This window comes from Streptomyces cinerochromogenes, assembly GCF_014648635.1.
Lineage (GTDB): Bacteria > Actinomycetota > Actinomycetes > Streptomycetales > Streptomycetaceae > Streptomyces > Streptomyces cinerochromogenes.
In genome coordinates, this window is record NZ_BMRM01000002.1 from 338,000 (window position 1) to 563,420 (window position 225,421).

General features: G+C 71.9%; 209 protein-coding genes, 1 tRNA gene, 8 pseudogenes and 1 riboswitch (2 of these 219 cut by a window edge). Of the genes and pseudogenes, 87 read left to right on the plus strand and 131 right to left on the minus strand.

Annotation, left to right across the window (positions count from 1 at the left end):
* Positions 1-1,309 carry the 3' portion of a class I adenylate-forming enzyme family protein gene (locus IEZ20_RS05315; RefSeq protein WP_189294919.1) on the plus strand. The gene continues 188 nt to the left of window position 1, outside the view, so 1,309 of the gene's 1,497 nt are visible here — the last part of the coding sequence; its start codon lies off the left edge, out of view; it ends in the stop codon at positions 1,307-1,309.
* Here IEZ20_RS05315 and IEZ20_RS05320 read toward each other — a convergent pair.
* The 4 genes from IEZ20_RS05320 to IEZ20_RS05335 form a co-directional block, all read right to left on the minus strand.
* Positions 1,302-2,885: a caspase family protein gene (locus tag IEZ20_RS05320; RefSeq protein ID WP_189294920.1), complete on the minus strand. Its 1,584-nt coding sequence runs from the start codon at positions 2,883-2,885 to the stop codon at positions 1,302-1,304. The two genes, IEZ20_RS05315 and IEZ20_RS05320, sit on opposite strands and share 8 nt — an antisense overlap.
* The gene (locus tag IEZ20_RS05325; RefSeq protein ID WP_189294921.1) at positions 2,882-3,238 is read right to left on the minus strand and encodes an effector-associated constant component EACC1; all 357 of its coding nucleotides are present in this window, start codon (positions 3,236-3,238) and stop codon (positions 2,882-2,884) included. Before IEZ20_RS05325 ends, IEZ20_RS05320 begins: the two co-directional genes overlap by 4 nt.
* Positions 3,239-3,323: 85 nt before the next feature.
* Positions 3,324-3,836, minus strand: a complete 513-nt coding sequence (locus IEZ20_RS05330) for an EF-hand domain-containing protein (protein ID WP_189294922.1) — start codon at positions 3,834-3,836, stop codon at positions 3,324-3,326.
* A 147-nt stretch (positions 3,837-3,983) separates the two neighbouring features.
* Positions 3,984-4,364 carry an STAS domain-containing protein gene (locus IEZ20_RS05335; protein ID WP_189294923.1) on the minus strand — a complete coding sequence of 127 codons (381 nt, stop codon included), beginning with the start codon at positions 4,362-4,364 and terminating at the stop codon, positions 3,984-3,986.
* Between the two features lie 335 nt (positions 4,365-4,699).
* Here IEZ20_RS05335 and IEZ20_RS05340 point away from each other — a divergent pair, with 335 nt between their 5' ends.
* Positions 4,700-5,257 (plus strand): sigma-70 family RNA polymerase sigma factor, encoded by a 558-nt coding sequence (locus IEZ20_RS05340; protein WP_189294924.1) that lies wholly within the window; start codon positions 4,700-4,702, stop codon positions 5,255-5,257.
* Positions 5,258-5,385: 128 nt separating this feature from the next.
* A pseudogene (locus IEZ20_RS05345) lies at positions 5,386-6,600 on the plus strand (maleylpyruvate isomerase N-terminal domain-containing protein); the annotation flags it as partial.
* On the opposite strand, the pseudogene purU reads toward IEZ20_RS05345, so the two are convergent.
* Together purU and IEZ20_RS05355 are read right to left on the minus strand one after the other, a co-directional pair.
* Positions 6,547-7,371 (minus strand): annotated as a pseudogene (gene purU, locus IEZ20_RS05350) (formyltetrahydrofolate deformylase); the annotation flags it as partial. The pseudogenes IEZ20_RS05345 and purU overlap by 54 nt on opposite strands.
* A gap of 127 nt (positions 7,372-7,498) precedes the next feature.
* Complete coding sequence (locus IEZ20_RS05355; RefSeq protein WP_189294925.1) at positions 7,499-7,996, minus strand: SCO4402 family protein; 498 nt, start codon at positions 7,994-7,996, stop codon at positions 7,499-7,501.
* Positions 7,997-8,113: 117 nt separating this feature from the next.
* Here IEZ20_RS05355 and IEZ20_RS05360 point away from each other — a divergent pair, with 117 nt between their 5' ends.
* Complete coding sequence (locus tag IEZ20_RS05360) at positions 8,114-9,439, plus strand: ABC transporter substrate-binding protein (RefSeq protein ID WP_189294926.1); 1,326 nt, start codon at positions 8,114-8,116, stop codon at positions 9,437-9,439.
* Between the two features lie 111 nt (positions 9,440-9,550).
* Here the strand turns inward: IEZ20_RS05360 and IEZ20_RS05365 are convergent, their stop codons facing one another.
* Together IEZ20_RS05365 and IEZ20_RS05370 are read right to left on the minus strand one after the other, a co-directional pair.
* Positions 9,551-11,206 (minus strand): hypothetical protein, encoded by a 1,656-nt coding sequence (locus IEZ20_RS05365; RefSeq protein ID WP_189294927.1) that lies wholly within the window; start codon positions 11,204-11,206, stop codon positions 9,551-9,553.
* Between the two features lie 200 nt (positions 11,207-11,406).
* Positions 11,407-12,792 (minus strand): NsdA family TPR-like regulatory protein, encoded by a 1,386-nt coding sequence (locus IEZ20_RS05370; protein ID WP_189294928.1) that lies wholly within the window; start codon positions 12,790-12,792, stop codon positions 11,407-11,409.
* Positions 12,793-13,075: 283 nt separating this feature from the next.
* Here IEZ20_RS05370 and IEZ20_RS05375 point away from each other — a divergent pair, with 283 nt between their 5' ends.
* Entirely contained in the window at positions 13,076-13,741 is a 666-nt protein-coding gene (locus IEZ20_RS05375; protein WP_189294929.1) for a bifunctional DNA primase/polymerase, read from the plus strand.
* Between the two features lie 54 nt (positions 13,742-13,795).
* Here the strand turns inward: IEZ20_RS05375 and IEZ20_RS05380 are convergent, their stop codons facing one another.
* Positions 13,796-14,680 (minus strand): alpha/beta fold hydrolase, encoded by an 885-nt coding sequence (locus IEZ20_RS05380; protein ID WP_189294930.1) that lies wholly within the window; start codon positions 14,678-14,680, stop codon positions 13,796-13,798.
* Between the two features lie 334 nt (positions 14,681-15,014).
* Positions 15,015-15,707, minus strand: coding sequence for an iron-dependent transcriptional repressor DtxR (locus tag IEZ20_RS05385; protein ID WP_189294931.1), 693 nt, complete (start codon positions 15,705-15,707; stop codon positions 15,015-15,017).
* A gap of 202 nt (positions 15,708-15,909) precedes the next feature.
* Here IEZ20_RS05385 and IEZ20_RS05390 point away from each other — a divergent pair, with 202 nt between their 5' ends.
* A complete protein-coding gene (locus IEZ20_RS05390) occupies positions 15,910-16,665 on the plus strand; it encodes an SIS domain-containing protein (protein ID WP_189294932.1) in 756 nt (251 codons plus the stop codon).
* 91 nt (positions 16,666-16,756) lie between these two features.
* Here the strand turns inward: IEZ20_RS05390 and IEZ20_RS05395 are convergent, their stop codons facing one another.
* Positions 16,757-18,154, minus strand: a complete 1,398-nt coding sequence (locus tag IEZ20_RS05395; protein ID WP_189294933.1) for a PAS domain-containing protein — start codon at positions 18,152-18,154, stop codon at positions 16,757-16,759.
* Between the two features lie 499 nt (positions 18,155-18,653).
* Here IEZ20_RS05395 and iscB point away from each other — a divergent pair, with 499 nt between their 5' ends.
* Complete coding sequence (iscB, locus tag IEZ20_RS05400; protein ID WP_189294934.1) at positions 18,654-20,336, plus strand: RNA-guided endonuclease IscB; 1,683 nt, start codon at positions 18,654-18,656, stop codon at positions 20,334-20,336.
* A gap of 237 nt (positions 20,337-20,573) precedes the next feature.
* Here the strand turns inward: iscB and pdxH are convergent, their stop codons facing one another.
* Complete coding sequence (gene pdxH / locus IEZ20_RS05405) at positions 20,574-21,260, minus strand: pyridoxamine 5'-phosphate oxidase (protein ID WP_189294935.1); 687 nt, start codon at positions 21,258-21,260, stop codon at positions 20,574-20,576.
* A gap of 176 nt (positions 21,261-21,436) precedes the next feature.
* On the opposite strand from pdxH, the gene IEZ20_RS05410 reads away from it, so the two are divergent.
* A complete protein-coding gene (locus tag IEZ20_RS05410) occupies positions 21,437-22,537 on the plus strand; it encodes a citrate synthase 2 (RefSeq protein WP_189294936.1) in 1,101 nt (366 codons plus the stop codon).
* 100 nt (positions 22,538-22,637) lie between these two features.
* Here IEZ20_RS05410 and IEZ20_RS05415 read toward each other — a convergent pair whose 3' ends face one another.
* The 13 genes from IEZ20_RS05415 to IEZ20_RS05470 form a co-directional block, all read right to left on the minus strand.
* Positions 22,638-23,663, minus strand: coding sequence for an isopenicillin N synthase family dioxygenase (locus IEZ20_RS05415; RefSeq protein ID WP_189294937.1), 1,026 nt, complete (start codon positions 23,661-23,663; stop codon positions 22,638-22,640).
* Positions 23,664-24,011: 348 nt separating this feature from the next.
* A complete protein-coding gene (locus IEZ20_RS05420; protein ID WP_189294938.1) occupies positions 24,012-24,617 on the minus strand; it encodes a TetR/AcrR family transcriptional regulator in 606 nt (201 codons plus the stop codon).
* Positions 24,605-25,351, minus strand: a complete 747-nt coding sequence (locus IEZ20_RS05425; RefSeq protein ID WP_189294939.1) for an enoyl-CoA hydratase family protein — start codon at positions 25,349-25,351, stop codon at positions 24,605-24,607. The genes IEZ20_RS05420 and IEZ20_RS05425 overlap by 13 nt, the downstream gene beginning before the upstream one ends.
* The gene (locus IEZ20_RS05430) at positions 25,348-26,916 is read right to left on the minus strand and encodes a 4-coumarate--CoA ligase family protein (RefSeq protein ID WP_189294940.1); all 1,569 of its coding nucleotides are present in this window, start codon (positions 26,914-26,916) and stop codon (positions 25,348-25,350) included. Before IEZ20_RS05430 ends, IEZ20_RS05425 begins: the two co-directional genes overlap by 4 nt.
* A 23-nt stretch (positions 26,917-26,939) precedes the next feature.
* A complete protein-coding gene (locus IEZ20_RS05435) occupies positions 26,940-28,130 on the minus strand; it encodes an acyl-CoA dehydrogenase family protein (protein ID WP_189294941.1) in 1,191 nt (396 codons plus the stop codon).
* Between the two features lie 7 nt (positions 28,131-28,137).
* Complete coding sequence (locus IEZ20_RS05440; protein ID WP_189294942.1) at positions 28,138-29,985, minus strand: acetyl/propionyl/methylcrotonyl-CoA carboxylase subunit alpha; 1,848 nt, start codon at positions 29,983-29,985, stop codon at positions 28,138-28,140.
* Between the two features lie 8 nt (positions 29,986-29,993).
* Complete coding sequence (locus tag IEZ20_RS05445; protein ID WP_189294943.1) at positions 29,994-31,592, minus strand: acyl-CoA carboxylase subunit beta; 1,599 nt, start codon at positions 31,590-31,592, stop codon at positions 29,994-29,996.
* Positions 31,589-33,265 (minus strand): acyclic terpene utilization AtuA family protein, encoded by a 1,677-nt coding sequence (locus tag IEZ20_RS05450; protein WP_189294944.1) that lies wholly within the window; start codon positions 33,263-33,265, stop codon positions 31,589-31,591. The genes IEZ20_RS05445 and IEZ20_RS05450 overlap by 4 nt, the downstream gene beginning before the upstream one ends.
* A complete protein-coding gene (locus IEZ20_RS05455) occupies positions 33,262-34,104 on the minus strand; it encodes a TIGR03084 family metal-binding protein (protein ID WP_189294945.1) in 843 nt (280 codons plus the stop codon). The genes IEZ20_RS05450 and IEZ20_RS05455 overlap by 4 nt, the downstream gene beginning before the upstream one ends.
* Positions 34,105-34,474: 370 nt before the next feature.
* The gene (locus IEZ20_RS05460; RefSeq protein ID WP_189294946.1) at positions 34,475-35,443 is read right to left on the minus strand and encodes an EamA family transporter; all 969 of its coding nucleotides are present in this window, start codon (positions 35,441-35,443) and stop codon (positions 34,475-34,477) included.
* An 87-nt stretch (positions 35,444-35,530) separates the two neighbouring features.
* Complete coding sequence (locus tag IEZ20_RS05465; protein WP_189294947.1) at positions 35,531-37,504, minus strand: ABC transporter ATP-binding protein; 1,974 nt, start codon at positions 37,502-37,504, stop codon at positions 35,531-35,533.
* An 86-nt stretch (positions 37,505-37,590) separates the two neighbouring features.
* Positions 37,591-37,722: a hypothetical protein gene (locus IEZ20_RS40330; protein WP_256464697.1), complete on the minus strand. Its 132-nt coding sequence runs from the start codon at positions 37,720-37,722 to the stop codon at positions 37,591-37,593.
* A 199-nt stretch (positions 37,723-37,921) separates the two neighbouring features.
* Positions 37,922-40,930: an FAD-binding and (Fe-S)-binding domain-containing protein gene (locus tag IEZ20_RS05470; RefSeq protein WP_189294948.1), complete on the minus strand. Its 3,009-nt coding sequence runs from the start codon at positions 40,928-40,930 to the stop codon at positions 37,922-37,924.
* A 156-nt stretch (positions 40,931-41,086) separates the two neighbouring features.
* On the opposite strand from IEZ20_RS05470, the gene serC reads away from it, so the two are divergent.
* Positions 41,087-42,205, plus strand: coding sequence for a phosphoserine transaminase (serC, locus tag IEZ20_RS05475; protein ID WP_189294949.1), 1,119 nt, complete (start codon positions 41,087-41,089; stop codon positions 42,203-42,205).
* Between the two features lie 75 nt (positions 42,206-42,280).
* Here serC and IEZ20_RS05480 read toward each other — a convergent pair whose 3' ends face one another.
* From IEZ20_RS05480 to IEZ20_RS05490, 3 genes are all read right to left on the minus strand, one after another.
* Entirely contained in the window at positions 42,281-43,147 is an 867-nt protein-coding gene (locus IEZ20_RS05480; protein WP_229895883.1) for an RpnC/YadD family protein, read from the minus strand.
* Positions 43,148-43,331: 184 nt separating this feature from the next.
* Entirely contained in the window at positions 43,332-43,511 is a 180-nt protein-coding gene (locus IEZ20_RS05485; RefSeq protein ID WP_189294950.1) for a DUF397 domain-containing protein, read from the minus strand.
* Positions 43,508-44,377 (minus strand): helix-turn-helix domain-containing protein, encoded by an 870-nt coding sequence (locus IEZ20_RS05490; protein ID WP_189294951.1) that lies wholly within the window; start codon positions 44,375-44,377, stop codon positions 43,508-43,510. The genes IEZ20_RS05485 and IEZ20_RS05490 overlap by 4 nt, the downstream gene beginning before the upstream one ends.
* A gap of 139 nt (positions 44,378-44,516) precedes the next feature.
* On the opposite strand from IEZ20_RS05490, the gene IEZ20_RS05495 reads away from it, so the two are divergent.
* Together IEZ20_RS05495 and IEZ20_RS05500 are read left to right on the plus strand one after the other, a co-directional pair.
* Positions 44,517-44,939, plus strand: coding sequence for an ATP-binding protein (locus IEZ20_RS05495; protein WP_189294952.1), 423 nt, complete (start codon positions 44,517-44,519; stop codon positions 44,937-44,939).
* Complete coding sequence (locus tag IEZ20_RS05500) at positions 44,932-45,111, plus strand: hypothetical protein (RefSeq protein ID WP_189294953.1); 180 nt, start codon at positions 44,932-44,934, stop codon at positions 45,109-45,111. The genes IEZ20_RS05495 and IEZ20_RS05500 overlap by 8 nt, the downstream gene beginning before the upstream one ends.
* Here IEZ20_RS05500 and IEZ20_RS05505 read toward each other — a convergent pair.
* Both IEZ20_RS05505 and IEZ20_RS05510 read right to left on the minus strand, forming a co-directional pair.
* The gene (locus tag IEZ20_RS05505; protein ID WP_189294954.1) at positions 45,101-45,949 is read right to left on the minus strand and encodes a helix-turn-helix domain-containing protein; all 849 of its coding nucleotides are present in this window, start codon (positions 45,947-45,949) and stop codon (positions 45,101-45,103) included. The two genes, IEZ20_RS05500 and IEZ20_RS05505, sit on opposite strands and share 11 nt — an antisense overlap.
* 18 nt (positions 45,950-45,967) lie before the next feature.
* Positions 45,968-46,657 (minus strand): DUF6879 family protein, encoded by a 690-nt coding sequence (locus tag IEZ20_RS05510; protein WP_189294955.1) that lies wholly within the window; start codon positions 46,655-46,657, stop codon positions 45,968-45,970.
* A 152-nt stretch (positions 46,658-46,809) separates the two neighbouring features.
* On the opposite strand from IEZ20_RS05510, the gene IEZ20_RS05515 reads away from it, so the two are divergent.
* Positions 46,810-47,043, plus strand: a complete 234-nt coding sequence (locus IEZ20_RS05515) for a DUF397 domain-containing protein (RefSeq protein ID WP_189294956.1) — start codon at positions 46,810-46,812, stop codon at positions 47,041-47,043.
* Between the two features lie 79 nt (positions 47,044-47,122).
* Complete coding sequence (locus tag IEZ20_RS05520; protein ID WP_189294957.1) at positions 47,123-47,593, plus strand: hypothetical protein; 471 nt, start codon at positions 47,123-47,125, stop codon at positions 47,591-47,593.
* A gap of 60 nt (positions 47,594-47,653) precedes the next feature.
* Here the strand turns inward: IEZ20_RS05520 and IEZ20_RS05525 are convergent, their stop codons facing one another.
* Positions 47,654-49,222, minus strand: a complete 1,569-nt coding sequence (locus IEZ20_RS05525; protein ID WP_189294958.1) for an alpha/beta fold hydrolase — start codon at positions 49,220-49,222, stop codon at positions 47,654-47,656.
* A gap of 188 nt (positions 49,223-49,410) precedes the next feature.
* Positions 49,411-50,391 (minus strand): WD40 repeat domain-containing protein, encoded by a 981-nt coding sequence (locus IEZ20_RS05530; RefSeq protein ID WP_189294959.1) that lies wholly within the window; start codon positions 50,389-50,391, stop codon positions 49,411-49,413.
* 144 nt (positions 50,392-50,535) lie between these two features.
* Between IEZ20_RS05530 and IEZ20_RS05535 the strand changes: the two genes are divergently transcribed.
* The 4 genes from IEZ20_RS05535 (at position 50,536) to IEZ20_RS05550 (ending at position 53,851) form a co-directional block, all read left to right on the plus strand.
* On the plus strand, positions 50,536-51,219 hold the full coding sequence (locus tag IEZ20_RS05535) for a GDSL-type esterase/lipase family protein (RefSeq protein WP_189294960.1): 684 nt from the start codon (positions 50,536-50,538) through the stop codon (positions 51,217-51,219).
* 88 nt (positions 51,220-51,307) lie between these two features.
* Positions 51,308-51,892 carry a Uma2 family endonuclease gene (locus tag IEZ20_RS05540; protein WP_189294961.1) on the plus strand — a complete coding sequence of 195 codons (585 nt, stop codon included), beginning with the start codon at positions 51,308-51,310 and terminating at the stop codon, positions 51,890-51,892.
* A gap of 344 nt (positions 51,893-52,236) precedes the next feature.
* Entirely contained in the window at positions 52,237-52,722 is a 486-nt protein-coding gene (locus tag IEZ20_RS05545) for a carboxymuconolactone decarboxylase family protein (RefSeq protein ID WP_189294963.1), read from the plus strand.
* A 133-nt stretch (positions 52,723-52,855) separates the two neighbouring features.
* Positions 52,856-53,851 carry an aldo/keto reductase gene (locus tag IEZ20_RS05550; RefSeq protein WP_189294965.1) on the plus strand — a complete coding sequence of 332 codons (996 nt, stop codon included), beginning with the start codon at positions 52,856-52,858 and terminating at the stop codon, positions 53,849-53,851.
* Positions 53,852-54,148: 297 nt separating this feature from the next.
* On the opposite strand, the gene thpR is transcribed toward IEZ20_RS05550, so the two are convergent.
* Entirely contained in the window at positions 54,149-54,721 is a 573-nt protein-coding gene (gene thpR / locus IEZ20_RS05555) for an RNA 2',3'-cyclic phosphodiesterase (protein WP_189294967.1), read from the minus strand.
* A gap of 53 nt (positions 54,722-54,774) precedes the next feature.
* Here thpR and IEZ20_RS05560 point away from each other — a divergent pair, with 53 nt between their 5' ends.
* Positions 54,775-55,299 (plus strand): GNAT family N-acetyltransferase, encoded by a 525-nt coding sequence (locus IEZ20_RS05560; RefSeq protein WP_189294969.1) that lies wholly within the window; start codon positions 54,775-54,777, stop codon positions 55,297-55,299.
* Between the two features lie 177 nt (positions 55,300-55,476).
* Here the strand turns inward: IEZ20_RS05560 and IEZ20_RS05565 are convergent, their stop codons facing one another.
* On the minus strand, positions 55,477-56,823 hold the full coding sequence (locus IEZ20_RS05565; RefSeq protein WP_373303904.1) for an MFS transporter: 1,347 nt from the start codon (positions 56,821-56,823) through the stop codon (positions 55,477-55,479).
* Positions 56,824-56,850: 27 nt separating this feature from the next.
* Positions 56,851-57,288 carry a MarR family winged helix-turn-helix transcriptional regulator gene (locus tag IEZ20_RS05570; protein WP_030642980.1) on the minus strand — a complete coding sequence of 146 codons (438 nt, stop codon included), beginning with the start codon at positions 57,286-57,288 and terminating at the stop codon, positions 56,851-56,853.
* Positions 57,289-57,442: 154 nt separating this feature from the next.
* Here IEZ20_RS05570 and IEZ20_RS05575 point away from each other — a divergent pair, with 154 nt between their 5' ends.
* Positions 57,443-57,625: a ribbon-helix-helix protein, CopG family gene (locus tag IEZ20_RS05575; RefSeq protein ID WP_189294974.1), complete on the plus strand. Its 183-nt coding sequence runs from the start codon at positions 57,443-57,445 to the stop codon at positions 57,623-57,625.
* Between the two features lie 16 nt (positions 57,626-57,641).
* On the opposite strand, the gene IEZ20_RS05580 is transcribed toward IEZ20_RS05575, so the two are convergent.
* A complete protein-coding gene (locus tag IEZ20_RS05580) occupies positions 57,642-59,093 on the minus strand; it encodes an NCS2 family permease (RefSeq protein WP_189294975.1) in 1,452 nt (483 codons plus the stop codon).
* A gap of 150 nt (positions 59,094-59,243) precedes the next feature.
* Between IEZ20_RS05580 and IEZ20_RS05585 the strand changes: the two genes are divergently transcribed.
* Positions 59,244-59,510, plus strand: a complete 267-nt coding sequence (locus IEZ20_RS05585) for a DUF2530 domain-containing protein (RefSeq protein ID WP_189294977.1) — start codon at positions 59,244-59,246, stop codon at positions 59,508-59,510.
* 50 nt (positions 59,511-59,560) lie between these two features.
* A complete protein-coding gene (locus tag IEZ20_RS05590; protein WP_189294979.1) occupies positions 59,561-61,927 on the plus strand; it encodes an HAD-IC family P-type ATPase in 2,367 nt (788 codons plus the stop codon).
* A gap of 48 nt (positions 61,928-61,975) precedes the next feature.
* Here IEZ20_RS05590 and IEZ20_RS05595 read toward each other — a convergent pair whose 3' ends face one another.
* The 4 genes from IEZ20_RS05595 to IEZ20_RS05610 all read right to left on the minus strand — a co-directional run bounded on the left by IEZ20_RS05595 (position 61,976) and on the right by IEZ20_RS05610 (position 67,973).
* Positions 61,976-62,809, minus strand: coding sequence for a hypothetical protein (locus IEZ20_RS05595; RefSeq protein WP_189294981.1), 834 nt, complete (start codon positions 62,807-62,809; stop codon positions 61,976-61,978).
* A 201-nt stretch (positions 62,810-63,010) separates the two neighbouring features.
* Positions 63,011-63,904 (minus strand): hypothetical protein, encoded by an 894-nt coding sequence (locus tag IEZ20_RS05600; protein WP_189294983.1) that lies wholly within the window; start codon positions 63,902-63,904, stop codon positions 63,011-63,013.
* 41 nt (positions 63,905-63,945) lie between these two features.
* Positions 63,946-64,704, minus strand: a complete 759-nt coding sequence (locus tag IEZ20_RS05605) for a calcium-binding protein (protein ID WP_189294985.1) — start codon at positions 64,702-64,704, stop codon at positions 63,946-63,948.
* A gap of 107 nt (positions 64,705-64,811) precedes the next feature.
* Positions 64,812-67,973 carry a sacsin N-terminal ATP-binding-like domain-containing protein gene (locus tag IEZ20_RS05610; RefSeq protein WP_189294987.1) on the minus strand — a complete coding sequence of 1,054 codons (3,162 nt, stop codon included), beginning with the start codon at positions 67,971-67,973 and terminating at the stop codon, positions 64,812-64,814.
* A 132-nt stretch (positions 67,974-68,105) separates the two neighbouring features.
* Between IEZ20_RS05610 and IEZ20_RS05615 the strand changes: the two genes are divergently transcribed.
* A complete protein-coding gene (locus tag IEZ20_RS05615; protein WP_189294989.1) occupies positions 68,106-68,600 on the plus strand; it encodes a hemerythrin domain-containing protein in 495 nt (164 codons plus the stop codon).
* 22 nt (positions 68,601-68,622) lie between these two features.
* On the opposite strand, the gene IEZ20_RS05620 is transcribed toward IEZ20_RS05615, so the two are convergent.
* Both IEZ20_RS05620 and ppk2 read right to left on the minus strand, forming a co-directional pair.
* Positions 68,623-69,585, minus strand: a complete 963-nt coding sequence (locus tag IEZ20_RS05620) for a YihY/virulence factor BrkB family protein (RefSeq protein WP_189294991.1) — start codon at positions 69,583-69,585, stop codon at positions 68,623-68,625.
* 16 nt (positions 69,586-69,601) lie between these two features.
* Positions 69,602-70,621, minus strand: a complete 1,020-nt coding sequence (ppk2, locus tag IEZ20_RS05625; protein WP_189294993.1) for a polyphosphate kinase 2 — start codon at positions 70,619-70,621, stop codon at positions 69,602-69,604.
* 140 nt (positions 70,622-70,761) lie between these two features.
* Between ppk2 and IEZ20_RS05630 the strand changes: the two genes are divergently transcribed.
* Positions 70,762-72,387 (plus strand): alkaline phosphatase D family protein, encoded by a 1,626-nt coding sequence (locus tag IEZ20_RS05630; protein ID WP_189294995.1) that lies wholly within the window; start codon positions 70,762-70,764, stop codon positions 72,385-72,387.
* A 3-nt stretch (positions 72,388-72,390) separates the two neighbouring features.
* Here IEZ20_RS05630 and IEZ20_RS05635 read toward each other — a convergent pair whose 3' ends face one another.
* Complete coding sequence (locus IEZ20_RS05635) at positions 72,391-72,585, minus strand: DUF397 domain-containing protein (RefSeq protein WP_189294997.1); 195 nt, start codon at positions 72,583-72,585, stop codon at positions 72,391-72,393.
* Entirely contained in the window at positions 72,582-73,427 is an 846-nt protein-coding gene (locus IEZ20_RS05640) for a helix-turn-helix domain-containing protein (protein ID WP_229895884.1), read from the minus strand. The genes IEZ20_RS05635 and IEZ20_RS05640 overlap by 4 nt, the downstream gene beginning before the upstream one ends.
* 115 nt (positions 73,428-73,542) lie before the next feature.
* On the opposite strand from IEZ20_RS05640, the pseudogene IEZ20_RS05645 reads away from it, so the two are divergent.
* Positions 73,543-73,959 (plus strand): annotated as a pseudogene (locus IEZ20_RS05645) (ATP-binding protein); the annotation flags it as partial.
* Positions 73,960-73,976: 17 nt separating this feature from the next.
* Here IEZ20_RS05645 and IEZ20_RS05650 read toward each other — a convergent pair.
* Positions 73,977-74,903, minus strand: a complete 927-nt coding sequence (locus IEZ20_RS05650) for a DUF3027 domain-containing protein (RefSeq protein WP_189295001.1) — start codon at positions 74,901-74,903, stop codon at positions 73,977-73,979.
* 321 nt (positions 74,904-75,224) lie between these two features.
* On the opposite strand from IEZ20_RS05650, the gene IEZ20_RS05655 reads away from it, so the two are divergent.
* The 4 genes from IEZ20_RS05655 (at position 75,225) to IEZ20_RS05670 (ending at position 78,764) form a co-directional block, all read left to right on the plus strand.
* Positions 75,225-76,625 carry an MFS transporter gene (locus IEZ20_RS05655; RefSeq protein WP_229895885.1) on the plus strand — a complete coding sequence of 467 codons (1,401 nt, stop codon included), beginning with the start codon at positions 75,225-75,227 and terminating at the stop codon, positions 76,623-76,625.
* Between the two features lie 87 nt (positions 76,626-76,712).
* Complete coding sequence (locus IEZ20_RS05660; RefSeq protein WP_189295003.1) at positions 76,713-77,192, plus strand: DUF2771 domain-containing protein; 480 nt, start codon at positions 76,713-76,715, stop codon at positions 77,190-77,192.
* Between the two features lie 11 nt (positions 77,193-77,203).
* Positions 77,204-77,926, plus strand: a complete 723-nt coding sequence (locus tag IEZ20_RS05665; protein ID WP_189295382.1) for a futalosine hydrolase — start codon at positions 77,204-77,206, stop codon at positions 77,924-77,926.
* Positions 77,916-78,764, plus strand: coding sequence for a 1,4-dihydroxy-6-naphtoate synthase (locus IEZ20_RS05670; protein ID WP_189295005.1), 849 nt, complete (start codon positions 77,916-77,918; stop codon positions 78,762-78,764). The genes IEZ20_RS05665 and IEZ20_RS05670 overlap by 11 nt, the downstream gene beginning before the upstream one ends.
* A gap of 3 nt (positions 78,765-78,767) precedes the next feature.
* Here the strand turns inward: IEZ20_RS05670 and IEZ20_RS40570 are convergent, their stop codons facing one another.
* Positions 78,768-79,151, minus strand: a complete 384-nt coding sequence (locus IEZ20_RS40570) for a cold-shock protein (protein ID WP_030989397.1) — start codon at positions 79,149-79,151, stop codon at positions 78,768-78,770.
* A 175-nt stretch (positions 79,152-79,326) separates the two neighbouring features.
* Here IEZ20_RS40570 and IEZ20_RS05680 point away from each other — a divergent pair, with 175 nt between their 5' ends.
* On the plus strand, positions 79,327-79,590 hold the full coding sequence (locus IEZ20_RS05680; RefSeq protein ID WP_189295007.1) for a hypothetical protein: 264 nt from the start codon (positions 79,327-79,329) through the stop codon (positions 79,588-79,590).
* Here IEZ20_RS05680 and IEZ20_RS05685 read toward each other — a convergent pair.
* Positions 79,554-80,192, minus strand: a complete 639-nt coding sequence (locus tag IEZ20_RS05685; RefSeq protein WP_229895886.1) for an HAD family hydrolase — start codon at positions 80,190-80,192, stop codon at positions 79,554-79,556. The genes IEZ20_RS05680 and IEZ20_RS05685 overlap by 37 nt on opposite strands.
* 295 nt (positions 80,193-80,487) lie before the next feature.
* Complete coding sequence (locus IEZ20_RS05690; protein ID WP_189295010.1) at positions 80,488-81,525, minus strand: hypothetical protein; 1,038 nt, start codon at positions 81,523-81,525, stop codon at positions 80,488-80,490.
* A 101-nt stretch (positions 81,526-81,626) separates the two neighbouring features.
* Here IEZ20_RS05690 and IEZ20_RS05695 point away from each other — a divergent pair, with 101 nt between their 5' ends.
* Positions 81,627-84,317, plus strand: a complete 2,691-nt coding sequence (locus tag IEZ20_RS05695; RefSeq protein ID WP_189295012.1) for a helicase-associated domain-containing protein — start codon at positions 81,627-81,629, stop codon at positions 84,315-84,317.
* 96 nt (positions 84,318-84,413) lie between these two features.
* On the plus strand, positions 84,414-86,057 hold the full coding sequence (locus IEZ20_RS05700; protein ID WP_189295014.1) for a DNA repair helicase XPB: 1,644 nt from the start codon (positions 84,414-84,416) through the stop codon (positions 86,055-86,057).
* Between the two features lie 12 nt (positions 86,058-86,069).
* Here the strand turns inward: IEZ20_RS05700 and IEZ20_RS05705 are convergent, their stop codons facing one another.
* Genes IEZ20_RS05705 through IEZ20_RS05715 form a run of 3 tightly spaced genes read right to left on the minus strand, consistent with a single transcriptional unit; the run spans position 86,070 to position 87,733 of the window.
* Complete coding sequence (locus IEZ20_RS05705; protein ID WP_189295016.1) at positions 86,070-86,399, minus strand: SH3 domain-containing protein; 330 nt, start codon at positions 86,397-86,399, stop codon at positions 86,070-86,072.
* A complete protein-coding gene (locus tag IEZ20_RS05710) occupies positions 86,363-87,532 on the minus strand; it encodes a glycosyltransferase 87 family protein (RefSeq protein WP_373303906.1) in 1,170 nt (389 codons plus the stop codon). The genes IEZ20_RS05705 and IEZ20_RS05710 overlap by 37 nt, the downstream gene beginning before the upstream one ends.
* An 18-nt stretch (positions 87,533-87,550) precedes the next feature.
* Positions 87,551-87,733 (minus strand): hypothetical protein, encoded by a 183-nt coding sequence (locus IEZ20_RS05715; RefSeq protein WP_189295019.1) that lies wholly within the window; start codon positions 87,731-87,733, stop codon positions 87,551-87,553.
* A 253-nt stretch (positions 87,734-87,986) separates the two neighbouring features.
* Here IEZ20_RS05715 and IEZ20_RS05720 point away from each other — a divergent pair, with 253 nt between their 5' ends.
* The 7 genes from IEZ20_RS05720 to IEZ20_RS05750 all read left to right on the plus strand — a co-directional run bounded on the left by IEZ20_RS05720 (position 87,987) and on the right by IEZ20_RS05750 (position 95,556).
* On the plus strand, positions 87,987-88,097 hold the full coding sequence (locus IEZ20_RS05720; protein WP_184966700.1) for a keywimysin-related RiPP: 111 nt from the start codon (positions 87,987-87,989) through the stop codon (positions 88,095-88,097).
* Between the two features lie 35 nt (positions 88,098-88,132).
* Positions 88,133-89,980: a lasso peptide isopeptide bond-forming cyclase gene (locus IEZ20_RS05725; RefSeq protein WP_189295021.1), complete on the plus strand. Its 1,848-nt coding sequence runs from the start codon at positions 88,133-88,135 to the stop codon at positions 89,978-89,980.
* A 51-nt stretch (positions 89,981-90,031) separates the two neighbouring features.
* Positions 90,032-90,286: a lasso peptide biosynthesis PqqD family chaperone gene (locus IEZ20_RS05730; RefSeq protein WP_189295023.1), complete on the plus strand. Its 255-nt coding sequence runs from the start codon at positions 90,032-90,034 to the stop codon at positions 90,284-90,286.
* Positions 90,283-90,708, plus strand: a complete 426-nt coding sequence (locus IEZ20_RS05735; protein ID WP_189295026.1) for a lasso peptide biosynthesis B2 protein — start codon at positions 90,283-90,285, stop codon at positions 90,706-90,708. The genes IEZ20_RS05730 and IEZ20_RS05735 overlap by 4 nt, the downstream gene beginning before the upstream one ends.
* Positions 90,705-92,648, plus strand: coding sequence for an ABC transporter ATP-binding protein (locus tag IEZ20_RS05740; RefSeq protein WP_189295028.1), 1,944 nt, complete (start codon positions 90,705-90,707; stop codon positions 92,646-92,648). The genes IEZ20_RS05735 and IEZ20_RS05740 overlap by 4 nt, the downstream gene beginning before the upstream one ends.
* Before the next feature lie 115 nt (positions 92,649-92,763).
* Positions 92,764-94,818 carry a HelD family protein gene (locus IEZ20_RS05745; RefSeq protein ID WP_189295030.1) on the plus strand — a complete coding sequence of 685 codons (2,055 nt, stop codon included), beginning with the start codon at positions 92,764-92,766 and terminating at the stop codon, positions 94,816-94,818.
* Positions 94,819-94,860: 42 nt separating this feature from the next.
* Positions 94,861-95,556 carry an LppU/SCO3897 family protein gene (locus IEZ20_RS05750; protein WP_229895887.1) on the plus strand — a complete coding sequence of 232 codons (696 nt, stop codon included), beginning with the start codon at positions 94,861-94,863 and terminating at the stop codon, positions 95,554-95,556.
* Here the strand turns inward: IEZ20_RS05750 and IEZ20_RS05755 are convergent.
* Positions 95,553-96,251, minus strand: coding sequence for a copper homeostasis protein CutC (locus IEZ20_RS05755; protein ID WP_189295031.1), 699 nt, complete (start codon positions 96,249-96,251; stop codon positions 95,553-95,555). The two genes, IEZ20_RS05750 and IEZ20_RS05755, sit on opposite strands and share 4 nt — an antisense overlap.
* 89 nt (positions 96,252-96,340) lie before the next feature.
* Entirely contained in the window at positions 96,341-97,009 is a 669-nt protein-coding gene (locus tag IEZ20_RS05760; RefSeq protein WP_189295033.1) for a maleylpyruvate isomerase family mycothiol-dependent enzyme, read from the minus strand.
* 162 nt (positions 97,010-97,171) lie between these two features.
* Here IEZ20_RS05760 and IEZ20_RS05765 point away from each other — a divergent pair, with 162 nt between their 5' ends.
* Both IEZ20_RS05765 and IEZ20_RS05770 read left to right on the plus strand, forming a co-directional pair.
* Positions 97,172-97,816 carry an HD domain-containing protein gene (locus IEZ20_RS05765; RefSeq protein WP_189295035.1) on the plus strand — a complete coding sequence of 215 codons (645 nt, stop codon included), beginning with the start codon at positions 97,172-97,174 and terminating at the stop codon, positions 97,814-97,816.
* 26 nt (positions 97,817-97,842) lie between these two features.
* Positions 97,843-98,940 (plus strand): GNAT family N-acetyltransferase, encoded by a 1,098-nt coding sequence (locus tag IEZ20_RS05770; protein ID WP_189295036.1) that lies wholly within the window; start codon positions 97,843-97,845, stop codon positions 98,938-98,940.
* Here the strand turns inward: IEZ20_RS05770 and IEZ20_RS05775 are convergent.
* Both IEZ20_RS05775 and IEZ20_RS05780 read right to left on the minus strand, forming a co-directional pair.
* On the minus strand, positions 98,855-99,199 hold the full coding sequence (locus IEZ20_RS05775) for a DUF4031 domain-containing protein (protein WP_189295039.1): 345 nt from the start codon (positions 99,197-99,199) through the stop codon (positions 98,855-98,857). The two genes, IEZ20_RS05770 and IEZ20_RS05775, sit on opposite strands and share 86 nt — an antisense overlap.
* 7 nt (positions 99,200-99,206) lie before the next feature.
* Complete coding sequence (locus IEZ20_RS05780; protein ID WP_189295041.1) at positions 99,207-99,590, minus strand: DUF8819 family protein; 384 nt, start codon at positions 99,588-99,590, stop codon at positions 99,207-99,209.
* 56 nt (positions 99,591-99,646) lie between these two features.
* Between IEZ20_RS05780 and IEZ20_RS05785 the strand changes: the two genes are divergently transcribed.
* Together IEZ20_RS05785 and murQ are read left to right on the plus strand one after the other, a co-directional pair.
* Positions 99,647-100,552, plus strand: coding sequence for a MurR/RpiR family transcriptional regulator (locus IEZ20_RS05785; protein ID WP_189295043.1), 906 nt, complete (start codon positions 99,647-99,649; stop codon positions 100,550-100,552).
* Positions 100,553-100,703: 151 nt separating this feature from the next.
* Complete coding sequence (gene murQ, locus IEZ20_RS05790) at positions 100,704-101,627, plus strand: N-acetylmuramic acid 6-phosphate etherase (protein WP_189295045.1); 924 nt, start codon at positions 100,704-100,706, stop codon at positions 101,625-101,627.
* A gap of 13 nt (positions 101,628-101,640) precedes the next feature.
* Here murQ and IEZ20_RS05795 read toward each other — a convergent pair whose 3' ends face one another.
* On the minus strand, positions 101,641-102,312 hold the full coding sequence (locus IEZ20_RS05795; RefSeq protein ID WP_229895888.1) for a class I SAM-dependent methyltransferase: 672 nt from the start codon (positions 102,310-102,312) through the stop codon (positions 101,641-101,643).
* A gap of 84 nt (positions 102,313-102,396) precedes the next feature.
* Between IEZ20_RS05795 and IEZ20_RS05800 the strand changes: the two genes are divergently transcribed.
* Entirely contained in the window at positions 102,397-102,969 is a 573-nt protein-coding gene (locus tag IEZ20_RS05800; RefSeq protein ID WP_189295047.1) for a hypothetical protein, read from the plus strand.
* A gap of 40 nt (positions 102,970-103,009) precedes the next feature.
* Here the strand turns inward: IEZ20_RS05800 and IEZ20_RS05805 are convergent, their stop codons facing one another.
* From IEZ20_RS05805 to thrC, 5 genes are all read right to left on the minus strand, one after another.
* Positions 103,010-104,134 (minus strand): NADH:flavin oxidoreductase, encoded by a 1,125-nt coding sequence (locus IEZ20_RS05805; protein WP_189295049.1) that lies wholly within the window; start codon positions 104,132-104,134, stop codon positions 103,010-103,012.
* Between the two features lie 298 nt (positions 104,135-104,432).
* Positions 104,433-106,055, minus strand: a complete 1,623-nt coding sequence (gene groL / locus IEZ20_RS05810; RefSeq protein ID WP_014673417.1) for a chaperonin GroEL — start codon at positions 106,053-106,055, stop codon at positions 104,433-104,435.
* 299 nt (positions 106,056-106,354) lie between these two features.
* The gene (locus IEZ20_RS05815; protein ID WP_004986573.1) at positions 106,355-106,558 is read right to left on the minus strand and encodes a cold-shock protein; all 204 of its coding nucleotides are present in this window, start codon (positions 106,556-106,558) and stop codon (positions 106,355-106,357) included.
* A 448-nt stretch (positions 106,559-107,006) separates the two neighbouring features.
* Positions 107,007-107,282: a MoaD/ThiS family protein gene (locus IEZ20_RS05820; RefSeq protein WP_189295051.1), complete on the minus strand. Its 276-nt coding sequence runs from the start codon at positions 107,280-107,282 to the stop codon at positions 107,007-107,009.
* Positions 107,279-108,562, minus strand: coding sequence for a threonine synthase (gene thrC / locus IEZ20_RS05825; protein ID WP_189295053.1), 1,284 nt, complete (start codon positions 108,560-108,562; stop codon positions 107,279-107,281). The genes IEZ20_RS05820 and thrC overlap by 4 nt, the downstream gene beginning before the upstream one ends.
* An 18-nt stretch (positions 108,563-108,580) precedes the next feature.
* Positions 108,581-108,723: riboswitch (SAM riboswitch) on the minus strand.
* Between the two features lie 156 nt (positions 108,724-108,879).
* Here thrC and IEZ20_RS05830 point away from each other — a divergent pair.
* On the plus strand, positions 108,880-109,824 hold the full coding sequence (locus tag IEZ20_RS05830; RefSeq protein ID WP_189295056.1) for a glucosyl-3-phosphoglycerate synthase: 945 nt from the start codon (positions 108,880-108,882) through the stop codon (positions 109,822-109,824).
* Between the two features lie 74 nt (positions 109,825-109,898).
* Positions 109,899-111,338: an alpha,alpha-trehalose-phosphate synthase (UDP-forming) gene (locus IEZ20_RS05835; RefSeq protein ID WP_189295058.1), complete on the plus strand. Its 1,440-nt coding sequence runs from the start codon at positions 109,899-109,901 to the stop codon at positions 111,336-111,338.
* 4 nt (positions 111,339-111,342) lie between these two features.
* Here IEZ20_RS05835 and otsB read toward each other — a convergent pair whose 3' ends face one another.
* The 3 genes from otsB to IEZ20_RS05850 all read right to left on the minus strand — a co-directional run bounded on the left by otsB (position 111,343) and on the right by IEZ20_RS05850 (position 113,856).
* Positions 111,343-112,200, minus strand: a complete 858-nt coding sequence (gene otsB / locus IEZ20_RS05840) for a trehalose-phosphatase (protein ID WP_189295060.1) — start codon at positions 112,198-112,200, stop codon at positions 111,343-111,345.
* Between the two features lie 63 nt (positions 112,201-112,263).
* Positions 112,264-112,488 carry a DUF3263 domain-containing protein gene (locus IEZ20_RS05845; RefSeq protein ID WP_189295062.1) on the minus strand — a complete coding sequence of 75 codons (225 nt, stop codon included), beginning with the start codon at positions 112,486-112,488 and terminating at the stop codon, positions 112,264-112,266.
* 93 nt (positions 112,489-112,581) lie between these two features.
* On the minus strand, positions 112,582-113,856 hold the full coding sequence (locus tag IEZ20_RS05850; protein ID WP_444545254.1) for an ABC transporter substrate-binding protein: 1,275 nt from the start codon (positions 113,854-113,856) through the stop codon (positions 112,582-112,584).
* A gap of 112 nt (positions 113,857-113,968) precedes the next feature.
* Here IEZ20_RS05850 and IEZ20_RS05855 point away from each other — a divergent pair, with 112 nt between their 5' ends.
* The 4 genes from IEZ20_RS05855 (at position 113,969) to IEZ20_RS05870 (ending at position 117,582) form a co-directional block, all read left to right on the plus strand.
* Positions 113,969-114,910, plus strand: coding sequence for an ROK family protein (locus IEZ20_RS05855; protein WP_189295389.1), 942 nt, complete (start codon positions 113,969-113,971; stop codon positions 114,908-114,910).
* Positions 114,910-116,052: an N-acetylglucosamine-6-phosphate deacetylase gene (gene nagA / locus IEZ20_RS05860; protein ID WP_189295066.1), complete on the plus strand. Its 1,143-nt coding sequence runs from the start codon at positions 114,910-114,912 to the stop codon at positions 116,050-116,052. Before IEZ20_RS05855 ends, nagA begins: the two co-directional genes overlap by 1 nt.
* A gap of 121 nt (positions 116,053-116,173) precedes the next feature.
* Positions 116,174-117,094 carry a 1-phosphofructokinase family hexose kinase gene (locus IEZ20_RS05865; protein WP_189295067.1) on the plus strand — a complete coding sequence of 307 codons (921 nt, stop codon included), beginning with the start codon at positions 116,174-116,176 and terminating at the stop codon, positions 117,092-117,094.
* 137 nt (positions 117,095-117,231) lie between these two features.
* On the plus strand, positions 117,232-117,582 hold the full coding sequence (locus IEZ20_RS05870; protein WP_189295069.1) for a peptidase inhibitor family I36 protein: 351 nt from the start codon (positions 117,232-117,234) through the stop codon (positions 117,580-117,582).
* A 71-nt stretch (positions 117,583-117,653) separates the two neighbouring features.
* Here the strand turns inward: IEZ20_RS05870 and IEZ20_RS05875 are convergent, their stop codons facing one another.
* Together IEZ20_RS05875 and cdgB are read right to left on the minus strand one after the other, a co-directional pair.
* Positions 117,654-118,595: a carbohydrate-binding protein gene (locus IEZ20_RS05875; protein WP_189295071.1), complete on the minus strand. Its 942-nt coding sequence runs from the start codon at positions 118,593-118,595 to the stop codon at positions 117,654-117,656.
* 118 nt (positions 118,596-118,713) lie between these two features.
* On the minus strand, positions 118,714-120,369 hold the full coding sequence (gene cdgB / locus IEZ20_RS05880) for a diguanylate cyclase CdgB (RefSeq protein WP_189295073.1): 1,656 nt from the start codon (positions 120,367-120,369) through the stop codon (positions 118,714-118,716).
* 302 nt (positions 120,370-120,671) lie between these two features.
* Between cdgB and IEZ20_RS05885 the strand changes: the two genes are divergently transcribed.
* Positions 120,672-121,244, plus strand: a complete 573-nt coding sequence (locus tag IEZ20_RS05885) for a flavin reductase family protein (protein WP_189295075.1) — start codon at positions 120,672-120,674, stop codon at positions 121,242-121,244.
* Positions 121,245-121,330: 86 nt separating this feature from the next.
* Positions 121,331-121,789, plus strand: coding sequence for a GNAT family N-acetyltransferase (locus IEZ20_RS05890; RefSeq protein WP_189295077.1), 459 nt, complete (start codon positions 121,331-121,333; stop codon positions 121,787-121,789).
* Positions 121,790-121,890: 101 nt separating this feature from the next.
* Here the strand turns inward: IEZ20_RS05890 and IEZ20_RS05895 are convergent, their stop codons facing one another.
* Both IEZ20_RS05895 and arfB read right to left on the minus strand, forming a co-directional pair.
* A complete protein-coding gene (locus IEZ20_RS05895) occupies positions 121,891-122,730 on the minus strand; it encodes a sigma-70 family RNA polymerase sigma factor (protein WP_189295079.1) in 840 nt (279 codons plus the stop codon).
* Positions 122,731-122,833: 103 nt separating this feature from the next.
* A complete protein-coding gene (arfB, locus tag IEZ20_RS05900) occupies positions 122,834-123,271 on the minus strand; it encodes an alternative ribosome rescue aminoacyl-tRNA hydrolase ArfB (protein ID WP_189295081.1) in 438 nt (145 codons plus the stop codon).
* Between the two features lie 154 nt (positions 123,272-123,425).
* On the opposite strand from arfB, the gene IEZ20_RS05905 reads away from it, so the two are divergent.
* Positions 123,426-124,001, plus strand: a complete 576-nt coding sequence (locus IEZ20_RS05905; protein ID WP_189295084.1) for a TerD family protein — start codon at positions 123,426-123,428, stop codon at positions 123,999-124,001.
* A gap of 90 nt (positions 124,002-124,091) precedes the next feature.
* Here IEZ20_RS05905 and IEZ20_RS05910 read toward each other — a convergent pair whose 3' ends face one another.
* Positions 124,092-124,592, minus strand: a complete 501-nt coding sequence (locus IEZ20_RS05910; RefSeq protein ID WP_189295086.1) for a hypothetical protein — start codon at positions 124,590-124,592, stop codon at positions 124,092-124,094.
* A gap of 160 nt (positions 124,593-124,752) precedes the next feature.
* Between IEZ20_RS05910 and IEZ20_RS05915 the strand changes: the two genes are divergently transcribed.
* Positions 124,753-126,147, plus strand: coding sequence for a M1 family metallopeptidase (locus IEZ20_RS05915; protein WP_189295088.1), 1,395 nt, complete (start codon positions 124,753-124,755; stop codon positions 126,145-126,147).
* A 40-nt stretch (positions 126,148-126,187) separates the two neighbouring features.
* On the opposite strand, the gene IEZ20_RS05920 is transcribed toward IEZ20_RS05915, so the two are convergent.
* Both IEZ20_RS05920 and IEZ20_RS05925 read right to left on the minus strand, forming a co-directional pair.
* Positions 126,188-127,744 carry a M4 family metallopeptidase gene (locus IEZ20_RS05920; protein ID WP_189295391.1) on the minus strand — a complete coding sequence of 519 codons (1,557 nt, stop codon included), beginning with the start codon at positions 127,742-127,744 and terminating at the stop codon, positions 126,188-126,190.
* Between the two features lie 350 nt (positions 127,745-128,094).
* Positions 128,095-128,793: a pentapeptide repeat-containing protein gene (locus IEZ20_RS05925; protein ID WP_189295089.1), complete on the minus strand. Its 699-nt coding sequence runs from the start codon at positions 128,791-128,793 to the stop codon at positions 128,095-128,097.
* A 276-nt stretch (positions 128,794-129,069) separates the two neighbouring features.
* Here IEZ20_RS05925 and IEZ20_RS05930 point away from each other — a divergent pair, with 276 nt between their 5' ends.
* On the plus strand, positions 129,070-130,041 hold the full coding sequence (locus IEZ20_RS05930) for a zinc-binding dehydrogenase (protein WP_189295091.1): 972 nt from the start codon (positions 129,070-129,072) through the stop codon (positions 130,039-130,041).
* A gap of 6 nt (positions 130,042-130,047) precedes the next feature.
* Here IEZ20_RS05930 and IEZ20_RS05935 read toward each other — a convergent pair whose 3' ends face one another.
* Entirely contained in the window at positions 130,048-130,527 is a 480-nt protein-coding gene (locus tag IEZ20_RS05935; RefSeq protein ID WP_189295093.1) for a GNAT family N-acetyltransferase, read from the minus strand.
* A 160-nt stretch (positions 130,528-130,687) separates the two neighbouring features.
* Between IEZ20_RS05935 and IEZ20_RS05940 the strand changes: the two genes are divergently transcribed.
* Positions 130,688-130,762: transfer RNA gene (locus IEZ20_RS05940), tRNA-Thr, on the plus strand.
* 44 nt (positions 130,763-130,806) lie between these two features.
* On the opposite strand, the gene IEZ20_RS05945 is transcribed toward IEZ20_RS05940, so the two are convergent.
* The gene (locus IEZ20_RS05945) at positions 130,807-131,724 is read right to left on the minus strand and encodes an aminoglycoside phosphotransferase family protein (RefSeq protein ID WP_189295095.1); all 918 of its coding nucleotides are present in this window, start codon (positions 131,722-131,724) and stop codon (positions 130,807-130,809) included.
* Between IEZ20_RS05945 and IEZ20_RS05950 the strand changes: the two genes are divergently transcribed.
* The 5 genes from IEZ20_RS05950 (at position 131,723) to IEZ20_RS05970 (ending at position 136,651) form a co-directional block, all read left to right on the plus strand.
* Complete coding sequence (locus tag IEZ20_RS05950) at positions 131,723-132,376, plus strand: rhomboid-like protein (RefSeq protein WP_189295393.1); 654 nt, start codon at positions 131,723-131,725, stop codon at positions 132,374-132,376. The two genes, IEZ20_RS05945 and IEZ20_RS05950, sit on opposite strands and share 2 nt — an antisense overlap.
* 10 nt (positions 132,377-132,386) lie before the next feature.
* Positions 132,387-133,793 carry an NAD(P)/FAD-dependent oxidoreductase gene (locus IEZ20_RS05955; protein ID WP_189295097.1) on the plus strand — a complete coding sequence of 469 codons (1,407 nt, stop codon included), beginning with the start codon at positions 132,387-132,389 and terminating at the stop codon, positions 133,791-133,793.
* 177 nt (positions 133,794-133,970) lie between these two features.
* Positions 133,971-135,107: an ABC transporter ATP-binding protein gene (locus IEZ20_RS05960; RefSeq protein ID WP_189295099.1), complete on the plus strand. Its 1,137-nt coding sequence runs from the start codon at positions 133,971-133,973 to the stop codon at positions 135,105-135,107.
* A 265-nt stretch (positions 135,108-135,372) separates the two neighbouring features.
* A complete protein-coding gene (locus IEZ20_RS05965; RefSeq protein WP_189295101.1) occupies positions 135,373-135,834 on the plus strand; it encodes a hypothetical protein in 462 nt (153 codons plus the stop codon).
* Positions 135,835-135,919: 85 nt separating this feature from the next.
* Positions 135,920-136,651 (plus strand): nucleotidyltransferase family protein, encoded by a 732-nt coding sequence (locus IEZ20_RS05970; RefSeq protein WP_189295103.1) that lies wholly within the window; start codon positions 135,920-135,922, stop codon positions 136,649-136,651.
* A 98-nt stretch (positions 136,652-136,749) separates the two neighbouring features.
* On the opposite strand, the gene IEZ20_RS05975 is transcribed toward IEZ20_RS05970, so the two are convergent.
* The 7 genes from IEZ20_RS05975 to IEZ20_RS06005 all read right to left on the minus strand — a co-directional run bounded on the left by IEZ20_RS05975 (position 136,750) and on the right by IEZ20_RS06005 (position 143,606).
* Positions 136,750-138,429 carry a DoxX family protein gene (locus IEZ20_RS05975; RefSeq protein WP_189295105.1) on the minus strand — a complete coding sequence of 560 codons (1,680 nt, stop codon included), beginning with the start codon at positions 138,427-138,429 and terminating at the stop codon, positions 136,750-136,752.
* A gap of 151 nt (positions 138,430-138,580) precedes the next feature.
* On the minus strand, positions 138,581-139,522 hold the full coding sequence (rlmB, locus tag IEZ20_RS05980) for a 23S rRNA (guanosine(2251)-2'-O)-methyltransferase RlmB (RefSeq protein WP_189295107.1): 942 nt from the start codon (positions 139,520-139,522) through the stop codon (positions 138,581-138,583).
* 126 nt (positions 139,523-139,648) lie between these two features.
* Positions 139,649-141,052 carry a cysteine--tRNA ligase gene (cysS, locus tag IEZ20_RS05985; protein WP_189295108.1) on the minus strand — a complete coding sequence of 468 codons (1,404 nt, stop codon included), beginning with the start codon at positions 141,050-141,052 and terminating at the stop codon, positions 139,649-139,651.
* Between the two features lie 72 nt (positions 141,053-141,124).
* Positions 141,125-141,529 (minus strand): PPOX class F420-dependent oxidoreductase, encoded by a 405-nt coding sequence (locus IEZ20_RS05990; RefSeq protein ID WP_189295110.1) that lies wholly within the window; start codon positions 141,527-141,529, stop codon positions 141,125-141,127.
* Positions 141,530-141,586: 57 nt separating this feature from the next.
* Positions 141,587-142,084, minus strand: a complete 498-nt coding sequence (gene ispF, locus IEZ20_RS05995; protein ID WP_189295112.1) for a 2-C-methyl-D-erythritol 2,4-cyclodiphosphate synthase — start codon at positions 142,082-142,084, stop codon at positions 141,587-141,589.
* Positions 142,074-142,826 (minus strand): 2-C-methyl-D-erythritol 4-phosphate cytidylyltransferase, encoded by a 753-nt coding sequence (ispD, locus tag IEZ20_RS06000; RefSeq protein WP_189295114.1) that lies wholly within the window; start codon positions 142,824-142,826, stop codon positions 142,074-142,076. Before ispD ends, ispF begins: the two co-directional genes overlap by 11 nt.
* Positions 142,827-143,123: 297 nt before the next feature.
* A complete protein-coding gene (locus IEZ20_RS06005) occupies positions 143,124-143,606 on the minus strand; it encodes a CarD family transcriptional regulator (protein ID WP_003953493.1) in 483 nt (160 codons plus the stop codon).
* Between the two features lie 625 nt (positions 143,607-144,231).
* On the opposite strand from IEZ20_RS06005, the gene IEZ20_RS06010 reads away from it, so the two are divergent.
* Positions 144,232-144,918 carry a DUF461 domain-containing protein gene (locus IEZ20_RS06010; RefSeq protein WP_189295116.1) on the plus strand — a complete coding sequence of 229 codons (687 nt, stop codon included), beginning with the start codon at positions 144,232-144,234 and terminating at the stop codon, positions 144,916-144,918.
* A gap of 207 nt (positions 144,919-145,125) precedes the next feature.
* Here the strand turns inward: IEZ20_RS06010 and phoP are convergent, their stop codons facing one another.
* Both phoP and phoR read right to left on the minus strand, forming a co-directional pair.
* Positions 145,126-145,806: a two-component system response regulator PhoP gene (gene phoP / locus IEZ20_RS06015; RefSeq protein WP_014673455.1), complete on the minus strand. Its 681-nt coding sequence runs from the start codon at positions 145,804-145,806 to the stop codon at positions 145,126-145,128.
* Positions 145,803-147,053 carry a two-component system sensor histidine kinase PhoR gene (phoR, locus tag IEZ20_RS06020; protein ID WP_189295118.1) on the minus strand — a complete coding sequence of 417 codons (1,251 nt, stop codon included), beginning with the start codon at positions 147,051-147,053 and terminating at the stop codon, positions 145,803-145,805. The genes phoP and phoR overlap by 4 nt, the downstream gene beginning before the upstream one ends.
* Before the next feature lie 180 nt (positions 147,054-147,233).
* Between phoR and phoU the strand changes: the two genes are divergently transcribed.
* From phoU to IEZ20_RS06035, 3 genes are all read left to right on the plus strand, one after another.
* Positions 147,234-147,923 carry a phosphate signaling complex protein PhoU gene (phoU, locus tag IEZ20_RS06025; RefSeq protein ID WP_189295120.1) on the plus strand — a complete coding sequence of 230 codons (690 nt, stop codon included), beginning with the start codon at positions 147,234-147,236 and terminating at the stop codon, positions 147,921-147,923.
* 165 nt (positions 147,924-148,088) lie between these two features.
* Complete coding sequence (locus IEZ20_RS06030; protein WP_189295122.1) at positions 148,089-148,244, plus strand: hypothetical protein; 156 nt, start codon at positions 148,089-148,091, stop codon at positions 148,242-148,244.
* 130 nt (positions 148,245-148,374) lie between these two features.
* The gene (locus tag IEZ20_RS06035; protein WP_189295124.1) at positions 148,375-148,623 is read left to right on the plus strand and encodes an SCO4226 family nickel-binding protein; all 249 of its coding nucleotides are present in this window, start codon (positions 148,375-148,377) and stop codon (positions 148,621-148,623) included.
* 122 nt (positions 148,624-148,745) lie between these two features.
* Here IEZ20_RS06035 and IEZ20_RS06040 read toward each other — a convergent pair whose 3' ends face one another.
* From IEZ20_RS06040 to IEZ20_RS06055, 4 genes are all read right to left on the minus strand, one after another.
* Positions 148,746-149,588, minus strand: coding sequence for a GAF and ANTAR domain-containing protein (locus IEZ20_RS06040; protein WP_229895891.1), 843 nt, complete (start codon positions 149,586-149,588; stop codon positions 148,746-148,748).
* Between the two features lie 171 nt (positions 149,589-149,759).
* Complete coding sequence (locus tag IEZ20_RS06045; RefSeq protein WP_189295126.1) at positions 149,760-151,043, minus strand: MDR family MFS transporter; 1,284 nt, start codon at positions 151,041-151,043, stop codon at positions 149,760-149,762.
* A 73-nt stretch (positions 151,044-151,116) separates the two neighbouring features.
* Positions 151,117-153,156, minus strand: coding sequence for a stealth family protein (locus IEZ20_RS39495; RefSeq protein WP_229895892.1), 2,040 nt, complete (start codon positions 153,154-153,156; stop codon positions 151,117-151,119).
* Between the two features lie 15 nt (positions 153,157-153,171).
* Positions 153,172-154,839 carry a stealth family protein gene (locus tag IEZ20_RS06055; protein ID WP_229895893.1) on the minus strand — a complete coding sequence of 556 codons (1,668 nt, stop codon included), beginning with the start codon at positions 154,837-154,839 and terminating at the stop codon, positions 153,172-153,174.
* A gap of 217 nt (positions 154,840-155,056) precedes the next feature.
* Between IEZ20_RS06055 and IEZ20_RS06060 the strand changes: the two genes are divergently transcribed.
* Positions 155,057-155,818: a phosphoglyceromutase gene (locus tag IEZ20_RS06060; RefSeq protein WP_189295128.1), complete on the plus strand. Its 762-nt coding sequence runs from the start codon at positions 155,057-155,059 to the stop codon at positions 155,816-155,818.
* A 647-nt stretch (positions 155,819-156,465) separates the two neighbouring features.
* Here the strand turns inward: IEZ20_RS06060 and IEZ20_RS06065 are convergent.
* The 11 genes from IEZ20_RS06065 to IEZ20_RS06115 form a co-directional block, all read right to left on the minus strand.
* Positions 156,466-157,689: a tyrosine-type recombinase/integrase gene (locus tag IEZ20_RS06065; protein WP_189295129.1), complete on the minus strand. Its 1,224-nt coding sequence runs from the start codon at positions 157,687-157,689 to the stop codon at positions 156,466-156,468.
* A complete protein-coding gene (locus IEZ20_RS06070) occupies positions 157,689-157,928 on the minus strand; it encodes a helix-turn-helix transcriptional regulator (RefSeq protein WP_189295130.1) in 240 nt (79 codons plus the stop codon). Before IEZ20_RS06070 ends, IEZ20_RS06065 begins: the two co-directional genes overlap by 1 nt.
* Positions 157,852-159,225 carry a replication initiator gene (locus tag IEZ20_RS06075; RefSeq protein WP_229895894.1) on the minus strand — a complete coding sequence of 458 codons (1,374 nt, stop codon included), beginning with the start codon at positions 159,223-159,225 and terminating at the stop codon, positions 157,852-157,854. The genes IEZ20_RS06070 and IEZ20_RS06075 overlap by 77 nt, the downstream gene beginning before the upstream one ends.
* 130 nt (positions 159,226-159,355) lie before the next feature.
* Complete coding sequence (locus IEZ20_RS06080) at positions 159,356-159,613, minus strand: SpdD protein (protein WP_189295132.1); 258 nt, start codon at positions 159,611-159,613, stop codon at positions 159,356-159,358.
* A 14-nt stretch (positions 159,614-159,627) separates the two neighbouring features.
* Complete coding sequence (locus tag IEZ20_RS06085) at positions 159,628-159,822, minus strand: hypothetical protein (RefSeq protein WP_189295134.1); 195 nt, start codon at positions 159,820-159,822, stop codon at positions 159,628-159,630.
* A gap of 10 nt (positions 159,823-159,832) precedes the next feature.
* Positions 159,833-160,024 (minus strand): mobile element transfer protein, encoded by a 192-nt coding sequence (locus tag IEZ20_RS06090; RefSeq protein ID WP_189295136.1) that lies wholly within the window; start codon positions 160,022-160,024, stop codon positions 159,833-159,835.
* 11 nt (positions 160,025-160,035) lie between these two features.
* Entirely contained in the window at positions 160,036-160,617 is a 582-nt protein-coding gene (locus IEZ20_RS06095; protein ID WP_189295138.1) for a DUF2637 domain-containing protein, read from the minus strand.
* A 78-nt stretch (positions 160,618-160,695) separates the two neighbouring features.
* Positions 160,696-162,072 carry an FtsK/SpoIIIE domain-containing protein gene (locus IEZ20_RS06100; RefSeq protein WP_189295140.1) on the minus strand — a complete coding sequence of 459 codons (1,377 nt, stop codon included), beginning with the start codon at positions 162,070-162,072 and terminating at the stop codon, positions 160,696-160,698.
* Positions 162,072-162,428 (minus strand): SCO3933 family regulatory protein, encoded by a 357-nt coding sequence (locus IEZ20_RS06105; RefSeq protein ID WP_189295142.1) that lies wholly within the window; start codon positions 162,426-162,428, stop codon positions 162,072-162,074. Before IEZ20_RS06105 ends, IEZ20_RS06100 begins: the two co-directional genes overlap by 1 nt.
* A 315-nt stretch (positions 162,429-162,743) precedes the next feature.
* Positions 162,744-163,982, minus strand: coding sequence for a helix-turn-helix domain-containing protein (locus IEZ20_RS06110; RefSeq protein WP_229895895.1), 1,239 nt, complete (start codon positions 163,980-163,982; stop codon positions 162,744-162,746).
* A complete protein-coding gene (locus tag IEZ20_RS06115) occupies positions 163,963-164,277 on the minus strand; it encodes a putative quinol monooxygenase (protein WP_189295146.1) in 315 nt (104 codons plus the stop codon). Before IEZ20_RS06115 ends, IEZ20_RS06110 begins: the two co-directional genes overlap by 20 nt.
* Positions 164,278-164,490: 213 nt before the next feature.
* On the opposite strand from IEZ20_RS06115, the gene IEZ20_RS06120 reads away from it, so the two are divergent.
* Together IEZ20_RS06120 and IEZ20_RS06125 are read left to right on the plus strand one after the other, a co-directional pair.
* On the plus strand, positions 164,491-164,904 hold the full coding sequence (locus IEZ20_RS06120; protein WP_229895896.1) for an ATP-binding protein: 414 nt from the start codon (positions 164,491-164,493) through the stop codon (positions 164,902-164,904).
* A gap of 82 nt (positions 164,905-164,986) precedes the next feature.
* Entirely contained in the window at positions 164,987-165,370 is a 384-nt protein-coding gene (locus tag IEZ20_RS06125; protein ID WP_189295150.1) for a hypothetical protein, read from the plus strand.
* Positions 165,371-165,652: 282 nt separating this feature from the next.
* Here the strand turns inward: IEZ20_RS06125 and IEZ20_RS06130 are convergent, their stop codons facing one another.
* The 3 genes from IEZ20_RS06130 to IEZ20_RS06140 all read right to left on the minus strand — a co-directional run bounded on the left by IEZ20_RS06130 (position 165,653) and on the right by IEZ20_RS06140 (position 168,501).
* Complete coding sequence (locus IEZ20_RS06130; RefSeq protein WP_189295152.1) at positions 165,653-166,123, minus strand: hypothetical protein; 471 nt, start codon at positions 166,121-166,123, stop codon at positions 165,653-165,655.
* A 117-nt stretch (positions 166,124-166,240) separates the two neighbouring features.
* Complete coding sequence (locus IEZ20_RS06135; protein WP_189295154.1) at positions 166,241-167,251, minus strand: hypothetical protein; 1,011 nt, start codon at positions 167,249-167,251, stop codon at positions 166,241-166,243.
* Positions 167,252-167,931: 680 nt separating this feature from the next.
* Positions 167,932-168,501 carry a flavoprotein gene (locus IEZ20_RS06140; protein ID WP_189295155.1) on the minus strand — a complete coding sequence of 190 codons (570 nt, stop codon included), beginning with the start codon at positions 168,499-168,501 and terminating at the stop codon, positions 167,932-167,934.
* Positions 168,502-168,615: 114 nt separating this feature from the next.
* Between IEZ20_RS06140 and IEZ20_RS06145 the strand changes: the two genes are divergently transcribed.
* From IEZ20_RS06145 to IEZ20_RS06155, 4 genes and pseudogenes are all read left to right on the plus strand, one after another.
* Positions 168,616-169,800 carry a helix-turn-helix domain-containing protein gene (locus tag IEZ20_RS06145; protein ID WP_189295156.1) on the plus strand — a complete coding sequence of 395 codons (1,185 nt, stop codon included), beginning with the start codon at positions 168,616-168,618 and terminating at the stop codon, positions 169,798-169,800.
* Between the two features lie 431 nt (positions 169,801-170,231).
* Positions 170,232-170,609, plus strand: a pseudogene (locus tag IEZ20_RS06150) (hypothetical protein).
* A gap of 297 nt (positions 170,610-170,906) precedes the next feature.
* Positions 170,907-171,065 (plus strand): annotated as a pseudogene (locus IEZ20_RS40660) (IS1380 family transposase); the annotation flags it as partial.
* Positions 171,066-171,118: 53 nt separating this feature from the next.
* A pseudogene (locus IEZ20_RS06155) lies at positions 171,119-171,473 on the plus strand (transposase family protein); the annotation flags it as partial.
* A gap of 182 nt (positions 171,474-171,655) precedes the next feature.
* Here the strand turns inward: IEZ20_RS06155 and lysA (IEZ20_RS06160) are convergent.
* Positions 171,656-172,936, minus strand: coding sequence for a diaminopimelate decarboxylase (lysA, locus tag IEZ20_RS06160; RefSeq protein WP_189295157.1), 1,281 nt, complete (start codon positions 172,934-172,936; stop codon positions 171,656-171,658).
* A 146-nt stretch (positions 172,937-173,082) separates the two neighbouring features.
* Here lysA (IEZ20_RS06160) and IEZ20_RS06165 point away from each other — a divergent pair, with 146 nt between their 5' ends.
* Positions 173,083-174,699: a PucR family transcriptional regulator gene (locus IEZ20_RS06165; RefSeq protein ID WP_189295158.1), complete on the plus strand. Its 1,617-nt coding sequence runs from the start codon at positions 173,083-173,085 to the stop codon at positions 174,697-174,699.
* A gap of 9 nt (positions 174,700-174,708) precedes the next feature.
* Here IEZ20_RS06165 and IEZ20_RS06170 read toward each other — a convergent pair whose 3' ends face one another.
* Both IEZ20_RS06170 and IEZ20_RS06175 read right to left on the minus strand, forming a co-directional pair.
* Entirely contained in the window at positions 174,709-176,304 is a 1,596-nt protein-coding gene (locus IEZ20_RS06170; protein ID WP_189295159.1) for a serine hydrolase domain-containing protein, read from the minus strand.
* A complete protein-coding gene (locus tag IEZ20_RS06175) occupies positions 176,304-177,797 on the minus strand; it encodes an APC family permease (protein WP_189295160.1) in 1,494 nt (497 codons plus the stop codon). Before IEZ20_RS06175 ends, IEZ20_RS06170 begins: the two co-directional genes overlap by 1 nt.
* 388 nt (positions 177,798-178,185) lie before the next feature.
* Between IEZ20_RS06175 and IEZ20_RS06180 the strand changes: the two genes are divergently transcribed.
* The 4 genes from IEZ20_RS06180 to IEZ20_RS06195 all read left to right on the plus strand — a co-directional run bounded on the left by IEZ20_RS06180 (position 178,186) and on the right by IEZ20_RS06195 (position 182,398).
* Positions 178,186-179,562, plus strand: coding sequence for an IS1380 family transposase (locus IEZ20_RS06180; RefSeq protein WP_030640478.1), 1,377 nt, complete (start codon positions 178,186-178,188; stop codon positions 179,560-179,562).
* Between the two features lie 311 nt (positions 179,563-179,873).
* Complete coding sequence (locus tag IEZ20_RS06185) at positions 179,874-180,299, plus strand: hypothetical protein (protein ID WP_189295161.1); 426 nt, start codon at positions 179,874-179,876, stop codon at positions 180,297-180,299.
* 793 nt (positions 180,300-181,092) lie between these two features.
* Positions 181,093-181,788: a transcriptional regulator gene (locus IEZ20_RS06190; RefSeq protein ID WP_229895897.1), complete on the plus strand. Its 696-nt coding sequence runs from the start codon at positions 181,093-181,095 to the stop codon at positions 181,786-181,788.
* Positions 181,789-181,801: 13 nt separating this feature from the next.
* On the plus strand, positions 181,802-182,398 hold the full coding sequence (locus IEZ20_RS06195) for an HD domain-containing protein (protein WP_189295163.1): 597 nt from the start codon (positions 181,802-181,804) through the stop codon (positions 182,396-182,398).
* Positions 182,399-182,564: 166 nt separating this feature from the next.
* Here the strand turns inward: IEZ20_RS06195 and IEZ20_RS06200 are convergent, their stop codons facing one another.
* From IEZ20_RS06200 to IEZ20_RS06215, 4 genes are all read right to left on the minus strand, one after another.
* Positions 182,565-183,188, minus strand: coding sequence for a CAP domain-containing protein (locus tag IEZ20_RS06200; RefSeq protein WP_229895898.1), 624 nt, complete (start codon positions 183,186-183,188; stop codon positions 182,565-182,567).
* A gap of 396 nt (positions 183,189-183,584) precedes the next feature.
* Entirely contained in the window at positions 183,585-184,964 is a 1,380-nt protein-coding gene (gene lysA, locus IEZ20_RS06205) for a diaminopimelate decarboxylase (RefSeq protein ID WP_189295165.1), read from the minus strand.
* A 14-nt stretch (positions 184,965-184,978) separates the two neighbouring features.
* A complete protein-coding gene (locus tag IEZ20_RS06210; protein WP_189295168.1) occupies positions 184,979-185,341 on the minus strand; it encodes an SAV_915 family protein in 363 nt (120 codons plus the stop codon).
* Between the two features lie 314 nt (positions 185,342-185,655).
* A complete protein-coding gene (locus tag IEZ20_RS06215; RefSeq protein WP_189295170.1) occupies positions 185,656-186,063 on the minus strand; it encodes a hypothetical protein in 408 nt (135 codons plus the stop codon).
* Between the two features lie 154 nt (positions 186,064-186,217).
* Between IEZ20_RS06215 and IEZ20_RS06220 the strand changes: the two genes are divergently transcribed.
* Positions 186,218-188,269 (plus strand): NAD(+) synthase, encoded by a 2,052-nt coding sequence (locus tag IEZ20_RS06220; RefSeq protein ID WP_189295171.1) that lies wholly within the window; start codon positions 186,218-186,220, stop codon positions 188,267-188,269.
* A 186-nt stretch (positions 188,270-188,455) separates the two neighbouring features.
* On the opposite strand, the pseudogene IEZ20_RS06225 reads toward IEZ20_RS06220, so the two are convergent.
* The 3 genes and pseudogenes from IEZ20_RS06225 to IEZ20_RS06235 form a co-directional block, all read right to left on the minus strand.
* Positions 188,456-189,490, minus strand: a pseudogene (locus tag IEZ20_RS06225) (PH domain-containing protein); the annotation flags it as partial.
* A gap of 86 nt (positions 189,491-189,576) precedes the next feature.
* Positions 189,577-190,287, minus strand: a complete 711-nt coding sequence (locus tag IEZ20_RS06230) for a TIGR03943 family putative permease subunit (RefSeq protein WP_189295175.1) — start codon at positions 190,285-190,287, stop codon at positions 189,577-189,579.
* The gene (locus IEZ20_RS06235) at positions 190,284-191,231 is read right to left on the minus strand and encodes a permease (protein ID WP_229895911.1); all 948 of its coding nucleotides are present in this window, start codon (positions 191,229-191,231) and stop codon (positions 190,284-190,286) included. Before IEZ20_RS06235 ends, IEZ20_RS06230 begins: the two co-directional genes overlap by 4 nt.
* Positions 191,232-191,534: 303 nt before the next feature.
* On the opposite strand from IEZ20_RS06235, the gene IEZ20_RS06240 reads away from it, so the two are divergent.
* The gene (locus tag IEZ20_RS06240; RefSeq protein ID WP_189295179.1) at positions 191,535-193,394 is read left to right on the plus strand and encodes an NAD(P)-binding protein; all 1,860 of its coding nucleotides are present in this window, start codon (positions 191,535-191,537) and stop codon (positions 193,392-193,394) included.
* A 269-nt stretch (positions 193,395-193,663) separates the two neighbouring features.
* Positions 193,664-194,416 (plus strand): GNAT family N-acetyltransferase, encoded by a 753-nt coding sequence (locus IEZ20_RS06245; protein ID WP_189295181.1) that lies wholly within the window; start codon positions 193,664-193,666, stop codon positions 194,414-194,416.
* A gap of 81 nt (positions 194,417-194,497) precedes the next feature.
* On the opposite strand, the gene IEZ20_RS06250 is transcribed toward IEZ20_RS06245, so the two are convergent.
* Positions 194,498-196,306 (minus strand): S9 family peptidase, encoded by a 1,809-nt coding sequence (locus IEZ20_RS06250; RefSeq protein WP_189295183.1) that lies wholly within the window; start codon positions 196,304-196,306, stop codon positions 194,498-194,500.
* A gap of 83 nt (positions 196,307-196,389) precedes the next feature.
* Here IEZ20_RS06250 and IEZ20_RS06255 point away from each other — a divergent pair, with 83 nt between their 5' ends.
* Both IEZ20_RS06255 and IEZ20_RS06260 read left to right on the plus strand, forming a co-directional pair.
* Positions 196,390-197,229 carry a class I SAM-dependent methyltransferase gene (locus IEZ20_RS06255; RefSeq protein WP_229895899.1) on the plus strand — a complete coding sequence of 280 codons (840 nt, stop codon included), beginning with the start codon at positions 196,390-196,392 and terminating at the stop codon, positions 197,227-197,229.
* Between the two features lie 94 nt (positions 197,230-197,323).
* Positions 197,324-198,115 (plus strand): SURF1 family protein, encoded by a 792-nt coding sequence (locus IEZ20_RS06260; RefSeq protein WP_189295185.1) that lies wholly within the window; start codon positions 197,324-197,326, stop codon positions 198,113-198,115.
* Between the two features lie 82 nt (positions 198,116-198,197).
* Here the strand turns inward: IEZ20_RS06260 and IEZ20_RS06265 are convergent, their stop codons facing one another.
* The 7 genes from IEZ20_RS06265 to IEZ20_RS06295 all read right to left on the minus strand — a co-directional run bounded on the left by IEZ20_RS06265 (position 198,198) and on the right by IEZ20_RS06295 (position 204,631).
* A complete protein-coding gene (locus IEZ20_RS06265; protein WP_189295187.1) occupies positions 198,198-199,274 on the minus strand; it encodes a hypothetical protein in 1,077 nt (358 codons plus the stop codon).
* 158 nt (positions 199,275-199,432) lie between these two features.
* The gene (locus IEZ20_RS06270; RefSeq protein WP_189295189.1) at positions 199,433-200,113 is read right to left on the minus strand and encodes a SigE family RNA polymerase sigma factor; all 681 of its coding nucleotides are present in this window, start codon (positions 200,111-200,113) and stop codon (positions 199,433-199,435) included.
* Positions 200,114-200,441: 328 nt separating this feature from the next.
* Entirely contained in the window at positions 200,442-201,509 is a 1,068-nt protein-coding gene (locus IEZ20_RS06275) for an aspartate-semialdehyde dehydrogenase (protein WP_189295191.1), read from the minus strand.
* Complete coding sequence (locus tag IEZ20_RS06280) at positions 201,509-202,780, minus strand: aspartate kinase (protein WP_189295193.1); 1,272 nt, start codon at positions 202,778-202,780, stop codon at positions 201,509-201,511. Before IEZ20_RS06280 ends, IEZ20_RS06275 begins: the two co-directional genes overlap by 1 nt.
* 163 nt (positions 202,781-202,943) lie before the next feature.
* The gene (locus IEZ20_RS06285) at positions 202,944-203,606 is read right to left on the minus strand and encodes a DUF5063 domain-containing protein (RefSeq protein ID WP_189295195.1); all 663 of its coding nucleotides are present in this window, start codon (positions 203,604-203,606) and stop codon (positions 202,944-202,946) included.
* Positions 203,599-204,198 (minus strand): recombination mediator RecR, encoded by a 600-nt coding sequence (gene recR, locus IEZ20_RS06290; RefSeq protein ID WP_189295197.1) that lies wholly within the window; start codon positions 204,196-204,198, stop codon positions 203,599-203,601. The genes IEZ20_RS06285 and recR overlap by 8 nt, the downstream gene beginning before the upstream one ends.
* Positions 204,199-204,271: 73 nt before the next feature.
* Positions 204,272-204,631: a YbaB/EbfC family nucleoid-associated protein gene (locus IEZ20_RS06295; protein ID WP_189295199.1), complete on the minus strand. Its 360-nt coding sequence runs from the start codon at positions 204,629-204,631 to the stop codon at positions 204,272-204,274.
* Between the two features lie 305 nt (positions 204,632-204,936).
* On the opposite strand from IEZ20_RS06295, the gene IEZ20_RS06300 reads away from it, so the two are divergent.
* Positions 204,937-205,686: an SLATT domain-containing protein gene (locus IEZ20_RS06300; RefSeq protein ID WP_189295201.1), complete on the plus strand. Its 750-nt coding sequence runs from the start codon at positions 204,937-204,939 to the stop codon at positions 205,684-205,686.
* A gap of 33 nt (positions 205,687-205,719) precedes the next feature.
* Here IEZ20_RS06300 and IEZ20_RS06305 read toward each other — a convergent pair whose 3' ends face one another.
* Positions 205,720-207,651, minus strand: coding sequence for a serine/threonine-protein kinase (locus tag IEZ20_RS06305; RefSeq protein WP_189295203.1), 1,932 nt, complete (start codon positions 207,649-207,651; stop codon positions 205,720-205,722).
* A gap of 158 nt (positions 207,652-207,809) precedes the next feature.
* Between IEZ20_RS06305 and IEZ20_RS06310 the strand changes: the two genes are divergently transcribed.
* The 3 genes from IEZ20_RS06310 to IEZ20_RS06320 all read left to right on the plus strand — a co-directional run bounded on the left by IEZ20_RS06310 (position 207,810) and on the right by IEZ20_RS06320 (position 210,761).
* The gene (locus tag IEZ20_RS06310; RefSeq protein ID WP_189295205.1) at positions 207,810-209,165 is read left to right on the plus strand and encodes an aspartate aminotransferase family protein; all 1,356 of its coding nucleotides are present in this window, start codon (positions 207,810-207,812) and stop codon (positions 209,163-209,165) included.
* Between the two features lie 128 nt (positions 209,166-209,293).
* Positions 209,294-209,989, plus strand: coding sequence for a GntR family transcriptional regulator (locus IEZ20_RS06315; RefSeq protein ID WP_189295206.1), 696 nt, complete (start codon positions 209,294-209,296; stop codon positions 209,987-209,989).
* A 121-nt stretch (positions 209,990-210,110) separates the two neighbouring features.
* Positions 210,111-210,761 (plus strand): putative DNA-mimic protein, encoded by a 651-nt coding sequence (locus tag IEZ20_RS06320; protein WP_189295208.1) that lies wholly within the window; start codon positions 210,111-210,113, stop codon positions 210,759-210,761.
* A 3-nt stretch (positions 210,762-210,764) separates the two neighbouring features.
* Here the strand turns inward: IEZ20_RS06320 and IEZ20_RS06325 are convergent, their stop codons facing one another.
* Together IEZ20_RS06325 and IEZ20_RS06330 are read right to left on the minus strand one after the other, a co-directional pair.
* Complete coding sequence (locus IEZ20_RS06325; protein ID WP_189295210.1) at positions 210,765-211,001, minus strand: hypothetical protein; 237 nt, start codon at positions 210,999-211,001, stop codon at positions 210,765-210,767.
* Positions 211,002-211,168: 167 nt separating this feature from the next.
* Positions 211,169-212,452 carry an adenylosuccinate synthase gene (locus tag IEZ20_RS06330; RefSeq protein ID WP_189295212.1) on the minus strand — a complete coding sequence of 428 codons (1,284 nt, stop codon included), beginning with the start codon at positions 212,450-212,452 and terminating at the stop codon, positions 211,169-211,171.
* A 197-nt stretch (positions 212,453-212,649) separates the two neighbouring features.
* On the opposite strand from IEZ20_RS06330, the gene IEZ20_RS06335 reads away from it, so the two are divergent.
* Both IEZ20_RS06335 and IEZ20_RS06340 read left to right on the plus strand, forming a co-directional pair.
* Positions 212,650-213,498 (plus strand): diacylglycerol kinase family protein, encoded by an 849-nt coding sequence (locus tag IEZ20_RS06335; RefSeq protein ID WP_189295214.1) that lies wholly within the window; start codon positions 212,650-212,652, stop codon positions 213,496-213,498.
* Between the two features lie 138 nt (positions 213,499-213,636).
* Positions 213,637-215,148 (plus strand): APC family permease, encoded by a 1,512-nt coding sequence (locus IEZ20_RS06340; RefSeq protein ID WP_189295216.1) that lies wholly within the window; start codon positions 213,637-213,639, stop codon positions 215,146-215,148.
* Positions 215,149-215,164: 16 nt separating this feature from the next.
* Here IEZ20_RS06340 and IEZ20_RS06345 read toward each other — a convergent pair whose 3' ends face one another.
* The 10 genes and pseudogenes from IEZ20_RS06345 to IEZ20_RS06390 form a co-directional block, all read right to left on the minus strand.
* Positions 215,165-216,385: a cytochrome P450 gene (locus IEZ20_RS06345; protein ID WP_189295218.1), complete on the minus strand. Its 1,221-nt coding sequence runs from the start codon at positions 216,383-216,385 to the stop codon at positions 215,165-215,167.
* 70 nt (positions 216,386-216,455) lie between these two features.
* A complete protein-coding gene (locus IEZ20_RS06350; RefSeq protein ID WP_189295220.1) occupies positions 216,456-216,923 on the minus strand; it encodes a hypothetical protein in 468 nt (155 codons plus the stop codon).
* 116 nt (positions 216,924-217,039) lie between these two features.
* Positions 217,040-217,846, minus strand: a pseudogene (locus IEZ20_RS06355) (WXG100-like domain-containing protein); the annotation flags it as partial.
* Positions 217,847-217,974: 128 nt separating this feature from the next.
* A complete protein-coding gene (locus tag IEZ20_RS06360; RefSeq protein ID WP_189295221.1) occupies positions 217,975-218,640 on the minus strand; it encodes a response regulator in 666 nt (221 codons plus the stop codon).
* On the minus strand, positions 218,637-220,007 hold the full coding sequence (locus tag IEZ20_RS06365; protein ID WP_189295223.1) for a sensor histidine kinase: 1,371 nt from the start codon (positions 220,005-220,007) through the stop codon (positions 218,637-218,639). Before IEZ20_RS06365 ends, IEZ20_RS06360 begins: the two co-directional genes overlap by 4 nt.
* 95 nt (positions 220,008-220,102) lie before the next feature.
* Positions 220,103-220,783: a response regulator gene (locus IEZ20_RS06370; protein WP_189295225.1), complete on the minus strand. Its 681-nt coding sequence runs from the start codon at positions 220,781-220,783 to the stop codon at positions 220,103-220,105.
* Positions 220,780-222,210 (minus strand): sensor histidine kinase, encoded by a 1,431-nt coding sequence (locus IEZ20_RS06375; RefSeq protein WP_229895900.1) that lies wholly within the window; start codon positions 222,208-222,210, stop codon positions 220,780-220,782. The genes IEZ20_RS06370 and IEZ20_RS06375 overlap by 4 nt, the downstream gene beginning before the upstream one ends.
* Before the next feature lie 10 nt (positions 222,211-222,220).
* Positions 222,221-223,462: an acyltransferase family protein gene (locus IEZ20_RS06380; protein ID WP_189295227.1), complete on the minus strand. Its 1,242-nt coding sequence runs from the start codon at positions 223,460-223,462 to the stop codon at positions 222,221-222,223.
* Positions 223,455-224,546, minus strand: coding sequence for an alpha/beta hydrolase (locus IEZ20_RS06385; RefSeq protein WP_189295229.1), 1,092 nt, complete (start codon positions 224,544-224,546; stop codon positions 223,455-223,457). The genes IEZ20_RS06380 and IEZ20_RS06385 overlap by 8 nt, the downstream gene beginning before the upstream one ends.
* Positions 224,547-224,670: 124 nt before the next feature.
* Positions 224,671-225,421, minus strand: partial view of an alpha/beta hydrolase gene (locus tag IEZ20_RS06390; RefSeq protein WP_189295231.1) — the 3' portion only. Its footprint extends 155 nt past the window's final position; only the last 751 of its 906 coding nucleotides appear in the window; its start codon lies beyond the right edge, outside the window; its stop codon occupies positions 224,671-224,673.

The window sequence follows — 225,421 nt, forward strand, 5'->3', positions numbered from 1 at the left end:
GGTGGTCGCCTGGCAGCTGCCCACCCGCATCGAGACCGCCCTGCTGTCCTTCGCCCTGGCCCGCCTGGGCGCCGTGCAGTCCCCGCTGATCCCCTTCTACCGGGACCGGGAGGTCGGCTTCGCGCTGCGCGAGTCGAAGGCGGAGTTCTTCGCCGTACCGGGCGTCTGGCGCGGCCACGACCACACGGAGATGGCGCGGCGACTCGGTGCGAGAGGCGTCTTCGAGGCGTACGGCGCCCTCCCCGACGGCGACCCGTCCACCCTCCCCCCGCCCCCCGCCGAGGGCACCTCGGTCCGCTGGATCTACTGGACCTCGGGCACGACCTCCGCCCCCAAGGGCGTCCTGCACACCGACCGCTCCCTCATCGCGGGCGGCTCCTGCCTGGCCCACGCGCTGCGGCTGTCGCCGGACGACGTCGGCTCGATGGCCTTCCCCTACGCCCACATAGCCGGCCCCGACTACACGGTGATGCTCCTGCTGTACGGCTTCCCGGCGGTGATGTTCGAGCACTTCGCGCTGCCGGACGCGCTGACGGAGTACCGGCGGCACGGGGTGACGGTGGCCGGCGGCTCCACGGCCTTCTACTCGATGTTCCTCGCCGAGCAGCGCGGACGGCCGGGGGCGAAGGTGATCCCCACCCTGCGCCTCCTCGCGGGCGGCGGCGCCCCCAAGCCGCCCGGGCTGTACCACTCCGTGGTGCGCGAGATGGGCGTCCAGCTCACCCACGGCTACGGCATGACCGAGGCCCCGATGATCACCATGGGCGACCCGGAGGACACCCCCGAGAACCTGGCGAAGACCGAGGGCCGCCCCCCGGCCGGCATGGAGATCCGCGTCGTGGACGGCGAGATACGCCTGCGCGGCGAGGCCGTCTGTCAGGGCTACCTGGACCCCGGCCAGACGGCGGCGGCCTTCGACGAGGAGGGCTTCCTGCGCACCGGCGACCTCGGCCGGCTGACCGACTCCGGCCACCTGGTCCTCACCGGCCGCCTCAAGGACGTGATCATCCGCAAGGGCGAGAACATCTCCGCCAAGGAGATCGAGGACCTCCTCACCGCGCACCCGGCGGTGGCCGACGCGGCGGTCATCGGCCTGCCGGATCCCGAACGCGGCGAGGTCGTCTGCGCGGTGCTCGAACAGCCCCCGCACTCCGCGCCGTTGACCTTGCCGGAGGTCGTCTCCTTCCTCCGCGCGCAGGGACTGTCCGTGCACAAGCTGCCCGAGCGGCTGGAGGTGGTGGAGGCGTTGCCCCGGAACGACACGCTGCGCAAGGTGCTGAAGCACGAGCTGCGCGCGCGGTTCAGGTGAGCGTCGACACCTCGAATCCGACGGTGGCGTCGGAGGAGTCGGGCTTGTCGGTGATCAGCGCCTCGACCACCCGGCCCTTGTCGGTGACGACGCACATGGTGGCGCCCTTCACCAGGCCCGAGTCGAGGTCGGTCCAGCCCATGTCGACGTGCTCCAGGCCTCCTCCGTAGGCCGCCTGCGAGCAGGAATCCCTCGTCACCGGCTTTCCCTTGGCGATGACGCCCGCGTGGCTTCCCCGCGCGGTGGTGAACCGCTCGGGAGCGCAGCCGTACAGCTCCATGTCCACGGTGTCCGGGACGTCGTCCGCCGCGGGGTCGTCCGCGGACACGCGCTGGGTGAACGGATAGGAGTCGAAGTCGATCCAGGTGTGGTCGCTGCAGGACCAGGTGAACCTCAGCGGCAGCGGCTCACCGGGGTGCGGCCGTACGGCCCCCGCGGCGGAGGCGTCCGCGGACGGGGACGCCGGCGGTGACGCCGACGGGGTCCGCGCCGGGGCCCCGCCCTGCTTGCCGCCGCCCGCGGGGGCCGAGGCCGCGGGCGAGGTCGTGTGCTTCGTGGAGGCCGTCGGCCGCGCGCCCGTGTCCCGCCCCGCGTCGTCCGGCCGGCCGCCGGTCCCGAGCCAGAGGCCCAGGCCGACTCCGGCGGCGACGAGCACCGCCGCGGCGGTCAGCGTCACGGGCAGGCCGCGCCGGCGGTCCTTCGGCACGGGAGGCGTCGACGGGAGCGGACGCGAGGGAGGCGGCGGGAGCGGCTCCGTCCTCGGGGGAGGCGGCGGGAACGGACGGGAGGTCTGGGAGGTCTGGGCGGCCACGGCGGGGTTGCGTACCAGGGCCAGGCCGCTCACGGTGTCGCCACCCGTCTTGCGGGGGTTCTGCTCCAGGCTGCGCATGGAGTGCAGGACCTGGCGGTACACCGTGTCCAGGTCGAGGAGTTCCGGCCCGCCCGGGACCCCGTCGCGCAGCACGCGGACCAGATGGCCGGTGAACGCGGTGAAGCCCTGCCCGTCGGAATCGAGCGAGACCTGGTTGGCACGGCAGGAGGTGAGCACGCAGGTGCCCTCGATCTCGGCCTCCTCGTCGGTCGCGACGGCCGGTGCCGCCGGCCGCTCCAGGAGGGCCGTGCCCGACATCGGGTTGGCGGCACCGCTGTGGCAGCAGTCGAGGACGAGGATGCGGTTCTGTGCCGGGGCCTGCTTGACGCACTCCTCCAGCACCTTGTACCTGAGGCCGCTGAACGGGATGCCGGCGGGTCCGGAGGCGGACCCGCTCGTCGTCAGGTACAGCTCGCCCTTCTCGTCCCGCTCCGCGTGACCGGCGTAGTAGATCAGCAGGGTGTCCGTGGCCCCTTCGACGGCGCGCAGGAGGGCCTCGTGGATCTGGCCCGGGGTCGACGGGTTCGGGAGCACCTCGCAGTGTTCCCGGTGGAAGCCGCCCAGGACGGGGTCGCACAGGGCGTCCTCGAGGTGGACCAGGTTGCGCGGGATGTTCTTCAGCGGGGTGAAACCGGAGTCCTTGCCGTAGCTGCTCGTGCCGATCAGCAGGAGCCGGGATTCGGCGGCCTTGGGCAGACGTCTCATCGGTCGGTCCGCTCCCCCTCGGCCCGGTCCGCGCCGAGGGCGCGGACCGCGTTCCGGATGGACTCCTCGTCCGTACCGGTGAGAGTGATCGTGGTGCCGTCGCGTTCGATGGTCACCGTGCCGGGACGGCTTCGGGTCCGGCGCCAGCCGACGTACTGGCCGATCACCTGGGTCAGCGTGAGGCCCGTCTGGACGGTGAAGTAGATGAAGTCGGCGTCGGCGCCCATCTGGCCGGGACGCGGCGGGGCGGCCCTCAACTGCGGCCGGGCCAGCCGCCGGACGGCGGGTTCCTCCAGTAACCAGGCGTAGAGGGACCGCAGTTCCTCGTCCGCGCCGTCGCCGTCCAAGCTCATCCGCAAGTCCATGCCGTCCCCGAGACGTGATCAGGTGAGTGGGAGAGGACGGACATCATAGGGCCGCGCGAGAAGGCCGCTGACGCTATTCGGGCACGGTGAAGTAGCGCGCGAACGCCGGTACGACCTCCGCCTCGCCGATCCTGCCGTCGCCGTCGGTGTCGAGGGCGGCGGCGATCGCCTCGGCCTGGTCCGCGGGTACGTGCAGGACGCGGAGCACCCGCGCGGTGTCGGCGACGCCGGCCCGGCCGTCCGTGCCGGTGCAGGCCACCGCCAGCGCCGCGTGCAGGAAGGGGCGGGCGATCTCGGCGAAGCGGTCGGGGTTGTCGCGCAGCCGCTTGACCGCGCCGGTGACGAACTCCTGGCGGGTGATGCGCTGGTCGCCGTCCCGGTCCGCGATGCCGGCCATGCCCTGCCAGAACGCCTCCGCTCCGGCGTACAGCGCCTGGCCCCGGTCGGAGCGGGCGGGCACACCGAACTCGGCGAGCAGCGCCTTGGCCGCCGCGCTGAAGTCCTCGCGGTCGATGGAGCCGTTGCCGTCCTGGTCGAAGGTGGCGAACCGGGCGGCGATCCTGCGCTCGTACTCGGTGCTGACCATGTCTGTCGGGCCGCCTTCCTTTGACGTAAGGGTGGGTCCGGGTGGGAGCGTACGTCGCGGGGGCGGGAAGGCGGCGGCGAAACGACGGTTGTGCCAAGACCGGGGGAATTCGGCGACAACTCGGTGGCGGCGGGCCGGGAAACGTGCTCAGGCCGACAGGGGGCCCGCGTCGTCGGTGGTGGCGGACTCGACGTCGGGGCGGACGTCGAAGAGCCGGCGGACGCCGAGCGCGCCGAGGACGCGGTTGACGTGCGAGCCGTCGTCGGCGCCCCGGTCCGGCAGGATCAGCCGCAGCCGTCCCTGGCAGGAGCGGATCAGCCGGCGCGCGGCGACGAGGACGCCGACCCCGCTGGAGTCGCAGAAGAACACGTCGGAGAGGTCCACGACGAGGCTGTGGTGCCCCTCGGCGACGATGTCGTGCACCCTCTGGCGCAGTACCGGCGAGGTCATCAGGTCCAGTTCCCCGGACACCCGGAGCACGGCCCACTCACCCCGTTCGACGCCGGTCACCTTGAATGTCACGGCCATGCCCCTCCGCTCGCCGGATCGCGCGGAACCGCCCGGAAACGGAAGCAGTTCCTACGTTTCTTTCCGCGCGGCTGCCCAGCGGCCGTTCCCTGAAACGTGGCGCCGCAAACGGCAGGCGATCCACAAAGGGCTTCTTTCGGTCACTACCGATCCTGTTCGATCAGAGACGTACGCGACTTGTGTGAAGATCGTGTGGAGGGGGCACTATCACCTGCGGCGCCACCGGGGGCGCACATTGCCCCAAAGGGGCGTGCGTTGTCAGACGTGCCGACTACATTCGAGAGGACAGGACCGACAGGCTGGACGGGCCGGACACGGTGAGGGGAGGGGACCGCATGGCCGGGAAGGACGTACCGCCCCGCTGGGACCGCAAGATGCAGCAGCGGCTCGCGCGCGGTGAGGCGGCCGCCCTCGGCGAGCTGTACGACCGCTTCGCCTCCCTCGTGCACAGTCTCGCCCACCGCGTCCTCGCCGACGAACAGACCGCCGACGCCGTCACCCGCGAGGTCTTCGCCCACGTCTGGGAGCACCCCGAGACCTACGACCCCCGGCAGGGCCCGCTGCGCTCCTGGGTCGCCGCCGTCACCCACCGGGTCGCCGTGCAGCGGCTGCGGGACCGGGAGGAACGGGAGCAGCCGCGGCGCGAGGAACTGGAGAGCACCGTGCGCCGCGCCTCCGTCGCCGCCCGCGCCGACTACATCGTCCACTCCATGCCGGCCCCGTTGCGCGCCGCCCTGGACCGGGCCTACGTCCGGCGCCTCGACTACCGGCAGACCGCGGCCGACCTCGGCGTCACCGAGGAGGAGGCCCGCCGCCGGCTCCGCCTCGGCCTCCAACTCCTGTCCACCGCCCACGACACCGGCACACCGCCGGGATACCGGGGTGCGGTGTGACGGGCGCGGGCGGGTTCGAGGCGCGGGACGGGTACGACGAGCACGACGGCCGTGGCGGGGAAGGGGGCCGCAGGGACGACGCGCGCGGTGAACGGTCCTACGGCGAACGGCCACACGGTGAAGCCGACTTGAGCACGCCGGGGGCGGCGGACGAGGGACGGGGTCCGGAGGGTCGGGACGCGGCCGACGGCGGCGGGGCCGGACGCGGTGGCGCCGGCGGTCCCGGTGGCCCCGGCGAGACCGGCCTCAGCGGTCCCGGTGGCCCCGGTGACGCAGGGCACGACGGAGCCGGCGGGAACGGGCCCGCGCCCGCCCCGCGTATCCCCACGCCCCGCACCTCCGTGGAGGACAGCGGGGTTCCGCTGCCCGACCTCGCCGACCTGGGGGACCTCGCACCCGTGCCGCTCGACCTGTCGCACGACGTCCTGAAGTCGCTGCTCGGCGCCTGGGCGCTGGCCGCCTGCTCGGCGGCGGAGACGGCGGCCGTGGAGGAACACCTGGGCGACTGCGGCGCGTGCGCCGACGAGGCCCGTCGGCTGCGCGAGGCGGTCGGCCTGCTGCACCAGCCGGAGAGCCTGGACCTGGACCCCGGGCTGCGCACCCGCGTCCTGGAGAGCTGCCTGAACCGCCGGCCGCCGCGCATCCCGGTGCCCGACTGGGCCGCGCCGTACGACGCCGAGACCGCGCGGCTGGACGCGCTGCTCCAGGACTTCGGCGACGCGGAGTGGCACGCGCCGGTACGGCTGCGCTGGTTCGAGCGGGACACGCAGACGAGCCGTCGTACGACCGTCGCCGGGGTGATCGCGCACCTGCTGTCGGTGGACGGGCTGATCGCCGCCGCGCTCGGCCTGGACGACCCGCTGGCCCGGGTCGCCGGGGCGGCGGAGCCGGGCTCCACTGGCCCGGCCGGCCGCACGGAGGCGTTCTGGCGGGCCTCCCACTTCCCGCCGACGCGGTCGGTGCGGGGGCCGTGGCGGGAACAGAGCCACAGCCTGGTGCGGACGGTGTCCTTCACCGGCAGCCACGCGGGCGGTCTCGAGGTGTCGTACGGCGACTTCACGCTGCCACTGCACGACGCGATGCTGGACCGCGCCTTCGAGTGCTGGGTGCACGCCTCGGACATCGCGGAGGCGGTGGACTACCCGTACAAGCCGCCGGCGCCGCGCCACCTCCACCGGATGATCACCCTCGCGGCCCGCCTGCTGCCGACGGTCCTCGCCGAGCGCCGCCGCGCGGGCCTGTCCGCGCCGGGGCCCCGGACCCCGCACCTGGTCCCGGCCGGAGCGCCCGGCCGCAGCCTGCGCCTGGCACTCCACGTCGCGCCCGATGGCCACCAGCTGGTCCGGCGTCACGCCGTGGCCGACGCGCTCGACCTCCTGCTCGATGATCGGTCCCTCGTCGAGGTCCGCGGTGACGTAGTGCGCCGTCGCACCGATCAGCTTCACGCCCCGGGCGTGCGCCTGGTGGTACGGCTTGGCGCCCTTGAAGCTCGGCAGGAAGGAGTGGTGGATGTTGATGATCCGGCCGCTGAGCTGCTTGCACAGGTCGTCCGAGAGCACCTGCATGTAGCGGGCGAGGACGACCAGCTCGACCTTCTCCTCGCGCACCAGCTCCAGCAGCTTCGCCTCGGCCTCCGACTTGGTCTCCTTCGTCACCGGGATGTGGTGGAAGGGGATGTTGTAGGAGCCCACCAGCTCCTCGAAGTCGGTGTGATTGGAGACCACAGCCGCGATCTCCACCGGCAGCGCACCGATCCGCGCCCGGAACAGCAGGTCGTTCAGGCAGTGCCCGAACTTGCTGACCATCAGCACGACGCGCATCTTCTGGTCGGCCCGGTGGATCTGCCAGTCCATGTGGAAGCTGTCACCGATCGCCGCGAAGCTCGCCCGCAGCTTGTCCACCGTCACCGGCGCCTCGGCCGAGAAGTGGACGCGCATGAAGAACAGTCCCGTGTCGTGGTCGCCGAACTGCTGGCTGTCCTCGATGTTGCAGCCGGTCATGAACAGATAGCTGGACACGGCGTGCACGATGCCCTTTTTGTCCGGGCAGGAGAGCGTGAGGACGTACTGGTCGGCCGGTGCGGCGGCGACGGAAGAGGCGGACTGATCGGTCATGCACCACAGGGTCCCATACCGGCCACCCCGCAGGGGCCGCCGTCCGCCACGCGGACCCCGGCAGGGCCCCGGGAAGGGCCTCCGCGGCGCCTGGCCGGGACCTCGCCGACAGCTCGCCGGAACCCGGTCAGGACCTCGTCAGGATCCGCAGCACTTCCAGGGTCTTCGGCGCCGCGTCCGGGTCCTCCCCGTCGCTCGCCGACATCCGCACGTGCGCGTCCCGCGCCGCCCGCACCGCATCCGGCCAGCCCGGGTGGTCCAGGTAGGCGGAGACCGGCGCGTCCGGGCCGACCTGGTGCATGATCCGCAGCACCCGCAGCACGGCGGTGTCGACGAGCGCCGCCTCCTGCGAGTCCCGGAATATCGTGCCGACGTACTTCTCGGCCGACCAGTTGTCCAGCCAGGTGTCCTCCACCAGCCGGTACACGGCGTCCGTGACGTCGCCGTAGCCGTCCACACCGGCGAGCCAGACGTCCCGCTGGAACACCGGGTCGGAGAGCATGTGCAGCGCCGAGCGCACGTTGCTGCGCCACCGCCACCACGGCATGTCGTTCAGGGGCATGCCGCCCATGGTGGAGGAGCGACGGCCGCGACGGGAAGAGTTCTCCGAACCTTGCACGGTCATCGATCGTACGTTCCTCGCCGCAGGAGCATCACCGGCCCCTCCAATTCACCTCTACGTCACCTTTCGTTGACCGAGGGTCACTCCCGGGTTATCTCTGTGAGGGAATCGTGTGGGGGCATGACCGGCAGGCGACGCACCCGCAGCACCTTCCTCCCCGCTCTTCCCCGCCCCGTCCGGGCCGCCGTCCTCACCACGGGCGCCCTGGCTCTCTGCGCGTCGCTCACCGCCGCATGCGGGGTCGTCCCCGGTGCCACGGGGGGCTCCGGGGACGACCCGGTCAAGGTGATGACCTGGGCCCCCCAGGACACCGACGCCACCAACAAGCCGGGCATGCCCGCGATGGCCCGCGCCTACGCGAAGTGGGTCAACGCCCACGGCGGCATCAACGGCCGCCGGCTTCAGGTGCTGACCTGCAACGACCACAACGACGGCGTGGGCGCCGCCCGGTGCGCCCGGCGCGCGGCGGACGAGAACGTGGTCGCGGTCGTGGGCTCCTACAGCCAGTTCGGCGACTCCTACCTGGCCCCGCTGGAAGGCGCCGGCATCCCCTACATCGGCGGCTACGGCGTCACCAACGACGAGTTCACCGGCGCCATGTCGTACCCGGTCAACGGCGGCCAGCCCGCCCTCCTCGCCGGCCTCGGCAAGGCCCTCGCCGCCACCTGCGGCAACATCGCCCTGGTGCGCCCCGACAGCATCGCCGGCGACCAGCTGCCCGCGATGCTCGACTCGGGCCTGAAGGCGGGCCGGCACGCGGACGCCGGCGACCAGCTCGCCGCCGACGACGCCACCGAGTACGCCGGCCAGTCCGAGCAGGCGCTGCGCTACGCCACCAGGGACGTGACGAAGAAGGGCTGCGTGGTGCCCGCGCTCGGGGACCGCACGGACACCTTCATGGACTCCTTCCGGCGGGCCCGCGAGAACTTCCCGGACGTGCGCACCGCGACCGTGCTCGGCAGCGTCGACCAGACCGTGATCAACGCCACGGGCGGGGCGTCGGGGCCGTACGAGGGGGCGTACATCACCGGCTGGTACCCGGTCGCCTCCGACCGGCGCTGGGACCCGATGAAGAAGGTGATCAACGAGGCGGCCTTCGGCGACAACCGCATCGACCCCGCGGACGCCGGTGTGCAGACCACCTGGATCGCCTACACCGTGCTCCGGGCCGCCCTGGAGAAGATCGGCGACGGCGAGGTGAGCGCCGACGCCGTGCGCCGCACCCTCAACGACGGGCTGCGGGTCTCCACCGGCGGCCTCACCCCGACCCTGCACTGGCCCTACGAGGGCAGGCTCGCCGCGGTCGGCTTCCCCCGGCTGGTCAACGCCGACGTCACCCTCCAGGTGGTGCAGGACGGCAAGCTGGTCGCGGCCCGCAAGGGCATCGGCGGTGCCGACGGGATCGCCGACATGACCTCGACGCTGGAGGACGCGGACGTGTCGTGACGGGCCCCGGCGCCGACGGAAACGGCTGCGGCTACGGCCGTCACCGTGGCTGCGGCTGTGACCGTGGCTGCGGCTCCTGCTGTGACCGCGGCGAGGGGGCCCGCCGGGCGGTCACAGCTGGGTGGGCTGGCGCTGGGTCAGGCCGTACTTCTGCGCGATCGTGTTCCACAGCGCCGCCGCCTTCGCCTTCTGCGCGCTGGCGGTGGTGCTCTCCCGGTTGCCGGCCTGGGTCTCCCCGGTGGTGCGGGCGTGCCCCTTGTGGCAGACCTTGCGGTTCTTGGCCTGGTCGGCCCAGGCCGCGTAGTGGTTGTCGGCCGCGGCGGACGCCTGCCAGGCCTTGGTCAGCGCGGCCGTCAGGTCGGCGTTGCCCGGCAGCTTGTCCACGGACAGCTTGCCGAGCCGGGTGACCAGCTGGCCGCGCTGCCCGGCCGCGTCCCGGAGGTCGGCCGCGGCCCGGTCGAGGTTGTCGCACCGCCTGACGTCGGACACCGCCTGGATCACCGAGGACCGGCTGCTGCCGCTGTCCGCGAGCAGCTTGTCCAGCTCGACCGCCTGTTCGCGGGCGGGGTCGACGGTGGGCGAGGCGGAGTCCTGGGTGGCCGGGGACGCGGCGGCGACCGTCTTGTCGTCCCCGCCCTTGCCCTTGTCGCCCCCGGCGCTGAGCAGCGCGCCGGCGCCGACGCCGAGCACGACGAGGCCCACGCCGACCGCGGCGATCAGCGGCACCCGCGACCGTGCTCCGCGCCGCCCGCCGCCGCCGTCGTCGTACGCCCCTTCGTCGTACGACGACTGCGCCGGGCGGTACGACACCGGGCCCGGGCCGGGGTAGGCGTCCGGCTGCTGGACGCGCGGGAGCTGCTGGGTGGAGCCGGCCGGACCGTCACCGCCGGCGGGGCCGCCGCGGAAGAGGTTGTCGAACTCGGCGGGCGGCTGCCGGTCCGCACCCTGCCCCTGCCCCTGGGCCTGGGCCTGGGCGGTGTAGGGCGGGATGTACTGGGTGGCCTCGGCGTCGGAGGGCGCGGGCGCCGCCTGGCGGGGCACCTGGCCCAGGTACCGGGTCTCCTCGCCGGCCGACTCCGGCGGCAGCGCGCCGGGCGTCACGGGCGGGAGGTACTGGGTGGCCGCCTCGTGGACGGAGGCCGCCGCCGGGTCCGCGGGGACCGGCGGTATGTACTGGGTCGCGCCGTCGGCCGGTCCGGCCTGCACCGGCGGTATGTACTGGGTCGCGCCGTCGGCCGATGCGGCCGGCACCGGCGGCAGGTACTGGGTCGCGCCGTCGGCCGTCGGGGGCAGCGGGGCGGCCGCGGGCGGGTACGGCTGCTGAGCGTGGGGCGCCTGCTGCGCCTGGTGCTGCTGGTAGGCGTCGGGGGCGCCGTACGCGGACTGCTGAGCCGCCTCGTAGCCGCCGGGCGCGGGCTGACCGCCGCCGTAGGGGGTTCCGGGACCGCCGTAGGCCGGCGCCTGGCCGCCGTACGACGGGGCCGGGGCGCCCTCCGGGGGCAGCGGGCCGGGGTTGGCGGCGGACGGGGGCTGCTGCGAGCCGGTCCACTGCGGGGCCGCCGACGAGGCATGGCCCTGGCCCTGCTCGGGAGGTGCCTGCCGGCCGGGACCCCAGGAACCGTCCCAGGCCTGGCCGCCGGCCGGGCCCGCGGGGGCGGGCGTCGCGGTCATGCCCGGCAGCAGGGGCTCGCCTCCGTCGGAGGGCAGCACGATGCCTTCGCGCGCGGGCCGCGCCGAGGGCTCCTCGCCCTGTCCACTCTGCGTCACCGGGACTCCTACTAATGGGGGACCTTGTGAATCGTCGGGTCACGCTACCGGGTCCCCCGAGCCGCGTGCCACGCAGCTCAGGACGCGACCTCCTTCCCTGTGACGGCAGTAACACATCCGTCCCGCATTGCGCTGTTCACGGCACCCGGCGCACCCCGGGTGCCGTTTCCCTTCCGTTCACGCCCGCGCGGGGCCGGTGTTCACGCGGCCTGCTGGAGGTCGAGGCGCGCGCCGAACTCCCGTACCACCGCCTCCTCACGGAAGGGCTCCAGGCGCTGCTGGAGGTCCTCCAGGTACTCCGCGCCCCGGTTGGAGCGGAGCGTCTCCAGCAACTCCACCGCTCTCATACCGGTGTTGCAGGCCTGCTCGATCTCGCGCTGCTGCACCTGGGCCGTGGCGAGCAGCACGTAGCCGATGGCGCGCCGGCGGGCCCGGGACTCGGGGTGCCCGGCGAGCGACTGCTCGGCGTACCGCGCCGCCTGCTCGGGCTGGCCGAGGTCGCGGTGGCAGTGCGCCAGCTCGTCGGCGAGGTACGCCTCGTCGAAGTGACTGATCCACACCGGGTCGTCCCCGCTGGCGCCGTCCGCGCGTTCCATCGCGTCGACCGCCCGCCCGCCTGCCGCCTGTGCGGCGCGCACGTCGCCGAGCAGGGCGTGACCGCGCGCCTCGGCGGCATGGAACAGCGCCTCCGCGCGCGGGGTCACATGCCCGCGCGCCCCTTCCTGCGCCGCCCGCGCCAACTGGGCGATCTCGCGCGGGTTCCCGAGCTGCGCGGCGAGATGGCTCATGGAGGCGGCGAGGACATAGCCGCCGTACCCGCGGTCCCCGGCGGCCTGCGCGAGCCGCAGCGACTGGATGTAGTACCGCTGCGCGAGGCCCGGTTGGCCGGTGTCGACGGCCATGTACCCGGCCAGCTCGGTCAGCCGGGCGACGGCGGCGAAGAGTTCCCGGCCGACCGTCTCCCGGTACGAGCCCGCGAGCAGCCCGGAGACGACGCTGTTGAGGTAGTGCACGACGACCGGGCGGACGTGCCCGCTGCCGTACTGGTGGTCGAGGTCCACCAGCGCCTGGGTCATGGACCGCACGGCCGCCACGTCGGCCTGGCCCACGCGCGGGCCGGCCTGCCGGGCCACCTGGGCGTCCGGTGCCGAGATCAGCCAGTCGCGGCTGGGCTCGACCAGCGCGGAGGCGGCGACGGAGGAGCCGGACAGGAAGTCCCGGCGCCCCACGTCGCTGCGCCACAGCTCGCAGACCTGCTCGATGGCCCCCAGTACCGTCGGCGAGAACTGGAGACCGACCCCCGAGGCGAGGTTCTTGCCGTTGGCCATGCCGATCTCGTCGATCGTGACCGTACGGCCGAGCTTGCGCCCGAGCGCCTCGGCGATGATCGCCGGGGCCCGGCCCCGCGGCTGCTGGCCGCGCAGCCAGCGGGCCACGGACGTCTTGTCGTAGCGCAGGTCGAGCCCGTGCTCGGCGCCGCACATGTTGACCCGCCGGGCCAGCCCGGCGTTCGAGCACCCCGCTTCCTGGATGAGTGCCTGCAGCCGTTCGTTCGGCTGCCTCGCCACGAGAGGCCTTGCGGCCATGTGCTACCCCCTGCGTTACGGTCCCTGGAACGCTGCGGTCCTCCGGAGCACGGATGTTCCGGCCGGGAAGATCACTGCCCAGCTGACATACCGTCAATGCGTGACATGTGCGGTTTGCCGGGGTAAAGACGGTTGCCCCCCATCCCTGGCTACCCACCTCACTCCCCGTCTCCTCCCACGCGCCCCCGGACGTGCACCCATGCGCCCCGACTGCGGAATCGATGCTCCTCCCCCGCGCGCGGTACAGCCGTAACTCCAGGTGAGTGCGGGAGTTGAGTGGGACGTGGAAGAGACGATCGCGGGCGCCCAGGACAGTCAGATGGCCGGTCACATTCCGCAGCAGCGCGGCGAATCGCTGCTGGAGACCGCCGTACGGTACGCCGAGGAGCGGCACTGGGACGTGTTCCCGGGCACCTGGCTGGAAGCCGTCGACGGGATGCAGCGCTGCTCGTGCGGTGACGCCTCCTGCCCTGCGCCGGGTGCGCACCCCACGCGCCCCGACTGGGCGACGCAGGCGACCGGCAGTGCCACCGTCGCGCGCCGGATGTGGCACAAGCAGCCGACGGCGTCGATCCTGCTGCCGACCGGGCGGACCTTCGACACGCTGTCCGTCCCGGAGAGCGCGGGCTTCCTGGCGCTGGCCCGGATGGAGCGGAGGGAGCTGACGCTCGGGCCGGTCACGCTGACGCCGGACCGGCGGATGCACTTCTTCGTGCTGCCCGGCGCCTCCGCGAAGGTCCCGGACCTGGTGCGCAAGCTCGGCTGGTCCCTGTCGTCACTGGACCTGGTGGCGCAGGGCGAGGGCGCGTACGTCGCCGCTCCGCCCACGCGGTTCGGGTCGCGGGGGGCCGTGCAGTGGGCCTGCCGGCCGACGCCTGCGAACCGGTGGCTGCCGGACGCGGAGGAGTTGATCTCACCGCTGGCCTATGCGTGCGGGAGGGATCGGTAGCCGGTTCGCCCACTCGTCTGCCGGGTCACTGCGATGCGGCGGCTGCGGGCGTGTTCAATCCCCGGGCAACCCGTCGAGGAACGGCGACACGGCGACCCGCCAGGCCTCCGGCAGGTCGTAGTGGGCGAGGTGGCCGGCGTCGGCGATCTCCGCGTACTCGCCCCGCGGCAGCACCCGCACCATCTCCTGCGCCTCCGCCCGCCCCAGCTCGCCGTCCACCCCGCGCACCACCAGCGTCGGGCACCGCACCTGGGCCAGTTCCTCCCAGTGGGCGTCGTAGACCCAGGTCTCGCGGGACCTGAGCATGTGCTGGGGGTCGAAGACGGGACGCCAGCCGTCCTCGCACTCGTGCATCACCTCGGCGTAGAACGCGCCGCGCGCGGGGGTGGGCCGCTCCACCCAGGGGTCGTCCTCGCCGAACCACTTGCGGACGTCGGCGAGGCTGGCGAAGGGGAGGGGCCAGGACGTGAACCAGTCGGCCCACTCGCGCTGCGAGGCCGCGCCGAGCGCGGAGGCCCGCATGTCGCAGACGATCAGGCCGCGCACCAGGTCGGGGCGCTTGGCGGCGAGCTGCCAGGCGGTCAGCGCGCCCATGGCGTGGCCGATGAGGACGACGGGGGCGAGGCCGAGCTGTTCCACGGCGGCCTCGGCGTCCTGGACGTAGGCCTCGCGGGTGTAGGCGGCCGGCGGGGGCTTCTCGCTGCGGCCGTGGCCGCGCTGGTCGAGCGCCACGGCGCGGTGGCGTCCGGCGAGCCAGCGGGCGGTGGACGCCCAGTGGGAGGCGCGGCCCATCAGACCGTGGAGTAACAGCACCCCCGGAGGGCGCGGCTCCGCCGTCGCTTCACCGCCCGGCTCCGTCTCCGCTTTCGGAGGGTCGGCGAACTCCCATGCGGCCAGGCGCAGCCCGCCCGCTCCCGTCACATCGATACGCCGTGCCATCGGCCTGGCACCCCCCAGTGCTCCGCCTGCCTGTTCCCGCTCGTGTCGTCGACCCGCGCCGCCGGCTCGTCGGCCCATGTCGTCCAGGCCGTACCGTCCAGCCACCTCAGGCTATCGAATGCCCATTCGAAAATTCCGTCTCCGTGGACAACACCCCTCATTTGAGTGACATCCCCCAAGGAATGATCGCCGCCCCCGAGGGGATCTTTCTGGCAGGAGGCGGACCGCTCGGGGAAAAACGGTCCGAGGGGAAGACCCTGAGAGCTCGGGGCTCCGGGTCAGCACAGGGGAGGACAGGCCCCGGCGCCACACGGCGCCGGGGCCCTCTCCTTGATCAGCGCTTGGCGACGAACACGTGGGAAGCGATGTCCGCCGCCAGCTCGGCCGCCTCGCCGCCGCTGCCCACCAGCACACCACCGGGCGACTCCGTCACACTGACCACGGAACCGGGCTGCACGCCCGCCCGCCGCAGCGTGTACATCAACTGCGCATCCGTCTGGATCGGCTCGCCGATACGACGGACGACGACCGTCTTGCCGTCCGTGCCCGGGTCCAGATCGGCCAGCGACACCATGCTCTCGTCCAGGAACGGATCCGCCCCGTCCTTCTCGCCCAGCTCCTCCAGGCCCGGGATGGGGTTGCCGTACGGCGACTCGGTCGGATGCCTCAGCAGCTCCAGCACACGGCGCTCGACGGCCTCGCTCATCACGTGCTCCCAGCGGCAGGCCTCCGCGTGCACCTGCTCCCACTCCAGCCCGATCACATCCACGAGCAGGCACTCCGCCAGGCGGTGCTTGCGCATCACGCGCGTCGCCAGCCGGCGGCCCTCGTCGGTCAGCTCCAGGTGCCGGTCGCTGGCCACGGAGACCAGACCGTCGCGCTCCATCCGCGCCACCGTCTGGCTCACGGTCGGCCCGCTCTGGTCCAGCCGCTCCGCGATGCGGGCGCGCATGGGGACGACGCCTTCCTCTTCGAGTTCGAGGATGGTGCGGAGATACATCTCCGTGGTGTCGATCAGTCCGGACATACGTGCCCCTCGATTACCTCTGCCGGCAGCCGGCCGCTTGCGCAGGCCCTGGCACCAATTCTGCCGGATCCCACTGACAAGCGGGCGGCAGCGGGAAAACGGACGCACCCGGCTCCCCGCCGCCGCACCCCGGCCGTATTGACACCGAGATGGTCCAGACCGCACGGTGATCCGCGACACAGACGCTGCGAAGGGGCACCGCATGAGCGACGGCACGCCTGCCGACCTGTTCTTCGACGCCGCCATCGGCCTGCTGCACCGGGTCCGCGACGAGGAGGCCGAAGCGATCACCGCGGCCGGCACCCTGCTCGCCGACACCGTCGCGGCCGGCGGCCGCCTGTTCGCCTTCGGCGCCGGGCACTCCTCACTGGCCGCCCAGGACGTCGTCTACCGCGCGGGCGGCCTCGCGCTGATGAACCTGCTCGCCGTACCCGGTGTCGTCGGCGTCGACGTCACCCCCGCCACCCTCGGCTCCGCCCTCGAACGTGTCGACGGACTCGCGACCGCCGTCCTCGACACCTCCCCGCTCCGCGCCGGCGACGCCCTCGTGATCATCTCGCTCTCCGGACGCAACGCCCTGCCCGTCGAGATGGCCCTGAGCGCCCGCGCCCTCGGCATCAAGGTCATCGGCGTCACCTCGGTGGCGTACGCCTCGCAGACGACGTCCCGGCACAGCTCCGGCACCTTCCTCAAGGACCACTGCGACATCGTCCTCGACTCCAAGATCGCCGTCGGCGACGCGGAACTCGCCCTCGACACCATCCCGGCGCCCTTCGCCCCCGCCTCCACCGTCGTCACCACCGCCCTGATGCAGGCCGTCATCGCGACCACCGCCGCCGCCCTCGCCGACCGCGGCATCGAACCCCCGCTGCTGCGCTCCGGCAACGTCGACGGCGGCCACGAGTGGAACGGCCGGGTGATGGCGGAGTACGGCGACCGGATCTTCTACCGCCACTGACAGCCGCCACCGCCGGCCACCACTGACAGCCCCGTCAGCCGCCCCGCCCGCAGGCCGAGCCCGGCTGCCCTCCGACCCCGGCTGCCCCCGGCTACTCCCCCGACCGCCCCCGCACCGCCTCCGCCAGGTCCAGCACCGTCGCGATCCGGGCGGCGACGTCCTCCGCGTAGGCGGCGTCGGACCGCTCGAAGCGGCTGCGGCCGGCACCGCGCAGGAAGGTCACCACCCCCAGCGTCCGCCCCCGGCTGCGCAGCACCGCGCACAGCGCGTGCACCGCGTCGCCGGGCCACTGCCTCTCCAGCGCCCACTCCCGCGTCCGCTCGGCCGCAGCCGGCCCGGCGTCCGCGCGCACCGTCCCGGCCCGCTCCACGCACCGCAGCGCCGGATGCCCCTCCGGATAGCGCACGGGCAGCCCGGCCGCCCCCGTGAGCAGGCTCGGACCCGGCGCCCCGGCGGGCGTGACGGCGAGCCGCACCAGCCGCACGGAGCGTTCCTCGCCCTCCGCGCGGGGGGCGCCCGCCACCCGGTCGACGAGGGCGTGGTCGGCGAAACCGGCGAGGGCGAAGTCCAGGTGCACGGTGGCCGCCTCCACCGGGTCCTCGCACTCGGCCGCGGCCCGCGCCGCGCGGTGCAGCTGGTTCGTCCGGAACCGCAGCAGGGACGCCTCCTGCTCCCCCTGCTTGGCCTCGGTGACGTCCTCGAACAGCCACCCCACCCCCAGCGGCACCGGCTCCTCCGCGAGCGGGGAGGCCAGCCGCACGAACCCGCTGCGCCAGCAGCGCCGCTTCTCGCCCTCCGGGGTCCGCACGGTCACCCACATCTCGGCGGGCGCGGGCGGCGCGCCCTCGGCGAGGACGTGGGTCAGCGCGGCCTCCAGTTCCTCCACCCCCTGCGCGAGCAGCTCGCCCAGCGGACGCCCCAGCACGGCCGTACGGCCCACCCCCAGCGTCCGCGCCGCGTGCGCGTTCACGACGGCGGGCCGCAGGTCGGCGTCGACCAGGACGACTCCCCAGGACGCGTCCTCGAACAGCGCCTCGCTCAGCGCGATCGACCGCTCCAGGTCTATCTGCGCGTGCACCTCGCTGAACGCGCAGTACACCCCGGCGGGCTTCCCGTCGGGCCCGCGCACGGCGGCCGACTGCGTCCGTACGAGCACCCGCCCGCCGCCCTTGATGACGAGCGCGAACTCGTGCACCTGCCGCCCCGGCGCGCGCATCGCCGACATCAGCCGGGCCTGCACCTCCTCGGCGTCCGCGGTGCGCACCGCCCACCCGGCGAACCCGTGCCGCCCGACCGCCTCCGCCGCCGTCCAGCCGAGGATCCGCTCGGCCTCCCGGTTCCAGTGGGTCACGACCCCGTCGGCGTCGAAGGCGCACAGCGCCGCGTCCATGCCGTCCAGCAGCGCGGCGAGCAGATCGGACCCGCCGGGCTCACCGGGCTCGTCCGGCCCCAGCTCATCAGTGGCCCCACTCCGCCGCGAAGCACTCACCTGGACCCCCTGGAAGCCGCGTCCGCGCACACACGGCGCTCGGTTCGCTCACTGGCCTTCATTCAACTGGAACGTGACCCAGCACACAGCATGTTCCCGGAAGATTCCGGAGATCAATGCCCCGTTCCATCCAGCGACGCCCGCAGGTCGGCCCACCCGTCCCCCTTCTCCGTCCAGCACACATCGCACGATCTCCACAGACCGGACAACACGGCGAGCCGCAGCCCTTCCTCGTTCACCACCGACACACACATCTCGACCGCGTCCACCCCCAGTACACGCGTGCGCGCCGGCCTCTACCAGCTAGGACGTCCGCCCGTTCGCAGGTTCGGCGACATTCGCACGTGCGAGCGACTTGCGGCCGTTCACCCTGTCTGCTCCGGCCCGCTTCGTTAAGTTCATCCGCACACACGAGAAGGGAGGTCATTCGCTCCCCGGCCACAGCCGACGAATGACCAGCCCGAGTCATCACGATCGACGTGATCAGGGAGGTGCACCGATGACTACGTTTCCCGCAGGCGAGCAGACCCACCGGGCTGTGCTTCCTCAGCAGCCCGCACTGGAATCCGCGAGAGCAGACACCCCCGGGAGCAGGGACGAAACGGCTCACGGACACCCCGCCACCGCGCGGGGCACCGGCGGGGAACATGGGCGAGGGGAGATCGACGGGTACGGCACCGGAACCCGTCGGCGTCACGCCAAGAACGTTGCCACGGCAGCGAACACAGCAGAGAACGGGAGCGGTGACGCTCCCCCGCACGACCGAAAGTCCAAGGCCGGCACCGGCAACGGCCGGGTCTTCGTCCTCTCCCGGGACGGGCACCCCCTCATGCCCTGCCACCCCGCCCGCGCCCGTGAGCTTCTCCGCAGGGGCAGGGCCGTGGTCGCCCGCCACGTGCCCTTCACCATCCGGCTGAAGAATCGCACGCTGGCCGGGTCGGAAGTCGTCGGCGTTCAGTTGCGCATCGACCCCGGCTCCCAAGGCACCGGACTCGTCCTCACCGACGAGAAACAGCACATCACCGAAGACGGCATTGCGATCACTGCGCGGCGTGGGCTGGTCTCCGTGGAACTCCGGCATCGAGGCGCGCAGATTCACAGCACCATGCTGCGACGCGCGGGGTACCGGCACCGGCGACGCTCAGCGAACTGCCGATACCGATCACCACGCGCGAAGAACCGGCTCCAGCCCGAGGGATGGCTCCCGCCCTCCTTGCGCCACCGTGTCGACACCACCTTCTCTGTCGCGAGACGCCTGTGCCGCTGGGCGCCCGTCTCGGAGGTTCACGTGGAACGCAGCGCCTTCGACACGCACTCCATGAGCGCCGGCCGACCTCTGTACGGCGCGGAGTACACCCGTGGCCCCCTCGTAGGCACCACAGCGCGCGCCTACCTCCGCACTCGGTGGCACAACGCCTGCGCCTACTGCGGGGCCACCGGCGTGCCTCTCAACGTGGAGCACGTACGACCACGCAGCAGGCGAGGTTCCCACCGCGTCGCGAACCTCGTCCTCTCCTGCGTGCCCTGCAACAAGGCCAAAGGCAGTCGATCCGTCGAGACCTTCCTGGCCCACCGCCCCGAACTCCTGGCCGAGATCCTCGGTCAGACCAAGGCGCCGCTCCGGGACGCCGCGGCCATGAATGCCATCCAGACGCGGCTCGTTCAGGCACTACAGACACTCGGCAAGCCCGTGCACGCCTGGCCAGGCGCTGTGACCAAAGCGAACCGCGATGCCACGGGCCTCGGCAAGACGCACACGCTGGACGCCCTGTCCGTCGGCCCGCTCGGCCACGAGAGCGGGAATGGGATCGTGCGGATCCCCGATGGAGTCCTCGTCGTGAAAGCCACCGGCCGTGGAACCTACGCCCGCACCACACCGGACCGGTATGGATTCCCACGGCTCCCGCGAACCCGCAGGAAGCAGCACTTCGGGTACAGCACGGGAGATCTCGTACGGGCAGTCGTGCCTTCAGGCAGGTGGAAAGGCACGTGGACGGGGCGCATCTCGGTGCGCGCGAGAGGACAGCACAGCCTCGCCGTCCCAGGCGGCCGCGTCAACGTCTCGCACCGGCATCTGCGGCTGCTCCAGCGGGGCGACGGATACGGCTACGGCATCCGGCCCGAAGCCGTGCCGTCAGCGTTCCCGAAAAAAACAGTTGAGCCCGCGCCAGCGACTTCCTAGGGTGGCGGTTACACGGTGAAAGGAGGTGATCCGGCAGATGTATGAATCCCGGACGCGTGAGGTGGCTGCGGGCTAGCGGCCCGTCACCACGCCATGTGCGGTGCCGGACCAGCGCGCGACAGACGCGTGCAGCCGGCCAATCCCAAGCAGTCACCCGACCCGCGGGCTGCCGGTACGTCCGGCCGGCTCCTCCTCGGAGGAACCCAGCCCGCGGGTCGTCTGCGTTGTGCGGGCCCGTCAGGGGCTGAGGCGTTCGACCTTCCAGGTGCCGTCCGGCCGGGCGACGTAGCGCAGGCGGTCGTGGAGGCGGTTCACGCGGCCCTGCCAGAACTCGATCGTCTCCGGGGTGACGCGGAAGCCGCCCCAGTGCGGCGGGACCGGGACCCGTTCGTCCTCCGGGTAGCGGGCCGCGAGTTCCGCGTAGGACGTGTCGAGTTCGGTGCGCGAGGCGATCACCCGGGACTGGGCGCTGGCCCAGGCGCCCAGCTGGGAGCCGTGCGGGCGGGTGCGGAAGTAGGCGGCGGTCTCGTCGCGGCCGGTGCGCCGGGCGGTGCCGGTGACGATGACCTGGCGGGCCAGCGGGTGCCAGGGGAAGAGCAGCGAGATGTGCGGGTTCTCGGCCAGGTCGCGGCCCTTGCGGGAGTCGTAGTTGGTGAAGAAGACGAAGCCGTCGGTGTCGTACTGCTTCATCAGCACCGTGCGTGAGCTGGGGCGGCCCTGTGCGTCCGCCGTGGAGACGACCATCGCGTTGGGTTCGTAGAGCGTGCCGTGCAGGGCCGCGCGGGCGGCGTCCTCGAACCAGCGGGTGAACTGGTCCATCGGATGGGTGGCGAGGTCCTCCTCGGCGAGGCCGTCGGCCCGGTACTGCTTGCGCATGGCGGCGGGATCGAGGACGGGGTCCAGGAGCGGGTCGCGGTCGGTCACGCGGTCATCTTGCCGTATCGAACGGGTATGGCACTCGGTGTCGTGTGGTCTCCCCAACCATGGCACCGGGGGTTATCGTGCTGGTCCCTTTGCGGTTGGGTTGACCACGGGTGACCACCGGCGGATCGGGGCATCACCGGGGTGACCGCCGCCCACACATCACGAGGAGCCGCCTGATGTCCGATTTCGTACCCGGGCTCGAGGGAGTCGTCGCGTTCGAGACGGAGATCGCCGAACCGGACAAGGAGGGTGGCGCCCTGCGTTACCGGGGTGTCGACATCGAGGACCTGGTGGGGCACGTCTCCTTCGGGAACGTGTGGGGTCTGCTGGTCGACGGCGCCTTCAACCCCGGTCTGCCGCCCGCCGAGCCCTTCCCGATCCCCGTGCACTCCGGTGACATCCGGGTGGACGTGCAGTCGGCGCTCGCCATGCTCGCCCCCGTCTGGGGGCTGCGTCCCCTGCTCGACATCGACGAGCGGCAGGCCCGGGAGGACCTGGCGCGGGCCGCCGTCATGGCCCTGTCGTACGTCGCCCAGTCCGCGCGCGGTCAGGGGCTGCCGATGGTGCCGCAGCGGGAGATCGACAAGGCCGGTTCCGTGGTGGAGCGGTTCATGATCCGGTGGCGGGGCGAGCCGGACCCCAAGCACGTCGCGGCCGTCGACGCGTACTGGACCTCCGCGGCCGAGCACGGCATGAACGCCTCCACCTTCACGGCGCGGGTCATCGCCTCCACCGGTGCGGATGTCGCCGCGGCGCTGTCCGGCGCGGTGGGTGCGATGTCCGGTCCGCTGCACGGCGGTGCGCCGTCGCGGGTGCTCGGGATGATCGAGGAGATCGAGCGCACGGGGGACGCGGAGGCCTACGTCAGGCGGGCGCTGGACCGCGGTGAGCGGCTGATGGGCTTCGGGCACCGGGTGTACCGGGCGGAGGACCCGCGGGCGCGGGTGCTGCGGCGTACGGCGCGGGAGCTGGGTGCGCCCCGGTTCGAGGTGGCCGAGGCGTTGGAGAAGGCCGCGCTGGAGGAGTTGCACAACCGCCGGCCGGACCGGGTGCTGGCCACCAACGTGGAGTTCTGGGCGGCGATCATGCTGGACTTCGCGGAGGTACCGGCCCACATGTTCACGTCGATGTTCACGTGTGCCCGTACGGCCGGGTGGTCGGCGCACATTCTGGAGCAGAAGCGGACGGGGCGGCTGGTGCGGCCGTCCGCGCGGTATGTGGGGCCAGGTCCGCGGCGGCCTGAGGACATCGAGGGGTACGGGGAGATCGCCCGCTGAGAGGGGTTGCTCGGGGCGCGTGGCCGTGGCCGGTCGCCGTGGCTGATGGCGCCGTGCGACGGGGCCGCCTGTCGATGCGGCCCCGCGCTCTGGGAGTGGGTCAGGCCGGTGTCAGCAGGTTCCCGTGGTACCTCTCCGCGACCAGCGGGTGGGCCCTCAGTTTGCCCTTGAGTTCGTTGTAGCCGTACTCGGCGTGGAGCGGGTTCGTCGGGTCGGTGGTGATGCCGGGGGCCTTCGAGGCGTGCGGGAAGGGGAGCGGGGCGATCTTCGCGTCCAGGCGGGGGTTGTAGAAGAACGGGACCGAGAAGCGTTCCGTGGCGCCGGGTGGGCTGACCACCCGGTGGTTGGTGGCGAGCAGGTAGCCGTTGGTGGCGACCTCCAGGAGTTCGCCGAGGTTGACGACGAAGGCGCCCTCGATGGGCGGTACGTCGTGGAAGCGGCCGTCCTCGCGCTGGACCTGGAGGCCGCCGACCGTGTCCTGGAGGAGGAGGGTGAGGAAGCCGTAGTCCTTGTGGGCGCCGACGCCCTGGTCGGTGCCGTCGCCCGCGCTGCCGGGGTAGCGGACGAGTTTGAGGTGCGGGTGGGCGTGGGGGCCGAAGACCGGGTCGTAGAAGTCGGCCGGGGCGCCGATCGAGGCCAGGAGTTCGTGCAGGAGGCGGTGGGCGACCTCGCTGAGTCGGTCGATCCAGGCGAGGGCGGCCGTGCGGAGTTCGGGGAGGGCGGCCGGCCACTGGTTGGGGCCCTGGAGCCACCAGTACGGGGGTTCGCCGGGGGCGGGGATCCGGGCGGGCCGTTCGGCGCCTATGTCGAGCTGGTCGCGCCAGTCGCGGGCGCCGGCGGTGCGTTCGTCGCCGGTGCGGGTGTAGCCGCGGAAGTGCGGGGAGCCGGTGTTGTCCAGGGCGAGCCGGTCGGCCTCGGGGAGGGCGAAGAAGGCGCGCATCGCGGTGAGCAGCGCGTCGGTCTCGGCCTGGGTCACGCCGTGTCCGACGAGCTGGAAGAAGCCGACGTCGTGGGCGGCGCTGTGGAGCTGGGCGTGGAGGAGAGAGCGGGCCTGGGGGCCGCGGTCGGCGGCGGAGAGGTCGATGATCGGGAGCTGGTGGTACGACGTCGCTGAGTGCGTGGTCATGGTGCGTCCGCGGGGTGTACGGGGCGCGGGTGGCCGCCGAGGGGTGGGAGCGGCCCCCGGGTGCCGGAAAAGGGAAAGAAAAGCGTGGGATGGGGGCTGGTCAGGCGGAGAGGCGCCGACAGCCCATGCTCGTGACGCGCACGTAGTCCACGTGGCGTCGGCGAACGAGCATCGGAAGCATGCGCCAAGGGTAGCGCGCCCCTGCGACGATCCCCCGGCCGGACGTGTCGTCGTGGCTCCCGGGGGGGGACGGCCGGTAACGGCCGGGGGCCGCGACGTCCGGCACGGCCTGGTCCGGCTGGTCGTCAAGGGTTCGGCCCGGTCCGGCGTGGTCCGGACGTGAGCCCCTTAGCCGAGTGCGTCCTCCAGCAGGGCGGCCCACTGGGCGACGACCCGTTCGCGGCGGGGGGTGTCGTCGGTGAGGAGGTTGGCGAGGCCGAGGCCGCGGGCCATGTCGAGGAGGCCCTGGACGGTTTCGCGGACGCCGGGGCGGGACTCGTCGGCGTCGAGGAGGTCGACGGCGATGCGGTGGGTCTCGCGGCCGACGCGGGCCTCCAGCTCGGTCACGCGCGGGCGCAGTTGTTCCTCGTTGGACGCGGCGACCCACAGGTGGAGGGCGGCGCGGAAGAGGGGGCCGGTGTAGAGGTCGACCAGGGCGGTGACGACGGCCCGGCGGTCGGCGGGGCCGTCGGGGAAGAGGGCGCGCAGGGCGAGGGAGCGTTCCTCGGAGACGTACTCGACCGCGGCGGTGAAGAGGTCCTCGCGGGTCGGGAAGTGGTGCTGGGCGGCGCCCCGGGAGACGCCGGCGCGTTCGGCGACGGCGGCGACCGTGGAGCCTGCCCAGCCGTGCTCGGCGAGGCAGGCCACGGCGGCTTCCAGGAGCCGCTGCCGGGTGGCCCGGCTGCGGTCCTGTTTGGGAACGCGCTCGCGTTCGGTCGTACTCACACCACCCATGCCGCATCACGTCTTTCCAGGAAGGCCGTCATCCCCTCCCGGGCCCGGGGGGAGGCGAACAGCCGGGCCGAGAGCGCGGTCAGCTCGGCCGCGTCCCGGTCGAATGTCTCCAGCACCCTAGCCGTGAGCAGCCGTTTCGTCTCGGCCAGGGCCTCGGGGGCGGAGCGGCGCAGGCCGTCCAGGATGGGGGCGAGGGCTTCGTCCACGTCGTCCGCCGTGGCCGTCAGCAGGCCGAGGCGTACGGCTTCGGCGGGGGTGAAGCGTTCGCCGGTGAGGTAGTAGCGGGCCAGGGCGCGGGGGTCGGTGCGCGGGATCACGGGGAGGGAGATCACGGCGGGGGCGACTCCGATGCGTACCTCGGTGAAGGCGAAGGTGGCTCCGGGGCCGGCCACGGCGATGTCGCAGGCGGCGAGCAGGCCGAGGCCGCCGGCGCGGACGTGGCCGGTGACGCGGGCGACGACCGGCTTGGGCAGCTCGGTGATCTGCCGGAGCAGGGCGACGAGGGCGTCGGGGTCGGGCGGGTCGCGCAGGTCGGCGCCGGCGCTGAAGGTGGTGCCGGTGTGGGTGAGGACGACGGCCCGTACGTCCGGGTCCTTGCCCAGGGCGGTGAGGGCGGTGGCGAGTTCCGTGACGAGGGCCGCCGACAGGGCGTTGCGGGTGTCGGTGGCGTCGAGGCTGAGGGTGTCGACGCCGCGTGCGCGGGTGCGGCCGATCCGTGCGGTCGGGTCCGTCATGGGTGCTCCCTGAGCTGTCGGCGCAGGATCTTGCCGGAGGCGGCGCGGGGGACGGTGTCGGTGAAGGTGACGCGGCGGACGCGTTTGTAGGGGGCGACGCGTTCGGCGACGTACAGCAGGACGTCGTTCTCGGTGAGGTCGTCGGCGGTGGGGGCGCGGACGACGAAGGCGTGCGGGATCTCGTTGCCGTCGTCGTTGTGGGCGCCGATGACGGCGGCGTCGGTGATGCCGGGGTGGGTGAGCAGGAGGGCTTCCAGTTCGGCGGGGGCCACCTGGAAGCCCTTGTACTTGATGAGTTCCTTCACCCGGTCGACGACGAACAGCCAGCCGTCGGGGTCGACGTGGCCGACGTCGCCGGTGTGCAGCCAGCCGTCGGTGTCGATCATGGCGGCGGTGGCGTCGGGGCGGCCGAGGTAGCCCTTCATCACCTGGGGGCCGCGGATGAGGATCTCGCCGGGCTCGCCGGTGCCGAGGTCCTTGCCGGGGTCGTCCAGGGAGACGATCCGCATCTCGGTGCCGGCGATGAGCCGGCCGACCGTGCCGGCGGGGGCCTCGCGCAGCCGGTCGAGGGGGACGACGTGGGTGCCGGGGGACAGTTCCGTCATGCCGTACGCCTGGCCGATCGGGGGCAGGCCGAGGCGTTCGGCGCAGGCGAGGGCGAGCCGGGCGTCCAGGGGGGCGGCGGCGCTGATCACGTACTTCAGGGAGGAGAGGTCGTAGCGGCTGACGGCGGGGTGTTTGGCGAGGGCGAGGACGATGGGCGGGGCGACGTACAGGCCGGTGATGCGGTGGGTCTCGATGGCGGCGAGGAAGGTCTCCAGCTCGAAGCGGGGCAGGACGACGACGGTGGCGCCGTGCCGCAGGGGCGCGTTCATCAGGGCGGTGAGGCCGTAGATGTGGAAGAACGGCAGGACGGCGAGGATGCGGTCGCCGGGTCCGGTGGGGACGGCGGGTTCGAGCTGGGCGAGGTTGGTGGCGATCTGCCGGTGGGTGAGCATGACGCCCTTGGGGGTGCCGGTGGTGCCGGAGGAGTACGGCAGTGCGGCGATGTCCTCGGCCGGGTCGATGGCGAGGTCGGGTTCGGGCGCGGTGGTGGCGAGCAGGTCGGTCAGCGAGCGGTGCCCGGGGGCGCTGTCGCAGACCAGGATCTCTCGTACGCCGCCGGCGATCTCGGCGGCCCGGCGGGCGGTCTCCAGCAGCGGGGAGACGGTGACGATCCAGCGGGCGCCGCTGTCCTGGAGCTGCCCCGCGAACTCCTCGGCGGTGGCGAGCGGGTGCACGGTGGTGACGGCGGCACCCGCGCGGGTGGCCGCGTAGAAGGCGGTGGGGAAGGCGATCGTGTTGGGGCTGTGCAGGGCGAGGACGTCGCCCTTGCGGACGCCGGAGTCGGCGAGGGCGGCGGCCAGGCGCCGGTGGAACCGGTCCACCTGCTCGTACGTGAGGGTGGTGCCGTCCGTGCCGTCGACGAGGGCGGGATGGTCGCCGAAGGCGGCGGCCCGGCCGAGGACGGCTTCGTGGATGGGGAGTTCTACGGGCGGGACGTCTGCGTACGCGCTGCGGAACACGGTTCCTCCTCACGCCGGGCCGCTCAGTAGGACTTGGGCAGGCCCAGGGTCTGGTGGGAGACGTAGTTGAGAATCATCTCCCGGCTCACCGGTGCAATACGGGCCACGCGCGCGGCTGTTATCAACGAGGCGAGGCCGAACTCGCGGGTGAGGCCGTTGCCGCCGAGGGTGTGCACGGCCTGGTCGACGGCCTTCACGCAGGCCTCTCCGGCCGCGTACTTGGCCATGTTGGCGGCTTCGCCCGCGCCGATGTCGTCGCCGGAGTCGTAGAGGTGGGCCGCTTTCTGCATCATGAGCCGGGCCAGTTCCAGGTCGATGTGGGCCTGCGCCAGGGGGTGGGCGATGGCCTGGTGGGCGCCGATGGGGGCCTTCCAGACCGTGCGGTCGCGGGCGTACTCGATCGCCCTGGCGAGGGCGTGGCGGCCCATGCCGATCGCGAACGCGGCGGTCATGATCCGCTCGGGGTTGAGTCCGGCGAACAGCTGGAGGAGCCCCGCGTCCTCTCCCCCGCTGCCGGGAGCGTGGGAGGGGCCCCCGCCCACGAGCGCGTCGGCGGGCAGCCGTACGTCGTCCAGGACCAGTTCGAACTGCTTCTCGGCCGCGTTGAGTTCCATGTCGATGGGGTGCTTGTGGAAGCCCTCGGCGTCCGTCGGGACGATGAACAGGCAGGGTTTGAGGGTGCCGGTGCGGGCGTCCTCGGTGCGGCCGACGATGAGGACGGCGTCGGCGATGTCGACGCCGGAGACGAAGACCTTGCGGCCGGTCAGCAGCCAGTTGGTGCCGTCCCGGCGGGCCGTGGTGGTGATGCGGTGGCTGTTGGAGCCGGCGTCGGGTTCGGTGATGCCGAAGGCCATGAGGCGGCTGCCGTCGGCGATCCCGGGCAGCCAGCGCCGTTTCTGCTCCTCGGTGCCGAAGCGGGAGATCACCGTGCCGCAGATGGCCGGGGAGACGACCAGCATGAGCAGGGGTGAGCCGGCGGCTCCGAGCTCTTCGAGCACGATGGAGAGGTCGGCTATGCCTCCGCCGCCTCCGCCGTACTCCTCCGGGAGGCTGACGCCGAGGTAGCCCAGTTTGCCGGCCTCGGACCAGAGTTCGGCGGGGGGTTTGCCCTCGGCGACGGTGCGGGCGCGGTAGTCGCGGCCGTAGCGCTTGCCGAGGGCGGCTACCGCGGATCGGAGGGCCTTGTGCTCTTCGGATTCGATGACGGCGGTCATGGGGCTCCTAGGAAGAGGTTTCCTGGACTACTGCCAGCACGGTGCCCGGCTCCACCTGCTGGCCGGGTTCGACGTGCAGGGCGGTGAGGGTTCCGGCGGCCGGTGCCGCGATCCGGTGCTGCATCTTCATCGCCTCCACCCATATGAGGCCCTGGCCGGCCCGAACCGTTGCCCCTTCCGCGAGGCCCTCGGCGAGGCGTACGACGGTGCCCGGCATCGGGGCCACCAGGGACCCCGGCGCGAGCTGGGCGGTCGGGTCGGGGAAGCGGGGCAGGGCGGTGAGGCGGGCGGTGCCGACGTGGACCTGGTCGCCGTAGCGGGCCACCTCGAACCTGCGGCGGACGCCGTCCGCTTCGAGGACGACGAGCCGTGCGTCGGCGTGGACGACGCGGACCCCGTCCGCCGCGAGTCCGTTCCTGGTGTGCCGGTAGCGGACCTCGTGCTCCTCGCCGTCCATCTCGTACCGCTTGACCTGCGGTTGTGAGGGGACGTTGCGCCAGCCGCCGAAGCGGGAGCGGCCGTGGGCGTCGGCGAGGGCGGCGGCCAGCGGGGCGAGGGGGTCGGGGGCGGGCTCGGTGAGTTCGCCGAGGTGGCGGTCGTAGAAGCCGGTGTCCATGCGCGCGGCGGTGAACTCCGGGTGCCGCAGGGAGCGCACCAGCAGGTCCCGGTTGGTGCGGGGGCCGTGGATCGCGGCGGACTCCAGCGCGCCGGCGAGCCTGCGGACGGCCTCCGCGCGCGTGGGGGCGTGGGCGACGACCTTGGCGAGCATCGGGTCGTAGTGCACGCCGATCGGGTCGCCGTCGGTGTAGCCGGTGTCCAGGCGGACGCCGCCCGGTACGGCGAGGCGGTGCAGGGTGCCGGTCTGCGGGGCCCAGTCGCGGGCGGGGTCCTCGGCGTAGAGGCGGGCCTCGACCGCGTGGCCACGCGCGCGTGGGGGCACCTTGTCGAGGGCGTGTCCCTCGGCGACCCGGATCTGTTCGGCGACCAGGTCGAGTCCGAAGACCGCCTCGGTGACGGGGTGTTCGACCTGGAGGCGGGTGTTCATCTCCAGGAAGTGGGCGCGGCCGCCGGCTACCAGGAACTCGACGGTGCCGGCGCCGGTGTAGGAGACGGCGCGGGCGGCGCGCACGGCCAGCGTGCGCAGCTCTTCCGCGAGCTGCTTGGTGAGTCCGGGCGCCGGTGCCTCCTCGATCACCTTCTGGTGGCGGCGCTGGAGGGAGCAGTCGCGGGTGCCGAGGGGCCAGACGGTGCCGTGGGTGTCGGCGAGGATCTGCACCTCCACGTGGCGGCCGTGTTCGAGGTACGGCTCCACGAACACCTCGCCGTCGCCGAAGGCGCTCGCGGCCTCGGCGCGGGCGCTCTCCAGCGCGGCCGGCAGCTCGTCCAGGCGGCGCACGATCCGCATGCCGCGCCCTCCGCCGCCGGCCGCCGCCTTCACCAGGACGGGCAGGTCGGCGTCGGTCACCTCGTGCAGGGGCTCGATGCCCAGCAGCCGCTTGGCGCGGGTCTTGGACGCCATGGCCTCGATGGCCTGCGGGGGCGGGCCGATCCAGACCAGGCCGGCGTCGAGGACGGCGCGGGCGAAGTCGGCGTTCTCGGACAGGAAGCCGTACCCGGGGTGCACGGCGTCGGCGCCGGCGGCCAGGGCCGCCTTCACGACGAGGTCGCCGCGCAGGTAGGTGTCGGCGGGTGCCGCGCCCGGCAGCCGTACCGCCGTGTCGGCCACGCGCGCGTGGAGCGCGTTCTCGTCGGCGTCCGAGTGCACGGCGACCGTGCGGATGCCGAGGTCGGCGCAGGTGCGGAAGACGCGGCAGGCGATCTCGCCCCGGTTGGCGACGAGCACACTGGAAATCACGGGATCCCTCACATCCGGAAGACGCCGAAGCCGCCGCGCGCGCCCTCGTAGGGCGCGGTGTGCAGGGCGGAGAGGCAGAGGCCGAGGACGGTGCGGGTGTCGCGCGGGTCGATGACGCCGTCGTCGTACAGCCGCCCGGACAGGAACGTGGGCAGCGACTCGGACTCGATCTGCTGCTCCACCATGGCGCGCAGGGCGGCGTCCGCGTCCTCGTCGTAGGGCTGTCCCTTCGCCGCCGCCGACTGCCGGGCGACGATGGAGAGCACGCCGGCGAGCTGCTGCGGGCCCATGACGGCGGACTTGGCGCTGGGCCAGGCGAACAGGAAGCGCGGGTCGTAGGCCCGGCCGCACATGCCGTAGTGCCCGGCGCCGTACGACGCGCCCATCAGGACCGACAGGTGCGGGACCCGGCTGTTGCTGACCGCGTTGATCATCATCGCGCCGTGTTTGATGATCCCGCCCTGCTCGTACTCCTTGCCGACCATGTAGCCGGTGGTGTTGTGCAGGAACAGCAGCGGGATGTCGCGCTGGTTGGCGAGCTGGATGAACTGGGCGGCCTTCTGCGACTCGGCGCTGAACAGGACGCCCTGGGCGTTGGCCAGGATGCCGACGGGGTAGCCGTGCAGGGCGGCCCAGCCGGTGACCAGGCTGGTGCCGTACAGCGGCTTGAACTCGTCGAAGTCGGAGCCGTCCACGATCCGGGCGATGACCTCGCGCGGGTCGAACGGGATCTTCAGGTCGTCCGGGACGATGCCCAGCAGTTCCTCGGGGTCGTATGCGGGCGGCTCGGCCGGGCCGGGGTCCGGGTACGCCTTGCGGTGGCCCAGCCGGGCGACGACCCGGCGGGCCTGGCGCAGGGCATCCGGTTCGTCCAGGGCGAAGTAGTCGGCGAGGCCGGACACGCGCGCGTGCATCTCGGCGCCGCCCAGCGACTCGTCGTCGCTCTCCTCGCCGGTGGCCATCTTGACCAGCGGCGGCCCGCCGAGGAAGACCTTGGCCCGCTCCTTGACCATGATCACGTGGTCGGACATGCCGGGGATGTAGGCGCCGCCGGCGGTGGAGTTGCCGAAGACGACGGCGATGGTCGGGATGCCGGCGGCGGAGAGCCGGGTGAGGTCGCGGAAGATCGCCCCGCCCGGGATGAAGATCTCCTTCTGGGAGGGCAGGTCGGCGCCTCCCGACTCGACCAGGCTGATGCAGGGCAGCCGGTTGGCGAGGGCGATGTCGTTCGCGCGCAGGGCCTTCTTCAGGCTCCAGGGGTTGCTGGCGCCGCCGCGTACGGTCGGGTCGTTCGCGGTGATCAGGCACTCCACGCCCTCGACCACGCCGATGCCGGTGACGAGGGAGGCGCCGACGGGGTGGTCGCTGCCCCAGGCGGCCAGCGGGGACAGCTCCAGGAACGGGGTATCCGGGTCCAGCAGCAGTTCGATGCGCTCGCGGGCGAGCAGCTTGCCGCGTTCGCGGTGCCGCCGGACGTACTTCTCGCCGCCGCCCGCGAGCGCCTTGGCGTGTTCGGCCTCCAGGCCGGCGAGCTTGGCGAGCATGGCCTCGCGGTGGGCCCGGTGGTCGGGGGCGGTGGGGTCGACAGCGGTCTGCAGAACCGTCACAGCAGGGTCTCCGGGATGTCCAGGTAGCGGGAGCGCAGCCATTCGCCGAGGGCCTTGGCCTGCGGGTCGAAGCGGGCCTGTGCGGCGACGCCGGCGCCGAGGATGCCCTCCACGACGAAGTTGAGGGCGCGCAGGTTCGCGAGGAGGTGCCGGGTCACCGGCAGGTCGCGGGTCTCGGGCAGCAGCTGCCGGAACCTTTCGGCGGTGAGGGTGTGCGCGAGCCACCGCCAGGCCTCGTCCGTCCGCGCCCACACCCCCACGTTGGCGTTCCCGCCCTTGTCGCCGCTGCGCGCTCCCGCGACCAGGCCGAGGGGGGCGCGCCGGGTGGGGCCGGGCGGGAGGGGTTCGGGGAGGGGCGGAGGCGGTACGGCCTCCAGGGGCCGTGTCTCCTGGGGTGGCGGCACAAGGACACGGCGTCCGTCGTGGAGGACGGCCACATGGTCCACGGCCCCATGGGGCACGTACACATCCTCGAAGACCCCATAGGGGGCGCCCTTGCCCGGTGGGGACAACACATGGAAACCCGGGTAGCTGCCGAGGGCCAGTTCCACGGCGGCCCCGCTCAGCGTGCGCCCCACGACCTGCTGGTCCGGGTCGCGCACGACGAGCCGCAGCAGGGCGCTGGCCGTCTCCTCGGTGTCGGCGTCGGCCCGGTCGGTCCGCACCAGTTCCCACCGCACGTCCTGCGGCGGCGTCTTGGCGAGCGCGGCGGCGAGCTGCTCGCGCACCAGGGCCGCCTTGGCCTCGATGCCGAGTCCGGTGAGGACGAAGACGACCTCGTTGCGGAAGCCGCCGAGCCGGTTGAGCCCGGTCTTGAGCGTGGGCGGCGGCGCCTCCCCGCGCACCCCCTCGATCCGTACCCGGTCCGGCCCGTCCTGGCTCAGCCGTACGGTGTCCAGCCGGGCGGTGACGTCGGGTCCGGCGTACCGGGCGCCGCCGGTCTCGTACAGCAGCTGGGCGGTGACCGTGCCCACGTCCACGAAGCCGCCGGTGCCGGGGTGCTTGGTGATCACGCTGCTGCCGTCGGCGTGGATCTCGGCGAGCGGGAAGCCGGGACGCCGTACGTCGCCCTCGCCGAAGAAGGCGTAGTTCCCGCCGGTCGCCTGGGTCCCGCACTCCAGCACATGCCCGGCGGCGACGGCACCGGCGAGCCGGTCGTGGTCCGTGGGGCGCCAGCCGAAGTGGGCGGCGGCGGGCCCGGTGACGAGCGCCGCGTCGGTCACCCGGCCGGTGACCACCACGTCGGCGCCGGCCCGCAGGCACTCGGCGATGCCGAAGCCGCCGAGGTAGGCGTGGGCGGCGAGGGTGCCGGGGTGGGCGGCGGTGAGGTCGTCCCCCTCGACCCACGCGACCCGCACCGGTGTCCCGAGCCGCTCCGCCAGCCCCCGTATCCGGTCCGCGAGCCCGGCGGGGTTGAGCCCTCCGGCATTGGTGACGATCCGCACGCCGCGCTCGCGGGCGAGGCCGAGGCAGTCCTCCAGCTGGCGCAGGAAGGTGCGGGCATAACCGGCCGACGGGTCCTTCAGCCGGTCGCGGCCGAGGATGAGCATGGTGAGTTCGGCGAGGTAGTCGCCGGTGAGGACGTCCACCTCGCCGCCGGTGAGCATCTCGCGCAGGGCGTCTGCGCGGTCGCCGTAGAAGCCGGAGAAGTTGCCGATGCGCAGGGGTGTCACCGGCCGGCCACCTTCCCGGCCTCCTTCCCGGCCTCCTTCCCGGCCTCCTTCCCGGCCTCCTTCGGCGGGCGGCCGGCGCCGGGCGGGCCCGCGAAGGCCTGCGCGATGTCGAGCCAGCGGTCGGCGTCCGGCCCCACGGCCGTCAGGGCGAGGTCGTGGCGGTGGGCGCGCTGGGTGACCAGGAGGCAGAAGTCGAGGGCGGGTCCGGTGACGCGCTGGAGGGCGTGCTCGTCGCCGTACGCCCACACCTCGCCCGAGGGCGCGGTGAGTTCCACGCGGAACTCGTCGGCCGGTGGGGTGAGTCCGTGCACACCGAAGGCGAAGTCGCGGGTCCGGACCCCGAGCCGGGCCACATGCCGGAGCCGGTCGGTGTGTGTACGCACCACACCCAGGGCATCGGCGACGTCCAGCGCATGCGCCCAGGTCTCCATGAGTCGGGCGGTGGCCATGGAGGCGGCGGACATGGGCGGGCCGTACCAGGGGAAGCGGGCGCCGGCCGGGGCGGCGCGCAGGGCCTGGTCGAGAGCGGCACGCCCGGTGCGCCAGGCCGCGAGCAGCTCGGCGGGCGGAAGCGCGGCGCCCTCCTCGGCACCGTCGTCCACGAACGAGTCGGGCGCCGCGAGTGCCTTCTCCACCAGCGCCGGGAAGGCGTCGGGGTCGGTGACGGCGACCAGTGCCGAGCGGTCGGTCCAGGCGAGGTGCGCGATCTGGTGGGCGACGGTCCAGCCGGCCGCGGGCGTGGGAAGGGCCCACTGCTCAGGGCTCAACTCGGCTACACGCAGGTCGAGTTCACCGCTCTCGGCACGCAGGTCGTCGATGACGGGCGTCGGGTCGGCCATGGGGGGAGCATGGCAGTGGGGGGAGAAACAATCAAGCGTGCTTGCATGAATTGGGGGTGGGTCCGAGTCACTCGGGGGGTGAGGGGGAGGGAGGCGCCGAGGGAAGGGAGGTGCCGGGGGGTGCGGGGGGCGGGGGTGCCGGGACGCGGGCAGGGCGGGTTACGGGAGGCGGGCTGGGCCGGGTTGCGGCCGGGTCGGGCTGAGCTGGGCCGGGCTAGGGCAGGGCTGGGCCGAGCCGGACTCCGGGCCGGGCCGGGCCGGGCCGGGCCGGGCCGGGCCGGGCCGGGCCGGGCCGGGCCGGGCCGGGCCGGGCCGGGCCGGGCCGGGCCGGGCCGGGCCGGGCCGGGCCGGGCCGGGCCGGAAGGGGAGGTTACTGGCCCTCGGCCGGGAGCGGTGGGACCTTGCTCCGGCCCACCTGGGTGCGGACCGCGCCGATGCTCGCCGCGATGACCAGTGCGATCGCGGCGGCCTGGGCGGCGGTCAGGGACTGGCCGAGGATGAGGAAGCCGGCGGTGGCCGCGATGGCGGGTTCGAGGCTCATGAGGATGGCGAAGGTGGAGGCCGGCAGCCGGCGCAGGGCCAGGAGTTCGAGGGTGTAGGGCAGGACCGAGGAGAGCAGGGCCACCGCCGAGCCCAGGGCGACGGTGGTGGGGTCGAGGAGCCGGGTGCCGGCCTCGGCGATGCCGAGCGGCAGGAAGAGGAGGGCCGCCACGGCCATGGCGAGGGCCAGCCCGTCGGCCTGCGGGAAGCGACGGCCCGTACGGGCGCTGAAGACTATGTAGGCCGCCCACATGGCTCCGGCCCCCAGGGCGAAGGCGACACCCGTGGCGTCCAGGTCGCTGAAACCTCCGCCGCCGAGCAGGAACACGCCCGCGAGGGCCAGACCGGCCCAGAGCGCGTTGATCGCGCGGCGCGAGGCCAGGACCGAGAGGGTCAGCGGGCCGAGGACTTCGAGGGTGACCGCCGGGCCCAGCGGGATGCGGGCGACCGCTTCGTAGAACAGGCCGTTCATCGCGCCCATGGTGATACCGAAGACGATCACGGTGCCCCAGTCGGTGCGCGAGTGGCCGCGCAGGCGGGGACGGCAGACCAGGAGCAGGACGACCGCCGCCGCCAGGAGGCGCAGGGTCACCACGCCCAGCGCACCGGCCCGGGGCATCAGGGTGACCGCCAGCGCACCGCCGAACTGCACCGAGATGCCGCCGGCCAGCACCAGCCCGACCGGTCCGAGCGAGCCGAAACGGCCTCCTCCCGCGGCGGAGGGCGCGGTCTGGGACGGCGAGGTCGTGCTGGGTGCGGCGGTCACGGGCGGTCCTGGTGCTTGATCGAGTTCGTGCATCGCGATGTACTACCAAGTCCAGGGTAATGGACTTGGACAGGTGCGTGAACCCTTTTTGGGACTGTCCCGCATGCCGGACCCCCCGTGTCAGCCGCTGGGCCACACCCCCTCGTCGCGGAAGAGGGGACGGCCGTCCGGGAGGACCGAGGGCACGGTGTACCCCTGGCCGTCTCCGTGCCCGTACTCGTACGCCGGTGCCGGTGTCGCTGCGGATGCCGGTGCCGGCGCCGGTTCCGGCGGCTGGGGTTCCTCCCACAGCGGCATGCACAGTTCCCCGGTGTCCAGGACCGCGTTGTTCTGGGAGCGGTGCAGGCGGGCGTAGGCGCCGCCCCGGGCGAGGAGTTCGTCGTGGCGGCCGGTCTCCACGACGTGGCCGCGGTCCACGACGACGATGCGGTCGGCGTCGGGGGCGAGGTTGAGATCGTGCGTGATCATGATCGTCGTACGGCCCGCCATCAGGCGGCGCAGCGGCTTGACGACGCGGCGGGCGGCCAGCGCGTCCAGGCCGGTGGTCGGTTCGTCCAGGACCAGGACGGGTGCGTCGCGCAGGATGGCGCGGGCGATGGCCAGGCGCTGGAGCTGACCGCCGGAGAGGCGGGCGGAGTTCGGGTCGACCTTGGTGTCGTAGCCGTCGGGGAGCCGGGCGATGAAGTCGTGGGCGTCGGCCGCCTTCGCCGCCTCCACGATCGCCTGCTCGCTGGCGCCCGGCCGACCGCAGGCTATGTTGGCGCGCACCGTGTCGTGCAGGACCAGGGTTTCCTGCGGGAGCAGGGTGACGTACTCGCGCAGCCGGGCCAGCGGGAAGTCCCGCACGGGGACGCCGTCCAGGAGGACGTCTCCGGAGTCCGGGTCGTAGAAGCGCAGCAGCAGCTTGGACACCGTGGACTTGCCGGCGCCGCTCGGGCCGGTGATGATCACCAGCTCGCCGGGGCGGACGGCGAAGGAGAGGCCTTCGAGGGCGGTCCGGTCGGCACCGGGGTAGCGGAAGGACACGTCCCGGACCTCGACCGTGCCGTCCGGGCGGCCCACCTCCGCGCCGTGCCGGGGGTCGGTGACGGAGGGGCGCACGTCCAGGATCTCGATGAGCCGTTCGGCGCCCGCGGTGGCCGCGGTGACCGTGAGGCCGAGCTGGGCGAGACCGCGGACGGGCGGGTAGAGGTAGCCGAGGAAGGCGGCGAAGGCGAGGAGCTGGCCGAGGGTCATCCGGCCGGTGGAGATCTCCCAGGCTCCGATACCGATCACGGCGAGCACGCAGACCGTCTCGATGACCTGGACCAGCTGCTCGTAGGCCTCGTTCAGGCGGGTGGAGCGAACGGAGGCGCGGAACCAGGCGCTCGCCTCCTCGTGCAGCCGGCGGCGCTCGGCGTCCCGTCGGTCGTAGGCCTGGGTGAGGACGATGTTGCCGAGGGACTCCTCCACCACGGAGGTGATCGCGCCGTCGGCGACCCGGCCCGCGCGGGAGACGTCCTTGATGGAGCCGGAGAAGCGGCGGGCGGCCAGCCAGAACAGGGGGGCGAGGACGAAGGTGGCCGCGGCGAGGTCCCAGCGCAGCCAGAACGCGGCGGCGGCGTAGAAGAGGGCGGAGAAGGCCGCCGAGGCGGCGCCGACGAGACCGGACACGACCATCGTCTCGATGGCCTCGACGTCGCTGGTCAGCCGGGAGAGCAGATCGCCCTGGCGGTGGCGCTGGAAGAAGTGCGGGGGCAGTCGCTGGACGTGGTCGAAGACGTGCTCGCGCAGCCGCATCACGAAGCGCTCGGTGGCCCACGCGGCCAGCGAGTTGCCCGCGTACGCGACGAGCGCGCCGACCACCGCGATGCCCAGCCACTTCGCGGCCGGGCTCCAGAAAGCGGCCAGCGAGCCCTTCTGCAGGGCGTGGTCGGCCAGGTCGCTGAACAGCAGGATGGCCTCGGTCTCGGCGAGCGCGGCGAGCACCGTGCACAGCCAGACGACGAGCAGCCATTTCCTGAGCCCCTTGGTCAGCGGCCAGAAACGGCGGAATGCCGTGCGGGCGGGAATGACAGGTGCTTCGTAATCGTATTCTTCACCTTCGCCAGCCATCAGAAAACCTTTCCGAATCACCTTCCCGAAGGAAGAGGAAAAGGGGTCGACGGTGCACCGTCGACCCCTTTCAGTTCAGCTCCGGATCACTTGTCCTGGCCGGGCAGCGGCTTCGGCAGCGGCTTGTGCGCGTGCTTCTTCGGCTTCGGCTTCGGCGGCGGGGGGAGCTGCTTCGACCTGGGCTTGGGGGGCAGCGGGGCAAGCTTCTTGAAGCTCATTACCGTCTCCTCTTGTCGCACTGTTCTCGTGATGCCGAATTCCGTATCCGGAACCCGACATCGAAGAAGTTACACGCCGTCCAGAGGTCCGGAACCGCGAAATCGGCAAGGGTGTGCTGTGAATTCCTTTGCGGTTCCTGAGAGGCCCGCTCGCAACGTACTCGAAGCTGAGAGTTCTCTTGTGAAACTGGGTGCGGCCTTAGGGCAGCGCCTCCGCGAGCACCTCCGCCAGGTGCCGGCCCCGGATCCCGGCGAGCTGTTCCAGCTGGGTGCGGCAGGAGAAGCCGTCGGCCAGGACGACCGTGCCGGGGGGTGCGTGCCGGACGGTCGGCAGGAGCTGTTCCTCGGCGCAGGCGCGGGAGACGTCGAAGTGGCCTTTCTCGAAGCCGAAGTTGCCGGCCAGGCCGCAGCAGCCTCCGCTCAGCTCGCCGGTGAGTCCGGCGGCGGCGCGCAGGCGGCGGTCGGGGGTGTCGCCGAGCACCGCGTGCTGGTGGCAGTGGGTCTGGCCGGCCACCGGGCGGTCGACGGCGGGCGGGATCCAGTCGGGGGCGTGCCGCTCCAGGGTTTCGGCGAAGGTGAGGACCGCGGCGGCGAGCTGGGCGGCCCGCGGGTCGTCGGGCAGGAGTTCCGGGAGGTCGCCGCGGAGGGCGGCGGCGCAGCTCGGCTCCAGGACGACGACCGGGACCCGGGCCCGCAGCACCGGTTCCATCAGGTCCAGGGTGCGGCGCAGGACGCGGCGGGCGCGGTCCAGCTGGCCGGTGGAGATGTAGGTGAGTCCGCAGCAGACCCGGGCCCTGCGGGCGGTGAGCAGTGCCGTCGCCGCCCTTGTCCGGCCGTCGGCGACGGCTCCGCGGCCCGGCAGCCGGGTGGGCGGGAGCGCCACCCGCAGCCCGGCGGCCTCCAGCACGCGCACGGCGGCCTGTCCGACGGACGGCGAGAGGTGTTCGGTGAAGGTGTCGGGCCAGAGGACCACCAGGGCCCCGGAGGCCGAGTAGTCCGGTGAGTCCGGTGAGTCCGGGGATTCGGTCGGTTTGCGTCGGCGCCACCAGCCGCTGAACGTCCGGGTCGCCAGCCTCGGGATCTCCCGTTCCCGTGCCAGCCCGCCCAGCCGTTTGCCGATGCGGGCCAGCGGGCCGACCGAAGCCAGCGCGTTCAGGAGCGGCGCGGTGTGGGTGCGGGCCGTCCAGCGGAGCCACTCCGGGAGGCGGCCCATGGTGTGGTGGGCGGCGGGGCGGCGGCGGCCGGCGTAGTGGTGGTGCAGGAACTCCGCCTTGTAGGTGGCCATGTCCACGCCGACCGGGCAGTCCGAGCGGCAGCCCTTGCAGGACAGGCAGAGGTCGAGGGCGTCCCGGACTTCCGTGGACCCCCAGCCGTCGGTGATCACCTCGCCCGCGAGCATCTCGTGCAGCAGCCGCGCGCGGCCGCGCGTGGAGTGCTGTTCCTCGCCGGTGGCCCGGTAGGAGGGGCACATCACGGCGGGGCCGGCCGCCGTGGTCGTACGGCACTTGGCGACGCCGACGCAGCGGCGGACGGCCGCGGCGAAGTCGCCACCGTCGGCGGGGTACCCGAAGGCGACGTCGACCGGCTGGCCGGAGGCCGCACCGGCCGGGGAACCGGAGACGGCACCGGCCGGGGAGTCGGAGGGTCCGGTGGTCGCGCCGGCCGGGGAGTCGGAGGGTTTGGTGGTCGCGTCGGTCCGGCGGCTCGGCAGGACGGAGAAGCGGAGGTTCGTGTCGAGGGGGGCCGGGCGGACCAGGATGCCGGGGTTGAGCAGGTCGTCGGGGTCCCAGACCGCCTTCGCGCGCTCGAAGAGGCGGACCGTCTCCGCGCCGTACATCCGCGGGAGCAGTTCCGCGCGGGCCTGGCCGTCGCCGTGCTCCCCGGACAGGGAGCCGCCGTGGGCCACCACCAGGTCGGCCAGTTCCTCGGAGAAGCGGCGGAAGCGGCCGATGCCGGCCTCGGTGAGCAGGTCGAAGTCGATGCGGACGTGGATGCAGCCGTCGCCGAAGTGGCCGTACGGCGTGCCGCGCAGGCCGTGGGACGACAGCAGGGCGCGGAAGTCGCGCAGGTAGGCGCCGAGCCGGGCGGGCGGGACCGCGCAGTCCTCCCAGCCGGGCCAGGCCTCCGTGCCGTCCGGCATCCGGGTGGCCGTGCCGGCCGCGTCCTCGCGGATGCGCCACAGGGTCCGCTGGGCCGCCGGGTCGGTGACGACGAGGGCGTCCACGACGTCCGCGGCGCGCACGATCCGCTCGGCGTGCGCGTGGGCCTCGCCCGCCGTCTCCCCGCCGGTCTCCACGAACAGCCAGGCGCCGCCCCCGGGCAGCCCGGACCCGGCCGGCACCAGGTCGGCGGCCATGCCCTCCACCGTGAGCGGCCGCAACGGCAGCAGGCCGGCGGCGGCTTCGGCGGCCGCGCTCTCGTCGGCGTACGCCAGCACGGCCAGCGCACGCGCGCGGGGCGCCTCGACCAGACCGACCACGGCCTCGGTGAGGATGCCGAGGGTGCCCTCGGAGCCGCAGAAGGAGCGGGCGACGTCGGCGCCCTTCTCGGGCAGCAGCGCGTCCAGCGCGTACCCGGAGATGCGGCGGGGCAGGTCGGGGAAGCCGGTGCGCAGCCGGGCCAGTTCGCCCTCGGCGAGCTCCCGCAGCCCCTCCGGCGCGCCCGCCCATCCGCGCCCGAGCCGCAACCGCCGCCCGCGCGCGGTGACGACGGACAGCTCCCGCACGCTGTCCGCGGTCGTGCCCCAGGCGACCGAGTGGGAACCGCACGCGTTGTTGCCGATCATTCCGCCCAGCGTGCACCGGCTGTGCGTGGACGGATCCGGGCCGAACCGGAGTCCGTGCGGAGCGGCGGCCTCCTGGAGCCGGTCCAGGACGAGCCCCGGCTGGACGACGGCCGTCCTGCTGCCCGGGTCCAGCTCCACCAGGCCGTTCATGTGCCGGGTGAAGTCCAGCACCACTCCCGTGCCGGTCGCCTGCCCGGCGATCGACGTGCCGCCGCCGCGCGCCACCACCGGCACCCCGCGTGCCCGGCACACCTCCAGCACGGCGGCCACGTCGTCGGCGTCCGCGGGCGCCACGACCCCCAGCGGGACGCGCCGGTAGTTGGACGCGTCCATGGTGACCAGGGCCCGGCTGGTGGCGTCGAAGCCGACCTCGCCCCGCACCGCCCCCCGCAGCTCCGCTTCGAGACCCGAGTGATCCGTCATGCGTCCAGGATGCATCTCGTCACAGAAAGTCACCGAAACTTGTCCACAACCCCGCCCCTATCGTCGTACAACCCCACAAGTCCGCGTCCCGGTGATCTCGTCTCATCGAACGGACACGTCTCCACCTGGCAGAACACCACCGGCTAACCTCGTCCCGTGGCCGACATCCAGATTCCCGCAGACATCAAGCCCGCCGACGGACGCTTCGGCGCGGGCCCCTCCAAGGTGCGGACCGAGGCGCTGGACGCCCTCGCCGCCACCGGTACCTCCCTGCTGGGCACCTCCCACCGGCAGGCGCCGGTGAAGAACCTGGTCGGCAAGGTCCGCGAGGGCATCTCCGAGCTGTTCTCCCTCCCCGAGGGGTACGAGGTCGTCCTCGGCAACGGCGGCTCCACCGCCTTCTGGGACATCGCCACCCACGGTCTGATCGAGAACAAGTCGCAGCACCTGAACTTCGGCGAGTTCTCCTCGAAGTTCGCCAAGGCCGCCAAGCTCGCGCCCTGGCTGGCCGAGCCCACCGTCATCGCCTCCGACCCCGGCACCCACCCGGAGCCGCGGGCCGAGGCCGGCGTCGACGTCTACGCCTTCACCCACAACGAGACCTCGACCGGTGTGGCCATGCCGATCAAGCGGGTCGAAGGGGCCGACGAGGGCGCGCTGGTCCTGGTCGACGCCACCTCCGGCGCGGGCGGCCTCCCGGTCGACATCGCCGAGACCGACGTCTACTACTTCGCCCCGCAGAAGTCCTTCGCCTCCGACGGCGGCCTGTGGATCGGCGTCTTCTCCCCGGCCGCGATCGAGCGCGCCGAGCGGGTCCACGCCTCCGGCCGCCACGTCCCGGAGTTCTTCTCGCTCCCCACGGCGATCGACAACTCCCGCAAGAACCAGACGTACAACACCCCGGCCCTCGCCACCCTCTTCCTCCTCAACGAGCAGCTGGAGTGGCTCAACGGCCAGGGCGGTCTCGCCTGGTCCACCGCCCGCACCAAGGACTCCTCGACCCGCCTGTACTCCTGGGCGGAGGAGTCCAAGTACGCCACCCCGTTCGTCTCCGACCCGGCCAAGCGCTCCCAGGTCATCGGCACGATCGACTTCTCCGACGAGATCGACGCCGCCGCCGTCGCCAAGGTGCTGCGCGCCAACGGCATCGTGGACACCGAGCCGTACCGCAAGCTCGGCCGCAACCAGCTGCGCATCGCGATGTTCCCGGCGATCGACCCGGCGGACGTCGAGGCGCTGACGAAGTGCGTGGACTACGTGATCGAGAAGCTCTGACTTCGCGAGTAGTACGACGCCGAAGGGCGCCCGGTGACGAACACCGGGCGCCCTTCGCTGTTGCAGCCCGACGGCTCACTCCCCGGCGAACAGTCCCTCGGCGGTCTCCACGGTCAGGGAACGGTCGAACCACGTCCCCAGCACCTCCAGGTCGCCACAGGCCATGACCCGCTCCCGGACGGCGTCGGAGACCTCAATGCCCCGCACTTCAAGCACCCGCAGGATGTCCTCGGCCTTGCCCTCCACCTTGCCCTTCGCCTCACCGTCGGAGTGGACCTGGATCCACGTCTCCTCCATCACGCTGCCGAAGCCGGGGAAGTTCGGGGTGTACACGGCCATCAGTTTCCTCCAGTGATCGCGGGCCGGCCCGTCGTCCAGACCCACCTCGATGTATTCCGCCCACTTCGCATCGGGCCCCAACACCGGCGCCACCGCATCCAGTATCGCCAGGATGCCCGGATCCTTGGCATTGATGAGCACGGAGAATGTGGTGAGGGCCGGATCCTTCGCCGCCTCCTCCGGGTCGGTGATCGGGCGTACGCCGATCGGCCCCAGGACCAAGGGAAACACCTCCATGCTCGTATGGAAACTGCACCCGATGCGGATGGGTTCCTCCGCCCACGCCGCCGTCTTCTTGTCCCGGCACACCACGACCAGAATCGGCGGCAACCGATACTTGGCGTACATGTGCGCCATGTAGTACGTCCAGCTGTTGTGCTTCTCCGGGTCCGGCTTTGTCTGAGACTCGACGGCGAGAAGAAACCCACCTTCGTCGCCTGCCGTACGGACCCGGAAGAAGCTGTCCACCCGACGCTCCAACGGCCTGATCTCGGTGAGATCGGTGTCGAGCGGCTCGATCGAGCTGTACTCGGGGAACTTGACGCCCGTCTCCGGTACGAGACGGGCTAAGAGATCCGGCGCGTCTCGGAAGATACGGTGCACCGCGTCATGCTGTGAACTGGGCATATGACGAACGGTAGTCACGCGAATGCGCGCCGTACGACCATATGGCGGCAAGGTCAACCGATTGAGTGAATTTGCCGCTGGGATATGCCAACCCGGTCAATGGAAAAGGCGCCCGGCCGAGTACGAACGGCCGGGCGCCTTGCGTTGTCGCGTGCTGTGTCTACGCGAACTGCTGGAGGAAGGCCTGCCAGCTGTCGCGGGAGACGGTGAGGAGGGGGCCGTCGTCCTGCTTGCTGTCGCGGACGGCTCGGCCGCCGGGGGCCGTGTCGGCGACCTCTACGCAGGCGTTCTCCTGCCCCGAGTACGACGACTTCCAGAAGGGGCTTACGACCTCGGTCACGATGTGTCTTCCTTCAGGCTCCGCAGTATCCCCCGGATGAGCTTCGCACTCGCGTCCGGTGCCAGCGCAGCCGATCGTAGTAGGTCGAATGCGTTGGCGTAAGCGGCAAGGTCCTCCGCCCCTTCGAGGACCGACGTGCCGCGCAGGTTGTCCATGGCGACCGCTTCGACCGTCGGTTCCTCATCGAAGCTGAAGGAGTAGAAGGCGGAGGAGTATCCGGCCAGGGCACCCGCGCTGAACGGCAGTACTTGCACGGTGACGTTCTTGCGTTTACCGGCTTCGAGGAGGGCGGCCAACTGTTCCCGGTGGGTCTCGGCGTTCATCAGCGGATGCGCGACGACCGCTTCCCAGATGATGGCCGTGTACGACGCTCCTCCCTCAAGGATTTTCGCCTGCCGCCCCATGCGCACCTTCACCAACTGCGCGGCACGCTCCGGCTCCATGTAGTGGGGACCGTCGGCGATGACCGCTTCGGCGTAGGCCTGGGTTTGCAGGAGCCCCGGCACCATGACCGGCTGCCACTCACGGATGTACGTCGCGTCGTCTTCCAGCGCGATGTGATCCACGTAGTCCGGCCGGAGGTGTTCCGCGTGTTCGAGCCACCAACCCCGGTTCTTGGAGTGCTTGGCCAACTCCTCCAGCTTGGCCCGCACTTCCGGGTCGGTGACGCCGTAGGCATCCAGCAGCAGCCGCACTTCGATCACGCGCGGTGTGGCGTGTCCGCTCTCGATGCGGCTGATCCTGGCCTGGCTCGTGGCGATTACCTCGGCGGCCTGCGGCTGGTCCAGCTTGGCAGCCTGTCGGTACTGCCTGAGCGCCGTGCCAAGTCGCCGGCTGCGTACGGTCGGTCGTCCACCTGCGGGCATGGGGCCTCCCCTCTTCTTCGGCAACCCTGCCACAGCAGTTGACCTCGAAAAGCGTGCATAACTCGATCGAGTGAAACCGCTGCATGTATTTCTGGGTTTCCCTTGCAGCGACTCTGCATGTATTCCTAGGTTCAGCCGCATGCCCTCAACCGAAACCTTCCGCATCCCCACCCGCAGCCGCCACGTCCCCACCGCCCGGCACTACGTCCGCAAGGCCCTCGCGGACTGGGGCATCACCGACGACCTGGCCGACCGGGCGATCCTGTCGGCGAACGAACTCGTCACCAACGCCGTGACCCACTGCCTCGTTTCCCACGCCCGCGTCCGGGTCACGCTCGTCCTGTGCGGCCGGGAGCTGGTGCTGGAGGTCTCCGACCCGGACCGGGACCGGCTCCCCCGCCTCCGCGACCCCGGCCCCGACGAGGAGGGCGGGCGGGGGCTCGCGCTCGTGGAGGCCTTGGCCGACACGTGGGGGCACCGGCAGGGGCCGTACACCAAGACCGTGTGGGCCCGGTTCACGCTCGCCCCCGAGGTGGTGGCCGGTGTTCCGGACCGTGCGTAAGCCCAGCCCCTACGACGCCCGGTGGCGCCGCTGGTACACACGCTGCCGTGCCGCCGGCCGCTGGCTGCCGTTTCCCCGCGACGAGGAGTGCTGGCAGGCGCCACCCCGGCCGACGGCTCCCCTGTGGGAGACCGCCGACGACGTCGTACGGCCGTACGTGCTCAGACCTTGATGCCGCGGCGGACCCGGGCGATCACCTGCTGGGCCTCGGCACCGTAGACGGCCGACTCGGCGAAGGTGTCCCAGACGCGGCGGTAGAGAGCGATCGTTTCGGCATCGTCCAGCCAGAGTTCGGCGTGCCAGTCCTCGACGGTGACCAGACGGTCGTCCAGGACCCAGAACGAGTTCCCCGGCGGCAGACGCAACGCCGCGTCCAACGGCACTATGCCGAGATGGACGGTGTCCATGCCCACCACACCCAGCAAGCGGTCCATTTGGGCTGCGAGTACCTCCGGCGGACACATCTGAGCCCGCAGCGCCGGTTCCCACATGAGCACGTTCAACTGTCTGCCCGGCACGTACAGCCATTCCTGCCGCTTCATGCGGGCCCGCACCGCGTCCTCCATGTCCTGAGGGGACCGGCGGAACTCTGCATGGCGCTTGAAGATGCTTCGGGCGTAGTCGGCCGTCTGAAGCATGCCGTTGACGACGTGGTCGTCCCACACGTACAGGGTTCGTGACTCGCTGACTAGGGCGTTCCAGGTTTCCTGCACCGGCGCGTGCCCTGCGGCAAGCAGTCGCCGCCAGGAGCGGAGGTGGCTTTCGAAGCCCTTCAGGCGGGCACTGAGTTCGGGCAACACACCAGGCTGTCCCACGGCCTCGGCCCATGCCCGGAGGTCGTCGTCCGTGGGAGTCTGTCTGCCGTTCTCCAGCTTGCTGACCTTCGACTGCGGCCACCCCAGCCGCTGGGCCAGTTCCGTACCGGTGAGCCGGCCATCAGGACTTTCGACACGCAGCTCCCTGAGCCTGTGGCCCAGGTCCGCGCGTGCCCTCTGATAGTCCGTGCTCACCGGTACCTACTCTTACCCCTACGCGTCGCTGTGCATCTCCGCCGTGAACTGCTGCCACGGCACGGCGTGATGCCATGCAGCATCCCTCACCATGCAGCAGCGCACCACCTCTGCGGGCTCGGTGATCAGGTCCACGTGCGTGAGCTGGTCGTCGTCATCGAACCGCAGGAGGGCGATGAGTCGGCTGTCGAACAGCCAGAAGTCCTCCGCGGGGAGCTGAAGCCGGTCGGCGTCGGCACGCCACAGGTTCCGGATGTCCTCGCCCATGCCGCTGTTTCGCTTGGCGTTGTCGAGAAGGTAGAGCTGACCAGTGGTCGGCTGTTCGTCCACGATCCGTACGCGCTCGACCCGCTTCCGCAGGGCGGTCTGCTCGCGAATCGTCTTGCAGTACGGATGGTCGAAGGTCCAGTTGGCCCTGCCGGTCTCCACGAACTGACGGTACGTCTCGGTCGCTTCGTCACTCGCGTATCGGCGGCGCGTCTCCAACCGCCATGCCGTGTGCTCGAACTTGCCGAAGAGGCTGCTGAACTCGTCCAGATCGATCGTTCGCACCTTCCTCGTCCGCTCCTTCGGTGTCCAATCCACCAGAAGGTCACGCGGTACTACCACGGCGACTTCCCCTTCCGAAAAGTGCTGAAGCTGTGCGATGTCCTCCGACGCCCCATGCCCAACCACCCCCTGGGTGTTGACGATGTTGGTCCCCAGCATGTCGGTGCCTCTGAGTGAAAGTCCATGCATCTAGAGTGACGACGCGCGAATAACCAAGAATATTCGCCTACTTGCTCCGCCCCGCCGTCCTACGGTCACCTCTCGAATCCACACCCACTCGGCTCCCGCAGCGGAGCAGGAAGGTGCCACCCATGGTGAACGGAAACGACCTGTACGCCCTCGACCTCAGCGGCGTCTCGTTCGTGACGGCGTGCGGGGGCAACACCCACCCGGACGGCGAGTCGTGCCTGATCCTCGCCCGGATCGGGCAGGACGCCTGGGCCCTCGGTGACAGCAAGCGGCCCGACAAGGAGCCGCTGCGGTTCAGCACGGAGGAGCTGGCCGTGGCCGGGATCGACCCGGCGCGGTTCGGGCTGCCCGTCTGAGCCGGCCCCTTCTCCCACTGGTCCCGGTCGGGCACGGTCCCGGCCGGGACCGGTCCGCCTCGGCGAACTGGACACGCCCGTGCACCACCATGCCTATCTCTGGGCCGGCCCCAAGGACCGCTTCGACCAGGAAGCCCTGCGTCGGCCGCCCCACCCCGACCCGCCTCCGGCGGAGAGCAAGCCGGAAGTGATCCTGCGGTACCGGGAGGTGGCCGCGGGGTTCCCCACGTCGGACCTGCCGCCGATCGAGACGGCCTACTGGCTCGTCAAACCGGGCTCGCTGGTACGTGGCACATGGCCGGACCCGGACGCGGCCGCTGCGTGGCTCAGTGACCGTCTGGCCGAGTACGCGCCCCGGTTCGCGTCCGAGCCGGAGCGCAGCGGCACGCGTCTGAAGGCGCTTGTCGCCTCCGCCGCCGAACGGCTGGGCTCGGGAGGTGACGTCTCGCTCGGGTTCTACCTCGAACGTCCCTCCTATCTCTCGCTGGCGCTGGTCACCTGCTCCCCCAATCACCAGGTCCCCGCGCTCCCCTGTCCGCTCGGCGCCTGAACGAAAGGGCGCCCGGTGCACGAGCACCGGGCGCCCCTCGTGGGTCAGCGGGTCAGCGGGTCAGAAGCTCGGGACCAGCGACGGCTTCACGCCCAGGCCCTGCCTGCCGGACGGCTTGCAGGTGACGTCCCTCGCCGGCAGCTTGCCGGTGCTCAGGTAGGCGTTGACGTTGCTGTCGGCGCAGGAGCGCGGGTCACCGCCGTAGACGCCGTGGCCCTCGCCGCCCTTGACGTACACCATGCGGGAGCCCTTGAGGGCGCGGTGCATGCCGAGGCCGCTGGCCAGGGGGGTCTGGGAGTCCCACTGGTTCTGGACGGTCAGCAGGCGGACCTTGTTGTCGACCTTGGTGACGGGCTCGACCGGCTCGCCCCAGAACGCGCAGGGCGTGATGTTGGAGCCGAAGTCGCCGTAGAGCGGGTACTTGGCCTTGTCCCGGACGGCATCGCGCCGGTACTGCTCCGGGTCGTGCGACCAGGCCGCGGTGTCACCGCAGAGCACCGACCAGAAGGCGGCGCTGCCGTTGTCCGCCGGGGGCCGCGCCACCCCGGAGCCCGCCGACGCGGAAGCCCAGCGGGGAGCCGGCCGGACGCCCGGCGGCAGGAGGGAGTGGCGGGAGGAGCCGTGGCCGGCCGCGGCCTTCTTGAGCTCGACCACCGCCTCGGCCGCATACTTGGGCGAGAAGAACACGGGGCGCAGGCCGGACCGGATGTCGTCGCCCGTGTACTTCTGGCCGTCGAGGTCGATCGGGGTGCGGTCGGCGCGGGCGACCAGGTTCCAGAAGGTCTTGCGCACCTCGGCCGGGGTGTTGCCGAGCTTGTAGGTGCGGTGGTGCTGCGCGGTGTACTTCGTCCAGCGGGTGAACGCCGGCTCGGTGCCCGAAGCCCAGATCTGGATCATGCCGCGCCACACCCGGGCCGGGTCGACGGAGCTGTCCAGCACGAAGCGGTCGGTCCGCTCGGGGAACATCTGCGCGTAGACGGCGCCGAGGTACGTGCCGTAGGAGTACCCCAGGTAGGAGAGCTTCTTCTCGCCCAGGACGGCACGGATGACGTCCATGTCGCGGGCGGTGTTGCGGGTGGTGATGTACGGCAGCTCGTCACCGCTCTTGGCACGGCACTTGTCGGCGACGGTCCGGGCCCACTTGACGTCGCGGCTGAACGTCTCCGCCTTGTAGGGGTGTTCGCTGTTCTGCTCGGCTCCCGTGAGGTTGCAGGTCACCGGGGTGCTCCGGCCCACGCCGCGCGGGTCGAAGCCGATGAGGTCGTACTGCTCGCGGACCTTCTTGGGCAGCAGGTCCTTCATCATGGCGGGCATGCCCAGGCCCTCGCCGCCCGGGCCGCCGGGGTTGAAGAGCAGCGCGCCGTGCCGCTTGCCGGGGACGCTGGTCTTCAGCCGGGAGACGGCCAGCTTGATGGTCTTGCCGTCGGGGCGGCTGTAGTCGAGCGGGACCTTGATGGTCGCGCACTGGAACGCGGCGGACTCCGACGCGTCGCATCTGTGCCAGGCGGGCTTCTGGGTCTCGAACCTCCCCAGCGGTTCCGCAGCGGAGGCCTGCGCCGGGGCGAGGGCGGGGACGAGGGTCGCCGTGACCCCCACGGCGAGCACGGGCGCCAAGCGTCCTATCCGCACGATGGACGTTCCTTTCCGTCAACTTACGGGTCGGAACGACGATTTCGTGTCGGACGGGGCGTACGAATCCATCTGGGAGGCGGACTTGCTCCACCTTCCGGTGGACACAGAAAGGGACCTGCGGAGGAGAACCGGGACGCGCTGATTTCCGTCCGCCCCCCACGGGGCAGGGGCAGCGTGTGTGCTGCTCAGCCGCGCCGCAGCCGTCGCAGGCCGAACAGCGCCGCCACGCCGACCACGACGATCACGGCGCCGACCTTGAGGCTTCCGCCGCCCCCCTTGTCCGCCGCGTCACCGGAACTCCCGCTCGCGGACGGCGACTTCCCGGCGGGGCGGTCCGGCGCGTCGGCCGCCTGTACGGCACTGTCGGCGCCCTCGCTGCCGTACATCAGCTTGGTGCCGTCGGCGGAGTACGACACCGACTCGCCCTGTCCCTGGAGCGGCACGTCGAGCCGCCCCTTGCGCCGGAGCCGGCCGCCGTTCCAGTCGTAGGCGATGCCGCCGAAGTAGCCGCGTACGGCGAGGTGCCGGCCGTCCGGGGAGAAGGCGGCGTCGGTCGCCCACAGGTCGACGGCCGCGACGGGCCTGAAGACGTTCGCGCCGGAGGTGGAGAGGGTGGCCGGGCCCTCGTACAGGTGCCCGCCGTCCTGCTTCTTGTCGATGATGTAGACCCGCCCGGTCTTCGGGTGGACGAGCAGCGACTCGGCGTCGCGCGGTCCGTCGGAGTACTTCACCACGTACTGCGTGGCCGTGACCGTCTGATCGGTGAGCTTCTCCGGCTCGGGCAGCCGGTAGATCCACACGTACGGCCACCGGCCGCCGAAGTTGTCGCCGATGTCCCCGACGTAGATCTCGTTGTGCGGTCCGATGGAGATGGCCTCGACGTCCCGTGGGGAGCCGATGCCGCGCAGGGTGATCCGTGCGACGGTCTTTCCGGTGGTGCTGTCCACGGCGTAGAGGTACGGCCCGTCGTCGCTGTCGTTGTGCGTCCAGTAGATGCCGGGGTGCTGCCGGGAGGCCGCGAGCCCGCTGGACTCGGTGATCCGCGGGTCCTTGATGGTGAAGCCCTGGTCCCCCGCCCCCTCGGCGGTTCCCCCGGCGGCGGAGGCGGGCAGCGCGCAGGCACCGGCGAGCAGCACCCCGGCGAGAACGGCGAACGATCGACGCATGAGCCAAGCCTGCCATTCCCGGCGGCGGTTCAGGGAAGGTTGCCGGCCAGGGGCGGGGCAGGTGGCAGTCCGGGGCCCGTGACGTGGCCCGCCTCACAGCCACCACTGGCCCCACGCGCCTCAGGGATCCTTCATCATGAGCGGATGCTGAGGTTCATGCCCGTGGGCGACTCCATGACGATCGGGAGCGCGGGCGAACACACATGGCGTTACCGGCTGTGGCAGCACCTGTGCGGCTCGTACGACGGCCCCTTCACCTTCGTCGGCCCGCGCGAGACGCTGTACGACAAGCAGGCCGACGCCCCGACGTCCCTCGCCTACGCCGAACCCGGCTTCCCCCGCGCCCACCTCGCGGGCTGGGGCGAGGGCTGGCTGCACATGGCGCCGCTGATCGGCGACGCGGTGCGCACCCACCGCCCGGACGTCCTGCTGGTCTCCCTGGGCCTGATCGACCTCGGCTTCTACACCAACGCCGAGCAGACGGCGGAGAACGTACGGGCCTTCGTCGCGGCCGCCCGGGAGGCCGGCCCGCGCATCCGGATGGTGCTGCTGCCGGTGATACCCAACATCCGGGCCTCGGCGGACGCGCCGTTCGCCGAGCAGGTCGACCGGTTCAACGTGCTGCTCGCCAAGACGGTCGCCGACCTGGACGAACCCCGGTCGCCGCTGCTGCTGGCCTCGCCGCCCGCGGCGTACGACATCCACACCGACACCTACGACGGCACGCATCCCAACACGCGCGGCGAGCACCGGATCGCGGAGGCGTTCGCGGGGGCGATGTGGGAGGCGTGGGGGGTCGGACAGGCGTACGCGGCGGGAACGGGCTGACCGGAATCCGGCGTCTCCTCGTCGTGGTGCCTATCGTTGTACTGCGCGGCTGCACCTGTCCGTGGGGCAGCCGGGGAGGAGCGCCACGATGACCGTCCTCGAAGACAGGATCGAGATGGCCGAGGAGAGCGGCGAGCTGACTCTGGACGCCCTGTTCGAGTCGCTTGAGCGGACCACCCCCGAGGGATACAAGGTCGAGATCGTCGAGGGGGCCATCTTCATGTCGCCGCAGCGGGACACCCACTGGGAGATCATCGCCGATATCTACGAGCAACTGCGCACCAAGTTCCCGCGCAAGCGCGTCAAGTCGGACGTCCGCATCGACTACCCGGGCCATCTCAACGGCTTCTGCTCCGACGTCACTCTCATCGCCGAGGGCGCCGAGAAGACGCCCGGGGGGCTCTGGCGCTGTGGCGACGTCGAGTTCGTGGCAGAGGTCATCTCGAAGGGCACGGCACACAACGACTACGGCCCCAAACGGACGGCCTACGCCACCGCCGAGGTCCCCGTCTACCTCATCGCCGACCCCTACCAGGGACGGTGCCACATCCACACGGACCCCAAGGACGGCGACTACGCCGTGAGTACGCGAGTGGACTTCGGCACCGACGTCGACCTGACCGGCACCGTGGTCGACCTGGTCCTCAAGACCGACGACTTCCCCCGCGACTGACCCCGCTCCCCCACGTACAACGCCTCCCCGGAATCGGCCGGCCCCGCCCCCTTTCCTCGCCGCCCTCGCCGCCCTCGACGCCCTCGACGCCTCTCCGACGCTCGGGCCCTTCTGCCCCGGGTGCGGCAGCTGGAAGCCGCCCGTCGCCGCGGACTCGGTGTCGGCCCGCGCGGGCAGCCGCCCGTGCCCCCCGGCCGCTCCGACAACCCGCCGCCCCCGCCCTCACGGTGACGTGAGTCACACGGGTGCGGTTGTCACAGCGGCGGCCCGGGCGGCATCTCGTGGTCGGTACGACGCCGCGCCCGTCACCGGCGCGGCACCGACTCCACGAATGAGGACCACCCATGGAACCCCGTCTCGACCTGATGGACAACGAACTCGGCGCCAGGCTCGGCAAGCGGTTCGCCAATGTCAGTCTCGGGATCGCGCAGTCGACGCTGCCCCGGACCATCCAGGATCTGGTGATGCTGCGCGCCAGCCAGATCAACGGCTGCGGTTTCTGCGCCGACCTGCACTCCAAGGAGGCCACGGCGGCCGGTGAGACCGCGGTCCGGCTCCACCTGGTGGCCACCTGGCGGCACTCCACCGTGTTCACCGAGGCCGAGCGGGCCGCGCTCGCCCTCGCCGAGGAGGGCACCCGGATCGCCGACGCCCACCCCGGCGTCTCCGACGAGACCTGGGAGCAGGTCCGCAAGCACTACGACGAGGAGCAGACCACGGCGCTGGTCTACCTGATCGCCATGATCAACGCCGCCAACCGGCTCGGCGTGATCGCGAACAACCAGGGCGGCTCGTACGCGCCGGGCACGCTCGGCGGTCTGGCGAGCTGAGCCGCCGGGCCGGCCGGCGCCGGCCGCGGGGACCCGGTCCGGCCAGGGCCGCCGGGCCGGGTCCCCGCCCCCAACCACCTTGATCCCCGGAGCACTTGCCTAGAGCGCACTCCAGGCCGTTGGCTAGTGGACCATGGAGTACACGCAGCTCGGACGCACGGGACTCAAGGTCAGCCGACTCGTCCTCGGGACGATGAACTTCGGTCCGCAGACCGACGAAGCCGACAGCCACGCGATCATGGACGCGGCGCTGGACGCGGGCATCAACTTCTTCGACACCGCCAACGTGTACGGCTGGGGCGAGAACAAGGGCCGCACCGAGACCATCATCGGCAACTGGTTCGCCAAGGGCGGCGGGCGGCGCGAGAAGACCGTCATCGCCACCAAGGTGTACGGCAACATGGCCGCCGACACCGACAACGCCTGGCCCAACCACGACAAGCTCTCCGCGGTGAACATCCGCCGCGCGGTGGACGCCAGCCTGAAGCGGCTCCAGACCGACCACATCGACCTCTACCAGTTCCACCACATCGACCGGAACACCCCGTTCGAGGAGATCTGGCAGGCGATCGACGTCCTCGTCCAGCAGGGCAAGATCCTCTACGCCGGGTCCAGCAACTTCCCCGGCTACAAGATCGCCCAGGCCAACGAGATCGCCGCCCGCCGCGGCGGCACCATCGGCCTGGTCAGCGAGCAGTGCCTGTACAACCTCGCCGAGCGCCGCGCCGAGATGGAGGTCATCCCGGCCGCGCAGGACTACGGCCTCGGTGTCATCCCGTGGTCGCCGCTGCACGGCGGCCTGCTCGGCGGGATCATCAAGAAGGAGGTCCAGGGCGGCCGCCGCGCCTCCGGCCGGGCCGCCGACACCCTCAAGGACCCGGCCGCCCGCGCGCAGATCCAGGCCTACGAGGACCTGCTCGACAAGCACGGCCTGGAGCCCGGCGAGGTGGCCCTGGCGTGGCTGCTCACCCGCCCCGGCGTGACCGGCCCCATCGTCGGCCCGCGCACCGCCGGCCAGCTGGAGTCCGCCCTCAGGGCGGTGGAGCTGGAGCTGGGCGAGGACCTGCTGAACAGCCTGGACGAGATCTTCCCGGGCCCGGGCCCGTCCCCGGAGGCCTTCGCCTGGTAAGGGGTTCCCTCCGGGGCCGGCAGCTTCCGGGACCGGCAGAGGGCAGCGCCCCCAAGGGGCGCGGGGAACTGCGCGACCGGCCACGGCGCGCACGCAGCCGTAGGGCGGCCGCAGTTCCCCGGCACCCCCGAGCCAGTGAAAGGGCGCACGGCCGGCATGCCTGACGCATGGCCGGCAGGTCTAACGCACGACCGGCACGCCTAACGCATGGCCGACGACAAGGCCACCACCACGAACATCAACACAAGCACACCGGCCATGATCCGGTTCCGGGTTTTCGGGTCCACGTATGCGAGACTAACCGGCCCCGCCCAGCGCCCATCGCCCGACCACCTCGTACCGTGGCTGCTCCCCCGCCACCCCGGACGTCGGCAGACGACTGCGCACCAGCGCCAGGTCGCCCACGGTCCAGCTGCCGCCGGCGAACTCCGCGAGCTCCGCCACGTACGGCCGTACGTCCACCGCCTCCCGGCTGCGGGCCAGCGTCAGATGGGCCTTGTACCGCCGGTGCTCCCCCATCGGCACCCCGGCCTTCCGCGCCGCCGCCTCCGCCCGGCCGGCCAGCAGCCGCAGCGCCTCCACGTCCCCCTCGGCGCCCGTCCACAGCGCGCGGCCCCGGCCGAACTGGCCGCCGCCCGCGAGGGCCAGGGAGAAGGGGGCCGAGCGCTGGGCCGCGCGGGCCAGGCGGTCCGACAGGGCGGGTACGACGTCGTCGGCGACCTCGCCGTAGAACGCGAGGGTGAAGTGCCAGCCGGGGCGGGCGGTCCAGCGCAGCCGGACGGCGCCCGGCAGCCGCCGCAGCCGGGACACCTCCGCGGCGAGTTCGTCGACGATGTCCTCGGGGGGAATCACGGCGGCGAAGAGTCTCATGGGCCTCACGATCCCACCCCACGGTCGCGGATCCCGGGCGGCATGATGGGCGCATGGCGATCACCATTCGAGAAGGCGGCCCCGACGACCTGCCCGCGATACTCGGCATGCTCGACAGCAGCGTGGAGTGGCTGGTCTCACAGGGGCGCACCGTGCAGTGGGGCACCGAGCCCCTGTCACGGCACGAGAAGACGGTGGCGGCGGTCGTGCGGGCCATGGACGAGGGGACCACGTACATCGCCGAGGTGGACGGCGTACCGGCCGCCACCCTCACCCTCACCGACGGGCCCGGCTCCTACCTGTCCCACCTGCCGCCGCCCGGGGAGCCCGAGCGGTACATCCACTGGCTCGCCTCCGACCGCCGCTTCAAGGGGCACGGCGCGGGCAGCGCCCTGCTCGCGCACGCCGCCGAGGTGACCCGGCGGGCCGGCGTGGGGCTGCTGCGCGTGGACTGCTACGCGGGCGGCGACCGCAGGCTGGTCGCCTACTACGAGGCGAACGGCTTCACCCCGACGCACCCCTACACCCACGGCCCCGACGCCTGGCCGGGCCAGGTGCTGGCCCGGAGGGTGCTGTAGGGGGCAGTGCCCCGAAGGGGCGGGGGCCGGGGCGGTGTGCGGTTTCGCCGCGCGGGCGCGGGCAGCCCGCCACGGGACCCGCGCCCCGCCACGGAACCCGCGCCCCGCGACGGTCCGCACCCCCGCGACGGTCCGCACCCCCGCGGCGCCGCCCCTCCGGCACCCCGGCCGGCAGGCCTACGCGGCCGTCGCCAGCCGCTCCCGCTCGCGCGGTACGAAACGGACCCGGGGGTGGCCGTGGTGCCAGCCCACCGAGACGCGCAGGCCGCCGATGCGGACGAGGGCCAGGCCGATCGCGGCGGCCGCGGCGGCCGACACGACACCGCCGGCCGCGAAGCCGATCCGGGCGCCGTAGGTGTCGGTGACCCAGCCGACCACCGGCGCGCCCAGCGGCGTACCGCCCATGAACACCATCATGAACAGGGCCATCACCCGGCCGCGCATGGCCGGGTCGGTGGCCATCTGCACGGCCGTGTTCGCGGTGACGTTGACCGTCAGACCGAAGACCCCGATCGGCACCATGAGCAGCGCGAACAGCCAGTACGACGGGGCCGCCGCGGCGACGGTCTCCAGCGCGCCGAAGGCCAGCGCGGCGGCGATCAGGACGCGCAGCCGGGCCGTGCCGCGCCGGGCGGCCAGCAGGGCGCCGACCAGGGAGCCGACGGCCATCAGGGTGTTGAAGAGGCTGTACGCGCCGGCCCCGGCGTCGAAGACGTCGTCGGCGTAGGCGGAGAGCCACACCGGGAAGTTGAAGCCGAAGGTGCCGATGAAACCGACCAGGACGATCGGCCAGATCAGCTCGGGCCGCTTGGCGACGTAGCCGAGGCCCTCGCGCAGCTGGCCCTTGCCGCGCGGCGCGCGCTCGACCACGTGCAGTTCACGGGCGCGCATCAGCAGCAGGCCGGCGATGGGCGCGGCGAAGGACAGGCCGTTGGCGAGGAACGCCCAGCCGGTGCCCACACCGGTGATCATGACGCCGGCGACGGCGGGGCCGACCAGCCGGGCGGACTGGAAGTTCGCCGAGTTGAGACTGACCGCGTTCTGCAGCTGCTCCGGGCCGACCATCTCGGAGACGAAGGACTGGCGGGCCGGGTTGTCGACCACGGTGGCGAGGCCGACGGCGAAGGCGGCGACGTAGACGTGCCAGACCTGGACCTGGCCGGAGAGGGTCAGCGCGGCGAGCGCCAGTCCGGTCACGGCCATCGAGGACTGGGTGACCAGCAGGGTGGGCCGCTTGGGCAGGCGGTCCACGAGGACGCCGCCGTACAGCCCGAACAGCAGCATCGGCAGGAACTGCAGGGCCGTCGTGATGCCGACGGCCGCGGAGGAGCCGGTGAGGCCGAGGACCAGCCAGTCCTGAGCGATGCGCTGCATCCAGGTCCCCGTGTTGCTGACGACCTGGCCGGCGAAGAAGAGGCGGTAGTTCCTGATCCTCAGCGAGCTGAACATCGAGGACTTACGGGAACCGGGGGTGGCTGGGGTGGTCGGTGCGGGGGCGGAAGGTGTTCCGGATCCCGTACTCAAAAGGATTCGCCTCCTTCGGTGGTGCGCTTACAGGTGTGCGAGCTTCTCCAGCACGGGGGCGGCGGCGCGCAGGGCGGCCCACTCGTCCTCGTCGAGGCCCTCGACCAGGCCGGCCAGGAAGGCGTTCCGCTTGCGGCGGCTCTCTTCGAGCATGGCCTCGGCCTGTTCGGTCTGGGTGACGACCTTCTGGCGCCGGTCCTCGGGGTGCGGCTCCAGCCGGACCAGTCCCTTGGCTTCGAGCAGCGCGACGATGCGGGTCATCGACGGCGGCTGGACGTGCTCCTTGCGGGCCAGTTCGCCCGGGGTGGCGGAGCCGCAGCGGGCGAGGGTGCCGAGCACCGACATCTCGGTGGGGCTCAGCGACTCGTCGACGCGCTGGTGCTTGAGCCGACGGGACAGCCGCATCACGGCGGAGCGGAGAGCGTTCACGGCGGCAGCGTCGTCGCCATGGGTAAGGTCCGGCATGTTCTTTAGCGTAACTCATTACTCTCGCTAAAGACCAGCCGGGTGCGCCCGTACGCCCGTGACCCCCGCCACTGCACCCTCCGATCACCCGTATGAGTGAGTCGGCTCCGGAAAGCGACGCATCGCACGGCCGGTTGTGGCGACCCTCGTACGCATGGGGACCAGTGTGCTCAGCCTGCGGATAGACGGGGAGCTGCTCGAAAGGCTCCGCCACCACGCGGCGAAAAGAGGAATGAGCGTCCAGGACTATGTCGTCCGGACGCTCATTCGCGATGACTTCGACCAGCGGTTCCAGACCGCCGTCGAGGAGACGGAGAGGTTCTACGGGGTCACCTGACGGCCCCCGCCGGGGCTCAGGTCAGGCCGAGGGCCGGCATCAGGTAGTAGAAGGCGAAGACGGCCGAGACGACGTACATCGCGACCGGGACCTCCCGGGCCCGCCCGGCGGCCAGGCGCAGCACCGTGAAGGTGATGAAGCCCATGCCGATGCCGTTCGTGATCGAGTACGTGAACGGCATCATCAGCATCGTCACGAAGGCCGGGATCGCGATGGTGTAGTCCGCCCAGTCGATCTCCTTGACGGAGTTCGACAGGATCAGGAAGCCGACCGCGACCAGCGCCGGGGTGGCCGCCTGGGACGGGACCATCGTGGCGACCGGGGTGAGGAACAGCGCCACGGCGAAGAGGCCGCCCGTGACGATGTTCGCGAGGCCGGTGCGGGCGCCCTCGCCGACGCCGGCCGTGGACTCCACGAAGGCGGTGGTGGCCGAGGAGGAGCTGGCGCCGCCCGCCGCGACCGCGAGGCCGTCCACGAAGAGGACCTTGTTGATGCCGGGCATGTAGCCCTCGGCGTCGGTCAGCTTGGCCTCGTCGCTGACGCCCATGATCGTGCCCATCGCGTCGAAGAAGCACGACAGCAGGACCGTGAAGACGAAGAGGATGCCGGTCAGCACGCCGACCTTGGAGAACCCGCCGAACAGGCTGACCTGGCCGACCAGGCCGAAGTCGGGGGTGGCGAGCGGGTTGCCGGGCCACTTCGGGACCGTCAGGCCCCAGGAGGGGACCTTCGCGACCGCGTTGACGACCACCGCGAGGACGGTCATGCCGACGATGGAGATGAGGATCGCGCCCGGCACCTTGCGGACGATCAGGGCGAAGGTGAGCAGCACGCCCAGGATGAAGACCAGCACCGGCCAGCCGGTGAGGTGGCCGCCGGTGCCGAGCTGGACCGGGACGGTGGTCTGGGCGGCGTCCGGCATCCGGGTGACGAAGCCGGAGTCGACCAGGCCGATCAGCATGATGAACAGGCCGATACCGATCGAGATCGCCTTGCGCAGCCCGAACGGCACGGCGTTCATCACGCGCTCGCGCAGACCGGTGGCGACCAGCAGCATGACCACGATGCCCGCGAGGACGACCATGCCCATGGCGTCCGGCCAGGACATGCGCGGCGCGAGCTGGAGCGCCACCACCGAGTTCACGCCGAGGCCGGCGGCGAGCGCGATCGGCACGTTGCCGATGACGCCCATCAGCAGCGTGGTGAACGCCGCCGTCAGCGCCGTCGCCGTCACCAGCTGGGCGTTGTCCAGGTGGTGCCCGTACATGTCCTTCGCGCTGCTGAGGATGATCGGGTTCAGCACGATGATGTACGCCATCGCGAAGAAGGTGGCGAAACCGCCCCGGACCTCGCGGGCGGCGGTACTGCCGCGCTCGGAGATCTTGAAGTAGCGGTCGAGGGCGCCGAAGGCGGGCGCGCCGCCCGGCTTCTCGGGGGTGGGGGCCTTGGCGGGTGCCGAGGTGGACATGGAGGACCTCATCCCCAGCGGGGTTCCCCCGAGCCCCGTTGGAGTTTTCTACGATCAGAAGCGGTCAAAGACAAACGGTTTCAGTATGAACGTATGAGCCTGAGATCGCTATCTCCGCGCGTAGACACGGGCGGCGCTTAAGCTGTGCGCATGGCTAAGTGGACCCCCAAGCACGAGGCGCCGGAGCCCCTGGAGGGGCCCGTGGTCGCCACCATCACCGGCGGCACCCTCGTGTGGTTCGTCCTCTTCCTGGTCCAGCTCCCCTTCTACGGCTGGTTCGAGGACCACGGACACCTGTGGTGGCTGTGGACCTGCCTGGCCGGGGGCGGGCTGGGGCTGATCGGCGTCTGGTACGTCCGCAGGCGGGACGCGGCGATCAAGAGGGACGCGGCCCTGAAGTCGGCCGGGGCGAAGTAGCCGACCCGTTCGGCAGGTGAACGGGCAGAACCGCACGTACCGTCGATGGCATGAGCCATACGGACGTGGCCCTGCCGAAGAGCCCCGCGACCGGGCTGACCGGTGCCGAGGTCGCCGACCGCGTCAGCCGCGGCCTCGTCAACGACGTGCCGGTGCGCAGCAGCCGGTCGCTCGGGGAGATCGTCCGGGCCAACGTCTTCACCCGGTTCAACGCGATCATCGGCGTGCTCTGGCTGGTCATGCTGTTCGTCGCGCCGTTCCAGGACAGCCTCTTCGGCTTCGTCATCCTCGCCAACACCGCCATCGGCATCGTCCAGGAGTGGCGGGCCAAGCAGACCCTGGACTCCCTCGCGGTGATCGGGGAGGCCCGGCCGACGGTACGGCGGGACGGAGTGGCGACCGAGGTGGCCACCCACGAGATCGTGCTGGACGACCTCGTCGAGATCGGTCCCGGCGACAAGATCGTGGTCGACGGGGTGTGCGCCGAGGCGGACGGGCTGGAGATCGACGAGTCGCTGCTCACCGGCGAGGCCGACCCCGTCGTCAAACGCCCCGGGGACCCGGTGATGTCCGGCAGCTTCGTGGTCGCCGGCGGCGGCGCCTTCACCGCCGCCAAGGTCGGCCGCGAGGCCTACGCCGCCCGGCTCGCCGAGGAGGCCTCCCGGTTCACGCTGGTCCACTCCGAGCTGCGCACCGGCATCTCCGTCATCCTCAAGTACGTCACCTGGATGATGGTCCCGGCGGCCGTCGGACTCGTCATCACCCAGCTCGTCGTCAAGAACGACGACCTCAAGGACGCCGTGGCCCGCACGGTCGGCGGGATCGTGCCGATGGTCCCCGAGGGACTGGTGCTGCTCACCTCCGTCGCCTTCGCGATCGGCGTCATCCGGCTCGGCCGCAGGCAGTGCCTGGTGCAGGAGCTGCCGGCCATCGAGGGCCTGGCCCGTGTCGACACCGTCTGCCTGGACAAGACCGGCACCCTCACCGAGGGCGGCATGGACGTCACCGAGCTGCGGCTGCTGGACGGGGCCGAGGAGCCGTACATCCACAAGGTGCTCGGCGCGCTCGGCGAGTCCGACCCGCGCCCGAACGCCTCCCTCCAGGCGATCATCGACGCCTACCCGGACAGCGACGACTGGCGCTGCGTCGAGTCGCTCCCCTTCTCCTCCGCCCGCAAGTACAGCGGGGCCTCCTTCAGCGAGGGCGACGGCGAGACCAGCACCTGGCTGCTGGGCGCCCCCGACGTCCTGCTCCGCCCGGAGGACCCGGCGCTGGCCGAGACCGAGCGGCTCAACGAGCAGGGGCTGCGCGTGCTGCTGCTGGCCCGCGCCCACCGCGACCTGGACGACACCGAGCCGGCCCGGGGCGCCCGCCCCACCGCCCTGGTCGTCCTGGAACAGCGGCTGCGGCCCGACGCCTCCGACACCCTGCGCTACTTCGCCGAGCAGGACGTCCGCGCCAAGGTCATCTCCGGGGACAACGCGGTGTCGGTCGGCGCGGTCGCCGCGAAGCTGGGCCTGGACGGTACGGCGGTGGACGCGCGGCGGCTGCCCGGCGACCGGCCGGCGATGGCGGAGGCCCTCGACGCGGGCACCGTCTTCGGGCGGGTCACCCCGCGGCAGAAGCGGGACATGGTCGGCGCGCTCCAGTCGCGCGGGCACACGGTCGCGATGACCGGCGACGGCGTGAACGACGTGCTGGCCCTGAAGGACGCCGACATCGGGGTCGCCATGGGCTCCGGTTCGGAGGCCACCCGGGCGGTGGCCCAGATCGTGCTGCTGGACAACAGCTTCGCGAGTCTGCCCTCGGTGGTCGCCGAGGGCCGCCGGGTGATCGGCAACATCACGCGGGTGGCGACGCTGTTCCTGGTGAAGACGGTCTACTCGGTGCTGCTCGCGGTGCTGGTGGTGTGCTGGCAGGTCGAGTACCCGTTCCTGCCCCGGCACCTGACCCTGCTGTCCACCCTCACCATCGGCGTCCCGGCCTTCTTCCTGGCCCTGGCGCCGAACACGGAGCGGGCGAGACCCCACTTCGTGCGCCGGGTGATGCGGTACGCGGTACCGGGCGGCGTGATGGCCGGCGCGGCGACCTTCGTGACGTATCTGCTGGCCCGGCACCACTACTCCGGGCCCGGCGCCCTGGACGCGGAGACCAGTGCGGCCACCCTGACCCTGTTCCTGATCTCGATGTGGGTCCTGGCGATCATCGCCCGCCCCTACACCTGGTGGCGGGTGGCCCTGGTGGCCGCGATGGCCGTGGCCTTCCTGCTCGTCCTCGCCGTCCCGGCGCTCCAGGACTTCTTCGCCCTCAGGCTGGTCGGCATCGAGCTGCCGTGGACGGCGGTCGGCGTGGCGGTGGTGGCGGCGACCGCCCTGGAGTACCTGTGGAGATGGGTCGGCCGCCGCTTCCCGGCCTGAGACGGCCCGGGAGGGCCCGGGAGGGCCCGGGAGGGCCCGCGGCGGGTGTTACTGCACGTCGACGTAGTCACCCGCGGCGCTGACCGCCGGGGTGGTCGAGGTGCCCGCGAAGCTGAAGCGCCAGTAGCCGTCGTAGGTGGCGGTGGTGGTGGTCTTCAGGTTGCCGTACGAGTCCGTGTTCACGGTCTTGACGGTGGTGTAGGTGGTCGTGCCCGCCTTCTTGAACTGGAGCTTGACCGGCTGGCCGGAGTAGCCGTGGTACTGGTGGTCCTCCCAGTTGGCGCGGGTCAGCTTGCCCGTCACCGTGAGGGTCTTGCCCTTGCCGACCGGCTCGGGGCCGGCGTTGACCGTGAGCTTGGAGTAGCGCTGCACCAGGGTGCTGCCGAGGCCGCTCTGGTCCTTGTAGCCGACCTTGCTCATGTCGGCGGGGTTGTCCTGGTTCTGGCCGTTGAAGGCGACCGCCTCGGCGGCCACGCTCCAGGAACCGGCCCAGGCGTTCTTCAGGTCGCCGTCGGCCGGGTAGATGTCGACCGTGCCCTTGCAGGTGGCCGTCGTCGCCGAGGTGGCGGTGCACTTCGCCGGGTTGTCGCCGTACAGCTCGGCGGTCGGGGTGTCGAAGGAGCCCTTGTAGAGGTAGGCGTCGGTGTAGAAGTCCGCCTTGGTGATGTCCACGTCGGAGCCGTGGGTCAGCGTGTAGGAGTAGGTGGCGCTCACCTCGTTGGTGGTGCCGACGTTGATCGCCTTGGCGATGGAGACGCTCGAGAAGCTGACGTTCAGCGTGTACGGCGTGCCGGAGTCACCGGTGGCGTGCGCGGCCGGGACGGCGAGGGCGGACAGGGCCAGGGCGCCGGAGACGGCAGCCACGGTGGCACGTATGCGCATGTGCGTTCCCCTGGGGGAGAAGGTGATCATTGGAGTCGGTCGACTCGGACGGTCTGATCCACGGCGCACACGGCGGGTTGTACGGCAAGACGGGTTTCCGGCCAGATTTTCCGCTCGCCTTACCTGTGCATGGCACAAATGAGAGAAAGCATTCCGGTCCCGGGGAGCGGAACCCGCTCGCCGGGACCGGACCGGTGCCGCCTACTTCACGTCGACGAAGTCACCCGCGGCGCTGACCGCCGGGGTGGTCGAGGTGCCCGCGAAGGAGAAGCGGTAGTAGCCGTCGACCGTGGCCTTGGTCGTCGTCTTCAGGGCGCCCGTGGAGTCCGTCTTGACGGTCTTCAGCGTGGTGTAGGTGCTGGAGCCCTTCTTGCGGAACTGCAGCTTCACGGACTGTCCGCTGTAGCCGTGGTACTTGTGGTCCTCCCAGTTGGCGCGGGAGAGCTTGCCCGTGACGGTGAGGGTCTTGCCCTTCTTCACCGGCTCCGGGGCGGCGTTGACCGTCAGCGTGGAGTTGCGCTGGAGCAGGGTGGTGCCGAGACCGTCGACCTGCACGGCCTCCTTCTCGGAGTCCATGTCGAGCGCGACGCCCGCACCGTGCCAGGTCCCGGCCTGTGCGTTGCGCAGCTTCAGGTCCGCGTCGGTCTCCCGCGGGTTGACGACGATCGTGCCCTTGCAGTCGGCGGTCGTCTCCGAGGTGGCCACGCAGACGCCGGGCGCGTCGCCGCCGGCGGCGTTGTCCGGGTTGACGGACGAACCGTGGTAGATGAGCGGAACGCTGAGGAACCCGTCGGAGTCGATGTCGACGTCGGCGCCGTGGGTCAGGGTGTAGCTGACCGGGACGGAGACCTTGTTGGTGGTCCCGACCTTGATCGCCTTGGCGATCTTGAAGTGGGAGAAGGTGACGTCCAGGTCGCCCTCCGCCGGGGAGGCGGCGACGCCGGCCTTGCCGGAGGCGGAGTGCTGGAGGAGAACCTTGGCGAGGTCCGCGCGGTGGGCGGACGTACCGCCGTCGGCGGCCTGCGCGGCCGGCACGACGAGGGCGGAAAGGGCCAGGGCGCCGGAGACGGCGGCCACGGTGGCGCGAAGACGCATGTGTTGTCCCTGAGTGGTGGTGGTGCTGTGGATCCGGCCGCTTACTTCACGTCGACGAAGTCACCCGCGGCGCTGACCGCCGCGGTGCTCGCGTTGCCCGCGAAGGAGAAGCGGTAGTAGCCGTCGGCCGTGGCGGTCGTGGTGGTCTTCAGGTTGCCCTTGGAGTCCGCCTTGACGGTCTTCAGCGTGGTGTAGGCGCCGGCGCCCTTCTTCTTGAACTGGAGCTTCACGGACTGCGAGCCGTAGCCGCCGTACTTCAGCGACTCCCAGTTGGCGCGGGTGAGAGCACCGGTGACGGTGAGGGTCCTGCCCTTCTTCACCGGCTCCGGGGCGGCGTTGGCGGTGAGCTTGGCGGCGCGCTGGAAGGAGAAGGAACCAGCCTTGTCCTTCGAGACGAAGTCGTCGTCGTTGGCGTCGATCCAGGCGCCGACGTACCAGGTGCCGGCGTTGCTGTTGCTGAGGTAGTCGACCTTCGGGTCGATCTTCACCGACGCGGTGCAGGTGGACGTGGTGGAGTTGACGGCGACGCAGCTCGGCTTGCCGGTCATCTCCCAGCCGTAGCCGGGGCCCCGGAGGTCGAAGGCCTGGGCGCCCTTGATGCCCGAGTTGTCCGTCGCGGTCACGCTGACCTTGATGGTCACCGCGCCGCTGGTGCCGATCTGCACCTTGTTGTCGCTGTCCACGACCACCTTGGTGATCTTCGTGTCGCCGTAACCGCCATCGGCCTGCGCGGCCGGGACGGCGAGGGCGGACAGGGCCAGAGCGCCGCCCACGACGGCGACAGAGGCACGGATGCGCATGTGATGTCCCCACGTTCAGATCCGCGGAGTCGGGTGACTCCGCAGATGTGACGTGGGGATGATGTGAAAGGTTGTACTACTGATGAGATTTTCGTAAAGCCGTGCGGTCAGTCGAACCAGCGGTCCCGCGCCAGCTCCTCCGTCCGGGACGGGTCCTCCAGCAGCGCCGCCACCTCGAACCGCCTCGGCCACTGCCCGGCCGCCCACGCCAGCCCGGCGGCCACCCCCTCCAGGGTCGCCGCGTGCAGCACGCCGTCGTCGGTCAGCCGCCAGTCGATCTCCACGCCGTCCACGACGAGTTCCTCGTGCTCGACGTACGTCCGCGGGGTACGCGGCCCGAGCAGCACCCGCACCGGGTCCGGCACGTCGTGCTCGGTCCCCTCGGAGTGCACCTCGCCGGTGACGGACTCGCTCAGCCGCCGCACCTGGAACAGCTCGGCCAGCTCGACGGCCCGCGCGGGCCGGACCGGCAGCAGCGGCACGCCGGAGGTGAACGGCAGCAGGTCCGGCGAGTCGACCACGACGGCCGACCCGGCGTCCACGACCTCCACCCGCCCGTCGACCACGGCCCGCAACTCGTCCGGCAGCGTCACCCGCTCCGGGTCCAGCTCCGCCAACGCGCCGTACAAGCCGTGCAGTTGGGCGGCCGTGACCGGACGCTCCGGGTCGGCAAGCCGGTCCAGCAGCTCCGCGGCCCCGCCGGGCTCGTCCAGCAGCGCGGCGACGGAGGTGCGCACCCCGAGCGCCCGCAGCACCTGCTCGTCCTCGAACCCGGTGGCGTCGGCCTCGTCGTACAGCCCGCGCAGCAGCGGGTCACCGCCCGCCGCCAGCAGACCGGCGGGCCTGCGGCCGTCCAGCACCGGGTGCCCGCGCAGCCACCACGCGGTGTACGGCCGCACGACCTCGTGGGTGCCGTCCGGCAGCAGGATCCGCACGGGCTGGGTGAGGGCGTCCCGCAGCGGCGGCCGGGCCAGCAGGGCGAGCGCCTCCGGCCAGTGGTCGTCGTCCACCAGGTCCAGGTCGCGGACGGCGACGAGTTCGGTGGCGACGGGCGGCACCGGGCTGTCCGGGAAGCGGTCGAGGATGTCCTCGCACCACACGTCCACGGCGTCCAGCAGCCCCGCGTCGTCGGGCTCGGCGTAGTCGCCCTCGCGGGGCTCCAGCTCGTCGGGGTCGAGGACGACGTCGGTGGCCCGGACGAGCGCGAAGTCGGCGAGCACCCCGCACGCGGCGAGCGGCTGCTCCCCCCACCGCTCCGCCAGCTCGGCGTCGACGGCCGCGAGTTCACCCTCACGGATCACCCGGGCGAAGGGACTGCCGGGGAACACCAGCTCACCGGCGGGCGCCGGCTCGCCGTCCTCGTCGGGCAGCGCGAGCGCACCCAGCCAGGGCTCGTCCCCCGGCTCCAGTCCCGCGTCCCGGACGAGCCCGAGCACGGTCTCGGCCAGCTCCTCGGCGTCCGGCGCGTCCTCCTCCCAGCCGAGCCCGCCCTCCTCGTCGAGGGAGCCGGCCACGGCGGCCCGCACCTGCGGGGTGGTGAGCACCGCGCGGGGAGTGGCGGGCAGCGCGCCCAGCTTCTCCAGCAGCGGGTGCGCGGCATCGGGGTGAACCACCTTCAGCCCGAGCCGCCCCAGCACGTCCGGATCGATCCGGACGCCGTCCGGCGCGGGCAGCAGCACCTGCCGGGGCCCGATCGTCGTCCGCCCTCCGCCCGTGCCGAAAGCCTGGGAGGTGCCCCCGGCGAGCGGCACCGGCAGCCCCGACAGCCTCTCCGGGTCGACCCCGGCGAGGCTGTCGTACAGCCGCCACCACCACTCCGGCTCCTTCTCCAGCCCGGCGAGCCGGTCGATGGCGTCGGCGAGCGGCAGCCGGGCCACCCCGAGGGTGCGCAGCTCCACGCGCCGCTCCAGACCGGCCGGGAGCAGGGTGGGCAGCACCTCGGCGAGCACCCGCACGGTGTCGGCCCCGGCGCCCTCCACGACCTCGGCGTCCCGGGGCCGCAGCGCCTCGGGCAGCTCGTCGTCGTCATCCTTGGCCTCGACGGCCGGCGGCAGGAAGGCGGTACGGGGCAGCCGCTCCAGCACGGCCTGCCGCAGGGCGCCGTCCAGCTCCCCCCGGCCCAGCGCCCCGGGCACCAGATCGATGACCCCCTCCCCCACGGGCCGCCACGCGCCGAGCAGTTCGGCGTAGGTGTCGGCCGCGCGCTGCACCAGGAAGTCGGTGAGGGGACCGGGCGCCGCGTGCCGGCGGGTGGTGTCGAGCGGGAACGAGGCGATGAGCAGGGCGGGCACACCGAGGGGCTCGTCGCTGGGGGTGGGCGCGTGCACGACCGGGGAGGTGCGGGGCCGCACCGGAGCCCCGTACGCGTCCACGGGCACGGCCCAGGTCACGGACCAGTGCGGACGCAGCCGCTCCTCGACCGGGCGGTCCGCGAGGAGGTCCGGGGTGAGCGGCCCGTGCGCGGAGGCGGTACGCCAGTTCGTGACACCGTCCCGGGAGTCGTCCACGACCGTGAAGGCACCGTCGGTACGCCGGGCCAGGGTCCGCGGCGCCTCCCCCTCGACCTCCACGACGACCTCCGCCAGCCCCGGCAGGGCGAGGAGCAGGGCGTCGTCGACGCCACCGAGGAGCCGCTCGGCGAGATCGGCCGCCGCCGCGTCACGCAGGGGCAGGATGACGGCGGTGTCGTACGGCTCCGGAGCCGTTCCCTCGGCGGCGAAGGGCAGCCGGAGCAGCGGCACGTGCCCGTCCCGGCGGCGCACCTCGTCCCCGAGTCCCGGGCTGTGCCGGGCGACGTCGGCGGCCAGCTCCCGCGCCTCCGCGAGGGACCAGCGCACGCCCCCGTGCCGGCCCACGATCGCCGGCTCGTCGGTCACCGCGAGGACGGCGGCGAAACCGACCCCGAACCGGCCCACGGCACCGTGCGTCGCCTCGGCGTCCCGCTTGGCGGAGGCCCGCAGCGTGGACAACGACTCGACACCGGCCGCGTCCAGCGGGGCCCCGGTGTTCGCCGCGACGAGCACGCCGTCCCGGAGGGTGAGCCGCAGCCGCCCCGGCACGTGGGCCCGCGCCGCGGCGTCGGCGGCGTTCTGCGCCAGCTCGACCACGAGTCGGTCCCGGTAGCCGCCGAGGACGAGGTCCTCCTCGGCGTTGGCGTCCTCCCGGAACCGGGCGGGGCTGGTCGCCCAGGCGTCGAGCACCCCGCGACGCAGACGGGCGGTGCCGAAGGGGTCGGCGCCCTCGGCCGCCGGCCGCACGAACTTGCTCACGTTGACTCTCCTCTACGACGTGAGACCGAACCTACAGCGCGGAGCCGGGAGGCAATCAACGCGGACGGGGAGGGTATGCGGTAGTGACCATCCGTTGGCACGCAGGTGCCGTCGCACGAAAGTGGTGCCCCCATGCCCGAGACACAGGACGTGGTCGAGCTGATCCTCCAGGACCACCGGCGTATGGAGGACCTGTTCCGGCTGATGCGCAGCGTGGAAGAGGACCGGACCGCCGCCCTGGAGGAGTTCGCCGATCTGCTGATCGCTCACGCGCAGGCCGAGGAGACCGAGGTCTACCCGGCGTTGAAGCGCTACAAGAACATCGACGACGAAGAGGTCGAGCACGGCGAGCACGAGCACGACGAGGGCAACCAGGCCCTGCTGGAGCTGCTCCAGGTGGAGGAGGTCGGCTCCGAGGAGTGGGACGAGAAGCTGGAGGCGCTGGTGGAGGCCGTCACCCACCACGCCGACGAGGAGGAGCGCACCATCCTCAACGGTGCCCGCGAGAACGTGGCGATGCGGCGGCGCGAGGAACTGGGCGCGGCGTTCCTGGAGGAGCGTGAGCGTCAGCTGAAGTCCGGCTGCGGCTCCCCCGACAACGTGCGCCGCATCGTGGAGTCGTCCTGACCCGGGGACCGGGGCCGGGCGCTCACGGGCCCGGCCCGGGGTCCGGGCGCACGGCCCGGCCCAGTCCGGCGCGGGCCGCCTCCAGCTGCGCGGCGAACGCGATGCCCAGGAACAGGGCGATGCCGGTCAGGTTGGCCCACAGCAGCAGGGCCACGAAGGCCGTCAGCGGCCCGTACACGGCGCCGAAGGAGCCGCTGCGGGAGACGTAGAGGGTCAGCAGCCAGGTCGCGGTGACCCACAGCACCAGGTGGACGGCGGAACCGAACGCCAGCCAGGTGTACCCGGGCTGGTTCCGGCGTGGCGACCACCGGAAGACGACGGCGGAGGCGATCCAGGCGAGGGCCGTCCCCACGGGCACCTCCAGGGCGCCCCACCACGCCGGGGGCGCAGAGGTGCCCAGCGCCTCGGCCGTCGCGGCGGTCACGGCCCGGCCGGCGACCAGGACCAGGAACCCCAGGACCATGGGCACGCCGGCGGCGAAGGCGAGCAGCACGGCCCTGCCGTACTTCCGCGGGAAGGGCCGGTCCCGTTCGATGCCGTAGATCCGGTTGGCGCCCCGCTCGACCTGGCCCATGGCCGAGGCCAGGTTGAGGACGGAGAAGGCCAGCCCCAGGACCAGCGCGAGCGTGCTCCAGGCGCCGGAGCCCGCGGTGCGGCGGGTGCCGCGCAGCGCCTGGCGGATCACGTCGGCGCTGGCACCCGGCACGATCCTGCCCAGGGTCAGCTCGATGATCCGGCCCACGCTCTCCGTGTGCGCGGCCGTGGCCAGGCCGACGAGCGCGATGGTGAACGGCACCATGCCCAGCACGATCTGGAAGCCGAGGGCGCGGGCGTTGGTGAAGCCGTCGGCGTAGCGGAACCGGGAGAAGGCGTCGAGCAGCAGCCGCGCGCCCCCGTAGCGCCGCAGCGCGGTGAAGGCCTCGTCGCCGGAGAGCTCGTCGCCGATCATGTCCCGCGTCTGCGGGACCTGCACCACCGTCCCCATGTCCCCCGTCCCTCCTTCAGCCGTGGCCGCGGCCGGCCGGGACCGTGGTGTCCGGGTGGTTCCCGGGGCCGCCGCCGGGGCCGGCCAGCGGGGTCGGTGACAGGGCCGTGGGTTCCTCGCCCGGTTCGAGCAGGGTGTCCGCCGCACCGACGATCAGCGGGTCGGGGGTACCGACCGCCGCGTGGTCCTTGGCCGGGTAGTCGAAACGGTCCAGGAGGCTGCGCATCGCCTCCAGCCGGCCGCGCCGCTTGTCGTTGTTCTTCACGACCGTCCAGGGCGCGTGCGCGGTGTCGGTCTCCCGGAACATGTCGACCTTGGCCGCGGTGTAGTCGTCCCAGCGGTCGAGGGAGGCGAGGTCGGTGGGGGAGAGCTTCCAGCGGCGGACCGGGTCGACCTGCCGGATCGCGAACCGGGTGCGCTGCTCGGCGCGGGACACCGAGAACCAGAACTTCACCAGCGCGATGCCGTCGTCGGTGAGCAGCCGCTCGAACAGCGGGGCCTGCCGCAGGAACTGCCGGTACTCGGCCTCCGAGCAGAAGCCCATGACCCGCTCGACCCCGGCCCGGTTGTACCAGGACCGGTCGAAGAAGACCATCTCCCCGCGGGCCGGCAGGTGGGTCACGTACCGCTGGAAGTACCACTGTCCCGCCTCCCGCCCGGTCGGCTTGTCCAGCGCCACCACGCGGGCCCCGCGGGGGTTCAGCCGCTCGGTGAACCGTTTGATGGTGCCGCCCTTGCCGGCCGCGTCCCGCCCCTCGCACACCACGACGATCCGCTGCCCGGTCTCCTTCACCCAGCGCTGGAGCTTGAGCAGCTCGATCTGCAGGATCCGCTTGTCCCGCTCGTACGCGCGCCGGCCGATCCGGTGGTCGTAGGGGTGGTTCTCCCGCCAGGTCGCGACCGGCCGGCCGTCGGCGTCCAGCAGCACCGGCCGCTCCGGCTGCCGGTCGTCCACCACGAACCCCCGCAGCAGGTCGTCCTCGCGCACCTCGTCCCCGGTCTCCCTCGTCTCCGTCGCCTGCTCGTGCCCGGCCACGCCACCGCCTCTCCGTCACCGCTCACCGGGTTCCGCCCGGGTCTCCTCCTCACACGTGCCCGCACAACGGGGTCCAAGACGCCTGTACCGTCGCTCTGGCCGTCCCTTTCCGTACCGTCCGACGACAGGAAGGCGCTCACATGGCCGAACTGTGCCTGGGTCCGCTGCTGAGGTACACCGACGGTTCCCGCGCGACCGTGTGGGTCGAGACGAGCCGGCCCTGCACGGCCGAGGTGCGCTGCTCCGACGGCGCGGCCGGCACGGCCCCCACCTTCCAGGTGGCCGGGCACCACTACGCGCTCGTCACGGTCACCGGCCTGGAACCGGGCACCTCACCCGCCTACGAGGTGCTCCTCGACGGCGCCCCGGTGTGGCCCCTGCCCGACTCGCCCTTCCCGCCCTCCGTCATCCACAGCCCCGGTGGCGGCGACGCCGTCCGCGTCACCTTCGGCTCGTGCCGCTGGGCCGCGCCCCCGGCGGACGGCAAGGATCCGGTCGGCCCCGACGCCCTCGACACCCTCGCCACCCGCCTGGCGTCCGACCCCGGCGCCGAGCGCCCCGACGTGCTGCTGCTCCTGGGCGACCAGGTCTACGCCGACGAGACCTCCGAGGAGACCCGGAACTGGCTCGCCGCCCGCCGCGACCTCGACCGGCCGCCCGGCGCCCAGGTCACCGACTACGAGGAGTACTGCCACCTCTACCACGAGTCCTGGCTCGACCCGGAGGTGCGCTGGCTGCTGTCCACCGTGCCCAGCTTCATGATCTTCGACGACCACGACGTCGTGGACGACTGGAACACCTCCGCCTCCTGGCTCGCCGACATGCGCACCACCGACTGGTGGCAGGAACGGCTGCTGAGCGGCCTGATGTCGTACTGGGTCCACCAGCACCTGGGCAACCTCTCCCCCGCCGAACTGGCCGACGACCCCACCTGGGCCGCCGTACGCGCCACGGCGGACGGTACGAAGGCGCTGCGCGCCCTGGCCGAACAGGCCGACGCCGACTCCTCCACCGTCCGCTTCAGCTACCGCCGCGACTTCGGCCGGGTCCGCGTCGTCATGGTCGACTCCCGGGCCGCGCGGGTCCTGGAGGAGGGCCGCCGCTCCATGCTCGACGCGGGCGAGGCCGCCTGGCTGCGCGAGCAGGTCCTGGGCGACCAGGGGGCCTACGACCACCTCCTGATCGGCACCTCCCTGCCCTGGCTGCTGCCGCACCTGGTGCACGACACCGAGAGCTGGGACGCGGCCCTGTGCGCCGGGGAACGCGGCGAGCGCTGGGCCCGCTTCGGCGAGTGGCTGCGCCGCGGGGCCGACCTGGAGCACTGGGCGGCCTTCCCCCGCTCCTTCGCCGGACTCGCCGGCCTCATCGCCGACGTCGCGGCGGCACCGGGCGCCCCGGCGAGCGTGTGCGTGCTCTCCGGCGACGTGCACCACGGCTACATCGCCGAGGCCACCTGGCGCTCCGGCGACCTCGGCGTCCCCGTCGTCCAGCTCACCTGCTCACCCGTGCACAACTCCGTGCCGGCGGCCATGCGGTTCGGTTTCCGCGTGGGCTGGAGCGCGCCGGCCCGCCTCCTGGGCCGCCTGCTCGCCCGGCACGGGCGCTGTACCCGGCCGCCGGTGCGGTGGCGCAAGCGGGGCGGGCCGTGGTTCGGCAACCAGCTGATGACCCTGACGCTGCGGGGCCGCACGGCCCACCTGCGTCTGGAAAGCACCGGCAAGGAGGCGAGGCTCGACACGGTCCACGAGACGAGCCTCACCGGCTAGCCGCTAGCGCCGGGCGGCGTACGAGACGAACTCCGTCCAGGTGGAAGGGGCGACGGTGAGCAGGGGGCCGTCGTCCTGCTTGGAGTCACGGATGTGGATGGCGGCGGGGGTGGGGACGAGGGCCCAGTCCAGGCCGACTTCGACGCAGGAGTCGCCGTCAGGGCCACTGCTGTAGCTGCTCTTGAACCAGCGGATCATGTCTCTCCCAGCAGGTGCTCAACGAGGGCCAGCGACTCCTCGGGGCGAAGAGCCTGCGCCCGGATGGTGCCATAGCGCAGCTCAAGGACGCGTAGTTCCCGGAGGTTGGTGACCGCGCGGCCGTTGCATGCACCATCGGAACGGCCGACAGCTGTGCCGTCCTCGAACTTGAGCAACTCGATCCTTCCGCTCATGCCGGGGTGCGGCGGGCTGTCCAGCGGCATTACCTGGAACGTGACGTTGTTCAACCGCCCGATCTCCAGCAGCCGTTCGAACTGCTGTTGCCGCACCATTGTGCCCCCAACCCTGCGGCGCAGCGTCGCCTCTTCCAGGACGAAGCTCAGGGCCGGGGCGGGCGACCTCTCGAAGATGGACTGCCGGGCCATGCGAGCGGATACCCGACGCTCCAGCTCCTTCGGCGCATAAGCGGGCTGCCAGCACTCCAGGAGAGCACGGGCGTACTCAGGGGTCTGCAACAAGCCGTGGATGTTGCTGGTCTCGTACACCCCGATCTCAACCGCCTTGGCCTCCACCTCCGCCAACGCCCGAACCTTCTTCGGATACCGGACCTTCTCCACGTCCTCCTTCATCGCGGCCAGCAACCCGCCCGCGTCCAGGATCTTGTCCGCCTTGTCGAGGTACTCCGGTCTCGGGATCCGCTTGCCGGACTCGATCTTGTAGATCATGTCCTCGCTGTACCCGACCGCCCTGGCGAACTCGGCCGCGCGCATGCCCAGCGCCTCGCGGCGCAGCCTCAGCTGGCGGCCCACCGTGGCGATGACGGCCACGCCCCACTCGTCGTCCTGTTCGACCTCCCAGCCCGGCTCCTCTTCCTCACTCACGACAGCAGCCCCCTTCCCGACAGGTCCCGACACCACCGGTCGTGCGCCGGACAGTGACCCTACGCAACCGCTTCGTCACTGTTCACAGGTAGCAGGCACAGCCACTCTGAGTGATGTGAACCAGGAAATCTCCACCCACATCTCCACCCGCATCCCGAACTTCACGGTGCAGCTGTCCCCCACGCCACGCGGGGCACGGCTCGCCCGGCTGCTGGCCACGGAGCAACTACGCTCCTGGGGGCTGCCGTTGGACCCGGCGGCGCTGATCGTGGCCGAGCTGGCGGCCAACGCGGCCACCCACGGCCGCGTGGCCGGACGGGATTTCCGGCTGACGATGTACGTCGTCGGGGACACGCTCCGTATCGAGGTGACCGACACGCGCGGTGACCGGATGCCGGAGCCGCTCCGGCCCGCGCCCGACGCCGAGGCCGGGCGGGGGCTGCTCCTCGTGGACGCGCTGGCGCGGCGCTGGGGGACCGCCCCCGGGGCCTCGCCGAGGAAGACGGTGTGGGCCGAGGTGGGGGTCGGGCCGGAGGGTTTACCGGCGGTTCAGGAGTGGCCGAGTTCCGCCGTCTCGTCGTCGCCGGTCTCCGGGACGGAGCCGGAGTCGCGGGCCGGGCGCAGCGGGAAGGGGTCGACGCGGGTCTCGTCGATGACCGGGGCGGCGGGCTGCGGGGGCTTGGGCATGACCGCGGCCTCGGAGTGGCCTCCGCAGCCGTAGGAGAGGGAGACCACGCGGCCGTCCGCGGGGGAGAACTCGTTGGCGCAGACGCCGAAGGCCTGGCCGAGGGAGCCGCCGATGGGGGCGAGGAAGCCGCAGCTCATGCAGGTGGCGGGGGCCGCCTGGGCCATCGCCGTCTTGGGGCCGAAGGCCTCCTCCCAGCGGTCCGCGGCGACGTGCAGGCCGTAGCGGGACAGGACGCGCGCGCGGCGCAGGCCCAGTTCCTCGGCGACGGACGCGATCGAGCCGCGGGTCGGGGTCGTCGGCTGGACGGCGGGGGCGCCGGGCGTGACGTCGGCGTCCTCGGCCTCCGCCAGCTCCCGCATCTCCTCGGAGACGACGGAGTTCGGCGGCGGCTCCTCCTCGCCGGTGTAGCCGGGCTCCAGGCGCAGGTCGTCCTGGTCGGTGGGGAGGAGGTCGCCGGGGCCGAGGTCGCCGGGGCGCAGGCGCTCGCTCCAGGGGACCCACTCGGGGGCGAGGAGGGCGTCGGGGCCGGGCAGGAGGACGACCTCGTCCAGGGTGACGATCTTGGCGCGGGAGGCGCGGGCCACGGTGACGGCCCAGCGCCAGCCGCGGTAGCCCAGTTCCTTGCACTCGAAGAAGTGCGTGACAACGCGGTCGCCCTCCGACACCAGGCCGGCGTGCTCGCCGACCACGCCGGGCGCGGCGGCCTCCTCGGCGGCGGCGCGGGCGAGGTCGACGGCCTCGGCGCACAGGCGGTCGGGGGTGCGGCTTCGCGTTGTCGCTGCGCTCACAGGTATCGCTTCTCTCCTACGCCGTCTCGTCGAGTGCGGCTGCCTCCGGCGGTTTCGCCGACGGAGCGGACCTGGGGACCGCATCGACGTCTGCATCCGCGCGCCTGGGCGCACCTCTGCCATCCATTCTGCGTTATGGCTGAGATAGGCACGCTACACCGGACAGGATTCGTGGATATTCCCACCCGGCCTCCCCGGCCCCCACCTCGGGGTCCGTACCCGCCCCTCCGACGCCCGTCCGTGCCCGTTCGTACCCTTCCGCCCCGCCGTCCGGCGCCACGCCCGCCGTATCGGCACTATCGGGCCGCCTCTCGGGGCACTATGAACGGCGTGGCAGCCGCGGACAGGGCGAGTGGTCGGGGCGGCGGTTCGGGCCGGGTGGGTGGTGCCGTCCGCTCGGTCGGCCGTGCCCTGCACTTCCCCGTGACCGGAACGGCGCGGGGGATCCGCAGGGTCACGCACGCGCACGGCGCGGGCGAGTCGGGGCTGGGCAAGCTGATCGAGCTGCACGCGGTGAACGGCGCCGGCGACGTCATGGTCACCGTGGCCCTCGCGTCCACGGTGTTCTTCTCGGTGCCGACGGACGAGGCGCGGGGGCGGGTCGCCCTCTACCTCGCCATCACGATGGCGCCCTTCACGGTCCTCGCGCCCGTCATCGGGCCGCTCCTCGACCGGCTGCCGCACGGACGGCGGGCCGCGATGGCCGGGGCGATGCTGGCGCGGGCGCTGCTCGCGCTGGTCATCTCGGGGGCGGTGGCGAGCGGCAGCCTGGAGCTGTACCCGGCCGCGCTGGGGGTGCTGGTGGCGTCCAAGGCGTACGGCGTGGTCCGCAGTGCCGTCGTACCGCGGCTGCTGCCGCCGGGGTTCTCGCTCGTGAAGGCCAACTCCCGGGTGACGCTGGCCGGACTGCTGGCCACCGGTGCCGCCGCGCCGGTGGCGGCGGGTCTGCACGCGCTCGGCGATCCGTGGCCGCTCTACGGCGCCTTCGTGATCTTCGCTGCCGGGACGTTTCTGTCGTTCTCCCTGCCGCCCAAGGTGGACTCGGCGAAGGGGGAGGACATCGCGCTGCTGGCGGCCGACGAGGAGCACCTGCACGGGCCGTGCCGCAAGCAGGCGAAGCGGCCGGGGCTGCGGACGGTCGGGCCCGCGGTCACGCACGCGCTCGGCGCCAACGCCGCCCTGCGCTGCCTGTCCGGCTTCCTGATCTTCTTCCTCGCCTTCCTGCTGCGCGAGCACCCGCTGACCGGGGAGAGCGCGGCGGTGTCGCTGGGGATAGTGGGGGTCGCGGCGGGGGCGGGCAACGCCCTCGGTACGGCGGTGGGGGCCTGGCTGCGGTCCCGGGCGCCGGAGATCATCATCGTGACCGTGGTGGCGGTGGTGCTGGGTACGGCGGTCGTCGCCGGTCTCTTCTTCGGGGCGTTCCTGGTGGCCTGCCTGGCGGCGGTCGCCGGGTTCGCGCAGGCGCTCGCCAAGCTGGCGCTGGACGCGCTGATCCAGCGGGACGTGCCGGAGCTGGTGCGCACCTCGGCGTTCGCCCGTTCGGAGACGCTGCTCCAGATGGCGTGGGTGTTCGGCGGCGCGGTCGGCATCGTGATGCCGCTCAACGGCACGGTGGGGCTGCTGGTCGGGGCCGGGTTCGTGGCCGCCGGCTGGCTGGGCACGCTGCGCGGACTGCTCGCCTCGGCCCGGCACGGGGGCCGGGCCCGGCCCCGGGTGGCGTGAGCCCCGCCGCCACCGCCCGGCGTAACGAACCGGGCACGCCGTACCCCACGTGGGCGGACGGCTCCGGCTGCCCGATAGCCTTCGGCCATGACCACGCTGCAATCCGTTGTGCGACGCCGCCGCGCCGTCGCCGTCGCCGGCGCCGTTTCCGCCGGACTGCTCGTCCTGTCGGCCTGCGACAAGCCGACGCCCGTCGCGACGCTCACCGTCGGCCAGGACTCGGTCAACTCCGAGGCCCTCTGCTACAACGACGGCAAGGCACTGGACCAGGAGTCGCTGGACAAGTGCATCAAGAAGGCCGCCGACGCCAAGTCCATCGAGGTCGGCCAGGACGAGACCGTCCGCATCGGCGTCGACCCGAAGATCGCGGACGCGGGCTGGATCGTGCTGGTCAACGGCCGCCAGTTCAGCGACACCAGCAAGGAGACGTACCGCACGATCCCGAGCAGCGCGTTCTTCAACGTCCAGTACGGCACGCAGGGCGAGACCAACACGCTCGCGATCCAGATGGGCGACAAGACGAAGAAGGGTCTGTGGACCTTCAAGCTGAAGAAGGCGAAGGACTGACCACGGCGTCCCTGCCGGTCCTCGTCGCCACCGCGGTCCCCGTCGAGCGGGACGCGGTGGCACGGGCGTTGCCCGGGGCGGGCACGGACGCGTCGGCCGGTGAGGTACGGCTGCCGGGCGGATCCCTGTGCCGTACGGCCGCGGGGCTCGACCTGCTCGCCGCCGGTGTCGGACCGGCGCTCGCCGCCGCCCGCGTCGCCGGCGCGCTGACCGCCGCCGCGCTGGCCGGCCGCCCGTACGGCCTGGTCGTCTCGGCCGGCATCGGCGGCGGCTTCCAGCCCGACGCCCCCCTCGGCTCCCTCGTCGTCGCCGACGCGATCACCGTCGCCGACCTGGGCGCCGAGACCGCCGACGGCTTCCTCCCGGTCACCGAACTGGGGTTCGGGACCGTCACCCATCACCCGCCGGAATCAGCCGTACGAGTCGTTTCCGAGGCCACCGGCGCCCGTACCGGCACGATCCTGACCGTCTCCACGGTCACCGGTACCGCCGCCCGCGCCGCCGCCCTGCGCGCCCGGCACCCCGGCGCGCTCGCCGAGGGCATGGAGGGCTTCGGCGTGGCCGAGGCGGCCGCCGCGCACGGCGTGCCCGTGCTGGAGATCCGCGCGGTCTCCAACCCCGTGGGCCCCCGTGACCGCGCCGCCTGGCGCATCGGTGACGCCCTCGCCGCCCTCGCCGAGGGTTTCGGGAAGCTCGCGCCCGCACTGCAGAGTTGGAAGGCACATGACCACTGAGCCGCTTCGGATCGCGTACTCGCCCTGCCCCAACGACACCTTCGTCTTCGACGCCCTCGCCCACGGCCGCGTCCCCGGCGCCCCCGCGCTGGACGTGACCTTCGCCGACATCGACATCACCAACGGCATGGCCGAGCGCGGCGAGTTCGACGTGCTGAAGGTGTCGTACGCCGTGCTGCCGTACGTCCTCGGCGAGTACGCGCTGCTGCCGTGCGGCGGCGCGCTGGGCCGGGGCTGCGGGCCGCTGGTGCTCACGCGGGAGGCGGACACCGACCTGACGGGCCGTACGGTCGCCGTGCCGAGCGAGAAGTCGACCGCCTACCTGCTGTTCCGCCTGTGGGCGGCGGACGTCCTGCCCGGCGGGGTCGGCAAGATCGTGGTCATGCCGTTCCACGAGATCATGCCGGCCGTGCGGGACGGCAAGGTGGACGCGGGCCTGGTCATCCACGAGGCCCGGTTCACCTACCGGAACTACGGGCTGCACAAGCTCGCCGACATGGGCGAGCACTGGGAGCGGACCACCGGGCTGCCGATCCCGCTGGGCGCGATCATCGCCAAGCGGTCCCTGGGCGCCGAGGCGCTGACCGGGCTCGCCGACTCCGTCCGCGCCTCGGTGCGGGCCGCGTGGGACGACCCGGAGGCCTCCCGGCCCTACGTGATGGAACACGCCCAGGAGATGGACCCGGCCGTCGCCGACCAGCACATCGGGCTGTACGTCAACGAGTTCACCGCCGGCCTCGGCGAGGACGGTTACGCGGCGGTCCGCGGACTGCTCACGCGTGCGGCGGCCGAGGGGCTCGTACCACCCCTCGGCCCGGACGCGCTCGCGTTTCCCTGAGGGTCAGACGTCGAGCTGGTCGGCGACCGCGCGGAGCAGGCCGGCGATCTTCTTGCCGGAGGTCTTGTCCGGGTAACGGCCCTTCTCCAGCATCGGAGTGATGTTCTCGAGAAGGGTCGTCAAATCCTGCACGATCGACGCCAGCTCGTCCGGCTTCTTGCGCTGGGCGGCGGCGACCGAAGGCGTCGGATCGAGCACGATCACCGAAAGCGCCTGGTCACCGCGCTGACCGGCGACGACCCCGAACTCCACGCGCTGTCCCGGCTTGAGCGAATCGACTCCGGCGGGGAGAACCGAGGAATGGACGAAGACGTCACCGCCGTCGTCGCGGGAGAGAAAGCCGAAGCCCTTCTCGCTGTTGAACCACTTGACCTTGCCGGTAGGCACGTCTGTCCTCGTCCTCGTACTCGTTGGGAAAACTACTTCGGAAACGGCTCTTGATAGCACTGGGGCGGGTCGACCATGACCCGCCGATACCAAGCGCTACCAAGGCTAATGGTCTTGGGGCGGGTGACAAGACGTCCCCCGGTTGTTCTCTCGCGCAGGGAACTACCCTGGTCCGGTGCGTGACAAAACCCAAACGAATTCCGCCGCGCCCGGTGACCGACTGATCCGCGCCGGTGCCGTCGTCTTCTTCCTCGGGGCCGTGGCCACCCTGGTCACGGTGGCCCCGTTGTTGCTCGGAACGAAGCCTTTTCCGACGTACATGTTCGGCCTGAGCATGCTCATGGCCGTCGGATTCCTGCTCGCCGGCGCCGGTGTCCTGCGGTCCGTCGCCGCCGGACGGCGTCAGGCGCGGGAGGCGGTCTCCGGCGCCTCGCGGTAGCCGGCCAGCCACCGCGGGAAGTCGGCGAGGCCGGTCAGCACGACGTCCGCGCCGGCCTCCCGCAGCTCGTCCGCCGGGCACGGGCCGGTCGCCACGGCGACCGAAAACGCACCCGCCGCACGGGCCCCTCGGACGTCCCCGACGTGATCGCCGACGTACACGGCCGCGCCGTGCTCGCGCAGCGCCGCCGCCTTCTGCTCGGCCCACAGGTCACCGACGACCACGTCCGGCTCGATGCCGAGGTGGGCCAGGTGCAGCTTGGCGTTCGGCTCGTACTTCGCCGTCACGACCATCGTCCGCCCGCCGGCCGCCCGCACCGCGTCGACCGCCTCCCGGGCGCCGGCCATCGCGGGCGTCGCGGCGATGGCTATGGAGGGGTACATCTCCCGGTACAGATCGGCCATCGCCGGCACCTCGTCGGCCGGGAACCAGTGGACCAGCTCCTCCACGAGGGGCGGCCCGAGCCGGGTCACCGCCAGATCGGCGTCGATGAACGTACCCGTCCGCTCGGCCAGGGCCACGTAGCAGGCACGGATGCCGGGCCGGGAGTCGATGAGGGTCATGTCGAGGTCGAAGCCGACGGTGAGGGTCGTGGAGGCCATGGGGGACATTGTGCCGGGTGCCGCCGACGGCGGAGGCCGGACGGGAACGCGCCGTGGAAGCAGCGAGGGGCGACCGCCGGGCGCGCGCCGTGGGAGCGAGGGGCGACCGCCGGGCGCGGGTCCGTCGTGGTCGCTCGCGACCGGGGACGGCTGTCGTGTGCCGGCGCGGTCGGCCGGTCGCGCAGGTTCCCCGCACCTCTTGGGCGGGGGGCCGCAGCCGGGTCAGGGGCGCGGGGAATCGCGCGAGCGGCCACGACGCGCCCGCGGACCGACGCCGGCCCCAACCGCCCCGCTGCTACCCCTTCCGCTGTGAGCGCCACACCAGGTACAGCGCCGAGGCCACGGCCGCGCCCCTGACCACCCACGGCCAGGTCCCGCTCACCGCGTCGCCCATGTGGCCCTGGGCGATCGGCTCGCCCCACCGCCCCTCGTTCCGCCCCCACAGCCACACCAGGCCCGCCGCGACCGCCGCGCCCGGCAGGACCATCACCGCCCACTTGGTCTCCGCGGCCGTCAGCCGGCGGGAGCCGTAGGCGATGGCCCAGCCGAGGAGCAGCGCGAACCAGTTGCCGAGCACGGCACCGGCGACCAGCGCGGCGGCGGCCAGCAGGAGGAGGGGGTTGGACCAGCCGGCGGCGGGGCCGGGCAGGAGCCGGCGGCGCGGGGCGGGGTCCGGTGCCGCCGCCGTGGACCCGGGTGCCGGCTCGGCGGCCTTCTCCGTGGCCCCCTCCGTGGCCCCCTCCGGGGTCTTCCCGGCGGCCTTCCCGGCGGCCTCCTCGGTCCGGCCCGGGGGCCTCCTGAGCAGTTCCGGGATCTCCACGCCGCCGACGAAGCCCGGCACCGGGTCGGTGTCCGCGAGGGGGCCGGCGGTGTCCACCCGCCACCAGTCGGGCGGCGCCGTGCCGTCGCCGAGTTCGTGCGCGGGGGCGAGGTGCGGCGGGGACGGTGTGTCGCGCGGGGCGGCCCGCTCGGGCTCGGCGGGGCGCGGGCGCGGTACGACCCGGCGCAGCCCCTTCGGCCGTTCCCGCCCCGCCGGCTCGGACGCCCGCTCCCGGGAGGAGGGCTGCGCCGGTACGGCGGTGGGCGGCGGCTGCGGGACACCGCCGGAGCCGCCGGCCGCCGAGACGACCTCGTCCGGACTGCCGAGGCGGTCCAGGATGCGGCGGACGGCGGCGGGCGAGTCCACCGTCGCCTGCGCCCGGTGCCGGTCGATCTCGTTGCGCAGCTCCGACACGAGCCGCATCCGCGTGGCGGACGGCAGCTGCCGTTGCTGAGCGATGTCCCCGACGCGGCTCAGATACTCGTAGACGACCTGGTCGCTCTCGATCCCCACGACAAACCCCTCCGGGGTGCGCCGACATCAATCCCCGGTGAGGACCGTACCGCTTTCCGCGGGATGCCCTCGGCATATGGAATTCCGCTACCGTTGGCCGGATGAGCCCCGAGGCCCACTCAGCCCCTCGGTCCCTCGCGGAGGCGCTCCGCGCGCGGGACGACGCCTCCCTGGCCGCGCTGCTGCGCAGCCGCCCCGACCTCATCACCCCCGTCCCCACCGATCTCACCCAGCTCGCCACCCGCGCCGGTACGCGCGCCTCGGTGCTGCGCGCCCTGGAGCGGCTGGACCGGTTCGCGCTGCAGACGGCGGAGGCGCTGGCCGTGGCCCCGGACCCGGCGTCGTACGACACCCTGCTGGGCCTGATGGCCGGGGACGCCGGGGACGAGACGGTCGCCGGCGCGCTGCCCCGGGCCGTCGGCACCCTGCGCGAGCAGGCACTGGTGTGGGGCGCGGACGACCGGCTGCGGCTGGTGCGGACCGCCCGCGAACTGCTCGCGCCGTCGCCGCAGCATCCGTCGCCGACCGGGCTCGGGCCGACCGTGCAGGAGGCCACCTCCGGCATGTCGCCGGGACGGATCCAGGAGATCGTGTCGGCGGCCGGGCTGCCGTCGACGCACGACTCGGTGTCGGCCGTGGCCGCGCTGACCGCGCTGTTCACCGACCGCAGGAAGATGGCGAAGCTGCTCGCCGGGGCCCCGGAGCCGGCCCGCGAGGTGCTGTCCCGGCTGGTGTGGGGGCCGCCGTACGGGCAGGTCACGGCGGATCCGGCGGCGCACCTGCGCTGGCTGCTGGACCGGGGTCTGCTGCTGCCGACCGCGCCCGGGACCGTCGTACTGCCCCGCGAGGTCGCCCTGCACCTGCGCGAGGGCCGCGCGCACCGCACGCCCGAGCCGCTGCCGCCCGCCGTGGCACCGGCCGCGACCCACTCCCCGCAGGTGGTGGACGCCACCGCGGCCGGGCAGGCCTACACCGCGCTGGCCACCGTGGAGGAGCTGCTGAAGGACTGGGACGAGGGCGGGCCCGCGGTGCTGCGGGCCGGCGGGCTGAGCGTCCGTGACCTGAAGCGGACGGCCGTGGCGCTGGACGTGTCGGAGCCGGTCGCCGCCTTCTGGGCCGAGCTGGCCTACGCGGCCGGGCTGGTCGCCTCCGACGGCGAGGCCGACGAACGGTACGCGGCCACGCCCGCCTACGACGAGTGGCTGGAGCAGCCCCCGGCCGAGCGCTGGGCACGCCTCGCGCGGGCGTGGCTGACGGCCACCCGCACAGCGGGACTGGTCGGCGGGCGGGACACGAAGGACCGGACGCTGTCGGCACTCGGTCCCGGCCTCGACCGGTCCGCCGCTCCGGAGGTACGGCACCGGGTGCTGTCCCTGCTGGCCTCGCTGGCTGAGGGCGCGGCCCCGGACACCGAGTCGGTACTGGCCCGGCTGCGCTGGGAACGCCCGCTGCGGGGCGACCGGCGGGACGGCGCCGAGGACGACCTGCGCTCGCGGCTGGCCCGCTGGACCCTGTCGGAGGCGGAACTGCTGGGCGTGACCGGCCGGGGCGCGCTGTCGTCCCACGGCCGCGCCCTGCTGGGGGCGCCGCCGGCCGGGAAGACCGGGGGCCAGGCCGGGAAAGCCGGGGACCAGGCCGGGAAAGCCGGGGACCAGGCCGGGAAGGCCGGGGGCCAGGCCGCCGGTACGGCAGAGTCGCCCGGCGCCACGTCCAAGGCGGCCGACTCGCCCGCACCCACCGTGCCCGCGGAGTCCCCCGGGTCCGCCGAGCCCACCGGCCCCGGCGACAAACTCCCCGTGCACCACCACCGCTCCCCCGACCGTCTCACCCCCCTCTCCTCCGCCGAGCAGGCGGTCGCGACCGCCGCCGCGGCCCGGCTGCTCGCCCCGCTGCTGCCCGATCCGCTGGACCACGTGCTGCTCCAGGCCGACCTGACCGCGGTCGCGCCCGGCCCGCTGCGACGCCCGCTCGCGGACACGCTGGGGGTGCTCGCGGACGTGGAGTCCAAGGGCGGCGCGACGGTGTACCGCTTCACCCCGGCCTCGGTCCGGCGCGCCCTGGACGCCGGGCGGACCGCCACCGACCTGCACGCGTTCCTCGCCGAGCACTCCCGCACGCCGGTCCCGCAGCCGCTCGCCTATCTGATCGACGACGTGGCCCGCAAACACGGCCACCTGCGGGTCGGCGCGGCCTCCGCGTACGTCCGCTGCGACGACGACGCCCTGCTCAACGAGATCCTCGCCGACAAGCGCGCCGCCGCCCTGCGCCTGCGCCGCCTCGCGCCGACCGTGCTGGCGGCGCAGACCGACCCGGCGACGCTGCTGGAGGGGCTGCGCGCGATGGGGTACGCGCCCGCCGCCGAGTCCGCCGAGGGCGACGTCCTGATCACCCGCGCGCACGCCCACCGCACCCCGCCGCGCACCGCGCCCGAGCCGGTGCCGGAGGGGCCGCCGCCGCCCGACGCCACGCTGCTCGCGGCGGCGATCCGCGCGATCCGGGCCGGCGACCTGGCCGCCACCGCCCCGCGCAAACCCGTCGGCGAACCCCTGGCGGGCGGCGAGCTGCCGCGCACCTCCTCCGCCGAGACCCTGGCCACCATGCAGGCCGCCGTCCTGACCGGCGACTCGGTCTGGATCGGCTACGTCAACGCCGACGGCGCCGCCAGCCAGCGCGTCATCGCCCCCGTCCGCGTGGAAGGCGGCTTCGTGACGGCGTACGACCACACGTCCGACGAGGTACGCACCTATCCCCTGCACCGGATCACCGGGGTGGCGGAGCTGGCGGACGACTGAGGCCGCCCGGGGCCGGCGTCGATCTTGCGGCTCTTCGGCCATCCCGCCCGATGAGGCACACTGGACGTTTGGCCGTGATGGAAGGGTGTGCCGCGCGTGAATGGTCCGCTGATCGTCCAGTCCGACAAGACCCTGCTCCTGGAAGTCGACCACGAGCGGGCCGACGAGTGCCGTCGGGCCATCGCGCCCTTCGCCGAGCTGGAGCGGGCGCCCGAGCACATCCACACCTACCGGGTCACGCCGCTCGGACTGTGGAACGCGCGCGCCGCCGGCCATGACGCCGAGCAGGTCGTGGACGCGCTGGTGCAGTACAGCCGGTACCCGGTGCCGCACGCGCTGCTCGTGGACATCGCCGAGACGATGGACCGCTACGGCCGCCTCACCCTGAGCAAGCACCCCGCGCACGGGCTGGTCCTGACCACCACCGACCGGCCGGTGCTGGAGGAGGTGCTGAAGTCCAAGCGGATCGCCCCGCTGGTCGGCGCCCGGATCGACCCGGACACCGTGGTGGTGCACCCCTCCGAGCGCGGGCAGATCAAGCAGACGCTGCTGAAGCTGGGCTGGCCGGCCGAGGACCTCGCCGGGTACGTCGACGGTGAGGCGCACCCGATCGAGCTGCTGGAGGACGGCTGGGCGCTGCGCCCGTACCAGAAGCAGGCCGTGGAGAACTTCTGGCACGGCGGCAGCGGTGTCGTCGTGCTGCCCTGCGGCGCGGGGAAGACACTGGTGGGCGCCGGGTCGATGGCGCAGGCGAAGTCGACCACGCTGATCCTCGTCACCAACACCGTCTCCGCCCGGCAGTGGAAGCACGAGCTGGTCAAGCGGACCTCGCTGACCGAGGACGAGATCGGCGAGTACAGCGGGACGAAGAAGGAGATCCGGCCGGTCACCATCGCCACCTACCAGGTGCTGACGACCCGGCGGAAGGGCGTCTACCCGCACCTGGAGCTGTTCGACTCCCGGGACTGGGGGCTGATCGTCTACGACGAGGTGCACCTGCTGCCCGCGCCCGTCTTCAAGTTCACCGCCGACCTCCAGGCGCGGCGGCGGCTGGGGCTCACGGCCACCCTGGTGCGGGAGGACGGCCGGGAGTCGGACGTGTTCTCCCTCATCGGGCCCAAGCGGTTCGACGCCCCGTGGAAGGAGATCGAGGCGCAGGGCTACATCGCGCCCGCCGACTGCGTCGAGGTCCGGGTGAACCTCACCGACTCCGAGCGGCTGGCGTACGCCACCGCGGAGACGGAGGAGAAGTACCGCTTCTGCGCGACCACCGAGACCAAGCGGAAGGTGACCGAGGCGATCGTCCGGCGCTTCGCCGGGCAGCAGATCCTCGTCATCGGCCAGTACATCGACCAGCTGGACGAGCTGGGCGAGCACCTGAACGCCCCGGTGATCAAGGGCGAGACGTCCAACGCGCAGCGCGAGAAGCTCTTCGACGCGTTCCGCGAGGGCGAGATCAGCGTGCTGGTGGTGTCGAAGGTCGCCAACTTCTCCATCGACCTGCCCGAGGCCACGGTCGCCATCCAGGTGTCCGGCACCTTCGGCTCCCGGCAGGAGGAGGCCCAGCGGCTCGGCCGGGTGCTGCGCCCCAAGGCCGACGGCCACCAGGCCCACTTCTACTCGGTCGTCGCCCGCGACACCCTCGACCAGGACTTCGCCGCCCACCGGCAGCGCTTCCTGGCCGAGCAGGGGTACGCCTACCGGATCATGGACGCGGACGAGATCCTGGCCGAGGGCTGACGGGCTGTCGGACTAGAAGAACGCGTGGTACTCCATCCAGCCCTTCGTCTTCCCGGACTTGCCGTAGTACCAGTCGCCGCCCTTCGCGGTGCAGTACACCCGCACGCTGCTGCCCGCGAAGACGGACTTCTTCACCTTGGACCGGAAGCTGGGGCTCGTGTACATGTCGGCGTGGTCCCACTGCACGACCTGCAGGGTCCGGTCCTTGATGTTCTTGGTGCACGCCGAGGAGCCGACGGCGGAGGCGCCGGGGGCGGCCATCAGGGTGGCGCCGAGGGCGAGGGCGGTGGCGGCGGTCAGCCCGCTCACCGCCTTGCGGAGCGGAAGCTTCGAGAAGAGCATGTCGATTTCCCCGTTGGTTCGGTCGAAAGAGTCGGACAACGGCTGATCATGCTGTCATACGCGATGATCAGCCCGACCGTCAGGAGTGGGTAAGCGGCTGCCAACGGCTGCTGCCACCAGGGAAGTTCCAGGTCCAGGGCGCCCTCGTGGGGCACCAGCCACATCGTGCGGGCGGTGAAGACCAGGGCCGTCAGCGCCGCCGTACGGCGGTGCCCCTCGGCCAGCAGCACGGCGAGCAGCGGCACGCACCACACCCAGTGGTGGGTCCAGCTGACCGGGCAGACCAGCAGGGCCGTGAACGCGGTCAGCAGGACGCCGTGCGCCTCCCGGCGGGCGCGGGCCGCCAGGGCCAGCCCCGCCACCGCGACGGCCGCCGCCGGGAGCGCCCAGGCGAGGCCCGGCCCCGGGTCGCCGAGGGCCCGCGCGAGAAGGCCCCGCAGGGACTGGTTGTCCACGAGCCACGCCTTGCCCACCCGGCCGGTCTCGTACAGCCGCCGGGTCCAGAAGTCCGCGCTCGCCGCGGGGAGCAGGGCGGCACCGAGCGCGACCGTGCCCGCGAGGGCCGCCACCGCCGTCGCCGCCTCCCGCACCCGGCCGCGGAGCAGCAGGTACACCACGAACACCGCCGGGGTGAGCTTGACGCCGGCGGCGACGCCGACGCCCAGCCCCTGGGCGCGGGCACCGGGCCGCCGGGTCAGGTCCGCCAGGACCAGGCAGGCCACGGCCAGGTTGACCTGGCCGAACAGCAGTGTCTGGAAGACCGGCTCCAGCCAGAGGGCGAGGGCCGTGGCCGCGCAGAGCGGGGCCGGCGGGAGGGGGCGGGAGGCCAGGCGGGCGGAGAGCGCGACCAGGGTGGCGAGCAGGAGGGCGTTGCCCGCGAGGACGGCCGCCTTCAGGGCCGTGACCGGGATCCAGGTCAGGGGGACGAACAGGACGGCCGCGAAGGGCGGGTAGGTCGCCGGGAGCCGCCACTCGGTGACGGTGAAGCCGTACAGGTCGGTGCCGTGGGCCACGGCCGCGCCCTCGGCCCGGTAGACGAGGAGATCGGCCATGGGTGCGCCGCGCAGGGCGCACAGCGTGACGAACGAGGCGAGGGAGAGGGCGAGGAGGGGCAGGGCCGTCCGGTTCCGCACGGACGCGACCCTATGCGGTCACCTGCGGCGTATGCCCGCTTCCTCGCCGTACTCACCGAGGATGACGATCTCGAAGGCGGCCTCCAGGAACACCTTCACCGCGCGGAGGGCGTTGCCCAGCCAGTGGTGGTGGATGCCGTCGAGGGCCGTCGCGCCGGCCGGGGGCCGGACGGGGACTGGGGGAATGACTGCTGCGCTCATGGTTCCAGGGTCGCTCTCCGAAGCACGGTCTCCGAAGCGCGGTCGCGTGCCGCACAACGCCCGGCGGCGCCCCCCCGCCGCCCCGGGGCACGGCCCGCTTCCGCGCGTTCGGTGTCCGAACAGAACACCACTGTCGGCTCTTTTCAGACGATACGACTATCCGTCCCGCCCTTGTCGTCCCGCCCCGTTCCCCGGCTCCCTGGAGTCGGCCGCCCGCTCCGGGCGGACGACACCCCCGTAAGGAGAACAGGTCATGAAGAAGGCATACGAAGCGCCGACCCTCGTCCGTCTGGGTTCCTTCCGGAAGGAGACCGGACTCCTGCAGCGCTCCGGCAACGACCGGCTCATCCTGAGCAAGAACTGAACGGGACGACAGCCGAAGGTCACTGACCCGACGTCATGACTGATCCGCACCAGAGTGCGGGGACGGGCCCCGGCGCCGCGCGGTTCGCGGTCTTCACCGACCGCGCGGACGCGGCCGCCGTGGCCCGCTCCTTCGCCCGCCCCGGCACCCGAACCCTCGATCACGCCTCCGGCCGGCCATGGCTCGTCGGCACCTGGGACGACCAGGAGATCGTCAGCGCACGGGCCGGCACCACCGCCCTCGCCCTCGTCGGCTGCGCCCCCGTCGAGGCCGCGGACCTGGAGCGGGTGGCCCGCTCCCTGCGCGACCTGGCCGCCCTGGACACCTGGGCGCGCTCGCTGCCCGGCAGCTGCCACCTCGTCGCCGCCCTCGACGGGCGGATCCGGGTGCAGGGCACCGCCTCCGGACTCCGCCTCGTCTTCCACGCCGACCTCGGCGGCACCCGGGTGGCCGCGACCCGCGCCGACCTGCTGGCCGACGCCCTCGGCGCCGAGCCCGCACCGCAGCAGCTGGCGGTGCGGCTGCTCTGGCCGGTCCCGCACCCCCTGGCGGACGAGCCGCTGTGGCCCGGCATCACGGCCGTGGCCCCGCACGACGCGCTGATCCTCCAGCCGGACGGACGCGGCGTACGGCACACCCGCTGGTGGTCGCCGCCCGAGCCGGCCGTCCCGCTGCGCACCGCCGCTCCCCGGGTCCGCGAGGTCCTCGCCGAGGCCGTCGCCGCCCGCACCCGGCACGGCGGAACGGTGAGCTGCGACCTCTCCGGCGGCCTGGACTCCACCTCGGTCTGCTTCCTCGCCGACCGCTCACCGGCCCGGGTCATCGCCTCCACCTGGCCCGGACGCGACCCGGCCGACACCGACCTGGAGTGGGCCAAGCGGGCCGCCGCCGCACTGCCCGACGTCGAGCACGTCGTCTGGGACGCCGAGGAGTCCCCCCTCGTCTACACCGGGCTGCTCGGCATCGACGACGTCCTGGACGAGCCCACCATCGGCGTCATGGACCGCGCCCGGGTCCTGCACCACCTGCCCGCCATGGCCGAGCGCGGCAGCCGGGTGCACCTGACGGGCATCGGCGGCGACCACGTGGCCTGGTGCTCCGAGGCGTACTACCACCGGCTGGCCCGGCGGCGCCCCCTGCTCGCCCTGCGCCAGCTGCGCGGCTTCAAGGCGCTGTGGCAGTGGCCGCTCCTGCCCATGCTGGGCGCCCTGGCGGACTCCCGCTCCTACGGCGCCTGGCTCGCGGACACCGAGCACCGGCTGCGCGACCCGCTGCCCCCGACGGTGACCACCAGCCTCGGCTGGGGCATGAGCCCCCGCCTGTTCGAGTGGGTGACCCCGGAGGCCGAGCACCTGGCCCGTACGGCGCTGCGCACGGCCGCCCGGCGGGCGCGCCCCCTGCACCCCGACCGGGGCCTGCACGCCGACCTCCAGCAGATCCGCGACTGCACGCGCATCATCCGCCAGTGGGATCACATGGCCGCCCGCCAGGGGCTCCCCATGGCCTCGCCGTTCCTGGACGACCGGGTCATCGAGACCTGCCTCGCCGTCCGCCCCGCGGAACGCGTCTCCCCGTGGCGGTACAAGCCGCTGCTGACCGAGGCCATGCGCGGCACCGTGCCCGACGCGTGCCTGCGACGGGCCAACAAGGCCGCCGCCTCCATGGACGCGGCCGACGGACTGCGCCGGCACCGCGGCGACCTCATGGCGCTGTGGGAGGACTCGCGGCTGGAGCGGCTCGGACTGGTGGACGGCGACGTCCTGCGCCGCCTGGCGGAGCGGCCCGCCACCCGCCACCTGCGCGACGCCGTCCTGTACTCCACGATCGCCGCGGAGGTGTGGCTGCGCGCGCTCGACCGTACGCGGCGTGAAGCCCGCGAGTGACCCCGCGAAGCCGAACGGAAGCCAACGGAAGCCGAACGAAAGGACAGCGCGATGCCCCTGCGGTTCGCAGCCGACGTCAGCACGGCGAAGACCGACTACGGCACGGTTCTCCTCGACCAGCGCTCCGGCGCGTACTGGGAGCTGAACCCCACCGCGACCCTGGTCGTCGACACGCTCATGGCGGGCGGCGACGAGGAGGCCGCCGCGACCGCGGTCACCGAGGCGTTCGACGTCACCCCCGAGCGGGCACGGGCCGACGTCAGCGCCCTGGTCGAGCAGCTGCGCGCCGGCGGGCTGGCCGTATGAGCACGCCCAGCGCCCTGGAGCGGCCGTCCGGTGTCCCGCTCGGCCCGCGGCTCGCCGCCCGCCTCGTCCTCCTGCCGGCCGTCTGCCTCTCCCTGCTGCCGCCGCACCGCATCGGCACCGTCCTGCAGGTGCTCCGCCGGGGCGCCGCCCCCGCCACCGCGGCCCAGGCCCGGCTGGCCCGGGACGCCGTCTGCGCGGTGAGTCTGCGCTGCGCGGGCCCCAAGGGCTGCCTGCCCCGGTCCCTCGGGGCGGCCCTGCTCTGCCGGCTGGGCGGCAGGTGGCCGACCTGGTGCGCCGGCGCGAGCGTCGTACCGCCCTTCACCGCCCACGCCTGGGTGGAGGCGGAGGGCCGCCCGGTGGGCGAGGACCTGCCCGACGGCTACTACGCCCCCCTGCTCACCGTCGGCCCGGCCCACCGATGACGACGGGCTCGGGGGGCACCGGGGGCAACGGAGGCAACAGGGGCAACGAGGGCAACGAAGACGCCGGAAGCACCGGAGGCATCAGAAGCACCGAGGACATCGACCACACCAAAGGCAGCACCGAGCACCCCGATCGCCCTGGTCGCACCAACGACCCCCGCCGGTCCACCCGGGCCACCGTGCTCGCCGTCTGCCGTCTCACCGCCCGGCACCGGGGCGCGATGGCCCTGGCCGCCGTGCTGGCGCTGGCCGCCGCCGCGCTGGGGCTCGCGCAGCCGCTGCTGGCCCGGCGCGTGGTGGAGGCCGCCGGCGGTCGGCATCCGCTGTGGCCGCCGCTGCTGCTGCTCACCGCGCTGTTCGCCGCCGAGGCGGCCACCGGCGCCGTCGGCCGCTTCCTGCTGGAGCGGACGGGTGAAGGCGTCGTGCGGCACCTGCGCCACGACCTGGTGGGGCGGCTGCTGCGGCTGGAGATGCGGGAGTACGACCGGCAGCGCGTCGGCGACCTGATCGCGCGCGTCACCGCCGACACCACGCTGTTGCGCGAGATGGTGGCCCAGGCCCTCGTGGACCTGATCACCGGGACCCTGGTCTCCGCCGGCGCGCTGGCCCTGATGGCCTGGCTCGACCCCCTGCTGCTCCTGCTCGTCGTCGTGACCGTGGCCACCGCGGCGGCCGTGGTGACCCTGCTGCTCCGGGGCATCCGCACCGCCGCCGAACGCACCCAGGAATCCGTCGGCGCGCTCGCCGCCGACCTGGAGCGTGCCCTGGGCGCCCTGCCCCTGGTCCGGGTGTACCGGGCCGAGCGGCGGGAGGCGGCCCGGATCGGCACCCGGGTGGACGACGCCTGCGCCGCCGGGGTGCGCACCGCGGCCTTCGCCGCGGGCATGAGCAGCGCGGTCGAACTGGCCGTGCAGGGCTCGTTCCTGCTGGTCCTCGTCGTCGGCGGGCTGCGCGTGCACGGTCCCGGACGCTCCCTGGGCGACCTGGTCGCCTTCCTCCTGTACGCCTCCTACCTCGTCGTCCCGCTGTCCTCGGTGTTCCGGGCGGCCGGCCTCGTCCAGCGGGGCATGGGCGCCCACCTGCGCGTCCAGGAGACCCTGGGCCTGTTGGTGGAACCGGAAGACCCACCCGCCGAACCCGGCTCCCCGACACCCGCCGCCGGCGCACCCGCTCTCGCGCTGCACGACGTCCACTTCGCCTACCGGCCCGGCCGGCCGGTGCTGCGCGGAGTCACCTTCGCCGTGCCGCAGCGGGGGCAGGTCGCCCTCGTCGGCCTCTCCGGTGCGGGGAAGAGCACGGTGTTCGCCCTGGTCTCCCGGTTCTACGAGCCCGACGCCGGGCTCCTCCGCTTCCACGGCCGCCCCGCCCCCGACCTGGGCCGCGACGCCTGCCGGGCGCGGCTCGCGACCGTCGACCAGAGCAGCCATGTGGTGGCGGGCACCCTCCGCGACAACATCGCCTACAGCCGCCCGGAGGCCACGGACGACGAGGTGCGCCGCGCCGTCCGGCTGGCCCGCCTGGAGCAGGTGGCCGAGCGGCTGCCCGGCGGGCTGCACGGCGCCGTCGGCGAGCACGGCGGCCTGCTGTCCGGTGGTGAACGGCAGCGTGTCGCCCTCGCCCGGGCCCTGCTCGCCCGTCCCGCACTGCTCCTGCTGGACGAACCCACCTCCCACCTCGACGCCCTGAACGAGGCCGCGCTCGCCGCCGCCCTGCGGGACATCGCCCGGGAGTGCGCGGTCCTCGTCATCGCCCACCGGCTCTCCACCGTCCAGCACTCCGACCGGATCGTCGTCCTGGACGAGGGCCGGGTCACGGCGCAGGGGCGGCACGAGGACCTGCTCGTCACCAGTTCCGTGTACCGGCGGCTGGCGACGGCACAGATGCTGCGGCCGGCGGCCTCGCCGGCGGGCGGCGCCGGTAATTCGCTGGCCCGTTCCTGAGTGCCTCCTCTAGAATCTCCGCCCTTGCCCGCCTCCTCTCGGAGTGCCGCCGCCCGGCCGGAAACCGGACGGCATCGTCCTGGCCCACGCAGCAGGTCCCACCGGAGGCACCCCCTTGTCCACGCCCGCCCACGACACCCTCGACGGTCCGCTCGCCCGAGAGCGCTCCCACCTCGCCGCGTCCCGTGCCGCCCTGCGCGCCATGCGGGAGGACGTGGAGGCGCTGGACATCAGCGATGTCACGGCGAACTGGGTCAACGCCCAGATCCTGGAGCGCCAGATCGGGGAGCGCATCAAGGCGCTGGCCGACCTCAGCGACACCCCGCTGTTCTTCGGCCGGCTCGACTACCTGCACGCGCCGGGGGCGGAGCGGGCCGAGGGCGGGGAGGGAGAGCAGTTCTACATCGGGCGGCGGCACGTGCACGACGCCGACGGCGATCCCATGGTCATCGACTGGCGTGCGCCGGTCTCGCAGCCGTTCTACCGGGCGTCGAAGAAGGACCCCATGGACGTCGGGCTGCGCCGCCGCTTCGGTTACACCGGCGGCGAGCTGACCGCGTACGAGGACGAGCACCTCTCCGACCCCCAGGAGGCGGCGACCACCAGCAAGCTGCTCCAGCAGGAGATCGAGCGGCCGCGTGTCGGTCCGATGCGGGACATCGTCGCCACCATCCAGCCCGAGCAGGACGAGATCGTCCGCAGCGGCCTCGGCGGCACCGTCTGCGTGCAGGGCGGCCCCGGCACCGGGAAGACCGCCGTCGGCCTGCACCGGGTCGCGTACCTCCTCTACGCCCACCGGGAGCGGCTCGCCCGCACCGGCACCCTGGTCATCGGGCCGAACCGGTCCTTCCTGCACTACATCGAGCAGGTCCTGCCCGCGCTCGGCGAGCTGACCGTGCAGCAGGCGACCGTGGACGACCTGGTCGCGCACGTCGAGGTGCGCGGCACGGACGAGGCCGCCGCCGCGACCGTCAAGGGCGACGCCCGGATGGCCGAGGTCCTCAGGCGCGCCCTGTACTCCCACGTGACCCTGCCCACCGAGCCGGTCGTGGTGGTGCGCGGCTCCCGGCGCTGGCGGGTCCCGGCGTACGAACTCGAGGAGATCGTCCGCGAGTTGCTGGCCCGGGACATCCGCTACGGCGCCGCCCGCGAGGCCCTGCCGCAGCGGATCGCGCACGCGGTGCTGGTGCAGATGGAGCGGTCCGGGGAGGCCCCGGACGACCGGGTGCAGGACGCGGTGGCCCGCAACAGCGCGGTGAAGGCGGCCGTGAAGGCGGTGTGGCCGGCCGTCGACCCGGCGAAGCTGGTGCTGCGGCTGCTGACCGACGCGGCCTTCCTCGCCGAGCACGCCGGCGGTGTCCTGACCGAGGACGAGCAGAAGACGATCCTGTGGGCCAAGCCGGTGCGCAGCGTGAAGTCGGCCCCGTGGTCGGCGGCGGACGCGGTGCTGGTCGACGAGGCGGCCGATCTGATCCAGCGCACGTCCTCGCTCGGTCATGTCGTCCTGGACGAGGCGCAGGACCTCTCCCCCATGCAGTACCGGGCCGTCGGCCGCCGCTGCACGACCGGCAGCGCGACCGTGCTCGGCGACCTCGCGCAGGGTACGACCCCGTGGGCGACCCGGAGCTGGGCGGAGGCGCTGGCGCATCTCGGCAAGCCGGAGGGGGCCGTCGAGGAGCTGACCGCCGGTTTCCGTGTGCCGACGGACGTCATCGCGTACGCCTCCCGGCTGCTGCCGCACATCGCGCCCGGCCTCGCCTCGGTCGCCTCCGTCCGGGAGAACCCCGGCTTCTTCGAGGTCCGCGCGGTCACGGGCACGGCCGAGACCGTCGCCGCCTGCGAGGAGTTGCTGCGCAACGAGGGTTCGACCGGCCTCATCGCGGCCGACGCCCGCGTCCCCGTGCTCGCCGACGCCCTGGCGGCGGCCGGCATCGCGTACCTGGCGCCCGGCGAGGAGACCACCCGGGAGGCCCGGCTGACCCTGGTCCCGGCCTCGCTCGCCAAGGGTCTGGAGTACGACTACGTGGTGCTGGACGAGCCGCAGGCCGTGGTGGACGGCGAGCCGGACGAGCGCACGGGCCTGCGGCGCCTGTACGTGGCGCTGACCCGGGCGGTGTCGGGCCTGATCGTGACGCACACGGCACCGCTGCCGCCGCAGCTCACCGCGTAGGGTGCTGTGCCGTTCCGCCATGTCCCTGTGGAGAGGCCTCCGTTGAGCACGCCGCACCCGCCGCACGCGTACCCGTACCGGCAGCCGCCCGGCCCCGGGTGCGAGGTGTGCGGGGCGATGCCCGCGGCGCCGGTGACGGTGCGCGGGCACCAGGGGATGGTGGTGGTCATGCGGTTCCTGCGGCGCCGGGGCGTGCTGTGCCGCACCTGCGGGCTCGCCGTCGCGCGGACGATGCAGGCGGACACCCTGGTGCGGGGCTGGTGGGGTGCGCTGTCGATGTTCATCACCCCGGTCACCCTGCTGCTCAACCTCGGCGCGCTGTCCCGCATCCGCAGGCTCCCGCCCCCGGCGACGGCCGCCTGGCGCCCGCCGCTGGACCCGGGCCGCCCGGTGCTGCGGCGGCCGGCCGGGCTGTTCGCCCTCATCCCGCTCGCCGGGCTCGCCATGCTGCTGGTCGGCGTACCCGTGCTCGTGGTGATCGGCACGTCGTCCGAGCCGGCCGGGGTGCACTACCACCACCGGCAGAACCGCGAGCCGCTCGCGGTCGGGGCGTGCGCGCACAACGACGGCGACTGGACCAACCAGGACCTCCGCAACGTCCCCTGTGATTCCCCGGACGCCCAGTTCGAGATCACCGAGCCGAAGGACGGCTACTGCGCGGACGGCGACTACATGGCCCGCCTGGAGTACAGCGTGAACGGCAGGACCTCGCTGTGCCTGCACCCGGTGGGGAACTAGGGGGTTTCCCCGTCCAGCGTCGTACGCCACTCGGCGACCGCGTCCGCCGAGACCGGGCCCTGCCAGCCGTCGGGACGGGCCGCGCCGCCGATGTGGAAGGCCTCGATCCCGCCGGCCCGGAGCCGCGGGACATGGTCGAGGCGCAGGCCGCCGCCGACCAGGATCTGCTGCTCGTACCCCGGCTCGCCGCCGTGGGCCGCCTCGGCGAGCAGTGTGGGCAGGCCGTCGTCCACGCCGGAGGCGGAGCCGGCGGTGAGGTAGGTGTCGAGGCCGGGCAGCTCGGCGAGCTGCTTGCGCAGGGCGTCCCGGTCGGCGGCCCGGTCGATCGCCCGGTGGAAGGTCCACGGGCAGCCGCCGAGCGCCCCGACGACCCGCTCCACCGCGGACAGGTCGACGCCGCCGTCCTCGGCGAGGAAGCCGAGGACGAACTGGTCGGCGCCGGCCTCCCGCAGCTCGCCGGCCACGCCGACCAGCCGGGCCACGTCACCGGCGGCGAACCCGTCCGCGAGCCGGAGCATCACGCGCAGCTCGATGTCGACGGCGGCACGGATCGCGGCGACCGTGGCGGGCGCGGGGGTGAGCCCGTCGGCCGCCATCTCGGTGACCAGCTCCAGCCGGTCCGCGCCTCCCGCCTGGGCGGCGACCGCGTCCTCGACGTCGAGGGCGATCACCTCCAGGACCGCACGCTTGCTCATGGGCACCCCATTCCTCGGCGTTCTCGGGCGACTACAGGTCTAGTCCAATTCAAGAGTACGCCGGTACCGGAGCGCCACGGTGCCGCCGGTCACCCGAAGATGTTCAGCTCCTCCTCCCGCACCCCCGCCAGCTCGTAGGCCGCCGCCGACACCGGCCGTCCCGAGTACAGCCGGACGAGCGTGGGGGCGTCGCCGATGTACCGGGCGGGCGGGCCCTCCCCGCCCGGCGCGCCGAACCGCAGCGGCTCGTCGAGGTCGTCGAGGTCGGCGTGGAGCGGCACGTGTTCCCTCTGCCGGGTGGACCGCACCAGCAGGGCCAGCGCGTCCGGCAGCCCCGCCCCGGCGTACGCCCCCGGCTCGCCCAGCACCTCCCGCACGTCCCCGGCGTGCACCCACTCCCCCAGGGCGATCAGGTCCAGCCGCCCGTCACCCCGGGCGATCACCGGCCCGGCCTCGGTCATCCCCCGCTCCAGCTCGTCCACGACCCGCGCGTTCGTCCAGTCGGCCCGCTCGGCGATGTCCCGGTCGTTCGACTCGGGTGAGAACACGCCCTTCTCCAACCGGTTCTCCACCACCCGCATCAGCGCGGCGGAACAGTGCGCCAGCACATCCCGCACCGTCCACCCCGGACACGCGGCCGTCGGCAGCGCGAAGTCGGAGTCGGGCCGGGACCGCAGCAGCGGCACGAGGGCGTCACGCTCGACGGCCAGCAGCCGTCCGGGAAGTTCAGGATCGCGCTCTTCCGGCGTGTCAGTCATGACAGCCACGCTAGGGGCGACCAGGGCGGGCGGTCACGCGGGAAACGGACGGACAGCCGACCGGGGGGAACGAGGAAAACCGCCGGACCGGAAAGCGGCCGGACAAGGAGGGCGGCCCGGCGGGAGGCGGCCGAGTGCCGTCCGGCACGGAAGAATGGGCCCATGGCCGACCTCGACGCCCTGCGCCTCCGCTTCGCCCGCGCCCTGGAGGCAGCCCGAGCCCCCGGCGGCGGGCCCGACCCCGCCCCGTACGCCGACAACCTGCTCGCCCGCTGGCAGGAGCCGCAGCGCCGGTACCACACGGTGGCCCACCTCACCGCCGTACTCGACCACGTCGACACCCTGGAGGCGTACGCGGGCGACCCGGACGTGGTCCGGCTGGCCGCCTGGTTCCACGACGCGGTCTACCTCCCCGAGCGGTCGGAGAACGAGGAACGCTCGGCGCGGCTGGCCGAGCGCGCCCTGCCGGAGGCCGGGGTGCCGGACACGAAGACGGCCGAGGTGGCCCGGCTGGTCCGGCTCACCGTCACGCACGACCCGGCCGACGACGACCGCGACGGCCAGGTGCTGTGCGACGCCGACCTGGCGGTCCTGGCCGCGCCCCCGTCGGCGTACGCCGTGTACACCGCCGAGGTCCGCGAGGAGTACCACTTCGTCCCGAGCGACGCCTTCCGTCGGGGCCGTGCGGCGGTTCTGCGGCAACTCCTCGGCCTGCCCCGCCTGTTCCGCACCCCGTACGGCCGGGAGCACTGGGAGGCCACCGCCCGCTACAACCTCGCGTCCGAGCTGGAAATGCTGTCGACCTGAGGCCCTCGCCCCCGTACTGTGCGCGCATGCGGACCATGAGCGGGGACCAGGTGGAGGCGGCTGTCGCCAGCTGTACGACGGCACTGCGCACGGCGCTGGACCGGGACTGGGAGGCGGTCCACGCGGCCGGCCTGGACTGGAGCTGCCGCACGACCGCGTTGCACATCGCCCAAGCCCTCACCAAGTACGCCGGCCAGCTCGCCACCGGCGCCCGGCACCGCATCCCGCTGAACCTCACCCTGCCCGAGGACACCGACAACGCCGGGCTGCTGCAGGTGATCGAGGCGGCCGGCGCCCTGCTGGCCGCCGCGGTCCGCACCGCGCCCCCGGGCGTGCGCGCCTTCCACCCCTACCCGTTCGGCAGCGCCGACCGCGAGGGCTTCGCCGCGATGTGCGTCACCGAGGCGCTGCTGCACACCCACGACATCACCCGCGGCCTCGGCCTGCCCTACGAACCCCCCGCCGACCTCGCCGACTCCGCCCTGGCCTGGCTCTTCCCCCACGTCCAGCCCGGCCCCGCGCCCTGGCCGACCCTGCTGTGGGCGACCGGCCGCGGCGAACTGCCCGGCCGCGCCCCGGTCACCGGCTGGAACTGGTACAACAACCTCGTCATCCCCGCCGGACCCGTCACCCTCACCGGAATCCGGCCGGCCCAGGCCGACGACCTGCGCCTGGGCGGCACGGGCGGCTTCGACTGGCTCGACGGCGGCCCGTACGAGGGCACCCGCGAGGCCTGCTCCTACCTGATGAAGGCGTACGAAGCCGGCGTGCACCGCCCCGAGTTCGGCGTCTTCGCCCTCGTACGCCCCGAGGACGGCCGGGCGGTCGGCGGCATCGGCTTCCACGGCGCCCCCGACGAGGAGCACCGGGTGGAGATCGGCTACGACCTCGTCCCCGGCGCCCGCGGCAACGGCTACGCCACCGAGGCGCTGCGCACCCTGGCCGAGTGGGCCCTGGCCCGGGACGACGTCGACACGGTCATCGCCACGATCGAGCGCGACAACCTGCCCTCACAGCACGTGGTGGGCCGGGCGGGCTTCACCCGGGCGACGGTGGAGGAGGAGCGCACCGCCCAGGACGAACACGACATGGACGCGGGGCTGCTGCTCTACCTGCGCCGCTGAGCAGGCCCTTGGGCCGGCGCAGCCCGGAGGACCTCAGCAGCCGGACCACCTCGCGGCTGCTGACCTCCACCGCCCCCGCCGCCACCGCGTCCGCGTAGCGGTGGGACGGGACGTCGTAGTGGTCGCCGTCGAAGGCCCGGCGGGAGACGCCCAACCCGGCGGCGAACAGGTGGAGTTCGTCGTAGGAGACGTCGCTCACCAGGTGGGACCACAGGCGGCCGTGGCCCGGCCAGGTGGGCGGGTCGATGTAGAGGGTCACCGGAGCCTCACGAGGGCGTCGTCCCGCCGGCGGCGGAGGCCAGGGAGCCGACGGAGGCGACCTTCACGCCCGCCTTGTGGCAGACCCAGTGCGGGTCGGGGCCCAGTTCCGGTTCCACGTCCAGGGCGTGCGGGTCGCCGGAGCCGCACACCGGGCACAGCGGCCAGCGGCCGTAGCGGTCCAGCAGGGCGTCCTGGACGTCCTGGGCGACCAGTCCGGCGACGAAGGCCAGGCCGTCCGGCCACTGCTCGGCCCACCAGCGCCGTTGCGCGATGGAGTCCTCCACCAGCGACACCACGTCCGCCTCGGCGACCTGGCCGGCGACCAGGTCCGCGAGCACCAGGGCGCGGGCCGCGTGCAACGCCTGTTCCAGGGGGCTGATGGGTTCCATGCACCCCATTGTGCGCACTCTTGACCGCGACACCGAATCGAAAATATCTTTCATTCGTGACCCAGGACGTGAAGGAAAGTTTCGGCAGCCCGGGTGGATCCCTCGCCGCCAAGGTGCGCACGCTCGCCCCGTCCATGACCCGGTCCATGCAGCGCGTCGCCGAGGCCGTCGCCGACGACCCGGCCGGCTGCGCCGCGCTCACGGTCACCGGACTCGCCGAACTCACCGGCACCAGCGAGGCCACGGTCGTCCGCACCGCCCGGCTGCTCGGCTACCCGGGCTACCGCGATCTGCGGCTCGCCCTCGCCGGGCTCGCCGCCCAGCAGCAGTCCGGCCGCGCGCCCGCGATCACCACGGACATCGCGGTGGACGACCCCATCGCCGACGTCGTCGCCAAGCTGGCCTACGAGGAGCAGCAGACCCTCGCCGACACCGCCGCCGGACTCGACACCGTGCAGCTCGACGCGGCCGTCACCGCCCTCACGGGCGCCCGCCGCACCGATGTGTACGGCATAGGGGCGTCCGGACTGGTCGCCCAGGACCTCACCCAGAAGCTGCTGCGCATAGGGCTCATAGCCCACGCGCACAGCGATCCGCACCTCGCGGTGACCAACGCCGTGCAGCTCCGTTCGGGTGACGTGGCGATCGCGATCACGCATTCGGGGTCCACGGGGGACGTCATCGAGCCACTCCGGGCGGCCTTCGAGCGCGGGGCGACGACGGTGGCCATCACCGGCAGGCCCGACTCGGCGGTCACCCAGTACGCCGACCTGGTGCTGACCACCTCGACCTCGCGGGAGACCGAGCTGCGGCCCGCCGCGATGTCCTCGCGGACGAGTCAGCTGCTGGTGGTGGACTGTCTGTTCGTGGGGGTGGCGCAGCGGACGTACGAGACCGCGGCACCGGCACTGGCCGCGTCCTACGAGGCGCTGGCCCACCGGCACCGCAGCGCTTCGCGATAGACCGCGGGGCGAGACACCGTCGGACGGACAGGCCGTCGGACGGACAGGCCGCAGGACGGCAGACCGTGGGCCGATCGGCCCCGGGGCGACGGACCGTCGGCCGACAGACCGCAGGGAAAGCACGTCCCCGTACTGGAGAGAGCCACCCCCCATGACCTCTCATGACCTCCGCAACCAGCTCGCCTCCCTGACCACCGAGGCATTCCGGCCCGAGCTGGCCGACATCGACCGGCTGCCCACCCTGGACATCGCCCGGCTGATGAACGGCGAGGACGCGGGCGTCCCCGGCGCCGTGGCCGGGCAGCTGCCCCGGATCGCCGCCGCCATCGACGCCGTGGCCGCACGCATGAGCCGTGGCGGACGGCTCGTCTACGCCGGTGCCGGCACCGCCGGACGGCTGGGCGTGCTGGACGCCTCCGAGTGCCCGCCCACCTTCAACACCGACCCGGACCAGGTCGTCGGCCTGATCGCCGGCGGCCCCGCGGCCATGGTCACCTCCGTGGAGGGCGCGGAGGACTCCCGGGAACTGGCCCAGCGGGACCTGGACGCGCTCAAACTCACCCCGGACGACAGCGTGGTCGGCGTCTCGGCGTCCGGTCGTACGCCCTACGCCGTCGGGGCCGTCGAGCACGCCCGTGCGCTCGGCGCGCTCACCGTCGGCCTGGCCTGCAACGCGCACAGTGCGCTGGCCGCCGCCGCCGAGCACGGCATCGAGGTCGTCGTCGGCCCCGAGCTGATCACCGGCTCCACCCGGCTGAAGGCGGGCACCGCCCAGAAGCTGGTGCTGAACATGCTGTCGACGATCACGATGATCCGGCTCGGCAAGACGTACGGGAACCTGATGGTCGACGTCCGCGCCTCCAACGCCAAGCTCCGCGCCCGCTCGCACCGGATCGTCTCCCTGGCCACGGGCGCGGGCGACACCGAGATCGACAAGGCCCTCACGGAGACCGGCGGCGAGGTGAAACACGCGATCCTGGTCCTGCTCGCCGGCGTCGACGGCCCCACGGCCGCCCGCCTCCTGGAGGAGTCCGGCGGCCACCTGCGGGCCGCGCTGACCCACGCGTCCGGCTGACCCGGCACCGGCCTCAGGGCGCGGGAGCCCGCCACACCAGCGTGTACCGCCAGAACAGCCGGCGCCGCAGCCGGGCGCCGGGCAGGATGCGGCGGGCCGTGCGGGAGATCTCGGCGCGGGTCTCCCGCGGCTCCCTCGTGCGGGCCGTCATGGACACGGGCCGCGGGGCCGGCCGGCCGCGGTTCTTCACCCACCCCACCACCGGGTTGAGCGCGACGGCCGACAGGCCGAGCACGTGGTCCAGGGCTCCCGACGCCCGCGCGCAGCCGACGACCACGAGCGTGCCGCCGGGCGCGAGCCGGTCCCGGAGGCGGGTGAGGGTCTCGGCGAGAGGGAGGTGGTGGAGCACGGCGACGCAGGTGATCACGTCGTAGGGGCCGTCGGGGAGCGCGCGGGAGGCGTCGGCGACGGTGTAGGTGACGGCGGCGGAGGCGGGGGCGGGCGTCGACTGCCGTGCCCTGTCCAGGATTTCGGCGTCGGCGTCCACCCCGTGCACCTCCCGGGCCCGCCGGGCGAGCAGCCGTACCAGGTCACCGCTGCCGCAGCCGACGTCCAGCGCCGTACCGAAGCGGCGGGGCAACTGCCGTAGCAGCCAGGGGTGGTAGCGGGCGTTGTGGTCCCACGGGTGGGCCGCGTTGAAGCGGTGCAGGGCGTCGAGGAGGCGGGCGGCAGGGGTCGGCGTCACGGCCCCCACTCCACCACGAACCGTCCCGGACCGTCCTCGCCCTCCGGGCCAGGGCACCATGGAGGGGAGGAGGCAGCGACCGATATGAACCATGCCCAGCTCACCGCCCTCGGCCGGGCCCTGCGGGTGCTCGGGGAGCACGGGGAGGCCCTGACCGCCGACACGCCGGACGCCCGGCTGCACGAGATCAAGGACGATCTGCGGCGGGCCCTCGACCTGCTGGACGACACCGTCGCCACCGGTGCGCCCGCCACCCGCTGCCCCGAGCACCCGCAGGGCCCCGTGGACGAGAGCGCACCCGACCTGTGCCTGCTGTGCGAGACACGGCGCCGGGCCGCCCGCCGCTCGGAGTTCCAGGGCAGCAGGCCCCGCCCCGGCGAGCCGGCTCCCACCGCCCCGTCCCGGTACGGCGTGCGCGGCGACCGCCCCCAGCCGCAGCAGCGGTGGCTGCCGGAGCTGTGGAACGGCCAGGAGTGGCAGCTGTGCGGCACCCCGAGGCGGGACCGGCACGAGGCGGAGGCCTATCTCGCGGCCCAGCGGCGCGGCTCACGCCCCGCGATGGCCTACCGGCTCGTGCACGAGTTCACCGACTACGAGGTGCTGCGGGTGTGGGGGACACCGGTACGGATCGACATCGAGCCGCTGGGCAACCTGTAGCGGCGGCCGACGGCTGGGCGGCCGCCGGCCGGCGGCGACGTCAGCTGAGCGTGTTGACGGCCGCCGCGTCGTACGGCTTCAGCTCGTCGAAGCGGTCGGAGAGCACCTTGGCCGCCCACTCCGGGTCCTGGAGCAGCGCGCGGCCGATGGCCACCATGTCGAACTCGTCGGCCTCCAGGCGGTCCAGCAGGTTGTCGAGGCCCTGGACCGGGGAGCCCTCGCCCTGGAACGCGTTGATGAAGTCGCCGTCGAGGCCCACCGAGCCGACGGTGATGGTCTGCTTGCCGGTGAGCTTCTTGGTCCAGCCGGCCAGGTTCAGGTCGGAGCCGTCGAACTCGGGGAGCCAGTAGCGGCGGGTGGAGGCGTGGAAGACGTCGACGCCGGCCGCGGCGAGCGGGGTGAGGATGGCCTCCAGCTCCTCGGGGGTCTCGGCGAGCCGGGCGGTGTAGTCCTGCTGCTTCCACTGCGAGTAGCGGAAGATGATCGGGAACTCGGGCGAGACCGCCTCGCGCACGGCGGCCACGATCTCGGCGGAGAACCTGGTACGGGCCACCGGGTCGCCGCCGTAGGCGTCCGTACGGCGGTTCGTGGCCGCCCACAGGAACTGGTCGAGCAGGTAGCCGTGGGCGCCGTGGATCTCCACGCCGTCGAAGCCGATGCGCTCGGCGGCGGCAGCGGCCTCGGCGAACGCGGCGATGACGTCGTCCAGGTCCTGCTGGGTCATCTCCTTGCCGGTGGGCTCGGCGCCGGCGGTCTCGATGCCGGAGGGGCCCATCGCGGGGGCGTCCGGGAAGGGGGCGTCGCCCTGCTTGCGGACCATGCCGATGTGCCACAGCTGCGGCACGATCCGGCCGCCGGCCGCGTGCACGTCCTCGGCCACCTTCGCCCAGCCCGCCAGCTGCTCCTCGCCGTGGAAGCGGGGGACGCGGTCGCTCTGCCCCGCCGACTCGTGGCCCACGTACGTGCCCTCGGTGACGATCAGACCGACACCGGCGGCGGCGCGGCGCGCGTAGTACGAGCGCACGTCCTCACCCGGGATGCCGCCCGGGGAGAACATCCGGGTCATCGGCGCCATCACGATCCGGTTCGGGACGGTGAGGCCGTTCAGCGTGATCGGCCGGGACAGGACGCGGGCCGCGCGGGAGGCGGGGGTCGTGGTGGTCACGTGGGGGCTCCTCGTTCGGGAGGGGACGGACGGTCGGGGTTACCGGCTGGTATGTGCGCACGCATTGTTGCAGCACTTTAAGTAATACCGGATACGCCTCCGAGATTCCCGCCCCGCCCCCGAGCACCTGTGTGATCCCGGCCATGCGGGGGCCTCAGGGAGGGGTACTGGGGGGCTCGCAGAAGGGGCCGCAGGGGGCGGACGGATCTGCCCCTCACATGCCCGAGGGCGGCACCCCAGTCGGAGACTGGAAGTGCCGCCCTCGGTCCGTAGGACAGGCGATCAACCCTCAGGTCGATCAGAAGTCCATGTCACCGCCCGGCATGCCGCCGCCGGCCGGCGCGGCGGCCTTCTCCGGCTTGTCGGCGATGACGGCCTCGGTGGTGAGGAACAGCGCGGCGATGGAGGCGGCGTTCTGCAGCGCGGAACGGGTCACCTTCGCCGGGTCGATGATGCCCTCGGCGACCAGGTCGACGTACTCGCCGGTCGCGGCGTTCAGGCCGTGGCCCGGGGTGAGGTTGCGGACCTTCTCCACCACGACGCCGCCCTCGAGGCCGGCGTTGACGGCGATCTGCTTCAGCGGGGCCTCCAGGGCGATGCGCACGGCGTTGGCGCCGGTCGCCTCGTCACCCTCCAGCTCCAGCTTCTCGAAGACCTGGGAGGCCTGCAGCAGGGCCACGCCACCACCGGCGACGATGCCCTCCTCGACGGCCGCCTTCGCGTTGCGGACGGCGTCCTCGATGCGGTGCTTGCGCTCCTTCAGCTCCACCTCGGTGGCGGCACCGGCCTTGATGACGGCCACGCCGCCCGCGAGCTTCGCCAGGCGCTCCTGGAGCTTCTCGCGGTCGTAGTCGGAGTCGCTGTTCTCGATCTCGGCGCGGATCTGGTTCACGCGGCCGTTGACCTGCTCGGAGGAGCCGGCACCGTCGACGATGGTGGTCTCGTCCTTGGTGATGACGACCTTGCGGGCGCGGCCCAGGAGGTCCAGGGTCGCGTTCTCCAGCTTGAGGCCGACCTCCTCGGAGATGACCTCGCCGCCCGTGAGGATGGCGATGTCGCCGAGCATGGCCTTGCGGCGGTCGCCGAAGCCCGGGGCCTTGACGGCGACGGACTTGAAGGTGCCGCGGATCTTGTTGACGACCAGGGTCGACAGGGCCTCGCCCTCGACGTCCTCGGCGATGATCAGCAGCGGCTTGCCCGACTGCATGACCTTCTCCAGGAGCGGGAGCAGGTCCTTGACCGAGGAGATCTTGGAGTTGGCGATGAGGATGTACGGGTCCTCGAGCACCGCCTCCATGCGCTCCATGTCGGTCGCGAAGTAGGCGGAGATGTAGCCCTTGTCGAAGCGCATGCCCTCGGTGAGCTCCAGCTCCAGACCGAAGGTGTTGCTCTCCTCGACGGTGATGACGCCTTCCTTGCCGACCTTGTCCATGGCCTCGGCGATCAGCTCGCCGATCTGGGTGTCGGCGGCGGAGATGGACGCGGTGGAGGCGATCTGCTCCTTGGTCTCGACGTCCTTCGCCTGCTCCAGCAGGGCGGCGGAGACGGCCTCGACGGCCTTCTCGATACCGCGCTTCAGGGCCATCGGGTTGGCACCGGCGGCGACGTTGCGCAGGCCTTCCTTGACCAGGGCCTGGGCGAGCACGGTCGCGGTGGTCGTACCGTCACCGGCGACGTCGTCCGTCTTCTTGGCGACTTCCTTGACCAGCTCGGCGCCGATCTTCTCGTACGGGTCCTCGAGCTCGATCTCCTTGGCGATGGAGACACCATCGTTGGTGATCGTGGGGGCGCCCCACTTCTTCTCGAGGACGACGTTGCGGCCCTTGGGGCCGAGCGTCACCTTCACGGCGTCCGCGAGCTGGTTCATGCCGCGCTCGAGGCCGCGCCGCGCCTCCTCGTCGAACGCGATGATCTTGGCCATGTGAAGTGGTCCCTCCAGGACTGGGGGTGATTCCTTCGGACCGCGCCCGCGCCCGCGACGGACGGCTCGCCGGTCTCGTGGTCCCTTGCACCACACGACCCGCGGGCCTCACCGACCCGGTCCTTCGCTGTCACTCTCACCTTCAGAGTGCTAACGCCAATGATTAGCACTCGGCATGGTCGAGTGCAAGCGCCCGGCGGGGTACGGCGCCGCCGTCAGCCCCCCGCGAACAGAGGCGTCCGGGCACGGCGAAGGGCCCGCACCCTCTGCGAGGTGCGGGCCCTTCACGCAAGAAACGTTCAGGCGGTGACGCGAACCATGTCGGCCTGCGGGCCCTTCTGGCCCTGCGAGATCTCGAACTCGACCCGCTGGCCCTCTTCCAGGGTGCGGTAGCCGTCCATCTGAATCGCGCTGTAGTGGACGAAGACGTCCGCACCACCGTCGACCGCGATGAAGCCGTACCCCTTCTCCGCGTTGAACCACTTGACGGTGCCCTGAGCCATGCCTAACTCCCCTATTACTGGCCCTTGCACAGATCCACACTTCGCGGACCCGGGTCAGACCTCACCCCCCATTGGTCGGGGGCGTGCGCCGGAACGCGTCGACCGCGGCTGAATGTATCTGTCCAACTGCCGTCTGCAACAGGTCAATCGGACGAGAATTCTGGACGCAGGCGGTCCGGAATCTGGGGAGAATTCACCCGAATTCGGGGCAAGTCGGGCCCCATAAATGCCGCAAAAGCCACAGAGAACCCGCACACTTTGGCTACTTCTTGTCGGGGCGCGCGGCATGTTTTCAGGGCCCGCGACGAGAAGGCCCCGGCCGTGTTCCCCAACTCTACCGCGCTCAATCACACAGAATTGCCCCCTCCGCTTCTCTCGCGGAGGGGGCAATCCGATGGACACTCGGTAATCGACGTTACCGATGGTAATGAGCGGACATATGGACGGCTCAGCCGCCCGCGACCGCCGGAATGATCGACACGCCGGCACCGTCCGGCGTCACCGTCTCCAGGCCCTGCTCGAAACGGACGTCGTCGTCGTTGACGTACACGTTCACGAAGCGGCGCAGCCTGCCCTGGTCGTCCAGCACCCGCGCGGCGATGCCCGTGTGGTTCTTCTCCAGGTCGGCGATGACCTCGGCGAGCGTCGCGCCCTCGGCGGCGACCTCCGCCTGCCCGCCGGTGTAGGTGCGCAGGATGGTGGGGATGCGAACGGTCACGCTCATGCGAGGCCAGCCTCTCGGAAGGAGTCCAGGGTCGGGCGGATGGTGGCGGTGAGGCCGGTGCCGGCCACCGCGTCGAGGGTCTTCAGGCCGTCGCCGGTGTTGAGGACGACCGTGGTCTTCGCCGGGTCCAGCAGGCCCGCCTCGAGCAGCTTGCGGGTGACGCCGACGGTCACGCCGCCGGCCGTCTCCGCGAAGATGCCCTCGGTGCGGGCCAGCAGCTTGATGGCGTCCACGATCTGCTCGTCCGTCACGTCCTCCACGGCACCGCCGGTGCGGCGGGCGATGTCCAGCACGTACGGACCGTCGGCCGGGTTGCCGATGGCCAGGGACTTGGCGATGGTGTTCGGCTTCTGCGGGCGGACCACGTCGTGGCCGGCCTTGAAGGCGGTGGACACCGGGGAGCAGCCCTCGGCCTGCGCCCCGAAGATCTTGTACGGCCTGTCCTCGACCAGGCCCAGCCTGATCAGCTCCTGGAGACCCTTGTCGATCTTCGTGAGCTGGGAGCCGGAGGCGATCGGGACGACCAGCTGGTCGGGCAGGCGCCAGCCCAGCTGCTCGGCGATCTCGTAGGCGAGGGTCTTGGAGCCCTCCGCGTAGTACGGCCGCAGGTTGACGTTGACGAAGCCCCAGCCCTCGCCGGCCGGGTCGCCGATCAGCTCGGAGCAGAAGCGGTTCACGTCGTCGTAGTTGCCCTGGATGCCGACCAGCTCACCGCCGTAGACCGCGGCCATGACGACCTTGCCCTGCTCCAGGTCGTGCGGGATGAACACGCAGGAGCGGAAGCCGGCCCGGGCGGCGGCGGCGCCGACGGCGCCGGCCAGGTTGCCGGTGGAGGAGCAGGAGAGGGTGGTGAAGCCGAAGGCGCGGGCGGCCTCCAGGGCCTGGGCGACGACCCGGTCCTTGAAGGAGTGGGTCGGGTTGCCGGAGTCGTCCTTCACGTACAGCCCGCCGGTCACGCCCAGTTCGCGCGCCAGGTTGTCGGCCTTGACGAGCTTGGTCCAGCCGGGGTTCAGGTTGGGCTTGCCGGCGACGTCCGCGGGCACCGGCAGCAGCGGGGCGTACCGCCAGATGTTCGCGGGACCGGCCTCGATGCGACGGCGCAGTTCCTCGGTGTCGTAGGCGGAGAAGTCGTAGGCGATCTCGAGCGGGCCGAAGCACTCCTCACAGGCGAAGACCGGGCCGAGCGGCACGCGGTGACCGCACTCGCGACAGCTCAGTGCGGCGGCGGGGCCGAGGTCGACGGTGGATTCGCTGGAGGTTGCAACTGTCTGCACAGCCATGTGAGGCGAGGCCCTTTCTCCTCATCTTCCTCACGACGCATCTCGCCGTGAGACGGATTTGGCACCTTCCCTAGCCGGGAGCCTCGCTTCGAGGACGAGAATCGGCTGGAGGGTTGCCGGGGCTTCATCGGGCCGTGTCCCTCTGCCCCTCTGGATGAGCGGTATGCGGTTGTGAACGCCGGTCGACCCCCGACATGCGATGGTCATCGGCGTTGTTCAAGACTGTAACCGAAGGCCAGGACAGTTGAGATAGTCGTCCGAACCGCGAGATGGATCACACGGTGGTGTGTGGTCGTGACAGTGAGGAGCCGCCGACCGTGCTGGAAGAAGTCGAGCGCTGGCTGAGCACCCGCTCCTGGTCCGTGGCCGACCGCCCCCTGCACCAGGTGCTGGCCGCCAAGCAGCGCAGCGGCCAGACGATCAGCGTCGTGCTGCCCGCCCTCAACGAGGAGGAGACCGTCGGCGACATCGTCGCGGTCATCCGGCACGACCTCGTGGAGCGGGCGCCGCTCGTCGACGAGATCGTGGTCGTCGACTCCGGCTCCACCGACCGCACCTCCGAGGTCGCCGCCCGCGCCGGCGCCCGGGTCGTTCACCGCGACGACATCCTGCCCCGGATCCCCGCCGTCCCCGGCAAGGGCGAGGTGCTGTGGCGCTCGCTGCTGGTGACCGGCGGGGACATCGTCTGCTTCATCGACGCCGACCTGAAGGAGTTCTCCTCCGACTTCGTCACCGGGATCGTCGGCCCGTTGCTCACCGACCCGGACGTCGACCTGGTCAAGGGCATGTACGACCGCCCGCTCGCCGGCAGTGCCGGGCAGGGCGGCCGGGTCACCGAACTCATGGCCCGTCCGCTGCTGAACATGCACTGGCCGCAGCTGGCCGGGTTCGTGCAGCCGCTGGGCGGGGAGTACGCGGCCCGCCGCTCCCTGCTGGAGCAGCTGCCGTTCCCCGTCGGCTACGGCGTGGAGCTGGGCATGCTGGTGGACGCGCTGCACCTGGTGGGCCTGGACGCGCTGGCCCAGGTCGACGTCGGCGTGCGCAAGCACCGGCACCAGGACGGGCAGGCGCTCGGCCGGATGGCGGCGGCGATCTACCGCACGGCCCAGCTGCGGCTCGCGCGCGGCCACCTCGTCCGCCCCTGCCTCACGCAGTTCGAGCGGGGCGAGGACGGGTTCGAGCCGCGCACCTACTCGGTGGACACCGAGGAACGGCCGCCCATGGTGGAGATCGCGGAGTACGCCGAACGGAAGGTGGCGTGAACGTGCCGTATACGGTCCTCCCGCCTGGCGAGCCGTACGTTTGAGCGTTTGGGGGCCGGGCTAGGTTGAGGCGTATGGCTTCCACGCGTGGTGCTGCTGACAAGGCTCAGGTGCTGGTCGCGTCGAATCGCGGCCCGGTCTCCTATCAGGTGGGCGAGGACGGTGCGCTGCACGCCAGTCGCGGCGGCGGCGGCCTGGTCTCGGGGTTGTCCGCGATCGGCTCGGACGCGGGCTCGGTGTGGGTGTGCGCCGCGCTCGGCGACGGCGACCGGGCGGCGGTGCGGCGCGCGGACGGCGGGCTGCTGCCGGCCGAGGACACCGGCGGGCAGCGGGTGCGGATGCTCGACATCGATGCCACCGTGCACGCCGAGGCGTACAACGGGATCGCCAACTCGGTGCTGTGGTTCGTCCACCACATGCTGTACCAGACGCCGCTGGAGCCGGTCTTCGACGCGGAGTTCCGCCGGCAGTGGGGGTCGTACGAGGCCTACAACCGGGCGTTCGCCGAGGCGCTGGCGGAGGAGGCCGCCGAGGGCGCGGCGGTGCTGATCCAGGACTACCACCTGGCCCTGGCCCCCCGGATGCTCCGCCAGCTCCGTCCCGACCTGCGCATCGGCCACTTCTCGCACACCCCGTGGGCGCCGCCGGACTACTTCCGTCTCCTGCCCGACGACATCGCGGCCGAGCTGCTCGGCGGCATCCTCGGTGCCGACCGGGCGGCGTTCCTGACCCGGCGGTGGGCGGACGCGTTCACCGACTGCTGTCACGCGGTGCTCGGCCCCGGCATCCCGTCCGGCACCCGGATCGGGGTGCACGGGCTCGGCGCGGACGCCGACTTCCTGCGCGAGCGGGCGCACCGGCCGGACGTGGACGAGCGGATGGCGGTGCTGCGGGCGGAGATCGGGGAGGGCCGGAAGACGATCGTCCGGGTGGACCGTACCGAGCTGTCCAAGAACATCGTGCGCGGGCTGCTGGCGTACGAGCAGCTGCTGGAGGACCACCCCGAGTGGCGCGAGAAGGTCGTCCACGTGGCCTTCGCCTACCCGTCCCGGCAGGACCTCGCCGTGTACCGCGACTACACCGCCGAGGTGCGGCGGGTCGCGGACGAGATCAACGAGCGGTACGGCACGGCGGGCTGGACGCCGGTCGAGCTGCACGTGAAGGACGACTTCGCCCGCTCCCTGGCCGCGTACCGGCTGGCCGACGTGGCCCTGGTGAACCCCATCCGCGACGGCATGAACCTGGTCGCCAAGGAGGTCCCGGTCGTCTCCGACGCGGGCTGCGCGCTGGTGCTGTCGCGGGAGGCGGGGGCGTACGAGGAGCTGGGCGAGGACGCCTTCACGGTGAACCCGTACGACATCGCGGGCACGGCGCGGGCCCTGCACGAGGCGCTGACCCTGCCGGCCGGTGAGCGGGCGGAACGCTCGAAGCGGCTGGCGGCCGCGGCGACCGCGCTGCCGCCGGCCCGGTGGTTCCTGGACCAGCTGGACGCGCTGACCTCCCAGCCGGGCTGAGCGGTCAGCCGAGCTGAGCGGCCAGCGTCCCGAGCAGGTCCACGACGCCCTCCGGGCCGTCCACCACCAGGTCGGCGCGTTCCGCCAGCTCGGTGACCTCGGTGCTGCCGCTGCACACCAGCAGGCCGGGGGTGCCCCCGGCGCGGAGTTCCTCGACGGCGGCGAAGGCGGGCAGGTCGCCGAGGTCGTCACCGGCGTAGACGACGCAGCCGGCCCGGAGGGCGCGGGCGTGGTCGAGGAGGGCCACGCCCTTGTCCATGCCGGGCGGGCGCAGCTCCAGGACCATCCGGCCGGGCTCCACGATCAGGCCGTGCCGGGCGGCGAGGTCGGCGAGGGGGGCGCGCAGGGCCTCGAACGCGGCCTGCGGGTCGGCGGCGCGGCGGGTGTGCACCGCGAGCGCCCGGCCCTTCTCCTCGATCCACGTGCCCTCGTCGGCGCCCGCGCGCCGGAGCACCGCGGGCAGCTCGGCGCGGACGGCGGCCACGCCGGGGTGCGGGGGCGGCGCGGTGACCTCGCCGGTGGCCGCGTCCCAGCGTTCGGCGCCGTAGTGACCGAGGACCGTGAGGTGCTCCAGGCCGGGGACGTCGGCGAAGCCGCCGTGGCGGACCGCGACCTCGGGCGGGCGTCCGGTGATCACGGCGACGGAGGCCACCCGGGGCGCGAGCGCGGCCAGCGCGGGTACGGCGCCGGGGTGCGCCCGGGCCTGCTCGGGGTCGGCGACGATGGGGGCGAGCGTGCCGTCGAAGTCGAGGCCTACGAGCGCGGTGCCGGGCTGCGCGAGCAGGGCGGCGAGTCCGTCCTGGCCGGCACGGGTGCGCGGGGTCGGCAGAGGGAGCCGGGGGTCCGTGGTGTGGGTGCCCATACGGCGACCCTATCCAGGAGGACCCCGGTCCACTCCTCATCCGGGAGGGACCCGGTCCGCCGTTCAGCGCTCCGCGCGGCGGGCCTCCCGTATGCGGCGGAGGCGGTGGACCGTGACCGGGTCGTGGGCGAGGGCGCGCTCGTCGTCCAGGAGGGCGTTGAGGAGCTGGTAGTAGCGGACGGGGGACAGGCCGAGTTCCTCACGGATGGCGCGTTCCTTCGCGCCGGGGCCGGGGAAGGTCCGGCGCTCCAGCGCGAGGATGGCTTTTTCGCGGGTGCCCAGTTCCATGCCCGCCACCGTAGCGGCGGGCACCGACAACGGGCCGCCCTAGGGGGTTTCGTTTGGATCAGGTCGGACCCGGGCTGACCCAAACGAAACCCCCTAGCCCGCGTTGCTGCTGTCGGCCGCCGTGGCCGACGACTGCAGGCGGGTCAGGACGCCGGCCGGGCTGCCGCCGGGGGCGACGGCCTGGCCGATGCTCTGCTTGACGGCCGCGCTGACCGCCGCCCAGGAGGTCTTGCCGACGGGGTACAGCTCGGAGGTGGGCAGCTGCTCCAGGAAGGGGTGCAGGGCCTTGTCGGGGGACGCGTTCGACGCGGCCATCGTGTTGGAGGCGGAGCCGGTGACCGGCAGCAGCCCGTACTCCCGGGAGAAGTCGAGGACGTTCTTCTCGGTGTAGACGAAGTCGAGGAAGTCGCCGATCTGGTCGGCGTGGCCGTTCTGCTTGAAGCCCATCATCCAGTCGGCGACGCCCATGGAGGCCCTGGCCTTGCCGGTGCGGCCCGGCATCGGCACCATGCCGAACTTCACGCCCTTCTTGGCGGCCTGCTGGATCAGCGTGGGGTGCCCGTTGAGCATGCCGACCTGGCCGTCGGCGAACGCGGCGAAGGCGTCCGCGCGGTTGAGCTTGCCCGGGGCGACCGGGCCGGTCAGGCCCTTGCCGACCAGCTCGTCCTTGAGCCAGCTGAACGTCTCCACGTTCGCCGCGGAGTCGATGGTGTAGGTGCCGATCTCGTCGGTGTAGCCGCTGCCGCCGCCGAGCAGCCACTGCATGGTCTCGGCCTGGGCCTCCTCCGGCCCGAGCGGCAGGGCGTACGGGTACTTCACACCCTTGTCCTTGAGGGCCCTCGCGTCGGCGGCGAGGTCGTCCCAGCTGGTGGGCGGGGTGATGCCGGCCTTGGCGAAAAGGGTCTTGTTGTAGAAGAGCACCCGGGTGGAGGCGGCGAACGGGATGCCGTACTGGGTGTGCTTCCACTCGCCGGCGTCGGAGAGCTGGGAGAGGAAGTCGGCCTGGGTGCGGATGGAGAGCAGGTCCGAGGCCGGGTAGAGCTTGTCCGCGGCGGCGTAGTCGGCGTAGGCGCCGATCTGGGCCATGTCGGGGGCGTGGCCGGCGTCGACCATCTCCTTGACCTTGCGGTCGACGTCGTTCCAGGAGTAGACGCTGACCTCGACCTTCACGCCCGAGTGCTGCTTCTCGTACTCCTTGACCAGGGCGTCCCAGTACTTCTTGGAGCTGTTCGCGGCCGAGTCTCCGTAGTCGGCCGCGACCAGTCTGAGGGTGACGTCGGAGGAGCCCGTGCTCCCACAGCCGCCGAGCACCGCCGTCATGCCCAGTGCGGACACCACCGCGATCGTTCCTGCCGTTCGCCGACGCACCCTCAAAGCCCCAACCCTGCTGTCTGACCGTTCAACATATGGACACATAAGGTCTACACCACGTGAGTGGACTAGACCTCTCCCGGGTGGGAGGGTCACACTAGGCCCCGTGGTGAGACATGTCATCGCCCTCGACGTGGGCGGTACCGGGATGAAGGCCGCCCTCGTCGGCGACGACGGCGCACTGCTCCACCGCGCCCGCCGCGCCACCGGCCGCGCCCGCGGCCCCGAGGCCGTGCTCGCGGGCATCCTCGACTTCGCCGCCGAACTGCACGCCCACGGCGTCGAGCAGTACGGCGAGAGCGCCGGCGCGGCCGGCATCGCGGTCCCCGGCATCGTCGACGAGCACACCGGCACCGCCGTCTACGCCGCCAACCTCGGCTGGCGGGACGTACCCCTGCGCGCCCTGCTCGCCGACCGGCTCGGGGTGCCCGTCGCCCTCGGCCACGACGTGCGCACCGGCGGCCTCGCCGAGGGCCGGATCGGCGCGGGCCGCGGCGCGGACCGGTTCCTGTTCGTGCCGCTGGGCACCGGGATCGCCGGCGCCATCGGCATCGACGGGCGGGTGGAGGCCGGAGCGCACGGCTTCGCGGGCGAGATCGGCCACATCGTCGTACGGCCCGGCGGCGCCCCCTGCCCGTGCGGGCAGCGCGGCTGCCTGGAGCGGTACGCCTCCGCGTCCGCCGTCAGCGAGGCCTGGGCGGCGGCCTGCGGCGACCCGGACGCGGACGCGGCGCACTGCGCGCGGGCCGTCGCGTCCGGCGATCCGGACGCCGTCCGGGTGTGGCGGGAGGCGGTCGACGCGCTCGCCGACGGACTGGTCACCGCCCTCACCCTGCTGGACCCCCGCACGCTGATCATCGGTGGCGGGCTGGCCGAGGCGGGGGAAGTGTTGTTCCAGCCGCTGCGGGAGGCCGTCCGGCGCCGGGTCACCTTCCAGAAACTGCCGGCCATCGTCCCCGCCGCGCTGGGCGACACCGCCGGCTGCCTGGGCGCGGGACTGCTCGCCCGGGATCTCCTCGACACCCCTGACCCCTCGGAGGTAACCGCCTGATGGCTTCCAGCTTGGTTCTCGCAGGTGCCCGGGTGGTCCTGCCCGGTGGCGTCGTGGACGGCGGGCGGGTGGTCGTCCAGGGTTCGAAGATCGCGGCTGCGGCCGGCGAGGGCACCGAGACCCTCGACGTCTCCGGCCACTGGCTGGTCCCCGGCTTCGTCGACCTCCACAACCACGGCGGAGGCGGAGCCTCCTTCTCCGGGACCGCCGAGGACATCCTCACCGCCCTGCGCGCCCACCGCGCGCACGGCACCACCACCCTCGTCGCCTCCACCGTCACCGACGAGACGGACCTGCTGGTCCGCCAGGCCGGCCTGCTCAGCGAGCTGGCCGAGCAGGGCGAGATCGCGGGCATCCACTTCGAGGGGCCGTTCATCTCCCCGTGCCGCAAGGGCGCCCACTCCGAGGCGCTGCTGCGCCACCCCGACCCGGCCGAGGTCCGCAAGCTGATCGACGCCGCGCGCGGCAAGGCGAAGATGGTCACCCTCGCGGCCGAACTGCCCGGCGGCATCGACTCCGTACGGCTGCTCGCCGAGCACGGCGTCATCGCGGCGATCGGGCACACGGACGCCACCTACGAGCAGACGGTCGAGGCCATCGAGGCGGGCGCCACGGTCGCCACCCACCTCTTCAACGCCATGCCCGCCCTGAACCACCGCACGCCCGGCCCGATCGCCGCCCTGCTGGAGGACGAGCGGGTCACGGTCGAGCTGATCAACGACGGCGTCCACCTGCACCCGGCCGCCCTGGAGCTGGCGTTCCGTCACGCGGGCGCGGACCGGGTCGCGTTCATCACCGACGCGATGGACGCGGCCGGCGCCGGCGACGGCCGCTACCTGCTCGGCCCCCTGGAGGTCGACGTCAGCGACGGCGTGGCCCGGCTGGTCGAGGGCGGTTCGATCGCGGGCTCCACGCTCACCCTGGACCGCGCCTTCCAGCGGGCGGTGACCGTCGACAGGCTCCCGGTGGAGGACGCCGTACGGGCCCTGTCCGCCACCCCGGCCCGCCTGCTCGGCCTGTCCGACCGCATCGGCTCCCTGGAACCCGGCAAGGACGCCGACCTGGTCCTGCTGGACGCGGACTTCGCGCTGAAGGGCGTGATGCGGCAGGGCGAATGGGTGGTAGCGCCCCAACTGCCCTGATCCGTACCGGTGTCGACGAGACGGTGGCCGGCCCGCGCTCTGGGCCGACCGCCGTCTCTTTGGCATGATCGTGGCCCCGGAACCGAGACAGGCGCACGGACTTCGAGGGAGGTCGGCCCGGGTGATCCTCACGGTCACGCTGAACACCGCTCTCGACATCACCTATCGCGTGCGGTCGCTGCGGCCGCACGCCTCGCACCGGGTCTCGGAGGTCGCCGAACGGCCGGGCGGCAAGGGCGTGAACGTGGCACGGGTGCTGGCCGCGCTCGGGCACGAGGTGACGGTCACCGGGTTCGCGGGCGGACCGACCGGCGAGGTGCTCCGGGCCGGGCTCGCGGACGGACCCCGGCCGGTCACGGACGCGCTGATGCCGGTCTCCGGGGCGACCCGGCGCACCATCGCGGTCGTGGACGACCTGACCGGAGACACCACGCAGCTGAACGAGCCCGGACCGCAGATCGCCCCCGCGGAGTGGGGCGCCTTCCTGGACCGCTACGAGGAACTGGTGCCCGGGGCCTCGGCGGTGGCCCTGTGCGGCAGCCTGCCGCCGGGGGTGCCGGTGGGGGCGTACGCGAACCTGGTCCGCACGGCCCGGGCGGCCGGCGTCCCGGTGCTGCTCGACACCAGCGGGGAGCCGCTGCGCCGCGGGGTCGCGGCCCGACCCGACATCATCAAACCCAACGCGGACGAACTGGCCGAACTCACCGGTTCACACGAGCCGTTGCGCGCCACCCAGGACGCCCGCCGGCGCGGCGCCCACGCGGTCGTCGCCTCCCTCGGCACGGACGGCCTGCTCGCCGTCACCCCCGAGGGCCGCTGGCGCGCCGCCCCACCGGCCCGCGTCCACGGCAACCCGACCGGCGCCGGCGACTCGGCGGTGGCCGGCCTCCTCTCCGGCCTGGTGGAGCACCTCCCCTGGCCGGCCCGCCTGATCCGCGCGACCGCCCTGGCGACGGCGACGGTACGGGCGCCCGCGGCGGGCGAGTTCGATCTCGTGGCTTATGAGAAGCTCCTGGAGCGAGTGCCGGTGACGGCGGCATGAATGCCGTGCGTTCCTTGCCGGACGTGCACGCCCATCGCTTCGGCCGGAAAACGTTCTTTCCCTCGCAGCATCCTCATGATCGGATGATCACTGTGCGCTACATCGCCCCATAGCGACAGATACAGGGGACAATGTTCATGACCGTGCTCAGGAAAAGCCTGACGACGATGGCTCTCGCCGGAGCCTTGCTGGGCGGCACCTTTGCCACCCCGGCTGCGGCGGCCGATCCCAAAACCTGCCCGCAGGGGAAGGTGTGCGGGTGGTCGGGGACGAACAGGACGGGAACCAGGACCGTCCTCTCCGTAACGCCCAGCTGCCTTCCCTTCACCAATGCTCGGTCCGTCTCGAACCAGACGTCCTACCGCATCGAGTTCTGGCACATCACCACCGGCTGCGGCGCCGGCACCCGGCTGCTCACTCTGCAGCCGCACACCTACTCGGACAACACCCACGGCACCGTTAACGGGATCGCAGTCCACGGGCCGTAGTACCGCGCTCATTGGCGTCATGAGGGTGTTGCGACCTCGGCGGCCGTCGGAGTCGCAACACCGCTTCGGGCTCAGCCGCTGGAATTGACCCAGCCCTTCACCAGCCACATCCGGTCGATGAGGGCGTCGCACTGGTTGCCCTGCTCGCACGAGAGCTTGATGGTGTTCGTGCCCTTGTCGAGCTGGATCCAGTTGTAGGTCTTCGTCCAGCCCTTCTCGTAGTCGCCCGCCGCAGCGCCCCTCCAGTTCTTCAGGTCGACGGCCCCGTGGGAAGCCGTGCCGTTGACCGTGAGAGTGACGGTGCCGTCCTTGCCGGGAACGCTGTAACCGACGTAGACGCTGTATTTCCCGGACTCGGGGATGCCGTCGACCTTCCAGGTGATCGAGGCGCCGGTCTGGTTCATCCCCGTCACGTACGTGCCGTCGGAGGACTGGGCGCCCTTGACGTCCGAGGTCGCCGCGGCACCGCCCGACAGCTGTACGGCGCTGTTCGTGGCGTCGATCTTCGGCAGGTCGCCCGACGCCGCCGACTTGCTGCTGGACGGGCTCGGCTTGCCGCTCTGGGACTGCGTCGGCGCGCCGCCCGCCTCGTTGCCGGAGTCGTCATCCGTGTTGCCGTTGATCATCGCGACGCCGATGCCGATGACGACCGCGGCGACCACCGCGATCGCGCCGATCAGCAGGCCCTTGGTGTTGGGGCCGCGGCGGCCGGGCGCGGGGGGCGCGGAACGGCGGGAGGACGGGGCGCCGCCGGGCAGGGTCTCCGGCGCCTGGTAATGGGCGTTCGGCTGGCCGTGGGCACCCTGCTGCTGCGGGACGGACGGCTGCGCACCGTACGGAGCCTGCTGCGCGCCGTAGCTGCGCTCGCCGACGGTACGCACCCTGCTGACCGAGTTCGGGTAGCCGTAACCGCCGGACGGCGGCTGGGCTCCCCGTGCCTGGCCGTCTGCGTACAGGTAGCCGAACGGGTCGTCGTCCTCGGGCGTGCTCGCGCCGTTGTCGCCGGGCGTCATCCCTTGGTACTCCTCAACAGGTGCGGGCGGATGCGGTACGGGTGTGGAATGGCGAGCCTACCCGCTCTCGCTGGCCCAAACGGGTGACTCGAACCGCGTCAACCCGCTGACCTGCGCTTCATCCGGCGCGCCGATGCTGTTTGGGACGAGATCGTTTCTCTACGTACATCCGCTCGTCAGCGGATTTCAGCACCTCGTCCGCCGTCATCCCGCAGTGCGCCCACCCGATGCCGAAGCTGGCGCCCACCCGGACCGCCCGGCCCTCGGCCCGGATCGGCTGGATGATCTCGTTGCGCAGCCGTACGGCGAGGTCCTGGGCGTCGGCCCGGCCGAGGCCGTCGGCGAGGATCACGAACTCGTCGCCGCCGAGCCGGGCGACCGTGTCGCCGTCCCGGACGCCGTTGCTCAGCCGCCGGGCGACCTCGATGAGGACCGCGTCGCCCGCGTTGTGCCCGAACCGGTCGTTGATCGACTTGAAGCCGTCGAGGTCGCAGAAGAGGACCGCGAGGCCCTTGGTGCCGTCGTCGCGGCCGTCCTCGGGGGCGACGGTGTGCTCATGGTGGTCGTAGGCGTCGTAGCCCTCCGCGCCCGGCGCGAAGTCGAAGCCGTGGCCGGCCGGGACGTCGAAGACCGGGTGGCTGTAGGCGGCGTCCAGGGAGTCCGCGGCGCCGGCGTGGGCGGGGCGCTGGCAGAGCCGGGCCGACAGGCGCGAGCGCAGCTCGGCGGAGTTGGGCAGCCCGGTCAGCGAGTCGTGGGAGGCGCGGTGGGCGAGCTGCAGCTCGCGCCGCTTGCGCTCCTCTATGTCCTCGACGTGGGTGAGGAGGAAGCGGGGGCCGTCGGCGGCGTCCGCGACGACGCTGTTGCGCAGGGACACCCAGACGTAGCTGCCGTCGCGGCGGCCGAGCCGCAGCTCCGCGCGCCCGCCCTCCGCCGAGGTGCGCAGCAGGGTGCCGATGTCCTCCGGGTGGACGAGGTCGGCGAAGGAGTAGCGGCGCATCGCGGAGGCGGGGCGGCCCAGCAGCCGGCACAGGGCGTCGTTGGTACGCAGGATGCGGCCGTGCTGGTCACCGCCCATCTCGGCGATGGCCATGCCGGAGGGGGCGTACTCGAAGGCCTGCCGGAAGGATTCCTCGCTGGCGCGCAGGGCCTGCTGTTCGCGCTCCAGACGGACCAGGGCGCGTTGCATGTTGGCGCGCAGGCGGGCGTTGCTGATCGCGATGGCGGCCTGGAAGGCGTACATCTGCAGGGCCTCGCGGCCCCAGGCGCCGGGGCGGCGGCCGTTGCGCGGCCGGTCGACGGATATGACGCCGAGCAGCTCTCCGCAGGCGCCGCCCTGCGGGCCGGGGGTGTACATGGGCGCGAAGAGCCGGTCGGAGGGGTGCCACTCGTCCTCGAAGCGCGGCTCGGGCCCGTCGGTGTACCACTGGGGGACGTCGTCGTCGTCCAGGACCCAGCCCTCGGTGTGCGGTATGAAGACGAGGTCGCCCCAGCGTTCGCCCATGTTCAGCCGCCGCTCCCAGGACTCGCGGGAGCCGACCCGGCCGGTGATCAGGGCCTCGGCGGCGGAGTTGCCGGAGAAGGCGGCGACCACGAGATCGCCGTCCTGCCGTACCAGGTTCACCGCCGCCATCTCGTACCCGAGGGCGCCGACGGCGCCGTCGGCCACGGTCTGCAGCGTGTCCGCCAGACTGCGTGCCGTGTTCATGTCGGCCATGACCTGGTGCAGCTGTCGCAGGGATGCAAGACGGACATAGGGCTCCGACTCGGTCTCCATGCTCGCCCCTCCCCCCGAGACCTCGCAGCGAATGAAGGGTTGTCCCGCCACTGAATCACAGCGCGCTGCCCACTCGGTACACAGGGTCAACAATTCCTGTCCCTTGTGACTCAAGTCACAGGAGAACGTGAACAATTGAGTGGAGTTTCCGCGTTTTGCCTGTGCGTTTCCGAACGCACCGTGTGCAGGCGCGTCCCCATCTTGCACGCCCGGTGCGGGTCCGTGTGCGCCCTTGGTCCTAGGACCCGGCTCAGGCGGAGGGCCGATGCGGCCCGCGCGCGGCGGAGACTAGCGTTTCCGGCGTGCTGAAGACTCCCTCCCCCACCGCCCCCCTGCCCACCGGGCATGCTGAGGGGGTGAGCAACGACGAGTTCCGGGCCGCGATGTCCCGGCTGGCCGCGGGCGTGGTCCTGGTCACCGCGCAGGAACCGCCGCTGGATCCGGACGACCCCGAGGCGCCGGGCGTGGAGGACGTCGGCATGACCGCCACCGCCTTCATGTCGGTCTCCCTCGACCCGCCGCTGGTCCTGGTCAGCCTGCGCACCGGCGCCCGCATGGACGACCTGCTGGAGGAGCAGCCGCTGTGGGCGGTGTCGGTCCTCGCCGAGAGCCAGCGGCACATCGCGGGCCGCTTCGCCATGAAGGGCCGCATCAGCGACCGGCTGCTCTTCGAGGACATCCCCTACGCCCGCGGCGAGGCCACCGGCGCCCCGCTGGTCGGGGGCGCGCTGGCCACCCTGGAGTGCCGGACCGAGCAACGGGTGACCGCCGGCGACCACACCCTCGTCATCGGCCGCGTCCTCACCGCCCGGGTGCCCAGCGCCGAGGGGGGCCCACTGCTGTACTTCCGCGGCCGGTACCGGCAACTGGGCTGAACGGCCGCGGTGGGGACACGGCCGGCGGTCGGGGTGCGGGGGAAATCCCGTGGCCCGGGCGGGGCGGGCGTGCCTACGGTGCGCCGATGAGCCCACGTCTGGAAGACATCACCCCCCGGAACTTCGAGACCGCCGTCGGCATCCGCGTCCACCCCGGCCAGGAGCACGTCGTCTCACCGGTCGTGCAGTCCCTCGCCGAGGCCTACGTCCACCCCGCCGGCGTCGCCTGGCCCCGGCTGATCACCGACGAGGGCCGCGCGGTCGGCTTCCTCATGGCCTTCTTCGACATCGACTGGCACGGCGACGGCAGCCTGCGCCGCTCGGGTCTGTGGCGGCTGAACATCGCCGCCGGCGAGCAGGGCAGGGGGTACGGCCGGTTCGCCGTCGACGCCGTGGCCGCGGAGATCCGCCGCCGCGGCGGCGACGAGTGCTACGTCAGCTGGCACCCGGGCCCGCACGGTCCCGAGGAGTTCTACCTCCGCCTGGGCTTCCGTACGAACGGGGAGACCAGCGGGGACCAGACGGTGGGCGTGCTGCCCCTGTGAACCAGGGCCTCTCTTACGGATCATGCCGGGGTCGCGGGGTCCGGCACGGGTCGGCCGACAGGCACCGTCCCCCGCAGCCGGCCTGATCCGAAAGAGAGGCCCTAGACCTCCTCGATCGTCAGCTCCGCCAGCCGGGACGGGTCGGTGACGATGTCGATCACCGAGATGCGGTCGGCGACGAAGGCGAAGGCCAGGACCCGCTCCGGGCGGCCGTCGACGGACACGGCCAGGCCGGTCGCGCCGTCCACCAGCACCGGACGCGCGATGCGCGCCAGGTGGGCGAAGCTTGCCGCGCCGGCGGCGACCCGGGCCGCACCGCTGTTCACGCCCGCCTCGGTGCGGGCCACCACGTCCGGGTCGAGCACCGCGAGCAGCCCGTCGAAGTCGCCGCCCCGCGCCGCGGCCAGGAAGGCGTCGACCACCTCCCGCTGCCGGAGCAGGTCCGCCTCCGGCGCCTCCACGCCCCGCACCCGGCGCCGGGCCCGGCTGGCCAGCTGCCGCGCCGCGGCCGTGTTGCGCCCGAGGACGCGGGCCACCTCCTCGAACGGCACCCCGAACAAATCGTGCAGCACGAAGGCCAGCCGCTCGGCCGGCGAGAGCGTGTCGAGGACGACGAGCAGGGCCAGCCCGACGGAGTCGGCGAGTACGGCGTCCTGCGCCGGGTCCGGCTCGGCGGAGGGCGCGGGCCGCCAGGTCTCCAGGGGCTCCTCGCCCCGGGTGCGACGGGAACGCAGCATGTCGAGGCAGACCCTGCCGACGACGGTCGTCAGCCAGCCGCCGAGGTTCTCCACCTCCCGGGTGTCGGACCGGCTCAGCCGGAGCCAGGCCTCCTGGACGGCGTCCTCCGCCTCGGCGGCGGAGCCGAGCATCCGGTAGGCGACGGCCCGCAGGTGTCCCCGGTAGGCCTCGAACCGCTCGGCGAGAAAGTCGTTGTCGGTCATGGATGGCCCGGCCTCTCCGTCGTCGCTCCCGGTCGTCCCCGGTGCTGCTGCACCACCCTGACGATCGGGAACCCGGAGGTGTGACAGGCACCCGCCCCGGCCCCTAGCCCCAGTCCCGCCCCGAACGGCCCCGCTTCGTCTCCGCGCGCTGCTTCTTCTCCCGCAGCCTGCGCTCGTTGAGGCCCCGCGGGATGCGGGTCGGCTTGCGCGGCTTCGGCGGCGGCGCGCTGGCCTCGGCGAGGAGCGTGGCGAGGCGTACGGCGGCGGCCTCGCGGTTGCGCCACTGCGAGCGGTGCTCCGAGGCCCGTACGGACACCACCCCGTCGACGAGGCGGCCGGCCAGCCGCTGGAGCGCCCGCTCCTTCCACACCGGGGGCAGCGCCTCGGTGCCGGCGAGGTCGAAACGCAGCTCCACCTGGGAGTCGCTGGTGTTGACGTGCTGTCCGCCGGGCCCCGACGACCTGGAGAAACGCCACATCAGCTCGGCCTCCGGGAGGGAGACGGAGCCACGGATGACATAGGGACCGGCCATGCGGTCCATGTTCCCGGCTCCGTCCCGCTCACGTCACCCCAATTTGCCGTGGGTAAAAAAGGTAAAGGGCGCCGGAACCTTGGGGAGGCCCTTCGACGTTCATAGGGGTAGCTGTAGCTTCGACACGCACCGCGTAACGCAACGAGGGAAGGACCCCCGAACCATGGCTGTAAGCCTGTCCAAGGGCGGAAACGTCTCGCTCACCAAGGAGGCTCCGGGCCTGACCGCCGTCACCGTGGGTCTCGGCTGGGACGTCCGCACCACCACCGGCACGGACTTCGACCTGGACGCCTCCGCCATCGCGGTGAACGGTCAGGGCAAGGTCTACTCGGACGCCCACTTCGTCTTCTTCAACAACAAGCAGACCCCGGACAACTCGATCGTCCACACCGGCGACAACCGCACGGGCGAGGGCGCGGGCGACGACGAGGCGATCAACGTCAACCTGGCCGCCCTCCCGGCCGACATCGACAAGATCGTCTTCCCGGTCTCCATCTACGACGCGGAGAACCGCGGCCAGAACTTCGGCCAGGTCCGCAACGCCTACATCCGCATCGTCAACCAGGCCGGCGGCGCCGAGATCGCGCGCTACGACCTGTCGGAGGACGCGGCCACCGAGACGGCCATGATCTTCGGCGAGCTGTACCGCAACGGCGCGGAGTGGAAGTTCCGCGCGGTCGGCCAGGGCTACGCCTCGGGCCTGGTGGGCATCGCCCAGGACTTCGGCGTCAACGTCTGAGCGACTCGGCGTCACCGTCCGGGCGACGGCCGGTGAGTGAAGGCCCCCGGCATCCGGGGGCCTTCCAGGGGGCCTTCCTCCACAGGCGGGCTACGCCACCCGCGGGAAGCGGGCCTGAAGCGTCCAGATCGCCGGGTTCTCCCCCAGGCCCTCGTGCAGGTCGGTCAGGTCCGCGAGCAGGTCGTGGAGGAAGTCCCTGACCTCTCGGCGCAGTTCGGCGTGGGAGAAGGTCAGCGGGGACTCCTCCGCCGGCATCCAGTCGGCGGTGATGTCGACCCAGCCGAAGCGGCGCTCGAAGAGCATCCGGTCGGTGGACTCGGTGAAGTCCAGCTCCGCCCGCTGCGGCCGGGCGGCGCGGGAGCCCATCGGGTCGCGGTCCAGCCGTTCCGCGATGTCGCACAGCGCCCACGCGAAGTCCAGCACCGGCACCCATCCCCAGGCTGTGGACAACTCCCGGTCGGTCTCGGTGTCCGCGAGATACACGTCCCCGCAGAACAGGTCGTACCGCAGCGCGTGCACGTCCGCGCGGCGGTAGTCGGTCTGCGGAGGGTCCGGGAACCGGTTGGAGAGGGCGTAGCCGATGTCGAGCACGGGGGAGATGGTGTCACGCCGGCCCGCCGGACCCCGCCTCCGGTCCACCGGCCCCCGGCCCGGGCCCGCCGGATCCCGCCGCCCGTCCACCGGATCGGATCCCGGCCCCGGCCCGCCGAACCCCGCCCGCGGCGCGCACGGCCCGCCTAAGATCACTGACATGTCCAGATCCGTACGCCTTGTTCCGGGCCTCGCCGCCGTGCTCGCCCTCGTCCTCACGGTTACCGCGTGCGACGGCGGCGTACGGGGCACCCCGGGCGGTTCCGGCGTACGCGACCCGTACTTCCCGAAGGCCGGCAACGGCGGGTACGACGTCGGCCACTACGCCCTCACCCTGGACTACACCCCGTCCGGACACCGGCTCACCGGCACCGCGGTCATCACCGCCCGGGCCACCCGGGACCTGTCCGCCTTCGACCTCGACCTCGCCGGGCTGCACGTCGACTCGGTCCGCGTCGAGGGCAGGGACGCCCGCTGGAGCCGCACCGGCCAGGAACTCACCGTCCGCCCCCACGACGACCTCAGCGAGGGCGAGACCTTCCGCACCACCGTCCGCTACTCGGGCACCCCGCGCACCCTCACCGACGCCGACCACTCCGAGGAGGGCTGGCTGCCCACCGCCGACGGCGCCCTCGCCCTCGGCGAACCCGTCGGCTCCATGGCCTGGTTCCCCGGCAACCACCACCCCTCCGACAAGGCCGCCTACGACATCACGGTCACCGTCCCGAAGGGTCTGCAGGCCGTCTCCAACGGCGAGCTGAAGGAGCAGCGCACGCGGGGCGGCCGTACCTCCTACCACTGGCACACCGCCGAACCCATGGCGAGCTACGTCGCCACCGTCGCCATCGGCCACTACCAGGTCGCCCGCACCACCGGCCCGCACGGCCTGCCCGTCGTCACCGCCGTCGACCCCGCCGAGGCCGAGGACAGCGCCGACGTACTCGCCGAGATCCCCGGGATACTCGACTGGGCGGAGACCAACTTCGGGCCGTACCCGTTCTCCTCTGCCGGCGTGATCGTCGACCGCCCCGGCGACACCGACTACGCCCTGGAGACCCAGAACCGCCCCGTCTTCCCCGCCGACCAGTTCGACACCTCGACCCTGGTGCACGAACTCGCCCACCAGTGGTACGGGGACTCGGTGACCCCCCGCTCCTGGCGGGACATGTGGCTGAACGAGGGATTCGCGACGTACGCGGAGTGGCTGTACAAGGAGGACCACGGCGGGCCCACCGCGCAGCAGACCTTCACCCGCCTCTACGAGAGCGACCGCGAGGAGATCTGGGCGTACCCGCCGGCGACACCGTCCGGTGCCGCGCACATCTCCGACACCCCCGTCTACGACCGCGGGGCGATGGTCCTGCACAAGATCCGGCAGAAGGTCGGCGACGACACCTTCTACGACATCATCCAGGGCTGGGCCGCCGCCCACCGCCACGGCAGCGCGAGTACCGCCGACTTCACGAAGTACGTGGAGGCCAAGGCCCCGGGGAAGGACTTCGCCGGGATCTGGAAGGACTGGCTGTACGGCGACGGCCGGCCGGACCACCCGTGACGACGGGCGGCCCGGCCGGCGTACTGCCGCGGGGAGCGGGTCACTTGACGTTCACGGCCGTCCAGGCCGCCGCCACCGCCTTGTACTCCGCGCTGCCCGAGCCGTACAGGTCGGCCGCAGCCTGCAGGGTGCCGGTGCGGGCGCCCGCGTAGTCGGTGGACGAGGTGAAGTACGTGGTCAGCGCCTTGTACCAGATCTGCGCCGCCTTGTCCCGGCCGATGCCGGTGACCGTGGAGCCGTCGTAGGTCGGGGAGTTGTAGGACACCCCGTTGACCGTCTTCGCGCCGCTGCCCTCGGACAGCAGGTAGAAGAAGTGGTTGGCGACACCGGACGAGTAGTGCACGTCCAGGCGGCCGACGGTGCGCGACCAGTAGTCGGCGGAGGCGCCGTCCTTGCTGGGCTTGTCCATGTAGCGCAGCGGCGTGCCGTCACCGTTGATGTCGATCTTCTCGCCGATGAGGTAGTCACCGGCGTCGGCGGAGTTGTTCGCGAAGAACTCCACCGAGGTGCCGAAGATGTCCGAGGTCGCCTCGTTCAGCCCGCCGGACTCCCGGCTGTACTTCAGGCCGGCGGTGGCCGCGGTCAGGCCGTGGCTCATCTCGTGCCCGGCGACGTCGAGGGAGGTCAGCGGGTCGGCGTTGTTCGCGCCGTCGCCGTACGTCATGCAGAAGCAGCTGTCGTTCCAGAACGCGTTGACGTAGGCGTTGCCGTAGTGGACGCGGGAGTAGGCGGCCTTGCCGTCGCCCTCGATGCCGTTGCGGTTGAACGCGGACTTGTAGAAGTCCCAGGTGACGGCGGCTCCGTAGGCGGCGTCGACGGCGGCGGTCTGCCGGTTGTTCACGGTGCCGTCGCCCCAGACGTCGTCGGCGTCGTGGAAGAGGGTGCCGGTGCCGGTGGTGCCGCCGTTCAGGTCGTACGTCTTGTGGCCGCCGCGTCCGCCGTCGGTGAGGTCGTAGCCGCCGGAGGCGGCGGTGGTGCCGAGCGGGACGGTGCCGCTGTACTGGCTGGTGCCCGTGCCGGTGTCGACGGCCTCGAAGGAGTGGAGCCGCTTGCCGGTGCGGGCGTCGGTGATGACGTGCAGTTCGCTCGGGGTGCCGTCGTGCTGGACGCCCTTGACGACGGACTCGTAGGCGAGGACGGGGGTGCCGCCGGCCGCCCAGACGACCTTGCGGGCGGTGGTGGCGGTGGCCTTCTCGGTGCCGGCGGCCTTGAGGGCGGTCTTCTCCGCGCTCGCCGCGGACACGGCCGCCGTGGTGCTCGGCACGGATATCCGGGCCTTGCTCGCCTTGCTGACGCCCTTCAGGGAGCCGTTCTTCGCGACGTGGGTGACCAGGTCGCCGCCGAGCACGGGCAGACCGGCGTACGTGCGCTCGTAGCGGGTGTGGACGGTGCCGTCCGCGTCCTTGACCACGTCCCGGACGACCAGCTTCTCCTTCGCGCCGAGCCCGAGTCGACGGGCCGCCGCACCGGCGTGCTCCTGGGCCGACTTCAGCGCGGCGGCCCGGGCCGGGGCGCTGAGCGCGACCGCCTGGGCACCGGAGGCGTGCGGTGCGGGAGCGGCGGTCGCGGCGCCGTTCTGCAGGGCGAGGACCACCATCGCCGCCGAGCCGGCCAGGGCGGCGGCGCGCACGGCGGTCTTGCGGGGAGTGCGGGAGGCGCCGGTGACGTGGGGCTGCTGTCTCACTCGATCTCCTTCGGACTGGTCTCGTGGGGTGGAGACACAGATGGATCACAGGGGATGCACAGAGTTGCGGCGGGCGACGAGAGAGTGACACCCCCACCCGCCCGTTTGACAGAGCGCCGTCAAGACTTTACGTGTTCGTATCCGGAATGCGTGCGACGAAATCCGTTATACGGACCCCGGAACCAGGGACAACCACCGCTACTTCCAGCACACTTGACCCGTAGAACGTCACACCCCGACACCGGGACACCCGCCCCCGGACGTCACAGCACCCGGATCCCCAGCGCCCCCGCCAGCACCGGCGCCAGATCCAGCAGCTGCCCCGTACTGATCACCGCACCGGACAACCGGTCCAGGCCCCGCGTGATCTCCAGCGGAGCGGCACCCCGCAGATCCACGTCCTTCAGCGTGGCACCGCCGAAATCGGCCCCCTTCACCGCGCAGTCGACGAACTCCACCCGCTCCAGCCGCGCCCCCGCGAAATCCGGCTCCACCAGCACGCAGGACTCGAACACCACGTCCTTCAGACGGGCCTCGCGGAGATTCAGGTAATCGATCTTGCCGCCGCGGACCACGACCCGCTCCAGCACCGCACCGTGCAACTGGACGCCCCCCAGACGCGCGTCGACCAGCTCCACATCACGGAACGTCGACTCCGCCCACTGCGTGCCCACCCCGCGCAGCCCGGTCAGCACCGAGTCCAGCACCCGGGCCCGCCCCAACGCCGTCCCGTCCAGCGCACAGCCCGTCAGCGCACAGTCCATGAACCGGGCGCCCACCCCCTCCTGCCCGCCCAGATCCAGCTCCCGGAACTCCACCCCGTCATAGTCACCGTCCGGCTCCAACTCCCCCTCGGTCCACGGCTCCAACACGGGCAACCGCACCTCCGGCCGCCGCGCGCCCCTCACCCCCGCCGCGTCCCCGCCCGTGCCCGACCCCGCGCCCGCCGCTCGCCTCACCATGCCCCCATGCTGCACCCCGCCACTGACAATCCCCCGGACCTGGGAAAACACGGAACGCACGCCGGAACGCACCCCGTGACGAACACCGTCACGCACACCGGGATGTCACATCCGCCACCACCCCCGCCGTCGTATCCCCGTCTCCTTCAGCAGCGCGGTCACCGCCGTCTCCCTCGTCCTCGGCCGGCCGCCCTTGACCTCAAGCACGCTTGAGGTCGGAGGCTGAGACCGTCAGGAACCACTCCACAGCCTCGACGCCGTCTCCCGGGGGACCCCATGCGCGCCATCCGCCTCCACTCCTTCGGCCCCGCCGAGAACCTCACCCACGAGGAGGTCCCGGACCCCGTCCCGGGCCCCGGACAGGTGCGGATCACGGTCTCCGCCGCCGGAGTCCACCTGCTCGACGCCACCCTGCGGGAAGGACACCGGGGCCCCCTCCCCGAACTGCCCGCCCTGCCCACCGTGCCCGGCCGGGAGGTCGCCGGCACCGTCGACGCCCTCGGCGACGGCGTCGACCCGCACTGGCTCGGCGAGCGGGTCGTCGCCCACCTGGGCTTCGCCCCCGGCGGCTACGCCGAACGCGCCGTCACCGACGTCGAACGCCTCCACCGCATCCCGGACAACCTCGACCCCGCCGCGGCCGTCGCCATGATCGGCACCGGCCGCACCGCCCTCGGCATCGTCCAGTTCGCCGAGCCCGGACCCGACGACACCGTGATCGTCCCGGCCGCCGCCGGCGGCATCGGCACCCTGCTCGTGCAGTACGCCAAGAACGCCGGAGCCCACGTGATCGGCCTCGCGGGCGGCCCCGACAAAACCGCCCGCGTCCGCGCGAACGGCGCCGACCTCGCCGCCGACTACACCACCCCCGACTGGCCCGCCAAGGTCCGCGCCCACCTCGGCGGCCGACCCGCCACCATCGTCTACGACGGCGTCGGCGGAGCCGTCGCCCGAGAAGCCGTGGCCCTCCTCGCCCCCGACGGCCGCCACCTCGTCTTCGGCTGGTCCGCGGAAGGCATCGCCGACGGCGAGGGCTACCACGTCGAAGGCCTCACCCAGTCCGTCCTCGGCCCGACGATGCTCCGGAAAGCCGGCGGCCTGCGCGCCCTCGAACTGCGCGCCCTCACCGAGGCCGCCCAGGGCCGCCTCCGCCCCGCCGTCACCCGCTTCCCCCTCGCCCGCGCCGCGGACGCCCACCGGGCACTGGAACAGCGCCGCACCGTCGGCAAGGTCGTCCTGGAACCCTGACCGGGCTCAGCGCCCCGACCCCAGCGCCGCCAACGCCTCGTCCGTCAGCCGGTACACCGTCCACTCGTCCTGCGGCCGCGCACCCAGCGCCTCGTAGAAACCGATCGCCGGCCGGTTCCAGTTCAGCACCGACCACTCCAGCCGCTCGTACCCCCGCTCCCCGCAGATCCGCGCCAGCTCCGCCAGCAACGCCCGCCCGTGCCCACCACCACGCGCGGCAGGCCGCACATACAGATCCTCCAGATGGATCCCGTGCACGCCACGCCACGTCGAGAAGTTCAGGAACCACAACGCGAACCCGACCGGCTCCCCGCTCCCCTCGTCCACGGCCATGTGCGCGAACGCGGCCGGCCGCTCCCCGAACAACGCCTCCCGCAGCTGCTCCTCACTGGCCCGCGCCTCCTCCGGCGCCTTCTCGTACTCGGCCAGTTCACGGATCAGGGCGTGGATGACGGGGACGTCGGCGGGGGTCGCGGCACGGATCATGGGGGGAGGGTAACCGGCGGGAGGGAAGAGCACCGCCCTTGTGGCCACACCTCGGACAAGCCAGGTTCGGGGGCGTGTGGAGTGCGGAACTTCGTGGCCCGGGGAGACGGCCTCTGTGTACAGTGGACCCGCTTCCGCGCATGTCGTCGCAGCGCGCGGTGCCTCCTTAGCTCAGTCCGGCCAGAGCAACGCACTTGTAATGCGTAGGTCGTCGGTTCGAATCCGACAGGGGGCTCGATCAGCCCAGGCGGGACCCGCTCCCACCTGGGCTTTCTCATGTCAGCCTGGGGGCAGCAGGTGGGCGATCTCCAGCTGCCGCGGCTTGACCGGGCGGCCGTCCTCCACATCCCACAGGGCGTTCTGGAGCAGCCGGCCGAGGGTCCAGGCGCGGGCCCGGTCGCGGTCGAGGCCGAGGACGTCGGTCATGGCGTCGAAGCGCCAGCGGACCTCGGCCGGGTCGTAGCGGTTGTCCAGGGCGGGCCACAGTTCGAAGCCGGGGTCGCCGGCCAGTGGCTCGGGGTCGATGGCGAGCCAGTCGGCGCGGTCGGCGGCGAGGACGTTCTCGTCGTGCAGGTCCCAGTGGAGGAGTCGGTCGCCGGGTTCGGTGGCGACCTCGCGTACGGCGGCGGCGCAGTCGGCGAGGGTCCGGCGGACCTCGGGGTCGGGGATGTGCCGCAGGGCCCGGGGTGTCCGTTCCAGCATGGCGTCGGCGATGTCGCCGAGGCGGCGCAGGCCGGGCGGGGCGGGGAAGGTCGTCAGGCGGGCCAGGAGCCGGGCGATGACGAGGACCGCTGCGCGGGTGTCGGCGAGGCCGGCGAGCATGCGGGACGCGTCGAGGCGTTCCAGGAGCATGGTGCCGGTGGCCGGGTCGTGGTCCAGGAGTCGTACGGCGCCGTCGCCGTTCCATGTCCGCAGGGCGACCGGTTCGCCTTCGCTCTCCTCGTCGAGCAGCTGGAGCTTGAGGACGGCGCGGAGGCCGTCGGTGCGGACGACGGGGAGGACGAGGGCGCTGACGCCGTTCATCGAGGGTCCGTCGGGCGTGAGCCGCCAGCGGTCGAGGAAGTCGGCCGCGAGGCCGGGGAGGGCGGCGATGAAGGCGCGTCCCGCCGCGCCGTTGTACATCTCCTGGGCCTGGGCCGGCGCGCTGGGGATGTCGATCACCAACCGGACGATAGTGGCGTGGGTGAATCGGCTCATGCGAGTTTTCCGGGGCGTGAGCGGGGTGCGGGCGTATGTCCGCAGTGCTCCTGGCACCTATGTGTGGCTGGTGGTCCTGTTGGTGACGACGGTGGCGTTGCATCACATGCCGCCGGAGTTCGAGGAGCATTTCCTGCGGCGGCGGTCGACGAACCTGCATGAGTTGTCCCGGAATCCGGTGCGGGCGCTGGTGGCGAGTGCGATGTGGATCGAGAGCGGTCACTGGGTGCCGTACGCCGTGCTGTACTCGGTGTTCCACGCGCCGGCCGAGCGGTGGCTGGGGACGGCGCGCTGGCTGGGGGTGTGCGCGTTGGCGCATGTGCTGGCGTCGTTGGTCAGTGAGGGGGCGTTGCTGGGGGCGATTCGCCGGGGTGTGGTTCCGCAGGCGGCGGTGTTCACGCTGGACATCGGGGTGAGTTATGCGCTGGCCGGGGTGATCGCCGTGCTGGGGTACGGGATCGCGGTGCCGTGGCGGTACGCGTACCTGTCGGCGGTGGTGGTCGTGTTCGGGTTGCCGTTGGGTACGGGGCCGACGTTCACCGACTTCGGTCACTTCGTGGCCGTGTTGATCGGTCTGGCCTGTTATCCACTGGTCAGGGGGCGGGGAAAAGCATGGAATCCGAAGGAGACACTGGCCGGGTTCAGGGGTTAACGTCCCGGCCATGAGCAGCCCGGTGTGCGGTGTCGTGAACGGTGGGATCTCCTTCTGGTACGCGGATGACGGTCTTCCGGCGGTGCGGGAGCCGCTGCCGGGGGACGCGTCGGCCGATGTGGTGATCGTGGGTGGCGGTTACACGGGGCTGTGGACGGCGTACTACCTGAAGAAGGCCGCGCCGTTTCTCCGTATCACCGTGCTGGAGCAGAAGTTCTGCGGGTACGGGGCCTCGGGCCGCAACGGGGGCTGGCTGTACAACGGGATCGCGGGCCGGGACCGGTATGCGAGGCTGCACGGCCGTGAGGCCGCGGTGCGGTTGCAGCGGGCGATGAACGACACGGTGGCCGAGGTGATCGCGGTCGCCGCGGCGGAGGGCATCGACGCGGACGTGCACCGGGGTGGTGTGCTGGAGGTGGCGACGACTCCGGCGCAGCTGGCGCGGTTGAGGGCGTTCCACGAGCACGAGGTGTCGTACGGGGAGAAGGACCGGGAGGTGTACGGCGCCCGGGAGACGGCCGAGCGGATCCGCGTCGCGGACGCGGTGGGTTCGGCCTGGACCCCGCACGGGGCGCGGCTGCACCCGGTGAAGCTGGTGAAGGGGCTCGCGGCGGTCGTGGAGGGGCTGGGGGTGACGATCCACGAGTCGACGCCGGTGACGGAGATCCGTCCGAAGCACGCGGTCACCCCGTACGGCACCGTTCGGGCACCGTACGTCCTGCGCTGCACCGAGGGTTTCACCGCGTCCCTCAAGGGCCAGCGGAGGACGTGGCTGCCGATGAACTCCTCGATGATCGCGACGGAGCCGTTGTCCGAGGAGCAGTGGGCGGGGATCGGCTGGGCGGGCGGGGAGACGCTGGGCGACATGGCGCACGCGTACATGTATGCGCAGCGCACGGCGGACGGCCGGATCGCGCTGGGCGGGCGGGGGGTGCCGTACCGCTTCGGTTCGCGTACCGACAACGACGGCCGGACGCAGCCGGCGACGGTCGAGGCCCTGCGGGAGGTTCTGACCCGTTTCTTCCCGTCCCTGGCGGGGGTGCGGGTCGAGCACGCCTGGTCGGGCGTGCTGGGTGTGCCGCGTGACTGGTGCGCCACGGTGACGCTCGACCGTTCCACGGGTCTGGGCTGGGCGGGCGGCTACGTCGGTTCGGGTGTCGCCACCGCGAACCTGGCCGCCCGTACGCTGCGTGATCTGGTCCGGCAGGATTCCGGGCAGGGCGGCCGGACGGAGCTGACGGATCTGCCGTGGGTGAACCACAAGGTCCGCAAGTGGGAGCCGGAGCCTTTCCGCTGGTTGGGCGTGCAGGGCATGTATGCCACCTATCGCACTGCCGACCAGCGTGAACGCCTCCGTCCGGGCATGGAGTCCTCCCGGTTGGCGAGGGCGGCGGACCGGATCGCGGGACGGCACTGAGGGTGCCGGGCCGGCGTTTCGGGAATTTCCGCGAAGTTCACCAGGGCCCGGGTACTGACAGAGCCGGTGAACGCCAGGTACCGTCCTGATCCAGTTCACTCCGGTGGACTACGCCAACCACCTTCCTACAACGGATCGTCCGGCACGTTCCTGCCGGTAGAAGGGGGCCCATTCACCATGGCCACAGTCACGTTCGACAAGGCGACCCGGATCTACCCGGGTTCCGACAAGCCCGCCGTCGACCAGCTCGACATCGCGATCGAGGACGGCGAGTTCCTCGTCCTGGTCGGCCCGTCGGGTTGCGGCAAGTCCACCTCCCTGCGGATGCTCGCGGGTCTGGAGGACGTCAACGGCGGAGCCATCCGTATCGGTGACCGCGACGTCACGCACCTGCCGCCGAAGGACCGGGACATCGCCATGGTGTTCCAGAACTACGCGCTCTACCCGCACATGACGGTCGCCGACAACATGGGTTTCGCGCTGAAGATCGCCGGTGTGCCGAAGGCGGAGATCCGGCAGAAGGTCGAGGAGGCCGCGAAGATCCTCGACCTCACCCAGTACCTGGACCGCAAGCCGAAGGCGCTCTCCGGCGGTCAGCGCCAGCGTGTGGCGATGGGCCGGGCGATCGTGCGTGAGCCGCAGGTCTTCCTCATGGACGAACCGCTGTCGAACCTGGACGCCAAGCTGCGTGTGTCCACGCGTACGCAGATCGCGTCCCTGCAGCGCCGTCTGGGCATCACCACGGTCTACGTCACGCACGACCAGGTCGAGGCCATGACGATGGGCGACCGGGTGGCGGTGCTCAAGGACGGTCTGCTGCAGCAGGTCGACTCGCCGCGGAACATGTACGACAAGCCCGCGAACCTCTTCGTCGCCGGTTTCATCGGCTCGCCGGCCATGAACCTGGTCGAGGTGCCGATCACCGACGGCGGTGTGAAGTTCGGCAACAGCGTCGTGCCGGTCGGCCGGGAGGCCCTGTCGGCCGCCGCGGACCGGGGTGACCGCACGGTGACCGTGGGTGTGCGTCCGGAGCACTTCGACGTGGTGGAGCACAACGGCACGGTGGCGGCCTCGCTGTCGAAGGACGCCGCGGACGCGCCGGCCGGTCTGGCGGTCTCCGTGAACGTCGTCGAGGAGCTGGGCGCGGACGGTTACGTGTACGGCACGGCCGAGGTCGGTGGCGAGGTCAAGGACCTGGTCGTCCGGGTGAACGGCCGGCAGGTGCCGGACAAGGGCTCGACGCTGCACGTCGTGCCGCGGCCGGGCGAGATCCACGTGTTCTCCACGTCCACCGGTGAGCGGCTGGCGGACTGACGACGGCTGTCCGGCTCCGGCAGGGGCCCCGCGCGCTCGGCGTGCGGGGCCCCTGCCGTTGTCGCGCCGTTGTCGTGCGTTCCCATGCGTTCTCGTGCGTTGTCCATGCCGCTGGATCTTGTCGTCTGATCTCGTCGCCGGATCCTGCGTTGGATCTTGTTGTGGCGTGTCTCGTCAACCCGTTACCCCGAAATCAGCGCCTTCTCATCCCCCATAAGGGTGACTCAATGTCTCCAAATCATCACTGGGCGCTACCCTCACACGCGTGAAGCACTCCACCACCCCACAGACGCGACGCGGCCACCGGGGCGGCCCTGCCCGCCGGATCGGCCGCACTCTCGCCCTCGTCCTGCCCGTCGTCCTGGTGCTCTCCGGGACCCTCGCGGTCACCCGGGTCAACTGGACGGGCAGTCCGTCCAGCTCGGTGCTGGCCGCCTCCGACGTCTCCGCGGCGGAAGCCCCCGCGAGGAGGGTCTCCCGCGCTCCGCAGGACGTGCTCCGCGACCGGCTGATGACGGAGCTGCAGAGCAGGGATCCGGGGGTGGTCCTCACCCACCTCCAGCAGGCCGTCAACGGCCATCCCCGGCTGGCCCGGCACTGCTCGTCCATCGCCCGTGCCCTGGGCCGGGCCGCGGTGCGGATCTACGGCGCCTCGCGCGCCCAGTCGTACGCCCGCCCGGTGTGCGACACGGCCTTCGCCTCGGGTGTTCTGGCCGCGCACAGCTGAGGTGCCGGTAGGAAGTCGGTAACGGCTCCCCGAGAAGCGCGTTGCCGCCGACCCGCCGTCGTGGGGCGCCACGTACAGTGCGGTCATGACCCATCCGAACGCCGCGTCGCGCCCCACTCAAGCCGTGGTCCTGGCCGGTGGCCAGGGCTCACGGCTGCGTCCGTACACCGATGACCGGCCGAAGCCGATGGTCGAGATCCCGGGTACGGGCACTCCGATCATCGGCCACCAGCTGAACTGGCTCGCCGAGGAGGGCGTGACGGACGTGGTGGTCTCCTGCGGCCACCTCGCCGACGTCCTGCAGAAGTGGCTGGACTCGGCCGACCTTCCCGTCTCCGTCACGACGGTCGTGGAGACCGAGCCGCTGGGCCGCGGGGGTGGCCTGCGGTACGCCGCTGCGCGTCTGCCCCATCCCGACCGGCCCTGGTACGCCACGAACGGGGACATCTGGACACGGTTCTCCCTGCGGGACATGGCCGACTTCCACACCGAGCGGGATGCGGTGGCCACCCTGGCGCTGGCTCGTCCGCGGATTCCGTGGGGTGCGGTGCGGACCGACGGGTTCGGGCACATCACCGACTTCATCGAGGCGCCGCCGTCGACGTTCGAGATCAATGCCGGTGTCTATGTGTTCTCGCCGGAGTTCGCTTCCCTGCTGCCCGAACGGGGCGATCACGAGCGGACGACGTTCCCGCGGCTGGCCCGGGAGAAGAGGCTGGCCGGGTTCCCCATTCCGCAGGGGGCGTACTGGCGGGCCATCGACACGGCGAAGGATCTGACCGAGGCGGCCAAGGAGCTGGCTGCGCTCGGTCGCTGACCGTTCCCAGCGCGCCTCCGGGCCGGCCCCCTCGCCCCACGCTCGAAGGGCCCCGTACCTCGCTCGGTACGGGGCCCTCTGTCCGTTTGCCCGGTCCGTCAGCCCAGCAGGCCGCCCACCAGGCCCGGCTGGCCCGTGGAGGTGCTGCCGCCGCCGGAGGAGGTGCTGCCGCCCGTGGTCGAGCCGCCGGTGCCGGTGCCGCCGCCCGTGCTGGTGGGGCCCGCCGTCGTGCTGGGGGCACCGCCCGTGGGAGAGGTCTGGCGGGGCGGGGCCTGGCCCGTGGTGCCCTGGGTCTGGGTGGGGGTCGTGGTGGTGGCGCCGGTGGTGCTGCGGCTCGTGCCCGGGGTCGTCGCCGCGCCGGAGGGGCTCGCGCCGGCGGTGGCGCCGCCCGTCGGGGAGGCGGAGGCCGGCGGGGTGGTGCGGTGCCGTTCGCCGGGCTCCTGCGGGAGCGGGGAGCCGGGGAGCTGGTTGCGGGGGGCCTCGCCGGGGCCGGGGACGACCACGCGGCTGGAGTCGCGGACCGCGCCGCCGAGGAGGGACCCGACGAGGAGGGTGAGGCCGACCGTGACGGCGGTGATCAGGGCGCCGCGGCGCAGGACGTAGCGGCGCAGGTCCCAGATGTCGGCGCGGGGGCCGAGCCGGCGCCAGGCGCTGCCGGCGAGGCGGCCGTCGACGGAGTAGACGGGGGCGCCGGCGATGATCAGGGGGGACCAGGCGGCGAGGTAGATGATGTCGGGGGCGTCGTAGGCGGGGACGGTCTTCCAGCTGACCGTGACGATCAGGGCGGCGGAGAGCAGGGCGCCGACGACGGCGGTGACGCGCTGCCAGCAGCCGAGGATGGTCAGGACGCCGACGACGACCTGGAGGAAGGCGATGACCAGGCCGGAGCCGACCGGGTGCTGCAGGGCGAACTGGCGCAGTGGCTCGGCCACGTCCCAGGGGTGCAGGGTGTTGAGCCACTTCACCATGGAGCCGCGTTTGCCGCCGTCGAAGTAGACGGGGTCGCAGAGCTTGCCCATGCCGGCGTAGAGGGAGATGAAGCCGAGGAAGATGCGCAGCGGGAGGAGGACGACGCCGAGGTTGAGCCGGCGGCCGGGGTAGTAGGCGTGCCGGGCGGGGTCGTCGCCCTGGCGCCTGGCGGGGCCCGGGTGGCCGGAGTCGGTGGCGGCGGGGTCGTCGTAGCCGTCGTAGCCGTCGTAGGGGGCGTACGGTTCGTGGCCGGGGTCGGGGTGGGGTGGGTCGTCGTAGGCGCCGGTGACCGTGCGCATGTGCGGCAGGAGGCGGGTGCCGTCGGCGTCGGGGGCGGTGCGCTGGTGGCCGACGACGGGGGTCTCGACGGTCTGGTCGAGGGTGTCGTAGGTGTCGGGGTAGGCCGTCTGGACGCGCGGGATGACCTGGGTGGCGCCGGCCTCGGGCTCGTCGGCGTGGCGGACGCTGCTGCCCCGCACGGCCTGGAGGAGCCGGTGGGCGCCGGTGTCGTCGGGGGCGGACCTGCCGCTCCACACGACGGGGCGGCGGCGGCCGGTGGCGCCGGCCCGGCCCGCCGTGCCCATGACGGGCATCCGGGCGGTGTCCTGGGTGGCGCTCAGGTGCCGGGCGATCCGCGGGGATCGGGTGCGCTGGGCCGCCGCGCCCAGCTGCACGCGGAAGCTGGCGTGATTGACGATGACCTGCGCCGGATCGCTCGGCACCTTCACCATGCTCAGCGCGGGAGCGTCGTCGTATCCCGACGAGCGGTCCCCCGTGGGTGTGCGGGGTGTTCTGGTGTCCACACTCATCTAACCGAGTGACGTGGCGTTAGGACACTGCTTTGACCGGGCGGATGTGTCCGGACCCCGTCAAAGCCGTCCCGAACGCCTCATGGACGCCCGAATGCCCCCGCAGGGGTGAGGTTCCGGACGGGTGTTCAGCCCGCCCGGGCCGTTGTTCTCAGCTCCGTCGGCGCGAGGCCTCGTAGAGCACGATGCCCGCCGCGACACCGGCGTTGAGGGACTCGGCGCCGCCCGGCATCGGGATGCGGACGCGGAAGTCGCAGGTTTCGCCGACGAGGCGGGACAGGCCCTTGCCCTCGCTGCCGACGACGATGGCGACCGGGCCCCCCAGCGCCTCCAGGTCGCCGAGTTCCACCTCGCCGTCCGCCGCGAGACCGACCACCGTGAGGCCGGCCTTCTTGTAGGCCTCCAGGGTCCGGGTGAGGTTGGTGGCGCGGGCGACCGGGGTGCGGGCGGCCGTACCGGCGGAGGTCTTCCAGGCGCCGGCGGTCATGCCGGCCGAGCGGCGCTCGGGAACGACCACGCCGTGGCCGCCGAACGCGGAGACGGAGCGGACGACGGCGCCGAGGTTGCGCGGGTCGGTGACCCCGTCCAGGGCGACGACCAGCGGGTCCTCGCCCTCCTCGGCGGCGGCGTCGAGCAGGTCCTCGGGGTGCGCGTACTCGTACGGCGGGACCTGGAGGACGAGGCCCTGGTGGTTGAGGCCGTTCGTCATGCGGTCCAGTTCGGGGCGGGGCGCCTCCATGAGGTTGATGCCGCCGCGCTCGGCGGCGAGCTGGAGGGCCTCGCGGACGCGCTCGTCGTTGTCGATGAACTGCTGGACGTAGAGGGTGGAGGCGGGGACGCCCTCGCGCAGTGCCTCGACGACCGGGTTGCGGCCGACGACCAGCTCGGACGTCGACCTGCCGGCGCCCCGGCGCTGCTGCGTGCGGCCCTGGGCGCGGCGGGACTTGGCCGCGGCGGCGCGCTGCTTGGCGTGGCCCTTGCGCATCTCGGCGGGCGGGGTCGGACCCTTGCCCTCCAGGCCCCGGCGCCGTTTGCCGCCGCTGCCGACCTGCGCGCCCTTCTTCCCGGACATGCGGCGGTTGTTCGCGGCCATGAGTTACCCGTCTCTGCTCTCTCGGAAAAAGCGTGTCGTACGTACGTCGTGTACGTGTGCGTCGTTGCGTCTTATGCAGTGTGCCGCCCGGAGGGCCGGGCGGCACAATCGATCAAGGGCTGGTGCTCAGCGGGCGCCGAGGCTCCAGCGCGGGCCCTGCGGGCTGTCCTCGATGACCAGCCCGGACTCCTTCAGCTGGTCGCGGATGGCGTCGGCGGTGGCCCAGTCCTTGCGGGCGCGGGCGGACTCGCGCTGGTCGAGGACGAGGCGTACGAGGCTGTCGACCACGCCGTTCAGGTCCTCGCTCCGGTCGGCGGACTCGCCGGCCCAGTGCGGGTCGAGCGGGTCGAGGCCGAGCACGCCGAGCATGGCGCGCACCTCGGCGAGGCGGGCGACGGCCGCGTCCTTGTCGTCGGCGGCCAGTGCGCTGTTGCCCTGGCGGACGGTGGTGTGCACGACGGCGAGGGCCTGCGGGACACCCAGGTCGTCGTCCATCGCCTCGGCGAAGGCGGGCGGGACCTCGTCGGCCGGCTCGACGGTCTTCCCGGCCAGCTCGGTGACCCGCTGGACGAAGCCCTCGATCCGGGCGTACGCGGACTCGGCCTCGCGCAGCGCCTCCTCGCTGTACTCGATCATCGAGCGGTAGTGCGGGGTGCCCAGGTAGTAGCGGAGCACGACCGGGCGCCACTGCTTGACCATCTCGCTGACCAGGACGCTGTTGCCGAGCGACTTGGACATCTTGTCGCCGGCCATGGTGACCCAGGCGTTGTGCACCCAGTACCGGGCGAAGTCGTCGCCGTAGGCCTTGGCCTGGGCGATCTCGTTCTCGTGGTGCGGGAAGATCAGGTCGAGGCCGCCGCCGTGGATGTCGAAGACGCTGCCGAGGTACTTGTGGGCCATCGCCGAGCACTCCAGGTGCCAGCCGGGGCGGCCGGGGCCCCACGGGGTCGGCCAGGACGGCTCGCCGGGCTTGGCGGACTTCCACATGGCGAAGTCGCGCGGGTCCCGCTTGCCGGTCTCACCGGTGCCGGAGGGCTGCTGGAGGTTGTCCAGCTCCTGTCGCGACAGCTGGAGGTAGCCGGGGAAGGAGCGCACGTCGAAGTAGACGTTGCCGTCGGCCTCGTAGGCGTGCCCGCGCTCGATGAGGCCCTGCATCATCTCGACCATCTCGGTGACATGGCCGGTGGCGCGCGGCTCGTACGTCGGCCGCAGGCAGCCGAGGGCGTCGTAGCCCTCGTTGAAGGCGCGTTCGTTCTCGTACCCGATCGACCACCACGGCCGGTTCTGCTCGTGGCTCTTGGCGATGATCTTGTCGTCGATGTCGGTGACGTTGCGGACGAACGTCACCTCGTAGCCGCGGTACTCGAACCAGCGGCGCATGATGTCGAAGTTGAGGTACGAGCGGACGTGGCCGATGTGCGGTGCCGCCTGGACGGTGGCGCCGCACAGGTAGATCGAGACACAGCCCGGCTTGACCGGGGCGAAGTCACGGATCTGCCGGGCGCTGGTGTCGTACAGGCGAATCGTCACGAGTCCAGAGTAGTGGGCGTGAGCGAGTGCCTCACGCCCTTCCCCCGTGATACCGGGCCTCGATACCGGGCCTCAGACGCGTCCGACGACCTTCTGCGGCGTGATCCGTACGACGACCCGCTCGGCGTCGTCCTTCGAGGCCGGGTTGAAGTCCGCGTAGTCCTTGCCCGTGTACTTCCGGCTGAGTTCGTCGATGAGTTCCCGGCCGCCCTCGGTGGTCACCTCGGCGGTGCCGCGGATCTCGGCGTAGGCGTACGGGTTCGACGGGTCCATGACGACGACCGTCACCCGCGGGTCGCGGCGCAGGTTCTTCTCCTTGCGGCGGTCGACCGTGGTGGAGAAGAGGAGGTCGTCGCCGTCGCGCTTGACCCAGACCGGGGACATCTGCGGGCTGCCGTCGGGCTGGACGGTGCCGACGACGATGAACACCTTGTCGTCGAGCAGGGACTTCAGGCTGTCGGACAGTGCGGCGGACATGGGTACCCTCCGGGTTCCGGCGATCACTGGCGGTCGTGAGGGTACCCTCGCACGGCCTCAGCTCACCCGCACCACGAGTGCCGTCGCCACCGCCATCAGGCCCTCCTCGCGGCCCGGGAAGCCGAGGCCGTCGGTGGTGGCGCCGGAGACGGAGACGGGTGCGCCGGCCGCCTCGGAGAGGATCTTCTGGGCCTCGTCGCGGCGCTTGCCGATCTTCGGGCGGGGGCCGACCACCTGGACGGCGATGTTGCCGATGGCGAAGCCCGCCGCGCGGACGATCCGGGCCGCCTCGGTGAGGAGGGTGGTCCCGGAGGCCCCCGACCATTCGGGGCGGCCGGTGCCGAAGTGCCGGCCCAGGTCACCGAGTCCGGCGGCGGAGAACAGGGCGTTGCAGGCCGCGTGGGCGACGACGTCGGCGTCGGAGTGGCCGGCGAGTCCGGGGCCCTCCCCCTCCCACTTCAGGCCGGCGCACCACAGCTCGCGGCCCTCCTCGAAGGCGTGGATGTCGGTGCCGATGCCGACCTGCGGCAGCGGGAAGCCGGTCTCAGAAGCCATCGTTGAGCCTCCTGCGGGCCAGGACCGCCTCGGCGAGGACCAGGTCCAGGGGGCGGGTGACCTTGAAGGCCTCCTCGTGGCCGGGGACGGCCACGACGGGCAGTCCCAGCTGCTCCACCATGCTCGCGTCGTCGGTGACGTCGTCGGTGACGCGTCCGTGGGCGCGGACGAGGGTGGCCCGGTCGAAGCCCTGCGGGGTCTGCACGGCACGCAGCCGGGACCGCTCGGGGGTGGCGACGACCGGCTCCGGGGCGCCGGGCTCGGCCGCGGGCGCGACCTCCTTGACCGTGTCGGCCAGCGGCAGCGCGGGCACCACGGCGGGGGCGCCGTCGCGTACGGCCTCGATGACCGCGTCGACCGTGTCGACCGGGACGAGCGGCCGGGCGGCGTCGTGGACCAGCACGATCTCGTACTGCGGCGGCAGGGCGTCGAGGCCGAGCCGGACCGACTCCTGGCGGGACTCCCCGCCGGGCACGACGAGGAAGTCCGTGCGGTCGGGCAGCGCGTGCGCGTCGAGCAGGGACTTGACCTCGGCGGCGCCGTCCGGCGGGGCGACGACGATCACCAGGGAGACATGGCGGGACGCGGCGAGGGCGCGGACCGCGTGGATGAGCATGGGTGTGCCGTTCAGCGCGCGGAGCGCCTTGGGGGCGCCCGGGCCGAGCCGCACGCCCCGGCCGGCGGCGGGAATCACGGCGGCGACGGAGGCCTGCGCGGGCGTGGGGCGTGATTCGTCAGACATCGGTTCCTGTCAGGTTTGTGTGCTCGACCTACGTGGGTATGGCCTGGAGGAGTGCCGGGCGCGACGCCTTGACCGGACCCTTTCCGTGACCCTGGTCGAGCCATCCGCCCGGGCCCGGCACGACAAGTATCGGGGGGCTGTGCAGTGGATTCCCTGCTGTACGGAGGATTCCCCGAAGAGCACCCGCCTGCGGGGACGAACATGCCGCAGCGCCCGGCGACAGGGTCAGTGTCATCGGGCACCGCGGCATTTCGGTGTGCTGGGCGTGGCGGAGGCGAAGGTCGCCGCCGCTGCGCGTCAGGAGGCGAGCACCTCGTCGAGCAGGGCCTCGGCCTTGTCCTCGTTCGTGTTCTCCGCGAGAGCCAGCTCGCTCACCAGGATCTGGCGGGCCTTGGCGAGCATGCGCTTCTCGCCGGCGGACAGTCCGCGCTCGCGCTCGCGACGCCACAGGTCACGCACGACTTCCGCGACCTTGATGACATCGCCGGAGGCGAGCTTCTCCAGGTTTGCCTTGTAGCGACGGGACCAGTTCGTGGGCTCCTCGGCGTACGGTGCACGCAGCACCTCGAAGACCCGGTCGAGTCCGTCCTGACCGACCACATCACGCACGCCGACGAACTCCGCATTGTCCGCTGGCACACGTACCGTCAGGTCACCCTGGGCGACCTTCAGCACCAAGTAGGTCTTGTCCACGCCTTTGATCTGGCGAGTTTCGATGGCCTCGATCAGCGCGGCCCCGTGATGGGGATAGACCACGGTGTCGCCAACCTTGAACGTCATGTGACAGGTACCCCTTCCGTGGCTATCCAGGGTAACACGGATACGGCGTCTTCTGAATGGCGTTTTCGCAGGTCAGGGCATATCTCGGGGCTTGACAACAGCAACCGGAACGTGCTGCGGGCCGCCCCCGGAAGCGGGTATTCGCAGGTCGGAGGGGCTCTCCGGGCGGGGTGAAACGCCTACGTTACACACCTCGACTGAGCCCTCCAAGGGGTGGAATGTCACGATTTGTCTGCCCTCAAGGGTGCGACTTCCGCTACTCCGTTCGGCGGCCGGAGGCGGATGTGAGCCGAATCCGGAATTGATCAACCGCCGCCGGACGGGTGCCGCGTGATCAATATCGGGGGTGGTCCCGCATTCCTTCACGGAAAATTTGCGAGGGGTCTTTGGGGTGCCGAGAGGGCGTCGCCGCCGCGTTATGTGAATGACGGACGGACGGCTCCGCAATGTGACCGGGGAGTCACTTGTGCCTGGTGAGGTACCCCCACCTGGAGGGAAGCCCGGGGCTTGGGGGAGGGTCGGGTGCGATCGCCTCGGAACGGCTCGGTAACCTAAGGCCGCTGACAGACACTTAGGGTGGCTTTATAAGGGGAGCCGCCCGCGCGTTCAAGGAGTTGCCGCCGCCGTGAGCAGCAGCCTTCGACGCGGCGCCCTCGCCGCCTCCGCCATCGTCTTCTCGATCGCCTCGCTCGCCGCCTGTGGCGCCGGCAACAACTCGCAGACCCTGGAGATCAAGCCGGACAACGCCGCGACCAGCGTCGGCGCCATCAAGATCCAGAACGCCCTGGTCATCACCCAGCCGGACCCGGAGTCGACGGGCCCCGCGGTGGTCTCCGCGACCCTGTTCAACTCCGGCCGCACCGACCAGACCCTCCAGTCGATCGCCGTGGAGGGCAGCAGCACGCCCGTCGAGCTGAAGCCCGCCAAGGGCCAGAGCCTGACCGTCCCCGCGGGCGGCTCGCTGGTCATCGGCGGCAAGGACAACGCCTCCGCGTCGCTGCCCAGCGGCGGCGAGGCGGTCAAGAACGGCAACGTCCAGAAGCTCACCTTCACCCTCAGCAAGACCGGCGCGGTGAGCCTGAACGCCTACGTGGTCCCGGCCACCAGCTACTTCGACAAGTGGGGCCCGTCCCAGATCCCGTCCGCCTCGGCCTCCGCCGGCGGCGCCCCGGGTGCCACCGCCTCCGGCAGCGCGAGCCCCTCCGGCAGCGGCAAGCCGGCGAAGGGCCACCAGACCGGCCCGTCGGCCACCGCCTCCCACTCGGCCGCCACGCCGAGCGACTCGGCCTCCCAGTCGGCCGCGGGCCACTGACCGGCTGACGGCCGGGCCGTACGACACGAGGGCGGCACCCCGCGCGGGGTGCCGCCCTTCGTCGTATCCGCCGGCGACCGTCGTGACCCGCCGTATCCGTGGCGTCCGCCGCGTCCGCCGCGTCTGCCGGGTCTGCCGGGTCTGCTGCGTCCGCTGTGTCCGCTGTGTCCGCTGTGTCCGTACGTGTCGGCGCTGTACGGCTACGGCCTACGGCTCGAACTTGTAGCCCAGTCCCCGCACCGTCACCAGGTACCGCGGCGCGCCCGGGTCCGGCTCGATCTTCGCGCGCAGGCGCTTGACGTGGACGTCGAGGGTCTTGGTGTCACCGACGTAGTCGGCGCCCCAGACGCGGTCGATGAGCTGCATGCGGGTCAGGACGCGGCCGGCGTTGCGCAGCAGCATCTCCAGGAGGTCGAACTCCTTGAGCGGCAGGTCGACCTTGGAGCCGCCGACGGTGACCACGTGCCGGTCGACGTCCATGCGGACCGGACCGGCCTCCAGCGCGGCCGGGGTGACCTCCTCCGGCTCGCCGCGCCGGCGCAGCACCGCGCGGATGCGGGCGACCAGCTCGCGCGAGGAGAACGGCTTGGTGACGTAGTCGTCGGCTCCTATTTCGAGACCGACGACCTTGTCGATCTCGCTGTCCTTCGCGGTCACCATGATCACGGGGACGTTGGAGCGGCCACGCAGCTGGCGGCAGACCTCAGTGCCGGGCAGGCCCGGCAGCATCAGGTCGAGGAGGACCAGGTCGGCGCCGTTGCGCTCGAACTCGTCCAGGCCGTCGGGGCCGGTCGCCGCGACGGCGACCTCGAAGCCCTCCTTGCGGAGCATGTACGACAGGGCGTCGGAGAAGGACTCCTCGTCCTCGACGACGAGCACTCGGGTCACGGAAGGACCTCCGGGGCGGGAAGCGGTTCGTACGGGGATGAGTCGGTGGGACCCGCCTCGTCGTCGAGGTCGGGGTGCTGCTGTGCGCGGTCGCGGGCCGCGCCCGCCTCCGGCAGCCTGAGGGTGAAGGTGGAGCCCTGGCCTTCGGCGCTCCAGACCGTGACCTCCCCGCCGTGCGAGGCGACCACGTGCTTGACGATGGCGAGACCCAGACCGGTGCCGCCGGTGGCCCGGGAGCGGGCCGGGTCGACGCGGTAGAAACGCTCGAAGATGCGCTCCTTGTCCTTGTCCGAGATGCCGATGCCCTGGTCGGTGACGGCCAGCTCGATCATGTCGCCGCCCGGCGCGTTGACCCTGCGGGCGGCGATGCCGACGCGGGTGCGGGCCGGGGAGTAGTTGACGGCGTTCTCGACCAGGTTCCCGAGGGCGGCGGCCAGCTGTCCCCGGTTGCCCCAGACGCTCAGGTCGGCCGTGCCGCCGGCGGCTATCGTGATCTGCTTCGTGCCCGCCTGGTGGCGGCAGCGGTCGATGGCCTCGGTGACCAGCTCGTCCACCCCGACCGGCTCGGCGTCCTCCAGCGGGTCGTCGTTCTGCACCCGGGAGAGGTCGATCAGCTCCTGGACCAGGTTGGTCAGCCGGGTCGCCTCGATCTGCATCCGGCCCGCGAAGCGCTGGACGGCCTCGGGGTCGTCGGAGGCGTCCATGACGGCCTCGGAGAGCAGGGAGAGCGCGCCGACGGGCGTCTTCAGCTCATGGCTGACGTTCGCCACGAAGTCGCGTCGTACCGCCTCGATCCGGCGGGCCTCCGTCAGGTCCTCGACCAGCAGCAGGACCAGGCGGGAGCCGAGCGGGGCCACGCGCGCGGAGACGGCGAGGGCCTCGCCGCGCCCGGTGCCGCGCCGCGGCAGATCCAGCTCGACCTGCCGTATCTCCCCGTCGCGTCTGGTGTCCCGGGCCATCTGGAGCATCGGCTCGACGGCCAGCTTGCCGCCGCGGACCAGCCCGAGGGCGTACGCGGCCGAGCTGGCCTTGACGACGGTGTCGGCCTCGTCGAGGACGACTGCGGAGGAGCGCAGCACCGACAGAACGGTGTCCACGCCGGGCGGGAGTACGGGATCAGTGTGCAAGGAAGTCCTGGTGGGTCGCTTCTGGTCGCGTTCGCTCCAGCGGAACGCCAGCATGGCGATGACGCCGGTGAGCACCCCGGCGATCGCAGCCGCTGCGGCGACCGCCGCGTTCACGTCCATGTCTCCAGGTTAGGCATGGCCCACGACATGACCACAGCCGTCGAGGTGCGACCTCGAACACTCGTCGCCCAGAGTTCACCTTGCAGCCAGTACCGGTTCATTCGGGGTGGCGGAAACGGACGCGTGCGGGGCAGAACGTGGGAGCGTGGGGACCAAGCACGCCTATGAGAGGGAACCCTGATGCGGGACGCGTACCACGAGGAACTGGACTCGATCGGCGACGGACTGGTGGAGATGGCCCGGCTGGTCGGCTCGGCGATCGGGCGCGCCACGACCGCCATGCTGGACGCCGATCTGAAGCTGGCCGAGAGCGTGATCGAGGCCGACCAGAAGGTCGACCAGCTCCAGCACGACCTGGAGGCCCGGGCGATAGCCCTGCTGGCCCGGCAGCAGCCGGTGGCGACGGACCTGCGGATCGTCGTCACGTCGCTGCGCATGTCCGCGGACCTGGAGCGCTCCGGCGACCTCGCCCAGCACGTGGCGAAGCTGGCGCGGCTGCGCTTCCCGGAGCGGGCCGTTCCGCACGACCTGCACGCCACGATCCTGGAGATGGGCCAGCTCGCGCAGCGCCTGATGGCGAAGGCGGCCGAGGTGATCGTGACCAAGGACGTCGACCTCGCGCTCCAGCTGGAGCAGGACGACGACGAGATGGACCTGCTGCACCGCACGCTCTTCCAGCACCTGATCGACGACCGCTGGAAGCACGGCATCGAGACGGCCGTGGACGTCACCCTGCTGGGCCGCTACTACGAGCGGTACGCCGACCACGCCGTGGCCGTCGCCAAGCGGGTGGTCTACCTGGTGACCGGCGAGCACGCGGACGACCTCCAGCAGGACATCCAGCCGGTGACGGGGACCGAGGGCGCGTGAGCCCTCGGGCGCCGCGCGGGCCCTCCGGCGCCGCGTAGGCCCTCCAGGAGGCCGGCCGGGGCGGGGCTCGCGAACGCCTGAACGCCTCCGTGCGCCGTTGATGCGCCCGGCCGAACGGGCATGGAATGGGCGAGGGCATCCCTGCCCAAGGTCTAGGAGGGTCCCATGGCCGAATCCCCCAGCACCACGCCCGATCCCACGCAGGAGCGCGAGACCGAGCAGTCCGCCGAGATCAGGAGCCTTCCGCTGTTCGGCGCGTGCGGCTGCGGTTCCGGATGCGGCTGCGGGTGCCAGTCGGGCAACCCCTGCCAGTGCGGCTGAGCGACACCGCTCGACGCCGGCGGGGCCGGTGCGAACCGGGTTCGCACCGGCCCCGCCGGCGTACCGGGTGCCCCTCCCGCCCGCCGGGCGCAGCATGGACATGAGCGGCGTCGAGAGGAGGTGTGGGGCCATGGCCAGGTTCATGGACGTACACCGCGGTATGCAGGGCATCACGGCCGAGAAGCTGATGGAGGCGCACCAGGCCGACCTCGCCATCGAGCAGGAGGAGTCCGTGCACTTCGAGCACGCCTGGGCGGACCCGGACTCCGGCACCGTCTACTGCCTCTCCGAGGCACCCTCGGCCGACGCCGTGCAGCGCGTCCACGAACGCGCCGGGCACCGGGCGGACGAGGTGCACGCGGTGTCACTGGAGGCCTGACCGGCCCCCTGGGCCCGCCGGCCACATCAGTCCCTTGGAGGCACTGGCTCCGGTAGGTCCGACCGGCCCGACCGGCGGCTGCGGGCCCCGGTGTGCCCGAGCCGCGGATCACGGATCACGGATCACGGTCCGCCGTCGTACGGCCGGGCGGGGTCGCCGCCGTACGCCTCCGGGCGGAAGCTCAGCCGGTGGGAGAGGACGTCCCGGGACACCTGGCTGACCGTGCGGCCGTCGGCGTACGCGCGGGCCCGCAGCCGGTCCAGCGCCTGGCAGGGGTCGACGTCGAGCTGCACCATCACCATGCCGACCGCCTGGTGGACCTCGGTGTGGTCGGCCTCCGAGGCCGCCACCCAGGACGCCACCTCGTCCGCCGTGTCCTCGTCGGTGCCCGCACCCGCGGTACCGCGGACGGCGGTCCGGAAGTTCATCAACGCGAAGGTGACCGCGTCCCGCACCCACAGCGCGACCCGCAGATCGGGCTCCGCCAGCCCGCCCACCCGGTCGCTGTACAGGTCGAGCGTGCCTACGGCGGTCCGGCCGACGCCGATCGGCAGCGAGAACACCGCGCGGACGCCGAGGCCCACCGCCTCGTGCGCGAAGATCGGCCAGCGGCGCGCGTCGGGGCCCTCGGTGAGGTCGGCCGCGAGGACCGGGGCGCCCCGGTCGAGAGCGGCCTGGCAGGGGCCGTCGCCGACGGTGTACTGCAACTCCGCCACCCGGGCGGCGACCCGGTCACTGGCACACCAGGTCACGCGGATGCCCCGGCCGCCGGAGATCGACACGGAGGAGCCGGTCACCGGCAGCAGCCGTACGCAGGCGACGCACAGCGCGTGGGGCACCGCCAGCAGGTCCTCGGCACCGCGCGCGGCGGCGGCCAGCGTCTCGCTGACCCGCAGCCGTCCCTCGGCATCCGACGGCACCCCGCCGCCGCCCCACGCCCCGGGCTCCTCGGGCGGCATCCTCATCACTCCCGCCGCGGCACGATCTCCACCGAGCTGCTCCACCGGTCCTGGTCCACCGGTCCGGCCACCGGTCCGGTCTCGGCCTGTGGATACCGGGTTCCCAGGACGGCGGAAGTAACTGCGCGTTTCCGCCGTGCGGGCAGGCGCCGCCGGCGTGGTGACGGTGGGCGCCGTCTACGCGGTACGCACCCCGGTCTCCTTCTGTTCCTGTTCCTGTTCCTGTTCCGGTTCCTGCACCGGGGCCGGGGTCCGGGCCGGGGGTTCCGGGGGCAGGCCGCGCATGAGGACGCCGTACCCGGCCGCCGCCACCGTGCCCACCGCCGCGCACATGGCCCACAGCCACGCCGCGCCGAGGTTGTCGATGACCGCGCCCGACATCAGCGGGGCGACGAGGGCGGCGAGGGACCAGGACAGGGAGTACACGCCCTGGTAGCGCCCGCGGCCGTGCACCGGGGAGAGGCGGACGACGAGACTGGTCTGGGTCGGGGCGTTGACGATCTCGGCGAGGGTCCACACGCACACGGTGAGCATGAAGACCCCGACCGAGCCGGCGAACGCGGTGAGTCCGAAGCCGTAGCCCGCGAGGATGGAGGAGGCCACCAGCAGGGTGCGCGGGTCGCGGTGTTCGATGAACCGGGTGACCGGGATCTGCAGGGCGACGATCAGGATGCCGTTGACGGCGATGGCCAGGCCGTAGTCGGCGGGCGAGAACCCGGCGCGGCCCATGGCCACCGGCAGTCCGACCGATCCCTGCTGGAAGACCAGGGCGACGAGGAAGGACAGTCCGACGACGGCCATGTACCGCCCGTCCCGCAGGACGGTGCCGAGGCCGGTCCCCGCCTCCGCCTGCTGGGCCGCGGGCGCGGGCCGCGACTCGGGCAGCTTCGCGAAGACGACGACCGCGCAGGCCAGGGTCATCCCGGCCTCGATGAGGAACCCGGCGAGATAGCTGAACTCGGCGATGAACCCGGCGGCCATGGAGGACACGGCGAAGCCCAGGTTGAGCGCCCAGTAGTTGAGGGAGAAGGCCCGTACCCGGTCCTCGGGGCGGACGATGTCGGCCATCATCGCCTGTACGGCGGGCCGGGAGGCGTTGGAGGCCATGCCGACGAGGAAGGCGACGGCGGCGATGGCCACCGGGCCGGTCATGAAGCCGAGCAGGGCGACGGAGGCCGCGGTGGCGGTCTGGGCGATGAGCAGGGTGGGCCGCCTGCCGAGCCGGTCGGCCATCACCCCGCCGCCCAGCGAGGAGACGACCCCGCCGAGGCCGTGCAGGGAGGCGACGAGACCCGCGTACGACGCCGAGTACCCGCGGTCGAGGGTCAGGTAGAGGGCCATGAAGGTGGCCACGAACGCGCCCAGCCGGTTGACGAGGGTGCTGGTCCACAGCCACCAGAAGGCGCGGGGCAGCCCGGAGACGGATTCGCTGACGGCTCGTCTCATACGGGCAGGTGACATCGATGATCCCCCGGTTGCGTAAGCGGCTCAAACGGCGAGCACAAATTACAAACGCGGTACTCGGGGGCGCCACTCAATTAGCGGTTCGCGTCAATCGGGCAGCGGCCGGCCGGCGCCGGGACGCCTTCCGTCCTCGTCGTGCGGGGGCCGGGGCCGGGTACGAGGCGGTCCGGGCGGCCCGCTCGAAGCGGCTCGGGAAGGGGTACTTCCGCTCCAGGAAGGCACGGATGGCCTCCTGGGCCGCCACCCGGTCCGCCGGGGCGGTGTCCACGTCGTTCAGGCAGAAGAAGTCCACGTCCTCGCCCGCCGCGAGCCGCGCCAGCCTCCGGCGCATGTCCGGGGTGCCCAGCTGGACGTACCGGAAGCTGTACTCGGCCGGTACGGCCCGGCCCGTCGCGATCGCCCAGTGGTGGTGCAGCGTGGACGCCGGGGCGACGTCGGTGGTGGACCGGAAACGGGAGTACGACGTCCGCTCCAGCTCCTCGATGCCGAGGCCCTCCATCTCCCGCATCACCGACAGCAGCTGGGGGTGCGGGGTGTGCAGCGACTTGTGCGTGACGTACCTGCCGTGGAAGCGCCGGATCACCTCACGGGCGTTCTTCCCGGCGGAGTTCGGCGCCGGCTCCAGGGGGTGCGGGGCGCCGACCCCGAGCTTGAGCGGGGACAGCGGGATGCGGGCGATGCCGTTGCCGTGGAAGAAGCGCTCGGCCCCGACCGGGCGGTTGATGAAGACGTCGTCGTTGAAGTAGAGGTAGTGCTCGGACAGGCCCGGTATGTGGTGCAGCCGGCTCTCGATCGCGTGCGAGTTGAAGACGGGCAGCGCGTCGGCCGGGAGGATGTCCCGGTGGTCGACCACGGTCAGCCCCTCCGCCTCCGGGTCCAGCCAGGAGGGTGTCTGCGAGTCGGTCACGAGATAGACGTGCCGGATGAAACCGGCGTACATCTCCAGCGACCGCAGCGCGTACCTCAGCTCGTCGTGGCTGGTGTACCGGGAGGCACCGGTCTCGCGCGGTGCGATGGCGTTGTGGGAGAGCGCCTGGTGCGCCCGCCGCTTCACGGCCATCACCGGATCGTCCCCGTCGACCCAGGTGTACACGGCGTCGACGGGGAAGCACACCTGGTCGATACCGGGCTCGGCGAACGCGGGGAAGGTGGGCAGGGGGCGGCGGGCCGCTGCTCCGGCAAGGACGGCGGACGGCTGGGGGGCCGCCGTGGCCGACGGCTGGGGGGCCGCCGTAGCCGAGAGCTGCTCGACGGGCATGGCCGACGACTGCTCGGCGGTCATGGCCGGCATCGCCGACGGCTGGTCGGCGGGCAGGGCCCACGGCTGCTCGGCGGGCATCGCCGACGACTGCTCGGCGGGTATGGCCGACCACTGCGGAGGCACCGCGCCCGGCGGCTGCCACGCCCCGGCCGGCAGTACCTCCGACACGGCGTTGCGGCGCGGGGCGACCAGCGAGGGGCCGAAGTCGTCCTGCAGACGGGTGCCGGGGACGGTGAGGTGGGCCGGGTCCCGGCCCAGATCGCGGCCGTAGCGCCAGAACTCGATGTCGCAGCCCGTCTCCAGCCCGCCGAGCACCTGACCGCCCGGCCCCAGCCGGACCAGTCCTGCCCGCAGCACCGGCGCCCCGCGCAGCGCCCGCGGCAGCCTGCCGTCGGCCCACAGCACCGCGCTCGTCACCGCACCGTCCGCGCCCACCGCACCGACGTACGCGGCGCTGCGCGCGAAGTGCCGCAGGGCCCCGGCGAGCACCGCGGCACGGTACGACTCCTCCACCCCGACCACCGGCCGCGGCACCCCGGGCCCCTGCTCGGCGGGGACCAGGAAGTACGGCACCCCGGCCGCCTCCAGCAGGGCGCACACCTGCTCCAGGTCCGCGGCGGCGGCCTGCGCCGCGGTGTAGCCGGCGACCGTACCCCCGTACAGCCGTACCGGTCCGACCGCGACCCGGCGCAGCCCCGGCACGGCGGCGCGCAGCCGGCGGCGGGCCGGGGCGGCGCGCAGTGCCCACAGGCGGGCCGCCAGCCACAGCCGCAGGCGCAGCAGCAGGTCCCGGACGGCCCGCAGGCCCGGGGTCGGCGTCGCGAGACGGTGACGGAGGTCGATGGCCATGGCCGTGGCCGCCCGTCAGCTCTGCTTCTCGAAGGGGCTCGGGAAGGGGAAGTAGTGCTCCAGGAACTCGTGCATCCGCACGCTGACCTGCTCCCGCTCCTCCGGCGGCACGTCGACGTCGTTGAGGCAGAAGAAGTCGAAGCGGCGGTTGCGGCGCAGGTCCGCCAGGCGCCGGTCGGCGTCGGGCCGGCTGATGTTCACGTAGCGGAAGCTGAACTTGCCGGGTACGCCACGGCCGGTCATCAGCGCGTACTGGTAGAGCAGCGGTGCCGTCATGGCGATGTCGGTCGGCGAGCGGAAACGGGACGCGGTGGTGCGGGCGATGTCCTGCGGGAACAGCTCCTCCAGCGCGCGCAGCGCCCCGCGCTGCTGCGGCAGCGGGGTGTGCATGAAGTTGTTCGTGGTCATCCGCCCGAACTTCTCCAGCAGCAGCCGCCGTACGTTCTTGCTGGCGGAGTTGGTCGCGGTCTCCTCGGCGTGCGGCTTGCCGACGCCGATCTTCAGGGGGGAGACCGGTATCTTCATCAGCCCGCTGCCGAAGAAGAAGTGGTCCGGGGTGACGCGGCGGCCGACGAAGACGTCGTCGTTGAAGTACAGGTAGTGCTCGGACAGGCCGGGGATGTGGTGCAGCCGGGTCTCGATGGCGTGCGAGTTGAAGACGGGGAGGACGTCCTCCGGGAAGATGTCGCGGTGGTCGACGACCGTGATCCCGGGGGCGGTGTCGTCGAGCCAGTGCGGCTTCTGGCCGTCGGTCACGATGTAGATGTGCCGGACGAAGTCGGCGTACATCGCGAGCGAGCGCAGCGAGTACTTCAGCTCGTCGTGGCTGGTGTAGCGGGAGGCGTTGGTCTCCTTGTCCAGGATCTCGGCGATGCCGTTCTCCTGGTAGCGGGCCCGCTTGGCCCGCATCGCCGGTTCCTCGCCGTCGACCCAGGTGTAGACGACGTCGACGGGGAAGGTCACCTGGTTCACGGTGGGCAGGGTGAGCGGGAGGAAGCTGGGCACTTCCCGCTCGCCGACCCGGACGCCGACCGGCTTCTGCTCACTGGCGGGCAGCACGTCGGTGATCCCGTTGTTACGGGGCGTGACGAGGGACTCGGCGAAGATGTCGGCGGAGGCCTGCGGCTGCACCTTGGCCAGCCGCCGGGGCCCGTCGGCGGAGGCGAGCAGCTCGGCGCCGTCCTCCCAGAACTCCACGTCACAGGCCAGCTCGGGGCCGGCGAGGAGCTGGCCGGCGGGGCCGAGGTGGTTCTCGCCGACGCGCAGCACGGGGGCGGTGCGCAGGGCGGCGGGCAGGACGCCGTCCAGGAACAGGGCGGGGTGCTTGAGCTGGCCGCCGGGCAGCGGCCGGCCGATGAACACGGCCGTGCCCGCGTGCCGCGCCTCCAGGGCGGTGAGGAACCGCTCCCGGTCCGCCGCATTCACACCGACCGTGTAACGCGTGCGGGAGGAGACCAGGAAATAGGGAATGCCCTCCTGCTCCAATGCGCCGACCACAAGATCCAAATTCGAGGCGGCGGCTTCCGCGGCGGTGAACCGGTCCACCACCCGGCCGTAGAACTGCTGCCCGCGCACCGCCACCGGGCGGAGCACCGGATCCGTGACCGCAGCCTTGCGGCGCCGCCGCATGGTACGCAGCTGCCACACGCGTTCGGCGGCCTTCCGCTCGACTCGCGGTCGCATCCGCCGCGCAAAGGAACGCACGGTCACGTTCTGTGCTCCTCTTCCTGTCCCTCGACTTCCTGGCGATAACCAGACACGCGAATGTAGCGAATGGTTGTACGAGAATTAACCGAAACGTAGCGAGACGGAGAGCACACCCCGGGACGCGCTCGGCGGGCGTGCCGGCCGCACCCGCGCGCGTCTCGCCCCCCGACCCCCCTTAGGTAGGCTCGACGCCATGGCCGACGCACCGTACAAGCTGATCCTCCTCCGCCACGGCGAGAGCGAGTGGAACGCGAAGAACCTGTTCACCGGCTGGGTGGACGTCAACCTGAACGAGAAGGGCGAGAAGGAGGCGGTCCGCGGTGGCGAGCTCCTGAAGGACGCCGCTCTCCTGCCCGACGTGGTCCACACGTCCCTCCAGAAGCGCGCGATCCGCACGGCCCAGCTGGCCCTGGAGGCCGCGGACCGCCACTGGATCCCCGTCCACCGCTCCTGGCGGCTGAACGAGCGCCACTACGGCGCCCTCCAGGGCAAGGACAAGGCGGCGACGCTGGCCGAGTTCGGCGAGGAGCAGTTCATGCTCTGGCGCCGCTCGTACGACACCCCGCCGCCGCCGCTGTCGGACGACTCCGAGTTCTCCCAGGCGAACGACGCCCGCTACGCCTCCATCCCGCCGGAGCTGCGCCCGCGCACGGAGTGCCTCAAGGACGTCGTCATCCGGATGCTCCCCTACTGGTACGACGCGATCGTCCCCGACCTGCTGACCGGCCGCACGGTCCTGGTCGCCGCCCACGGCAACAGCCTGCGCGCCCTCGTCAAGCACCTCGACGGCATCTCCGACGCCGACATCGCGGGCCTGAACATCCCGACCGGCATCCCCCTCTTCTACGAACTGGACGCCGACTTCAAGCCGCTCACCCCCGGCGGCAAGTACCTCGACCCGGAGGCGGCGGCCGCCGCGATCGAGGCGGTCAAGAACCAGGGCAAGAAGAAGTAAGCGCCACTGATCAAGCCCCCTGCCTGCGGGTTTCCCGTGGGCAGGGGGCTTGCTTCTGCGCTGGGGCCGCCGCTGGGCCGTGAAAGGGATTCGGGGCCGCCGTCAAGCGTTCCCGCGCGCCTCGGTGAATAGCGATGCGCCCGGTATGCTGTTCGCGCCTCACCTGAACCTTCCCTGAACTCCGCGTAGATGTGCGTGAGTTCCAAGGCTCCGGCCCGAGCGGCGGGCCGGCTGGAGGAGAAGGGAGGCGGTAGAGGTGAGCCTTGAGAAGGACGAGCCTCGTAGGTGGACCAGCGCCGAGAGGTGGCAGGTCTGGCTTACGGGGGCAGGCCTTGTGGTGGCCATCGCTACCGGCGTGATGCAGTTCGCTCGATGAGCGAGTCACGCGCGAGGACGGTCGCGACCGGGAGCTGTACATGCAGCGAGCCCGGCCTGCTGGTAGGCGACCGGGCTCGTTGACTGCGAGAGGGCCTGGGTCTGGTTGCCGCCGGATCCAGGTCCTCGGACGTCCGAGTGTGACACTCAGACATTGGAATGCAATGTCTCACGACACTGCTAATTCCATCAAGTTTTGTGACCTGATCCAGAGCCGCGATGGCCCCTCTTCGCCGTCGCGGAGCTGGTCAAGTTGACTGAGAAGACGCCTGTCACTTGCGGTCGAAGACGGACGCCACTGCCTTGCGAGTACGTTCCTGACTCGAAGGCATGAGATGTGCGTACACGCGGAGCGTCAGGCCTGGGTCCGAGTGGCCCAGGTACTCGGCCAGAGCCTTGATGTTCTCGCCCGCGTCGAGGAGCACCGAGGCGTAGAAGTGCCGCAGGGCGTGCATGCCGTTCTCGCGGGACTCGGCGTACGACCCGCCCGGCTTCCGCTCGGGGATCACGCCAGCCGAGGCGAGGGCACGCTTCCACACCTCCTCGTTGAGCGACGTACGCCAGACGTGCACGCTGCGCGGCCCGGTGAAGATCAGCCGCTTGGTCACCAGAGGGCCGTCCGCCACCTTCCACGGCAAGGTGATCTCTACCGGCGGGAAGCGCTTCATGTGGGCCCGGAGGGCGTCAGCGACCGGACCGGGAAGCGGTACGTCCCGAAGCTTGCCACCCTTCGGCGGGGCGAAGACCGGCTTGCTGCGGCTCAGCTTGAGCTGCTGGACCACGTGGAGGGTGTCTGACTCGAAGTCGATCGCGTCGACGGCCACGCCCAGGATTTCGCCTTGCCGAAGACCGCAGCCGCCGCCGAGGTCGACCATGGCTTGGTAGCGCTCGGGCATGCCGGCCCGGACGGCGAAGACCCGTTCCGGCGTCCAGGGCACGACGCGCTTGTTATCCACAGTCGGTGGACGGACTGAGCGGGCGGCACACGGGTTCCGGGGAAGGTGCCCATCATCCACGGCCGCGCTCAGGGCGGCGCGCACGTTGGAGTAGATCGTCCGGGCGTACGAGCCGCGAACACCGTTCTCCTGAAGCTGCCGCACCCAGTCGCGGATGTGAGCGGGCTGGAAGGAGCCGAGAGGGCGCGACCCCAGGTAGGGATAGGCGTGCAACCGGAGCTGCGACTCCATCGAGGCCTGGGTGTTCGGGTCCGGTGCGTGGGTCACCCACTTCTCGGCGTACTGCTGGAAGGTGATCCGAGCCGCGCGGGGGTCGATGTACTGCCCCCGCGCCATGTCTGCCTCAGTCTGCGAGAGCCATTGTTCGGCAAGCCGCTTCTGACGGTCGGGGAAGCTCTTGGACTTCTCCGTGCCGTCCGGGCCGACGTAGCGAGCGCGATAGCGCAGGCCGGCCCCGTAGCGCTCGGTCTTGACCTTGCGCACCTTCCCGTCCGGCCCCGTCTCGGTCCGGTACCAGCGGTCCTGGATGTGCCCGGCCATCAGGCGGCGGCCCCTTCCCGTAGGGACTCGACCCAGGCTTGGACGTCCGCTGGGTCGTAGCGCAGGTGCCGGCCGACCCGGAAGCCGCGGGGACTGGTGCGCTTGCGACGCCACTGGTAGACCGTCTCGACGCTGGGCAGGTCGAACATCACCACCAGGTCGTCAGGAGTCAGGTACCTCGACGGCAGGCCACCGGACTCGGAGGCGGTCTCCGCGACAGCGAGGCGTCGGCCACCCATGGGTGAGCTCTCCTTCCGTTCCGGGGGCGGGTTCGAGTGAGGCGGCGAGCCAGGTTTCGGCGGTGCTGAGGCCGGTGCCGGCGAAGACCCAGTGGGCGAGGACGAGGGTGGTTTCGCCGTCCTGCGGGACAACTGGAGCGGTCTGGGCTCGGCGCCATTCGGCGCGGGCATCCCGGAGGGCGCCGAGGGTGGTGGAGTAGCGGCGGGACTTGGTGGAGAAGTGGCCGCGGAATCCGAGCATGTGCGCCCAGGCACGGAGGCGGAGGTCTGCCAGCTCAGGGCGTGCGCCGAGGGTCCAGGCGGTACGGATCAGGCGCCGGGCGTGGTCGGTGATCCGGGCTTGGGCCAGTTCGGCGAGGAACCGGATCGGCCGGTCGAGGGTGCCGGTCGCGGTCTCGGCGCCCTTGGTGGCGTACTTGGCAATGTAGGCCGCGACGGCTCGCTCGGTCAGCTCCTGGCCGTCGTTGAAGTCGGCGGAGCGGATCGGGCGGACGTCGAGCTGGCGGCCGAAGACGAACGCGTGCGACCGGCCGTCGATCTCCGGTCCGTCGACGCGTGCAGCAGCGGCAGCAGCGCGGATGGCGTCGGTCAGCAGCTCGGCGGTGGCCCAGGCAGGTGGAGGCGTGTCTCCGCCTTCGGGGCCGTCGAGGCGGATGACGGCGTGGAAGTGAACGGCGCCGCGCTTCTGGTACTCGGCGACCTTGGCGAACGAGATCCGGGCGTGATCGCGGAAGTCGCGTTGGGTGAGGCCGACGCGCTTGGCGACCTCTCGGCGGAGGTAGATCGAGAAGCGTCGCCAGAGCTGTCCTGCGTGGGCGTTCCAGAGCACGGCCGCTTCGTAGTCGTAGGTGTCCGGGTCGAGGGGCGAGCCCAGGGCGGGATCCGTCTCGTCGTGCCGGAGGCCGCAGCGGCAGTCACGTCCGCCGGAGGGGCGGTTGTGGACCGGGCCGAAGCCGGGGGCGGTGAAGGTGGCGAAGACGCGCGGGTGTGTGCCGACCTGTTCCGGTGTGCCCTTGCCGCCCCGGAGACCGGCGGTGATCAGGTGGAAGGTGTCGCGGCGGTAGGTCTCGGCGCAGGCCGCACAACGGGTGGCACGGCGGTTGTTGCAGCGGACGAGGAGCTGGCCGGCAGGCAGGGCGCTGGAGTCGAGGTGGTGCAGGAGGTTGCCGATCTCGCCGGTCGTGGTGTCGACCTGGTACTCGGTGCGGTGGCCGTCGAGGCGGACGGGGTTGGTGCAGCCGCCCAGGCCGGAGAGTTGGCGTGCCAGCTCGGGCATGGTGCCGAGTGAGGCCATCATGGAGAGTTCCGCCAGCGGTGGCGGAGTCTGCCGGGTGATGATGGGACTTCCTTTCGGCTGTTTCGGCGGTCGGGAGGGACGGCTCCGGGGCGACGGGATGCTTGGCGGCTTGTTGTCGCCCCGGGGCCGGTCAGCGCTTGTGCGCGTTGCTGACGAGGGAGCGCAGGACCACGGCGGCGATGGCCACGGCCACGGCCGAGATGGCGACCGCGGCCAGGAGCGCGGTGAGCACGATGCCGACGACGACCACGGCGGCGACGGCTCCGGCGCCGATGCCCACGTACGGGGCGACCGGACGGCCGGCGGAGGGAGCCGGAGCCTGGATCTGCTGAGGCGTGGGGATCGTGGTCGGCAGGGTCGGGACGTCGGGGAGCTTGGGGCGCAGCATGGGGGACCTCCTTGTCACTTGTGGGTGCCGTTGACGACGTCGACGCCGGAGCGGGTGCCGGACTCGATGGCGGGGGCGAGGAAGGTGTGGGAGAGCCAAAAGCCGAACAGGGCGATCACGACGGCGATCCAGAGGCGGACACCGAGGAACTTGATCGCGGCCCAGGCGATGACTCCCAGGACGAAGACGAGCGGGAGAGAGACGGTCACAGGGGTCTCCTCAGCGGGCGGCGCAGCGGTGGGTACGGGCGGCCAGTTCGGCGGCGGCACGGCTGTCGTAGTCGGTCGAGAAGCCGCAGCGCGGAGCCGTACAGGCGGCGGTGTGCTTCTCGCGGCCCCAGCCGTCGTAGTACGTGCCGACCTGAACGGGGCCGATGCGGACGACATTGCGGAAGCGCGGGTTGGCGGGCATTAGGGCTCCTCTCAGAGCTGTGCGGCGATGGCCTCGGCCAGTGGCGCCGGGACGCCGAGCCGAGCGCGGAGAGTTGCGGTGTCGATGACCGACCCGGTCCGGGCACGGTGTTCAGCGGCGACCTTGCGGGCATGAGCGACGAGGGCGGCCGGTACCGGTACGGGCGGCAGTTCCGGCCGCGACGTGATGACGGGCTCGTCGTCCTGGTCCTCGGCATCAGCAGTTGCCCTCGGTGCCGAATGCGCGAGGAGCGTTCCCCCGAGGAAGGCGACGGCAGGCCAGCCCGCGACGAGGATGCGCAGCCAGGCCGGGACGTCACCGAGGTCAAGGAGGCCGGCGGTGGCAATGTTGGCGCCCAAGGACGCAGTGAGGGCGACGACGAACCAGCACCAGGCCGCCGTCTTTGTGATGCCGGAACGCAGCCGACGCCAGGCCGCAACCAGGAGCAGATCGACGGAGATCGGGTAGGCCCACGCCTTCCACCCGTCTTGCCCGGCCGCCGAAGCGACGTCGTGCAGGTGGGCGAAGGACAGGGCGGCGGCAATGAGCGCTTGGACGAGCACCGCGTCCCCACGGGCCAGTTGGGCGCGCATGATGCGGCTCCTTCCGGTTTCGGACATGCCGGAGTAGGGACACGGCGCGAGATGGTCACGCCGGTCAGGGGAAGTGGGTCAGTCCGTCGCCGGATGCGGACAGACAACCGGTGAGGATGTCTCGACCTGCTGCACGGGTGCGTAGGGCCGGAAACGGCTCAGCGCGGGTACGGCGGGGACCAGATGTGCTGACTCCCGACAGACCTGGGCAGCGTCGGCGAGGGAGAGGTACGGCGTGCGGATACGGGACCAGCCGCCGGAGGTGTCACCTGCCACAGCCAGGCCGGGCCGTTCCGGGGCGATGGAGCAGGCGGCCATGACTGCTTCGGGAGCGATGTCGCCGAGAGCCATCTTTGCGGAGGCTTCGTCGTTGACGCGGTGGCACACACGGCCTGTGAGCTGGGCGCGAAGCATGGTTGCGCCTTTGCCCAGTTCGGCGCCGAAGCGCTGCCCGCAGACCTCCAGATAGATGCCGGCCGCGCGGCCGAGCTGAGCGAGCCGGATGAGCTGGGTGACCATCTCGTCCCGTCGCTCTTCATCCTTCTTCGTGGCAACGAGGAAGAGTTCGGCAACCTCGTCCACGAACAGCACGATCGGCACGGGACGTTCGATGTCGGGCAGTCCCCAGATGTCGGAGGTGATCTCTTCGTCTGGGGTGCTCGGCGCGATGCCCTGCCGGGCTTTGATCAGGTCGTAGCGGTCTTCCATCTCCTTGACCAGCACGGGCAGCAACTCGGCCGCCTGCTCCGGGTCGGTCGCCAACGCGGAGAGCCGGGCGGCGAACGGCGCCAGCTCGACACCGCGCTTGCAGTCGATACCGACCAGGGCGACCGGCTGAGGGGCGAGTCCGACCACCAGGTGCCGTAGGTACATGGACTTCCCGGACAGGGTGGCGCCGAGGGTGAGTTGGTGGGGAATGGCGCGGTAGTCGCTGACGAACGCGGTCGCATCCTCCCTCAGAGCCACCGGCACCCGGAGAAGCCCACCGCCGCTCCGTCGAGGCATCCGTACCTTCCGCAGGACGTCGAAGCCGACGAGCCGGAGTTCCACGACACCCGGCTTCACGTCCCGCACGTACACTGCGTGGACGCCCCAGGCGTGCCGTAGCCGCTCCGCCGAGGCGGCGACGTCCGCCGGATCCTGGCCGGGAGCCAGCCGCAGCCGGAGCCGCAAGCCCGTCGACGTGGGCCGGATGGTGCCTCGCCGCGGAGGCACGGGCCGAACCTCACGTCGAGTCGTTGCCCTCACGGCGAGGGCCCGCAGCCTGGAAGGCTGCACCGTCAGCCCACACGCCTCCATGACGGAGCCGTACGAGCCCAGGAGCCGGGCCGCCGATAACGGCAGGCCGACCGTGGACCAGTAGACGCCCGGGTGACGAGTCCGGGCGTAGGCGGCCCCGCCGCCGAGTGCGGCGAGGGGGCCACCCACCTCCAACAGCGTCATCCAGTCCGACATCAGGCGGAGGCCCCGACTGCTGCCGGGAAGGCGGCCGGCGCGACCGCAGCCGCCCGGTAGGCGATGCCGTGACGCTGCTGGCCGTTGAAAACGGTCTCCCGCGGCCGGGCCACCAGGCCCACCAGCGAGACCGGGGAGCCGAGGGACAGTCCCTCGGTGATGCCGCTCTCCGGAACGGTGACCTTGATGAGCGAGGACTCCCCGTCCTCGATGTAGACGACGCCGATGGTCATCAGCGCCTCACCGGTGTTCGCATCCTTGGCGATCTCACCGGTCTGCCGGTCGCGGACCTTGGGCTCCGGAGCCTCGGTGAGCAGGATTGTCGCCGCCGACGTCTCCACACGGATTACACGCACAGAACTGCTCTCCCTTGCGTCGCACCGTAGGCACGGTGCATTCAGTGATGAATGACTACGCAACGGGAGGTTGACCTCATACCGACTGGGCGCGATACGCTCCAAGAGCGTTGATGCCAAAGACGCACCCGGCCTGAGTGGGCTGCCTCCCGCTCAGGCCACATCTGCTTTCTGTGGCCCTTTCACTCACGCGCCGGTGCAGGTCTGCCTTCCTGCTCCGGCCCGTTCGCATGCCCGCACGCCAACTCCGCTGGACGCGAAGGAGCGTGCCGACGCCAACCACAGTAACCCGTACTCCAAGTACTGTCTAGTACTTCAGGTACCAGTCCGTACTTCGTGTACGCCCAACTCTCCTGCCAGGGCGCGCAGCTCCTCGGACGGGGGCTGGCTCATGGTCAGAAGGTCCGCCACGAGCTGCTTGACCATCGGCAAGGACCGCACCATCTCGGGCGACTGTTCCCGCGCCTTCAGCAGCGCTGATATGGCGTCAGCAACCTGACGCCGCTGGGCGTACGCCCTGGCCACATCGATCTGGAACCGTGTCTGCCGCTCTGCGGACAGCCCCGACGCGTCAACTGCCTGCGCGGCCCGAAGGGCGACACCGGCGTCTCCGAGGTCGACCGCGACCGACACCTCGTGCAAGCCGACGTTCGTGGGCCCGAATTCGGTGTTGTAGTCGTTGCGCCCATCACCGACCTGCTCGGCCATGGCACGAGCATCGCGAAGGAAGCCGTACGCCTCATCAGCCAGGTTCAGCCGAGCGGCGGCGACCGCCCGTTGCAACGTCAGGGCACCCCGCAGCGCCACCGCCTCGATCTGCCCGGACTCCGCGAGGCGTTGCAAGGCGTCGGCCGCACTGCCCGACGCTTGAGCCGCCTGCTCGAAGTGACGCGCACCGAGGAAGACGATGGAGAGCCGGAACTCGCCGGCCGCCATCAGCAGCGGATCACCGGCTCGCTCGGCGGCGACAACAGCACGGTCAACGGCGATCCAGGCCGCCTCAGGCTCCCCCAGGTTCGCGAGCGCCCCGCTGCACGTGTGATACATGACCGCGAGCAACCGGAAGAGTTCGGGACGCTCGGCCTCTGACACCGAGCGGGTAGCCGACTCCAGCCGAGGAACGAGCCCTTCGAGCAGCTCGGCCAAGTCGGCGTAGTTGCCTTGATGCGTCAGCGACCAGGCACGGTCGACCTCGGCGCGGAGTGCCGGCACATCCGGGGATGCGTCCTGCCGACCGAGGATCGCCTTGAGCGAGTGCGCTGAACTCAGCACCAGTCGCAGCCGACTCGCACCCGGTGGCTCGCCTTCGGCCACGGACGCAACGATGGGGGCCTCGGCCGCCAGCTCGGCGATCGGCACCTCCAGTACTTCGGCGACCTTCTCCAGCACGGTCATCCGGTCGATGCGTCGTACGCCCCTCTCCACCTGGGACACCCACGCTTCCGATCGCCCGAGGAGACCGGCGAACTCCTTCTGCGACAGCCCGCGCCGCTTGCGATGGAAGGCGATCTTGCGACCTAGCGCCTTTTGATACTCAGTGCTCAACGTCCACACCCTTGCCGGACACGAAGTCCAGACGGTCGACCTCTGTGGCGGAAAGGTACTGGTCCCGCTCGGAGAGGAAGGCCCGCACGTACTCCTTCGACTCGTGCTCCTCGAAGGCGCCCTTGTCCCGGTACAGCTCGTAGAACACGCGCTCCAAGGGACGTCCGTCAACGCGGTGCACCGTGTAGATCACCGTCCCGGGCTCGTTCGCCCGGATCAGCTCGCCAGTCCGTGCCACAAGGTCATCGAACGCCGCCGCCGACGTCTCGTCCTTGCAGGTGAAGCGCACCATCAGTCCGAACATGCGAGGTCCTCTCTCCATCGGCTTCCAGGCCAGCACCAGACCACCCGGCGAACGCTATGCGCCGACCGCTCGCACGAAAAGTACGAACCCGCACTCTTAGTACGCGCACATTCGGTACGGTGCTAGTACTAATTGTACGGCTCTGCATGGTCCGTGTCAGCCGGTCGCCCCCGATGGCACGGAAGACAGCAGGTCACCGCCATGGAGGACGCCATGCCCACCCACGGACGCACCTTCCCTGGGCATCCCCAAGAACTCAGCAGCGCGCGCCGCTGGACCCGAGCCACCTTGAACGGCCACCCGCGCTCCGAGGACGCCGAGCTGATCGTCACCGAACTCGGCACCAATGCCGTCACACACACCGCCAGCGGCGAGGGCGCCGGCGCCTTCCGCGTCAGCCTCACCATCTCCGATCGGGTGCTCACGATCGCGGTGACCGACTGCGGCCACACGAAGACCACGCCCGAGGTCCAGGACCCACCGCTCAACGCGACGCACGGCCGCGGGCTCGCCCTGGTCACCTCTCTCGCCGACAGCGTCACAGTCCAGGGGGACGAGTCCGGCCGAACGGTCACCGCGGAACTCGGTGTCCGGATGAACCTCCAGGAGTCGGCGCCGTGTTTCTGAACGCCGAGCGGGACGCCCATGACGTGCCGCAGACATCTCACAGCGACGACACCAGTCCCAGGACCACGGCAGGAGGCCACCCATGTTGATGAAAGGGCCCCGACGCGGCTACTGGTGCGAATGCTGGGCGCAAGACGTCACTGAGCAACAAGAGCCGGCGCTGCTGGCATCCTTCGACGCCTACGCAGCCCCTCAGGCTGACCGGTGGGTAGCGGTCATTCTCCGAATGATCTCATCGGCCCTCGACGCAGACGCGTCGGACGCTGCATGGGAGTGGCTGTACGAGGGCCGCATCGAGACCAGGCGTGCGCTCCTGCGTGGCGAGCCCCGCACGGTGTCGGTGACCCACGAGGACATTCGCATCACATGGACGATCCGACCCGTGATCTTCCTGCCGCTCTACCACCGCCAGGGCGCCGAACTCCCGAACTGCGCTCATGACTTCAAGCCCCGGAAGCCCGACTGAGTTACAACTTTCTCTACGGGTTCAAGGCGGCTCGCTCCGCTCCCCGCGCGCGGCCCGGCCCCCGGCCGGGCCTGCGCTCCTGTCTCCGCCCCGCTCCAGCCCGGCCAGCGCCCGTACCGCGCATGCAGCAATCCACCGCCTGACGCCAGACAAGGGGTACGTCGTGCGGGGCCGGTCGCCCTCACGGCTTTACGGAGCCACTTTGAAGCGAGCCTCGATAGCTCGATCACTCGCACCAAAGCAGCTCCAATGATCGCGCAGTGCCCTTAGCCCTCTGAGCGATTACCCCCTTTTCCTCTTTTGGGTTACGAACCCATTGAGATTGGGGCTCACGTCATTGATCTCAACGTACGCCGAGTAGAGGCGCGGGACGAGAAAAATGAAGATCACGAGGACGTAGGAGCTAATCGCCGCAGAAAGGGCCGCCCAGAATCCGTAAAGGTGACCTTCTCTGGTTACGCTTACATTCATTCCGATAACCAGTGAGGCTACGTCAAACGCGCACAAGAGAGAACCCGTAAGGAGATGCGCAGCCGTTTCGTCGAGCATTCCTTTTTCTACTTCATAGCGACTGACTTCGGAAGCACCTACCCACTCTTTGACTTTAAGTCTAAGTGTAGACAGGTGGGTAAATGCACTCAACATTCCACCTGCCAGTAGAGCGACGCCAGTCAGCAGTGCTCCAGGTGTAGCAAGATGCCCTTTCCTCAGCCACATGAGGAGGAAGACTGTTATCGGGATGAGGAGCGCCAAGCGTGCCAGAATATCTGGTCGGGGAGGCACGTACCTGCCGTCTGTCAAACCCTTCCAGTGGCCGCGCAGGACTGGGATGAAGTTGAACCGACTAAACAACTCACGCCTCCCCCTCGGTTAGGAGACGGGCCAGTCAATGCCCACTTTCGCCGCAGGCTGGATCCCCAATGCCGTCTCTCTCACCGCAGCATAGAACCTGGGTGTGACAGGCGGGTGGTCCTCAGACAGGCGGTACGTGAAAACGTCGGTCATCTGCGTGGGCTTCACACGCTTGACCTGGCCGTCAGGGTCCTCGATCTGTACCCAGCCATCGTCCAGGTCCATGTCCGCAATCTGGGGACCGACGATTGCCGCCAACTGCCTAGCGCCTTGCTCGTTGGTAACGCCGGCCTCTTCAATCCCTTCTGCCTGCTTATTACGCCGATACCAGCCCTGCACAACCTGTACGGTCTTTTCCAATCGACCCGAGACGGCAAGGGATGCAGTTATTTCCACGTCCTTCACGGTGCGGGTTCTGCTTGCAGTAATGGCATGCCGCACCAGTACGAGGGTCTGGGCCTGTCCTTCGCGAATCATCTCGGCAAGACGGTCTTCATCAGCTAGGGGGGATGCGGAGATTCGCCACCAGACGCCTTCGTTGTTTCCCTGAGTGGCCTCGTCGCGGGATTTCTTAGTCATCCATCTGATGAGTGGTGCTACAGGACAAGATCGTCCGATCGACTCGACAGCAAGTATTCCGATATCACCTTCCTCGGGAAAGGTGAAGATCACACGAAAGAGATTGCTTGCAGCTTTGTCCTTGATGTCGGTGTCGCTCCCCGCAGCGTCTCCAATCGCCTTCTCGTGGCTGCCAAATTTGCCCGCCCAGACTGTGGCTCGGATTGTGTTTTCAACGGTCCGCACCTCCTCGACGCGCAGCGCCGGCTTGCCGAACGTCCCCTCTGCCTCCACCTCGGCTTGGCCGTCATCTGTGGGGTCACCTACTGCCGTACCAACAGAAAGGATCTTCAGAAGGGACTCGGCTATCTCTTGGTACGGCTCCCCCTTGCAGTCGGCGAGGTCCAGAGGGGTTCGCTTGGAGCCTCGGAATACCTGGAAGGTGAAAAGGCGGTAGCCGTAGGAGGTCATGTCCGTTCCTGGGATTGAAGTTCCGCTTACTCGAAGCTGAATAGCCGTCAGTCAGGTTACGGCACAGCCAGAGACTGCACTTTGGAAGGAAATGGCACTGAGTGTCTCGACTTTGTGTGGAATCCTGCGTTCCTAGAAACAGAAGATCGATAAGCGCTCCTCTGTGTCACGGAGTGCCAATCTCCGCGCGTATACCGGTCACTCTTCTGTGAGGAACGTCTCGCGATGTGAGCGGATGTCGATCCATTGCTGCCAGGCTGAAGGCCTTCGTGGCTTGCTCTGGATAAAGGAACTGGCAGCGTGGCTAAGGTAGGTGGGGGTGCAGCGAGGCCCACGCGTGCGTGGTCGGTCGACGCGCCCGCCGTCGTGGCTGACTGTCGTCGGCCGAGGTCCAGGCGGGGCGCACGAGGGTGCCGGCCGTCAGTCGAGTGCGACAGAGCTGGGCCGTCCCTGGGCCGTCCGAGGCCGCTCGACAGTGGCCAAGGACGACCAACGACGACCACCAGGTGCACGAGCCCACAGGCCCTCACCAGCAAAAACCCAGCTCACCAAGATCCCCGGCAAGACCCAGGGCAAGAAGAAGTAACCCTGTTTGATCAAGCCCCTTGCCTGCGGTTTCGCCGTGGGCAGGGGGCTTTTTCTCTCCCCCCTGGGCTACGACACTCTCCTCTCACCCTGGACTACGGCGCCCCTCCCTTGCCCGGGGCTACGACGATCTCCTCGACCGCCCCGAGGAGCAGGTGCCACGGGTACTCCTCCGGCTTGCCCCGACCCGGCTGATTCGGGACGAACCCCCCATCGCCGTACAGAACCCGTACCCCCATCCCCCGCAGGTCCGCGACGCTCCGCTCGAACTGCCGGTGCTGCGCATAGGCGGCGTTCACGCAGGGCATCGCCACCAGGGGGATGCCCTTGCCGATGCCTTCGGCGACGACCCCGACCACGAACTCACGCGTGATCCCGAGGGCCCACGCGTTGACCGTGTTGAAGGTCGCGGGAGCCACCGCGATCACATCCGCCTTCGGCCACACGTCCGGCTCCCCCGGCATCTTGTACGCACTGCGCACGGGGTGCCCGGTCAGCCGCTCCAACGCGGCCTTCTGCGGTTCCAGCCAGCGAGCCGCCGTCGAGGTCAGACCGAGACAGACTTCGAAGCCGCGATCCTGCGCGTCCGCGACGACCGTCGCCATGTCGAACACCGGTGGAGCGGCGGATCCGAAGAGGTAGAGGACAGGACGCGTTGTCGTCATGCGCCTATCGGATCACACACAACCACTGGCATCACGGGTGATGAGGAGGAAAAACCCTGTACCCGCCGGGCTCCCTCAGTACCGTTCCCATGGGTGCTCAGAACGGAGACCGGCATGCCGACTCGGGACGACGACCACACGGGCGCACGCATCAAGGAACAACGCAGACTGGCCAGGCTCACCCAACGGCAGCTGGCTGAGCGGCTTCCCTACTCCTACAGCTACCTGAACCAGGTCGAGTGCGGGGCCCGCCCGGCCACCGCCGCCTTCGTCGCCGCCTGTGCCAGGGCGCTCAGCATCGACGTGACGGTCCTGACCGGGCAGCCGTACGTGACCGAACTGCAGCGTGATCGCCTGGCTGAACTGGTCCGGCCGATCCGCGAATCCCTGGACCTGTATGACCTGGGCCCCAGCCCTGATCTGACCCTCCGGCCGGCGCAACAGCTCATCGCCGAGGCCGACCGCCTCTGCGCCGAGGTGCGGGCCACCCGCCTGCGCAGCGCGGCCCGTGACCTTCCGGGTCTCATCGCCGAACTGACCCACACGGCATGGTCGACCCCGTCTACGGAACTGTGGCAGGCGCTGTCCTCCGCCTACCGCACGGCGCACGACATCAGCGTCAAGCTCGGCTACTACGACCTGTCCACAGTCGCCCTTGACCGCATGGACTGGGCGGCACACCGTGCGTCCGACCCGTGTCTGGCAGCCGTACGGCAGTACATGCGGGCCCTGGTCTACTTCCGCGAGGGCGAGTATCGGATCGGCCAACGCCTCATCGCCGCCGGCCACGACGTGCTCGCAGAGAACGATCCTTCACGAGAAGCGCTCGCCGTCGCCGGACAGTTGCACCTCGGCGGTGCTGTCATCGCCGCCCGCGCCGAGCAGTTGTCGTCCGTCGGACAGCACATCGCCGAAGCTCGCCAGATCGCACAGCGCATCGGCGACGCCTCCGATGTGCACTGGCTCAGCTTCGGTCCCGCCAACGTCGCCCTGCACAAGATGTCCGCCGCCGTGGAGATGTGCCAGTACGACGATGCCCTGAAGCAGGCCCGGAAGATCAGACTGCCTTCCCGGCTCCCCGCTTCCCGCCGCGCCCACTTCCTGATCGAACGGGCCCGTGCCGAGATGGAGACCGGGCACACCGACGCCGCGTTGAAGTCCCTCGTGGAAGCTCGCCGCCTGGCCCCCGAACAGACCCGCTACCACCCGGCCGCCCGGGAAACGATCACCGGTCTGGTGCACCAGTCCCGCCGCACACCGGAGACGCTCAACCACATGGCGGCCTGGATCGGCCTCTAGCCCGCTCACAACGCTCACAAAACTGTGAGCGTTCCTCCTCCAGCAGCTTGCCACCCTTTTCTCACCGCCCGTCACGGTCAGGCGATGACGACGAGGCGGGATGCGCCCCGGCGGCCGCGCGAACGACCCCGGGGCCGGCCAACGCTGCGAAGGAGCGTCGACATGGCGAACGCTACATGCCCGCCCCAAGATGATCCCCCGACCGCCAAGATGACCATCAGGGTGTACCGAGTGAACCGCTACGGCGCCGTGACCCAGGAATGCGGCACGGTGATCGTCCCACCCCTTGCAGGACCACCACCGTTCACCAGCGCCTTCCCGTCCTGCGAGTGCCCGAACTGCCGGGCCGGAGGGGCGGCTGCCCGGTGACCCGGACCACGCAGAACAGCATCCCGACGCTTCCTGACGACACGCAACGACCACCAACGCCGATGGACGCGGGGCGGTACGGCTACTGGTGCGAATGCTGGACCGAGGACCTGACGGAGCAGTGGCCGCCAGCACTGCTGGCATCGTTCGACGCCTACTCGGCACCGCAGGCGGACCGCTGGGTGGCGATCGCTCTCCGCTCGATCTCCCCGGCCCTGGACGCGGACGCCTCCGACGAGGCGTGGGAGTGGCTGTACGAGGGCCGCATCGAGACCCGTCGAGCCTTGTTGCGCGCCGAGCCATGCACGGTCTCCGTGACCCATGCCAAGACCCGCATCACGTAGACCATCCGACCGGTGCTCTTCCTACCACTCGCGCACCACCAGGCTGCCGGACTGCCGGCGTGCGCGCACGGCTTCAAGCCCCGCCTGAGAGAATGAGTTACAACTTCCTCTACTGGTTCAAGGCGGCTCGCTCCGCTCACCGCGCGGCCTGCGCTCCTGTCTCCGCCCCGCTCCAGCCCGGCCGACGCCCGGGCCGCGCGCACAGCAGTCAGCCGCCTGATGCCAGAGAAGGGGTACGTCGTGGCTGGGGCGGTCGGCTCCGCGGCTTTAGCCTCGCGCTTTCACGAAGTGGGCTGTCCGAGGCTTGATCAAAAACGCGGGAAGTGCTCCTGACCTGCAACGATAGGACTTGCTGAGGGTCCTGTTGGCTGCGAGGCAAGGAGCACTTCCCAGGTGAAGAAGCATATCGGGTCGTACCCGCATGTCCGTGTCGACGGCGGCGGCAGGGGGGTGGTCTCCCAGGCCGGGTCCGTGCTGCTGATGGAGACGGTCCGCAAGACCGGCCTTGATCACGGCCGGGGCGGGTCCGGCGACCGGTGGCGCGGGCGGCGCGGATTCGGCTTTGCGCTCTGGGTGGCCACTGATCGGGCGTGGGTGCCGCCGCCGGAGGCAAGCTGCTGTGGATCTCGCCCGCACTGCCCGGCCGCACCCACGATCTCACCGCGGCCCGCGCCCACCGCATCATCCGGATCTGCGAACGCCAAGGCGTTCCCGTCCTCGCCGACCGCGCCTACATCGGCGCCGGCTACTGGGTGACCACACCGATCAGACGGCTCCCGCACCAGGACCTCAACCCGACCCAACGGACGATCAGGCCGAGCCCTGTCAGCAGCGCGAGCGCCAGTCGAACGAAGCGTCGCGAGGCTGAAGTCCTGGCGGATCTTCCGCCGGGCCCGTTGCAGCCCCAACCGCCTGTCGTCCATCTCCGCCGCCGTCCTCACCCTGAAGCGTCAACGCTGAAAGACCTCACCGACCCGCAGATCCCTGGCGATGACCGAACTCGCCTCACCCCGGGCGAACCGCTCGGCCGCTTGGGGATCAACCCGCCCCCTTGTGGATACCGCATGCCCCGGTGATACGGCAGTCAACAGCCACCTGTCAGCCCCTACGACACCACTAGTTCAAGCTAAGTAAGGGCGCCGTTACGGCAGGTTGCGACGCATCAGGTCGGCGTAGGTCTCGCGGCGCACCACGGCGCGGTGCGCACCGTCGTGGACGAAAACCACCGGAGGGCGGCGCGCGCCGTTGTAGTTGTTGCTCAGCGCGTAGGTGTAGGCGCCGGTGACCGGCACGGCGATCAGGTCGCCGACGCGCGGGTCCTCCAGCGGGACGCCGGCGCTGAGGGTGTCGCCGGACTCACAGTGTCGGCCCACCAGGCGGCACAGCTCGCCCTCACCGGTCGGGCGGGTGGCGATGGCGGCCTCGAAGCGCTGCTGGTAGAGGGAGACCTCGAGGTTATCGCCCATGCCGCCGTCGACGGCGACGAAGGTGTGGCCTCCTCCGCGCTTGACGGAGACGACGCGGTAAAGCGAGACACCGGACTCGGCGACCATCGAGCGGCCCGGCTCGATCAGGATGCGGGCGTCGGCGGGCAGCAGGCGCTTGGCGACATCGATCATGGCGTCGAGGTATGCCTCCACCGTGGGCGGGCGGTCGGCGTAGGTGTAGCGGGAGCCAAGGCCGCCGCCCAGGTCGTAGACGGCGAACTCGCCGAGTTCCGCGACGGCCTCGACGGCCTGCGCGAAGGGCTCGAGGTCCAGGATCTGCGAGCCGACGTGGACGTGGACGCCGTCCAGCCGCAGCCGGTCGCTGCCGCGCAGCCGCGCGATCGCCTCGCGGGCCTGTGGGAGGAGCAGGCCGAACTTGGAGCCGTTCTGGCCGGTGGATACGGCCTCGTGGGTGTCGGGGCGGATGTCGGGGGTGACCCGGACCAGCACTCCCTGATCACTCACGGTGTCGGTGAGGATCTTCTCCAGCTTGTCGATGTCATCGAAGTTGTCGACGACGATCGTCCCGGCGCCGGCGTCGACGGCGAGGCGCAGTTCCTCCTCGGTCTTGGCGTTGCCGTGTACGACGAGACCGGCCGGGTCGGCGCCCGCGGCGAGGGCGAGGGCCAGCTCGCCGCCGCCGGCGACGTCGATGCCGAGGCCCTCCTCCGCGAGCAGCCGGTTGACGGCGGTGCAGGGGAAGGCCTTGGAGGCGAAGGTGACGCGGGAGTTCGGCCAGCGGGCGGCCAGGCCGTCGGCGTACCGGCGGGCGCGTGCGCGGATCGATGCCTCGTCGACGACCAGCGCGGGAGTGCCGTAGGTCTCGGCGAGTTCGGCCACTGGGACGCCACCGAGTACCAGTCCGCCCGTCTCGTCCTGGGTGGTCCCGGGGGGGAACAGCCCCACCAGCTTCCGGCCTGCCTGCGTCGCCGCCATCCGCGCTCCTCGTGACACTGATTGGTCCCGCTCTCTGAAGTGACTCTCTATGTTCGGGCTCCCGATATGTCGAAGCATCGTTGACATCATCAATATGGAGCGCCCAGGCTTGACGTCTACAACAACCCCTGAGCCGGGAGCACACAATGCAGGAGTCTGGCGCGCGGCGGCACCTGCCCGTCCGTCAACTGGTGGACAACATCGGCCCGGCGCTGTTGCGCTTGATCCAGGAGGGGGCCGGCTGCGACGGACCGCTGACCGAGATTGCCATCTATGCTCCGGGTGCGCCGACGCAGCTTGGACCTGGGTGTGTGGTGCTGGGTGTCGGCGTGACCACTGAAGCCGAGCTGCGCGAACTGACTGCGGCGATGAAACGTTCCGACGCGAGAGTGGTGGCTGTGAAGGCCCCGGTGCCGCCGTCGACGGACGAAGAGCTGACGATCATCGAGGTCAACCAGAACGCGTCCTGGATGCACGTCGCGACGACCGTTCGTGAGCAGTTGCTCGAATACGCGAGGATGCGCGTGCGCTCCGTCAGCAGCGGCTCGGAGCTGTTTACCCTGGCGAACGCGATCTACGAGGCTCTCGGCGCCCCGGTCACCATCGAAGACCGCTTTTCCGCGCTGGTCGCCTGGTCGGAGGGCCAAGACAAGACCGATGCCGAGCGGATCGAGACCATCCTGGGGCGGGCGGTGCAACCCATGACGCTCGCCGAACAGCGCGAGCGCCATGAATTCGAGCGCCTGCATGCCAGCAGTGAGCCGGTGTATATGGAAGCGACCGAACCGGACCAGCTGTCGAGGGTAGCGATCGCAGTCCGGGCAGGCTCGGATGTCCTTGGCTACATCTGGGCCGCGGTTACCGGGCCGCTCGACGAGGCGGCCACCGCTCGGCTGCGCGAATTCGCGCCGATGGTCGCGCTGCAGATGGTCGGCTTGCGAACCGAGACCAGCTATGCCCGTCAGCAGCGCGGCGAGTTGGCTGCGGCGGTACTCGGAGGGTCGGCCGATCGAGTAGAGGCGAGCCGGCTGCAATTGGGCTCTGGCCCGGTCTGTGTACTGGCTGCGGCCCCTCGGTTGGTCGGGACCACGGATGCCGACGCAGCGACCGCTGCAGTGACCGTTGACGAGCTACATCGGTTCGCTGACACGTTGGAGTACTTTCTAGCGGCCGTGCACCCTCGTTCTGCCTCGGTGGCGGGCACCGGCGCGGTGTACGTACTGGTTGCCTGGCCTCCGGAACACACCGCAGCACTTGAGTCGACCGTCAACCTTGCACGTGATTTTCTCGGGCGGACACCCCTGGCCAGTGACTACGTGGTCGCCGTTGGCGGCCCGGCCGACTCGCTGAGCCGGATCGCCGAAGTGCGGGCGCAGGCAGACGCCGCGCTGCGGGCGCTACGGCACCCGACCTTCCATGGGCCGGCTGTGCGCACCGTGGAGGAGATGGCGCTGCCGGTGTTGTTGCTGCATCTCGCCGACGTTACTGAGTCGCTCGGCCTGCCGGACACCAGCGGCGCTCTGCACCGGCTGCGCCAGGAGGACGGCCAGGACGGTCTGCTGACGGTAACCCTGGCCGCTTATCTCGCCGCCGCGGGAGCCACGGACATCGCGGCGGCCGCCCTGCACATCCACCCCAACACGATGCGCTATCGGCTGCGCCGGATCCGCGAGGTCTCCGGACTGGATTTCAATGATGCCGACGCTATGCTGCTCGCGCACCTCCAGCTCCGGGTGCGCGAGCTGCGGATGGGAGTTGCCTAATCGCTCCGGCTATGGCCGGAATGAGCGCGTGTAGCGGCATCCATCCAGGTCGACCCACAGCACTGAGCCGTTGAGAGCGGGGCCGGCTGTCAACCGCTCCGGCAGTCGCGGATCGGCTCCGACGCGGAACGTTCCGTCACCGAGTGCGATGAGTTCCGGTTCATCGCATGGCGCTTCGACGCCAGTCGCGGCGATCATGTGCAGTCGCCCCGCCCGCTGCACGATCCTGAAGCTGGGATACCAAGGCGTGTAGCTCCGGTAGTGACCGGCGAGCGGATGCGGGGTTGTGGCCGGCGCGGCGTCAAGGCCGAGTGAGTCGGGTCCGCAGAGCCAATGCGGCTTCCCGGCGACGGTGCTCACCGAATGGTGGTAGGCGGACCAGCGCGGGTGATCGCAGGCCAGCCGCCCGTCGCCTGCGTCATACAGCTTGCCTGTTATCCCGTCCGAGGTGAGAGAGAGACCGTTGCCCGCAGTGGAGTCGACGCGGATCTGGCGCGATCCCGTTCCATAGATTCCTACGTATCGATGAGCATCTGGGATTCTCTCCCGGTCAAACAGTGTCGGGTCCGGCGAGGCTCCTTGTACGACGGAAAGCACATGCCGGCCGAAACGGTCGATTATCCGGCACTCGCCGGGCGCATTGGTCAGCACTGCGACACCGTGTCCACCGTCGATATCGACGGCGAGAAACGAACGGTAGCCGACCATTCCTCCAGCGTGCATCAGCCAGGTATGGCCGTCGATGATTTCCACGCCCACGCCGAGTCCATAACCACGCGGATGCTCCCCCGAACCGCCCACATCGGCGCGGTCCGTGATGATCTGCTCGAACCGCTCCGGACTGAGGATCCTAGTGCCGGCCACGGTGCCACGCCCCAGGATCATTCGGGCGAATATACCCAGGTCGGGTGCGGTTGCAGCCACGTTCGCATCAGCCGCTGAATACTCGAAAAAGGTGGCTGGCGTGAGCGGGGCCGACGGTAGCGCCGGTCGGTCGTCGTGTAGGAACTGGTATCCGATGGCGAGCTCAGCACTGTCTTCGTGAATGATGTGTGCTGCTGAGTTGCGCATTCCCATTGGATATAGCAGCCGCTCGGCCATGGCGTTCGCGAGCGATTTTCCTGTGACGTGCTCGATGATCAGTCCCAGCAGGTTGTAGCCCTCGTTGGAGTAGTGGAACATCTCGCCTGGTTCGGCATAGGTCGTCGCATCGCGCAGCGCATAACCGCGTGCGGCGGCGTCGGGCAGCGCGTCGGCCCCGGCTACCAGACCCGAGGTGTGCTGCATAAGGTGTCGGACCGTGATTGCCCGGGACCCGTCGTTCGGGGTGAACCACGTTAGATAATCAGCAACCGGCGCCTCGAAATTCACCTTCCCCTCATCCGCCAACTGCCCGAGCAAGAACGCGGTGAAGGTCTTGCTGATCGACCCGATCTCGAAGCGCGTGTGATCGGAAACTGGTGCCCCGGATTCCGCGTCAGCAAACCCCTCGGTGATGAGTGCGGATTCGCCGGTTGCGGTGACAATGCTGATCGCGAGCCCCGGTACAGGCCACCAAGTGCGTAGCTGCTTCGCCAGCTCGGAGATCACCCGTCGCATGTCCATCAAACTTCCGCCTCCTGCGAACCAGATCTTGCGCACCTGTCCGGCCCGAGCTCGACATTGGAATAGTCCATTTCTGCGTCCGGCCGACGGCCCTTGACGAATCGGCAACACAGCGGGTATAGCGCCACGCCTAGGAGTGCCACCGCAAGACTCGTGAAGAACGTAGCGGTCTGATCGACTGCTGTACTCCACGCCAAATACACGATCATCGCCGTGGGCAGTGCGACTACCAGGACAGCGCCAGGCCAGCCACCGGGGACTCGAACCGGTCGGCGCATCTGAGGATACCGCCAGCGCAGGACCAGGAAGGCCACGAATTCAAGCAGGATCGACGACAGGGTGAGCAGCACCGTAGCCCGCAAAATCGAGCTAAAATCCACAGCCGACAGCACAATGACGATAGTGCTGCTCGCCAGGAGAGCGCCTACCGGCGTGTTGAATCGTCTACTGTCTCGCGCCATCCAGTGAGGCAGGTATGCGTCTGCGGCAAGCGCACGCGGGATTCGTGTGCTCGTCAGTAGGATCGCCATGAACAAGCCGACCAGGGAAAGCGCCGAGCCCAGGGAGATCAATACCTTGAGCCAGCTGCCGCCCAGGATTTCGCCGACAACGATGAAATCACCCTGAACCCAGGCGGCGGGCCTACCCCGATGCAGACCACTGCCGATGGCGGCGATGGTGGGCAAGAGATAGGCGGCGATGATCAGCGGAACCGAAATCATCAGGGCTCGAGTGTAGGTTCGGTGCGCCTCGGAGACCTCGCCCAGCACGGTACTCGGACCGTCGAAACCGAGGTATAGCCACACGATCACGCTGAGCGCGCCGGCCACCGACGAGTGGACGCTTTGACCGGGAATCATGAAGGGTGAAAGAATATCAATTCCGTTGCTGATTGCATGATAGACCCCGATGGCTGTCAATGCGGCGAAAGGCGCGAGAATAAGAACCATCATCCCGACTGAATAGTCACTCACAGCCTTGGAGCCGCGATAATTGAGGTAGACCATCGGAATGATGAGGGCAACGGTGACGATCCAGTGCAGGTCCACGACGAAGCCGCCATTGAACACGGACAGGACTACCAGCCCCTTCCCGCGCGCGATGTCAGGTATCCAGGTGGCCAGGTAGTCGACGAGCAGGATCGGGTAGAGGGAGAGATTCAACACCGATCCGATCGAATTCCAGACCCCGAACACAAATGCCGGAAACCTTCCGAGCGCGATTTTTGTCCAGTAGTAGTAGCCGCCGTTGACCGGTATTGCGGCGCTAAGTTCCGCTGCCACCAATGCGTTCGGCACACCGAAAACAATTGGCACCAGGGTGATCATCAGCAGCGTCATGCCCGGCCCGGCACTGGAAATGGAAGCTTCGAGCCCGAAGGGGCCTCCGGATACCGTGAAGAAGAAGATGCCGACCAATGGCAGCACGCCAATCGCACGTTTCCCCGCCCCCGGTGCCGATTGCGTGATATCGGCAGGGATCAATTCAGTCATCCTAGTCTCCACTCTCCACTAACCGATTCCGAGCTGGGGCACCTGCCCCCTATGGGGAACCCCCAGGCCCCGTCGAAGCAGGTGGGTCACGTCAGCCGCGGGCAGCCGGGCACCTGGTCGGCATAACGTATGAGGCACGACCTAGGCCGTCCTCGTTGTGCGCACCAAAGCCATGCCCCAGTCGTTGTTGCTGTCACCAACCTTGGATCTACACGGCCTTCGATGAAGAGCTGCGGTCCCCGTCCATCGATCAGCTCGTCCACTAACCTCGTGCTTTCACGGAGCGGGCTGTCCGGCTAGTGATCAAAAAAGCAGAAAGTGCCTCTGACCAGCGAGAATGAGGATTGCTGAGGTCCTTGTTCCCGCCACCGCCGGAGGCACTTTCCAGGTGAAGAAGCGTATCGGGTCCTACCCGCGTGTCCGCGTCGAGGACGGCGGTCGCGGAGTGGTTTCGCAGGCCGGGGCGGTGCTCCTGGTCGAGACGGTCCGCAAGAGCGGTCTGGATGCGGCGATATCAGCGGCACTCGAGCCATGGCGCAAACACCGGGCAGTGCACGATCCGGGCAAGATCCTGCTGGATGTCGCGCTCGCCGTCGCGCTGGGCGGGGACTGCCTCGCCGATGTGGCCCTGCTGCGGGCCGAGCCGGCCGTGTTCGGGCCGGTAGCCTCCGACCCCACGGTCTCCCGGCTGATCAGCAAGCTGGCGTCGGGTGGGCAGCGGGTCCTGGCCGCGCTCCGCACGGCCCGCGCCGAAGTGCGTGAATGTGTATGGCGGTTGGCCGGCGACGCGGCACCGGACGCGAGCGGGCAGGTGATCGTGGACATCGACGGGGTCCTGGTCCTGGCGCACTCCGAGAAGCAGGACGCCACCGCGACCTGGAAGAAGACGTTCGGGCACCACCCGCTGATGGGGTTCGTCGACCACGGCCGTGACGGCTCCGGCGAGCCGGTCGTGGGCTTGCTGCGGCCCGGCAACGCGGGCTCCAACACCGCCGCCGACCACATCGAAGCCACCAAGCTGGCCCTGGCCCAGCTGCCGAAGCGGCTGCGGCGGGGGCGTCGGACGCTGATCCGCACCGACTCCGGCGGCGGCACCCACGAGTTCGTCGCCTGGCTCACCCGGCGCGGACGGTGGCTGTCGTACTCGGTCGGCATGACCATCACCGACGCCATCCACCAGGCCGTCCTGAAGGTCCCGGCATCGGCCTGGACACCGGCCCTCGAGCCCGACGGCGAGATCCGCGACGGCGCCTGGGTGGCCGAACTCGACGGCGACTGCCTCAAGGGCTGGCCCAAGGGGATGCGGCTGATCGTACGGAGGGAACGGCCGCACCCCGGCGCCCAGTTGCGCTTCACCGACGCCGACGGCATGCGCCTGACCTGCTTCGCCACCAACACCCAGCACACCCCGATCGCCGAGCTGGAGCTGCGGCACCGCGAGCGGGCCCGCGCCGAGGACCGCATCCGCGCCGCCCGCTCCACCGGCCTGCGCAACCTCCCCCTGCACGACGCCGCACAGAACCAGGTCTGGCTGGAGATCATCCAGATCGCCCTCGACCTGCTGGCCTGGATGCCCCTGCTCGCCCTCACCGGCCAAGCCCGCCTGTGGGAGCCCCGCCGCCTGCGACTTCGCCTCTTCTCCGCCGCCGCGCAGCTCGTCACCACCGGACGACGCCGCATCCTCCGCATCGCAAAGCACTGGCCCTGGGCCAGCCTGATCACCGACGCTCTACAACGGCTCGCAGCACTACCCAACCCTGGCTGACCAGCAACTTCCCGTCCCTACGAGCAGCTCCACCCGTCCGGAGCAGTGGAACCCGGCGCCCACCCGACGCGACAGCCGGGCCACCAGCCTGCCCACCTGCAGAAATGACCGCCCCGAATGAGCCGAAAGGGTCCGTCAGCAAGCTGACGGACCCTCACGCAAGATCGAGGTTAGGTGCAGCGGTTGGCGCGTTGGCTACTGGAGGAGCAGCACTACTGACCGGGCGCCAGGCCCGCCACCAGATGCGCATGCAGCTCAGGGAGCAACACAGGCAATGGAGGCGACAAGGTAGACGAGAAGCCTACGCTCGCATGATTCAGATCCTCGCGGAATCCCGACAAATATCAATCAATCTCACCAAAGCGGTTGAGAGTGAGGTAGTGGATCAGTCGGTGATCGCAAGCCTCGCGGAGGCACTTGAAGGCAAATCTCACGAGGTCTACCAAGCCCAGGCCATCATCGACCTCGAAGGCCCGATAGATGCGGCGGCACTGACATCCCAGCTCTCGACGGCCCATGAGGAACACGTGAGTGCGCTGATGGACTGGTGCCAGGCCAGACTGCGTGGTGGCGACCTCACTCAAACCGAACAACGCCTCGACGACACCAGCCGCGCCATAGGCGAGTCTTTGGGAGAGTTCATTGCCGAAGCCCATTTCTGGCTCAATGCTCTTCCTGAGCCTCGTCGACCCAACGGACCGCAACCAGGGCCTCCGGCAACTCCCCAAGCATCGTAAGTAGAACAGTGAATCGCGGTCAGCTGTTATAGAGAGTGAGTGTCTAACTGAGTGACAACGCCGACGAACACTGGCGGACAAGTACGGACGCCTGCGGACCATCAGCGCAGGTGAGACACACACCAGCCCAAGGCGGAGCTACGATCCAAGTTGCTTCGGGACGAAGAGGTCATCACGCAAGGTGTCACGTATCCGCTTCCGTAGTAGCGGCTTGTGCTGTTCGACGGTCGACAGCGTGGCTAAGGCCGGCGGGGGCACAGCGAGGCACACGCGTGCCTGCACGGGCGGCTGACCCATCGTCGTGGCTGGCTGTCGTCGGCTGAGGTTCAGACTGAGCGCATCGAGGGTGCTGGCCGTCAACCGAGCGCGCTGAAGCTGGGCCGTCCCTGGGCCGTCCGAGGGCGCTCAACAGCAGCCAATGACGACCAACGACGACCACCAGGCGCACGAGCCCACCGCTCCTGAGCAGGGAATACCCAGCTCACCAAGATCCCCGGCAAGACCCAGGGCAAGAAGAAGTAGGCGCCCACGAGTAAGCCCCCTGCCTGCGGCTTCTCCGCTGGGAGGGGGCGTTGCGCTGCCTCTGGGCGTCCTGGGCGGTCAGGTGCGGGCTGGGTCCGGCCGGTCCGTGCCGAAAGACGGCGACGACTGCTGGCTTGCGGGTGCACTCCTGGCTCGGCGGCATAAGGTGTGGTCCCGCCAGCGCTTCGCGGGATCGAGCCGAGCGATGAGCAGAAGGTCGCGCTAGGCGTCCCTCTGATTGACGAACCCGAGAGACGTCAGGCCCTCGGCCGTGCACAGGCGGTCGGAGGCGCCGCCCCGTCAGCGCCGCGGCCCGGCACCGTCCGGCCCCGAGCTGACGGCCGCGGAGCGGCGCACCTTCTTCGCCAACATGCGCCGTACCGCAGAGCAGGCGCGTGGTCCCGGGCAGTTCCTGCTGCGTCGCCAGGCCCTCTATCTGTCCGGTTACGAAAAGGACACCGAGACCAGCGAGTGGCTTGCCCAGCAGCAGTGCACGGAGCGCTCGGACGACTGGCTCACCGCCTGGCTCAACAACCGCTCCGTAGCCGCCGTCGCTGCCCGGCAGGGCGACCGGGACCGCATGAGCTACTTCATCGAGAACGCCTTGCAGGACGACGACGCTGGTGAGGCTGCGAACCTGGCGTACTGGGCGTACTGGATCGGCGAGACCACCGTGCCGCAGCTGTCGGACGACTTCATTGCGGACGGCTCTCTGGGTCCCTGGCACGGGGGCAGGCTACTCGTCCACTTGGTGGAGGGAATCGCCCCCGAGCACGGCTACGTGGACCTCAACATCCACAGCGTGTGGTCGCTGCTCCAGGTACGTCCCAACCTGCTGCGATCCGGAGCAGCCGCGCGGGCTCTACGCGACCAGCTCCCGATCATGTTGGATAGCGGGGAACTCTCGGCGAGCGGTCGGCGGGAGTTGGAAAACATCCGGTACGCGATCCGCCTCGCCGAGGCGTGAGAGGAGCCCGACGGTGTCTGAGGACCAGGAGCTGACTGCTGTGGCGCGCTTCTTGTTCGAGGCCGGGACACTCAAGAACACCAAGCGGTCCGGGTGGTGGATGGCCGGCATCAAGGACCCCGAGTCCGTCGCAGACCACTCCTGGCGCACAGCCCTTATCGCCTCGATCATCGCCCAGCTGGAAGGGGCCGACCCCGCCCGCGCCGCATTCCTCGCTGTGTGGCATGACTCCCAAGAGACCCGCACCGGCGACGTGAACCACCTGGGCAAGAAGTACGCCCAGGGAGAGGCGGACCCGCGGGCCATCACCGCCGACCAGGTAGCCGGCATGCCCGAGGGCCTGGCCGATGCCATCCGCGCCCTGGTCGGCGAGTACGAGGCGAAGGAGTCCGCGGAGGCTCGCTGCGCCCGCGACGCCGACAAGCTGGAATGCATGATCCAGGGCATCGAGTACCGAGACCAGGGCTACGCCAACGCCCAGCGGTGGATCGACAACAGCCGTGGCCGGATCACTACGAAGAGCGGCCAAGCCGTCGCGGATGCCGTACTGGAAACGGGATCGCTGGACTGGCTGCGAGCCGCTCTCGGTGAGCAGCAGCATGGATCGTGATCGCCGTACCAAGCGGAGTCAGGTCACGCCCGCAGCGTGCGCCTATTGCCCAACGACCTTAGGGCTGGGCAACCAAAGGTCTTTCCACCTCATCGAGGTTCCCCGTCGCGCGACGTGAGCTGCTTGCATCACAAAGTATCTGGCGATCAAGGGCGTCGACCGCGCGTCACTGCTGGCAGCTGCCGAAGGTGACGACGTAGGTTCCGGCTCCGCTCTCGTCCGTTCCGGCCGGGTCCGCCGCACCGGCCTTGACCCAGCGCCCGATGTCGCGCAGGTCGGGGTTGAGGATGTTCGCCCGGTGGGGCGGTGAGTGCATCCACCAGTCGACGGCGGCTTCCGCCGTACCCTCGTCTTCGCCCCAACCGGTGTAGACGATCTCGGCGACCCGCCAGGACCTTGGGTTCGGGCAGTAGCCGGCTCCCTGGATACGGCTCTGCGGTGTCGAACCGGTCTGCGGGTTGGTGTGCGGGTCCTTGCCCGGCCCCCACCACTTCTGCTCCACGGCCGCGGACGTGTGCTCCAGAGCCGCTGTCGTCAGCTCCGGGCTGTACTTCAGGGCAGCCAGACCGCGTTTCGTGCGCTCGGCGTTGATGAGACACACGACCGCTCGCCTGATCTGGTGGTTGAGGCGTGCGCCATCGGACATGTGGCTGTAGCTCGGAGCGCTGTCGGAGTACGCGCACTCCGCAGCCCAGGCCGGTGACGCCATGACGGGTACGAGAGTCGTCGACAGGGCTCCGGCCACCACCAGGCCCACTGCGACGCCGGTACGTGAGGCCCGGTTTCTCATGGAAGTTCCACCTCCCGCGAGCACGAACGGTCGTGTCGATCGGTGTGAGGGGGCTCCCCGGAAACATGGATCCATCTCTCAGACTGCCACCCGGCTCGGCTGATCGCTATCCGGTACGGAGGGAGAGGCCAGGGGTCGTGCAGGGGACGGTGCCCGCCGGACGAGCCCCCCCGGTGGAGGCCTCCGCGCCGAGCCGCCCGCGTGCAGGTCACCGGCGGCGGCAGCTGTTCCAACTGCTCCGAGGCCGCGCGGAATTGAGGCACTCTGCGTCGCGTGTCACCAGAGCATGTAGGTGAGCTGCCCCGGGTTCCCTACACGCTACGGCTGGGCTTGCTCGACCAGAAAGCCACTGCAGTGTCTGGGGGCGGGACTTGACCGCCGTCGCCCGAGCGCGGGTCAGAGGCCCACATCGCGGCTGCGGAGGTCCGCCAGGGACTCGCGGCGGACCAGGAGGCGGGCGAGGCCGTCGCGTACGGCGATCAGCGGGGGGCGGCCGACGAGGTTGTAGGCGGAGGCCATGGAGAGGTGGTACGCCCCGGCCACCGGCACGGCGAGCAGGTCGCCGGGGCGGATGTCGGCGGGGAGTTCCACGTCGGCGGCGAGGACGTCGCCCGCCTCGCAGTGCCGGCCCACCACGGTCATCCGGGCCGGCTCCGCGGTGCCGGGCCGCCGGCCGATCAGCCGGGGTGCGTACCGGACGCCGTACAGGGCCGGGCGCGGGTTGTCGCTCATGCCGCCGTCGACCGCGACGAACACCTTCTCCGGTGTGTGCTTCACGGCCAGGACCCGGTAGAGGGCGATGCCCGCGGGGCCCACGACGGCCCGCCCCGGCTCGATGATCAGGCGGGGGACGGGTAACCCGGCCGCCGCGCACGCCTCCGTGAGTTCCGCGCGGACCCTGCGGGCCAGCGCCGTCAGGTCCAGGGCCTCCTCGCCGGGACGGTAGGCGATGCCGTGGCCGCCGCCCAGGTCGAGTTCGGGCAGGACCAGGCCGTGCTGCTCGTACAGGCGGCTCATCAGGCCGACCAGGCGGCGTACCGCGACGAGGTACGGCTTGACGCTGGTGATCTGCGAACCCAGGTGGCAGTGCAGGCCCGTGAGGTGGAGCTGGGGCTGGTCGAGGATGCGGGCGATGGCGTGCTGGGCGTAGCCGTCGGCGATGGGCAGGCCGAACTTCTGGTCGTCGGTGCCGGTGCGGATCTTCTCGTGGCCGCCCGCGCTGACACCGGGTACGACCCGGACCATCACCTTCTGGTGGCCGTCCGGGCCGACGGCGGCGGCCAGCCGGGCGATCTCGGCGGGGCTGTCGATGACGATCCGGCCGACGCCCAGGCGCAGGGCGGTGTCCAGGTCGCGGGGCGACTTGGCGTTGCCGTGCAGCACGATCCGCTCGGGCGGGAAACCGGTGGTGACGGCGAGTTCGAGTTCCCCGGCGGAGCAGACGTCCAGGCCGAGGCCCTCCTCGTCCACCCAGCGCGCCATGGCACGGCACAGGAACGCCTTGGCCGCGTACAGGACGTCGGCGTCCGGGAAGGCGTCGCGGTAGGTACGGCAGCGGTGGCGGACCTCGGCCTCGTCCAGGACGTAGGCGGGGGTGCCGAAACGGTCGGCGACCTCGGCGAGCGGCACACCGCCGACGCGGAGGTCGCCGGGGCGGGGTTCGGTGGTGGTCGCGGGCCATACCGTCAGGTCAGGGGTGGGGGTGGGGACGGTGGCGGGGGCCGCAGCAGGGGCGGGGCCGGCAGCGGGGGTGGTGGGTTCGTGGAGCGTGGTCATCGTCGCTGCCCCTCTCAGGCGGTCCGCAGCGCGGGGATCGCGGGCGTGGGCGTGGTCGAGGCGGCTTCGGCGACCTGGGTGACCGGCGTGGGCGCCGGGGCGGTGAACTGCGGGTCCACCGTGACGGTGGTGACGCCGAGCGGTGCGGTCAGCGCGCGCAGCGCGGGCTCGGCGAGCCGGATCCACGCCTGGCCGGGGCCGAGGGTGGCGGCCAGCCGGCGCGCGGAGGTGAAGCCGACGGCGGTGCGGTCGCCGAGCGCGGTGCGGAAGAGACGGGCCGCGCACCCGGAGGGGCCCGGCCGGACCGGCACGTACAGGGGTCCGGCCGGGAACGGATCGGAGGGCTCGGGGTCGTCGCCGTACAGCATCTCTGCCATGGGTGCCTCCGGAGGGCGGGACAGGCGGGGAAAACAGGGGGCTGGGGAAGCGGGGGCGGGGGAAGGGGGGGAACAGGGTCTTGGGGCGCCCCGGACGCGGGGAGGCGGACCGGGGCTCGTCGCCGACGGTATGCCCGGCGTCGGCGGGTGCCGGGCGGCTCCCTGCGAACCCTGACGGGACGCTTACGGCGATCGGAGCCGCCTTGACGGGACACTGACGGAGGGGCACCCGGCCGGTGACAGCGCGCCCCCCTGAGGGCCTGCCGTCCCCTGAAAGCCCTGACCGCCACTCCCGCCTCCTCTCACCGTTCCCCTCAGCGGCCGACATCCCGCGTCACCAGCGCGACCATGCCGGAGACCACGGCCGTCGCGGCCAGGGTGCCGATCATGACCAGGGTCACGCCGATCGCGAAGAGGCCGCTGGAGTCGTCCGACCAGTCGTAGAAGGCCGCGGCGGTCAGACCCGCCGTGGTGCCGAGGACCGCGCTCGCGCTGTGGCGCCGGTACGCGGCCCAGCACACCGGTACCAGCAGGGTCAGGACCAGCCCGATCACCTGCCAGGCCTCGTACGGGCCGGTCGTCGAGCCGTCCGGCCGCACGTCGGGCCGCTGGTCCCAGCCCAGCCAGACGGCCCACGCCGACGGGGCGGCCAGGACCGGCACGAGGACCGGCGCGAGGGCCGGCAGCATCCGGAGAGCGGGGTTCGGGAGTCCTGTACGCATGGGCCCAGGCTCCCGTCCCGCGCCGGCGGCGAACAGAGCGGAGGTACTCAGGTCCGCCCGAGTACCCCGGCCCTGCCGGGATCTAGGCTTCCTCCTGGAGGAGATTCGCTTCGTCAGCTCGTCTGTGGGTCGTAGAAACGTGAAGGAAGCCCCGTTGAACTTCTGGTCGCTCTATCAGCACGGCTTCGCGCGCATCGCCGCGTGCACGGGCCACACCGTCATCGCCGACCCGCACGCCAACGCCGAAGCGGTCCTGCGCCAGGCCCGCCGGTGCGCGGACGAGGGCGTCGCCGTCGCCGTCTACCCCGAGCTGGGCCTCACCGGCTACTCCATCGAGGACCTGCTGCTCCAGGACGCGCTGCTGGACCGGGTCGAGGAGGCGCTGGAGACGGTCGTGGCCGGGTCGGCGGAGCTGCTGCCCGTGCTGGTCGTCGGCGCCCCGCTGCGCCACCGCCACCGGATCTACAACTGCGCGGTGATCATCCACCGCGGCCGGGTCCTCGGCGCCGTACCGAAGTCGTACCCGCCGAACTACCGCGAGTTCTACGAGCGCCGGCAGATCGCCGACGGGCACGACGAGCGGGGCGGGACCATCCGGGTCGCGGGCGCCGAGGTGCCGTTCGGGGTCGACCTGCTGTTCGCGGCGGCGGACGTGCCCGGGCTCGTGCTGCACACGGAGATCTGCGAGGACATGTGGGTGCCGGTGCCGCCGAGCGCGGAGGCCGCCCTCGCGGGGGCGACCGTGCTGGTCAACCTCTCCGGCAGCCCGATCACCGTCGGCCGGGCCGAGGACCGCAGGCTGCTGTGCCGCTCGGCGTCCTCCCGCTGCCTCGCCGCCTACGTCTACGCGGCGGCCGGACTGGGCGAGTCCACCACGGACCTGTCCTGGGACGGGCAGACCATGATCTACGAGAACGGGGTGCTGCTGGCCGAGACCGAGCGGTTCCCGCTCGGCGACCAGTACGCGGTCGCCGACGTCGACCTGGACCTGCTGCGGCAGGAACGGCACCGGATGGGGACGTTCGACGACAACCGGCGGGCCCACGCGGCACGGACCGGGGACTTCCGGACGGTCTCCTTCGAACTGGACCCGCCGCTCACCGACCTCGGGCTGCGCCGGCGCGTCGAACGCTTCCCGTTCGTGCCCGCCGACCCCGACCGGCTCGCCCTGGACTGCTACGAGGCCTACAACATCCAGGTCGCCGGGCTCCAGCAGCGGCTGGCGGCGATCGGCGGACCCAAGGTCGTCATCGGGGTGTCCGGCGGGCTCGACTCCACGCACGCGCTGATCGTCGCCGCCCGGGCGATGGACCGCGCGGGCCGGCCGCGCAGCGACATCCTCGCCTTCACCCTGCCCGGCTTCGCCACCAGCGACCACACCAAGGACAACGCGCACAGGCTGATGCGGGCGCTCGGCGTCACCGCCGCGGAGCTGGACATCACGCCGACCGCTCGGCTGATGCTCCAGGAGATCGGCCACCCGTTCGCCTCCGGCGAGCCGGTGTACGACGTCACCTTCGAGAACGTCCAGGCCGGCCTGCGCACCGACTACCTGTTCCGGCTCGCCAACCAGCGCGGCGGCATCGTCCTCGGCACCGGTGACCTGTCCGAGCTGGCGCTCGGCTGGTCGACGTACGGCGTCGGCGACCAGATGAGCCACTACAACGTGAACTCCGGCGTGCCGAAGACGTTCATCCAGCACCTGATCCGCTGGGTCATCACCAGCGGCCAGTTCGACGACGAGACCGGCAGGATCCTCGCCGCCATCCTGGACACCGAGATCAGCCCGGAGCTGGTGCCGGGCGAGGAGATGCAGTCCACCGAGTCGAAGATCGGCCCGTACGCGCTGCACGACTTCACCCTCTTCCACGTGCTGCGCTACGGCTTCCGGCCCTCGAAGATCGCCTTCCTGGCCTGGCACGCCTGGCACGACCCGGACGCCGGCGCCTGGCCGCCCGGCTTCCCCGAGGCCAAGCGCGGCGCGTACGACCTCGCGGAGATCCGGCACTGGCTGGAGGTGTTCTGCCGCCGTTTCTTCGCGTTCTCCCAGTTCAAGCGCTCGGCCATGCCGAACGGCCCGAAGGTCTCGGCGGGCGGCTCCCTCTCCCCGCGCGGCGACTGGCGGGCCCCGTCGGACGGCAACGCGGAGGCGTGGCTGCGGGACCTGGCCCGCTTCGACTTCGACGCGGCGAGCGCCGGCCGCTAGCGGTCGCCCCGGCCGGGCACCTCGCGACGCGGCCCGCCGGTCCTGCCCTTCCCGGGCGCGGGCCGGCGGTCCTGCCCTCCCCGGGCGCGGGCCGGCGGTCCTGCTCTCCCCGGGCGCGGGCCCGCGGTCTGCCCTCCCCGGGCGCGGGCCGGCGGGCGGTTGTGCGTCCGCGCCCAGGGGCCCGGGTCAGTTCCTCGCCTCTTCCAGCGCGCCCAGGACCAGGGCCAGGTCGTCGGGGGCGGCGGTGAGGCGGACCGGGGTGCCGGCGTCGTCCAGTTCGGCGATGTGCCAGTCGCGCGGCACGGTGTCGCCCTCCGTGCCACGGGCGCGGCGCACGGTCGTGACGGTGAGCCGCTCGGCCGGAATGCGCCGGGCCGCGAACCGGCCCGGGCCCGGGTGCGGGACGACCGCCGGCTCGCCGCCGCCGAGGACGATGTAGGTGCCGAAGCCGTGCGGGTTGTAGTCGGTGTCCTCCAGGAAACGGGCGGACACGAACACGTCGCCCTCCTCCGGGGGCCGGCGCGCGGCAGGGGCCAGGGGGGCGCGGATGCGGGTGGCGTGCCAGGCCCAGGCGAACAGGGCGGCGGTCGCGGCCGAACCGGCGGCCAGCCAGGTCAGGGAACCGGCGGAGGCGAGCAGGCTCGTGGGGTGCCGGTAGCAGAGCGGCAGCAGCCAGGCACCGGTGCCGGCCAGGGCGACCCCGTACGGCAGCGCGGACGGCGGCACCTCGTCGGCGGGCCGCCGCCGCCCGCGCAGCCGTAGCAGCAGCTGCGCCCCGGGGAATCCCGCGGCCAGGGCGAGCCCGGCCGCGGCGACGGCCACACTGCCGCCGGTGGTCACGTGCTCGTGCCACACGTACCGCTCCCCGGCGACCTCCATGACCTCACCGCGCCAGACGGTCAGCTCCACCCGGTCACCCTTCTCGAACGCCCCGGCGGCCTCCGACGACACCCCCAGCCGTGTCAGCGGCCGACCGTCCGCGAAGTACAGCCAGCTCCGCCGCTTGGGCCGGCGGGCCTCGGTCCGGGCGATGACGGCCCCGACGGTCCGCAGACAGTCGTGCGACGACGCACCGGTGCGCGCCCCGGCCGCCGGACACGGCTGCGCCGCCCGCCACGCCCTCTCGTACGCGGTGGCGTCCGGCACGAACGACCCGGCCAGCGCGGCCCCCGCGAGCAGCAGCACCAGTACGCACATCCGGCCGATCGCCGCCCGACCGGCCATACCCCCCGCATGCTTCATACCGGGATTGTGGCGGACGGCCGTCCCGGCCTCCCCGCGCGGTCGGTTGTTCCAGGTCTCGTCGGTCAGTTGTTCCAGGTCTCGTCGTACGGGTCGCGCGGTGTCGGTACCGGTCGTGCGGAGGTCACCTTCAGGTAGGGCACCGGGCCGTTGTTGACCGGGTCGCGGGCGAGGCGGGGGGTGTACGTGCCCGTGACCTCCAGCCAGGCGTCCGGTCGCAGGACCGGCGGGAGCGTGCCGGTCAGCGCGATCTTCACCGGCTGGGCGTCCGCCGCGCAGCAGTTGAGGGCCATCCGGACCAGGTAGGCGGTGCCCGAGCGGTCCAGGGCGAGGAAGCCGGTGACCCGGACCTGGCGGCCGTGCAGGGCGCGGCCGTGGCCGTAGGCCGCGCGGGAGGCGTAGTCGACGACGGAGAGCGGCACCGGGTCGCCGGCGGGCAGGGGGCCGTAGGCGTACGGCTTCTGGAGCGCCGTACCGGAGCGCAGCGCGCTGTAGGAGCCGAGGGCCGGCGGGGCGATCAGGATCAGGGCGAGGAGGGGGAGCAGGAGGAGCCAGGCGACACGGGGTTCGGGGTGCTCGTGGGACCCGGGGCGCCGGTCGCGGCGGCGCTCGTACCAGGCCGTCGCCAGCGCCGCCGCGATCAGGACCGCGCCCGAGGCCAGCAGCAGCGGGCGCAGGCCCTCCTTGACGTACCGCAGGTACAGGTCGGTGGCGCCCGCGTGCAGCAGCGCTCCGCCGAGCAGGAACAGGACGGCTGCCTGGGCCTGCCGGTTCACAGCAGCACCGCCCCGGTCAGTACGGCGCCCGTGACGGCCAGCGCGAAGGTGGCGGGCGCGAAGCGGAGCGCGAAGGCACGGCCGAAGGTGCCGGCCTGCATCGCGAACAGCTTGAGGTCGATCATCGGGCCCACCACCAGGAACACCAGCTTGGCCGTCGGGGAGAACTGGGTCAGGGAGGCCGCGACGAACGCGTCCGCCTCCGAGCAGATGGACAGCAGGACGGCGAGGCCGGCGAGGGCGAGCACCGAGAGCAGGGGCGTGGCGGCGGCCGTACGCAGCCAGTCCGCGGGGACGGCCGCCTTCAGCGTGGCCGCGGCCGTCGCACCGAGCACCAGGAAGCCACCGGCGTGCATGACGTCGTGGCGGACCGAGCCCCAGAACGCCTCCCCCTTGCTCCGGCCCTCGTGCGCGCCGTGGGCCGGCGGGCGCAGCCAGTCCGTGCGGCCCAGCCGCTGCCACAGCCAGCCCATCACGCAGGCCACCAGCAGGCTGGCCAGGAACCGGGCCAGGACCATCTCCGGGTGCCCCGGGAAGGCGACGGCCGTGGCGGTCAGCACCACCGGGTTGACCGCGGGCGCGGAGAGGAGGAAGGCGAGGGCGGCGGCGGGCGCCACGCCCCGGCGGACCAGGGCGCCCGCCACCGGCACCGACGCGCACTCGCAGCCCGGCAGCACCGCGCCCGCGATACCGGCCACGGGCACGGCCAGGGCCGGCCGGCGCGGCAGGGCGCGCGCGAAGAAGGACGCCGGCACGAACACCGCGATCGCCGCCGACAGCAGCACGCCGAGCACCAGGAAGGGCAGCGCCTGGACGGTGACCGCCACGAACACCGTCGTCCAGCTCTGCATCGCCGGGGTGCCGAGCAGCCCGCGGAGGGGGGACTGGGCGAGGACGGCCAGCAGCAGGGTGAGTACGAGGACCAGGGGGGAGCTGAGGCGCAGGCCCGCGCGGTCGGGCGGGGGGTCGGAGCGGGGGGCCTGCGGGGGGCCGGGGCGGGAGTCCTGTGGGGGATCGGAGCGGGCGTCCGTCGGGGGCCCGGGGGGCTCGGTGTCCGTGCCCGGTGGGGCGTCTTCGGTGATGGCCACGGGTGGTTACCTCCGGCTGCTGCTCTCCCTCCCCTCCTCTACGCGCGCCCCGGCGCGGACGTTCAGACCGTTGCTGGAACCATGCATCTCCTTGGGGCACTCTTTCCCCTTGTGGCGAGCGTTCCGTATCAAGGGGGGCCGGGGACCCGGCCGCCGCACATGGTCGTGTGCGGCGACGACGGGCTCGCGCACCGGCTGGCCGCCGAGTTGCGCGGGGTCTACGGCGAACAGGTCACCCTCGTCGTACCGCCGAACGAACGCACCGCCCGGCCCCCCGTGGTCGGCCGTGCCCGGGCCGCGTCGGCGGCGCTGTTCGACCGTGTGGTCAGCGCCGCCGTGGGCACCGTGGGCCGGACCGGGGCGAACGGGCAGCCGCCCGGTGCCCCGGCCGGTCAACGACCCGACGGGGAAGGCGTACTGGAGGCCGTGGAACCCACCGAGGCGGTGCTCGCCGAGGCCGGCGTGGCCCGCGCCGCCGCGCTGGCCCTCGTGTACGACGACGACGAGACCAACATCCGCGCCGCGCTGACCGCCCGCCGGCTCAACCCGCGACTACGGCTCGTCCTGCGGCTCTACAACCGGCGGCTCGGCCAGCACATCGAGGAACTCCTCGACCAGGCGGCCGCGTTGGCCGCCGGGGGTGACGACGCGGGCGGTCTCACGGGCGCCGGCGTCGAGGCCTCCACGACCGTGCTGTCCGACGCCGACACGGCCGCACCCGCACTGGCCGCCACCGCCGTCGCCGGTACCGGCCGGGTCGTACAGGCCGAGGGACTGCTGCTGCGGGCCGTGGAACGACCGCTGCCCGGAGGCGCACCCGATGCCGGTACGGACGCGGGTGCGGGCTCCGGTGCGGGTGCGGGGCTGTGCACCCTGGCCCTGCTCTCGGGCGGCGGCGACCCGGACGGCCCCGGGGAGCAGCCGCGGCTGCTCCCCGACGACGAGGAGGTGCGGCTGGCCGCCGGCCGGCAGGCCGTGGTGCTGGAACACGTCTCCTCCGGCACCGGTACGGAATCCACCGCCCCCGCCCGCCGCCTGACCGGCGTCATGCCGCTCGCCTCGCTCTTCTCCCGGCGGCTGCGCTGGTCCCTGGCCGGAGCGGTCGGCTGCGTGGTCGCTCTCGCCGTGGCCCTGTGGCTGGTCACCGGCATCCACCCGCTGCGCGCCTTCTACATCACCCTCCTCGACCTGTTCGCGATCGACGACCCGGCGCTCAGGGAACCCCTCGGCCGTCAGCTTCTCCAACTCCTCTCCGCGCTGGTCGGGTTGCTCATCCTCCCGATCCTGCTGGCCGCCGCCCTGGAGGCGCTCGGCACCTTCCGTACCGCCTCCGCCCTGCGCCGGCCGCCCCGGGGCATCAACGGGCACGTGGTCCTGCTCGGACTCGGCAAGATCGGCACCCGGGTGCTGACCCGGCTGCGGGAGCTGAACATCCCCGTGGTCTGCGTCGAGTCCGACCCGGAGGCCCGCGGCCTCGCCGCCGCCCGCCGGCTGCGGGTGCCGGTGGTCCTCGGGGACGTCACCCACGAAGGCGTGCTGGAAGCCGCCCAGATCCACCGGGCCCAGACCCTGCTCGCGGTGACCAGCTCCGACACCACCAACCTGGAGGCCGTCCTCTACGCCCGCACCGTCCGCCCCGACCTCCGCGTGGTCCTGCGCCTGTACGACGACGACTTCGCCACCGCCGTCTACCGCACCCTGCGCGCCGCGTACCCCCGCGCCCTGACCCGCAGCCGAAGCGTCAGCCACCTCGCCGCCCCCGCGTTCGCCGGGGCGATGCTGGGCCGGCAGGTGCTGGGTGCCGTCGCCGTGGAGCGCAGGGTGCTGCTGTTCGCCGCGGTCGACGTCGACGGCCATCCGCAGCTGGAGGGCCGGACCGTACGGGAGGCCTTCCGGGCCGGCTCCTGGCGGGTACTGGCGCTGCTGGGCCGAACGGACACGGCCGCCGGCCACGTCCTGGAGAAGGGGGACCGGGTGGTGGTCGCCGCCACTCGCAGGGGCCTGGCGGAACTCCGCTGACCCCGCTGGGACATCCCCTTGCCGGTCCCGGCCGGTCATGGAACAGTGACCGTGCTCTGCGACCCGGCGGAGGAACTCACGGTGAGGAACGACAGCCAATGACTGCGGCGTCCCCGAGCGGCCGCCGTCGGCACTGAGCGCCGCGCACGACGCTTCCGCACGGCGGCCCCACGATGCGGTGCCTGACGCACCGCCATGCTCTCCTGCCCCCGAACCCACCAAGTTCGCATCAGGGGCTCCTTCCGAGACTTCGTGAGGTCATACCCACCATGGACATGCAGGTCCAGAGCTTCGCCGTCGCCAACCTCCGCCGCCGGCCCGTCGTCACCGAGACCGGCGGGTTCGTCGCCGGCTTCTCCTCCGACACCGACAGCCCCTACCTGAACTACGCGACCCCGCTGCCGGGAGCCGAGCCGACCGAGCGGGACGTCACCGCGCTGGTCGGGGCCTTCCGGGAGCGTGGACTGCTGCCCCGGCTGGAGTTCGCACCGGAGGCCGCGCCCGCCGTGGCGCCGGTACTGCGGGCGTCGGGCTTCGAGACCGAGGCGGTGCACGAGTACCTGGTCTGCACCCCGGACCGCCTGACGGTCCCCCGGCCCGCCCCGGCCGTGGAGACCCCGGTGACCGACGAGGAGTACGCCGGGCTGGACGCGGCGCTCGCCGAGGCGTTCGGCGGTGTCTTCGCCCCCTCGGCGGAGGGCGCGGCCCGGTTGCGGCGCACCCAGGAGGGCGGCGGGGCGGTGCGCTTCGTCCGTGCCCCGGAGGGCGGCTGCGCCGGGGGCGCCTCCTGCTCCGCGCCGGCCGAGGACACCGCCGAACTGTCCGGCGTCGGCACCCGCCCGGCCCACCGCGGCCGCGGCATCGCCGCCGCGGTGACCGCCGAGGTGACCGCCGCGATGTTCGCCCAAGGGGTCGGATCGGTCTGGCTGGAGTACTCCGGCGAGGGCTCCCGCCGCGTGTACGAACGGGTCGGTTACCGCCCCCGGGGCACGCGCCTGTACGTGTCGCTGCCGCGTCGCTGATCCCGGGTACCACCTGGGCCGGCCGGCCACCGGGCGGCGTACCGCCGGAGCCCGCGAAGGCTCCGGCGGTACGGCGGGTGCTCAGCCGGCGGGCAGGTGACGGGCCGCGAAGTCCAGCTCCAGTCGCACCTGCTTGATCCGCTCGTCGACCACCAGGGAGCCGTGCCCCGCGTCGTACCGGTACACCTCGTGGACCGCGCCGCGGGACTCCAGTCTCTTGACGTAGTTGTCGATCTGGCGGATCGGGCAGCGGGGGTCGTTGACGCCGGCCGAGATGTGGACGGGCGCCTTGACCTGGTCGACGTACGTGAGCGGGGAGGACGCCGCGAAGCGGTCCGGGACCTCCTCGGGGGTGCCGCCCAGCAGGGTGCGGTCCATGGCCTTCAGGGCCTCCATCTCGTCGTGGTACGCCGTGACGTAGTCCGCGACCGGGACGACCGCGATGCCCAGCGTCCAGGCGTCCGGCTGGGTGCCGAGGCCGAGCAGGGTGAGGTAGCCGCCCCAGGAGGCTCCGGTCAGGACGAGGCGTGCGGGGTCGGCGAGGCCGGAGGTGATCGCCCACTCGCGGACGGCCGCCACGTCCTCCAGCTCGATCAGGCCGACCCGGTGCTTGAGGGCGTCGGTCCAGGCGCGGCCGTAACCGGTGGAGCCGCGGTAGTTGATGCGGACCACCGCGTACCCGTGGTCGACCCAGGCGGCCGGGCCCGCCGCGAAGGAGTCGCTGTCGTGCCAGGTCGGGCCGCCGTGCAGGTCGAAGACGGTGGGCAGGGGGCCCGTGGCGCCCGCCGGCTTCTGGACCAGCGCGTGGATGCGGCCGCCGGGGCCCTCCACCCACACGTCCTCCACGGGCACCGACGGCGGGCACGCCATGCCGGGCGGGTCCAGCACCACGGCGCCGGTCGTGGAGCGCACCGCCGGGGGCTTCGCCGCCGACGACCACAGGTACTCCACGCTGCCGTCGGGGCGGGCCGTGGCACCGGAGACCGTGCCGGGCGGGGTGGGGATGCGGGTCAGTTCACGGGCCGCCAGGTCGTACCGGAACAGCTCGCTGCGGGCCTCGAAGCCGTGGACGACGAGCAGGGCCGAGCCGTCCGGATACCACTCGGCGCTGACGTCGCCCGGCAGGTCCAGGGCCAGGTCCGTCTCCTCGCCCGTCGCCACGTCCCACACCAGCGGCTCCCAGCGGCCCCGGCGCTGGTGGCCGATGAGCAGCCGGGTGTCGCCGTCGACCGGGGCGAAGCCCAGCACCTCCAGACCCAGCTCCTCGGTGCCGCCCTTGGTGTCGTCCAGCTCGGCGACCGCCGTGCCGTCCGGGCGGAGCACCCGCAGCGCGGCGTGCATGGCGTCGCCGTGCTCCGTGTGCTCGACGGCGATCAGGGAACCGTCGTACGACAGGTCGCCGACGCCCGCCGACTCGCGGTGCCGGTAGATCTCCACCGGGTCCGCGCCCTCGCGCGCCACATGGATCGTCGTACCGTCGTCGTCCGTGGAGCGGCCGACGACCGCCGTGCGGCCGTCGCGGGACAGGGCCAGGCCGGCCGGGTAGGACGGGGCGAGACCGGGCACGGCCGGCTCGTCGGGACCGCCCGCGAAGGGCTGGCGGCGCCAGATGCCGAACTCGTCGCCGTCCTTGTCGTCGAACCACCAGATCCAGGCGCCGTCCGGGGAGAGCACGCCGTCCGTCGTGCCGTTCGGCCGGTCCGTCGCCTGGCGCTGCTCGCCCGTCGCTCTGTCCCAGGCGTACAGCTCGTACGTCCCCGTCGCGTTCGACACGAACAGGGAGCGGTCCGGCGCGTCCTCCGCCCAGTCCGGCAGGGAGACGCGTGGCGCCCGGAAGCGCTTCTCCCAGTCCGGCATGTCCGGTGTGTCCGGCGTCCTGCTCTCACTCATGGCCCCAGTCATGCGCCCATATTGCCTGGCCGCGGCGACAATTGGGTGGCGGGTGTGCGCAGCCTGTGGATAACTTCCCGGCCATGAGCGTTTCCACCACTTCCGCATCCGTTCCCGAGGGCTGGCGCGAGGACAACCGGGCCATGTGGGACGAGCGGGTGCCCGTCCACGTCGCCGGATCCTTCTACGACCTCGACGGCTTCCGCGCCCGCCGGGACGACCTGCGGGACTTCGAGACGGCCGAGGTCGGGGACGTCACCGGGAAGACGCTGCTGCACCTGCAGTGCCACATCGGCACCGACACCCTCTCCTGGGCCCACCGCGGCGCCGCCCGCGTCGTCGGCCTGGACTTCTCGGCACCGGCGGTGGAGGCGGCCCGCGCCCTCGCGGCCGACCTCGGCCACGGCCCCGACCGGGCGGCGTTCGTCACCAGCGACGTCTACGACGCGCCCGCCGCCGTGCCCGAGCCGTCGTACGACATCGTGTACACCGGGCTCGGCGCCCTGTGCTGGCTGCCGGACATCCGGCGCTGGGCCGAGACGGCCGCCTCGCTGGTCGCGCCGGGCGGCTTCCTCTACCTCGCCGAGTTCCACCCGCTCACCGAGTCCCTGGACGACGAGACCGGCACCCGGATCGTGCGGGACTACTTCACCCGGGACGCGCAGGTCTACGAGGAGCCGGGCACCTACGCCGACCTGGACGCCGTCACCGTCCACAACCGCAGCGTGGAGTGGCAGCACACCCTGGGGGACGTGGTCTCCGCGCTCGCCGCGGCGGGGCTGCGCCTGGAGTTCCTGCACGAGCACGACGTGTCGGTCTTCCCGCGCTTCAGGAACTTCGAGGTGCGCGACGGCTACCACCGCTTCCCCGCGGACCATCCGCGCATCCCGCTGATCTACTCGCTGAGGGCGCGGAAGGACTGAGGACGCAAAAACGCCGAGGACCGGGAAACGCCGAGGACCCGCGAGGGCCGACCCGCGGCCAGAACGCCCCGCCGGGCGCCGTACCGTGGAGGGCGTGTACCGCTTTCTGCTGACACCCCGCTGGTGGGGCATCAACGTCTTCGTGCTGCTCGCCATCCCGTTCTGCGTGTTCATGGGGTCGTGGCAGCTGAGCCGGTTCGAGGACCGGGTCCAGGACCACCGCACCGTGACCGAGCGGGTCGAGTCCGGCCGCACCGAGGCCGCGCGCCCGCTCGACTCGATGCTCCCCGTCGACAAGAGCACGGCGGGGCGGCAGGTCACGGCGAGCGGGCGGTACGGGAAGCAGCTGCTGGTGCCCGGGCGGGAGCTGGACGGCAAACGCGGCTTCTACGTCCTGACCCTGCTGCGCACCGACTCCGGGAAGGCGCTGCCCGTGGTGCGCGGGTGGCTGCCCGGCACGGCGGACGCGGCCGAGGCGCCCGCACCGCCCGCCGGCGAGGTCACCGTCACCGGCGCGCTGCAGGCGTCCGAGACGCCCGGGGACAACGGGGTGAGCGCACAGGGCGGGCTGCCGGCCGGGCAGACCGCTGCGATCAGCTCGGCGTCGCTGGTGAACCTGGTGCCGTACCGCCTCTACGACGCCTGGGTCACCCTGGACAAGGGGGACGCCGGGATGAAGGCCGTGCCGGCCAGCGCGCCGGGCGGTACGGGGCTGGACCTGAAGGCGTTCCAGAACCTCGGATACACCGGTGAGTGGTTCGTGTTCGCCGGGTTCGTGGTGTTCATGTGGTTCCGGTTGCTGCGCCGGGAGATCGAGTTCCAGCGGGACGCGGCGTTGGGGCTGGTGCCGGAGGAGCCGGAGCGGACACCGGTACCGAGCGGCTGACCCGGTACGGTGCGCCCCACAAGGGGGCGCGGGGAACGCGCGCCCGGTCCCGACGGCGTCCGCCCCGCTCCCCCGCGGAGCGTCACGCCCCCGCCAGCACCCCGGTGTAGTAGATCGTCCCGGCGCACGCCCCGGACACCACCGCCGTCGCCGAGGGGGAACCGCCCTGCGCCGTGTGGGTGACGGCGATGCTGCCGTCGGCGGTGCCGTCCTCGGTGGCGAGCTGGGTGGTGGTGCCCTCCGAGCCGCCGGTGTCGGTGGTGCCGCCGGTGGCGCTCGCGTCCTGGGTGGGGGTCGGGTCCGGTGACGGGTCGGTCGGCTCGGTGCCGCCGTTGCCGGTGCCGCCGGTGGTGGGGCAGGTCTCGGAGGGTACGAAGGCGAACTTCTCCTCGTACGCCGCGCCGGGCTGGAGGACCAGCGAGGTGACTTCGAGGGACGGGTCGGGCAGCGAGGCCGCCGCGTCCCCGGCCGCGTGCCGGAGGGTGACGATCTTGGCCGGGTCCGCGGCGCCCTGGGCGGTCGGCGTGATGCTGCCGGCGCCGGTGACGGTGCAGGCGGTGCCGGAGATGTTGGTGACGCGGAAGACGCCGTAGACGGCGCCCGCGGAGTCGGGCGGGCTCACCGTGCCGGTGGCGGAGCCCAGCTGGGCCGCCGTGCAGAGCGGGGTGCCGGAGGCGGGCGGCGCGACGGGGCCGGTGCCGCCGGTGGAGCTGCCGCCCTTGCTGCCCTTCTCGGTCTTCTCGTCGCTCTTGCCGGACTCCTTGTCCGGCTTCACCGTCGTACTGCCGGTGTCCTTCTTGCCGCCCTTGTCGCCGCCCTTGTCCTTGCTCTGGCCGGTGCCGCCCTGGGCCTGGGAGCTCTGGCCGGCCATGGCGGTGTTCGGGTCGGAGCCGCCGGCGTGGGAGACGTGGACGAGGGCCGGGATCGCGGTGCCGATGAACAGGGCCGCCGCGGCCATGCCGACCACGGCCTGCCGCTTGCGGGCGCGGCGCGCGGGGACGGCCCGGCGGAGGTGGTCCAGGGTGCCGGTGCGCGGCTCGATGTCGTCGACCGCCGTGTGCAGCAGTCGGCGCAGGGCCTGTTCGTCGGAGTCGAGGTCGTCCAGGGCGTGGACTCCGTCGAGCCTCTCGGGGCCCTTGTCCTCGGGGCCGTGGTTCACAGTTCCGTTCCCAGGGTGCGATGGCGTGTGCTGTTGCCCGGCGCGCCCTGTCGGCTCGTGCCAGGCGTAGGGCTCGTGACGTTCGTGGGAGTGCCGTTCGTGGGAGTGCCGTTCGTGGGAGTGACCGTCATGGGAATCGCCCCCTTCGGCGTGGTCGGTCATGCCGATGCCTCCATGGACACCCGCAGCGCGGCGATGCCCCGCGACCCGTACGCCTTCACTGAGCCCAGGGAGATGCCGAGGGTCTCGGCGACCTGGGCCTCGGTCATGTCCGCGAAGTAGCGCAGCACGAGCACCTCGCGCTGGCGGCGCTGCAGGCCCTTCATCGCCTTGATGAGGTCGCGGCGCTCCAGCTGGTCGTAGGCGCCCTCCTCCGCGCTCGCCATGTCGGGCATCGGCTTGGAGAGGAGCTTCAGGCCGAGGATGCGCCGGCGCAGCGTGGAGCGGGAGAGGTTGACGACCGTCTGCCGCAGGTAGGCGAGGGTCTTCTCGGGGTCGCGGACGCGCTTGCGGGCCGAGTGGACGCGTATGAAGGCCTCCTGGACGACGTCCTCGCAGGAGGCGGTGTCGTCGAGGAGGAGCGCGGCGAGGCCGAGCAGCGAGCGGTAGTGCGCCCGGTAGGTCTCGGTGAGGTGGTCGACGGTCGTCCCGGCGGCCTCGGTCGCGACGGCGCCCGCGGACTCCTCGACGCCGTCGCGCTGACTGGGTATGCGGGCGGGCCGCGCTGCGGGCATGGGCGCGATCACCGGCATGCCGCCGGGCGTGCGGGGCCGGAGCGCCGCGCGGGGCCGCAGGGCCGTACCGCCGCGGGCCACACTGAGTTCGAGTACCTCTGCCACGCCAGTTGGACACGTTTCCCCCCTCGGGGGTTGTACGTGCCGGGCGTCACATGTGCGACAACCGACGGAGCCTCAAATGCCGTCATGCGTCCCGCTCTTCCGTTATGTCCCATTTGAACGGGCGTCCCCACGCCCCGATCACGGCGTCCCCACGCCAGGATCATCACGTCCCCAGGTCCCGCAAGGGGTGACCGCAAAGACGCTCCCCGCCTCCGTACGGTTGCGGAAGGCGGGGAGAGAAATCCTCTGCCGCCGGGAGGGACGGTTCAAGTGGATTGGACCATGCTCCCGGCCACAGCTCTTACAAAGATCCTACAAAGTTCAACCGCTATGCGGGAGCGGACGTCTCCGCCGCGAGCAGCTCGGCGATCTGCACGCAGTTCAGCGCGGCACCCTTGCGCAGGTTGTCGCCGCAGACGAACAGCTCCAGCGCGGTCGGATCGTCCAGGGCCCGCCGTACCCGGCCCACCCAGGTCGGATCGGTGCCCACCACGTCGGCGGGGGTGGGGAACTCACCGGCGGCCGGATCGTCGCACAGCACCACTCCCGGCGCGGTGGCGAGGATCTCCCGGGCGCCGTCGACGCCGACCTCCCGCTGGAAGCGGGCGTGGACGGTCAGCGAGTGGGTGGTGACCACCGGGACCCGGACACAGGTCACGGCGACCGGCAGCCTCGGCAGGCCGAGGATCTTCCGGGACTCGTCGCGGACCCTCATCTCCTCCGAGGACCAGCCGTCCTCCCGGAGCGACCCGGCCCACGGTACGACGTTGAGCGCGACCGGCTCCGGGAACGGCCCGGTGTCCTCCCCGACGGCCCGCCGCACGTCCCCGGGCTTGGTGCCCAGCTCGGTGCCGGCCACCAGGGACAGCTGGGCCCTGAGCGTGTCCACGCCGGCCCGTCCGGCCCCGCTCACCGCCTGGTACGACGACACCACCAGCTCGCGCAGCCCGAACTCGGCGTGCAGCGCGCCCAGGGAGACGATCATCGTCAGGGTGGTGCAGTTGGGGCTCGCGACGATGCCGCGGGGGCGGGACCGCACCGTGTGCGGATTGATCTCGGGCACGACGAGCGGCACGTCCGGGTCCATCCGGAAGACGCCGGAGTTGTCCACGACGACCGCGCCGCGCTCGGCGGCGACCGGCGCCCACGCGGCGGCGACCTCGTCGGGGACGTCGAACAGCGCGATGTCGACCCCGTCGAAGGCGTCCTCCGTCAGGGCCGTCACCTCGACCTCCTCGCCGCGCACGGCCAGCTTGCGGCCGGCCGAGCGCGGGGAGGCGATCAGGCGGATCTCGCCCCAGATGTCCGCGCGCTGGGACAGGATCTGGAGCATGACCGTGCCGACGGCCCCGGTCGCTCCCACGACCGCGAGCGTCGGCTTGCCGGTCGGCGCCATCAGCGGCCCGTGCCTCCGTAGACGACGGCCTCGTCGGAGTCGGAGTCCAGCCCGAAGGCGGTGTGCACGGCGCGGACGGCCTCCGGCACGTCGTCGGCGCGCGTGACCACCGAGATACGGATCTCGGACGTCGAGATCAGCTCGATGTTCACACCGGCGTTGCTGAGCGCCTCGAAGAACGCGGCGGTGACGCCCGGGTTGGTCTTCATACCGGCGCCGACCAGGGAGATCTTGCCGATCTGGTCGTCGTAGCGCAGCGAGTCGAAGCCGATGCCGGAGCGGTTCTTCTCCAGGGCGTCGATGGCCTTGCGGCCCTCGGTCTTCGGCAGCGTGAAGGAGATGTCCGTCAGCCCCGTGGACGCGGCGGACACGTTCTGCACGACCATGTCGATGTTGATCTCGGCATCGGCGATGGTCCGGAAGATCGCGGCGGCCTCACCCGGCTTGTCCGGCACACCGACGACCGTGATCTTGGCCTCGGAGGTGTCGTGCGCGACACCGGAGATGATGGCCTGCTCCACCTTCTTGTCCCCAATCGGCTCACTGCTGACCCACGTGCCCTGCAGTCCGCTGAAGGACGACCGGACATGGATCGGGATGTTGTAGCGGCGGGCGTACTCCACACAGCGGTGGAGGAGCACCTTGGAGCCGGAGGCCGCGAGCTCCAGCATGTCCTCGAAGGAGATCCACTCGATCTTCTTCGCCTTCTTCACCACGCGCGGGTCGGCGGTGAACACGCCGTCGACGTCGGTGTAGATCTCACAGACCTCGGCGTCGAGCGCGGCGGCGAGCGCCACGGCCGTCGTGTCGGAGCCGCCCCGGCCCAGCGTGGTGATGTCCTTCTTGTCCTGCGAGACGCCCTGGAAACCGGCGACGATGGCGATGTTGCCCTCGTCCAGCGCCGTCCTGATCCGGCCCGGCGTGACGTCGATGATCCGGGCTTTGTTGTGGACCGAGTCGGTGATGACGCCTGCCTGGCTGCCGGTGAAGGACTGGGCCTCGTGGCCCAGGTTTTTGATCGCCATCGCCAGCAGGGCCATGGAGATCCGCTCTCCGGCGGTCAGCAGCATGTCGAATTCCCGCCCCGCAGGCATCGGAGAAACCTGCTCGGCGAGATCGATCAGCTCGTCCGTCGTGTCGCCCATCGCGGAAACGACGACGACAACCTGGTTGCCGTTCTTCTTCGCTTCCACGATCCGCTTGGCGACGCGCTTGATGCCTTCGGCATCGGCTACGGAGGAGCCTCCGTACTTCTGCACGACAAGGCCCACGTGCGCTCCTCGCTCGGTTCGTTTGTGTCGGCTCAGTCTAACGAGCGTCCGAATACCACCACCGTGCTCCCGCATGGTGAGACATCGCCCGCTCGGTCACGAACCCTGCCCAGCGATCGGCCCCGCACTCGGAACGTGCCCCGGGTCACAGCGGCCGCCCCGGCTACTTCCCCGGCTGGATCCCCAGCGGAGCGCCGATCTCCTCCGCCATCACCCGGCCCGCCTCGAACTCCAGGGTCTCGTCACCCATGGCCGGCTGGTCGGTGTCGAGGCCGTCCAGCTCCTCCAGGGGCTGGTTGAGGCGGACGTGGATGAGGACCGACTGGAGGGCGCGCAGCACGGCGGAGGCCGTCGGACCCCAGTTGGAGAAGTACGAGAACTGCCACCACCACAGCGCCTCGCTGGTGCGGCCCGCTCGGTAGTGGGCCATGCCGTGCCTGAGGTCGGTGATGATGTCGGCCAGGTCGTCGGAGATCCGGGCCGGCACCGGCGCCGTACGGGGCTCGTACGGGTCGAAGACCTCGGAGTAGACGTCGACCGGGTCCAGGAGCCGGGCGAAGTTCTCGCGCAGCTCGTCCACGTCCGGCTCGGGGCCCGGGTCGGGCTCGTAGCGCTCCTCGGGGACGATGTCCTCGTGGGCGCCCAGCCGGCCGCCGGCCAGCAGGAGCTGGGAGACCTCGAGGAGGAGGAACGGCACCGCCGATTCGGGCTCGTCACCCCTCGCCACCTCCGTGACGGCCACCAGGAAGCTCTCGACCTGGTCCGCGATCTGGACCACGAAGTCGTCCGGGTTCTGCGCCGAGGCGTGCAGTGTGGCGTCAGACATCTAGGAGTCGTCTCCCCTCGAAGGCGCGGCTGAGGGTGACCTCGTCCGCGTATTCCAGGTCGCCACCCACCGGGAGGCCGCTGGCCAGGCGGGTGACCTTCAGGCCCATGGGCTTGATCATGCGGGCGAGGTACGTCGCCGTGGCCTCGCCTTCCAGATTCGGATCCGTGGCCAGGATCAGCTCCGTGACCGTCCCGTCGGCCAACCGGGCGAGAAGTTCTCGTATACGCAGGTCGTCGGGGCCCACACCCTCGATCGGGCTGATCGCGCCGCCGAGCACGTGGTAACGGCCCCGGAACTCGCGGGTCCGCTCGATCGCCACGACGTCCTTCGGTTCCTCCACCACACAGATGACGGTGGGATCGCGGCGCGGGTCGCGGCAGATGCCGCACAGCTCCTCCTGTGCGACGTTGCCGCACGTCGCGCAGAAGCGGACCTTCGCCTTCACCTCCAGGAGGGCCTGCGCGAGCCGCTTCACGTCGGTCGGCTCCGCCTGCAGGATATGGAAGGCGATCCGCTGCGCGCTCTTGGGACCGACGCCGGGCAACCGCCCCAGCTCGTCGATGAGGTCCTGGACCACGCCTTCGTACAACGGACTGCCTTTCCTGGAGACCTTTCGGTACGTACGGTAGTTGGCTCCCGCCCCCGCTCGGAAGGCGGAGGCGTCAGAACGGCAGGCCCGGGATGCCGCTGCCGCCGCCCAGCCCCTGCGCCAGCGGGCCGAGCTTCTGCTGCTGGAGCGACTGCGCGTTCGCGTTGGCCGCCTGCACGGCCGCCACGACCAGGTCGGCGAGGGTCTCGGCCGTCTCCTCGGGGGACGCGGCCGCCGGGTCCACCGCCTTCGGGTCGATCTTCAGGGCGCGCAGCTCACCGGCGCCGGTGACGGTGGCCTTCACCAGACCGCCGCCCGCCTGCCCGTCGACCTCCGTGTTCGCCAGTTCCTCCTGCGCCCGCTGCAGGTCCTGCTGCATCTTCTGGGCTTGCTGGAGCAACTGCTGCATGTTGGGCTGGCCACCGGGGATCACGATCAGCTCCTCGCCGTCTCCGTCGTCGTCTCCGACGCTTCGTCCGCGTCGGCGTCGTTCTCTGCCGACTTCCTCTGCCGACGTTTTTCTCCGTCCTGAATGAGCCTACGTGGTCCACGCGGCCACTGCCCCGCCACTCTTTCGAGTGAGAACAACGACCGGTCTATACCTGATCAAGGCCCTCTTCCGGGCGGAAAAGCCGGGAAACCTCCCTCTTCGCCACCCATTGGGCGGTAGGAAGGTGGCCGCACGTCGGCAGGGAATGTCACGCAACGTGACCGGTCGTGATCAGTTGGGAGTGCCGGGTGGGTCAGCCGGAGATGCAGCCCGAGGGTCCGCCTCAGGACGGGCGGGGCGAGGGGGCGGCCGGGCTGCGGCCGGGCGATCTGATCGCGCGGGCCTTCCCGCTCGGCGACTGGGCGGAGCCCGCCGAACGGCTGGACGAGCTGTACCGGTGGGTGGAGCGCCGGGCCCTGGAGACGTCGGCCTGGTACCTGCGGGAGCGGATCTGGAAGCGGCGCGGCGCGCGCGTGCTGCGGGTGGGCGCGGCGGCCGGGGCGGTGGCCGGGGCGGCGCTGCCCCTGCTGGACCTGACCGGGGCGGCCGGCGGGGTGGCGCCCTGGGGCTGTCTGGCACTGTTGCAGGCGGTCGCCTGCGTCGGCATCGACCGGTTCTTCGGCGTCACCTCCGGATGGATAAGGGACGTCGCCACCGCGCAGGCGGTGCAGCGGCGACTGCAGGCGTTCCAGTTCGACTGGGCGTCGGAGAGCGTGCGGGAGGTGCTGGGGCCGGCGGAGGGCACGGCGAGCGAGGCCGCCGAGCGGTGCCTGTCCGTACTGCGGCGCTTCTCCGAGGACATCACGGAGCTGGTGCGCACCGAGACGACCGACTGGATGGTGGAGTTCCGCACGGGCTCCGCGCCCCTGGGCATCCAGACGGCGGTGGCGGCGGTACCGCGGCAGGACGTGGGCGGGCCGGGGGGCCGGTTTCCCCTGCCCCCGGCGAACGGCTCCCGTCCCAACATGCCCCGCCAGCGGCCGCCCGAGCCGCGGTGAGACGGAGCACACCCGTCGGGCCCCGGGGAGCGCTCACTCCTTGCTGTACGTGAGGCTCTCCCCGCCGCCCGCCTTGGCCCGTTTCAGCCGCCCGTCCGGCAGCAGCGTGACCTCGGTGGCCTCGCCCGGGGTGCAGGAGGAGGCCGGTTCACCGGTGGTGACGGTGGACGGCCCGATCTCCAGCGGACCGGCGCCGCCGGGCTCCTCGGTCAGCTCCGCCTCGAAGACGCAGTGGTACGACCCTCCGCCCTCGGCCGGCCCGTCCGCGACCAGCGTCAGCACGGTGTCGCCCACCGCGCCCTGCCGGATGGTCAGTTCGCGGGTGTTGGAGCCGCTCGCGTTGTCGATGGTCGTCCGCCAGGTGCCCAGGTAGGCGTCCGGTACCGCCCCGGCGGTGGAGGCGGAGGGGGACGGGGACGGGTCGGCCTCGGCGGGCGAGGCCGATCCGGCCGGGGAGGCGGAGGTGGCGGTGGGCGCCGGACGGACCGTGCCGTTCCCCTTGTCGTCGGTCGCGCCGCCCTTCTTCATCAGCGCGTACACCGAGCCGCCCGCGCCCAGCGCGACGACCAGCGCTATCACGATGAGCAGCGCGGTGGACCGCCCGTTGCGCCGCTCCGGCTCCGCCGGCACACCGACGGCCGGCGGCCCGTACGGCGGGGTGGAGCCGAGCCCGCCGGCGTAGGGGTGGTACGACGGCTGCCCCGCGCCCCAGTTCCCCGGCTGCTGCGGATAGCCGTAGGCAGCGGCCTGGGGGTGCTGCTGCGGGGCTCCGTAGGGCGGCGCGCCGAATCCGGCGGGCGCCTGCGGGACGCCGGGCGGGGGCTGCACACCGTGCGGCGCGCCGGGCGAGGCGCCCGGCGGGGCGCTCGGCGGGGGCGGAGCCTGGGCGGAGACGACGGTGGGCAGGTGGTTGACGGGTCCGGCCGGCCCGCCGTCGGAGACGGGCGCGTGCTCGGGCGACCCGACCGCACCGCCGTCCCCGGGCACCCCGGCGGCCCCAGCTACCCCAGCCGCCCCCGCGGCCCCGCCGGAGCCGCTCTCCGGGTTCTCCACCTCCAGCAGCTGCACGGCGTGCCGTCCCAGCTGGGCGACCAGCGAACTCGGCAGCCAGGGGTCCCGGGACCGGCCCCCGGTCACGGTGTCCTCCACCCCGGTCCGCTCCAGGATCGCGTCCGGCGAGGGCCGGGACTGCGGGTCCTTGCGCAGGCAGTCCCGGACCAGGTCGGCGATCCCCTCCGGCACCCCCGTCAGATCCGGCTCCTCCTGGGCGATGCGGAACATCAGCGCGTGCGCGCCGCTGTCGGCGTTCCCGAAGGGCAGGGCCCCGGTCGCCGCGTAGGCCAGCACCGAACCGAGGCAGAACACGTCGCACGCCGGGGTGATCCGGTCCCCGCGGACCTGCTCGGGCGCCATGAAACCGGGCGACCCGACGAGCGCCCCGGTGCGGGTGAGTCCCTCCCCGCCGGCGGTCGCCGTCTCCAGGGCCCGCGCGATGCCGAAGTCGATCACGCGCGGCCCGTCGATGGTCACCAGCACGTTGGACGGCTTGAGGTCCCGGTGCACGGTCCCGGTCGCGTGGATGTCCTTCAGCGCGTGCGCGAGCCCCGCCGCCAGGATCCGTACCGACCGCTCGGGCAGCGCCCCGTGGTCGCGCCCGACGACCTGCTGGAGGCTCGGCCCGGCCACGTACCCGGTCGCCACCCACGGCACGGCGGCCTCGGTGTCCGCGTCCAGCACGGGCGCGGTCCAGTACCCCCCGACCCGCCGCGCGGCCTGCACCTCCTGCCGGAACCGCGCCCGGAACTCCTCCTGGGCGGCCAGCTCCTCCCGGACCAGTTTCACGGCGACGGTCCGCCCCCGGTCCGACCGGGCCAGGTACACGTGCCCCATCCCGCCCGCGCCGAGCCGCGCCAGCAGCCGGTACACCCCGATCTGGTGCGGATCCCCCGGCCCCAGCTTCTCCATCCCCGCGCCGCCTTCCCCCCATAGGTCTGCAACGACCGAGAATAGTGCGGTGGTACGACAGCGGCGCTCCCCCGTCGACAACCTGTCGCGGATTCGGGTCGTCCACGGAACAAGACGCCGATATGCCTTCCGCATCGCGGACATTTACCCTCACCGGCATGACCCCTCAGCCCAGCCCCGACGCCGGCACCGCGGTGAAGGCCGCGGACCGCGCGCACGTCTTCCACTCCTGGTCCGCCCAGGACCTCATCGACCCCCTCGCCGTCGCCGGCGCCGAGGGGTCGTACTTCTGGGACTACGACGGCACGCGGTATCTGGACTTCACCAGCGGACTCGTCTTCACCAACATCGGCTACCAGCACCCCAGGGTCGTCGCGGCGATCCAGGAGCAGGCGGCGAAGCTGACCACCTTCGCGCCCGCGTTCGCCGTCGAGGCCCGCTCGGAGGCGGCCCGGCTGATCGCCGAGCGGACCCCCGGCGACCTCGACAAGATCTTCTTCACGAACGGCGGAGCGGACGCCGTCGAACACGCGGTGCGCATGGCCCGGCTGCACACGGGCCGCCCGAAGGTCCTCTCGGCGTACCGCTCGTACCACGGCGGCACCCAGCAGGCCATCAACATCACCGGCGACCCGCGCCGCTGGGCGAACGACTCCGGCTCGAACGGTGTCGTCCACTTCTGGGCGCCGTTCCTGTACCGCTCCCGCTTCTACGCCGAGACCGAGGAGCAGGAGTGCGCCCGGGCGCTGGAGCACCTGGAGACGACGATCGCGTTCGAGGGACCGGGGACGATCGCCGCGATCATCCTGGAGACCGTCCCGGGCACCGCCGGGATCATGGTCCCGCCGCCGGGCTACCTGGCCGGCGTGCGCGAGCTGTGCGACAAGTACGGCATCGTCTTCGTCCTCGACGAGGTCATGGCCGGCTTCGGCCGGACCGGCGAGTGGTTCGCGGCCGACCTGTTCGGTGTCGTACCCGACCTCATGACCTTCGCCAAGGGTGTGAACTCGGGCTACGTCCCGCTCGGCGGTGTGGCCATCTCGCGGGAGATCGCCGAGACCTTCGGCAAGCGTCCCTACCCCGGCGGCCTCACCTACTCCGGGCACCCGCTGGCCTGTGCCGCCGCCGTCGCCACGATCAACGTGATGGCGGAGGAGGGCGTGGTCGAGAACGCCAGGCGCCTCGGGGAGACCGTCGTCGGGCCCGGCCTCGCCGAGCTGGCCGAACGGCACCCGAGCGTCGGCGAGGTCCGCGGTGTCGGCATGTTCTGGGCGCTGGAGCTGGTGCGGAACCGGGAGACCCGCGAGCCGCTGGTGCCGTACAACGCGTCCGGCGAGGCGAACGCCCCCATGGCCGCGTTCACCGCCGCCGCCAAGCGGAACGGCCTGTGGCCCTTCGTGAACATGAACCGCACCCACGTCGTGCCGCCGTGCAACGCGACCGAGGCCGAGCTGAAGGCGGGCCTGGCCGCGCTCGACGCCGCGCTGAGCGCCGCCGACGAACACACCGTGTGACCGTACCGCGGCTGCCGCCGGGCCGATTCGAACGCGTAAGGTGACGTGCTCGTAAGCACAAGGGGACGCGTGTCGACCACGCGTCCGTACGAGTACGTCACCCGGACGTGTGAGGAGAGGCACGGAGCATGCCCGGCAACGGCCCCGTGACGCGCAGCACCCTGCGCCAGCAGATCGCGGACGCGCTCCGTGACGAGGTGCTGGCGGGACGGCTGCGTCCGGGCCGGGCGTTCACCGTGAAGGAGATCGCCGACCAGTACGGCGTCTCCGCCACCCCCGTCCGTGAGGCGCTGGTCGACCTGTCCGCGCAGGGCATCCTGGAGGCCGACCAGCACCGCGGGTTCCGCGTGCCCGAGTACTCGCTGACCGACTACCGGAACATGATCGAGGCCCGCAGCCTGGTCACCGACGGCATGTTCCAAGCCCTCACCACCGGCCACCCCGCCTTCCGTACCCCGCCCGAGGACCCGCGCACGGCGGCGGCCCTGGCGACCGTACGGCGCCGCGGCGAGGAGGCGGCCCGGGCCGCGGCCGCCGGCGACCTCACGGTCCTGGTCGGCTACGACCTGCGTTTCTGGCGCGAGCTGAGCGCCCTCTTCGGCAACCCCTACCTCGGCGACTTCCTGCACCGGCTGCGCGTGCAGTCCTGGGTCTGCGCCGTGCAGCACCTGCTCCGCCTGCCCGACCTGCGTGGCCGTCTCTGGGCGGGGCACACGGAGCTGGTGGACGCGCTCGCCCGGCGCGAGGCGGAGACGGCCCACGCGATCGTCGTCGCCGCCAACTCCCACTCGCTCGCCCTGCTGGAGCACCTGTCCGAGGGGTAGGTGACCGAGTACGGCCGTCGTACCGGCACGAGAGGGGCCGCCCCCGGGCCGTACCGACTACCCTTCCCTGACCACCTGCCGCCGTGCGTGACCACGCGCCTGCCGTACCGAGGAGCCCTCTTTGGCCTGTGACCTGTGGCTGGTACCGCTCGTGGACGTGTTGTGCCACACCCCGGACAACCCCTTCGCCGAGGAACTCGCGCAGTACAACAAGGCGCTGGCCGAGGCCGGCCTGCCGCCCGTCCCGGTGTACCAGTACATGCCGGGCCTGTCCGGCGACGTCGCCCCGGTCGCCGGTTTCGACTACGACGCCCTCCACTTCCTGCGCCGGGCCTACCTGCTCCAGGTCTGCGGCCTGCCGGTGACCCCCGTGGACGAACTGGGCGGGGACTACGAGCAGTTGCTGGAGATGTTCGAGTCGACGGCCCAGCAGTCCCACCTGGTCTGGCACTACGACCACGCGGGTGCCTACGTCCCCGTGGACTTCCCGCACCCGCTCTCGAACGACGAACTCCTCGCGGGCGGCGGCCCGCTGGGCTCCTCGCAGACCCTGCTGCGCGAACTCCAGTACGTCGCCCCGACGATCGGCATCGATCCGGCCAACCCGCCGGCGCCGCCCGCCCCGCCCACGGCCCCCACCGAACTGGAGGAACCGGCCGTCCCGGCGCCCTACGACCCCAGCCCCTTCGCCCGCGAACGCCATGTCTGGCTGGGCCTGCACGCGGCGGCGACCCGCTCGCTGGCCCAGGGCTCGATGATCGTCTTCAGCTGACCCTCAGCCCGGTCCCGTGGCCGGTGCGGCGGGGCGGCCGATGAGTCTGACGTCCGGGGGCCACAGGACACCCGCAGCGAGGAGCAGGGAGGGGCCCAGGTGCACGGGGCACACCTGCAGGGGTGGCCGGTTGTGGCGGGCGACCTCGAAGACCGCGGGGTCGGAGCAGTCCGTGCCGCCGGCCTGGTGGCCCTCACCGCCGTACGGGCCCCGGCATCGTGCGGTCCGGTGGACGCCCATGGGTCCATTGTCCACCGGGCGCGGTCACCGAGGGGCCGTCGTCCACAGGGTGTGGACGCGGAACCGCCCGCCGGCCCGCGCCCGGGGAGGGCGGGACCGGCGGGCGGTGTCGCGAGGTGCCTGTTCGCGCGGGTGCCTGTTCGCGCGGGTGCCTGTTCGCGCGGTGCCTACAGGAACGAGTTGATCTCGATCGTCTCGTCCCGGCCCGGGCCCACGCCGATCGCGGAGATCGGGGCGCCGGACATCTCCTCCAGGGCCTTGACGTACGCCTGGGCGTTCTTCGGCAGGTCGGAGAAGGTCTTCGCCTTGCTGATGTCCTCGCTCCAGCCCGGCAGCATCTCGTAGACCGGCTTCGCGTGGTGGAAGTCGGTCTGGGAGTACGGCAGCTCCTCGACGCGCCTGCCGTCGATCTCGTACGCCACGCAGACCGGGATCTGCTCCCAGCCGGTGAGGACGTCGAGCTTGGTGAGGAAGAAGTCGGTCAGGCCGTTCACGCGGGTCGCGTAGCGGGCGATGACGGCGTCGAACCAGCCGCAGCGGCGGTCACGGCCGGTGGTGACGCCCCGCTCGCCGCCGATGCGGCGCAGCGCCTCGCCGTCCTCGTCGAACAGCTCCGTCGGGAAGGGACCCGCGCCGACGCGGGTCGTGTACGCCTTCAGGATGCCGATCACGCGGCTGATCTTCGTCGGGCCCACGCCCGCACCCGTGCAGGCGCCGCCCGCCGTCGGGTTCGAGGAGGTGACGAAGGGGTACGTGCCGTGGTCGATGTCCAGCAGGGTGCCCTGGCCGCCCTCGAAGAGCACGACCTTGTCGTCCTCCAGGGCCTGGTTCAGGATCAGCACCGTGTCGGCGACGTACGGCTTGATCTGCTCGGCGTAGCCCAGCAGCTCCTCGACCACTTGCTCGGCGGCGATGGCGCGCCGGTTGTAGAGCTTGGTGAGGACCTGGTTCTTGACGTCGAGAGCCGCTTCGACCTTCTGCTGGAGGATCGACTCGTCGTACAGGTCCTGGACCCGGATGCCCACGCGGTTGATCTTGTCGGCGTAGGTCGGGCCGATGCCGCGGCCGGTCGTGCCGATCTTGCGCTTGCCGAGGAAGCGTTCCGTCACCTTGTCGACGGTCACGTTGTACGGCGTGATGACGTGCGCGTTACCACTGATCAGGAGCTTGGACGTGTCGACGCCACGCTCGTTCAGACCGCTCAGCTCGGAGAGCAGGACCGACGGGTCGACGACGACGCCGTTACCGATGACCGGCGTGCAGCCGGGGGACAGGATCCCGGAAGGGAGAAGGTGGAGGGCGTACTTCTGGTCGCCCACGACTACCGTGTGGCCGGCGTTGTTGCCGCCCTGGTAGCGCACCACGTAGTCGACGGATCCACCGAGCAGGTCCGTCGCCTTTCCCTTGCCTTCGTCACCCCACTGAGCACCGAGCAGCACAAGTGCGGGCACGCGCGTACACCCCTTCCGGGCGGGGCATGTCCAAGGTCGGGGGCGTGGGCGTAAGGTTCACCGCCGCGTACCACCGCGACCGCCGTTGGTCGCACAACCGTCGGACCGGATGCCCCGGAATAGACGAAGCCCCTGGCGCAATAGCGCAAGGGGCTCTTGCACAAAGATGCTACCCGAGGAAGCGAGGCAGGACCGAGGTGGCGACTTTCGCGACGTCCGACCAGCTGCTGGTGATCATCGATCCGGCCGCACGGCAGACGGACGGCGAGTCCGTACGCATCGCGAAAGACGTGCTCAGCGCGGGTGCGGCGACCAAGGTGTGCCTGCCGGAGGACCTGGAGGAATTCGCCCGCGCGCTGGGCCGGAGGGGGTCCCGGCGGCCGGTCGTGGTCGGGGACGACCGGGCGCTGGTGCGCGCCGTCACGCTGCTGCACCGGCATCGGGAGCTGGCCGGATGCGCGCTGTCGGTGGTGCCGGTCGGGGACAGTGCGCTCGCCGAGTCGCTCGGGGTGCCCGGCGGGGCGGTGGCAGCGGCGCGGGCGGTGCTGGAGGGCGCCGAGCGACGGCTGGACCTGCTGGTCGACGACAGCGACGGGGTGGTGCTGGGCGCGCTGGGCATTCCGCCGGCGCCGGTGCGGGCGGCCGGGGGGAGCGAGCCGGTGCCCCTCGCCCCGGGCGGGCCCTGGTACCGCTCCCTGGTCCGCACCCTCGCCACCCGTCCGGCCCGGCCCACCCGGCTGTCGGCCGTGCCCGCCCCGGGGACCCGGCTGCGGGTGGAGGTCGACGGGCGGACGGTGGTGGACCTGGACCAGCCGGTGGAGGCGGTGTCGGTGGCGCCGGGCCCGGGCGGGGTGGCCTCGGTGGAGGTACGGCCGCTGTCGGTGGGTGCGGAGGCGACCCCGCTGCTGGCCTCCGGCCGCACGGTGACCGTCATCGGCGAGGCCTTCCGCTACCGGGCGGACGCGGCGGTCTCCGGCCCGGTACGGCGGCGGACGTGGCGGGTGGCGGAGGGCGCCTGGCGGCTCACCCTGCCCGCCACCCACTGACCCGCACCGCCCGACCCGAGGCCCCCCTAAAGGTCTGGTGACACATATTTAACCGTGCCGACCCCTTCCCGGGTGTGTCCTTCGTCCACCATCCTGCTCCATCAGGACCCACGGACCGACACAGGAAGGGGCCACCCGATGGCTGTGGACGAGGGTGTGGCACCGGCGACGGGCGCGGCGGACGGCGAAACGGTTCACCGGCTGAAACCCAACGCCGTAGGGCTGCTCGGGGTGGTGTTCATGGCCGTCGCCACCGCCGCGCCGATCACCGCGATGACCGGCAACGTGCCCTTCATGGTGGCGTCGGGCAACGGGGTCGGGGCACCCGCGAGCTATCTCGTGGCAATGGTCGTCCTGGCAATCTTTTCCGTCGGTTTCACCTCGATGGCGAAGCACATCACCTCGACCGGCGCCTTCTACGGCTTCATCTCCTACGGGCTCGGCCGGACCGTCGGGCTCGCCTCGGGGCTGCTGGCCACCTTCGCGTACGTCGTCTTCGAACCCGCGCTGATCGGGATCTTCTCCACCTTCGCCACGACCACGCTCAGGGACCAGACGGGGCTGCACGTCCCCTGGTGGGCCTTCGCCGTCCTGATGCTCGCCGTCAACGCCACCGGCACCTGGTTCGGGGTCAGCGTCGCCGAGAAACTGCTGGTGGTGCTGCTGGCGACCGAGGTGACCGTCCTCGCGGCCATGGCGGTGTCCGTCGCCCTGCACGGGGGCGGGCCGCACGGCTTCACGTTCGCGCCGGTCGACCCCGTCAACGCCTTCAAGGGGACCTCGGCCGGCCTCGGCCTCTTCTTCGCCTTCTGGTCCTGGGTCGGTTTCGAGTCCACGGCGATGTACGGCGAGGAGTCCCGCGACCCGAAGAAGATCATCCCCAAGGCCACGATGGTCAGCGTGCTCGGCGTCGGCGTCTTCTACGTCCTCGTCTCCTGGATGGCCATCACCGGCAACGGCGAGGCGGAGGCCGTACGCGCCGCCTCCTCCGCCAACCCGCTCGCGATGTTCTTCGACCCCACCGAGCGCTACGTCGGCCACTGGGCCGTCGACGTCATGCAGTGGCTGATGATCACCGGCTCGCTCGCCTGCGGCATGGCCTTCCACAACTGCGCCGCCCGCTACCTGTACGCCCTGGGCCGGGAGGGCGTCCTGCCCTCGCTGCGGGACAGCATCGGGCGCACCCACGCCCGGCACGGCTCCCCGCACATCGCCGGGCTGGTGCAGACAGCCGTCAGCGCGGTGCTGATCGGCGCCTTCTGGGCGGCGGGCAAGGACCCGTACACCGGTACCTACGTCCTGCTCGCCATCCTCGGCACCATGGCGATCCTCGTCGTGCAGGCCGTGTGCTCCTTCGCGGTGCTGGTGTACTTCCGCTCCCACCACCCCGAGAGCCGGCACTGGTTCCGCACCTTCACCGCCCCGCTCCTCGGCGGCGTCGCGATGCTCGCCGTCGTCGTGCTGCTGGTCTCCCACATGGGTGTGGCGGCCGGGCCGGAGTCCGGCTCGCTGGTGCTGAAGGCGACCCCGTGGCTGGTGGCCCTCGTCGCGGCGGCCGGCCTCGGCTACGCGCAGTACCTCAGGCGGCGCTCGCCCGAGCGGTACGCGCTGCTGGGGCGGACGGTGCTGGAGGAGACCAAGGAGCGGTGACGCCCGGGGCGCCCGCTCAGCCCACCTCCACGCGCAGCCCCGACAGTCCCCGGATCACGAAGTTCGGCTTCCGTTCCGGCTCCGCCGCCAGGGCCAGGGTGGGGGCCTGCCGCAGCAGGGCCGTCATGGACGCCGCCAGCTCGATACGGGCCAGGGGCGCGCCGATGCAGTAGTGGATGCCCGCGCTGAAGGAGATGTGCGGGTTGTCCCCGCGGGTGAGGTCCAGGCGGCCGGGGTCGGCGAAGACCGCCGGGTCGTGGTTGGCGGAACCGAAGAGCATGGCGATCTCCGACCCCCTCGGGATCGTCGTGCCGTCGATCTCGATGTCGTCCAGGACCCAGCGTTCGAAGAGCTGGAGCGGCGTGTCGTAGCGCATCAGCTCCTCGACCGCGGAGGGGACCAGACGGTGGTCGGCGCGCAGGGCCGCCAGCTGGTCCGGGTTGCGGAACAGCGCCCACCAGCCGTTCACGGTGGCGTTGACGGTCGCCTCGTGACCGGCGTTCAGGAGCAGCACCGCCGTGGAGATCATCTCCTGCTCGGTGAGGCGGTCGTCCTCGTCATGGGCGGCGATCAGCCCCGAGACCAGGTCGTCGCCGGGCTCCTTGCGCCGGACCGCGATCAGCTCCCGCAGGTACTCCGAGAACTCCACCGACGCCCGGACCGCCTTCGCGGCCGTCTCCCGCGACGGATTCAGCTCGTACATCCCGCAGATCTCCGCCGACCAGGGGCGCAGCTGTCCCCGGTCCGCCTGCGGGATGCCCAGCATCTCGGCGATCACCGCCACGGGCAGCGGCTCCGCCACGTCGGTCAGCAGATCGCCGCCGCCGTCGCGGACCAGGCCGGCCACCAGATCACCCGCCAGCCCCTCGACGTACGGCTTCAGCCGCTCCACCGTGCGCGGGGTGAACGCCTTCGACACCAGGCGCCGGATCCGGGTGTGGTCCGGCGGCTCCAGGTCGAGCATCCCGTGGTCGTTGAGGGTGTGGAACGGCTCGTGCTCCGACGGGGGCGGGGTACGGCCGAACTCCTCGTGGCTGAACCGGTGCCGGTACGTCCGCCCCAGCCGGCGGTCCCTCAGCAGCGCCGCGACGTCCGCGTGGTGCGGGACCAGCCACTGGTCGGTCGGCTCGTACCGGACCACCCGGCCGCGTGCCCGCAGCTCCGCGTAGGCCGGATACGGGTCGGCGACGAACGCCGGGTCCCAGGGATCGAACGCGAGGTCGCTGGAGCCTGCCATGCCGGGACGCTAGCGCGCCGGCCGACGCCTGACCAGGGGGCCCGCCCGCACGGCCCGGGCCCCGCCGGGTTCAGACGACGGGCTCCGTGGTGACCAGGACGTAGTCGTAGTACAGCGGGTCACCCTCCTCGTCCACCGGGTACGCGTAGCTGCTCTGGTTCGCGAGGATCACCTTCAGCTCGGGCAGGGCGTCGAAGCCGAGGTCGTTCTCCTCGATGGTGTGGCCCCGTTCCGCCAGCTGCTCGAAGAGGTCCTCACTCGGCGTGCGGAAGACGTCGAGCCCGTCGAGCAGCACCCGGACGTCGGCGTCCTCCTTCCGGAAACGGACCAGCTCCACTCCGCTCAGCATGCCGCTGCCGAAGCCGAGCACGATGTCCGTCTCGGAGTCGTCGTGCGTGAGGACGATCTGCCCCGGCTCCTCGTCGCCGGCGACGGTCCGGAGCACACCCCACTCCTCCACCGCGGCGCGCGCTTCCCCGACCGACATGCCGAGCCGGAAACGCCCGACGCCGACATGCGGCACCAGTTCCAGTTCCATGTCCACTCCCTCGATCACTCGCCCCGGACCCTCACGCCAGCAGAGCGCTCTCGTCGATGGTCCAGCCTCGCTTCTTGAGCATGTCCTGAAGCGGCTTGTTGTGTTTCAGGCCGGCCACCATCTCCTCGATGTGCCGAGCCCGAGCCGGCCTGGTGCAGTTTGCCGCCGTGGGAGGAGACCTTGCCGGCGCCGTCCTCGAACTCGGCGTGGTCGATCACGGTCCGCTTGCCGGCCCCGGCCCCGGCCCCGTCGCCGCCGCTCCCGCCACCGGCGGAGGCCAGCTGCATGCCGCCGCCGTGCTTGCCGCCCGAGCCGCCCGGGTGAGCGTCGCCCGGCGCCGGAGGCAGCGAGAAGGCGCCGTCCACCAGGTCGAAGACCATGTCCTCGACCATGGCCTCCAGCTTGGCGTTGACCGGCTCGGTCACCCGCGCCACCAGCTCGTCCACGATCCGGTCGGCGGCCTCGTCGATGATCCGTTTGATCGCCTGGCGCATCGCCACGGTCTCGGCCGCACCGATGACCGCGGACAGACCGCCGGTGACGACGGCGAGTCCCGCCGAGATCCCCAGCGAGGCGGCCATCGCACCGAGTTCGATCTCGGCCTTGGTCTTCATCCCGAAGACGATGTCCGCGACCACGTCGCACGCGTCCGCGAACAACCGGGCCAGCTCGGGGACCTTCTCCAGATGCCCCGCCTTCAGGTGGGCCCAGTGCTTCTCCATCGCGTCGACGGCCCAGCCCTGCGAGGAGGACAGGATCCGGGACACCGCCCGATGGGCGTCAGCGCCGTGCCCCTCGAACGTGTCCGCGAAATCCCGCGTGGAGTCGGCCATTTCGCGGTAGTCGTCCTCGTCGACGTTCGGCCAGTTGATCCCGATGAAGTCCAGGATCTCGTCGGCCCATCCGGGCAGAACGTAACCCATCCCCCGTGCGCCTCGTTCGCACGTGCGATCCACGTGCGTGCACCGTCGCACACTAGTCGGCGACAGGCACGGACGGGCACCAGGTGACGGCGGGCTGCCGGTGACGGCGGGCACCCGGTGACGGATGCTCAGCCCGGCGTCACCAGGCGGGCCTCGTACGCGAACACCGCCGCCTGGGTGCGGTCGCGGAGGCCCAGTTTCACGAGGACGCGGCTCACGTGGGTCTTGATCGTCGACTCCGCCACCACCAGGCGGCCGGCTATCTCGGCGTTCGACAGACCCTGGGCGATCAGTATCAGTACCTCCGTCTCGCGTTCCGTCAGTTCCCCGTAGGCCGCCCGGGCCGCCGGCATCAGCCGGGGGGTGTCGGCCAGACGGGAGAACTCCGTGATCAGGCGTCGGGTGACCGAGGGCGCGAGGAGGGCCTCGCCCGCCGCCACCACCCGCACCCCGTCGGCCAGCTGGCGTGCCGAGGCGTCCTTGAGGAGGAAGCCGGAGGCTCCCGCGCGCAGCGCCTGGTACACGTACTCGTCCAGGTCGAACGTGGTCAGCACCAGCACCTTCGCCGTCTCGTCCGCGGCGACGATCTCCCGGGTCGCCTCGATGCCGTTCAGCTCCGGCATGCGGATGTCCATCAGGACGACGTCCGGGGAGAGTTCACGGACCCGGTCCACCGCGTCCCGGCCGTTGACCGCCTCGCCGACCACCTCGATGCCCGGCATCGCGTTCAGCAGCACCGAGAATCCCTCGCGGACCATCATCTGGTCGTCCGCGACCAGTACGCGGATCGTCATGCCTCGCCCTCGATCGCAGCGGTCGCCGCCGGCACCGGCAGGAACACCGTCACCTCGTACCCTCCCTCGGCCGTGGGGGCCGCCGTCATCTCGCCGTTCAGCATCGAGACGCGCTCCCGCATGCCGGTGATGCCGTGCCCGGCCCCGGGAGAGGGCTTCAGCAGGCTCTGTGCCGGGGGCGGGCCGTTGACGACGCGGACACCGAGGCCGCCGAGGACATAGGCGACCTCCACGCGGGCACGCGCGCCCGGTGCGTGCCGCAGGGTGTTGCTCAGCGCCTCCTGCACGATCCGGTACGCCGACAGCTCCACCCCCTGCGGCAGTTCGCGCACCGCACCGGTCACCGCCTTCTCCACCGTCAGGCCGGCCTCGCGCACATTGGCGAGCAGGCCGTCCAGGTCGGCGAGGGTGGGCTGCGGGGCGTCCGGGGCCTCGTGGTTCTCCGCGCGGACCACGCCGAGGACCCGGCGCAGCTCGGTCAGGGCCGCCACCGCGTTCTCCCGGATGGTGGCGAACGCCTTCTCCAGCTCCGGCGGCGGGTTCTCCACGCGGTAGGGCGCTGCCTCCGCCTGGATGGCGACCACCGACATGTGGTGGGCGACCACGTCGTGCAGCTCACGGGCGATCGTGGTGCGCTCCTCCAGCAGGGTGCGCCGCGAACGCTCGTGCTCCGTCACCGTCTGCTGGGCGGTCACGTCCTGCTCGGCCTGCCGGCGTATGTGCCACACCGTGACGACCAGCAGGACCAGCGCGGACACCACCAGCAGCGGGCCCGTGTCGGTGTCGTAGTGCGTGGAGCCGAAGACGGTCTCCGCCCAGAAGCCGTACAGCGCGGTCAGCAGCCACATCCAGGCCGCCGTGCGCGGGCGGGTGCGGATCGCCACGACCGTGAGCACCAGCAGGTGGGAAACGAGACTGCCCGGCAGCCAGGGCCAGCTGCCCCAGTCGCTGCCGAGGACCGAGCTAGCCGCCGTCGCCGCGAACGACAGCCAGAACGCGCCGACCGGACGCACCAGGGTCAGCAGCACCGGGGCCAGGGCGAGCAGCCCGCACAGCACGGCCGGCGGGCCGGCGTCGGCGCCCGTCACGCCCGCGGCCAGCGCCACGACTCCGCCGGCCGCCACCACGGCGTGCGGGGTCCAGGCCGCGTAGGCCCGCAGCCGGCCGGAGAGGTGGCGGGTGAGGGGGCCGTCCGCCGCCGTGCGGGGCAGCGGCCGGTAGGCGAAGGCCTGGTGGAACAGGTCCTGCCACAGCCCGCGCAGGGCGTCCGCCGCCGCGCGGAACTCGGGGCTGCGCGGCGTGTAGGGCTCGAACGCGCCGTCCGGCGGATCCGGCGGCGTCGGCTGCGTCTGGGTCGTTTCGATCACGTGGGAAACGGTAGGTGCGGACCGGACGCGCGGTCGTCCCCTTGGAGAAGGGTCCTGGGACGTCCCTCTCAGGTACTACGGCTCGCCCCCGGAGGTCAGCGGCCTCCGGGGCGGACCACGCCCGACTCGTAGGCGAACACCGCCGCCTGGGTGCGGTCGCGCAGGCCCAGCTTCACCAGGATCCGGCCCACGTGGGTCTTCACGGTCTGCTCGGCCACGACCAGCCGCTCGGCGATCTCCGCGTTCGACAGGCCCTGCGCGATCAGCGCCAGCACCTCCGTCTCCCGCTCGGTGAGGTCGGCCACGCGCCGCTTGAGCGGGGCCCGGCCGCTGCCGTCCAGGCGGGAGAACTCGGCGATGAGCCGGCGGGTGATGCCGGGCGCCAGCAGGGCGTCGCCCGCGGCCACCACCCGCACCGCCTCGGCCAGTTGGTCGGCGGAGGCGTCCTTGAGGAGGAAACCGGAGGCACCGGCCCGCAGTGCGTCGTACACGTACTCGTCCAGGTCGAACGTGGTCAGCACCAGCACCTTGACGGCGGGGTGGTCCTCGGTGATCCGGCTGGTCGCCTCGATGCCGCCCAGCTCCGGCATCCGGATGTCCATCAGCACGACGTCCGGCGCCAGTTCGGCGGCCCGGGCGATCGCGTCCCGGCCGTCGACCGCCTGCCCGACCACCTCGATGTCCGGCTGGGTGTCGAGCAGCACGGTGAAGCCCTGCCGCACCATCTGCTGGTCGTCGGCGATGAGGACCCGGATGCTGCCGGTACCGCTCGTCATGGGCTCTGTTCTCCTGTCGGGGGCTGGTCGGGCGGGTTCGGGGCGATGTCCCCGGGGAGGTGGGCCGTGACGCTGAACCCGCCGCCCGGGGTGCGCTCCGCGAGGACATGTCCGCCGAGCATCGCCGCGCGCTCACGCATGCCGAGCAGCCCGTGTCCGGCGCCCGGGGAGGGCGGGACCGGGCGCTGCGGCGGCGAGTTGGTCACCACCAGGTGCAGGCCGTCCGGGAAGTGCCCGACCTCGACGTGCACCCGGGAACCCGGCGCGTGCCGCAGGGCGTTGCTCAGCGCCTCCTGGATTATTCGGTACGCCGACAGTTCCACGCCCGGGGCGTACGGCCGGACCTCGCCGACGGCCTTCGCGGTCACGTCCAGCCCGGCCGCCCGCGTGTTCTCGACCAGTCCGTCGAGCCGGGCGAGCGTGGGCTGCGGGGCGTCCGGGGCGGCGCCGGTACCGGGAGCGCCCAGGCCGTAGGGGTCCTCGGGGTTCTCGGAACGCAGCACGCCGAGGACCCGGCGCAGTTCGGTGAGCGCCTCCAGCGCGTTGCCGCGGATGCCGGCGAGGTTCTCCAGCAGCTCCTCGGAGGGGTCCTTGACGAGATGGGGGGCCACCTGGGCCTGGATGGAGATCACCGACATGTGGTGGGCGACCACGTCGTGCAGCTCGCGGGCGATCCGGCTGCGCTCCTCCAGCAGGGTGCGGCGGGCCCGTTCCTCGGCGGTGATCGTCGTCTGCTGGACCAGTTCGGTACGGGCCTCCTGGCGGCTGCGCAGGGTGCCGCCGACGGCGGTGGCGATACCGAACAGGGCCACGGCGACCGTGCCGGTGCCGGAGTAGTGCCCCACCGCCGCCCCGACGCGCACGAGGCAGGTGACGACCGTGGTCACGGCGAGCACGGTGAGGGTGCCGCCGAGGCGGACCCGCAGCGCGAGGAGCAGAAGCACGGTCGTGTGGGCCAGCAGCGTCGGCGTCGACCACGGCCAGTCGGGGCCGGAGGCCGGGGCGGACTCCAGGTGCGGGCGGGCGAGCAGGGCGGTGACGGTGGCGGCGGCCAGGGACAACGCCCAGGCCGGGACGGGACGCCGGACGGCCAGGACGATGGCGACGGCCTGGAGCGAGGTGGCGAGGAGGGCGGTGGAGTACTCCAGGTCGTACGACTCGGAGACGTCGACGCCGCCGGCGAGCGCGATGGCCAGCGCCGTCCAGCCGATGAGGAGGTAGGCGAGGAGACGGGCCCAGCGGTACCTGGAGAAGGGCGGCGAGTGGCGGGTGGGGGCCTCGCCCAGCCATCTGCGCAGGCGTCCGCGGCCGGAGGGGGCGCCGTCGGAACCGGGGGCCGGTGTGCGGGTGCCGTCGGACCGGGGGTGACCGCTCTCGGCCGGGACCGGTGCGGGGGTCGGGCTGGGGCTCGGGTCCGCGGGCGTCACAAGGTCAACATTAGGCACGGCGGGGGGATTTCGTCGGCGGGAGGTGGCGGTGGACCACCGGGGAGGGGCGGTTGCGGGGACGGCGCGGGCCCTGCTCGTGGTGGCGGAAGGCAGCCCGGCACACGATCAGCGCCAGGGCGAACAGGGGCAGCCAGGCCAGGCGGTACGCCACCCAGGCCGGCGCGTCGGGCGAGGTGTGCAGGCCGGGCAGGCGGCCGGCCGTGAGACCCGTGGCGGTGGCGGCCATCATGGCCGTCTGGTGCCAGAGGAATATCGTCATCGCCGACAGGTTGACGAGGGCCACCGCCGCCCAGGCGAGCGGGCGGGCCGTCGTGCGGCGCAGCCGGTCGCGCAGCAGGAGCGCCAGTCCGCACTGGGCCAGGCCGAACGTGACGGCCGCCAGCGTCGGGGGGTTCAGGTTGGACACCGCGCCGCCGGGGACGCCGACCATGGACGCCGGGTAGCCCGCCCACCCGACGAGGACCGCGGTGGCCGCCGTACCGCCGAGGAGGAGGGCCCACGCCGAGCGCCGGCCGCGCAGCTCGCCCCGGGCCCAGGCCGCGCCCAGGGTGTAGGGGACCAGCCATCCTGCGGCCAGGTTGGTCCAGCCGAGCCAGGACGGGCCGAGGTGCAGGCCGAAGCGGAGCACGTCCACGTGCAGGACGACGGCGAGCGGCCACAGCGGGTTGAGGCGGGCGACGAGCGGGGTGGCGGCCGTCAGCGCGGCGAAGACCAGCAGGAACCACAGGGGGGACAGCGCGAGTTTCACCAGGGTGTGGATGGTCGCCAGGGGGGTGCCGGTGAGCAGCAGGGCCGTGCCGGCCACCGTCCACAGGGCGAGGAGCGCGGCGACCGGGCGGAGCAGCCGGGTCAGGCGGGCGCGCAGCCACCCGCCGTAGGACTCGCCCCTCGCGCGGGCCGTGGTCAGGCTGCGGGTCGCGACGTGGCCGCCGACCAGGAAGAAGACGGCCAGCGTCTGGAAGAGCCAGGAGACCGGGGCCAGCCAGGGCATGTGCTGCAACGGGCTGGCCGTGTGCAGACCGCCGTCCTCCGCGACCAGGGCGGTGACCAGCCAGTGGCCGAGGACGACACCGAGGATCGCCACGGCCCGCAGGGCGTCGACGGCGCGGTCGCGGGAGGCGGGCGTGGCGGCGTCCACGCGGCGGGCGGCGTGACGGAGCGCGTGCAGGGCACGGCGCGGGGCGCGGGTGGGGGCGTGCGGGGCGCGGGTGCGCGGGGACGGCTCAGCCACGGGTTACCTCCCGGGGGTGGTCGAGGGTGATCCGGGCGAGGTTGGCCAGGGAGGCCGAGCCCGGGGTGAAGTAGCCGCTGTGGTCGGCGTCGGCCGCGTCGAAGACCCGGGCGCCGAAGGCGGTGGAGACGGGGTCGGTGCCGAAGCCGACGGTGGTGCCGAAGAGGCCGGCGCGGACGTGCGGGACGTCCGCCACCCAGTCGTCGCCGCCGCGGGCCGCCCAGACACGGGCGCGGGTGCGGAGCGCGGCGACGGAGTCCGCGCCGGTGCCGGGGCTGCCGACGAGGGCCATGTCGTCCGCGTCCAGGCCGGGGGCGGCCCGGCCGCAGACCACCGAGCCGTAGGAGTGGCAGAGCACGGAGAGGTGCGTTCCGGCGGGGGCCAGGGTGCGCAGCCGGCGTACGAAGGCGCGCAGCCGGGGGGCGGCCTCGTCGGCACGGGTGGTGGTGGTCACCGTGGTGCTGACCGTGGCCGGGGTGTCGTAGCCGAGCCAGGCGATGACGGCGAGGCGGGGAGCGGGTTCGTGGGCGGGGCCGGTGCGGTGGGTGAGGTGGGTGTACAGGGCCGCGGCGGCCCGGTGGAAGCGGGTGTAGGTGTCGAGGGTGGTGTCCGAGCCGGGGACCAGGACCGCGATGTGCTCGGCGCGGGTGAGGTCGCCGAGGACCTCGGTGGCCTGGCCGGTGCCTCGGCCGTCGAAGGCGAGGAGGTGGCGGGACGGGGCGGCCAGGGCGCGGTCCGCCGCGGCGCGGTGCGCGTCGCCGTGGACGGCGGCCATGCGGGCCGCCTCGCCGGCGTTCCTCCGGTTCGCCTGGTACGCGGAGGGGAGGGTGGACGGGGTGAGGGGGGCGGTGAGGGTCGCGGGGCGGGGCGCGGGGATCCGGGGCCGGGCCGCGCCGGCGAGGGGGGTGACGATGGCGGCGGTGAGGAGGGCGGACAGGAGCGCTCGGCGCAGCCGGGTGGTTCGGGGGCGGGGCCGAGGCGGTCGCGGAGAGGGTGCCGGTGCTCGGCGCGCTGCCGTACCGGAGCGCGGCGGGAGCAACGCCGAGCGGTGTCGGGTCGTACCGGTTCGCTGGGCGTACCCCATGGTCGGCTTCCTTTCCGCTGCCCGGCCATCGGGCGTGACGGGAAAGGAAATTACGGAGCGGGAGCGGTCGCCGGCGTCCCGCCAGGGAGCTGTTCCGGCGAGTAGCTCTCAGGTATTACGGGTATCACCGGGCCAGTTGGGCGATCTCCTCCGCCGCCACCGCACACGCGTCGGCCGCCGGGTCGATCAGCGGGAAGTGGCCCACGTCCTCCAGCAGGGTCAGCCCGACCATCTCCCCCGCCTTCGCGGCCGCCTCCGCGTACGACTCGGCCACCTGCTGCGGCACCACCAGGTCGGTGCGGCCCTGGACGAGGGTCGTCGCGATGCCCGTCGGCAGCAGCAGCGCCGGGTCCGCGTACGGGCGGCGCGCGGCGAAGTGGTCCTGTCCGCCCAGGAGTTGCAGCGACGCGTGCACGCAGACCTCCAGTTTCTCCGCGACCTCGAAGTCCGCGATCGGCGCGAGTGCGACGACACCGCGCAGCGGCGCCGGGCCGTCCGTGCGCCAGGGGGCGTCCGCGGGGAGGACATGGCGGGCCGCCGCCCACAGGGCCAGGTGACCACCCGCCGAGTGGCCGGTCAGGACCGTACGCCGGGGATCCGCCTGCGGCAGCGCCTCGCCGACCAGGGCCGGAAGGGCGTCCAGCGCCGCCGCGACGTCGTCGAGGGTGTCGGGCCAGCGACCGGCCGGCGGCGTGCCACCGGACCCCTCAGCCCCCTCGGCACCCGCGGCGCCCTCATCACCGCCCCGTCTGTACTCCACGTTCGCCACCGCGAACCCCCTGCGCGCCAGATAGTCCGCGAAGGGCGTGATGTGGCGGCGGTCGTAGCGGGCGCGCCAGGCGCCGCCGTGGAGGACCACCACCAGCGGGACGGGC

Coding starts and splice junctions, on each gene's coding strand:
- iscB (WP_189294934.1), top strand. CDS start 18,654: ATGACTACGTTTCCCGCAGGCGAGCAGACCCACCGGGCTGTGCTTCCT.
- IEZ20_RS05605 (WP_189294985.1), bottom strand. CDS start 64,704: ATGCGCATCCGTGCCTCTGTCGCCGTCGTGGGCGGCGCTCTGGCCCTG.
- IEZ20_RS05725 (WP_189295021.1), top strand. CDS start 88,133: ATGACTGATCCGCACCAGAGTGCGGGGACGGGCCCCGGCGCCGCGCGG.
- IEZ20_RS05420 (WP_189294938.1), bottom strand. CDS start 24,617: ATGGGTGGTGTGAGTACGACCGAACGCGAGCGCGTTCCCAAACAGGAC.
- cdgB (WP_189295073.1), bottom strand. CDS start 120,369: ATGGAGACCGAGTCGGAGCCCTATGTCCGTCTTGCATCCCTGCGACAG.
- IEZ20_RS05915 (WP_189295088.1), top strand. CDS start 124,753: ATGTCCAGATCCGTACGCCTTGTTCCGGGCCTCGCCGCCGTGCTCGCC.
- IEZ20_RS05925 (WP_189295089.1), bottom strand. CDS start 128,793: ATGGTGAGGCGAGCGGCGGGCGCGGGGTCGGGCACGGGCGGGGACGCG.
- IEZ20_RS05590 (WP_189294979.1), top strand. CDS start 59,561: ATGAGCCATACGGACGTGGCCCTGCCGAAGAGCCCCGCGACCGGGCTG.
- IEZ20_RS05950 (WP_189295393.1), top strand. CDS start 131,723: ATGCGAGTTTTCCGGGGCGTGAGCGGGGTGCGGGCGTATGTCCGCAGT.
- IEZ20_RS06100 (WP_189295140.1), bottom strand. CDS start 162,072: ATGTCGGACTGGATGACGCTGTTGGAGGTGGGTGGCCCCCTCGCCGCA.
- IEZ20_RS06175 (WP_189295160.1), bottom strand. CDS start 177,797: ATGACTGAATTGATCCCTGCCGATATCACGCAATCGGCACCGGGGGCG.
- IEZ20_RS05635 (WP_189294997.1), bottom strand. CDS start 72,585: ATGATCCGCTGGTTCAAGAGCAGCTACAGCAGTGGCCCTGACGGCGAC.
- IEZ20_RS06370 (WP_189295225.1), bottom strand. CDS start 220,783: ATGACGAGCGGTACCGGCAGCATCCGGGTCCTCATCGCCGACGACCAG.
- IEZ20_RS05845 (WP_189295062.1), bottom strand. CDS start 112,488: ATGGAACTGGGCACCCGCGAAAAAGCCATCCTCGCGCTGGAGCGCCGG.
- IEZ20_RS05670 (WP_189295005.1), top strand. CDS start 77,916: ATGACCACTGAGCCGCTTCGGATCGCGTACTCGCCCTGCCCCAACGAC.
- IEZ20_RS06095 (WP_189295138.1), bottom strand. CDS start 160,617: ATGCGCGCCCAACTGGCCCGTGGGGACGCGGTGCTCGTCCAAGCGCTC.
- phoR (WP_189295118.1), bottom strand. CDS start 147,053: ATGGACGTGAACGCGGCGGTCGCCGCAGCGGCTGCGATCGCCGGGGTG.
- thrC (WP_189295053.1), bottom strand. CDS start 108,562: ATGGCTGTGCAGACAGTTGCAACCTCCAGCGAATCCACCGTCGACCTC.
- IEZ20_RS06385 (WP_189295229.1), bottom strand. CDS start 224,546: ATGGGGTACGCCCAGCGAACCGGTACGACCCGACACCGCTCGGCGTTG.
- IEZ20_RS05895 (WP_189295079.1), bottom strand. CDS start 122,730: ATGACCGACAACGACTTTCTCGCCGAGCGGTTCGAGGCCTACCGGGGA.
- IEZ20_RS06075 (WP_229895894.1), bottom strand. CDS start 159,225: ATGATGGCCTCACTCGGCACCATGCCCGAGCTGGCACGCCAACTCTCC.
- IEZ20_RS06120 (WP_229895896.1), top strand. CDS start 164,491: ATGCCCACCCACGGACGCACCTTCCCTGGGCATCCCCAAGAACTCAGC.
- IEZ20_RS05550 (WP_189294965.1), top strand. CDS start 52,856: ATGGAGTACACGCAGCTCGGACGCACGGGACTCAAGGTCAGCCGACTC.
- IEZ20_RS05330 (WP_189294922.1), bottom strand. CDS start 3,836: ATGGTCAGCACCGAGTACGAGCGCAGGATCGCCGCCCGGTTCGCCACC.
- groL (WP_014673417.1), bottom strand. CDS start 106,055: ATGGCCAAGATCATCGCGTTCGACGAGGAGGCGCGGCGCGGCCTCGAG.
- IEZ20_RS05570 (WP_030642980.1), bottom strand. CDS start 57,288: ATGCCGGACCTTACCCATGGCGACGACGCTGCCGCCGTGAACGCTCTC.
- rlmB (WP_189295107.1), bottom strand. CDS start 139,522: ATGGCCGCGAACAACCGCCGCATGTCCGGGAAGAAGGGCGCGCAGGTC.
- IEZ20_RS05535 (WP_189294960.1), top strand. CDS start 50,536: ATGCTGAGGTTCATGCCCGTGGGCGACTCCATGACGATCGGGAGCGCG.
- IEZ20_RS05695 (WP_189295012.1), top strand. CDS start 81,627: ATGAGCCCCGAGGCCCACTCAGCCCCTCGGTCCCTCGCGGAGGCGCTC.
- phoU (WP_189295120.1), top strand. CDS start 147,234: ATGCGGGACGCGTACCACGAGGAACTGGACTCGATCGGCGACGGACTG.
- IEZ20_RS05730 (WP_189295023.1), top strand. CDS start 90,032: ATGCCCCTGCGGTTCGCAGCCGACGTCAGCACGGCGAAGACCGACTAC.
- IEZ20_RS05360 (WP_189294926.1), top strand. CDS start 8,114: ATGACCGGCAGGCGACGCACCCGCAGCACCTTCCTCCCCGCTCTTCCC.
- IEZ20_RS06185 (WP_189295161.1), top strand. CDS start 179,874: ATGATTCAGATCCTCGCGGAATCCCGACAAATATCAATCAATCTCACC.
- IEZ20_RS05370 (WP_189294928.1), bottom strand. CDS start 12,792: ATGGCCGCAAGGCCTCTCGTGGCGAGGCAGCCGAACGAACGGCTGCAG.
- IEZ20_RS06060 (WP_189295128.1), top strand. CDS start 155,057: ATGGCCGACGCACCGTACAAGCTGATCCTCCTCCGCCACGGCGAGAGC.
- IEZ20_RS05455 (WP_189294945.1), bottom strand. CDS start 34,104: ATGGCCGACCCGACGCCCGTCATCGACGACCTGCGTGCCGAGAGCGGT.
- IEZ20_RS05325 (WP_189294921.1), bottom strand. CDS start 3,238: ATGAGCTTGGACGGCGACGGCGCGGACGAGGAACTGCGGTCCCTCTAC.
- IEZ20_RS05930 (WP_189295091.1), top strand. CDS start 129,070: ATGCGCGCCATCCGCCTCCACTCCTTCGGCCCCGCCGAGAACCTCACC.
- IEZ20_RS05740 (WP_189295028.1), top strand. CDS start 90,705: ATGACGACGGGCTCGGGGGGCACCGGGGGCAACGGAGGCAACAGGGGC.
- IEZ20_RS05575 (WP_189294974.1), top strand. CDS start 57,443: ATGGGGACCAGTGTGCTCAGCCTGCGGATAGACGGGGAGCTGCTCGAA.
- IEZ20_RS06140 (WP_189295155.1), bottom strand. CDS start 168,501: ATGACGACAACGCGTCCTGTCCTCTACCTCTTCGGATCCGCCGCTCCA.
- IEZ20_RS06070 (WP_189295130.1), bottom strand. CDS start 157,928: ATGGGTGGCCGACGCCTCGCTGTCGCGGAGACCGCCTCCGAGTCCGGT.
- IEZ20_RS05870 (WP_189295069.1), top strand. CDS start 117,232: ATGACCGTGCTCAGGAAAAGCCTGACGACGATGGCTCTCGCCGGAGCC.
- IEZ20_RS06030 (WP_189295122.1), top strand. CDS start 148,089: ATGGCCGAATCCCCCAGCACCACGCCCGATCCCACGCAGGAGCGCGAG.
- IEZ20_RS05540 (WP_189294961.1), top strand. CDS start 51,308: ATGACCGTCCTCGAAGACAGGATCGAGATGGCCGAGGAGAGCGGCGAG.
- IEZ20_RS05960 (WP_189295099.1), top strand. CDS start 133,971: ATGGCCACAGTCACGTTCGACAAGGCGACCCGGATCTACCCGGGTTCC.
- IEZ20_RS06255 (WP_229895899.1), top strand. CDS start 196,390: ATGAGCGTTTCCACCACTTCCGCATCCGTTCCCGAGGGCTGGCGCGAG.
- IEZ20_RS05660 (WP_189295003.1), top strand. CDS start 76,713: ATGACCACGCTGCAATCCGTTGTGCGACGCCGCCGCGCCGTCGCCGTC.
- IEZ20_RS05435 (WP_189294941.1), bottom strand. CDS start 28,130: ATGACCGCCGTCATCGAATCCGAAGAGCACAAGGCCCTCCGATCCGCG.
- IEZ20_RS05560 (WP_189294969.1), top strand. CDS start 54,775: ATGGCGATCACCATTCGAGAAGGCGGCCCCGACGACCTGCCCGCGATA.
- IEZ20_RS06245 (WP_189295181.1), top strand. CDS start 193,664: ATGGACATGCAGGTCCAGAGCTTCGCCGTCGCCAACCTCCGCCGCCGG.
- arfB (WP_189295081.1), bottom strand. CDS start 123,271: ATGGACCGCATGGCCGGTCCCTATGTCATCCGTGGCTCCGTCTCCCTC.
- IEZ20_RS05585 (WP_189294977.1), top strand. CDS start 59,244: ATGGCTAAGTGGACCCCCAAGCACGAGGCGCCGGAGCCCCTGGAGGGG.
- IEZ20_RS05760 (WP_189295033.1), bottom strand. CDS start 97,009: ATGACTGACACGCCGGAAGAGCGCGATCCTGAACTTCCCGGACGGCTG.
- IEZ20_RS06250 (WP_189295183.1), bottom strand. CDS start 196,306: ATGAGTGAGAGCAGGACGCCGGACACACCGGACATGCCGGACTGGGAG.
- IEZ20_RS05380 (WP_189294930.1), bottom strand. CDS start 14,680: ATGGCACGGCGTATCGATGTGACGGGAGCGGGCGGGCTGCGCCTGGCC.
- IEZ20_RS05945 (WP_189295095.1), bottom strand. CDS start 131,724: ATGAGCCGATTCACCCACGCCACTATCGTCCGGTTGGTGATCGACATC.
- IEZ20_RS06285 (WP_189295195.1), bottom strand. CDS start 203,606: ATGTCTGACGCCACACTGCACGCCTCGGCGCAGAACCCGGACGACTTC.
- IEZ20_RS05415 (WP_189294937.1), bottom strand. CDS start 23,663: ATGACCACGCACTCAGCGACGTCGTACCACCAGCTCCCGATCATCGAC.
- nagA (WP_189295066.1), top strand. CDS start 114,910: ATGGCTTCCAGCTTGGTTCTCGCAGGTGCCCGGGTGGTCCTGCCCGGT.
- IEZ20_RS40330 (WP_256464697.1), bottom strand. CDS start 37,722: ATGAGCTTCAAGAAGCTTGCCCCGCTGCCCCCCAAGCCCAGGTCGAAG.
- IEZ20_RS06360 (WP_189295221.1), bottom strand. CDS start 218,640: ATGACGATCCGCGTACTGGTCGCGGACGACCAGATGATGGTCCGCGAG.
- lysA (WP_189295165.1), bottom strand. CDS start 184,964: ATGACCACGCTCCACGAACCCACCACCCCCGCTGCCGGCCCCGCCCCT.
- IEZ20_RS05530 (WP_189294959.1), bottom strand. CDS start 50,391: ATGCGTCGATCGTTCGCCGTTCTCGCCGGGGTGCTGCTCGCCGGTGCC.
- IEZ20_RS06215 (WP_189295170.1), bottom strand. CDS start 186,063: ATGCGTACAGGACTCCCGAACCCCGCTCTCCGGATGCTGCCGGCCCTC.
- IEZ20_RS06040 (WP_229895891.1), bottom strand. CDS start 149,588: ATGAGGATGCCGCCCGAGGAGCCCGGGGCGTGGGGCGGCGGCGGGGTG.
- IEZ20_RS05410 (WP_189294936.1), top strand. CDS start 21,437: ATGTCCGATTTCGTACCCGGGCTCGAGGGAGTCGTCGCGTTCGAGACG.
- IEZ20_RS05955 (WP_189295097.1), top strand. CDS start 132,387: ATGAGCAGCCCGGTGTGCGGTGTCGTGAACGGTGGGATCTCCTTCTGG.
- IEZ20_RS05545 (WP_189294963.1), top strand. CDS start 52,237: ATGGAACCCCGTCTCGACCTGATGGACAACGAACTCGGCGCCAGGCTC.
- IEZ20_RS06125 (WP_189295150.1), top strand. CDS start 164,987: ATGTTGATGAAAGGGCCCCGACGCGGCTACTGGTGCGAATGCTGGGCG.
- murQ (WP_189295045.1), top strand. CDS start 100,704: ATGACCTCTCATGACCTCCGCAACCAGCTCGCCTCCCTGACCACCGAG.
- IEZ20_RS05935 (WP_189295093.1), bottom strand. CDS start 130,527: ATGATCCGTGCCGCGACCCCCGCCGACGTCCCCGTCATCCACGCCCTG.
- IEZ20_RS05600 (WP_189294983.1), bottom strand. CDS start 63,904: ATGCGTCTTCGCGCCACCGTGGCCGCCGTCTCCGGCGCCCTGGCCCTT.
- IEZ20_RS05515 (WP_189294956.1), top strand. CDS start 46,810: ATGGTGAACGGAAACGACCTGTACGCCCTCGACCTCAGCGGCGTCTCG.
- IEZ20_RS05465 (WP_189294947.1), bottom strand. CDS start 37,504: ATGGCTGGCGAAGGTGAAGAATACGATTACGAAGCACCTGTCATTCCC.
- IEZ20_RS05595 (WP_189294981.1), bottom strand. CDS start 62,809: ATGCGCATACGTGCCACCGTGGCTGCCGTCTCCGGCGCCCTGGCCCTG.
- IEZ20_RS06275 (WP_189295191.1), bottom strand. CDS start 201,509: ATGGCGCCGACCGGCAAGCCGACGCTCGCGGTCGTGGGAGCGACCGGG.
- IEZ20_RS05905 (WP_189295084.1), top strand. CDS start 123,426: ATGGCTGTAAGCCTGTCCAAGGGCGGAAACGTCTCGCTCACCAAGGAG.
- IEZ20_RS05335 (WP_189294923.1), bottom strand. CDS start 4,364: ATGGCCGTGACATTCAAGGTGACCGGCGTCGAACGGGGTGAGTGGGCC.
- IEZ20_RS06170 (WP_189295159.1), bottom strand. CDS start 176,304: ATGGACATGCGACGGGTGATCTCCGAGCTGGCGAAGCAGCTACGCACT.
- IEZ20_RS06035 (WP_189295124.1), top strand. CDS start 148,375: ATGGCCAGGTTCATGGACGTACACCGCGGTATGCAGGGCATCACGGCC.
- IEZ20_RS05630 (WP_189294995.1), top strand. CDS start 70,762: ATGGCCGAACTGTGCCTGGGTCCGCTGCTGAGGTACACCGACGGTTCC.
- IEZ20_RS06210 (WP_189295168.1), bottom strand. CDS start 185,341: ATGGCAGAGATGCTGTACGGCGACGACCCCGAGCCCTCCGATCCGTTC.
- IEZ20_RS06340 (WP_189295216.1), top strand. CDS start 213,637: ATGGCTGTGGACGAGGGTGTGGCACCGGCGACGGGCGCGGCGGACGGC.
- IEZ20_RS06325 (WP_189295210.1), bottom strand. CDS start 211,001: ATGGGCGTCCACCGGACCGCACGATGCCGGGGCCCGTACGGCGGTGAG.
- IEZ20_RS39495 (WP_229895892.1), bottom strand. CDS start 153,156: ATGGCCATCGACCTCCGTCACCGTCTCGCGACGCCGACCCCGGGCCTG.
- IEZ20_RS06065 (WP_189295129.1), bottom strand. CDS start 157,689: ATGGCCGGGCACATCCAGGACCGCTGGTACCGGACCGAGACGGGGCCG.
- lysA (WP_189295157.1), bottom strand. CDS start 172,936: ATGGCGGCGACGCAGGCAGGCCGGAAGCTGGTGGGGCTGTTCCCCCCC.
- IEZ20_RS05470 (WP_189294948.1), bottom strand. CDS start 40,930: ATGACGGATCACTCGGGTCTCGAAGCGGAGCTGCGGGGGGCGGTGCGG.
- IEZ20_RS05975 (WP_189295105.1), bottom strand. CDS start 138,429: ATGAGTGTGGACACCAGAACACCCCGCACACCCACGGGGGACCGCTCG.
- IEZ20_RS05490 (WP_189294951.1), bottom strand. CDS start 44,377: ATGCCCGCAGGTGGACGACCGACCGTACGCAGCCGGCGACTTGGCACG.
- IEZ20_RS06115 (WP_189295146.1), bottom strand. CDS start 164,277: ATGTTCGGACTGATGGTGCGCTTCACCTGCAAGGACGAGACGTCGGCG.
- IEZ20_RS06345 (WP_189295218.1), bottom strand. CDS start 216,385: ATGGCAGGCTCCAGCGACCTCGCGTTCGATCCCTGGGACCCGGCGTTC.
- ispF (WP_189295112.1), bottom strand. CDS start 142,084: ATGGCTTCTGAGACCGGCTTCCCGCTGCCGCAGGTCGGCATCGGCACC.
- IEZ20_RS05495 (WP_189294952.1), top strand. CDS start 44,517: ATGCCCTCAACCGAAACCTTCCGCATCCCCACCCGCAGCCGCCACGTC.
- IEZ20_RS05875 (WP_189295071.1), bottom strand. CDS start 118,595: ATGACGCCCGGCGACAACGGCGCGAGCACGCCCGAGGACGACGACCCG.
- IEZ20_RS05970 (WP_189295103.1), top strand. CDS start 135,920: ATGACCCATCCGAACGCCGCGTCGCGCCCCACTCAAGCCGTGGTCCTG.
- IEZ20_RS06005 (WP_003953493.1), bottom strand. CDS start 143,606: ATGACGTTCAAGGTTGGCGACACCGTGGTCTATCCCCATCACGGGGCC.
- IEZ20_RS05425 (WP_189294939.1), bottom strand. CDS start 25,351: ATGACGGACCCGACCGCACGGATCGGCCGCACCCGCGCACGCGGCGTC.
- ispD (WP_189295114.1), bottom strand. CDS start 142,826: ATGTCTGACGAATCACGCCCCACGCCCGCGCAGGCCTCCGTCGCCGCC.
- IEZ20_RS06240 (WP_189295179.1), top strand. CDS start 191,535: ATGGTCGTGTGCGGCGACGACGGGCTCGCGCACCGGCTGGCCGCCGAG.
- IEZ20_RS06315 (WP_189295206.1), top strand. CDS start 209,294: ATGCCCGGCAACGGCCCCGTGACGCGCAGCACCCTGCGCCAGCAGATC.
- IEZ20_RS05620 (WP_189294991.1), bottom strand. CDS start 69,585: ATGGGGACGGTGGTGCAGGTCCCGCAGACGCGGGACATGATCGGCGAC.
- IEZ20_RS05705 (WP_189295016.1), bottom strand. CDS start 86,399: ATGCTCTTCTCGAAGCTTCCGCTCCGCAAGGCGGTGAGCGGGCTGACC.
- IEZ20_RS05780 (WP_189295041.1), bottom strand. CDS start 99,590: ATGGAACCCATCAGCCCCCTGGAACAGGCGTTGCACGCGGCCCGCGCC.
- IEZ20_RS05735 (WP_189295026.1), top strand. CDS start 90,283: ATGAGCACGCCCAGCGCCCTGGAGCGGCCGTCCGGTGTCCCGCTCGGC.
- IEZ20_RS05720 (WP_184966700.1), top strand. CDS start 87,987: ATGAAGAAGGCATACGAAGCGCCGACCCTCGTCCGTCTGGGTTCCTTC.
- IEZ20_RS05320 (WP_189294920.1), bottom strand. CDS start 2,885: ATGAGACGTCTGCCCAAGGCCGCCGAATCCCGGCTCCTGCTGATCGGC.
- IEZ20_RS05920 (WP_189295391.1), bottom strand. CDS start 127,744: ATGGTGGTCCTCGCCCTGCAGAACGGCGCCGCGACCGCCGCTCCCGCA.
- IEZ20_RS05460 (WP_189294946.1), bottom strand. CDS start 35,443: ATGCACGAACTCGATCAAGCACCAGGACCGCCCGTGACCGCCGCACCC.
- IEZ20_RS05755 (WP_189295031.1), bottom strand. CDS start 96,251: ATGAGCAAGCGTGCGGTCCTGGAGGTGATCGCCCTCGACGTCGAGGAC.
- IEZ20_RS05715 (WP_189295019.1), bottom strand. CDS start 87,733: ATGAGCGCAGCAGTCATTCCCCCAGTCCCCGTCCGGCCCCCGGCCGGC.
- IEZ20_RS05655 (WP_229895885.1), top strand. CDS start 75,225: ATGAACGGCGTGGCAGCCGCGGACAGGGCGAGTGGTCGGGGCGGCGGT.
- IEZ20_RS05580 (WP_189294975.1), bottom strand. CDS start 59,093: ATGTCCACCTCGGCACCCGCCAAGGCCCCCACCCCCGAGAAGCCGGGC.
- IEZ20_RS05990 (WP_189295110.1), bottom strand. CDS start 141,529: ATGTCCGCCGCACTGTCCGACAGCCTGAAGTCCCTGCTCGACGACAAG.
- IEZ20_RS05390 (WP_189294932.1), top strand. CDS start 15,910: ATGAGCGACGGCACGCCTGCCGACCTGTTCTTCGACGCCGCCATCGGC.
- IEZ20_RS05800 (WP_189295047.1), top strand. CDS start 102,397: ATGAACCATGCCCAGCTCACCGCCCTCGGCCGGGCCCTGCGGGTGCTC.
- IEZ20_RS06305 (WP_189295203.1), bottom strand. CDS start 207,651: ATGGAGAAGCTGGGGCCGGGGGATCCGCACCAGATCGGGGTGTACCGG.
- IEZ20_RS06045 (WP_189295126.1), bottom strand. CDS start 151,043: ATGTCACCTGCCCGTATGAGACGAGCCGTCAGCGAATCCGTCTCCGGG.
- IEZ20_RS06310 (WP_189295205.1), top strand. CDS start 207,810: ATGACCCCTCAGCCCAGCCCCGACGCCGGCACCGCGGTGAAGGCCGCG.
- IEZ20_RS05765 (WP_189295035.1), top strand. CDS start 97,172: ATGGCCGACCTCGACGCCCTGCGCCTCCGCTTCGCCCGCGCCCTGGAG.
- IEZ20_RS05820 (WP_189295051.1), bottom strand. CDS start 107,282: ATGAGCGTGACCGTTCGCATCCCCACCATCCTGCGCACCTACACCGGC.
- IEZ20_RS06080 (WP_189295132.1), bottom strand. CDS start 159,613: ATGCTGCGCCCCAAGCTCCCCGACGTCCCGACCCTGCCGACCACGATC.
- IEZ20_RS05355 (WP_189294925.1), bottom strand. CDS start 7,996: ATGACCGTGCAAGGTTCGGAGAACTCTTCCCGTCGCGGCCGTCGCTCC.
- IEZ20_RS05340 (WP_189294924.1), top strand. CDS start 4,700: ATGGCCGGGAAGGACGTACCGCCCCGCTGGGACCGCAAGATGCAGCAG.
- otsB (WP_189295060.1), bottom strand. CDS start 112,200: ATGGGCACCCACACCACGGACCCCCGGCTCCCTCTGCCGACCCCGCGC.
- IEZ20_RS05385 (WP_189294931.1), bottom strand. CDS start 15,707: ATGTCCGGACTGATCGACACCACGGAGATGTATCTCCGCACCATCCTC.
- thpR (WP_189294967.1), bottom strand. CDS start 54,721: ATGAGACTCTTCGCCGCCGTGATTCCCCCCGAGGACATCGTCGACGAA.
- IEZ20_RS05510 (WP_189294955.1), bottom strand. CDS start 46,657: ATGCTGGGGACCAACATCGTCAACACCCAGGGGGTGGTTGGGCATGGG.
- IEZ20_RS06350 (WP_189295220.1), bottom strand. CDS start 216,923: ATGGAACTGGAACTGGTGCCGCATGTCGGCGTCGGGCGTTTCCGGCTC.
- IEZ20_RS05770 (WP_189295036.1), top strand. CDS start 97,843: ATGCGGACCATGAGCGGGGACCAGGTGGAGGCGGCTGTCGCCAGCTGT.
- IEZ20_RS06165 (WP_189295158.1), top strand. CDS start 173,083: ATGCAGGAGTCTGGCGCGCGGCGGCACCTGCCCGTCCGTCAACTGGTG.
- IEZ20_RS05615 (WP_189294989.1), top strand. CDS start 68,106: ATGCCCGAGACACAGGACGTGGTCGAGCTGATCCTCCAGGACCACCGG.
- IEZ20_RS05835 (WP_189295058.1), top strand. CDS start 109,899: ATGGCTTCCACGCGTGGTGCTGCTGACAAGGCTCAGGTGCTGGTCGCG.
- IEZ20_RS05815 (WP_004986573.1), bottom strand. CDS start 106,558: ATGGCTCAGGGCACCGTCAAGTGGTTCAACGCGGAGAAGGGGTACGGC.
- IEZ20_RS05685 (WP_229895886.1), bottom strand. CDS start 80,192: ATGGCCTCCACGACCCTCACCGTCGGCTTCGACCTCGACATGACCCTC.
- IEZ20_RS06145 (WP_189295156.1), top strand. CDS start 168,616: ATGCCGACTCGGGACGACGACCACACGGGCGCACGCATCAAGGAACAA.
- IEZ20_RS06200 (WP_229895898.1), bottom strand. CDS start 183,188: ATGAGAAACCGGGCCTCACGTACCGGCGTCGCAGTGGGCCTGGTGGTG.
- IEZ20_RS06090 (WP_189295136.1), bottom strand. CDS start 160,024: ATGCCCGCCAACCCGCGCTTCCGCAATGTCGTCCGCATCGGCCCCGTT.
- IEZ20_RS05890 (WP_189295077.1), top strand. CDS start 121,331: ATGAGCCCACGTCTGGAAGACATCACCCCCCGGAACTTCGAGACCGCC.
- IEZ20_RS06055 (WP_229895893.1), bottom strand. CDS start 154,839: ATGCGACCGCGAGTCGAGCGGAAGGCCGCCGAACGCGTGTGGCAGCTG.
- IEZ20_RS06135 (WP_189295154.1), bottom strand. CDS start 167,251: ATGACCTCCTACGGCTACCGCCTTTTCACCTTCCAGGTATTCCGAGGC.